At 68.1% G+C, this 226,248-nt stretch carries 212 protein-coding genes, 1 tRNA gene, 1 other RNA gene, 1 pseudogene and 1 riboswitch (1 of these 216 only partly in view); of the genes and pseudogenes, 108 read left to right on the top strand and 107 right to left on the bottom strand.

All coding sequences use genetic code 11. The annotated features are described in order from the left end of the window. The coding region (locus tag WT97_RS34770) for a hypothetical protein (protein ID WP_218919460.1) at positions 1–413 on the top strand (413 nt) is incomplete at its 5' end. Positions 414–522: 109 nt separating this feature from the next. Here the strand turns inward: WT97_RS34770 and WT97_RS22790 are convergent. Beyond that, positions 523–1,899 (bottom strand): nucleobase:cation symporter-2 family protein, encoded by a 1,377-nt coding sequence (locus tag WT97_RS22790; RefSeq protein ID WP_059506709.1) that lies wholly within the window; start codon positions 1,897–1,899, stop codon positions 523–525. Between the two features lie 440 nt (positions 1,900–2,339). On the opposite strand from WT97_RS22790, the gene WT97_RS22795 reads away from it, so the two are divergent. From WT97_RS22795 to fghA, 3 genes are all read left to right on the top strand, one after another. Next, positions 2,340–3,791: a xylulokinase gene (locus WT97_RS22795; RefSeq protein WP_060354484.1), complete on the top strand. Its 1,452-nt coding sequence runs from the start codon at positions 2,340–2,342 to the stop codon at positions 3,789–3,791. A gap of 212 nt (positions 3,792–4,003) precedes the next feature. After that, positions 4,004–5,110: an S-(hydroxymethyl)glutathione dehydrogenase/class III alcohol dehydrogenase gene (locus WT97_RS22800; protein ID WP_034208263.1), complete on the top strand. Its 1,107-nt coding sequence runs from the start codon at positions 4,004–4,006 to the stop codon at positions 5,108–5,110. A gap of 16 nt (positions 5,111–5,126) precedes the next feature. Continuing rightward, positions 5,127–5,975, top strand: a complete 849-nt coding sequence (gene fghA / locus WT97_RS22805; RefSeq protein ID WP_059795697.1) for an S-formylglutathione hydrolase — start codon at positions 5,127–5,129, stop codon at positions 5,973–5,975. Between the two features lie 111 nt (positions 5,976–6,086). On the opposite strand, the gene WT97_RS22810 is transcribed toward fghA, so the two are convergent. From WT97_RS22810 to WT97_RS22825, 4 genes are read right to left on the bottom strand one after another with little or no spacing between them, the layout of a single operon-like run. Continuing rightward, entirely contained in the window at positions 6,087–6,869 is a 783-nt protein-coding gene (locus WT97_RS22810; protein WP_059795972.1) for a metal ABC transporter permease, read from the bottom strand. Continuing rightward, positions 6,862–7,749, bottom strand: coding sequence for an ABC transporter ATP-binding protein (locus tag WT97_RS22815; protein WP_059506715.1), 888 nt, complete (start codon positions 7,747–7,749; stop codon positions 6,862–6,864). Before WT97_RS22815 ends, WT97_RS22810 begins: the two co-directional genes overlap by 8 nt. A gap of 17 nt (positions 7,750–7,766) precedes the next feature. After that, positions 7,767–8,678, bottom strand: a complete 912-nt coding sequence (locus WT97_RS22820) for a metal ABC transporter solute-binding protein (protein ID WP_060354485.1) — start codon at positions 8,676–8,678, stop codon at positions 7,767–7,769. 46 nt (positions 8,679–8,724) lie between these two features. After that, positions 8,725–9,186 (bottom strand): Fur family transcriptional regulator, encoded by a 462-nt coding sequence (locus tag WT97_RS22825; protein ID WP_027785279.1) that lies wholly within the window; start codon positions 9,184–9,186, stop codon positions 8,725–8,727. Between the two features lie 342 nt (positions 9,187–9,528). Between WT97_RS22825 and WT97_RS22830 the strand changes: the two genes are divergently transcribed. The 8 genes from WT97_RS22830 (at position 9,529) to WT97_RS22865 (ending at position 17,830) form a co-directional block, all read left to right on the top strand. Continuing rightward, complete coding sequence (locus WT97_RS22830) at positions 9,529–10,305, top strand: L-iditol 2-dehydrogenase (protein ID WP_060354486.1); 777 nt, start codon at positions 9,529–9,531, stop codon at positions 10,303–10,305. Positions 10,306–10,377: 72 nt separating this feature from the next. Then, positions 10,378–11,334: a sugar kinase gene (locus WT97_RS22835; protein ID WP_060036229.1), complete on the top strand. Its 957-nt coding sequence runs from the start codon at positions 10,378–10,380 to the stop codon at positions 11,332–11,334. Next, complete coding sequence (locus tag WT97_RS22840) at positions 11,322–12,662, top strand: D-tagatose-bisphosphate aldolase, class II, non-catalytic subunit (RefSeq protein WP_060354487.1); 1,341 nt, start codon at positions 11,322–11,324, stop codon at positions 12,660–12,662. The genes WT97_RS22835 and WT97_RS22840 overlap by 13 nt, the downstream gene beginning before the upstream one ends. Positions 12,663–12,734: 72 nt before the next feature. Next, the gene (locus WT97_RS22845; protein WP_059504614.1) at positions 12,735–14,060 is read left to right on the top strand and encodes a sugar ABC transporter substrate-binding protein; all 1,326 of its coding nucleotides are present in this window, start codon (positions 12,735–12,737) and stop codon (positions 14,058–14,060) included. Between the two features lie 114 nt (positions 14,061–14,174). Continuing rightward, on the top strand, positions 14,175–15,122 hold the full coding sequence (locus WT97_RS22850; protein ID WP_059795707.1) for a carbohydrate ABC transporter permease: 948 nt from the start codon (positions 14,175–14,177) through the stop codon (positions 15,120–15,122). Next, a complete protein-coding gene (locus WT97_RS22855) occupies positions 15,119–15,970 on the top strand; it encodes a carbohydrate ABC transporter permease (RefSeq protein ID WP_034208254.1) in 852 nt (283 codons plus the stop codon). Before WT97_RS22850 ends, WT97_RS22855 begins: the two co-directional genes overlap by 4 nt. After that, positions 15,967–16,665 (top strand): HAD family phosphatase, encoded by a 699-nt coding sequence (locus WT97_RS22860; protein WP_059795709.1) that lies wholly within the window; start codon positions 15,967–15,969, stop codon positions 16,663–16,665. The genes WT97_RS22855 and WT97_RS22860 overlap by 4 nt, the downstream gene beginning before the upstream one ends. A gap of 55 nt (positions 16,666–16,720) precedes the next feature. Continuing rightward, positions 16,721–17,830 carry an ABC transporter ATP-binding protein gene (locus WT97_RS22865; protein ID WP_034208252.1) on the top strand — a complete coding sequence of 370 codons (1,110 nt, stop codon included), beginning with the start codon at positions 16,721–16,723 and terminating at the stop codon, positions 17,828–17,830. A 14-nt stretch (positions 17,831–17,844) separates the two neighbouring features. Here the strand turns inward: WT97_RS22865 and WT97_RS22870 are convergent, their stop codons facing one another. Beyond that, positions 17,845–18,729: a LysR family transcriptional regulator gene (locus WT97_RS22870; protein ID WP_059504621.1), complete on the bottom strand. Its 885-nt coding sequence runs from the start codon at positions 18,727–18,729 to the stop codon at positions 17,845–17,847. 113 nt (positions 18,730–18,842) lie between these two features. Between WT97_RS22870 and WT97_RS22875 the strand changes: the two genes are divergently transcribed. Both WT97_RS22875 and WT97_RS22880 read left to right on the top strand, forming a co-directional pair. Next, positions 18,843–20,039: a serine hydrolase gene (locus WT97_RS22875; protein WP_059795711.1), complete on the top strand. Its 1,197-nt coding sequence runs from the start codon at positions 18,843–18,845 to the stop codon at positions 20,037–20,039. Further along, positions 20,036–21,259: an MFS transporter gene (locus tag WT97_RS22880; RefSeq protein WP_059795712.1), complete on the top strand. Its 1,224-nt coding sequence runs from the start codon at positions 20,036–20,038 to the stop codon at positions 21,257–21,259. The genes WT97_RS22875 and WT97_RS22880 overlap by 4 nt, the downstream gene beginning before the upstream one ends. A 22-nt stretch (positions 21,260–21,281) precedes the next feature. Here WT97_RS22880 and WT97_RS22885 read toward each other — a convergent pair whose 3' ends face one another. The 4 genes from WT97_RS22885 to WT97_RS22900 all read right to left on the bottom strand — a co-directional run bounded on the left by WT97_RS22885 (position 21,282) and on the right by WT97_RS22900 (position 26,432). After that, positions 21,282–22,238 (bottom strand): sugar-binding transcriptional regulator, encoded by a 957-nt coding sequence (locus WT97_RS22885; RefSeq protein WP_059504626.1) that lies wholly within the window; start codon positions 22,236–22,238, stop codon positions 21,282–21,284. Positions 22,239–22,359: 121 nt separating this feature from the next. Then, the gene (xylB, locus tag WT97_RS22890; RefSeq protein ID WP_059504628.1) at positions 22,360–23,841 is read right to left on the bottom strand and encodes a xylulokinase; all 1,482 of its coding nucleotides are present in this window, start codon (positions 23,839–23,841) and stop codon (positions 22,360–22,362) included. Positions 23,842–23,946: 105 nt separating this feature from the next. Beyond that, positions 23,947–25,341: a D-arabinitol 4-dehydrogenase gene (dalD, locus tag WT97_RS22895; protein WP_059795714.1), complete on the bottom strand. Its 1,395-nt coding sequence runs from the start codon at positions 25,339–25,341 to the stop codon at positions 23,947–23,949. Positions 25,342–25,520: 179 nt separating this feature from the next. Further along, positions 25,521–26,432 (bottom strand): LysR family transcriptional regulator, encoded by a 912-nt coding sequence (locus WT97_RS22900; RefSeq protein ID WP_060354488.1) that lies wholly within the window; start codon positions 26,430–26,432, stop codon positions 25,521–25,523. A gap of 99 nt (positions 26,433–26,531) precedes the next feature. Between WT97_RS22900 and mdlC the strand changes: the two genes are divergently transcribed. The 4 genes from mdlC (at position 26,532) to WT97_RS22920 (ending at position 32,244) form a co-directional block, all read left to right on the top strand. Further along, the gene (mdlC, locus tag WT97_RS22905; protein ID WP_059795717.1) at positions 26,532–28,139 is read left to right on the top strand and encodes a benzoylformate decarboxylase; all 1,608 of its coding nucleotides are present in this window, start codon (positions 26,532–26,534) and stop codon (positions 28,137–28,139) included. Between the two features lie 29 nt (positions 28,140–28,168). Then, positions 28,169–29,620, top strand: a complete 1,452-nt coding sequence (locus WT97_RS22910; protein WP_059795719.1) for an aldehyde dehydrogenase family protein — start codon at positions 28,169–28,171, stop codon at positions 29,618–29,620. Positions 29,621–29,634: 14 nt separating this feature from the next. Next, positions 29,635–30,579, top strand: coding sequence for a ketopantoate reductase family protein (locus WT97_RS22915; RefSeq protein WP_060354489.1), 945 nt, complete (start codon positions 29,635–29,637; stop codon positions 30,577–30,579). Positions 30,580–30,837: 258 nt separating this feature from the next. Further along, positions 30,838–32,244 (top strand): MFS transporter, encoded by a 1,407-nt coding sequence (locus tag WT97_RS22920; protein WP_060354490.1) that lies wholly within the window; start codon positions 30,838–30,840, stop codon positions 32,242–32,244. 20 nt (positions 32,245–32,264) lie between these two features. Here the strand turns inward: WT97_RS22920 and kynA are convergent, their stop codons facing one another. The 3 genes from kynA to kynB form a co-directional block, all read right to left on the bottom strand. After that, complete coding sequence (gene kynA, locus WT97_RS22925; RefSeq protein WP_059504632.1) at positions 32,265–33,197, bottom strand: tryptophan 2,3-dioxygenase; 933 nt, start codon at positions 33,195–33,197, stop codon at positions 32,265–32,267. An 81-nt stretch (positions 33,198–33,278) separates the two neighbouring features. Further along, entirely contained in the window at positions 33,279–34,532 is a 1,254-nt protein-coding gene (gene kynU, locus WT97_RS22930) for a kynureninase (RefSeq protein WP_373557137.1), read from the bottom strand. Between the two features lie 26 nt (positions 34,533–34,558). Then, on the bottom strand, positions 34,559–35,212 hold the full coding sequence (gene kynB, locus WT97_RS22935) for an arylformamidase (RefSeq protein ID WP_059504635.1): 654 nt from the start codon (positions 35,210–35,212) through the stop codon (positions 34,559–34,561). A 129-nt stretch (positions 35,213–35,341) separates the two neighbouring features. Here kynB and WT97_RS22940 point away from each other — a divergent pair, with 129 nt between their 5' ends. Beyond that, on the top strand, positions 35,342–35,842 hold the full coding sequence (locus WT97_RS22940) for an Lrp/AsnC family transcriptional regulator (protein WP_006477992.1): 501 nt from the start codon (positions 35,342–35,344) through the stop codon (positions 35,840–35,842). Here WT97_RS22940 and WT97_RS22945 read toward each other — a convergent pair. From WT97_RS22945 to WT97_RS22955, 3 genes are all read right to left on the bottom strand, one after another. Further along, a complete protein-coding gene (locus WT97_RS22945) occupies positions 35,829–36,338 on the bottom strand; it encodes a flavin reductase family protein (protein WP_034208238.1) in 510 nt (169 codons plus the stop codon). The genes WT97_RS22940 and WT97_RS22945 overlap by 14 nt on opposite strands. 283 nt (positions 36,339–36,621) lie before the next feature. Continuing rightward, positions 36,622–37,287: a hypothetical protein gene (locus WT97_RS22950; protein ID WP_059504638.1), complete on the bottom strand. Its 666-nt coding sequence runs from the start codon at positions 37,285–37,287 to the stop codon at positions 36,622–36,624. Beyond that, positions 37,284–38,690 carry a selenium-binding protein SBP56-related protein gene (locus WT97_RS22955; RefSeq protein WP_059795728.1) on the bottom strand — a complete coding sequence of 469 codons (1,407 nt, stop codon included), beginning with the start codon at positions 38,688–38,690 and terminating at the stop codon, positions 37,284–37,286. The genes WT97_RS22950 and WT97_RS22955 overlap by 4 nt, the downstream gene beginning before the upstream one ends. A 560-nt stretch (positions 38,691–39,250) precedes the next feature. Between WT97_RS22955 and msrA the strand changes: the two genes are divergently transcribed. Then, positions 39,251–39,811, top strand: a complete 561-nt coding sequence (gene msrA / locus WT97_RS22960; RefSeq protein ID WP_059504641.1) for a peptide-methionine (S)-S-oxide reductase MsrA — start codon at positions 39,251–39,253, stop codon at positions 39,809–39,811. 28 nt (positions 39,812–39,839) lie between these two features. Here the strand turns inward: msrA and WT97_RS22965 are convergent, their stop codons facing one another. From WT97_RS22965 to pdxH, 3 genes are all read right to left on the bottom strand, one after another. Then, positions 39,840–41,138: a DUF72 domain-containing protein gene (locus tag WT97_RS22965; protein WP_060354491.1), complete on the bottom strand. Its 1,299-nt coding sequence runs from the start codon at positions 41,136–41,138 to the stop codon at positions 39,840–39,842. Positions 41,139–41,161: 23 nt separating this feature from the next. Beyond that, the gene (locus WT97_RS22970) at positions 41,162–42,382 is read right to left on the bottom strand and encodes a cyclopropane-fatty-acyl-phospholipid synthase family protein (protein ID WP_034208233.1); all 1,221 of its coding nucleotides are present in this window, start codon (positions 42,380–42,382) and stop codon (positions 41,162–41,164) included. 121 nt (positions 42,383–42,503) lie between these two features. Then, positions 42,504–43,148 (bottom strand): pyridoxamine 5'-phosphate oxidase, encoded by a 645-nt coding sequence (pdxH, locus tag WT97_RS22975; protein ID WP_034208232.1) that lies wholly within the window; start codon positions 43,146–43,148, stop codon positions 42,504–42,506. Positions 43,149–43,276: 128 nt separating this feature from the next. Between pdxH and tcdA the strand changes: the two genes are divergently transcribed. Then, complete coding sequence (gene tcdA, locus WT97_RS22980; protein WP_060354492.1) at positions 43,277–44,134, top strand: tRNA cyclic N6-threonylcarbamoyladenosine(37) synthase TcdA; 858 nt, start codon at positions 43,277–43,279, stop codon at positions 44,132–44,134. Between the two features lie 107 nt (positions 44,135–44,241). Here the strand turns inward: tcdA and trxA are convergent, their stop codons facing one another. Then, entirely contained in the window at positions 44,242–45,090 is an 849-nt protein-coding gene (trxA, locus tag WT97_RS22985) for a thioredoxin (RefSeq protein WP_011694383.1), read from the bottom strand. Between the two features lie 52 nt (positions 45,091–45,142). Beyond that, positions 45,143–46,024 carry a pirin family protein gene (locus WT97_RS22990; protein ID WP_060354493.1) on the bottom strand — a complete coding sequence of 294 codons (882 nt, stop codon included), beginning with the start codon at positions 46,022–46,024 and terminating at the stop codon, positions 45,143–45,145. Positions 46,025–46,301: 277 nt separating this feature from the next. On the opposite strand from WT97_RS22990, the gene WT97_RS22995 reads away from it, so the two are divergent. Further along, complete coding sequence (locus WT97_RS22995) at positions 46,302–47,180, top strand: EamA family transporter (protein ID WP_179949808.1); 879 nt, start codon at positions 46,302–46,304, stop codon at positions 47,178–47,180. A gap of 45 nt (positions 47,181–47,225) precedes the next feature. Here the strand turns inward: WT97_RS22995 and WT97_RS23000 are convergent, their stop codons facing one another. Both WT97_RS23000 and tsaE read right to left on the bottom strand, forming a co-directional pair. Further along, positions 47,226–48,752 (bottom strand): N-acetylmuramoyl-L-alanine amidase, encoded by a 1,527-nt coding sequence (locus WT97_RS23000; protein ID WP_059504653.1) that lies wholly within the window; start codon positions 48,750–48,752, stop codon positions 47,226–47,228. Continuing rightward, positions 48,734–49,285 carry a tRNA (adenosine(37)-N6)-threonylcarbamoyltransferase complex ATPase subunit type 1 TsaE gene (tsaE, locus tag WT97_RS23005; RefSeq protein WP_059795734.1) on the bottom strand — a complete coding sequence of 184 codons (552 nt, stop codon included), beginning with the start codon at positions 49,283–49,285 and terminating at the stop codon, positions 48,734–48,736. The genes WT97_RS23000 and tsaE overlap by 19 nt, the downstream gene beginning before the upstream one ends. 17 nt (positions 49,286–49,302) lie before the next feature. Here tsaE and queG point away from each other — a divergent pair, with 17 nt between their 5' ends. From queG to xerD, 3 genes are all read left to right on the top strand, one after another. After that, positions 49,303–50,538 (top strand): tRNA epoxyqueuosine(34) reductase QueG, encoded by a 1,236-nt coding sequence (gene queG / locus WT97_RS23010; protein ID WP_060354495.1) that lies wholly within the window; start codon positions 49,303–49,305, stop codon positions 50,536–50,538. A gap of 65 nt (positions 50,539–50,603) precedes the next feature. After that, positions 50,604–51,074: a methylated-DNA--[protein]-cysteine S-methyltransferase gene (locus WT97_RS23015; RefSeq protein ID WP_059795739.1), complete on the top strand. Its 471-nt coding sequence runs from the start codon at positions 50,604–50,606 to the stop codon at positions 51,072–51,074. Beyond that, positions 51,071–52,021, top strand: coding sequence for a site-specific tyrosine recombinase XerD (gene xerD / locus WT97_RS23020; protein ID WP_060354496.1), 951 nt, complete (start codon positions 51,071–51,073; stop codon positions 52,019–52,021). The genes WT97_RS23015 and xerD overlap by 4 nt, the downstream gene beginning before the upstream one ends. A gap of 63 nt (positions 52,022–52,084) precedes the next feature. Here the strand turns inward: xerD and WT97_RS23025 are convergent, their stop codons facing one another. Further along, entirely contained in the window at positions 52,085–53,647 is a 1,563-nt protein-coding gene (locus tag WT97_RS23025) for a class I adenylate-forming enzyme family protein (protein WP_060354497.1), read from the bottom strand. Between the two features lie 241 nt (positions 53,648–53,888). Between WT97_RS23025 and ybaK the strand changes: the two genes are divergently transcribed. Together ybaK and plsY are read left to right on the top strand one after the other, a co-directional pair. Continuing rightward, positions 53,889–54,380 (top strand): Cys-tRNA(Pro) deacylase, encoded by a 492-nt coding sequence (ybaK, locus tag WT97_RS23030; RefSeq protein WP_060354498.1) that lies wholly within the window; start codon positions 53,889–53,891, stop codon positions 54,378–54,380. Positions 54,381–54,496: 116 nt separating this feature from the next. Then, complete coding sequence (plsY, locus tag WT97_RS23035) at positions 54,497–55,138, top strand: glycerol-3-phosphate 1-O-acyltransferase PlsY (protein WP_060354499.1); 642 nt, start codon at positions 54,497–54,499, stop codon at positions 55,136–55,138. Positions 55,139–55,217: 79 nt separating this feature from the next. Here the strand turns inward: plsY and WT97_RS23040 are convergent, their stop codons facing one another. Then, positions 55,218–55,703, bottom strand: coding sequence for a YajQ family cyclic di-GMP-binding protein (locus tag WT97_RS23040; protein WP_034208219.1), 486 nt, complete (start codon positions 55,701–55,703; stop codon positions 55,218–55,220). A gap of 136 nt (positions 55,704–55,839) precedes the next feature. On the opposite strand from WT97_RS23040, the gene murB reads away from it, so the two are divergent. After that, on the top strand, positions 55,840–56,889 hold the full coding sequence (murB, locus tag WT97_RS23045) for a UDP-N-acetylmuramate dehydrogenase (RefSeq protein ID WP_060354500.1): 1,050 nt from the start codon (positions 55,840–55,842) through the stop codon (positions 56,887–56,889). A gap of 87 nt (positions 56,890–56,976) precedes the next feature. On the opposite strand, the gene argF is transcribed toward murB, so the two are convergent. Further along, a complete protein-coding gene (gene argF, locus WT97_RS23050) occupies positions 56,977–57,906 on the bottom strand; it encodes an ornithine carbamoyltransferase (RefSeq protein ID WP_006482207.1) in 930 nt (309 codons plus the stop codon). A gap of 412 nt (positions 57,907–58,318) precedes the next feature. Between argF and WT97_RS23055 the strand changes: the two genes are divergently transcribed. Then, on the top strand, positions 58,319–58,639 hold the full coding sequence (locus WT97_RS23055) for a DUF3579 domain-containing protein (RefSeq protein ID WP_011546046.1): 321 nt from the start codon (positions 58,319–58,321) through the stop codon (positions 58,637–58,639). 155 nt (positions 58,640–58,794) lie between these two features. Here WT97_RS23055 and rpsT read toward each other — a convergent pair whose 3' ends face one another. Beyond that, positions 58,795–59,067 (bottom strand): 30S ribosomal protein S20, encoded by a 273-nt coding sequence (gene rpsT / locus WT97_RS23060; RefSeq protein WP_006482211.1) that lies wholly within the window; start codon positions 59,065–59,067, stop codon positions 58,795–58,797. 304 nt (positions 59,068–59,371) lie between these two features. Between rpsT and murJ the strand changes: the two genes are divergently transcribed. Continuing rightward, on the top strand, positions 59,372–60,922 hold the full coding sequence (gene murJ, locus WT97_RS23065; RefSeq protein ID WP_059504672.1) for a murein biosynthesis integral membrane protein MurJ: 1,551 nt from the start codon (positions 59,372–59,374) through the stop codon (positions 60,920–60,922). Between the two features lie 8 nt (positions 60,923–60,930). Beyond that, positions 60,931–61,773, top strand: a complete 843-nt coding sequence (locus WT97_RS23070) for a SirB1 family protein (protein WP_011546044.1) — start codon at positions 60,931–60,933, stop codon at positions 61,771–61,773. 238 nt (positions 61,774–62,011) lie between these two features. Here WT97_RS23070 and adk read toward each other — a convergent pair whose 3' ends face one another. The 4 genes from adk to lpxK all read right to left on the bottom strand — a co-directional run bounded on the left by adk (position 62,012) and on the right by lpxK (position 65,002). After that, the gene (gene adk, locus WT97_RS23075; RefSeq protein WP_059504675.1) at positions 62,012–62,674 is read right to left on the bottom strand and encodes an adenylate kinase; all 663 of its coding nucleotides are present in this window, start codon (positions 62,672–62,674) and stop codon (positions 62,012–62,014) included. Between the two features lie 208 nt (positions 62,675–62,882). After that, the gene (gene kdsB / locus WT97_RS23080) at positions 62,883–63,674 is read right to left on the bottom strand and encodes a 3-deoxy-manno-octulosonate cytidylyltransferase (RefSeq protein WP_059795747.1); all 792 of its coding nucleotides are present in this window, start codon (positions 63,672–63,674) and stop codon (positions 62,883–62,885) included. A 124-nt stretch (positions 63,675–63,798) separates the two neighbouring features. Next, positions 63,799–63,993, bottom strand: coding sequence for a Trm112 family protein (locus WT97_RS23085; RefSeq protein ID WP_006482216.1), 195 nt, complete (start codon positions 63,991–63,993; stop codon positions 63,799–63,801). After that, entirely contained in the window at positions 63,974–65,002 is a 1,029-nt protein-coding gene (lpxK, locus tag WT97_RS23090) for a tetraacyldisaccharide 4'-kinase (RefSeq protein WP_060036249.1), read from the bottom strand. The genes WT97_RS23085 and lpxK overlap by 20 nt, the downstream gene beginning before the upstream one ends. Before the next feature lie 451 nt (positions 65,003–65,453). Here lpxK and xseA point away from each other — a divergent pair, with 451 nt between their 5' ends. Together xseA and sodB are read left to right on the top strand one after the other, a co-directional pair. After that, positions 65,454–66,836, top strand: a complete 1,383-nt coding sequence (gene xseA / locus WT97_RS23095; protein ID WP_059795748.1) for an exodeoxyribonuclease VII large subunit — start codon at positions 65,454–65,456, stop codon at positions 66,834–66,836. Between the two features lie 230 nt (positions 66,837–67,066). Beyond that, positions 67,067–67,645 carry a superoxide dismutase [Fe] gene (gene sodB, locus WT97_RS23100; RefSeq protein WP_006489396.1) on the top strand — a complete coding sequence of 193 codons (579 nt, stop codon included), beginning with the start codon at positions 67,067–67,069 and terminating at the stop codon, positions 67,643–67,645. 103 nt (positions 67,646–67,748) lie between these two features. Here sodB and chrA read toward each other — a convergent pair whose 3' ends face one another. Both chrA and WT97_RS23110 read right to left on the bottom strand, forming a co-directional pair. Next, complete coding sequence (chrA, locus tag WT97_RS23105; protein WP_060354501.1) at positions 67,749–68,960, bottom strand: chromate efflux transporter; 1,212 nt, start codon at positions 68,958–68,960, stop codon at positions 67,749–67,751. Positions 68,961–69,056: 96 nt separating this feature from the next. Continuing rightward, complete coding sequence (locus tag WT97_RS23110) at positions 69,057–69,764, bottom strand: Crp/Fnr family transcriptional regulator (RefSeq protein ID WP_059504684.1); 708 nt, start codon at positions 69,762–69,764, stop codon at positions 69,057–69,059. Positions 69,765–69,845: 81 nt separating this feature from the next. Between WT97_RS23110 and WT97_RS23115 the strand changes: the two genes are divergently transcribed. The 3 genes and pseudogenes from WT97_RS23115 to WT97_RS23125 all read left to right on the top strand — a co-directional run bounded on the left by WT97_RS23115 (position 69,846) and on the right by WT97_RS23125 (position 71,347). After that, entirely contained in the window at positions 69,846–70,370 is a 525-nt protein-coding gene (locus WT97_RS23115) for a DUF962 domain-containing protein (protein ID WP_059795751.1), read from the top strand. Positions 70,371–70,434: 64 nt separating this feature from the next. Then, positions 70,435–70,650, top strand: a pseudogene (locus tag WT97_RS23120) (ketopantoate reductase C-terminal domain-containing protein); the annotation flags it as partial. A gap of 91 nt (positions 70,651–70,741) precedes the next feature. Further along, entirely contained in the window at positions 70,742–71,347 is a 606-nt protein-coding gene (locus WT97_RS23125) for a bifunctional 2-polyprenyl-6-hydroxyphenol methylase/3-demethylubiquinol 3-O-methyltransferase UbiG (protein WP_059795754.1), read from the top strand. A 19-nt stretch (positions 71,348–71,366) separates the two neighbouring features. Here WT97_RS23125 and WT97_RS23130 read toward each other — a convergent pair whose 3' ends face one another. Together WT97_RS23130 and mdtD are read right to left on the bottom strand one after the other, a co-directional pair. Further along, the gene (locus WT97_RS23130; protein WP_034208206.1) at positions 71,367–72,641 is read right to left on the bottom strand and encodes an EAL domain-containing protein; all 1,275 of its coding nucleotides are present in this window, start codon (positions 72,639–72,641) and stop codon (positions 71,367–71,369) included. A 168-nt stretch (positions 72,642–72,809) separates the two neighbouring features. Further along, on the bottom strand, positions 72,810–74,246 hold the full coding sequence (gene mdtD, locus WT97_RS23135) for a multidrug transporter subunit MdtD (protein ID WP_034208205.1): 1,437 nt from the start codon (positions 74,244–74,246) through the stop codon (positions 72,810–72,812). Positions 74,247–74,472: 226 nt separating this feature from the next. Here mdtD and WT97_RS23140 point away from each other — a divergent pair, with 226 nt between their 5' ends. Continuing rightward, a complete protein-coding gene (locus WT97_RS23140) occupies positions 74,473–74,796 on the top strand; it encodes a DUF2917 domain-containing protein (protein WP_059795756.1) in 324 nt (107 codons plus the stop codon). On the opposite strand, the gene WT97_RS23145 is transcribed toward WT97_RS23140, so the two are convergent. Then, the gene (locus WT97_RS23145; RefSeq protein ID WP_059795757.1) at positions 74,769–76,001 is read right to left on the bottom strand and encodes a citrate/2-methylcitrate synthase; all 1,233 of its coding nucleotides are present in this window, start codon (positions 75,999–76,001) and stop codon (positions 74,769–74,771) included. The genes WT97_RS23140 and WT97_RS23145 overlap by 28 nt on opposite strands. A 140-nt stretch (positions 76,002–76,141) precedes the next feature. Here WT97_RS23145 and WT97_RS23150 point away from each other — a divergent pair, with 140 nt between their 5' ends. Beyond that, the gene (locus WT97_RS23150) at positions 76,142–77,533 is read left to right on the top strand and encodes a CoA transferase (RefSeq protein ID WP_060354502.1); all 1,392 of its coding nucleotides are present in this window, start codon (positions 76,142–76,144) and stop codon (positions 77,531–77,533) included. A 22-nt stretch (positions 77,534–77,555) separates the two neighbouring features. On the opposite strand, the gene WT97_RS23155 is transcribed toward WT97_RS23150, so the two are convergent. Continuing rightward, positions 77,556–78,302 carry a GntR family transcriptional regulator gene (locus WT97_RS23155; RefSeq protein WP_006489667.1) on the bottom strand — a complete coding sequence of 249 codons (747 nt, stop codon included), beginning with the start codon at positions 78,300–78,302 and terminating at the stop codon, positions 77,556–77,558. 166 nt (positions 78,303–78,468) lie between these two features. On the opposite strand from WT97_RS23155, the gene WT97_RS23160 reads away from it, so the two are divergent. Then, positions 78,469–79,314: an aldo/keto reductase gene (locus tag WT97_RS23160; protein WP_059795759.1), complete on the top strand. Its 846-nt coding sequence runs from the start codon at positions 78,469–78,471 to the stop codon at positions 79,312–79,314. A 30-nt stretch (positions 79,315–79,344) separates the two neighbouring features. On the opposite strand, the gene WT97_RS34995 is transcribed toward WT97_RS23160, so the two are convergent. From WT97_RS34995 to WT97_RS23185, 6 genes are all read right to left on the bottom strand, one after another. Further along, positions 79,345–80,634, bottom strand: coding sequence for a hypothetical protein (locus WT97_RS34995; protein WP_082751479.1), 1,290 nt, complete (start codon positions 80,632–80,634; stop codon positions 79,345–79,347). 291 nt (positions 80,635–80,925) lie between these two features. After that, on the bottom strand, positions 80,926–81,936 hold the full coding sequence (locus WT97_RS23170; protein WP_179949396.1) for a HoxN/HupN/NixA family nickel/cobalt transporter: 1,011 nt from the start codon (positions 81,934–81,936) through the stop codon (positions 80,926–80,928). A gap of 162 nt (positions 81,937–82,098) precedes the next feature. Further along, complete coding sequence (gene fusA / locus WT97_RS23175) at positions 82,099–84,210, bottom strand: elongation factor G (protein WP_059504705.1); 2,112 nt, start codon at positions 84,208–84,210, stop codon at positions 82,099–82,101. 227 nt (positions 84,211–84,437) lie between these two features. Continuing rightward, complete coding sequence (locus WT97_RS23180) at positions 84,438–84,938, bottom strand: DUF192 domain-containing protein (RefSeq protein ID WP_059504707.1); 501 nt, start codon at positions 84,936–84,938, stop codon at positions 84,438–84,440. Positions 84,939–85,098: 160 nt separating this feature from the next. Further along, positions 85,099–85,314: a hypothetical protein gene (locus WT97_RS33385; protein WP_011352970.1), complete on the bottom strand. Its 216-nt coding sequence runs from the start codon at positions 85,312–85,314 to the stop codon at positions 85,099–85,101. 282 nt (positions 85,315–85,596) lie between these two features. Beyond that, entirely contained in the window at positions 85,597–86,175 is a 579-nt protein-coding gene (locus tag WT97_RS23185) for a pseudouridine synthase (protein WP_006490892.1), read from the bottom strand. A 276-nt stretch (positions 86,176–86,451) separates the two neighbouring features. Here WT97_RS23185 and icd point away from each other — a divergent pair, with 276 nt between their 5' ends. Beyond that, positions 86,452–87,708, top strand: a complete 1,257-nt coding sequence (gene icd, locus WT97_RS23190) for an NADP-dependent isocitrate dehydrogenase (RefSeq protein WP_006478026.1) — start codon at positions 86,452–86,454, stop codon at positions 87,706–87,708. Positions 87,709–87,991: 283 nt separating this feature from the next. Beyond that, positions 87,992–90,220 (top strand): NADP-dependent isocitrate dehydrogenase, encoded by a 2,229-nt coding sequence (locus tag WT97_RS23195; protein WP_060354504.1) that lies wholly within the window; start codon positions 87,992–87,994, stop codon positions 90,218–90,220. Positions 90,221–90,343: 123 nt separating this feature from the next. Here the strand turns inward: WT97_RS23195 and WT97_RS23200 are convergent, their stop codons facing one another. Beyond that, positions 90,344–90,568, bottom strand: coding sequence for a hypothetical protein (locus WT97_RS23200; RefSeq protein ID WP_034208193.1), 225 nt, complete (start codon positions 90,566–90,568; stop codon positions 90,344–90,346). Between the two features lie 613 nt (positions 90,569–91,181). Here WT97_RS23200 and WT97_RS23205 point away from each other — a divergent pair. Beyond that, the gene (locus tag WT97_RS23205) at positions 91,182–92,789 is read left to right on the top strand and encodes a multicopper oxidase family protein (RefSeq protein ID WP_060354581.1); all 1,608 of its coding nucleotides are present in this window, start codon (positions 91,182–91,184) and stop codon (positions 92,787–92,789) included. 180 nt (positions 92,790–92,969) lie between these two features. On the opposite strand, the gene WT97_RS23210 is transcribed toward WT97_RS23205, so the two are convergent. After that, positions 92,970–93,173: a cold-shock protein gene (locus WT97_RS23210; protein WP_034208192.1), complete on the bottom strand. Its 204-nt coding sequence runs from the start codon at positions 93,171–93,173 to the stop codon at positions 92,970–92,972. A 545-nt stretch (positions 93,174–93,718) separates the two neighbouring features. Between WT97_RS23210 and clpS the strand changes: the two genes are divergently transcribed. From clpS to WT97_RS23225, 3 genes are all read left to right on the top strand, one after another. Next, on the top strand, positions 93,719–94,033 hold the full coding sequence (gene clpS, locus WT97_RS23215; RefSeq protein WP_006398529.1) for an ATP-dependent Clp protease adapter ClpS: 315 nt from the start codon (positions 93,719–93,721) through the stop codon (positions 94,031–94,033). Continuing rightward, the gene (clpA, locus tag WT97_RS23220; RefSeq protein ID WP_059504715.1) at positions 94,030–96,330 is read left to right on the top strand and encodes an ATP-dependent Clp protease ATP-binding subunit ClpA; all 2,301 of its coding nucleotides are present in this window, start codon (positions 94,030–94,032) and stop codon (positions 96,328–96,330) included. The genes clpS and clpA overlap by 4 nt, the downstream gene beginning before the upstream one ends. A gap of 103 nt (positions 96,331–96,433) precedes the next feature. Further along, on the top strand, positions 96,434–97,813 hold the full coding sequence (locus WT97_RS23225) for an amino acid permease (RefSeq protein ID WP_060354582.1): 1,380 nt from the start codon (positions 96,434–96,436) through the stop codon (positions 97,811–97,813). A gap of 212 nt (positions 97,814–98,025) precedes the next feature. Here WT97_RS23225 and dut read toward each other — a convergent pair whose 3' ends face one another. The 5 genes from dut to WT97_RS23250 all read right to left on the bottom strand — a co-directional run bounded on the left by dut (position 98,026) and on the right by WT97_RS23250 (position 104,242). Continuing rightward, positions 98,026–98,472 carry a dUTP diphosphatase gene (gene dut / locus WT97_RS23230; protein ID WP_059504717.1) on the bottom strand — a complete coding sequence of 149 codons (447 nt, stop codon included), beginning with the start codon at positions 98,470–98,472 and terminating at the stop codon, positions 98,026–98,028. A 54-nt stretch (positions 98,473–98,526) separates the two neighbouring features. Then, positions 98,527–99,738: a bifunctional phosphopantothenoylcysteine decarboxylase/phosphopantothenate--cysteine ligase CoaBC gene (gene coaBC, locus WT97_RS23235; protein WP_027808191.1), complete on the bottom strand. Its 1,212-nt coding sequence runs from the start codon at positions 99,736–99,738 to the stop codon at positions 98,527–98,529. A 67-nt stretch (positions 99,739–99,805) separates the two neighbouring features. Then, positions 99,806–100,306, bottom strand: coding sequence for a signal peptidase II (gene lspA / locus WT97_RS23240; protein ID WP_034208186.1), 501 nt, complete (start codon positions 100,304–100,306; stop codon positions 99,806–99,808). A gap of 3 nt (positions 100,307–100,309) precedes the next feature. Continuing rightward, positions 100,310–103,147 carry an isoleucine--tRNA ligase gene (gene ileS, locus WT97_RS23245; protein ID WP_059504719.1) on the bottom strand — a complete coding sequence of 946 codons (2,838 nt, stop codon included), beginning with the start codon at positions 103,145–103,147 and terminating at the stop codon, positions 100,310–100,312. 102 nt (positions 103,148–103,249) lie between these two features. Then, on the bottom strand, positions 103,250–104,242 hold the full coding sequence (locus WT97_RS23250; protein ID WP_059504721.1) for a bifunctional riboflavin kinase/FAD synthetase: 993 nt from the start codon (positions 104,240–104,242) through the stop codon (positions 103,250–103,252). A gap of 122 nt (positions 104,243–104,364) precedes the next feature. On the opposite strand from WT97_RS23250, the gene purN reads away from it, so the two are divergent. From purN to nadC, 6 genes are all read left to right on the top strand, one after another. Further along, positions 104,365–105,027, top strand: coding sequence for a phosphoribosylglycinamide formyltransferase (purN, locus tag WT97_RS23255; protein ID WP_060354505.1), 663 nt, complete (start codon positions 104,365–104,367; stop codon positions 105,025–105,027). After that, positions 105,024–106,289, top strand: coding sequence for an RsmB/NOP family class I SAM-dependent RNA methyltransferase (locus WT97_RS23260; RefSeq protein ID WP_060354506.1), 1,266 nt, complete (start codon positions 105,024–105,026; stop codon positions 106,287–106,289). Before purN ends, WT97_RS23260 begins: the two co-directional genes overlap by 4 nt. 17 nt (positions 106,290–106,306) lie before the next feature. Next, on the top strand, positions 106,307–107,689 hold the full coding sequence (locus WT97_RS23265; RefSeq protein ID WP_060354507.1) for a mechanosensitive ion channel family protein: 1,383 nt from the start codon (positions 106,307–106,309) through the stop codon (positions 107,687–107,689). A 220-nt stretch (positions 107,690–107,909) separates the two neighbouring features. Next, entirely contained in the window at positions 107,910–109,106 is a 1,197-nt protein-coding gene (locus WT97_RS23270) for an acyl-CoA desaturase (RefSeq protein WP_060354508.1), read from the top strand. A gap of 255 nt (positions 109,107–109,361) precedes the next feature. Beyond that, on the top strand, positions 109,362–110,498 hold the full coding sequence (gene nadA / locus WT97_RS23275) for a quinolinate synthase NadA (protein WP_060354583.1): 1,137 nt from the start codon (positions 109,362–109,364) through the stop codon (positions 110,496–110,498). Further along, a complete protein-coding gene (gene nadC / locus WT97_RS23280) occupies positions 110,498–111,460 on the top strand; it encodes a carboxylating nicotinate-nucleotide diphosphorylase (RefSeq protein WP_082751475.1) in 963 nt (320 codons plus the stop codon). Before nadA ends, nadC begins: the two co-directional genes overlap by 1 nt. 96 nt (positions 111,461–111,556) lie before the next feature. Here the strand turns inward: nadC and nadB are convergent, their stop codons facing one another. The 4 genes from nadB to radC all read right to left on the bottom strand — a co-directional run bounded on the left by nadB (position 111,557) and on the right by radC (position 114,733). Then, on the bottom strand, positions 111,557–113,143 hold the full coding sequence (gene nadB, locus WT97_RS23285) for an L-aspartate oxidase (protein ID WP_060354509.1): 1,587 nt from the start codon (positions 113,141–113,143) through the stop codon (positions 111,557–111,559). 160 nt (positions 113,144–113,303) lie between these two features. Then, a complete protein-coding gene (rpmG, locus tag WT97_RS23290) occupies positions 113,304–113,471 on the bottom strand; it encodes a 50S ribosomal protein L33 (RefSeq protein ID WP_006478046.1) in 168 nt (55 codons plus the stop codon). Positions 113,472–113,488: 17 nt separating this feature from the next. After that, on the bottom strand, positions 113,489–113,722 hold the full coding sequence (gene rpmB / locus WT97_RS23295) for a 50S ribosomal protein L28 (protein WP_004186391.1): 234 nt from the start codon (positions 113,720–113,722) through the stop codon (positions 113,489–113,491). Positions 113,723–113,959: 237 nt separating this feature from the next. Next, the gene (radC, locus tag WT97_RS23300; protein WP_060354510.1) at positions 113,960–114,733 is read right to left on the bottom strand and encodes a DNA repair protein RadC; all 774 of its coding nucleotides are present in this window, start codon (positions 114,731–114,733) and stop codon (positions 113,960–113,962) included. Positions 114,734–114,868: 135 nt separating this feature from the next. Here radC and WT97_RS23305 point away from each other — a divergent pair, with 135 nt between their 5' ends. The 8 genes from WT97_RS23305 to WT97_RS23340 all read left to right on the top strand — a co-directional run bounded on the left by WT97_RS23305 (position 114,869) and on the right by WT97_RS23340 (position 122,064). Continuing rightward, positions 114,869–115,324: a peptidylprolyl isomerase gene (locus WT97_RS23305; protein WP_034208176.1), complete on the top strand. Its 456-nt coding sequence runs from the start codon at positions 114,869–114,871 to the stop codon at positions 115,322–115,324. A 2-nt stretch (positions 115,325–115,326) separates the two neighbouring features. Beyond that, on the top strand, positions 115,327–116,307 hold the full coding sequence (ispH, locus tag WT97_RS23310; protein WP_059504734.1) for a 4-hydroxy-3-methylbut-2-enyl diphosphate reductase: 981 nt from the start codon (positions 115,327–115,329) through the stop codon (positions 116,305–116,307). Positions 116,308–116,575: 268 nt separating this feature from the next. After that, on the top strand, positions 116,576–117,220 hold the full coding sequence (locus WT97_RS23315; protein ID WP_059504736.1) for a hypothetical protein: 645 nt from the start codon (positions 116,576–116,578) through the stop codon (positions 117,218–117,220). A 212-nt stretch (positions 117,221–117,432) separates the two neighbouring features. Next, positions 117,433–118,383, top strand: coding sequence for a branched-chain amino acid ABC transporter permease (locus WT97_RS23320; protein WP_034208173.1), 951 nt, complete (start codon positions 117,433–117,435; stop codon positions 118,381–118,383). A gap of 19 nt (positions 118,384–118,402) precedes the next feature. Next, positions 118,403–119,572 carry an ABC transporter ATP-binding protein gene (locus tag WT97_RS23325; protein WP_059504738.1) on the top strand — a complete coding sequence of 390 codons (1,170 nt, stop codon included), beginning with the start codon at positions 118,403–118,405 and terminating at the stop codon, positions 119,570–119,572. Positions 119,573–119,595: 23 nt separating this feature from the next. Next, positions 119,596–120,372 (top strand): ABC transporter ATP-binding protein, encoded by a 777-nt coding sequence (locus tag WT97_RS23330; RefSeq protein ID WP_034178806.1) that lies wholly within the window; start codon positions 119,596–119,598, stop codon positions 120,370–120,372. After that, the gene (locus WT97_RS23335; RefSeq protein ID WP_006750046.1) at positions 120,372–121,088 is read left to right on the top strand and encodes an ABC transporter ATP-binding protein; all 717 of its coding nucleotides are present in this window, start codon (positions 120,372–120,374) and stop codon (positions 121,086–121,088) included. Before WT97_RS23330 ends, WT97_RS23335 begins: the two co-directional genes overlap by 1 nt. Positions 121,089–121,392: 304 nt before the next feature. Continuing rightward, positions 121,393–122,064 carry a DUF2278 family protein gene (locus WT97_RS23340; RefSeq protein ID WP_060354511.1) on the top strand — a complete coding sequence of 224 codons (672 nt, stop codon included), beginning with the start codon at positions 121,393–121,395 and terminating at the stop codon, positions 122,062–122,064. Between the two features lie 26 nt (positions 122,065–122,090). Here WT97_RS23340 and WT97_RS23345 read toward each other — a convergent pair whose 3' ends face one another. The 3 genes from WT97_RS23345 to WT97_RS23355 form a co-directional block, all read right to left on the bottom strand. Next, positions 122,091–122,546 (bottom strand): GNAT family acetyltransferase, encoded by a 456-nt coding sequence (locus WT97_RS23345; protein WP_034208170.1) that lies wholly within the window; start codon positions 122,544–122,546, stop codon positions 122,091–122,093. A gap of 13 nt (positions 122,547–122,559) precedes the next feature. Then, a complete protein-coding gene (locus WT97_RS23350; protein WP_059504742.1) occupies positions 122,560–123,744 on the bottom strand; it encodes an acetylornithine transaminase in 1,185 nt (394 codons plus the stop codon). Between the two features lie 292 nt (positions 123,745–124,036). Next, complete coding sequence (locus WT97_RS23355) at positions 124,037–125,068, bottom strand: CDP-6-deoxy-delta-3,4-glucoseen reductase (RefSeq protein ID WP_059504744.1); 1,032 nt, start codon at positions 125,066–125,068, stop codon at positions 124,037–124,039. A 107-nt stretch (positions 125,069–125,175) separates the two neighbouring features. Here WT97_RS23355 and WT97_RS23360 point away from each other — a divergent pair, with 107 nt between their 5' ends. Then, positions 125,176–126,213 (top strand): NAD-dependent epimerase/dehydratase family protein, encoded by a 1,038-nt coding sequence (locus WT97_RS23360; RefSeq protein WP_060354512.1) that lies wholly within the window; start codon positions 125,176–125,178, stop codon positions 126,211–126,213. Here the strand turns inward: WT97_RS23360 and WT97_RS23365 are convergent. Together WT97_RS23365 and WT97_RS23370 are read right to left on the bottom strand one after the other, a co-directional pair. Then, entirely contained in the window at positions 126,196–126,384 is a 189-nt protein-coding gene (locus WT97_RS23365; RefSeq protein WP_059504749.1) for a hypothetical protein, read from the bottom strand. The genes WT97_RS23360 and WT97_RS23365 overlap by 18 nt on opposite strands. 105 nt (positions 126,385–126,489) lie before the next feature. Next, positions 126,490–127,206, bottom strand: coding sequence for a pseudouridine synthase (locus tag WT97_RS23370; protein WP_059795777.1), 717 nt, complete (start codon positions 127,204–127,206; stop codon positions 126,490–126,492). A 112-nt stretch (positions 127,207–127,318) separates the two neighbouring features. Here WT97_RS23370 and copC point away from each other — a divergent pair, with 112 nt between their 5' ends. The 4 genes from copC (at position 127,319) to WT97_RS23390 (ending at position 130,328) form a co-directional block, all read left to right on the top strand. Next, the gene (copC, locus tag WT97_RS23375) at positions 127,319–127,693 is read left to right on the top strand and encodes a copper homeostasis periplasmic binding protein CopC (protein ID WP_059504752.1); all 375 of its coding nucleotides are present in this window, start codon (positions 127,319–127,321) and stop codon (positions 127,691–127,693) included. Between the two features lie 64 nt (positions 127,694–127,757). Then, a complete protein-coding gene (locus tag WT97_RS23380) occupies positions 127,758–128,258 on the top strand; it encodes a DinB family protein (protein ID WP_059504754.1) in 501 nt (166 codons plus the stop codon). 179 nt (positions 128,259–128,437) lie between these two features. Continuing rightward, on the top strand, positions 128,438–129,211 hold the full coding sequence (locus WT97_RS23385) for an SDR family oxidoreductase (protein ID WP_060354513.1): 774 nt from the start codon (positions 128,438–128,440) through the stop codon (positions 129,209–129,211). A 187-nt stretch (positions 129,212–129,398) separates the two neighbouring features. Then, positions 129,399–130,328 (top strand): LysR family transcriptional regulator, encoded by a 930-nt coding sequence (locus WT97_RS23390; protein ID WP_059795779.1) that lies wholly within the window; start codon positions 129,399–129,401, stop codon positions 130,326–130,328. Between the two features lie 108 nt (positions 130,329–130,436). Here WT97_RS23390 and WT97_RS23395 read toward each other — a convergent pair whose 3' ends face one another. Continuing rightward, a complete protein-coding gene (locus WT97_RS23395) occupies positions 130,437–131,324 on the bottom strand; it encodes a LysR family transcriptional regulator (protein ID WP_059795781.1) in 888 nt (295 codons plus the stop codon). Positions 131,325–131,436: 112 nt separating this feature from the next. Here WT97_RS23395 and WT97_RS23400 point away from each other — a divergent pair, with 112 nt between their 5' ends. Continuing rightward, positions 131,437–132,327, top strand: coding sequence for an alpha/beta fold hydrolase (locus WT97_RS23400; RefSeq protein ID WP_059504883.1), 891 nt, complete (start codon positions 131,437–131,439; stop codon positions 132,325–132,327). A gap of 35 nt (positions 132,328–132,362) precedes the next feature. Here the strand turns inward: WT97_RS23400 and WT97_RS23405 are convergent, their stop codons facing one another. Beyond that, on the bottom strand, positions 132,363–133,262 hold the full coding sequence (locus WT97_RS23405; protein WP_060354514.1) for an SDR family oxidoreductase: 900 nt from the start codon (positions 133,260–133,262) through the stop codon (positions 132,363–132,365). 44 nt (positions 133,263–133,306) lie between these two features. Next, the gene (locus WT97_RS23410) at positions 133,307–134,044 is read right to left on the bottom strand and encodes an SDR family oxidoreductase (RefSeq protein ID WP_059795783.1); all 738 of its coding nucleotides are present in this window, start codon (positions 134,042–134,044) and stop codon (positions 133,307–133,309) included. A gap of 120 nt (positions 134,045–134,164) precedes the next feature. Here WT97_RS23410 and WT97_RS23415 point away from each other — a divergent pair, with 120 nt between their 5' ends. Together WT97_RS23415 and WT97_RS34290 are read left to right on the top strand one after the other, a co-directional pair. Further along, positions 134,165–135,067 (top strand): LysR family transcriptional regulator, encoded by a 903-nt coding sequence (locus WT97_RS23415; RefSeq protein WP_059504764.1) that lies wholly within the window; start codon positions 134,165–134,167, stop codon positions 135,065–135,067. A 139-nt stretch (positions 135,068–135,206) separates the two neighbouring features. Next, positions 135,207–135,437: a hypothetical protein gene (locus WT97_RS34290; RefSeq protein ID WP_156440315.1), complete on the top strand. Its 231-nt coding sequence runs from the start codon at positions 135,207–135,209 to the stop codon at positions 135,435–135,437. An 84-nt stretch (positions 135,438–135,521) separates the two neighbouring features. On the opposite strand, the gene WT97_RS23420 is transcribed toward WT97_RS34290, so the two are convergent. Continuing rightward, on the bottom strand, positions 135,522–136,052 hold the full coding sequence (locus WT97_RS23420) for a YfbU family protein (protein WP_060354515.1): 531 nt from the start codon (positions 136,050–136,052) through the stop codon (positions 135,522–135,524). A gap of 226 nt (positions 136,053–136,278) precedes the next feature. Between WT97_RS23420 and WT97_RS23425 the strand changes: the two genes are divergently transcribed. Continuing rightward, entirely contained in the window at positions 136,279–136,638 is a 360-nt protein-coding gene (locus WT97_RS23425) for a hypothetical protein (protein WP_060354516.1), read from the top strand. A gap of 80 nt (positions 136,639–136,718) precedes the next feature. On the opposite strand, the gene WT97_RS23430 is transcribed toward WT97_RS23425, so the two are convergent. The 6 genes from WT97_RS23430 to WT97_RS23455 form a co-directional block, all read right to left on the bottom strand. Next, positions 136,719–136,910: a hypothetical protein gene (locus WT97_RS23430; RefSeq protein ID WP_060354517.1), complete on the bottom strand. Its 192-nt coding sequence runs from the start codon at positions 136,908–136,910 to the stop codon at positions 136,719–136,721. Next, positions 136,907–137,119 carry a hypothetical protein gene (locus WT97_RS34775; RefSeq protein ID WP_060277932.1) on the bottom strand — a complete coding sequence of 71 codons (213 nt, stop codon included), beginning with the start codon at positions 137,117–137,119 and terminating at the stop codon, positions 136,907–136,909. Before WT97_RS34775 ends, WT97_RS23430 begins: the two co-directional genes overlap by 4 nt. A 274-nt stretch (positions 137,120–137,393) precedes the next feature. Beyond that, positions 137,394–138,113: a phage major capsid protein gene (locus WT97_RS23440; protein ID WP_060354518.1), complete on the bottom strand. Its 720-nt coding sequence runs from the start codon at positions 138,111–138,113 to the stop codon at positions 137,394–137,396. A gap of 94 nt (positions 138,114–138,207) precedes the next feature. After that, positions 138,208–138,292 (bottom strand) — tRNA-Leu (locus tag WT97_RS23445). A gap of 95 nt (positions 138,293–138,387) precedes the next feature. Beyond that, the gene (locus tag WT97_RS23450) at positions 138,388–139,545 is read right to left on the bottom strand and encodes an ABC transporter substrate-binding protein (protein WP_060354519.1); all 1,158 of its coding nucleotides are present in this window, start codon (positions 139,543–139,545) and stop codon (positions 138,388–138,390) included. Between the two features lie 70 nt (positions 139,546–139,615). Next, positions 139,616–140,557 carry a CysB family HTH-type transcriptional regulator gene (locus WT97_RS23455; protein WP_027785173.1) on the bottom strand — a complete coding sequence of 314 codons (942 nt, stop codon included), beginning with the start codon at positions 140,555–140,557 and terminating at the stop codon, positions 139,616–139,618. A gap of 214 nt (positions 140,558–140,771) precedes the next feature. On the opposite strand from WT97_RS23455, the gene WT97_RS23460 reads away from it, so the two are divergent. The 6 genes from WT97_RS23460 (at position 140,772) to cobA (ending at position 146,955) form a co-directional block, all read left to right on the top strand. Next, complete coding sequence (locus WT97_RS23460; protein ID WP_059504769.1) at positions 140,772–142,451, top strand: nitrite/sulfite reductase; 1,680 nt, start codon at positions 140,772–140,774, stop codon at positions 142,449–142,451. Positions 142,452–142,476: 25 nt separating this feature from the next. After that, the gene (locus WT97_RS23465; RefSeq protein WP_059795787.1) at positions 142,477–143,019 is read left to right on the top strand and encodes a DUF934 domain-containing protein; all 543 of its coding nucleotides are present in this window, start codon (positions 142,477–142,479) and stop codon (positions 143,017–143,019) included. Then, on the top strand, positions 143,016–143,768 hold the full coding sequence (locus tag WT97_RS23470) for a phosphoadenylyl-sulfate reductase (RefSeq protein WP_059504772.1): 753 nt from the start codon (positions 143,016–143,018) through the stop codon (positions 143,766–143,768). The genes WT97_RS23465 and WT97_RS23470 overlap by 4 nt, the downstream gene beginning before the upstream one ends. A 75-nt stretch (positions 143,769–143,843) precedes the next feature. After that, positions 143,844–144,806 (top strand): sulfate adenylyltransferase subunit CysD, encoded by a 963-nt coding sequence (gene cysD / locus WT97_RS23475; RefSeq protein ID WP_006478076.1) that lies wholly within the window; start codon positions 143,844–143,846, stop codon positions 144,804–144,806. A gap of 22 nt (positions 144,807–144,828) precedes the next feature. Continuing rightward, positions 144,829–146,145 (top strand): sulfate adenylyltransferase subunit 1, encoded by a 1,317-nt coding sequence (locus WT97_RS23480; RefSeq protein WP_059504774.1) that lies wholly within the window; start codon positions 144,829–144,831, stop codon positions 146,143–146,145. Positions 146,146–146,205: 60 nt separating this feature from the next. After that, complete coding sequence (gene cobA, locus WT97_RS23485) at positions 146,206–146,955, top strand: uroporphyrinogen-III C-methyltransferase (protein WP_059504776.1); 750 nt, start codon at positions 146,206–146,208, stop codon at positions 146,953–146,955. Between the two features lie 81 nt (positions 146,956–147,036). Here cobA and WT97_RS23490 read toward each other — a convergent pair whose 3' ends face one another. The 3 genes from WT97_RS23490 to lptF are packed head-to-tail and all read right to left on the bottom strand — an operon-like array spanning position 147,037 to position 149,694. Beyond that, on the bottom strand, positions 147,037–147,420 hold the full coding sequence (locus WT97_RS23490) for a sirohydrochlorin chelatase (RefSeq protein WP_060354520.1): 384 nt from the start codon (positions 147,418–147,420) through the stop codon (positions 147,037–147,039). Positions 147,421–147,447: 27 nt separating this feature from the next. After that, positions 147,448–148,596: an LPS export ABC transporter permease LptG gene (gene lptG / locus WT97_RS23495; RefSeq protein ID WP_059504778.1), complete on the bottom strand. Its 1,149-nt coding sequence runs from the start codon at positions 148,594–148,596 to the stop codon at positions 147,448–147,450. Between the two features lie 3 nt (positions 148,597–148,599). Further along, positions 148,600–149,694, bottom strand: a complete 1,095-nt coding sequence (gene lptF, locus WT97_RS23500) for an LPS export ABC transporter permease LptF (RefSeq protein WP_059504780.1) — start codon at positions 149,692–149,694, stop codon at positions 148,600–148,602. Positions 149,695–149,816: 122 nt separating this feature from the next. On the opposite strand from lptF, the gene WT97_RS23505 reads away from it, so the two are divergent. The 3 genes from WT97_RS23505 to WT97_RS23515 are packed head-to-tail and all read left to right on the top strand — an operon-like array spanning position 149,817 to position 152,563. Beyond that, the gene (locus tag WT97_RS23505; RefSeq protein WP_059504781.1) at positions 149,817–151,328 is read left to right on the top strand and encodes a leucyl aminopeptidase; all 1,512 of its coding nucleotides are present in this window, start codon (positions 149,817–149,819) and stop codon (positions 151,326–151,328) included. Between the two features lie 34 nt (positions 151,329–151,362). Then, on the top strand, positions 151,363–151,779 hold the full coding sequence (locus tag WT97_RS23510; protein ID WP_006478083.1) for a DNA polymerase III subunit chi: 417 nt from the start codon (positions 151,363–151,365) through the stop codon (positions 151,777–151,779). 25 nt (positions 151,780–151,804) lie between these two features. Further along, the gene (locus tag WT97_RS23515; RefSeq protein WP_060354521.1) at positions 151,805–152,563 is read left to right on the top strand and encodes a DUF2486 family protein; all 759 of its coding nucleotides are present in this window, start codon (positions 151,805–151,807) and stop codon (positions 152,561–152,563) included. A 149-nt stretch (positions 152,564–152,712) separates the two neighbouring features. Here the strand turns inward: WT97_RS23515 and WT97_RS23520 are convergent, their stop codons facing one another. Beyond that, positions 152,713–153,039 carry a c-type cytochrome gene (locus WT97_RS23520; protein WP_059504785.1) on the bottom strand — a complete coding sequence of 109 codons (327 nt, stop codon included), beginning with the start codon at positions 153,037–153,039 and terminating at the stop codon, positions 152,713–152,715. Between the two features lie 128 nt (positions 153,040–153,167). Further along, positions 153,168–154,841, bottom strand: a complete 1,674-nt coding sequence (gene ilvD / locus WT97_RS23525) for a dihydroxy-acid dehydratase (RefSeq protein WP_059795982.1) — start codon at positions 154,839–154,841, stop codon at positions 153,168–153,170. Positions 154,842–154,975: 134 nt separating this feature from the next. Here ilvD and WT97_RS23530 point away from each other — a divergent pair, with 134 nt between their 5' ends. Together WT97_RS23530 and lgt are read left to right on the top strand one after the other, a co-directional pair. Beyond that, a complete protein-coding gene (locus WT97_RS23530) occupies positions 154,976–155,890 on the top strand; it encodes a LysR substrate-binding domain-containing protein (RefSeq protein WP_034208142.1) in 915 nt (304 codons plus the stop codon). Between the two features lie 87 nt (positions 155,891–155,977). Beyond that, positions 155,978–156,874 carry a prolipoprotein diacylglyceryl transferase gene (lgt, locus tag WT97_RS23535; protein WP_059504789.1) on the top strand — a complete coding sequence of 299 codons (897 nt, stop codon included), beginning with the start codon at positions 155,978–155,980 and terminating at the stop codon, positions 156,872–156,874. A 137-nt stretch (positions 156,875–157,011) separates the two neighbouring features. On the opposite strand, the gene WT97_RS23540 is transcribed toward lgt, so the two are convergent. From WT97_RS23540 to WT97_RS23560, 5 genes are all read right to left on the bottom strand, one after another. Continuing rightward, entirely contained in the window at positions 157,012–157,752 is a 741-nt protein-coding gene (locus WT97_RS23540; protein ID WP_059504791.1) for an SIMPL domain-containing protein, read from the bottom strand. Between the two features lie 180 nt (positions 157,753–157,932). After that, positions 157,933–158,394 (bottom strand): EVE domain-containing protein, encoded by a 462-nt coding sequence (locus tag WT97_RS23545; protein ID WP_060354522.1) that lies wholly within the window; start codon positions 158,392–158,394, stop codon positions 157,933–157,935. A 69-nt stretch (positions 158,395–158,463) separates the two neighbouring features. Next, positions 158,464–158,645: non-coding RNA, 6S RNA (ssrS, locus tag WT97_RS23550), on the bottom strand. Between the two features lie 81 nt (positions 158,646–158,726). Continuing rightward, positions 158,727–159,041, bottom strand: a complete 315-nt coding sequence (locus WT97_RS23555) for a cell division protein ZapA (RefSeq protein ID WP_006478091.1) — start codon at positions 159,039–159,041, stop codon at positions 158,727–158,729. Further along, on the bottom strand, positions 159,038–159,388 hold the full coding sequence (locus WT97_RS23560; protein ID WP_059504792.1) for a hypothetical protein: 351 nt from the start codon (positions 159,386–159,388) through the stop codon (positions 159,038–159,040). Before WT97_RS23560 ends, WT97_RS23555 begins: the two co-directional genes overlap by 4 nt. A gap of 154 nt (positions 159,389–159,542) precedes the next feature. Further along, positions 159,543–159,792: riboswitch (cobalamin riboswitch) on the top strand. 159 nt (positions 159,793–159,951) lie between these two features. On the opposite strand from WT97_RS23560, the gene WT97_RS23565 reads away from it, so the two are divergent. From WT97_RS23565 to cobC, 5 genes are all read left to right on the top strand, one after another. Further along, a complete protein-coding gene (locus tag WT97_RS23565) occupies positions 159,952–160,950 on the top strand; it encodes an iron ABC transporter permease (protein WP_059795985.1) in 999 nt (332 codons plus the stop codon). Continuing rightward, complete coding sequence (locus tag WT97_RS23570) at positions 160,947–161,765, top strand: ABC transporter ATP-binding protein (protein WP_059795789.1); 819 nt, start codon at positions 160,947–160,949, stop codon at positions 161,763–161,765. The genes WT97_RS23565 and WT97_RS23570 overlap by 4 nt, the downstream gene beginning before the upstream one ends. A 61-nt stretch (positions 161,766–161,826) precedes the next feature. Then, positions 161,827–162,882: a nicotinate-nucleotide--dimethylbenzimidazole phosphoribosyltransferase gene (gene cobT / locus WT97_RS23575; protein ID WP_059795790.1), complete on the top strand. Its 1,056-nt coding sequence runs from the start codon at positions 161,827–161,829 to the stop codon at positions 162,880–162,882. Positions 162,883–162,895: 13 nt separating this feature from the next. Further along, positions 162,896–163,648, top strand: a complete 753-nt coding sequence (locus WT97_RS23580) for an adenosylcobinamide-GDP ribazoletransferase (protein ID WP_060354585.1) — start codon at positions 162,896–162,898, stop codon at positions 163,646–163,648. Further along, a complete protein-coding gene (gene cobC / locus WT97_RS23585) occupies positions 163,633–164,217 on the top strand; it encodes an alpha-ribazole phosphatase (RefSeq protein WP_059795794.1) in 585 nt (194 codons plus the stop codon). The genes WT97_RS23580 and cobC overlap by 16 nt, the downstream gene beginning before the upstream one ends. A 103-nt stretch (positions 164,218–164,320) precedes the next feature. Here cobC and WT97_RS23590 read toward each other — a convergent pair whose 3' ends face one another. The 4 genes from WT97_RS23590 to cobU are packed head-to-tail and all read right to left on the bottom strand — an operon-like array spanning position 164,321 to position 167,748. After that, positions 164,321–165,247 carry a cobalamin-binding protein gene (locus tag WT97_RS23590; RefSeq protein WP_060354523.1) on the bottom strand — a complete coding sequence of 309 codons (927 nt, stop codon included), beginning with the start codon at positions 165,245–165,247 and terminating at the stop codon, positions 164,321–164,323. Next, the gene (cobD, locus tag WT97_RS23595; RefSeq protein ID WP_060354524.1) at positions 165,244–166,263 is read right to left on the bottom strand and encodes a threonine-phosphate decarboxylase CobD; all 1,020 of its coding nucleotides are present in this window, start codon (positions 166,261–166,263) and stop codon (positions 165,244–165,246) included. The genes WT97_RS23590 and cobD overlap by 4 nt, the downstream gene beginning before the upstream one ends. Continuing rightward, positions 166,256–167,200 (bottom strand): adenosylcobinamide-phosphate synthase CbiB, encoded by a 945-nt coding sequence (gene cbiB / locus WT97_RS23600; RefSeq protein WP_060354525.1) that lies wholly within the window; start codon positions 167,198–167,200, stop codon positions 166,256–166,258. Before cbiB ends, cobD begins: the two co-directional genes overlap by 8 nt. Beyond that, a complete protein-coding gene (gene cobU / locus WT97_RS23605; protein ID WP_059504806.1) occupies positions 167,194–167,748 on the bottom strand; it encodes a bifunctional adenosylcobinamide kinase/adenosylcobinamide-phosphate guanylyltransferase in 555 nt (184 codons plus the stop codon). Before cobU ends, cbiB begins: the two co-directional genes overlap by 7 nt. A 75-nt stretch (positions 167,749–167,823) precedes the next feature. Here cobU and WT97_RS23610 point away from each other — a divergent pair, with 75 nt between their 5' ends. The 4 genes from WT97_RS23610 (at position 167,824) to WT97_RS23620 (ending at position 170,916) form a co-directional block, all read left to right on the top strand. Beyond that, entirely contained in the window at positions 167,824–169,326 is a 1,503-nt protein-coding gene (locus WT97_RS23610) for a cobyric acid synthase (RefSeq protein WP_060354526.1), read from the top strand. Positions 169,327–169,408: 82 nt separating this feature from the next. Then, positions 169,409–169,546, top strand: a complete 138-nt coding sequence (locus tag WT97_RS34660) for a hypothetical protein (protein ID WP_179949805.1) — start codon at positions 169,409–169,411, stop codon at positions 169,544–169,546. 149 nt (positions 169,547–169,695) lie between these two features. Beyond that, positions 169,696–170,109, top strand: coding sequence for a DoxX family protein (locus tag WT97_RS23615; protein ID WP_060354527.1), 414 nt, complete (start codon positions 169,696–169,698; stop codon positions 170,107–170,109). Between the two features lie 147 nt (positions 170,110–170,256). Next, a complete protein-coding gene (locus WT97_RS23620; protein WP_059504812.1) occupies positions 170,257–170,916 on the top strand; it encodes a ParA family protein in 660 nt (219 codons plus the stop codon). Between the two features lie 191 nt (positions 170,917–171,107). Here WT97_RS23620 and panD read toward each other — a convergent pair whose 3' ends face one another. From panD to WT97_RS23640, 4 genes are all read right to left on the bottom strand, one after another. Then, positions 171,108–171,494 carry an aspartate 1-decarboxylase gene (gene panD, locus WT97_RS23625; protein ID WP_059504814.1) on the bottom strand — a complete coding sequence of 129 codons (387 nt, stop codon included), beginning with the start codon at positions 171,492–171,494 and terminating at the stop codon, positions 171,108–171,110. A 45-nt stretch (positions 171,495–171,539) separates the two neighbouring features. Beyond that, positions 171,540–172,379, bottom strand: coding sequence for a pantoate--beta-alanine ligase (gene panC, locus WT97_RS23630; RefSeq protein ID WP_060354528.1), 840 nt, complete (start codon positions 172,377–172,379; stop codon positions 171,540–171,542). A gap of 260 nt (positions 172,380–172,639) precedes the next feature. Continuing rightward, positions 172,640–173,512, bottom strand: coding sequence for a ScpA family protein (locus WT97_RS23635; RefSeq protein WP_012329011.1), 873 nt, complete (start codon positions 173,510–173,512; stop codon positions 172,640–172,642). A gap of 4 nt (positions 173,513–173,516) precedes the next feature. Next, on the bottom strand, positions 173,517–173,705 hold the full coding sequence (locus WT97_RS23640; protein ID WP_009692996.1) for a DUF3460 family protein: 189 nt from the start codon (positions 173,703–173,705) through the stop codon (positions 173,517–173,519). A gap of 247 nt (positions 173,706–173,952) precedes the next feature. On the opposite strand from WT97_RS23640, the gene WT97_RS23645 reads away from it, so the two are divergent. Together WT97_RS23645 and WT97_RS23650 are read left to right on the top strand one after the other, a co-directional pair. Then, on the top strand, positions 173,953–175,767 hold the full coding sequence (locus tag WT97_RS23645; protein ID WP_060354529.1) for an autotransporter assembly complex family protein: 1,815 nt from the start codon (positions 173,953–173,955) through the stop codon (positions 175,765–175,767). 40 nt (positions 175,768–175,807) lie between these two features. Then, the gene (locus WT97_RS23650; protein ID WP_060354586.1) at positions 175,808–179,830 is read left to right on the top strand and encodes a translocation/assembly module TamB domain-containing protein; all 4,023 of its coding nucleotides are present in this window, start codon (positions 175,808–175,810) and stop codon (positions 179,828–179,830) included. Positions 179,831–179,922: 92 nt separating this feature from the next. Here WT97_RS23650 and metG read toward each other — a convergent pair whose 3' ends face one another. Both metG and WT97_RS23660 read right to left on the bottom strand, forming a co-directional pair. Then, entirely contained in the window at positions 179,923–182,073 is a 2,151-nt protein-coding gene (gene metG / locus WT97_RS23655; RefSeq protein ID WP_060354530.1) for a methionine--tRNA ligase, read from the bottom strand. A 379-nt stretch (positions 182,074–182,452) separates the two neighbouring features. Next, a complete protein-coding gene (locus WT97_RS23660; RefSeq protein ID WP_006485420.1) occupies positions 182,453–183,100 on the bottom strand; it encodes an OmpA family protein in 648 nt (215 codons plus the stop codon). A 351-nt stretch (positions 183,101–183,451) separates the two neighbouring features. Between WT97_RS23660 and apbC the strand changes: the two genes are divergently transcribed. The 5 genes from apbC to WT97_RS23685 all read left to right on the top strand — a co-directional run bounded on the left by apbC (position 183,452) and on the right by WT97_RS23685 (position 189,151). Continuing rightward, the gene (gene apbC, locus WT97_RS23665; RefSeq protein WP_059504822.1) at positions 183,452–184,543 is read left to right on the top strand and encodes an iron-sulfur cluster carrier protein ApbC; all 1,092 of its coding nucleotides are present in this window, start codon (positions 183,452–183,454) and stop codon (positions 184,541–184,543) included. A gap of 133 nt (positions 184,544–184,676) precedes the next feature. After that, a complete protein-coding gene (gene sodC, locus WT97_RS23670) occupies positions 184,677–185,213 on the top strand; it encodes a superoxide dismutase [Cu-Zn] (RefSeq protein ID WP_034208121.1) in 537 nt (178 codons plus the stop codon). A gap of 189 nt (positions 185,214–185,402) precedes the next feature. Then, entirely contained in the window at positions 185,403–185,972 is a 570-nt protein-coding gene (gene dcd / locus WT97_RS23675; RefSeq protein WP_006398615.1) for a dCTP deaminase, read from the top strand. A gap of 81 nt (positions 185,973–186,053) precedes the next feature. Beyond that, on the top strand, positions 186,054–188,333 hold the full coding sequence (locus WT97_RS23680) for an arginine/lysine/ornithine decarboxylase (protein WP_059504824.1): 2,280 nt from the start codon (positions 186,054–186,056) through the stop codon (positions 188,331–188,333). Then, positions 188,333–189,151 carry a lysozyme inhibitor LprI family protein gene (locus tag WT97_RS23685; protein WP_059504826.1) on the top strand — a complete coding sequence of 273 codons (819 nt, stop codon included), beginning with the start codon at positions 188,333–188,335 and terminating at the stop codon, positions 189,149–189,151. Before WT97_RS23680 ends, WT97_RS23685 begins: the two co-directional genes overlap by 1 nt. A gap of 88 nt (positions 189,152–189,239) precedes the next feature. On the opposite strand, the gene WT97_RS23690 is transcribed toward WT97_RS23685, so the two are convergent. The 3 genes from WT97_RS23690 to WT97_RS23700 form a co-directional block, all read right to left on the bottom strand. Continuing rightward, positions 189,240–189,923, bottom strand: a complete 684-nt coding sequence (locus tag WT97_RS23690; RefSeq protein ID WP_059504827.1) for an HAD family phosphatase — start codon at positions 189,921–189,923, stop codon at positions 189,240–189,242. Between the two features lie 95 nt (positions 189,924–190,018). Continuing rightward, positions 190,019–191,428: an argininosuccinate lyase gene (argH, locus tag WT97_RS23695; protein WP_059504829.1), complete on the bottom strand. Its 1,410-nt coding sequence runs from the start codon at positions 191,426–191,428 to the stop codon at positions 190,019–190,021. A gap of 104 nt (positions 191,429–191,532) precedes the next feature. Beyond that, positions 191,533–192,342, bottom strand: coding sequence for a helix-turn-helix transcriptional regulator (locus tag WT97_RS23700; RefSeq protein ID WP_059504830.1), 810 nt, complete (start codon positions 192,340–192,342; stop codon positions 191,533–191,535). 216 nt (positions 192,343–192,558) lie between these two features. Between WT97_RS23700 and WT97_RS23705 the strand changes: the two genes are divergently transcribed. Then, the gene (locus WT97_RS23705; RefSeq protein WP_060354531.1) at positions 192,559–193,311 is read left to right on the top strand and encodes a class I SAM-dependent methyltransferase; all 753 of its coding nucleotides are present in this window, start codon (positions 192,559–192,561) and stop codon (positions 193,309–193,311) included. Positions 193,312–193,429: 118 nt separating this feature from the next. Here the strand turns inward: WT97_RS23705 and ppc are convergent, their stop codons facing one another. Then, complete coding sequence (gene ppc / locus WT97_RS23710; protein WP_059795816.1) at positions 193,430–196,420, bottom strand: phosphoenolpyruvate carboxylase; 2,991 nt, start codon at positions 196,418–196,420, stop codon at positions 193,430–193,432. 207 nt (positions 196,421–196,627) lie between these two features. Here ppc and hemC point away from each other — a divergent pair, with 207 nt between their 5' ends. The 3 genes from hemC to WT97_RS23725 are packed head-to-tail and all read left to right on the top strand — an operon-like array spanning position 196,628 to position 200,792. After that, complete coding sequence (hemC, locus tag WT97_RS23715; protein WP_060354532.1) at positions 196,628–197,632, top strand: hydroxymethylbilane synthase; 1,005 nt, start codon at positions 196,628–196,630, stop codon at positions 197,630–197,632. Further along, positions 197,632–199,602, top strand: coding sequence for a fused uroporphyrinogen-III synthase HemD/membrane protein HemX (hemDX, locus tag WT97_RS23720; RefSeq protein ID WP_060354533.1), 1,971 nt, complete (start codon positions 197,632–197,634; stop codon positions 199,600–199,602). Before hemC ends, hemDX begins: the two co-directional genes overlap by 1 nt. Before the next feature lie 2 nt (positions 199,603–199,604). Then, entirely contained in the window at positions 199,605–200,792 is a 1,188-nt protein-coding gene (locus WT97_RS23725) for a heme biosynthesis protein HemY (protein ID WP_059795819.1), read from the top strand. Between the two features lie 258 nt (positions 200,793–201,050). Here the strand turns inward: WT97_RS23725 and WT97_RS23730 are convergent, their stop codons facing one another. From WT97_RS23730 to WT97_RS23740, 3 genes are all read right to left on the bottom strand, one after another. Then, positions 201,051–202,355: an MFS transporter gene (locus WT97_RS23730; protein ID WP_034208110.1), complete on the bottom strand. Its 1,305-nt coding sequence runs from the start codon at positions 202,353–202,355 to the stop codon at positions 201,051–201,053. 148 nt (positions 202,356–202,503) lie between these two features. After that, positions 202,504–203,262, bottom strand: a complete 759-nt coding sequence (locus WT97_RS23735; RefSeq protein WP_060036297.1) for an SDR family oxidoreductase — start codon at positions 203,260–203,262, stop codon at positions 202,504–202,506. 203 nt (positions 203,263–203,465) lie between these two features. Continuing rightward, on the bottom strand, positions 203,466–204,905 hold the full coding sequence (locus tag WT97_RS23740) for an aldehyde dehydrogenase family protein (RefSeq protein ID WP_060354534.1): 1,440 nt from the start codon (positions 204,903–204,905) through the stop codon (positions 203,466–203,468). Positions 204,906–205,242: 337 nt separating this feature from the next. On the opposite strand from WT97_RS23740, the gene ppa reads away from it, so the two are divergent. Continuing rightward, positions 205,243–205,770 carry an inorganic diphosphatase gene (gene ppa / locus WT97_RS23745; protein ID WP_034208107.1) on the top strand — a complete coding sequence of 176 codons (528 nt, stop codon included), beginning with the start codon at positions 205,243–205,245 and terminating at the stop codon, positions 205,768–205,770. 52 nt (positions 205,771–205,822) lie between these two features. Here ppa and WT97_RS23750 read toward each other — a convergent pair whose 3' ends face one another. Further along, positions 205,823–206,656 (bottom strand): GIY-YIG nuclease family protein, encoded by an 834-nt coding sequence (locus tag WT97_RS23750; protein ID WP_060354535.1) that lies wholly within the window; start codon positions 206,654–206,656, stop codon positions 205,823–205,825. Positions 206,657–206,705: 49 nt separating this feature from the next. Then, on the bottom strand, positions 206,706–207,740 hold the full coding sequence (locus tag WT97_RS23755) for an AraC family transcriptional regulator (protein ID WP_060036299.1): 1,035 nt from the start codon (positions 207,738–207,740) through the stop codon (positions 206,706–206,708). Between the two features lie 152 nt (positions 207,741–207,892). Here WT97_RS23755 and WT97_RS23760 point away from each other — a divergent pair, with 152 nt between their 5' ends. Then, positions 207,893–210,139: a glycoside hydrolase family 3 C-terminal domain-containing protein gene (locus tag WT97_RS23760; protein WP_060354536.1), complete on the top strand. Its 2,247-nt coding sequence runs from the start codon at positions 207,893–207,895 to the stop codon at positions 210,137–210,139. A gap of 71 nt (positions 210,140–210,210) precedes the next feature. Here WT97_RS23760 and WT97_RS23765 read toward each other — a convergent pair whose 3' ends face one another. Then, on the bottom strand, positions 210,211–211,389 hold the full coding sequence (locus tag WT97_RS23765) for a GNAT family N-acetyltransferase (protein ID WP_059795828.1): 1,179 nt from the start codon (positions 211,387–211,389) through the stop codon (positions 210,211–210,213). Between the two features lie 109 nt (positions 211,390–211,498). On the opposite strand from WT97_RS23765, the gene WT97_RS23770 reads away from it, so the two are divergent. Both WT97_RS23770 and WT97_RS23775 read left to right on the top strand, forming a co-directional pair. Further along, complete coding sequence (locus tag WT97_RS23770) at positions 211,499–213,208, top strand: NAD+ synthase (protein ID WP_059795830.1); 1,710 nt, start codon at positions 211,499–211,501, stop codon at positions 213,206–213,208. A gap of 83 nt (positions 213,209–213,291) precedes the next feature. Next, entirely contained in the window at positions 213,292–213,630 is a 339-nt protein-coding gene (locus WT97_RS23775; RefSeq protein ID WP_006398637.1) for a P-II family nitrogen regulator, read from the top strand. A 175-nt stretch (positions 213,631–213,805) separates the two neighbouring features. Here the strand turns inward: WT97_RS23775 and WT97_RS23780 are convergent, their stop codons facing one another. Together WT97_RS23780 and WT97_RS23785 are read right to left on the bottom strand one after the other, a co-directional pair. Next, on the bottom strand, positions 213,806–214,885 hold the full coding sequence (locus WT97_RS23780; RefSeq protein ID WP_059795988.1) for a porin: 1,080 nt from the start codon (positions 214,883–214,885) through the stop codon (positions 213,806–213,808). Between the two features lie 545 nt (positions 214,886–215,430). Continuing rightward, positions 215,431–216,357, bottom strand: coding sequence for a LysR family transcriptional regulator (locus tag WT97_RS23785; RefSeq protein ID WP_059795990.1), 927 nt, complete (start codon positions 216,355–216,357; stop codon positions 215,431–215,433). A gap of 136 nt (positions 216,358–216,493) precedes the next feature. Here WT97_RS23785 and WT97_RS23790 point away from each other — a divergent pair, with 136 nt between their 5' ends. After that, entirely contained in the window at positions 216,494–216,991 is a 498-nt protein-coding gene (locus WT97_RS23790; protein ID WP_059795833.1) for a GNAT family N-acetyltransferase, read from the top strand. 64 nt (positions 216,992–217,055) lie between these two features. On the opposite strand, the gene WT97_RS23795 is transcribed toward WT97_RS23790, so the two are convergent. From WT97_RS23795 to WT97_RS23810, 4 genes are all read right to left on the bottom strand, one after another. Then, a complete protein-coding gene (locus tag WT97_RS23795; RefSeq protein WP_059504866.1) occupies positions 217,056–217,835 on the bottom strand; it encodes an ABC transporter ATP-binding protein in 780 nt (259 codons plus the stop codon). Between the two features lie 18 nt (positions 217,836–217,853). Beyond that, complete coding sequence (locus WT97_RS23800) at positions 217,854–218,567, bottom strand: ABC transporter permease (RefSeq protein ID WP_034208097.1); 714 nt, start codon at positions 218,565–218,567, stop codon at positions 217,854–217,856. Then, the gene (locus WT97_RS23805; RefSeq protein WP_034208096.1) at positions 218,564–219,253 is read right to left on the bottom strand and encodes an ABC transporter permease; all 690 of its coding nucleotides are present in this window, start codon (positions 219,251–219,253) and stop codon (positions 218,564–218,566) included. Before WT97_RS23805 ends, WT97_RS23800 begins: the two co-directional genes overlap by 4 nt. A 229-nt stretch (positions 219,254–219,482) precedes the next feature. After that, complete coding sequence (locus tag WT97_RS23810) at positions 219,483–220,265, bottom strand: ABC transporter substrate-binding protein (RefSeq protein WP_059795992.1); 783 nt, start codon at positions 220,263–220,265, stop codon at positions 219,483–219,485. A gap of 365 nt (positions 220,266–220,630) precedes the next feature. Between WT97_RS23810 and WT97_RS23815 the strand changes: the two genes are divergently transcribed. Next, positions 220,631–221,347 (top strand): pirin family protein, encoded by a 717-nt coding sequence (locus WT97_RS23815; RefSeq protein WP_059795835.1) that lies wholly within the window; start codon positions 220,631–220,633, stop codon positions 221,345–221,347. 69 nt (positions 221,348–221,416) lie between these two features. Here WT97_RS23815 and WT97_RS23820 read toward each other — a convergent pair whose 3' ends face one another. Further along, positions 221,417–221,971 (bottom strand): periplasmic heavy metal sensor, encoded by a 555-nt coding sequence (locus tag WT97_RS23820; protein ID WP_034208093.1) that lies wholly within the window; start codon positions 221,969–221,971, stop codon positions 221,417–221,419. A 224-nt stretch (positions 221,972–222,195) separates the two neighbouring features. Here WT97_RS23820 and WT97_RS23825 point away from each other — a divergent pair, with 224 nt between their 5' ends. Continuing rightward, positions 222,196–222,921 (top strand): response regulator, encoded by a 726-nt coding sequence (locus WT97_RS23825; protein WP_006493394.1) that lies wholly within the window; start codon positions 222,196–222,198, stop codon positions 222,919–222,921. Further along, the gene (locus WT97_RS23830; protein ID WP_059504872.1) at positions 222,905–224,224 is read left to right on the top strand and encodes an ATP-binding protein; all 1,320 of its coding nucleotides are present in this window, start codon (positions 222,905–222,907) and stop codon (positions 224,222–224,224) included. Before WT97_RS23825 ends, WT97_RS23830 begins: the two co-directional genes overlap by 17 nt. Before the next feature lie 42 nt (positions 224,225–224,266). On the opposite strand, the gene WT97_RS23835 is transcribed toward WT97_RS23830, so the two are convergent. Beyond that, a complete protein-coding gene (locus WT97_RS23835) occupies positions 224,267–224,533 on the bottom strand; it encodes a hypothetical protein (RefSeq protein WP_011545926.1) in 267 nt (88 codons plus the stop codon). A gap of 508 nt (positions 224,534–225,041) precedes the next feature. On the opposite strand from WT97_RS23835, the gene WT97_RS23840 reads away from it, so the two are divergent. Beyond that, on the top strand, positions 225,042–226,248 hold the 5' portion of the coding sequence (locus tag WT97_RS23840; protein ID WP_059504874.1) for an ABC transporter permease subunit. Its footprint extends 551 nt past the window's final position; only the first 1,207 of its 1,758 coding nucleotides appear in the window; it begins with the start codon at positions 225,042–225,044; the stop codon falls past the right edge of the window.

A 226,248-nucleotide genomic window follows, 5' to 3' on the forward strand; every position in this document is an offset into this window, starting at 1 on the left:
GCGGGCGAAGCGCCGCGCGCGCCGGATGCGCCGGTCGATTACGACAAGGCGGCCGCTCCGGCGCCTGCGTCGGCAACGGCGACGAACGGGTAAGCACGGAGAAGGGCGGGCGCGGTATGCCGCGCCTCGCTTCGAAGCGGCTGTATGCGAAAACGAAAACGCCGCGGACGAAAGTCCGCGGCGTTTTCTTTTGCGCCGGCGAATCGTGCGGAAAGAAGGGCGTCGATGTCGTGACGATGCGTGCGCCGCGTCGCATTGCGTTCGTGCAATCACACCGATCGCGCCATCACACCGATCACGCCATCACACCGATCACGCCATCACACCGATCACGTCGATCGCATCGATCACGTCGATCACACCGTCAGTCGGCATGGCGCATCGTGCATCCGGCGACCCGCCTGCCCGCGTGAAGCGGGATCGCCCGGCACCGTGTCGGGTCCTGCACCCCGAAACAAAAACGCCACGGCATGCCGTGGCGTTCGTCGTTACCGCTTCGCGCCGTCGTCCGGCGCGGCGCGATCAGTGGTGCGCGTCGGCGGGACGCCCGTCGAAGTCGTGTCCGGCGCGCCGAATCTCGCAGCGTGCATCCTTTTCGCCTTTCACGCCGTTGAACACGATGTTCAGGATCACGGCCGTGGCCGATGCGAGCAGGATGCCGCTGTGCAGGATCGGCGCGAGCGCCGGCGGCAGCTTCGAGAAGAAGTGCGGCGACACGACCGGCACGAGGCCCATGCCGACGCTCACGGCGACGATGAACAGGTTGTGCGAGTTGTTCACGAAGTCGACCTTCGACAGCACCTTGATGCCGTTCGCGGCGACCATCCCGAACATCACGATGCCCGCGCCGCCGAGCACGAACGGCGGCACCGACGCGACGACCTGCGCCATCTTCGGGAACAGGCCGAGCAGCACGAGGATCACGCCGCCCGTCGCACACACGAAGCGGCTCTTCACGCCCGTCACGCCGATCAGGCCGACGTTCTGCGAGAACGACGTATGCGGGAACGAGTTGAAGATGCCGCCGATCAGCGTGCCGAGACCGTCGACGCGCAGGCCGCGCACGAGGCGCTCCTGGTTGACCGGACGATCGACCATGTCGCCGACCGCGAGGAACATGCCGGTCGATTCGATGAACGTGACGAACATCACCGTGACCATCGTCACGATCGACAGCGGATCGAAGTGCGGCAGGCCGAAGTGGAACGGCATCACGAAGCCGACCCACGGCGCATGCGCCACGCCGTCGGTGTTCACGCGGCCGATCGCGAACGCGATCACGAAGCCGGCGACGATGCCGAGCAGCACCGAGATGTTCGCGATGAAGCCGCGGCCGAACTTGTTGATCAGCAGGATCAGCGTGAGCACGAGCAGCGACAGGCCGAGATAGACCGGGCTGCCGTACTCGGGGTTGCCGACGCCGCCGGCCGCCCAGTTGATGCCCACTTCCATCAGCGACAGCCCGATCACGGCGATCACCGTACCGACGACCACGGGCGGGAAGAACCGCAACAGCTTGCCGATCATCGGCGCGAGCACGATGCCGATGATGCCGGCGGCGATGGTCGAGCCGAAGATGTCGAGAATGCCGAGGCCGGGGTTCGTGCCGATCGCGATCATCGGGCCGACCGCCGCGAACGTGCAGCCCATGATGACGGGCAGGCGGATGCCGAAGATCCACAGGCCGAGCGTCTGGATCAGCGTGGCGATGCCGCACGAAAACAGATCGGCGCTGATCAGGAACGCGATCTGGTCTTTCGGCAGCTTGAGCGCGGCGCCGACGATAAGCGGCACGGCGACGGCGCCGGCGTACATGACGAGGACGTGCTGCAGGCCAAGCGTTACCAGCTTGCCGGTCGGCAGCACCTCATCGCACGGATGGACCGTGTTCGATTGCATCTGTCTCACTCCATGATCTTGTTTTCGGGGTGATACGAAGTTATTCGGAATGTGTCCATGCAACAAGAGCACTGGGTTCTATTCCGCTCTTTGCTGGTTCGATATGCCATTTCGGCATGGAGCCGGGGATCGATCATCGGGAAACTGCCGCGGGAGTGAGGTGTACCGGTTTTATAGCGCTTCAAAATAGCGCCGGCCCCCATGTCAAATATGGGTCGCTTTATGGTGTGTATCGGGCGGCCCGCATAGTGGCAAAAAGCGGGGTGGGGAAATCGCGCCGGGTTAACCCGCGAACGGCCGCTTTCGCGTGCAAGGTGCAGCCCGGTGGAGCGCCTCGACCCGACCGCACTTTCGATGCGCCGAAGCGGCGGCCAAAACCGGGGCGCGCGTCGCGATCCCGTTATCATCGATACCCGTTCATACGACTCCCCCTTCACGTCATGCGCCTGCTCGGAATCGACCTCGGCACCGGCTCCGTCAAACTCGTCACGCTCGATGCCGACGGCGTCGAGCGGGCGGTGGCGAGCGAACCTTATGGGTTGTCGTCGCCGCAGCCCGGCTGGGCGGAAATCGCGCCCGACACGTGGTGGCAGGCGCTCGTGCGCGCGGCCGCGCGGCTGCCGGCCGACGAGCGTGCGCAGGTGGCGGCGATCGGTTTTTCGGGCCAGATGCATGGTGTCGTGCTGATCGACGCGGCCGGCCAGCCGGTGCGACCCGCGCTGCTGTGGCCCGACACGCGCGCGGCGCGCGAGGCGGAGGCGGCCGGCTGGCCGGCGTCCGGATCGCCCGTCGCACCGAACCCCGTGGCGCCCGGCATGGCGGGCCCGCTGTTGCGCTGGCTGGCGACGCACGCACCCGATGCGCTGCGTGCCGCGCGCTGGGCCGTGCAGCCGAAGGACTGGCTGCGCATCGCACTCGGCGGCGACGTGGCGGCCGATCCGAGCGACGCGTGCGCCACCGCGCTCGCGACGCCCGACGGTGCGTGGGATATCGCGTTGATCGACGCGCTCGGCCTGCCGGCCGACCGCTTCGCGCCGGTTCATGCGTCCACCGCGCGCTGCGGCGTGCTCGGCGCGCAGGCCGCCGCAGCGCTCGGCCTGCCGGCCGGCGTACCGTTGGCGACGGGCGCGGCCGACACCGCGTGCGCGGCGCTCGGCAGCGGGCTGGCCGCGGCAGGCGATGCGCTGCTGACGACCGGCAGCGGCGGGCAGATCGTCGTGCTCGCGGATGCGCTGCCGCCCGCGCGGCGCGGCTTGCATCGCTATCGTGCGGCGGCGGGCGGCGGCTATTACACGATGGCGGCGATGCAGAACGTCGGGCTCGCGCTCGAAGCCGTGCGCGGCTGGCTCGGCTACGCGCGCTGGGCCGATGCGTATGACGACGCGTTCGCGCAGCCGGCGTCCGAACGGCTGTGCTTCCTGCCGTACCTGACCGGCGAGCGTTCGCCGTGGATGAACCCCGATGCGCGCGGCGGCTGGCTCGGCCTCGGGCTCGGCGATACGCGCGGGGCGATGATGCGCGCCGCGTTCGAAGGCGTCGCGTTCGCGTTGCGCGCGGGGCTCGATGCGATCCGCGAGGCCGACCGCGGCGACGCGGTGACGACGCTCCGCCTCGCGGGCGGCGGCTCGGTCGATCCGCGCTGGCGCCAGTTGCTCGCCGACGCGCTCGGCGCATCGCTGCAGGCGATCGATTGCCCGAACGCCGCGACGCGTGGCGCGGCGCTGCTCGCGGGCGTCGCGATCGGGCATTGGCGCGAGGATGCGTTGCACGCGCTGGCGCCGAGCGCGTCGCCGGTTGCCGCGCCGCACGACGACCGCCTGCTGGCTGCGCGCCACGCGCGCTTCGTCGATCTGTACGCGCGCACGGATGCATGGTTCACGACGGGCGTTTAAACTCGGGCACTTGTTCTTTTGCGTCAGCGATGACGCATCCTGGCAAGCCGGCGACCGTTTCCCGCACGCGATGCGCGGCGGGAGCAGCCATCATGGCGAGCACGAGATTCTTGTGCCGTGCCGCGCGGCACGGCTTCGACCGATTTGCACGAACCCCTGCAGGCGCCGCACGCCGGCTCGGGCCGATCTCACAGACATACAGGAGTGACACGATGAAAACGAAAGCCGCGATTGCATGGAAGGCGGGTGCGCCGCTGACGATCGAGGAAGTCGATCTCGAAGGGCCGCGCGCCGGCGAAGTGCTGATCGAAGTGAAGGCGACGGGCATCTGCCACACCGATTACTACACGCTGTCGGGCGCCGATCCGGAAGGGATCTTCCCGGCGATCCTCGGCCATGAAGGCGCGGGCGTGGTGGTCGACGTCGGCCCCGGCGTCGGCACCGTGAGAAAGGGCGACCACGTGATTCCGCTCTACACGCCCGAATGCCGCGAGTGCAAGTTCTGCCTGTCGCGCAAGACCAACCTGTGCCAGAAGATCCGCGCGACGCAGGGCAAGGGCCTGATGCCGGACGCGACGTCGCGCTTCTCGCTCGACGGCAAGCCGCTGTTCCACTACATGGGCACGTCGACGTTCTCGAACTACATCGTCGTGCCGGAGATCGCGGTCGCGAAGGTGCGCGAGGACGCGCCGTTCGACAAGATCTGCTACATCGGCTGCGGCGTGACGACGGGCGTCGGCGCGGTCGTGTACTCGGCGAAGGTCGAGGCCGGCGCGAACGTCGTCGTGTTCGGCCTCGGCGGAATCGGCCTGAACGTGATCCAGGGCGCGAAGATGGTCGGTGCGGACAAGATCATCGGCGTCGACATCAACCCGAAGCGCGTCGAGCTCGCGAAGAAGTTCGGGATGACGCACTTCATCAACCCGAACGAAGTCGAGAACGTCGTCGACCACATCGTGCAGCTGACCGACGGCGGCGCCGACTACTCGTTCGAATGCGTCGGCAACGTGAAGCTGATGCGCCAGGCGCTCGAGTGCACGCACAAGGGCTGGGGCCAGTCGTTCATCATCGGCGTGGCCGCGGCTGGCGAGGAAATCGGCACGCGTCCGTTCCAGCTGGTGACGGGCCGCGAATGGAAGGGCTCGGCGTTCGGCGGCGCGCGCGGTCGTACCGACGTGCCGAAGATCGTCGACTGGTACATGGAAGGCAAGATCAATATCGACGACCTGATCACGCACACGCTGCCGCTCGAGCGGATCAACGAAGGCTTCGACCTGATGAAGGCCGGCGAGTCGATCCGCTCGGTCGTGCTGTACTGACCGGGGGCATACCGCCATGCTCGAACTCGTTTCCTCGCATGCGTGCCACGGCGGCGAGCAGCGTTTCTACCGTCACGATTCGGCGGCCATCGGCCTGCCGATGAAGTTCTCGGTGTACCTGCCGCCGCAGGCGGCGCACGGGCGCGTGCCGGCGCTGTTCTATCTCGCGGGGCTCACGTGCACCGACGAGACGTTCGCGATCAAGGCCGGCGCGCAGCAGTACGCGGCGCAGCACGGCATCGCACTCGTGATGCCCGACACGAGCCCGCGCGGCGCGGGCGTGCCGGGCGAGACCGATGCATGGGACTTCGGTGTCGGCGCGGGCTTCTACGTCGATGCGACCGAAGCGCCGTGGTCGACGCATTACCGGATGGAGTCGTACGTGACGGGCGAGCTGCGCGAGCTCGTCGCGGCCGAGCTGCCGATCGACGGCGCGCGGCTCGGGATCTTCGGCCACTCGATGGGCGGCCACGGTGCGCTGACGCTCGCGTTGCGTCATCCGGGCCTGTACCGGTCGGTGTCGGCGTTCGCGCCGATCGCCGCGCCGACGCGCTGCCCGTGGGGCGAGAAGGCGTTCTCGGGCTATCTCGGCGCCGATCGCGAAGCGTGGAAGGCGCACGACGCGAGCGAGCTGGTCGCGCGCGCCGATGCGCCGAAGTTCGCTGAAGGTATCCTGGTCGATCAGGGGCTGGCCGATCAGTTCCTCGCGAACCAGCTGAACCCCGACGTGTTCGAAGCCGCGTGCGCGAAGGCCGGCCAGCCGCTGACGCTGCGCCGCCATCCGGGCTACGACCACGGTTACTACTTCATCTCGACATTCATCGCGGATCATCTCGCGCATCACGCGCGCGTGCTGGTGCGGTGAATATCGGCGCAAGCAGGTCACGCATCCGGTTCGCATGAAAGAACGCCGGCGCTACCCCTTCGGGCACGCCGGCGTTTTCATTGGCATCGGGCGGCGATCGCCGGGCCGCGATCAGTTGCGCCGCAACAGGCTCGCGCCGTACACGAGCGCCGACAGCGCGGTGATCCAGAAGCTCGTCGGCCAGTCGGTGTGATAGGCGAGGACGATGCCGGCCCACGCTTCGAACAGCGCGAACAGCGCGGCGAGCAGCACGCCCGTCGACAGGCGCGTCGACAGGTTCTGCGCGGCCGCCGCCGGCCCGACCAGCAGCGTGAACACGAGCAGCACGCCGACGATCTGCGTCGCCGCGGCCACCGCGAGCGCGCACACCGCGAGGAACAGCATCGACACCGTGCGCAGCGACACGCCCTTGGCTTCGGCCAGCTCGGGCTGCAGCGACGCGAACAACAGCGGCCGCGCGATCAGCGCGAGCGCGGCGAGGCTCACCGCGCCGATGCCCGCGAGCACCGCGAGGGTGTCGCGGCTGACCGCGAGCACGTTGCCGAACAGCAGCGCGGTGACCTGCGTCGCGAACGACGTGTAGAAGTGCAGGAACAGCAGGCCGAAGCCGAGCGCGCCGGACAGGATCACGCCGATCGCGACGTCGCGGCCCGCGAGCCGCTCGCCGAGCGCGCCCATCCCGATCCCGGCCGCGAGCGTGAAGCCGACCATCCCCCAGATCGGCGAGATGCCGAGCAGCACCGCGCCCGTCGCGCCGGTGAAGCCGACGTGCGACAGCGCGTGGCCGGCGAAGGTCTGCCCGCGCAGCACCAGGAAATAGCCGACGATGCCCGCGAGCACCGCGACGATTCCCGACGCCGCGAAGGCGTTGATCATGAAGTCGTATTCAAACATCGTGCGAATGCCCGGGATGGGCGTGTCCATGGTGATGATGGCCGTGTCCGCCGCCACCGCCGTGCGAATGATCGTCGTCCTCGTGTTCGTGATCGTGCTTCTCGATCTCGACGTCGCCCGACATCACGAAGATCTTGCCGTTCACGCGCATCACGTCGATCGGCGATCCGTAGAGCCGCGACAGCACGGGCTTCGTGATCACCTCGTCGACGGTGCCGAGCGCCGCGACGCCGTTGCCGAGATACAGCACGCGGTCGAGCGCGTTCAGCAGCGGATTCAGTTCGTGCGCGGAGAACAGCACGGTGATGCCGAGCTCTCGCTGCACGTTGCGCACGAGTTCGACGACGCCGCGCTGGTGGTTCGGATCGAGGCTGATCAGCGGCTCGTCGAGCAGCAGCAGCTTCGGGTTGCCGAGCAGGCATTGCGCGAGCAGCAGCCGCTGCCGTTCGCCGCCCGACAGTTCGGACAGCGGCCGGCGCGCGAGCGACGAGCCGCCGACGAGGTCGAGCACGCGATCGACGTCGCGGCGCGTGGCCGCGTTCGTGTGCGGCAGGCCCCAGCGGTGGCCGTCGGCGGCCATCGCGACGAAGTCGTAGCCGCGCATCCGGCGGTTCGCGAGGCCGCTCCTGATCTGCGGCATGTAGCCGATCGACGCGTTGCCGCGCACGACCGGCACGCCGCCGACCGACAGCGTGCCGGCCGACACGGGGATGAGGCCGAGCACCGCGCGCATCAGCGTCGTCTTGCCCGCACCGTTCGGCCCGAGCACGCCGACGAATTCGCCGGGCTCGATCGAGAAACTCACGTCGCGCAGGATCGTGCGGCCGCCCAGTTCGAGCGTGACGCGATCGACGGCGAGGGCGTGGGGAGTGACGGTCATGTCGTTACGGTCGTCCGTTACTTGCCGGCCGAAAGCGCGTTGCCGAGCGCGTCGAGCTGGCCGGCCATCCATTGCTGGAAGGTCTTGCCGGCCGGCAGCGTCTCGGTGACGCTGACGGTCGGCACGCCGCCGTCGCGCGCGACTTTCAGCATGCGCTTGGTCATCGGCTCTTCGGCCTGGCTGTTGTAGATCAGCACGCGCACCTGCTTCTTGCGCAGGTCGCCCTCGAACGCGGCGACGTCCTGCGCGCTCGCCTCGGTGTCGTTCATCGTCGCGAGCTGGAAGCGCTGGTTGCGCATGTCGAGGCCGATCGCGTCCGACATGTAGCCGAACACGGGCTCGGTGGCCGTCACGGGCACGCCCTTGTACTTCGCGCGCAGCGCGGCGACCTTGTCGTCGACGGGCTTCAGCGACGCGACGAACTTCTGCAGGTTCGCGTCGTACTCGGCCTTGTTCGCCGGGTCGGCGCGGCCGAGCTCGGCCGCGATCGCGCGTGCGGCCACGGGCATCGTCGCCGGGTCGTACCACAGATGCGGGTTGTCGCCGGCCTTCTTGCCGACGAGATCGGCGACGACGATCGTCGCGCGCTTCGCCTGCTTCGACGCGCCGAGCAACTTGGCCATCCACGGATCGTAGTTCGCGCCGTTGTAGATCACGACCTGCGCGTGCTGGAGCGCGCGGGCGGTCTTCGGGCTCGCTTCGAACAGGTGCGGATCCTGGTCGGGATTGCTGAGGATGCTCGTGACCGCGACGTGATGGCCGCCGATCTGCGAGGCGACGTCGCCGTAGAAATTCTCGGCGGCGACGACGTTGACGGTCGCGGCCTGCGCAAGCGCGGGCGCGGCGAACGACAGCGCGGCGACGGCGGCGGCCAGCCAGCGGACAGGCGACAGGGCGCGCCGCGGCGCGCGCTTCAGGGCAATGGACATGGAACTCCTCGTTGGAAGGGCGGCGCGTGCGCCGCGCGAGTCGGCGTCAGCGTTGCGCGGGCTTGCGCTTGCAGTGCCCGCACAGGCCGCTCAGCTCGACGACTTGGTGGTGGACTTCGAAACCGTGCGCGGGCCCGCTCGCGGACAACTGCTTCGCGAGGTCGCCGCCGGGAATCTCGACGGTGTCGCCGCACGCATCGCAGATCAGGAACTGGCCTTCGTGCGGCACGCCGATCTCGCAGCATGCGAAGAACGCGTTCTTCGATTCGATCCGGTGGATGAAGCCGTGCTCGACGAGGAAATCCAGCGCGCGATAGACGGTCGTCGGCGGCACGCGGCCGCGTTGCGGTTCGAGTTCCGCGAGCAGGTCGTACGCGCCGATCGGGCGCTGCGCGGCCAGCACGCGTTCGTAGACCTGGCGGCGCAACGGCGTCCACGCGAGCCCGTGCTCGGCGGCGAATGCGTCGGCCCGGGACAGCCGGGCGTCAATGGACGATGAGGTAGCCATGGCATGAAGCAGGCGCTGAAACAAAGTACAGCGATGATATAACGTATCGCCGCGCCATGCAGCGCGAATTCCGTTTCCCGCCCTTGCTTCCCGCCGTCGCTGCGTCCCTTTCACCGTCAACGCCACTGCGCCGCACCGTGCACCGCGCGCCCTTGCCGTGCGGGCGCGGCGGGGCATCGCCGGGCGCGGCCGTGCCGCAGCGCGTCATAGAAAGCCGTCATGTCGTCTTGACAGCGCGTATCGCGTATCCGATCATTCGATCACCAACAGAGCAATTGATCTGTCCGCGAGCGTTCGCTCACTTCGCGACCGTCGTGCAACAGAACGAACCGGAGACAACCAGTGAGACTGGCAGACAAGGTCGCGATCCTGACGGGCGCCGCAAGCGGCATCGGCGAGGCGGTCGCGCAACGCTATCTGGACGAGGGCGCGCGCTGCGTGCTGGTGGACCTGAAGCCTGCGAGCGGCTCGCTCGCACGGCTGATCGAGGCCAGCCCGGGCCGCGCGGTGGCCGTCACGGCCGACGTCACGCGCCGCGACGACATCGCGCGGATCGTCGCGACGGCGGTCGAGCGCTTCGGCGGCGTCGACATCCTGTTCAACAACGCGGCGCTGTTCGACATGCGCCCGCTCCTCGATGAATCGTGGGACGTGTTCGACCGGCTGTTCTCGGTCAACGTGAAAGGGCTGTTCTTCCTGATGCAGGCCGTCGCGCAGCGAATGGTCGAGCAGGGGCGCGGCGGCAAGATCGTCAACATGTCGTCGCAGGCCGGCCGTCGCGGCGAGGCGCTCGTGTCGCACTACTGCGCGACCAAGGCCGCGGTGATCAGCTATACGCAGTCGGCCGCGCTCGCGCTCGCGCCGCACCGGATCAACGTGAACGGCATCGCGCCGGGCGTCGTCGACACGCCGATGTGGGAGCAGGTCGATGCGCTGTTCGCGCGTTACGAGAACCGGCCGCTCGGCGAGAAGAAGCGGCTCGTGGGCGAAGCCGTGCCGCTCGGCCGCATGGGCGTGCCGGGGGACCTGACGGGCGCCGCGCTGTTCCTCGCGTCGTCCGACGCCGACTACATCACCGCCCAGACGTTGAACGTCGACGGCGGCAACTGGATGAGCTGACATGCCGCCGCTCGCATGCGCAACCCGGGCGGATTCGCTGCACGCGGCCGCCGCCGCACGAGGACACGCCTGATGGCCGAGATCGTCGTCGCCGGCGAGCTGCTGGCCGAATTCGTCGCCGCCGAGCGCGGCCAGGGCTTCGATACGCCGGGCCTGTTCGCCGGACCGTTCCCGAGCGGCGCGCCGGCGATCTTCGCCGATCAGGCCGCCCGGCTCGGCGCGCGCGTCGCGTATGCGGGCTGCGTCGGACGCGATGCGTTCGGCGACGCGATCGTCGCGCGGCTCGCACGCGACGGCGTCGACGTCGCGCGCATCCGCCGCGTCGCCCGTCCGACCGGCACCGCGTTCGTCGCGTATCGCGACGACGGCTCGCGCAGTTTCGTCTTCACGTTGTCGACCAGCGCGGCTGCGTGCGTGGATGCGTCCGACGTCGACACCGCGATGTTCGACGGCTGCCGCTATTTCCACGTGATGGGCTCGTCGCTGACGAGCGAATCGGCTATCGCGGCGGTGCAGCGCGGCGTGATCGAGGCCGCGCGCGCCGGCGCGAAGGTGTCGTTCGATCCGAACGTGCGGCCCGAGATGCTGAGTTTTCGGCCGATGCGCGCGGCGCTCGACGAGATGCTCGCCGCGTGCCACCTGTTCCTGCCGAGCGAAGCCGACCTGCCGTTCTTCTGCGGGCCGCAGCCGGCCGAGCGCGCGATCGCGGGCCTGCTCGCGACGCATCCGCTGCTCGAGCGCGTCGTGCTCAAACGCGGCGCGCAAGGCAGCGTCGCGTTCGATCGCGCGCACCGGGCGCAGGCGCCGGCGTTCGCGGTCGACGAAGTCGATCCGACCGGCGCCGGCGACTGTTTCGGCGGCACGCTGGTCGCGAGCCTCGTCGCGGGCCTGCCGATCGATGTCGCGTTGCGCCGCGCGAACGCGGCGGGCGCGATCGCGGTCACGCGGCGCGGCCCGATGGAAGGCAACAGCAGCGCGGCCGAGATCGACCGTTTCCTGACCGAACGAGGTATCGCATGTCCGGCCTGACGACCGTTGCCGAGCGCACGCGCACTGCGCACGCGGACACCGTGCTGCGGATGATCTTCGACGCGAACCGCGCGGACGCGCAGCGCGGCATCTATTCGATCTGCAGCGCGCACCGGCTCGTGCTGGAGGCCGCGTGCGAAACCGCGCGCACCGACGGCTCACCGCTGCTGATCGAGGCGACCTGCAATCAAGTGAACCATCTCGGCGGCTATACGGGCATGACGCCTGCCGATTTTCGCCGCGACGTCGATGCGATCGCCGCGCGCTGCGGGCTCGCGCCGTCGGCGCTCGTGCTCGGCGGCGACCATCTCGGCCCCAACCCGTGGCGGCATCGCCGCGCGGCCGACGCGATGCGCGAGGCCGGGGCGATGGTCGCCGCGTATGTCGAAGCCGGGTTCGAGAAGATCCATCTCGATGCGAGCATGGCGTGCGCGGACGATCCGGCGCGGCTCGACGATCGCACGATCGCCGCGCGTGCGGCCGAGCTGTGCCGCGTCGCGGAAGACGCGGCGGCGCGCGCCGGCGTCGCGCCCGTCTACGTGATCGGCACCGAGGTGCCGACGCCGGGCGGCGAGGTGAGCGACGATGCGATCGCGCGGATCGCGGTCACGCGCAGCGACAGCGTCGCGGCGACGCTCGACGCGCACCGCCGCGCGTTCTCGGCGGCCGGGCTCGACGACGCATGGACACGCGTCGTCGCGATCGTCGCGCAGCCGGGCGTGGACTTCGACGATCGCCACGTGCTCGACTACGACAGCGCCAAGGCAGCGTCATTGGGCGCGAGTATCCTGCAGACGCCGCGCCTCGTGTTCGAAGCGCATTCGACCGATTACCAGACCGAAGCCGCGCTCGCCGCGCTGGTGCGCGACCACTTCGCGGTGCTGAAGGTCGGCCCCGCGCTGACGTTCGCGCTGCGCGAGGCGCTGTTCGCGCTGACGTTCATCGAGGACGCGCTGATCGACGACGTCGCGCAGCGCTCGCGGTTGCGCGACGTCGTCGATGCGGCGATGCGCGCGCAGCCCGAGCACTGGGCGCCGTACTATCGCGGCGACGAGACCGCGCAGCGGCTCGCGCGCCAGTTCAGCTACAGCGACCGCATCCGCTATTACTGGCTGCAGCCGGCCGTCGCGGCCGCGGTCGAGCAACTGTTCGACAACCTCGCGCGGCAGCCGGTGCCGGAGACGCTCGTCGCGCAGTGGCTGCCGGACGTTTATGCGGCATGCCGCGCGGGCGGCCTCGCGAAGGCGCCGCGCGCATGGGTGTGCCACCGGATACGCGACGTGATCGCGCACTATGCGCGCGCGTGCGGCATGCAGCGGCCGGCATGACGGGCCGCGAAGGAAACGATGCAACACCGACGCAAGACCGACGACATTTCGAACAATCACAGGAGACATGCCATGCAACGAAAGATGCTCGACGCCGCCGCACGCTGTTTCGCCGGAGCCGCGCTCGCGACGGCGGCCTGCGCGGCGTCCGCCGGCACGCTGACGATCGCGACGCTGAACAACCCCGACATGATCGAGTTGAAGAAGCTGTCGCCGGCGTTCGAGAAGGCGAACCCCGACATCAAGCTGAACTGGGTGATCCTCGAGGAGAACGTGCTGCGCCAGCGCGCGACGACCGACATCACGACCGGCAGCGGCCAGTTCGACGTGATGGCGATCGGCACCTATGAAACGCCGCAGTGGGGCAAGCGCGGCTGGCTCGCGCCGATCACGGGGCTGCCCGCCGACTACGACCTGAACGACATCGTGAAGACCGCGCGCGACAGCCTGTCGTACAACGGCCAGCTCTACGCGCTGCCGTTCTACGTGGAAAGCTCGATGACGTTCTACCGCAAGGACCTGTTCGCGGCGAAGGGGCTGAAGATGCCCGACCAGCCGACCTACGACCAGATCGCCGAATTCGCGGACAAGCTCACCGACAAGTCGAAGGGCACCTACGGGATCTGCCTGCGCGGCAAGGCCGGCTGGGGCGAGAACATGGCGTACGTGTCGACGGTCGTGAACACGTTCGGCGGGCGCTGGTTCGACGAGAACTGGAACGCGCAGCTGACGTCGCCCGAATGGAAGAAGGCGATCAATTTCTACGTGAACCTGCTGAAGAAGAACGGCCCGCCGGGAGCGAGCTCGAACGGCTTCAACGAGAACCTGACGCTGACCGCGTCCGGCAAGTGCGCGATGTGGATCGACGCGACGGTCGCGGCCGGGATGCTCTACAACAAGCAGCAGTCGCAGGTGGCCGACAAGATCGGCTTCGCGGCCGCGCCGGTTGCCGTCACGCCGAAGGGCTCGCACTGGCTGTGGGCGTGGGCGCTGGCCGTGCCGAAGACGTCGAAGCAGCAGGATGCCGCGCGCAAGTTCGTCGCGTGGGCGACGTCGAAGCAGTACATCGAGATGGTCGGCAAGGACGAGGGCTGGGCCTCGGTGCCGCCGGGCACGCGCACGTCGACGTATCAGCGCGCCGAGTACAAGGCCGCCGCGCCGTTCTCGGATTTCGTGCTGAAGGCGATCGAGACGGCCGACCCGAACGATCCGTCGCTGAAGAAGGTGCCGTACACGGGCGTGCAGTACGTCGGGATTCCTGAATTCCAGTCGTTCGGCACGGTGGTCGGCCAGTCGATCGCGGGCGCGGTCGCGGGCCAGATGTCGGTCGACCAGGCGCTCGCCGCCGGGCAGGCGGCCGCCGACCGCGCGGTGCGGCAGGCCGGCTACAAGAAGTAACGCGCAAGCCGTCGCGCGGCTCGCATCGTGCGCCGTGGCGCACGGCGCGAGCCGGCGAAGCCGACAGGCGGGCAGGCCGTTCGCGCCCGCGCATCAACCGGAGGGACTCCGATCATGCGTCACCTGCGTCTTCCCCTGAGTCACGCGCCGTCGGTCGGCGACGCGTCGTCGCCGCCCGGCGCGCCGCGCCGTGCGCGCGCCGGCGCGAGCTGGCTCGTGTCGCCGTCCGTCGCGGTGCTGCTGCTGTGGATGTCGATTCCGCTCGCGATGACGATCTGGTATTCGTTCTCGCGCTACAACCTGCTGAACCCGGACGTGAAGGGCTTCGCCGGGCTCGACAACTACCGTTTCCTCGCGACCGATCCGTCGTTCCTGCCCGCGATCTGGCACACGCTCGTGCTGATCGGCGCGGTGCTCGCGATCACCGTGGTCGGCGGCGTGCTGATGGCCGTGCTGTTCGACCGCAAGTTCTACGGGCAGGGCATCGCGCGCCTGCTTGCGATCGCGCCGTTCTTCGTGATGCCGACGGTGTCCGCGCTGATCTGGAAGAACATGATCCTGCATCCGGTGTACGGGCTCGTCGCGAACGCGATGCGCGCGCTCGGGATGACGCCGATCGACTGGTTCGCCGATTACCCGTTGACTGCGGTGATCATCATCGTCGCGTGGCAGTGGCTGCCGTTCGCGTTCCTGATCCTGTTCACCGCGATCCAGTCGCTCGACCAGGAGCAGAAGGAAGCCGCGCGCATCGACGGCGCCGGCCCGGTCGCGATGTTCTTCTACATCACGCTGCCGCACCTGAAGCGCGCGATCGCCGTGGTCGTGATGATGGAGACGATCTTCCTGCTGTCGATCTTCGCGGAAATCTATACGACGACGGGCGGCGGCCCCGGCGACGCGACGACCAACCTGTCTTACCTGATCTACGCGCTCGGCCTGCAGCAGTTCGACGTCGGCCTCGCGTCCGCGGGCGGCATCATCGCCGTCGTGGTCGCGAACGTCGTGTCGTTCTTCCTCGTGCGGATGCTCGCGCGCAACCTGAAGGGGGAGTACGAGAAATGAGCGACCTGACCTTCGAAGGCCGGCGCACGCCGGCCGTGTTCGACCTCGTGCGGCGCGCGCTGCCCGGCACGCTCGCATGGCTGATCGCGCTGCTGCTGTTCTTCCCGATCTTCTGGATGGCGATCACCGCGTTCAAGACCGAGCAGCAGGCGTACGCGTCGACGCTGTTGTTCATGCCGACGCTCGACAGCTTCCGCGAGGTGTTCGCGCGCAGCAACTACTTCGCGTTCGCATGGAATTCGGTGCTGATCTCGGCCGGCGTCACGGTGATCTCGCTGCTGTTCGCGGTGCCGGCCGCGTACGCGATGGCGTTCTTCCCGAACCACCGCACGCAGAAGGTGCTGCTGTGGATGCTGTCGACGAAGATGATGCCGTCGGTCGGCGTGCTGGTGCCGATCTACCTGCTGTGGAAGAACTCCGGGCTGCTCGACACGGTGTCGGGGCTCGTGATCGTCTACACGCTGATCAACCTGCCGATCGCGGTATGGATGACCTTCACGTACTTCAACGAGATCCCGAAGGACATTCTCGAGGCCGGGCGCATCGACGGCGCGTCGACGTGGCAGGAGATCGTCTACCTGCTGATGCCGATGGCGCTGCCGGGGCTCGCGTCCACTGCGCTGCTGCTCGTGATCCTGTCGTGGAACGAGGCGTTCTGGAGCATCAACCTGTCGAGCTCGAACGCCGCGCCGCTGACCGTGTTCATCGCGTCGTACTCGAGCCCCGAAGGGCTGTTCTGGGCGAAGCTGTCCGCCGCTTCGCTGCTCGCGGTCGCGCCGATCCTGATCGTCGGCTGGCTGTCGCAGAAGCAGCTCGTGCGGGGGCTCACGTTCGGGGCGGTCAAATGAGGAGGCCAAGCGCAGGGACGAACGTGCTGATCTGCGATTGCGACGGCGTGCTGATCGACAGCGAGGCCGTGGCCGCCGACGTGATCGTGCGCGAACTCGATGCGCGCTGGCCGGGCGTCGATGCGCGGCCGGCCGTGATGCCGCTGCTCGGGCTGCGCATCGAGCGCGTGCTGGCAGGCGCGAGCGACGCGGTGGGGCGCACGCTGTCGGCCGACGACGTCGACGCGATCCGCCGCGCGGTCGAGGCGGCCGCCGTCAACGCGCCGATGGTCGACGGCATCGATGCGGCACTCGAGGCGATCGAGCTGACGACCGCCTGCGCGAGCAACAGCTATCGCGCGTACGTCGAAGCGGCGCTCGCGCGCACCGGGCTCGCGCGCTTTTTCGGCGACCGGCTGTTCTGCGCGGATTCGGTCGCGCGGCCGAAGCCGGCGCCGGACGTGTATCTGGCTGCCGCGCGCACGCTCGGCGCGGCGCCCGCGAACTGCCTCGTCGTCGAGGACAGCGTGACCGGCATCACCGCGGCGGCCGCGGCCGGCATGACCGTGCTCGGCTTCGTCGGCGGCGGGCACGCGTCGGCCGCGCAGATCGACGCGCTGCGCGGCATCGGCGCGCGCCACGTATTCGACGACATGCACGAGCTGCCCGGCTACGTCGCGCGCTGGCAGGCGACGGGCGCGGTGCTGCCGAACTAGCAACGATCGAGCGCCGCCGGCCAGGCGGTGCATCACGAACGAACGGAGACAGATCATGGCAAGCGTGCTCCTGCGCAACATCGCGAAGCGCTACGACGACACCGAAGTGCTGCGCAACGTGAACCTCGACATCGCCGACGGCGAATTCGTCGTATTCGTCGGGCCGAGCGGCTGCGGCAAATCCACGCTGATGCGGATGATCGCCGGCCTCGAAGACATTTCGAGCGGCGACCTGCTGATCGACGGCGCGAAGGTCAACGACGTGCCGAGCGCGAAGCGCGGCATCGCGATGGTGTTCCAGTCGTATGCGCTGTACCCGCACATGACGCTGTACGACAACATGGCGTTCGGCCTCAAGCTCGCGGGCGCGAAGAAGCCCGAGATCGACCAGGCCGTGAAGCAGGCCGCGAAGATCCTGCACATCGATCACCTGCTCGACCGCAAGCCGAAGCAGTTGTCCGGCGGACAGCGGCAGCGCGTCGCGATCGGCCGCGCGATCACGCGCAAGCCGAAGGTGTTCCTGTTCGACGAACCGCTGTCGAACCTCGACGCCGCGCTGCGCGTGAAGATGCGGCTGGAATTCGCGCGGCTGCATGACGAGCTGAAGACGACGATGATCTACGTGACGCACGACCAGGTCGAGGCGATGACGCTCGCCGACAAGATCGTCGTGCTGTCGGGCGGCGCGGTGCAGCAGGTCGGCACGCCGAACACGCTGTATCACGCGCCGGCGAACCAGTTCGTCGCGGGCTTCATCGGCTCGCCGAAGATGAACTTCCTGAAGGGCACGGTCGAATCGGCCGATGCGACCGGCGTGCTCGTGCGGTTCGATAGCGGCGAGACGCAGCGTGTCGCGGTCGACGCGGCCGGGCTGCAGCGCGGTGCGGCCGTGACCGTCGGCGTGCGGCCGGAGCACCTGCTGGTCGATGCGGCGGCGGCCGGCGTCGCCGCGCGGACGATGGCCGTCGAATCGCTCGGCGACGCGGCGTATCTGTATGCGGAGTCGGCCGTCGCGCCGGACGGGCTGATCGCGCGAATTCCGCCGCTCGACACGTATCGCACCGGCGAGGCGCTGCGCGTGCATGCGCTGCCCGAGCACTGCCATCTGTTCGACGAGCACGGGCAGGCGTTCCGGCGGCTGAGCGCGCACGCGAAGGCGGCTTGACCGCCGCGCGCCGGTTACAACCGCAAATGCTCGGCCATGTAGTCGACGAACGCGCGCAGCTTGGGCATCGGATGGCGGCCTGACGGCCACAGCACGTAGAACGGCGTGCGGCTCGCGACGTGGTCGTCGAGCACCGCGCGCAGCCTGCCGTCGGCGAGCGTGTCGCGTACGAAGAACTCGGGCAGGCATGCGATGCCGAGCCCGCGCAGCGCGAAGCACAGGCGCGTCTCGGCGTTGTTGCTGACCATCGAGACGGGTACCTCCGGCGGCGTGCCGGTGCGCGGCGCGCGCAGCGGCCAGATCTCGAGCTTGCCGCTGCTCGGGAAGCGGTAATGCAGGCAGCGATGCTGCGCGAGATCGGCCGGCGTGCGCGGCGCGCCGTGCCGGTCGAGATAGTCGGGCGACGCGACCAGGTGCTGGCGGAAGTGGCCGAGCAGCCGCGACGACAGTCGCGAATCGGTCGGCCGGCCGGTGCGCAGGACCACGTCGAAGCCTTCGTCGATCACGTCGACGATCCGGTCGCTGAAATCGATGTCGAGCTCGATCTCCGGATACGCGGCCATGAAATCGGCGAGCACCGGCAACAGCAGCGTGCCGATCGTCGGCAGGCTCACGCGCAGCCGCCCGCGCGGCGCCTCGACGCTCTGCGTCAATTCCCGCTCGGCCGCGTCGATTTCGGCGATCACGCGCCGGCACCGTTCGAGAAAGCGCGCGCCTTCGGCCGTCAGCGTGATGCTGCGCGTGCTGCGGTGAAAGAGCCGCACGTTCAGGCGCGCCTCGAGGCGCGCGATGCGCTTGCCGATCGCCGACGCCGACAATCCGAGCGCGCGGCCGGCCGCGACGAAGCTGCGCGTTTCCGCGACCTGGACGAACACGACGAAACCGCCAAGATTTTCCATGCAGGGCCTCGATTACGGACATCGATGTCCGGAGTGTCCGGAACTCTAACCCGGTTTTTCTTCCGGTGCCGGCTCCTTACGATGGGCGTTCCTTCACTGTTCGAGGTCACGCCATGTCATCGCTGCCTGTCACCACGCACCGCAGGGAACCGGACGCCGCGCTGCGCGCGCGGCTCGACGCCGTGCTCGATCGCGCGCTGGCCGACGCGCGCGTGGTCGGCGCGGTCGTGCTGGTCGCGCGCGACGGCGAATTGCGTTATGCACGCGCGGCCGGGCTGGCCGACCGCGAAGCCGGCACGCCGATGCGCGAGGACACGCTGTTCCGGCTCGCGTCGGTATCCAAGCCGATCGTGACGGCCGCCGCGATGCGGCTGGTCGCGGCATCGAAGATCGGGCTCGACGAACCGGTTGCGCGCTGGCTGCCCGCATTCACGCCGACGCTCGCGGGCGGCGCGCCTGCCGACATCACGCTGCGCCATCTGCTGTCGCACACGGCCGGGCTCGGCTATCGCTTCCTCGAAGCCGACGCCGACGGGCCGTATGCGCGCGCGGGCGTGTCCGACGGCATGGACGTCGCCGGACCGTCGCTCGCGGAGAACGTGCGGCGCGTCGGCGGCGTGCCGCTGCGGTTCGCGCCCGGCACATCGTGGCACTACTCGCTCGCGACCGACGTGGTCGGTGCGCTGATCGAGGCGGTCGACGGCCGGCCGCTCGCCGACGCCGTGGCGGCGCTCGTGACGGCGCCGCTCGGGATGACCGACACGGCGTTTTTCACGCATGACGCGGCGCGCCTGGCGACGCCTTACGTCAGTACGCCCGGCGTGCCGCGCCGCATGACCGACGACGATCTCGTCCCGGTGTACGAGGGTACGGTCGGCATCCGTTTCGCACCGGCGCGCGCGTTCGACGCGGCCGCGTGGCCGTCGGGCGGCGCCGGGATGATCGGTACGGCGGCCGACTGCATGACGCTGCTCGATACGTTGCGCACCGGGCGCGACGGTTGGCTCGCGCGCCGCTGGATCGACGAGATGTCGCGCGTTCAGCCGGGCGCGCACGATCTGCCGGACGCGCCGGGGTTCGGCTTCGGACTCGGCTTTTCCGTGCTGCATGACCCGGTGGCCGCGCAATCGCCGGAATCGGTCGGCACGTGGCGCTGGGGCGGCGCCTACGGGCATGCGTGGTTCGTCGACCGGGCGGCCGGGCTGACGGTGGTGGCGCTGACCAATACGTTGTACGAAGGGATGCACGGGCGCATCGTCACCGACGTGCGCGATGCGGTGTATGGCGTCGACGACCGGAGTGCGCAATGAGCGAGTGCATATCCGTCTCCAGCCGCGCCGTCGATCGGGCTGCCGATCCGTCCACGCCGGCCCGTGCTCACCTGCCTGTCGCGAACCTGCTTGCGCTGGCCACCGCCGGCTTCATCACGGTGCTCACCGAAGCGCTGCCGGCCGGCCTGCTGCCGCCGATGAGCGCCGACCTGCGCGTGACCGAGGCGCTGATCGGCCAACTGGTGACCGCCTACGCGCTCGGCTCGATCGTCGCGGCGATTCCGCTCGTCGCCGCGACGCGCGCGATGCGCCGGCGCCGCCTGTTGCTCGCGGCGCTGGCAGGCTTCGTCGTGTCGAACGCGCTGACGGCCGCGTCGCCGTATTACGCGCTCACGCTTGCGGCCCGGTTCGTCGCGGGGATGTCGGCCGGACTGCTGTGGGCGCTGCTGGCCGGCTATGCGAGCCGGATGGTCGACCCGTCGCTGCGCGGCCGCGCGATCGCGGTCGCGATGCTCGGCATACCGGCGGCGATGTCGATCGGCATTCCGGCCGGCACCGCGCTCGGCGCGACGTTCGGCTGGCGCATCGCGTTCGCCGGTATTTCGGCCGCGGCGCTCGCGCTGATCGGCTGGATCCGCATGCGCGTACCCGACTATCCGGGCCAGCAGGCCGGCGCGCGCGAGCCGGTGCTCGGCGTGATGACGCTGCCCGGCGTGCGCCCGGTGCTGACGGTGATGTTCGCGTACGTGCTCGCGCACAACATGCTGTACACGTACGTCGCGCCGTTCCTCGCGGGCGTGCGGATGGGTACGCAGGTCGATGTGGTGCTGTTCGTGTTCGGCGTCGCGTCGCTCTTCGGCATCGCGCTGACGGGCGCATGGATCGGCGCCGCGCAGCGACGCCTCACGCTCGCGAGCATCGCGCTGTTCGCGCTGGCGGCGGCGATGCTCGGCGCCGGTTCCGGGATGACGACCGTCTATGCGGGCGTCGTGCTGTGGGGGCTCGCGTTCGGCGGCGCGCCGACGCTGTTCCAGACGGCCACCGCGAACGCGGCGGGCGAATCGGCCGACGTCGCGCAGTCGATGCTCGTGACGGTGTGGAATCTGGCGATCGCCGGCGGCGGCATCGCGGGCGGGATGCTGCTCGGCGCGACGGGCGCCGGCGCGATTCCGTGGGTGCTCGTCGCGCTGCTGGCGCTGGCATGGGTCGGCGCGTGGCGTGCACGCCGGCATGCGTTTCCGGCGCCGGGCGCGGCCTGAGCCGGCGCGTGCGACGGCGGCGTCAGGCCGCCTTCGCGGCGAGCGCGGCGCGCGCGCAGGTTTCGTCGGTGACGAGCCCCGACAGCCAGCCGCCGCGCAGCGCGGCAATCACCGCGTCGTGTTTCTTCGGGCCGCCGGCGAACGCGATCGTCGGCCGCTTCGGCGGCGTGGCGAGCGCGACGCTCGTCACGCGTGCGCTCGTCGACACGGTGATCTGCGTGCCGTGCGCGTCGATCGGCACGCCGAGCAGTTCGGCCACCGCGCCGAGCGCGGTCATCTCGTCGCGCTCCTGCTCGGTGATGAAGCCGTCTTCGTAGAGCGGGCAGTGCGGACCGATGTTGCCGATCCCGACGAACGCGACGTCCGCCTCGCCCGACAGCGCCTCGACGATCCGGTACAGCCGGTGATTGCACCACTGCGCGCGCTCGGCGTCGCTGTCGGCGAACAGCGGCGCGGGCAGCAGGAAATGCTTGCTGCCGGTTTTCTCGGAGATGTACTGCGCGACGTCGTAGCGGTTCGACGAGCCGTCGGCCGCGATCGCGCCGACCATCGACACGAGCCGGTGCTGCGGGCGGTCGATCTGCGCGATCTGCGCGACCGCGGCCTTCAGCGTTCGGCCGCTGCTGACCGCGATCACCATCGGCCGCGTTTCGTTCAGGTAGCGCTCCATCACCTGCGCGCCGGCGACCGCGAGCTTGCGGTCGATCGCGTCGGGCGCATCGGCGTCGACGGGCACGACTTCGCACATCGCGAGGCCGTAGCGTTTCGACAGCTGCGCGCCGAGATCGAGACAGTCGGCGAGCCGGTGATCGACGCGCACGCGGATCAGGTTCTTCTCGACCGCGAACGCGACGAGGCGCTGCGCGACGGGGCGCGACACCTGCAGTTTTTCGGCGATTTCGTTCTGCGTGTCGCCCGCGACGTAATAGAGCCACGCGGCGCGCGTGGCGAGATCGAGTTTTTCTGAGGACTTGGACACGATAGCGATTCGGTTCGGATCTGGGGGGCCGCCCCGTGGGCCGGCCGGCGGGCCGCATGACGGCATCCACTGTACCGCATGTCGCACGCACGGCCGGCGGGCGGCCGTGCGTGCGCGGCGCCTACGCGAGCCGTGCGCGCGACGGTTCGTACAACGGCCGCACGTGACGGTACAGCGTACGGAACGCATCGAGGCGCTCGCGCAGCCGCGCATGGCGGGCGGCGTCCGGTGCGTATTCGGCGCGCACCGGCGGCTTGGTCAGCACCGTCTGCGGATCGCCGCCGACGGCTAGCCACCCGAGCCGTGCCGCGCCGAGCGCCGCGCCCGTTTCGCCGCCGCCGATCTGGCGCGTGCGCACGTTCAGCGCGTCCGCGATCAGTTGCGCCCAGAACGCGCTGCGCGCGCCGCCGCCGATCAGCGACAACTGGTCGGTTTCGACGCCGGCCGCATGCAGCGCGTCGAGGCCGTCGGCGAGGCCGAGCGTCACGCCTTCGAGCACCGCATAGCCGAGGTGCGCACGCTCGGTCGCGTGCGTCATCCCGAAGAACGCGCCTTGTGCGTACGGATCGTTGTGCGGCGTGCGTTCGCCCGACAGGTAGGGCAGGAACAGCGGCGCCGCGGCGAGCGCGTCGGCGTCGAGCGCCGCGACTTCGGCGAGCAGCGCGGGCTCGTCGGTACCGGTCAGCTTGCAGACCCAGCGCAGGCAGCTCGCGGCCGACAGCACGACGCTCATCAATTGCCAGCGATCGGGAATCGCATGGCAGAACGCATGCACGGCCGAGGCGGGATTCGGCATGAAGCGGTCGCCGACCACGCTCAGCACGCCGGACGTGCCGAGCGACACGAAGCCGTCGCCCGCGTGGATCGCACCGATGCCGAGCGCGCTCGTCGCGTTGTCGCCGCCGCCGCCCGCGACCGGGACGGCTTCCGACAGCCCGAGCTCGCGTGCGACGTCCGCGCGCAGCGTGCCGGACGGCGCGTTGCCCTCGACGATGCGCGGCATCTGCTCGCGTGTCATCCCGCACGCGGCGAGCAGCGCATCGGACCAGTCGCGGCGTGCAACGTCGAGCCACAGCGTGCCGGCCGCGTCCGACGGGTCCGACACTTTCGCGCCGGTCAGCCGGAATCGCAGGTAGTCCTTCGGCATCAGCACGCATGCGGTTGCGGCGAACACGTCGGGTTCGTGCTTCGCGACCCACAGCAGTTTCGGCGCGGTGAAGCCGGGCATCGCGAGGTTGCCGGCCAGCGCATGGAGATCGGGTGCGCGCTCGGTGAGCAGCGCGCATTCGTCGGCGCTGCGCATGTCGTTCCACAGGATCGCGGGGCGCAGCACGCGATCGTCGCGGCCGAGCAGCACCGCGCCGTGCATCTGGCCCGACAGGCCGATGCCGCGCACCTGCGCGAACGCCTGGGGGTGTCGCTCGCGCAGTGTCGCGAGCGCGGCGAGCGTGCCTTGCCACCAGTCGTCCGGATGCTGTTCGGCCCAGCGCGGATGCGGTCGCGACACCGTGAACGGCGAGCCGGCGGTGCCGACGACCGCGCCGTCCGGGGCGAGCAGCAGCACCTTCACTTCCGAGGTGCCGAGGTCGATGCCGAGATACATGTGCGATCCGTTCCGTCAGAGAGGAGCCGCTACTTTAGCCGTGCCGCGCGGCATGTGCCAAGCGGGTTCGCCCGGCTGCGCGGCCGGGCGCCGGCGCGCGCGTCGTCAGCGCGCGGCGAGCCATGCGTCGACGCGCGCGAGCCCGGCGCGCAACGCGTCGAGCAGCGCGGCGTTGCCGGCCAGTGACCCCCACAGCGCGCGGTCAGTGCACAGCGCGACGACCGGGTCGTCGGCGTCGACGATCGCACGCGCGGCGCTTTCGTCCATCACGCCGTCCTGGTACGCATACGGCAGCGTGCCGCGTGCCCAGCGCTCGAGAAAGCGCAGGAACAGCGCGGGCAGCACGGCGGTGGCGACCGGCGCGGCGCCGCGCGCGAACGATTCGACGAGCGTCGGCGCGATGAAGCCGGGGATCTTCGAGAAGCCGTCGGCCGCGACGCGCTGGTTCGTGTCGAGCACGTACGGGTTGCCGAAGCGCTCGAGCACGACGTCGCGGTAGCGCGCGAGATCGAGCGGGCTCGGCGTCAGGCACGGGATCACGTCCTGCGTCACGTAGTCGTGCGCGAAGCGACGGATCGCCGCGTCGTGCGTGCCTTCGTGGATATACGTATGGCCCGCCAGCGTGCCGGCCCATGCAATGCAGCTGTGGGTCGCGTTGAGGATGCGGATCTTCGCTTCCTCGTACGGATGCACGTCGTCGACGAGTTCCGCGCCGGCTAGCTCCCAGCGCGGCCGGCCGGCCGCGAAACGATCCTCGATCACCCACTGGATGAACGATTCGCCCATCACCGGGCACGCGTCGTCGACGCCGGTGGCCGCGCGTACGCGCTTGCGCACGTCGGCGGTCGGGCGCGGCGTGATGCGATCGACCATCGCGCTGGGCGTCGCGACGTTCGCATCGAACCACGCGACGAGAGCCGTTTCGCCGCGCCGTTCGAGGAATTCGCGCATCCCCGCGCGAAAGCGTGCGCCGTTGTTGCGCAGGTTGTCGCAGCTTTGCAGCGTGAGCGGGCCGGCGCCGCGCCGCACGCGTTCGGCGAGCAGCGCCGCGAGCGCACCGTACAGCGTGGTGCGCGCGCCCTGCAGGTCGGCGGCGACATCGGCGTTCGCGAGGTCGAGCCGGTCGTGTTCGTCGAGGTAGTAGCCGCCTTCGGTGACGGTGAACGACACGATCCGGCAAGCCGGATCGGCGCCGGCGTCGATCAGCGCGGCGAGATCGATCGACCACGGCAGCACGCGCGTGATCGAGCGGATCGTCTCGTAGGCGCGCTCGCCTTGCGGCGTGACGGTTTCGAGCGTGTACGCGCCATGTTGCGCGGCGAGCGCGTCCATCGTCGCGCGCATGTCGTCGCGAATGTTGCCGACGGTCAGCGACCAGCGTTCGTCGGCCGGCACGGCCGCGTTCACGCGATGCAGATACCACGCCTGGTGCGCGCGGTGAAACGAGCCCGCGCCGATGTGCAGCAGCACGGGCGTGCGGGCGGAGGGCGAGTCGCTCATGCGGTGTCTCCTGTTCCTGCCTGTCTATCCTGTCGAATACGATCATTTGCTCTTTATGTGAGCGAATGATCGTATTCGGGCGAACGAAAGTCAAGGCGGGGACACGGCATTTCGATGGTGCGCTGCGGCGCGGGTGGGGCGGGCACGCGAGCAGGCGCGACGCAGCCGGCGGAAAAGCGTCAGCACCCCTCGCGCGTGAGCGCGACGAGTTCGTCGAGCAGCTTGCCGGCCGGCCCCGGCAGGATCCCGTGGCGGCGCCGGAATGCGGTGAGCGTGCGCACCGCGACCACTTCGCGCACCGGCAGCGTGTCGATCGTGCCGGCGCGCCGTTCGGCGCCGTACATTGGCTCGGCCATCCAGCAGAGGAATCCCGCATGCGCGACCAAGCTTTTCAGCGTCGTGACCGAGCGCGTCTCGACCGCGATGTCGGGCAACGGGAGGCCGTGTGCGTCGAAGGTCGCGCGCATATGGTCGAACGGCGCGGTGCCGCGCGGCGGAATCGCCCAGCGCGCATGCAGCGTATCGGCGAGCGTCGGCGGGCGGCCGAGCGCGCGCAGCGGATGGTGCGGCGCCGCAACGATATGGCTGCGATCTTCCCAGCGGCATTCGGGAATCGCGACGATCTCGTCGGTATCGGGCCCGTGCGCGGACAGCGCGAGGTCGATCTCGTGCTTGACCAGCCCTTGCGCGAGCCGGTCCCACACGCCTTCGATGATTTCGACGCGCAGGTTCGGCCAGCGGTCGAGCACGCGGCCGACCGCGACCGGCAGCACGAGGCTCGCGATGCTGCCCACCGTGCCGACCTTGATCGTGCCCTTCGCGAACCCGCGCATCGCGTCCAGTTCCTCGCGCGCATGCTCGGCCTCGTGCTGCAGCAGCGTCGCGTGCGGCAGCAACGCTTCGCCGAACGCGGTGAGCTGCACGCCCTTCGAATGGCGCTCGAACAGCGGCGCGCCGACCTGCTCCTCGAGCCGCTTCAGGATCCGGCTCAGCGCCGGCTGCGTGACGTGCAGCGCGTCGGCCGCGCGGCCGAGGCTGCCGCACGCGACGATCGTCGTGAACGCACGCAATTGTCGGAGATCGAAAGTCATGCCGGGACGTAATGGCTTTTCGCAGAAAATACAGTATCCGCGAATGGCTTGCGCTTCGATACTGTGGAAACCGCCAAGCCATCGAGGAGACGCCCGAGCATGTCCGGCACCCCGTCCCAATCCGCCGTATCGATCACCGTTCGCGATGCCGTCATCGACCTGTTTCGCCAGTTCGGCATCGACCGCGTGTTCGGCAATCCCGGCTCGACCGAGCTGCCGATGTTTCGCGACTTCCCCGACGATTTCCGCTACGTGCTCGGCCTGCACGAAGCCGTCGTGGTCGGGATGGCCGACGGCCATGCGCAGGCCACCGGCAATGCAGCGGTCGTCAACCTGCATTCGGCGGCGGGCGTCGGCAACGCGATGGGCAACCTGTTTACCGCGTTCAAGAACCGCACGCCGCTGATCGTCACCGCAGGCCAGCAGGCGCGCGCGATTCTGCCGTTCGATCCGTTCCTCGGCGCGACGCAGGCCGCCGAGCTGCCGAAGCCGTACGTGAAATGGAGCATCGAGCCCGCTCGCGCGCAGGACGTGCCGGCCGCGATCGCGCGTGCGTACCGTATCGCGATGCAGGAGCCGCGCGGCCCCGTGTTCGTGTCCATCCCGGTCGACGACTGGGACCAGCCGGCCGAACGGCTGCCGCGGCGCGACGTCAGCAGTATCGTGCGGCCCGATCCCGACGCGCTCGCGCGGCTCGGCGACGCGCTCGACGCCGCGCGGCGCCCGGCGTTCGTGGTCGGCGCGGCCGTCGATCGCGCGGGGGCGTGGGACGACGCCGTGCGTCTCGCCGAGCGGCATCGTGCGCGCGTGTACGTCGCGCCGATGTCGGGGCGCTGCAGCTTTCCCGAGGACCATCCGCTGTTCGCCGGCTTCCTGCCCGCGATCCGCGAGAAGATCGTCGCGCGGCTCGCCGGGCACGATCTCGTGTTCGCGTTCGGCGCGCCCGCGTTCACCTATCACATCGAAGGCTTCGGTCCGCACGTGCCGCCGGGCGCGATGCTCGTGCAGCTCGTCGACGATCCGGGCGTCGCCGCGTGGACACCGTCGGGCGATGCGGTCGTCGGCAACCTGCGGCTCGCCGCGCGCGATCTGCTGACGCGGCCCGCGCCGCCCGAGCGGCCGATGCCCGCGCTGCGCCCGCCGCACGTCCGTGTCGACACGCCCGCCGCCGGCGAGCGCATGTCGGTCGCGTTCGCGCTGCAGACGCTCGCCGACGTGCGCGACGCGCAGGACATCGTCGTCGAGGAGGCGCCGAGCGCGCGGTCGGTGATGCAGGAACATCTGCCGTTCACGCGCAGCGGCACGTTCTACACGATGGACAGCGGCGGCCTGGGCTACGGGATGCCGGCCGCCGTCGGCGTCGCGCTCGCGCAGCCGGGCCGGCGCGTGATCGGGCTGATCGGCGACGGCTCGAGTCTGTACTCGATCCAGGCGCTGTGGAGCGCCGCGCAGCTGAAGCTGCCGATCACGTTCGTGATCCTGAACAACCGGCGTTACGCGGCGCTGCAGGACTTCGCGCCCGTGTTCGGCTTCGGCCCCGGCGATCCGGTGCAGGGCACCGATCTGCCCGACCTGGATTTCGTCGCGCTCGCGCAAGGGATGGGCTGCCGCGGCGTGCGCGTCGCCGACGCCGCACGCCTGCGCGACACGCTGACCGACGCGCTGCGGGCCGCGACGCCGGTCGTCGTCGAAGTCGAGATTGCCTGACGCGCCGCGCGTGTCTTTCCGGAGATGCCATGCAAACCGTAGCGATGCTGATCGGCGGCGAACGCCGCCACTCGTCCGGCGGCGCGACCTTCGTGCGCCGCAACCCGCTCGACGGCGAAATCGCGTCGGTCGCGCCTGCGGGCACCGTCGACGATGCGTGCGCGGCGGCCGACGCGGCCGCGCGTGCGTTTCCCGAATGGGCCGTGCTCGGCCCCGGCGCGCGACGCGCATTGCTGCTGAAGGCGGCCGCCGCGCTCGAAGCGAAACACGAGCAGTTCGTCGCCGCGATGGCGGCCGAGACGGGCGCCTCCGCGCTGTGGGCCGGCTTCAACGTGAAGCTCGCGGCGAGCGGGCTCGTCGAGGCCGCGTCGCTCACCACGCAAGTCGGCGGCGCGCTGATCCCGTCCGACGTGCCCGGCTCGCTCGCGATGGGCGTGCGGCAGCCGGCCGGCGTCGTGCTCGGCATCGCGCCGTGGAATGCGCCGGTGATTCTCGCGACGCGCGCGCTCGCGCTGCCGCTCGCATGCGGCAACACGGTCGTGCTGAAAGGCTCGGAACTGTGCCCCGTCACGCACGGGCTGGTCGTCGAGGCGCTGCAGGAGGCCGGGCTGCCGCCGGGCGTCGTCAACTTCGTGACGAACGCGCCCGACGACGCGGGCGCCGTCGTCGACGCATTGATCGCGCATCCGGCCGTGCGCCGCGTGAATTTCACCGGCTCGACCCGGGTCGGGCGGATCGTCGCCGAAGCATGCGCGCGCCATCTGAAACCGTCGGTGCTGGAACTCGGCGGCAAGGCGCCGTTCGTCGTGCTCGACGATGCCGATCTCGACGCGGCGGTCGACGCGGCCGCATTCGGCGCATTCGCGAATTCCGGGCAGATCTGCATGTCGACGGAGCGCATCGTCGTCGACGCATCGATCGCCGATGCTTTCGCAGCGAAGCTTGCCGCCAAGGCCGCATCGCTGCCGCTCGGCGACCCGCGCCACGGGCCCGTCGTGCTCGGTTCGCTGATCGACGCGAAGGCCGTCGAGCGCTGCAACGCGCTGATCGACGATGCGCTCGCGCACGGCGCGACGCTGCTGTGCGGCGGCAAGGCCGACGGCACGCTGTTTCCCGCGACGCTGCTCGATCACGTGACGCCGGCGATGCGCATCTATGCGGAAGAATCGTTCGGCCCGGTGAAGGGTATCGTGCGCGTCGACGGCGAGGACGCCGCGATCCGCTGCGCGAACGACAACGCGTTCGGGCTGGCGTCGGCCGTGTTCAGCCGCGACGTCGCGCGGGCGCTGCGTATCGCCGCGCGCATCGAATCGGGCATCTGTCACGTGAACGGCCCGACCGTGCACGACGAGGCGCAGATGCCGTTCGGCGGCGTGAAGGACAGCGGCTTCGGCCACTTCGGCGGCCAGGCCGGCATCGCCGCGTTCACCGACCTGCGCTGGATCACCGTGCAGACGGCGCCGCGCCACTATCCGTTCTGACGAGGCCGCCGACGATGAGAATCGCGATTCTGGGCGCGGGCGCGATGGGCTCGCTGTTCGGCGGGCGGCTCGCCGAAAGCGGCGAAGCCGTCACGCTGATCGACGTGAACGATACGCATCTCGATGCCATCCGTCGCGACGGGCTGCGCATCGACGACGATCGCGGCGAGCGGCGCATTCGCACGCTGCAGGCCGTGCGGCCGGAAGTCGCGAACGCGCACGCGGCCGCCGCGCCCGACACACCGTTCGACCTGCTGATCGTTTTCACGAAATCGCTGCACACGCGGGCGGCGCTCGACGGCGTGCGCGCGCTGCTGACGGCGGGCACGTTCGTGCTGACGCTGCAGAACGGGCTCGGCAACGTCGAGACGCTGAATGCGTTCGTACCGATCGAGCGCATCCTGGTCGGCGTGACGACGTGGCCGGCCGATGCGGCCGGCCCCGCGCACGTGCGCTCGCACGGCGCCGGCACGATCCGCATGATGACGGCCGACGGCGCGGCGCGCCCGTTCGCGACGGCCGTGGCCGACGCGTTGTCGCGCGCGGGGCTCGCGTGCACGCTCGATCCCGACGTGTGGGCCGCGATCTGGGAGAAGGTCGCGTTCAATGCGGCGCTCAACACGCTGTGCGCGGCGACGGGCTGCACCGTCGATCAGCTTGGCCGTCATCACGACGGGCCGCGGCTCGCGCTGGCGATCGCGGCCGAGACTGCCGCCGTCGCGCGCGCGAAGGGCATTGCGGTCGACGGCGAACGCATTGCGCGCAACGTCGAGCATGCGATCCTCGAACATCGCGGCCATCGCCCGTCGATGCTGCAGGACGTGCTCGCGGGCCGCCGCACCGAGATCGACGCGATCAACGGCAAGGTCGTCGCGGCCGCGCGCGAAGCGGGCGTCGCGGTGCCGCATGCCGAGACGCTGCTCGCGCTCGTCCGGCTGATCGACGCACGGAAGAACTGAGCAGCAGGCCGGCGGCCGGCTGGCGCCGCGTGACGAGACGGATGCCGCGCACGCGGGGCGATGGCGCCGGATCGTGAAGAGCAGGACAGGACGCCGGCGCCGATGCATGCGCACCGGCCGGCTGCGCAGTACGAGATCCGGGCACGCGTGTGCGCCAGCCCGGACAACAGGAGGCGCCATGAAAGCCATCGAATACCGTTGTCTTGCCGCGCGCCGTTCGCGCACGTTGCCGCCGACGTGCGGCGCCCGGGAGGTCGCATGAGCACGCGCGACCCGCTGGACGGACGGCTGCCGCCGTCGGTCGACGTCGGCACGACGCTCGACGACGGGCCGTTCACGGCGATGCAGCGCGGCGTGGTGCTGCTCGCCGCGCTCGCGATCGTGCTCGACGGCTTCGACGGCCAACTGATCGGTTTCGCGATTCCCGTGCTGATCCGCGAATGGGGCATCACGCGCGGCGCGTTCGCGCCGGCCGTCGCGGCGGGGCTGATCGGAATGGGTATCGGCAGCGCGTGCGCGGGGATCGTCGCGGATCGCTTCGGCCGCCGCCAGGCCGTGATCGGCAGCGTGTTCCTGTTCGGCATCGCGACCTGCGCGATCGGGTTCGCGCCCGACGTCGCGACGATCGCGATGCTGCGCTTCTGTGCAGGGCTCGGGATCGGCGGCGCGCTGCCGACGGCCACCACGATGACCGCCGAATACACGCCCGCGCGGCGCCGCACGATGATGGTGACCGCGACGATCGTTTGCGTGCCGCTCGGCGGGATGCTGGCCGGCCTGTTCGCGCACGAGGTGCTGCCGCGCTACGGCTGGCGCGGGCTGTTCTTCGCGGGCGGCGCGTTGCCGCTCGTGTTCGGCTTCGTGCTCGTGCGCGCGTTGCCCGAATCGCCGCGCTATCTCGCGCGGCGCCCCGCACGCTGGCCGGAACTCGGCGCGCTGCTCGCGCGAATGCAGCGGCCGGTCGCGCCCGGCACCGTGTTCACCGATACGAAGGACGCCCGCGCGCCCGGCAGCCGCGGCGGCTTCGGCGCACTGTTCGCGAGCGGCCACGCGCGCGACACGATCGCGCTGTGGTGCGCGTTCTTCATGTGCCTGCTCGCCGTGTACGCCGCATTCAGCTGGCTGCCGACGATGCTCGCGGCGAGCGGGTTGAGCGTGTCGGTCGCAGGCTCGGGACTCACCGCGTACAACCTCGGCGGCGTGGTCGGCGCGCTGCTGTGCGCGTGGGCGATCGCGCATGCGGGGTCGCGCTGGCCGCTCGTGCTGTGCAGCATCGGCGGCGCGGCGAGCGCGGTGTGGCTGATGGGCGTCGATGCGAGCCGCCATACGGGCTGGCTGATCGTCGGGCTCGGCTTGCACGGGCTGTTCGTCAATGCGGTGCAGTCGACGATGTATGCGCTGTGCGCGTACATCTACCCCACGGCCGTGCGCGCGACGGGCACCGCGAGTGCGCTCGCGTTCGGCCGGCTCGGCGCGATCCTCAGCGCATTCGCGGGCGCGATCGTGATCACGGCGGGCGGCGCGGGTGCCTACCTGACGATGCTGGCCGTTGCGATGGGTGTGGTCTGCGTCGCGCTGCTCGCGGTGCGGCGGCACATTCCGCGGCTGTCGCGCGCGCATGCGCCGCCGCGCGAAGGGGAGGAGCTCGCTCGGACGTCGTCGTGACGGCGCCCGAGCGACGTGCGTTACAGCGTGGTGCGCACGTGCCAGAGTTCTGGGAACAGCACGACGTCGAGCATCTTGCGCAGGTACGGCGCGCCGCTCGTGCCGCCGGTGCCCTGCTTGAAGCCGATGATGCGCTCCACCGTCGTCACGTGACGGAAGCGCCACTGGCGGAACGCATCCTCGAGATCGACCAGTTCCTCGGCCATCTCGTACAGTTCCCAGTGCTGCTGCGGATGACGATAGACCTCGAGCCACGCGGCCTCGACCGTTTCGTCGTGACGCGTCGGCTGCGTCCAGTCGCGATCGAGCCGCTCGGGCGCGATGGGGAACCCGCGCCGCGCGAGCAGGCGCACGACCTCGTCGTAGAACGACGGCGCCTCGAGCGTCGCGCGCACCTGTTCGAGGATGTCGGGCCGGTGCGCATGCGGCTGCAGCATCCGCGCGTTCTTGTTGCCGAGCAGGAATTCGAGCTGGCGATACTGATACGACTGGAAGCCCGACGACTGGCCGAGATACGGCCGCATCGCCGAATACTCGGACGGCGTCATCGTCGACAGCACGTTCCACGCCTGCACCAGTTGCTCGAGGATGCGCGACACGCGCGCGAGCATCTTGAACGCGGGCGGCAACGCGTCGGCGCGCACCGCATCGAGCGCGCCGCGCAGCTCGAACAGCGCGAGCTTCATCCACAGCTCGCTCGTCTGATGCTGGATGATGAACAGCATCTCGTTGTGATCGGGCGACAGCGGATGCTGCGCGTCGAGGATCGCATTCAGCGACAGGTAGTCGCCGTAGCTCATCGACTTCGAGAAATCGAGCTGCGCGTCGTGCCAGCCGCCTTCAGCGGCATCGCCCGGCACGTGCGGCGCTTCGTGCGCGGCTTGCGCCGGCTGGGCCGCACGTGCGCCCGAGAACGGACAGCCTGCCGGCGCGTCGCCGCCGGGGGGCTGCATATGACCAGAATTCACGACTTTCTCCAGATTTGAATGACGAACGCGCGGCGCATGCACCGGCGGCGCGCCGCGCAAAACCGCTCAGGTCACCGCGCCGCGTTCGGCGAACTCGGGCGCCTTCCACGCGTCGGTGGCGAGGATGTCGCGCAGCGTCTCGACCGCGTCCCATACGTCGGCGAAGCGCGTATAGAGCGGCGTGAAGCCGAAGCGCAGCACGTACGGCTCGCGGTAGTCGCCGATCACGCCGCGCGCGATCAGCGCCTGCATCACTTCGTAGCCGTGCGGATGCTCGAAGCTCGCCTGCGAGCCGCGCTGGTGATGCGCGCGCGGCGTGACGAGCTTCAGCGACAGGCCCGCGCAGCGTTCTTCGACGAGCGCGATGAACGCGTCGGTCAGCGCGAGCGACTTGCGGCGGATCGTCTGCATGTCGGTCTGCAGGAATACGTCGAGCCCGCATTCGACCATCGACATCGACACGATCGGCTGCGTGCCGCACAGGAAGCGCGCGATGCCCGGATCGGGCGCGAAGCCCGGCTGCATCGCGAACGGTGCACGGTGGCCCCACCAGCCCGACAGCGGCTGCGAGAAATGCGCGAGATGGCGTTGCGGCACCCACACGAACGCGGGCGAGCCGGGGCCGCCGTTCAGGTACTTGTACGTGCAGCCGACCGCGCCGTCCGCGCGTGCGCCGTTCAGGTCGACCGGCACCGCGCCGGCCGAGTGCGCGAGATCCCACAGCATCAGCGCGCCCGCGTCGTGCACGAGCTGCGTGACGGCCGGCATGTCGTGCATGTAGCCGGTGCGGTAGTTCACGTGCGTGATCATCGCGACGGCCGTGTCCGCGCCGAGCGCGTCGGGCAGGTCGGCCGGATCGTCGATCAGGCGCAGCTCGTAGTGGCCGCCGAGCTGCTCGATCAGCCCTTGCGCGATGTACAGGTCGGTCGGGAAGTTCGAGCGTTCCGACACGATCACGCGGCGCTCGGGCGCACGCTCGGCCTGGTGGCGCAGCATCGCCGATAGCAGCTTGAACAGGTTGATCGAGATGGTGTCGGTGACGACCGTCTCTCCGGGCGCGCCGCCGATCAGCGTCGCGAGCTTGTCGCCGAGGCGGCGCGGCAGCGCGAACCAGCCGGCCGTGTTCCAGCTGCGGATCAGGCCTTCGCCCCATTCGGCGCCGATCGCCTGCTGCGCGCGGGCAGCCGACGCGCGCGGCTGCGCGCCGAGCGAGTTGCCGTCGAGGTAGATCACGCCGTCGGGCAGCGAGAACTGGTCGCGCAGCGGGGCGAGCGGGTCGTCGCGGTCGAGCGCGAGCGCGTCTTCACGGGTCTTGATCATCATGATGGGGGTCGTAGGTCGGGTAATCAGGAAGCCTGCGAGGAAGCCCGCGCGGGCAGTGCGCGCAGCACCGCGCGCACGGGGCTCGCGTCGAGCGTCGCGAATTTCAGCGGCAGCGCGATCAGTTCGTAGTCGCCGGCCGGCACGTCGTCGAGCACGATTCCTTCGAGGATCGCCATCCGGTGCGCGCGCACGCGGCGATGCGCATCCATGGTCTTCGATTCCTGCGGATCGAGCGACGGTGTATCGATGCCGATCAGCTTCACGCCGTGCGCGGCGAGCAGGTCGACGGTGTCGGGCGCGACCGCGCAGAAATCGCTGTCCCACTGCTCGACGCTGGCGTGCTCGTACGTGCGCAGCAGCACGCGCGGCGGCACGCCGTCGAGCGCGGCCGCGACGTCGGCCGGCTGTACGACCGGCGATGCGCCGATGCAATGGATCACGCGGCACGGGCCGAGATAGGTGTCGAGCGGCACCGCGCCGATCGGCGCGCCGTCGGCGTCGTAGTGCAGCGGCGCGTCGCAGTGCGCGCCCGTGTGCGGCGACAGCGTCAGGCGTGCGACGTTGACCGGCGAACCGGCCTCCATCCGCCACACGCGTTCGACGGAAACCGGCGTATCGCCCGGCCACACGGGGGTGGCGGGGCTGACGGGCGGCGAGATGTCCCAGAGTGTGTCCATGGCGTGACGAATCGTGAGTCGATCATTCGAATGATAGGTGGACGCTCGCAGAAAGTGCTTGCGAAATAAACATGGACAATCCGCCGGATTGGCAGATAATTCGACTCAGAGGGAAAACGGGGACCAAAAATGCACGCGATCACGCTCGATGCCACCGACTGCCGGATTCTGGCGGTACTGCAGGAGGAGGGCAGAATCAGCAATCTCGACCTGGCCGAACGCATCTCGCTTTCGCCATCCGCCTGCCTGCGCCGCATGCGCCTGCTCGAGGAGCAGGGCGTGATCGAGCACTATCGCGCGTGCCTGAGCCGCGAGAAGCTCGGCTTCGAGCTCGAGGCGTTCGTGCAGGTGTCGATGCGCAACGAAGAGAATCAATGGCACGAGCGCTTCGCGGAAGCGCTGCGCGAATGGCCGGAGGTGGTCGGCGCGTTCGTCGTGACGGGCGAGAGCCACTATCTGCTGCGCGTGCTCGCGCACAACCTCAAGCACTATTCGGATTTCGTGCTGAACCGGCTCTACAAGGCGCCGGGCGTGATGGACATCCGTTCGAACATCGTGCTGCAGACGCTGAAGGACGAAGCCGGCGCGCCGGTCGGCCTGGCGCGCACGGGGGCGATCAAAGCGGTGTGAGGCCGTGGAAGCCGCCGCCGTGGAACACGAGCGGCGGTGCCGTTTCCGATACCGCGCGCACGCCGCAGCGTTCCACTTCGCCGACGAAGATCACGTGGTCGCCTTCGTCGTAGCGGCTGCGGTTGTGGCATTCGAACCACGCGAGCGCGCCGTCGAGCACGGGCATTCCCGAGTTGCCGGCCGCGTGCGCGATCCCTTCGAAGCGGTCGCCCTTGTAGGTCGAGAAGCGTTTGCACAGGTCGAGCTGCGACGCCGCGAGCACGTTCACCACGTAATGGCTGTTGCCGCGGAACACGGGCGTCGACGCCGATTTGTGCGCGAGGCTCCACAGCACGAGTGGCGGATCGAGCGACACCGAATTGAACGAGCTGGCGGTGATGCCGATCAGCTGGCCGGACGGCGCCTGCGTCGTGATCACCGTCACGCCCGTCGCGAACTGGCCGAGCGCCTGCCGGAAGGCGGCCGAGTCGAAATCCGGCGGATTGGCGTGGCTCATCGGGCAGCCATCCGGAACGGAACGGGCGGGCGCGACACGCCACGGGTGTGACGGGCGCGGCGGACGAAAGGCGACGAGGCGGTCGATGAAGAAGGGGTGCGCATGGCCCGATTTTAGCGGAATCGGGGCCGCCGGGCCTGCTCCGGCGGCGCAGCGCGACGGCAGGGTGACGTAGCGAACACTGCGGCGCGCGGCCGGCGGCGCCGTTCTGTCGCGTTTTTCGACGGTGCGGCCGTTCATGCCGACGCCCGCCGTGCTGTCCCGCCCGGCATCGCCGCCCGTGCTATCGCGCCGTCGCCAGCCCGAGCGACAACGCGCCCGTCACGATCAGGCTCGACGCCCATACCGCATCCAGATTGAACCAGCTCCGCGACACGAACTTCAGCCCGAGATAGCGGTACACGAGCCACGCGAGCCCGCCACCGGCGGCGATCATCGCGGCCGCGTGCACGGCCGCGACGACGAGCGCCATGCCGAGGTGCGCATCGACGAGCCTCGCGGCCGCGCGATGGCCCGCATCCCGGTCGAGCCCGCAGAGGCCGAGGTAGATCGGCACGAGCATCAGCCCCGCGCCGTGCGCGAGCGCGACCGCGAACGACCACAGGCCGAGCCGCGCCGGCGGAATCCGCGCCAGCGCCCGCGGATGCCGGCGCCGGATCAGCAGCCCTGCGCCGAAGCCGATCACGAGTGCGCTCGCACCGATCCGGATCGCCGACTGCCAGGCGAGCAGCGCTGCAAGCAGCCCGAACGGCAGCATCACCGCGAAGACGGCGAGCGCATGACCGAGCGCGAGATAGCCGAGCGCGGCGACGAGCGCGGCGCCGCGGCGCGTCATCAGCGCGTTCGACACCGCGAGCGGCCAGCCCATCGCCGGGTTCAGCCCGTGATACACGCCGCTCGCGAGCACGGCCGCCCACCACGCGAACGGCACGTGAAGGCCGGTGCTCAACGCTTGACCGACGGATAGCAGAACGAATCGGTCGAGCAGTCGCCGCCTTCGAGCCGGATCTGGTGCGCGCGGTAACCGTCGGGGAATTCGACCCAGTAGTCGTCGGCGAGCGTCAGCCCGCCGTCCGGCCCCGCGTGCGCGAGCACCTGCGCGGCCGGCACGCCATCCGGATAGAACTGATCGTCCCACGTCGAATAGAGCGAGTTGGTCCAGTACACGCGCCGGCCGTCGCGGCTGATCTCGACCATCTGCGGGCCGCCCGCGAACGTGCGGCCGTTCGGGTGCGGCGCACGGCGCGCGATGCCGCCGATGCGTACCGACCCGGCCAGCACCGGGTTGTGCGGATCCGACACGTCGTACTGGCGCATTTCGCCGGTGCCCCAGCACGACACGTACAGGAACCGGTCGTCGAGCGACAGGTCGATGTCGGTCACGAGCGGCGGCACCGCGCCGAACCCTTGCAGCAGCGGCGGCAACGCGTCGGCCGCGGCCGGCTCGGCCGGGATCGTCGCGGTCTTCTTCGCATGGAACTTGCCGCCTTCGCGCCACCAGGTCCAGATCGAACCTTCGAGGTTGGTCGTATCGACCACGACGCCGACGAATCCGTATTCGCGCACCGGGTCGTGCGCGGGCCGCACCTCCAGCGCCATCTGGTGCTGCGCGCCGAGATCGATCGTCTGAACGTTGCGTCGCGCGCGCAGGTCCCAGAAATGCAGCCGGTGCCCGTACTTGTTCGCGAGCAGATCCTCGGGAACGATCCCGTTCTCGAATTGCGGCGGCAGCGCCCATTCGCTCGACACCATGTAGTCGCGCGGCAGGTTCCACCAGAAGTCGTAATGCTTGTCCTGCGGGCCGCGGTCGATCTCCCAGCGGCCGAGCACGTCGAAGGTTTCGCAATCCATGATGAAGATGCCGGGCGCGCCGTCGGTGCCGTCCTTGCCCGCGCCGCCGAGCGTGCTCACGTAGATGCCCTCGGGGCCGCAGTGCACGGTGTGCGGCCGCGAATAGCCGGTCTTCGCGAAGACTTCTTCGGGCTCGATGATCTTGTGGATCCGTGCCTGCGTCGGATGCGGCTTCGTGTCGATCACGTAGATGCGCGACGAGCGCAGGCCGGGGATGATCAGGAAGCGGCGCTCGAGGAACGCATGGCCGGTGAGCGGCGACAGCGACGACGAACACGCATTCCAGCCGAAGTGGTGAAACTCGTCGCCGGTGTTCGGCATCGTCACCGTATGCACGATCTTGCCGTACGTCGACGAACCGGGCTTCACGTCGATCACGGCGAGCGCGTCGGGTCTGGAAAAATCGGGGCTCAGCAACAACGTATACGCGAATGCTTCGGCCGGCGCCTGCATCGCGAGCTCGGGCGAAGCGTGAAACGTCGGATCGGGCCGCATGCTCATGGTGATGTCCTCTCGATGGTGTCGGATCGCTGACGCACGGCCTCTCTTGGCGGGCGTGCAGGCTGCGGTTGCCGCGCGGCGCGCATCATGCGGGCGAAGCGCTCGGCAGGAGCAGGCACGCGAGGGCGACGCGCGCGATGCCGTGCATCAGGTCGTGAAAGCGGGAAAAGGCGAAGGGTTGCCGCGCGGCGCCCGCCGCGAAACGGGCCGGCGCCATCGCGATGGTGCGATCGACGTATCGGCGACCGGGCCTGCGAAGCAGGCGATGTCTGTTAAGGCGTACATATCGATGTTCCGGCAGATGTCGTTGGCATCGGGGGCGGGCATGCATCGGACGCTGTGCGGGCGACGGGTTGGCCGTCGCGTGCGCGTGCCTAAGTGTAGACGAGAAACCCGCGGCGGGTCGCGTGCGGCGCCTGGCCGATCTGCCAGGTTCGCGCGCGAGTGAGATACTTGACGAAGTGCCGTTGCCGTCCGCGTCGCGGGCAGGCCACGGCGACGCGAAACGGTGGCGCCGGCGCCCGCGCGCCGGCTGCCGTCATCCACGAGGGACTGATTTCATGGGGAACGAGATGCTTGAAACCGCGACGCTCGGAGGCGGGTGTTTCTGGTGCACGGAGGCCGTGTTTCTCGACGTCGATGGCGTGACGGCCGTCCAGTCGGGTTACGCGGGCGGCCATACGCGCAATCCCGGCTATCGCGACATCTGCGAGGGCGACACGGGCCACGCGGAAGTCGTCAACGTGACGTTCGATCCGGCGCGCATCGGCTATCGCGAGATCCTCGAGATCTTCTTCGCGACGCACGATCCGACCCAGTTGAACCGGCAGGGCAACGACGTCGGCACGCAGTACCGGTCGGTCGTGTTCACGCATTCGGATGCGCAGCGCGACACCGCGCTCGACGTGATCCGCGAACTCGAGCGCGAACAGGTGTTCGGCCAGCCGATCGTCACGCAGGTCGTGCCGCTCGACGACAACTACTGGCCGGCGGAGGACTATCACCAGAACTATTACGCGCGGAACCCGGGGCAGGGCTATTGCTCGGTCGTGATCGGGCCGAAGCTCGCGAAATTCCGGCAGAAGTTCTCGCATCGGCTGAAGTCGCTGCGCGGCGCGTAAGCGCGGGCATGACCGGCGCAAACCGGCGTCACGCCGCCTCGTTGCGCCACTGCGCGCACGCGGCGGCGATTTCGCGCGCGAGCGCGATGCATGACAGCGGCGCGGAGCCTTCCGCCTTGTTGTTGATGGTGATGATCACCGGCTGCCCGGCCAGCGCATAGCGCGCGGCCAGTTCGGCGAGTGCCGAGCGCGTGGCCAGATCCTCGTCGACGAGCTTGTCGAACGGCTCGTATTTCGCTTTCGCCTGTTCGTACTTGAAGCCGCCGTGCAGGCTCCAGCGCACGATCAGCGGGCCCGGCGCGTCGCCGTCGAGCAGCGCGAGCGCGGCGGCCTGGCGCAGCGGGTCGGGCATCCGCGCGTGCAGGCCGACGCAGTAGCGCACGCCGAGCGCGGCCAGCGCACGGATGAAGCGCGGCGTGAGCAGGCTCGCGTCGCGGATCTCGATCGCGTAGCGCGTGCCGTCGGCGTCCGGCGGCAGCGGCGGCAGCGCTGCGAAGAACGCGGCGAGCCGGTCGATCAGCGCGGCCGGTTCCGCGAGCAATTGATCGGGCAGCGGCGAGAACTGGAACACGAGCACGCCGGCCTTGCGGCCGAGCCCATCGAGACAGGGCTGCACGAATTCGCGGGTCGCGAGCGGCGCATCGAGGAAGGTCGGGTTCGGCCCGGACGGCTCGCCGCGCCGGCCGCGGATCACCGCGTCGGTCACCGCGGCCGGCGCCTTCACGACGAAGCGGAAATCGTCAGGCACCTGTTGCGCGTAGCGCAGGTAATCGGCCACCGACAGCGGGCCGTAGAACGACCGGTCGAGGCTCACGCTCTTCAGCAGCGGATGTGCGCCATACGCTTCGAGCCCTTCGCGCGACAGCTTCGTCTGCGCGAAATCGCCGTCGTAGACGATGCCGTTCCAGCCGGGGAAATACCACGACGACGTACCGAGCCGCACGTTCGGCGGCAGCCCGGCCGCGACGTCGGCCACGTCGGCCGGGATCGGTGCGGGCAGCACGCCGCGCTTGCGGCGGCCTTTCTTCGGCGCAGCGGCCGGCGGGGACGGTTCGTCCCACAGCAGGCCGGACGACGGTACGGGCGCGTCGTCGGCGGCGGGGCGGGAAGTCGTACGGGCGGGCGGCGCCGGCTGCGCGTCTTTTTGCGCGTCCGGCGTCACGTGCTCATCGGGGCTGGCGGAGCGACCGTCGTTCGCAGGCGACGCGCGTGGGGCGTGCGTCGGCACGCCGAACAGGTCGAATTGTCCGTCGGCGTGCGACCCGTTGGCGTCGTCGTGCTGCTGTCGTTCCGGCGGCGCCTTGCGCCGCGTCCTGCCGTCACCCATGCATGCCCAGCGTGAGGCGCCGCCTAGCGCGGCAGCGCGTGTTCGTACATGTAGCGCCGCGACCACGGCAGCGTTTTCGCGCTGCGTCCGGCCTTGCGGCACACGATCTGGAAGATCGACACGTCGTCGTGCTCGAACGCATACGCGCAGCCGGCAAGATACACGCGCCAGATCCGGAATTTCTCGTCGTCGACGAGCTTTCTCGCTTCTTCGGCTTTCGCTTCGAAGTTTTCCGTCCAGATATCGAGCGTGCGCGCATAGTGCCGGCGCAGGCTTTCGACGTCAACCGCCTCGAGTCCGCCGCGCTGCGCCGCTTCGAGCGCAAGGCTGATGTGCGGCAGCTCGCCGTCCGGGAACACGTAGCGATCGATGAATTCGCCGCCGCCGAGCGCCGTTTCGCCGCTTTCCGCGTCGGTCGACGTGATCCCGTGGTTCATCGCGATGCCGTCGTCGGTCAGCAGCTCGCGGATGCGCGAGAAATAGAGCGGCAGGTTCTTGCGGCCGACGTGCTCGAACATCCCGACGCTCGTGATGCGGTCGAACTGGCCTTCGATCTCGCGGTAATCCTGCAGACGAATCTCGATCCGGTCTTCGAGCCCCGCCGCCTTCACGCGCGCGGTCGCGAGGTCGAACTGGTTCTGCGACAGCGTCACGCCGAGACACGTCGCGCCGAACTTCTGCGCGGCGCGCAGCACGAGTGCGCCCCAGCCGCAGCCGATGTCGAGCAGGCGCTGGCCGGGCTCGAGCCGGATCTTCGTGAGGATGTGGTCGATCTTCTTGATCTGCGCGGTGGCGAGATCCTCGTCGCCGTTCTCGAAGTACGCGCACGAGTACACCATGTTCTCGTCGAGCCACAGCTGGTAGAACTCGTTCGAGACGTCGTAGTGGTACTGGATCGCCTTCTTGTCGGTGCTCTTCGTGTGATTGAAGTAGCGCTTCACGCGGGCGAGCTTGCTCGCGCTCGTCACGGTGCTGCGAGCGAGCGAGTAGCCGATGTTGATGATGTCCGACAGCTTGCCTTCGATGTCGATCTTGCCCTTCACGTACGCCTCGCCGAGATTGTCGAGGCTCGGTTCGAGCAGCAGCGGCAACGCCGACGCACTGTTCACCTTCAGCGTGACCTGCGGCGCGCTGAAGGTGCCGAAATCGAGTTGTTCGCCGTTCCACAGCACGAGGCGCGCCGGTATGTTCGCCTTCGCCCGTACTTCGTCCGCCCACTGTGCCAGCTTCTTTTCCCAGAACATTTGGATTCTCCGTTTGTTCGTTGAATCGAATACAGCCAAGTATCTTGACCGGCGCCCGCCGCTTGCCGCGCGGGCGCCCGGATGCAACACGAGACACGGCCGGCACGCGCCGGCGGCGCGCTTACGGCGACAGGCGCGAGATCGTCCAGCCCGACGCCGCCGCGGCGTCGCGCGTATAGAGCAGGCGGTCGTGCAGCCGCGACGGGCGCCCCTGCCAGAACTCGATCGAATCGGGCACGAGGCGGTAGCCGCCCCAGTGGGGCGGGCGCGGCGGGTCGTCGCCGTAGCGCTCGCTGACGGCCCGTTCGCGCGCTTCGAGCGTCGCGCGGCTGTCGATCACGGTGCTCTGCTCCGACGCCCATGCGCCGATGCGCGAGCCGAGCGGGCGCGACGCGAAATAGCGGTCGCTTTCTTCCGCGCTGGTTTTCTCGATCCGGCCTTCGATGCGCACCTGGCGCTCGAGCTCGATCCAGTAGAACAGCAGCGCGGCTTGCGGATGCACGGCGAGATCGTGGCCCTTGCGGCTTTCGTAATTGGTGAAGAAGACGAACCCGCGTTCGTCGACGCCCTTGATGAGCACGATCCGGGCCGACGGCCGGCCGTCGGCGCCGACGGTCGCGAGCGTCATCGTGTTCGGCTCGGGCAGCTTGGCGGCGAGCGCCTCCTTGAACCAGCGATCGAACTGGGCGAAGGGATCGGGGGCGGCATCGGCCTCGTCGAGCGAAGCACGCGAATAGTTGATGCGGAGATCGGCGAGAGTCGTCATGTTATGCAAACGCTTCAATCTGGGGCCAGTATAGCGAACGCGCGAGAATCGTGCGTGCACAGTGGCGCGTGCGAGCGGGGAGTTCAGGCAAAATAGAGGGCTGCACGACTTACGTTTTCCTTGCTGCCATGTCCTCCGCCGACGCTGTCCCGCCCAGTTCTTCCGATCTTACCCCGACCCCGGAAATCCGGCTTGACGTGGATCGCGCGCGGCGTTTCGGCGGCGTCGCGCGCCTGTACGGCGCGCCGGCCGCCGCCGCGTTCGAGCGGGCGCACGTCGCGGTGATCGGAATCGGCGGCGTCGGGTCGTGGGCGGCCGAGGCACTCGCGCGCAACGCGGTCGGCACGCTCACGCTGATCGATCTCGACAACGTCGCGGAAAGCAACACGAACCGGCAGGTCCATGCGCTCGACGGCAATTACGGCAAGCCGAAGGTCGACGCGATGGCCGAGCGGATCGCGCTGATCGATCCCGCGTGCCGCGTGAACCGGATCGAGGATTTCGTCGAGCCCGACAATTTCGACGCGCTGCTCGGCGGCGGCTTCGACTACGTGATCGACGCGATCGACAGCGTGCGCACGAAGGTCGCGCTGATCGCATGGTGCGTCGCGAAGCGGCAACCGTTGATCGTCGTCGGCGGCGCGGGCGGGCAGCTCGACCCGACACGCATCCGCATCGACGACCTCGCGCTGACGATCCAGGATCCGCTGTTGTCGAAGGTGCGCGCGCAGTTGCGCAAGCAACACGGTTTTCCGCGCGGGCCGAAGGCGCGTTTCAAGATCAGCGCCGTGTATTCGGACGAGCCGCTGATCTATCCGGAAGCGGCGGCCTGCGACATCGAGGACGGCGCGGAGCCGTCCGCGGCCGCGCACGTCGCGGGGCTCAACTGCGCGGGTTTCGGCTCGAGTGTGTGCGTGACCGCGAGCTTCGGGTTCGCGGCCGCCGCGCATGCGCTGCGGGCGATCGCGGCACGGGCGGCCGGCTGAGCCCGCGGCGCGCGGGCGGGCAGGGCAAGATGATGCCGCGGCGCGGGTGACGTGCCGCGAGCGATACGGCGATGCAGCCGGGCCATCGCGGCCCGGCCGGGCGCGCATCAGTTGAGCGCCATGCTCAGCTTGCGTCGCCACGCGGCGACGAGGTCGGGGCGATCGCCGGCCAGTTCGAACACCGAGATCATCGTGCGGCGGCCGAGGTCGTCGCCGTAGGCGCGATCGCGCGTCACGATTTCCAGCAACTGTTCCAGCGCGCCTTCGTACGCGCGCCGCGCGATCAGGCTCTGCGCGAGGTCGAAGCGCGCGTCGAGATCGGCCGGGTTCGCCGCGATACGCGCTTCGAGCGCGTCGGTCGGCGGCAGGTCGGCCGTGGCGTCGAGCGCGTCGAAACGGGTCTTGATCGCCTGATAGCGCGGGTCGCCGTTCTGCACGGTTTGCGGCGACAGGCGTTCGGTTTCGGCGCGCGCGGCGTCGACCTCGTTGCGCGCGAGCAGCAGCTCGATCAGGTCGAGACGCGCGTCGTCGTAGCCGGGGTTCAGCGCGAGCGCCGCTTCGAGGTGCGCGAGCGCATCGTCGAAGCGCTGTTCGGCCATCGCATACTGCGCGGCGCGGCGCTCGGCTTCCTCGGCCGCCGGCAGCAGCCGGTCGAGGAACGCGCGCAACTGACCTTCGGGCAGCACGCCGACGAACTGGTCGACCGGGCGCCCGTCGGCGAACGCGATCACGTGCGGGATGCTGCGCGTCTGGAAGTGCGCGGCGAGTTCCTGGTTCTCGTCGACGTTGACCTTCACGAGCTTCCAGCGGCCTGCGTAGTCGGCTTCGAGTTTTTCCAGCAGCGGGCCGAGCGTCTTGCAGGGGCCGCACCACGGCGCCCAGAAGTCGACCAGCACGGGCGTGTCCAGCGACGCCTCGATGACGTCTTTCTCGAATGTGGCAAGCGTGGTGTCCATGTCGTTCTCTTCCGTTCGAATATCGTCAGGATGGGGGTGGCGCGTCGCTTTTTCAACGCGGCTTCGATTCGGGCAGCGGAATCCACTCGGTTTCGCCCGGCACCTTGCCCATCTCCTGGCGCGTCCAGGCCGCTTTCGCACGCTCGATCGCGTCGCGGCTGCTCGCAACGAAATTCCACTCGATGAAGCGTTCGCCGTCGATCCGGTCGCCGCCGAGCAGCATCGCACGCGCGCCGCGGCCGCTCGTCAGCGTGACCGTCGCGTCCGGCGCGAGCACGGCCATCCGTTCGGCCGGCACCGGCGTGCCGTCGATCGCGAGCTCGCCGTCGACCACGTAGACCGCGCGCTCCTCGTGCGACGCATCGAGTTCGAGCCGGCCGCCGGCCGCGAATTCGGCCGCGACGTACAGCGTGCGCGAGAACGTCGTCACGGGCGAGCGCAGCCCGAACGCGTCGCCGGCGATCACCGTCAGCGACACGCCGTGTTCGTCGCGCTTGGGCAGCGTGTCGGCCGCGTGGTGCTCGAACGACGGCTCGGTCGTCTCGTGCGCTTGCGGCAGCGCGACCCAGGTCTGGATCCCGTGCACGGTATGGCCGCTGGCGCGCTGCGCGTCCGGCGTGCGCTCCGAGTGGACGATCCCGCGGCCGGCCGTCATCCAGTTCACGTCGCCCGGCACGATTTCCTGCCGAGAGCCGAGGCTGTCGCGGTGCAGGATCGCGCCATCGAACAGGTAGGTGACCGTCGCGAGCCCGATGTGCGGATGCGGGCGCACGTCGAGCCCCGTGCCGGCCGGCAGCATGGCGGGCCCCATGTGATCGAAGAAGATGAACGGGCCGACGAGGCGTGCGGCGAGCGCGGGCAGCGTGCGGCGCACCTGCAGGTTGCCGATGTCGCGCACGTGCGGCTTCAGCAGGGCTTTGATCGAGTCGGTCATGGCGGGCCTCGTGGGAACGGCTGGATTGCCGGTCATTGTACTGGCGGCGCGGCGGCGCGCGTGACGGGGAACGCGAAGCGCGCGGTACGCTGCGGCGCGATGCGGCTGCGGCAGGCATGCGTCGTGCGGTATCCCCCGCGTTGCACGAGCCGCTGCGCACGCCGGCGGCGCGCGCGGCCGATTCCACGCGCGCAGCGCGGGTATCGGGCCGGGCGCGAAACCCGGTAGACTGACCGGCTTCACGACAATGATTCGACAATCGAAGGAGACGCCGATGATGGCCCCGAAGGACTTGCTGCTCGCGCTGGTCGTGATTCTGGCGTGGGGCGTGAACTTCGTCGTGATCAAGGTCGGCCTGCACGGCATGCCGCCGATGCTGCTCGGCGCGCTGCGCTTCACGCTCGCGGCCGTGCCCGCGGTGTTCTTCGTGCACCGGCCGCAGATTTCGTGGCGTCTGCTGGTGCTGTACGGCGCGACGATCCAGCTCGGCCAGTTCGTGTTCCTGTTCACCGGGATGTACGTCGGCATGCCGGCCGGCCTCGCATCGCTCGTGCTGCAGTCGCAGGCGTTCTTCACGCTGGTGTTCGCGATGCTGTTCCTCGGCGAGCGGCTGCGTGCGCAGAACCTGATCGGGCTGGCGATCGCCGCGGGCGGGCTCGTCGTGATCGCCGCGCAGGGCGGCCGCGCGATGACGCTCGCGGGCTTCCTGCTGACGATCTGCGCGGCCGCGATGTGGGCCGTCGGCAATATCGTCACGAAGAAGGTCGGGAAGGCGAATCTCGTGTCGCTCGTCGTGTGGGCAAGCCTCGTGCCGCCCGTGCCGTTCTTCCTGCTGTCGCTGTGGTTCGAAGGGCCGCAGCGGATCGCGATCGCGCTCGCGGGCCTGGACGGCGCGTCGATCTTCGCGGTCGTCTATCTCGCGTTCGTCGCGACGCTGCTCGGTTACGGGCTGTGGAGCCGCCTGCTGTCGCGCTACCCGGCCGCGCAGGTCGCGCAGTTCTCGCTGCTGGTGCCGATCGTCGGGCTCGCGTCGTCGGCGCTGCTGCTCGACGAGCATCTGACGCAAGCGCAGCTGATCGGCGCCGCGCTCGTGATGGGCGGGCTCGCGGTGAACGTGTTCGGCGGGAAACTGCTGAGCCGCGTCGCGGCGTCGTGACGCGCCGGCACGCGCTGCGTGCCGGCGGCAGGGGGCGGGCGGCGCTCAGGCCATCCGGTTCTTCGCGAGCGGCGGATTTGCGGCGAAATAACGCTTGATGCCGCGGAAGATCGCGTCGGCCATCTCGTCGCGATAGCTGTCGTCGTTGAGCCGGCGCTCTTCGTCCGGGTTGCTGATGAATGCGGTTTCGACGAGGATCGATGGAATGTCGGGCGCCTTCAGCACCGCGAACCCGGCCTGCTCGACCGAGCCCTTGTGCAGCTTGTTGATCCCGCCCACTTCCTTCAGCACGTAGTTGCCGTAGCGCAGCGAGTCGCGGATCTGCGCGGTCGTCGACATGTCGAACAGCGCGCGGTTCACTGCCGCGTCCGCCGTCTTGATGTTGATGCCGCCGATCAGGTCCGACGAATTCTCCTTGTTCGCCATCCAGCGCGCCGCGGCGCTCGTCGCGCCGTGGTCGGACAGCGCGAACACCGACGAGCCGCGCGCGGACGGCGTCGTGAACGCGTCCGCGTGGATCGACACGAAGAGATCCGCGCCGACGCGGCGCGCTTTCTGCACGCGCACGTTCAGCGGCACGAAGAAATCGGCGTCGCGCGTCATCATCGCGCGCATGTTCGGTGCAGCGTCGATCTTCGCGCGCAGCTTCTTCGCGATGTCGAGCGCGATGTGCTTCTCGTACGTGCCGGCGCCGCCGATCGCACCCGGATCCTCGCCGCCGTGGCCCGGATCGATCGCGACCGTCAGCAGGCGCACGGTGCCGCCCTTGCCGGATTTCGGCGCGGTGAACTTGTAGGTGTCGCCGTCGTCGTCGTTGTCGTCACGGCGCGCGATGACGGGCGGCGGCTTGACGGCCGGCTTCGCGGGCGTCGACGGCGTGCCGGCGGCCGGCGGCGCATGCGGCGCGGCCGGCGTGTTCTGCGCGAAACGCTGGAAGAATGCGTCGCTGTTGTCGCCCGCGGCGGGCGGCGGCGTGCCCGGGCCGGCCAGCGCGGGCGGCGGCTGCATCTGCTGCGCGCGCGCGGTGTCGTTGAGCGCCTGTTCCTTGCGTTCCGTCTGCGCGATCAGGTCGGACAGCGGATCGGGCGCGACGGCCGGATACAGGTCGAACACGAGCCGGTACTTGTACGTGCCGACGGGCGGCAGCGTGAACACCTGCGGCTTCACCGAGCCTTTCAGGTCGAACACCATCCGCACGACGTGCGGCTGATACTGGCCGACGCGCACCGACTGGATCTGCGGATCGTTCGGCGCGATCTTCGATACGAGGTCGCGCAGCGCCTGGTCCAGGTCGAGGCCGCTCAGGTCGACGACGAGCCGGTCGGGACCCTGCAGCAACTGTTGGCTATTCTGCAGCGGCTGATCGGATTCGATCGTGACGCGCGTGTAATCGCGCGCGGGCCACACGCGCACGCCGAGCACCGACGACGCGTGCGCGAGCCGCGGCGCGACGAGACCGAGCACCAGCGTCGACGCCCCCGCGCGCAGAATCTGACGGCGCCGCCAGTTGTGCGTCGCGGTGGCCGCCGATTCGATCGAGCGGAACGGTTTGATCAACATCTTTCGAGACATGCCTTTCCTGAAGCGCTGTACGCACGGACGGTGAGGGCGCGGCCGTCGCCGTCCACGTCGAGCGAGAAAACCAGATCGGGCACGCCGAGCAGGGCGCCCGCCTGTTGCGGCCATTCGACGAGGCAGATCGCGCTGGAATTGAAATATTCGCGAAAGCCTGCGTCGGACCATTCGGCCGGATCGTTGAATCGATACAGATCGAAGTGATAGACCTCGAGTTCCCCATCGCTGCGTTCGAGCGCGTACGGCTCGACGAGCGTATAGGTCGGGCTGCGCACGCGCCCCGAGTGGCCGAGGCCGCGCAGGATCGCGCGCACGAGGGTCGTCTTGCCCGCGCCGAGATCGCCGATCAGCTGGATCTGCAGCCCGTCGAACGCATGGGCGCGGTCGAGCGCGATGCGCGCTGCGTCGAGCGCGTGCGCGAAGCGCGTGCCGAAGGCCTCGGTTGCCGCTTCGTCGGCGAGCGCGATCACGCGCTCCGCGAGCGGGGCGGGCAACATGGCATGAGGCGGTTGGCTGGGCGTGGCTGGCATTCTCGTAAAATAGTGCGATGAACCGACTACCGGAACGCACCGCATCCGACAGGCCTTCGACTCGTGACGAAGGCGCGGCGCCGTGCGCGCTCGACGATGCGGCGTTGACTGCGCTCGCCGCTCGCATCAGGGCGTGGGGGCGCGAATTGGGTTTCGGGGCGATCGGCATCAGCGATACCGATCTCTCGGATGCCGAAGCAGGCCTCGCCGCCTGGCTGGAAGCCGGGTACCACGGCGAGATGGATTATATGGCGAAACATGGGATGAAACGCGCGCGGCCGGCCGAACTTGTGGCCGGTACGCGACGCGTGATCTCCGTGCGGCTCGCCTATTTGCCGGCCCAAACGCTCGCTGACGGTGCACCCGGCGGCGCGCCCGATGCGCTCGTCGCGCACGACTGGCGCGCGCGCGAACGAGCGCGGCTCGACGATCCGCAGGCGGCCGTCGTGTCGATCTATGCGCGCGGCCGCGACTATCACAAGGTGCTGCGCAACCGGCTGCAGACGCTCGCGGAACGCATCGAGCACGAGATCGGCGGGTTCGGCCACCGCGTGTTCACCGATTCGGCGCCCGTGCTCGAAGTCGAGCTTGCGCAGAAGGCCGGGGTTGGCTGGCGTGGCAAGCATACGCTGCTGTTGCAGCGCGACGCCGGCTCGCTGTTCTTTCTCGGCGAGATCTACGTCGATCTGCCGCTGCCGACCGATGCGCACACGTCGCCCGACATCGCGCCCGAGACGCCCGGCGCGCATTGCGGCAGTTGCACGCGCTGCCTCGACGCATGCCCGACCGGCGCGATCGTCGAGCCGTACCGCGTCGATGCGCGCCGCTGCATTTCGTATCTGACGATCGAACTGAAAGGCAGCATCCCCGAGCCGCTGCGGCCGATGATCGGCAATCGCGTGTACGGCTGCGACGACTGCCAGCTCGTGTGTCCATGGAACAAGTTCGCGCAGGCCGCGCCCGTCGCCGATTTCGACGTGCGGCACGGCCTCGACCGCGCGACGCTCGTCGAGCTGTTCGCGTGGGACGCCGACGCGTTCGATACGCGGATGCAGGGCAGCGCGATCCGGCGTATCGGCTACGAAAGCTGGCTGCGCAATCTCGCGGTCGGGCTCGGCAATGCGCTGCGCGCCGGCGCGGGCCGGCTCGACCCTCCCGCGCGCGATGCGATCGTCGCCGCGCTGCGCGCGCGGGCCGACGATCCGTCGCCGGTCGTGCGCGAGCATGTCGAATGGGCGCTGCGAGCCGCGTGAAGGCGGCGTAAAGTGTCGTCGGCGCGCGGGCAGGGCCGCGCGCATCCCCCGGTCAGGAGAAGGCAATGTTCAACGCAGTCATCGACGCGCCGTTCGGCAAGGTCGGCATCCGCACCGATGCCGCGGTGGTGCGCGAGATCGTCTATCTGCCCGAATCGATGAAGTCGGTCGAGCCGGATTCGGCGCTCGCGAAGCGCGCGGTCGAGCAGATCGAACGTTATTTCGAGTGCGCGTCCGCCCGCTTCGACCTGCCGCTCGCCGACGTCGGCAGCGCATTCCAGCACCGCGTGTGGGACGTGATCAGCGATATCCCGCCCGGTACGGTGCTGACCTACGGCCAGGTCGCGAAGCGGATCGGCAGTGCGCCGCGCGCGGTCGGCCAGGCGTGCGGCGCGAACTACTTCCCGCTCGTGATTCCGTGCCATCGCGTCGTCGCGGCGGGCGGCCTCGGCGGGTTCGCGAACCACGACGACAATGGTTATTACCAGCAAGTGAAGCGCTGGCTGCTGACGCACGAGGGCGTGCCGTACCGATGAGCGAACCGCTGATTTCCCCCGAAGCCGACGGCGATGCCGTCGCGGTGTCGCCCGCGCTGCTCGCGAGCCGCGCGTCGATCGACGTGTTCTGCGATGCGCTGTGGCTCGAACACGGGCTCGCGCGCAACACGCTCGATGCGTACCGGCGCGACCTGGCGCTGTTTTCCCAATGGCTGGCCGCGGCGCACGACGCGCCGCTCGACTCGGCCGACGAGGCGATGGTGACGGGCTACATCGCCGCGCGCAGCGACGGCAAGGCGACGTCGTCGAACCGGCGACTGTCGGTGTTCCGCCGCTATTACGGCTGGGCCGTGCGCGAGCATCGCGCGAGCGCCGACCCGACGCTGCGGATCACGTCCGCGAAACAGGCGGCCCGGTTTCCGTCGACGCTGTCCGAGGCGCAGGTCGAGGCGCTGCTCGGCGCGCCCGACATCGGCACGCCGCTCGGTCTGCGCGATCGCACGATGCTCGAGCTGATGTATGCGAGCGGGCTGCGCGTGAGCGAGCTCGTGACGCTGAAGACGGTCGAGGTCGGCCTCAACGAAGGCATCGTGCGCGTGATGGGCAAGGGTTCGAAGGAGCGGCTCGTGCCGTTCGGCGAAGTCGCGCACGGCTGGATCGAACGCTACCTGCGCGACGCGCGGCCGGCGCTGCTCGGCGCGCGCGCGGCCGACGCGCTGTTCGTGACCGCTCGCGGCGACGGGATGACGCGCCAGCAGTTCTGGAACATCATCAAGCGGCACGCGCAGCAGGCCGACGTGCGCGCGCACCTGTCGCCGCACACGCTGCGGCATGCGTTCGCGACGCACCTGCTGAACCACGGCGCCGACCTGCGCGTCGTGCAGCTGCTGCTCGGCCACAGCGACATCTCGACCACGCAGATCTATACGCACGTCGCGCGCGAGCGGCTCAAGACGCTGCACGCGCAGCACCACCCGCGCGGCTGACGCGCGCCCGAGCATGCGGCGCCGCACACGCCGATGCGGGCTCACGCGTGTGCGGTGGCCGCGTCAGATCAGTTCGCGCAGCCGGTGCTTGAGCACCTTGCCGGTCGACGCGGCCGGCAGGGCAGCGAGCACGCGGATATGCGCAGGGCGTTTGTAAGCCGCGAGCCGATCCGCGCACCACGCGTGCAATGCCGCCTCGTCCGCCGTCGCGCCCGGCACCAGCTCGACGAACGCGAGCACTTCCTCGTTGCCTTCGATCGCGCGGCCGATCACGGCCGCCTGCACGACGTCCGGATGCGCGTTCAGCACCTGTTCGACCTCGACCGGATACACGTTGAAGCCGGAGCGGATGATCAGTTCCTTACTGCGGCCGGCGATCGTCACCGCGCCGTCCGCGTCCTGCCGCGCGAGATCGCCGGTGCTCAGCCAGCCGTCCGGCGACACGGCCGCGCGCGTCGCGTCCGCGTCGCGGTAGTAGCCGAGCATCACGTTCGGCCCGCGCACGCGGATCTCGCCGACTTCGCCGGGCGGCACGTCGGTGCCGTCCGGCGCGACGATCCGCATGTCGACGCCCGGAATCGGCACGCCGACCGAACTGTCCGTGCGCGGCGCGTCGAGCGGCGTCTGCGTGATCGTCGGGCTGCTTTCGGTCATCCCGTAGCCGTTGTGCAGCGGCACGCCGTACAGGCGCTCGACGCGCGCCTTCAGGTTCGCATCGAGCGGCGAGCCACCCGAATACGCGAAGCGCAGCCGCGGCGCGCGCCATGCGTGGCCGTGCGTGTGCAGGTGTTCGAGCAGCTTCGCGTGCATCGCGGGCACGCCCTGGAAGATCGTGACGCCTTCGTCGGCGAGCGCGACGCGGACGGCTTCCGGCGAGAAGCGCGGCGCGAGCCGCAGCGTCGCACCCGCGTACAGGCTGCCCAGGCACACCGACGCGAGCCCGTACACGTGGGACACGGGCAGCACCGTGTAGGCGACGTCGTCGGGCGACACGCGGCGCAGCGTGCTCGATGTCGCCGCGATGAACAGCAGGTTGCGGTGCGACAGCATCACGCCCTTCGGCATGCCGGTCGTGCCCGTCGTGTAGATCAGCGCCGCGCATTGCTCGGCGCCGTCGGCGGCCACCGGTTCGGCGGGCGCGCCCGCATCGACCCGATACGACCACGTGCCGATGTCGACCGGCAGTGCGCCGGCGGGCGCGGCGCCGAGCCGCTCGGCATGGGTGCGCGCATCGGGGGATACATCTGTCGTGAATGCAATCAGCTTCGGGTGCGCATGCGCGGCGATCGCGTCGAGCTCGGCGGCCGACAGCCGCGCGTTCGACAGGAGCGCCCAGGCGTCGAGGCGGGCGGCCGCGAACAGCAGCACGATCTGCGCGACGCAGTTTTCCGCGACGATCATCACGCGGTCGCCACCTTGCACGCCCAGGCTCGCCAGCCGTGCTGCCGCCGCTTCGATGGCCCGCGCCAGCTCGCCGTACGACAGGCGGCGCGCATCTTCGATCAGCGCCGGATGCGCAGGCGATTGCACGGCCCGATGGGCGGGCACGTCGGCGATGCGACGCGGCAGCGCGGCGAGCAGCGCATCGACGTCGAGCAATTCGGATGAACGGCGAGGCGAGGACATGGCGTCTCCAGAAGAGGGGCAGGCGGCGGCCGACGATATTTGCGAACGATCGTGCCACGACGGCACGCGCGCCACAATCGGCCAATCGGGCAATAGCGCTTCGCGATGTCCGCAACGATGACGCGTGCAATCGTCGTCAAGAGGCGGCGGGCCACCCGGCGGAAAAACCGGGCCGCGAGTATACCGTCGGCGCGGGCATGCCATTGCGCGCGCGCCGATCGTTCGCCATTAAAATGCCGCCATGAGCAAATCCAGACACGTGTCCGAAACCCCCGCGACCCAGTTGCTGCGCCGCCACGGCGTCGCATTCGGCGAGCATCCGTACGAATACGTCGAGCACGGCGGCACCGGCGAATCGGCGCGCCAGCTCGGCGTCGACGAGCATAGCGTCGTGAAGACGCTCGTGATGGAAGACGAACACGCGAAGCCGTTGATCGTACTGATGCACGGCGACCGCACCGTGTCGACGAAGAATCTCGCGCGGCAGATCGGCGCGAAGCGGGTCGAGCCGTGCAAGCCCGAGGTCGCGAACCGCCATTCGGGCTATCTCGTCGGCGGCACGTCGCCGTTCGGCACACGCAAGGCGATGCCCGTCTACGTCGAGGCGACGATCCTCGAATTGCCGACGATCTACCTGAACGGCGGCCGGCGCGGCTACCTCGTCAGCCTCGCGCCGGCGGTGCTCACGTCGCTGCTCCGCGCGCAGCCGGTGCAGTGCGCGAGCATCGACTGAGGGTTTCACCTTCGTGGCAGTCCGCGCCCGTTCGGTAGAATGGGCGCCGTTTCGGCTTGCCGGCTTGCCGTGCACCGCCGTCCCTTTCCCGATACGTTGAAAGAAGAGTTCCCCGCATGCAGACCCTGCTCGCCGCCCTCGTTGCCTACCTGATCGGTTCGGTGTCGTTCGCCGTCGTCGTCAGCGCCACGATGGGTCTGGCCGACCCGCGTTCGTACGGGTCGAAGAATCCCGGCGCGACCAACGTGCTGCGCAGCGGCAACAAGAAGGCCGCGATCCTGACGCTCGTCGGCGACGCGTTCAAGGGCTGGATCGCCGTCTGGCTCGCCCGGCGCTTCGGCCTGCCCGACGTCGCGGTCGCGTGGGTCGCGATTGCCGTGTTCCTCGGCCACCTGTACCCGGTGTTCTTCCGCTTCCAGGGCGGCAAGGGCGTCGCGACCGCGGCCGGCGTGCTGCTCGCCGTGCACCCGATGCTCGGGCTCGCGACCGCGTTGACCTGGCTGATCGTCGCGTTCTTCTTCCGCTATTCGTCGCTCGCGGCACTGGTGGCGGCCGTGTTCGCGCCGGTGTTCGACGTGTTCCAGTTCGGCATGCCGGGCCACAACCCGATCGCCTGGGCCGTGCTCGCGATGAGCGTGCTGCTCGTGTGGCGCCACCGCGGCAACATTTCGAAGCTGCTCGCGGGACAGGAGAGCCGGATCGGCGACAAGAAGAAGGCAGCCGCGGACGGCGGCGCGCACGACGGCGGGAAAGCCTGAGAAGGCGCGGCGCTTGCCGCGCGCCGGGCGCGCCGCGTATGCGGGGCCCGGCCGGACGACGTGACGGGCCGGCGGCCGGTCAGTCGCGGAAGTTGTTGAAGTCGAGCGGCGTGTCGGTCACGTCCTTGCGCAGCATCGCGATCGTGCTTTGCAGGTCGTCGCGCTTCGCGCCCGAGATACGCACCGCGTCGCCCTGGATGCTCGCCTGCACCTTGATCTTGCTGTCCTTCACGAGGCGCACGATCTTCTTCGCGAGGTCGCCCGTCACGCCTTTCTTCACGGTGACGATCTGCTTGACCTTGTCGCCGCCGATCTTCTCGACCTTGCCGTAGTCGAGGAAGCGCACGTCGACGTTGCGCTTGGCCAGCTTGCCGATCAGCACGTCCTTGACCTGGCCGAGCTTGAAATCGTCGTCGGCGAACAGCGTCAGCTCGCGTTCCTTCTGCTCGACGCGTGCGTCGGAGCCCTTGAAGTCGAAGCGCGTCGAGATTTCCTTGTTCGACTGCTCGATGGCGTTCTTCACTTCGATCATGTTCGCTTCGGAAACGACGTCGAACGATGGCATGGCATTCTCCCTTGAGATGCGGGCGCCCGGCTCGCGCGCGGGCACTCGCTATAATTGCGGACTGTTTGCCATTTTACCGATGCCCCTCCGTTTGCCCAAGGCCGGCCATGCGCCGCCCGGGCCGACGTGACCGCGAATGCCGATGCCTCCTGACGATTCCGCCCTGTCGCTGCTTCCCGACCATCCGCTCGTCGAGCACAACACGTTCGGCATCGCCGCGCGCGCGCGTTTCGCCGCGCGCATCACCCGGGCGGCCCAGTTCGAGGCGCTGCATCGCGACCCGCGGGTCGCGAACCTGCCGCAGCTCGTGCTCGGCGGCGGCAGCAATATCGTGTTCACGCGCGATTTCGACGGCGTCGTGCTGCTCGACGAGATCGCGGGCCGCGGCGTCGTGCGCGAGGACGACGATGCGTGGTACGTCGAGGCCGGCGGCGGCGAGAACTGGCACGCGTTCGTCGCGTGGACGCTCGAGCGCGGGATGCCGGGCCTCGAGAATCTCGCGCTGATCCCGGGCACCGTCGGCGCCGCGCCGATCCAGAACATTGGCGCGTACGGCCTGGAGATGAAGGCGTATTTCGATTCCCTGGTCGCGGTCGAGCTGGCGACGGGGCGTCGCGAGCGTTTCGACGCCGCGCGCTGCGCGTTCGGCTATCGCGACAGTTTCTTCAAGCGGGAAGGGCGCGGCCGGTTCGCGATCGTCGCGGTGACGTTCCGGCTGCCGAAGCAATGGGCGCCGCGGCTCGGCTACGCGGACGTCACGCGCGAACTCGACGCGCGCGGTATCGCGCCCGATGCGGCGACGCCGCGCGACGTGTTCGACGCGGTCGTCGCGATCCGCCGCGCGAAGCTGCCCGACCCGCTGGTACTCGGCAATGCGGGCAGTTTCTTCAAGAATCCGGTGATCGACGCCGCGCAGTTCGATGCATTGCGCGCTCGCGCGCCGGAGATCGTGTCGTATCCGCAGCCGGACGGGCACGTGAAGCTCGCGGCCGGCTGGCTGATCGACCGCTGCGGCTGGAAGGGTCGCGCGCTCGGGGCGGCGGCCGTGCACGACCGCCAGGCGCTCGTGCTCGTCAATCGCGGCGGCGCGACCGGCGCCGACGTGCTCGCGCTGGCGCGGGCGATCCAGGCCGACGTGCGCGCGCGGTTCGGCGTCGAGCTGGAGGCGGAGCCGGTCTGCCTGTAACGCAGTGCGTGCGCCGGTTTTGGCGCATCCAAACGAAAAGCGCCGATCATCGACCGGCGCTTTTTTACGCGTGTGCGTTGCGGCGCGTCAGTGCTTGAGGCGGCCGAGCAGCAGGAACTCCATCAGCGCCTTCTGCACGTGCAGGCGGTTTTCCGCTTCGTCCCACACGACGCTCTGCGGGCCGTCGATCACGCCGGCTGTCACTTCCTCGCCGCGGTGCGCGGGCAGGCAGTGCATGAAGAGAGCATCCGGATTCGCATGGCCCATCATTTCCTCGTCGACGCACCAGTCGGCGAATGCCTGCTTGCGCGCCTCGTTCTCGGCCTCGAAACCCATGCTCGTCCATACGTCGGTCGTCACGAGATCGGCGCCCTTGCACGCCTCGTTCGGATCGTCGAACACCTCGTAGAACGGCGCGCTGTCGGGCGACACGAGCTTCATGTCGAGCGCATAGCCGGGCGGCGTCGACAGGCGTAGCTTGAAGCCGAGGATCTGCGCGGCTTCGATCCACGTGTACAGCATGTTGTTCGCGTCGCCGACCCACGCGACGGTCTTGCCGGCGATCGGGCCGCGGTGTTCGTAGTACGTGAAGATGTCGGCGAGCACCTGGCACGGGTGATATTCGTTGGTCAGGCCGTTGATCACCGGCACGCGGGAGTTCTGCGCGAAGCGTGTGATCACGTCCTGCTCGAACGTGCGGATCATGATGATGTCGACCATTCGCGAGATGACCTGCGCGGAATCCTCGACGGGTTCGCCGCGGCCGAGCTGCGTGTCGCGCGTGCTCATGAAGACGGCGTGGCCGCCGAGCTGGAAGATCCCGGCCTCGAACGACAGGCGCGTGCGCGTCGAGCTCTTCTCGAAGATCATCGCGAGCGTGCGGTCGTGCAGCGGGTGGTAGGTCTCGTAGTTCTTGAACTTGCGCTTCAGGATACCCGTGCGTTCGAGCACGTACTCGTAGTCTTCCAGCGAGAAATCCTTGAACTGCAGGTAGTGACGAATGGTTTTGGCGGTCATGAAACGAAATACGGCGGGTCTCACCCGGCAGCGAGGCCGGACGGCGCCGCCGTCGGGTGTGGATAACTCAAAGCAGCATAAAGGATTTTCCGTGCTTTGACGAGCCGTGGCGCGACGCGGCGCTGGATCGCCGTGCACGACCGGCGGCGTGGGAGCGGGGGTGTCGGGACGACGCGCGATGGCGCGCTGCGGTATAATTCGAAAGTTTTCTCCAGCCCGGCAGGCAAGGCTTTTCGCGCTCTGCCGGACACAAGCCGTGCGCTGCACACATCCGGTGCAGTCCACCGGCGGCGCGCCTCGACGCCCCGTTTTCGGGATATCGATCGGCTCGTGCCGCCGACCCTCCAGCTTTGTGTTCGCGTACCCAGGCGCCGTTGCCTGGGCATCGCCGGGCCGTCACTTGGGTAACCACATGGCTGAAACCCCTCCGACCGAATTTTTCATCCAGGGCATCACGAAAGACGGGAAAAAGTTTCGCCCGAGCGACTGGTCGGAACGACTGGCCGGTGTGATGGCCTGCTTCGGGCCGGGGGCGAGCGGGCCGAATGCGCGTCTCAAGTATTCGCTGTACGTGCGCCCGACGATGCTCGGCGACCTGAAATGCGTGATCCTCGATTCGCGGTTGCGCGACATCGAGCCGATGGCTTTCGATTTCGTGCTGAACTTCGCGAAGGACAACAACCTCGTCGTGACCGAGGCGTGCGAGCTGCCCGACTACAACACGAAGAAGTGAGTGATGTCGACGGGCGAGGGCGCGTGCTGCGCCCGCCCGGACGAATGCCGCCGCCGTGCGTGATGCGTAGGCGACAGGCAACAAAAAGCCCGCCGAGGCGGGCTTTTTTGCGATCGCAGGAAACAGGAGCACCCGCCGAAGCGGGCACACCGGATTTACGCTGCTGCCTGCAGACCCTTGACGGCTGCGGCCAGGCGGCTCTTGCTGCGAGCGGCCTTGTTCTTGTGAACGATCTTCTTGTCGGCGATCGTGTCGATCGTCTTCACGGCAGCCTTGAACAGCTCGGCAGCCTTTGCCTGGTCGCCGGCTTCGACAGCCTTGCGAACCGACTTGATCGCGGTACGGAATTTCGAGCGCAGCGCCGAGTTGTGCGAGTTTGCCTTCGCGGCCTGACGGGCGCGCTTGCGTGCTTGTGCGGAGTTAGCCATGACGGTTCCTTATCCTGTCCTGTTTCCAGAGCTTGGAGCCTGACGGCCAAGCGCTGCTTTTCGATCCGTCCCCTGAGAACGATTGCCCAGGGGCGCATAAAAAAACGGTGATTTTAACCGAGGCCGGGACATGAAAACGGCAGTTGCCGTGCATGTACGAGCCCAGAAACCGGCGATTATAGCAACAAAATCAAGCGAGTGGCAAGTTCGACGTAACGCCCGCCGGGCGGGGCGCCGGCGGCGGGTGCGCTTTTCGGCATCGGCCGGTGGCTGGGTCGCGCAACGTCCGTATAATAAGCGCCCCATGAATCTATTCCGAGCCCTGCTGACGGTCAGCGGCTTCACGCTGCTGTCGCGCGTGACCGGACTGGCCCGCGAGACGCTGATCGCCCGTGCGTTCGGCGCCAGTCAATACACCGACGCGTTCTACGTCGCCTTCCGTATCCCGAACCTGCTGCGCCGCCTGTCCGCCGAAGGCGCGTTCTCGCAGGCATTCGTGCCGATCCTCGCCGAGTTCAAGAACCAGCAGGGTCACGATGCGACGAAGGCGCTCGTCGACGCGATGTCCACCGTGCTCGCGTGGGCGCTGGCCGTGCTGTCGGTCGTCGGGATCGCCGGCGCGTCGTGGGTCGTGTTCGCGGTCGCGTCCGGCCTGCACGGCGACGGCCAGGCGTTCCCGCTCGCGGTCACGATGACGCGGATCATGTTCCCGTACATCGTGTTCATTTCGCTGACCACGCTCGCGTCGGGCGTGCTGAACACGTACAAGAGCTTCTCGCTGCCCGCGTTCGCGCCGGTGCTGCTCAACGTCGCGTTCATCGCCGCGGCCGTGTTCGTCGCGCCGCACCTGAAGGTGCCGGTCTACGCGCTCGCGTGGGCCGTCATCGTCGGCGGCGTGCTGCAGTTTCTCGTGCAGTTGCCGGGCCTGAAGAAGATCGACATGGTGCCGCTGATCGGCCTCAACCCGCTGCGTGCGCTGCGTCATCCGGGCGTGAAGCGTGTGCTGGCGAAGATGGTGCCCGCGACGTTCGCGGTCTCCGTCGCGCAGTTGTCGCTGATCATCAACACCAACATCGCGTCGCGCCTCGGGCAGGGCGCCGTGTCGTGGATCAATTACGCCGACCGCCTGATGGAATTCCCGACGGCGCTGCTCGGCGTCGCACTTGGCACGATCCTGCTGCCGAGCCTGTCGAAGGCGCACGTCGATGCCGATTCGCACGAATATTCGGCGCTGCTCGACTGGGGGCTGCGCGTCACGTTCCTGCTCGCGGCGCCGAGCGCGCTCGCGCTGTTCTTCTTCGCGACGCCGCTCACCGCGACGCTGTTCAACTACGGCAAGTTCGACGCGCATACCGTCACGATGGTCGCGCGCGCGCTCGCCACTTACGGGATCGGCCTCGTCGGCATCATCCTGATCAAGATCCTCGCGCCGGGCTTCTATGCGAAGCAGGACATCAAGACGCCCGTGAAGATCGCCGTCGGCGTGCTGATCGTCACGCAGCTGTCGAACTACGTGTTCGTGCCGCTGATCGGCCATGCCGGCCTCACGCTGAGCATCGGCGTCGGCGCATGCCTGAACTCGCTGCTGCTGTTCCTCGGGCTGCGCAAGCGCGGCATCTATCAGCCGTCGCCGGGCTGGCTGCGCTTCTTCGTGCAGCTCGTCGGCGCGGCGCTCGTGCTCGCGGGCCTGATGCACTGGTGCGCGATCAGTTTCGACTGGACCGGGATGCGCGCGCAGCCGCTCGATCGCATTGCGCTGATGGCGGCGTGCCTCGTGCTGTTTGCTGCACTATATTTCGGTATGTTGTGGGTGATGGGCTTCAAATACGCTTACTTCAGAAGGCGCGCCAAGTGACGACCGCAATGACCCGCGTCCTCGACTACTTCAGCACGCTCGTGGCGGACGACGACAGTCTGCCCGTCACGGAAGCCGCGCTGTCGCTGGCGCAGGACGCGTATCCCGACCTCGACCTGCAGGGCACGCTGGCCGAACTCGACATGCTGGCGGCGCGGCTGCGCCGGCGGCTCGCCGACGATACGGACCTGAAGGGCCGCGTCGCCGCGCTGAACGACTTCTTCTTCCGCGAGCTCGGCTTCGCGTGCAATCACAACGATTACTACGACCCCGATAACAGCCACCTGAACGCCGTGCTGAAACGGCGGCGCGGGATCCCCATCTCGCTGTCGGTGCTGTACCTCGAGCTCGCCGAGCAGATCGGCGTGCCGGCGCGCGGCGTGTCGTTCCCCGGACATTTCCTGCTGCGCGTGACGCTGCCGGACGGCGACCTGATCATCGATCCGACCAACGGCCATTCGCTGTCCGAAGCCGAGATGGTCGAGATGCTCGAACCGTACGTCGCGCGTGCGGCCGGTGCGGTCGACAGCGCGTTGCGCGCGCTGCTGCAGCCCGCGACGAGCCGCGAGATCATCGCGCGGATGTTGCGCAACCTGAAGACGATCTACCTGCAGACGGAACGCTGGCAGCGGCTGCTCGCGGTGCAGCAGCGGCTCGTGATCCTGTTGCCCGAGCAACTCGACGAAGTGCGCGACCGCGGCTTCGCGTATGCGCGGCTCGACTACCTGCGTCCCGCGCTCGAGGATCTCGAGCAGTATCTCGGCGAGCGGCCGGAGGCGGAAGACGCGACCGTCGTCGAGTCGCAGGTCAGCGAATTGCGGCAGCGGATGCAGCGCGACGGCGAAGATTGAGTTGAGTTGCCCGCGCGCCGCTGCCGGCACACGAAAAAAACGCCCGCATCGCGGGCGTTTTTCTTGCGCGTGCGGCGACGTCGGCCGCATCCGGATCGCGCCGCCGGCGCAACCCGCGCGTTCGCCCGATCGTACGGGGTGCCACAGCGCAGCGGCGACACGTGCGCGATCGTGCACATCGCGGCAGGCAAAAAAAAGCCGCCCGGAACGGGCGGCTTGCGGGTGTGCGACGCGCTGCTTACTTCAGTGCGGCAAACGCGCGCTCGCGGATTTCGTCGACGGTGCCGAGGCCCGAGATCTTGCGATACTGCGGCGCCTTCAGGCCGTTCTCCTCGCCGCGCTGCGCCCAGTCGCCGTAGTACGTGATCAGCGGCTTGGTCTGCGCTTCGTACACTTCGAGACGCTTCTTGACGGTTTCTTCCTTGTCGTCGTCGCGCTGGATCAGCGGTTCGCCCGTCACGTCGTCGTGACCTTCGACCTTCGGCGGGTTGAACTTGACGTGGTACGTGCGGCCCGATGCCGGGTGCGTGCGGCGGCCGCTCATGCGTTCGATGATTTCCGAGAACGGGACGTCGATCTCGAGCACGTAGTCGATCGCGACGCCGGCTTCCTTCATCGCGTCAGCCTGCGCGATCGTGCGCGGGAAGCCGTCGAACAGATAGCCGTTCGCGCAGTCGGATTCCTTCAGGCGTTCCTTGACGAGGCCGATGATCAGCGCGTCCGGCACGAGCTTGCCGGCGTCCATGTAGCTCTTCGCCTCGACGCCGAGCGGCGTGCCGGCCTTCACGGCGGCACGCAGCATGTCGCCCGTCGAGATTTGCGGGATGCCGAATTTTTCCTTGATGAAGTTTGCCTGGGTGCCCTTTCCCGCGCCGGGCGCGCCCAACAGGATCAAACGCATGGTGATATCTCCAAGTATGTAGATTCGTGTGGCGAGACACGAAGGCGTCGGCGACAGCGGGCGCGGGGCTTGCCCGGCGCGCGGCGGATCGGTCTGATGCGGCGCGTCGGCCAGGGCGACGCGCGGCTGCCGGCAAGGCCACGGGCGGGGTCAAGCGAGGACGCGCTGGTCGCGGACGGCTCGCACAATCGCCTGATTATGCCACGGGTTATTTTGAACCCGGCTGAAAAAGGGCCTGCACGCGCGCGAGATCGGCCGGCGTGTCGATGCCGGCTTCGGGCGCGGACTCGGTGATCAGCACTGCGATGCGCTCGCCGTGCCACAGCGCGCGCAGCTGTTCGAGCTGCTCGGCCTGTTCGATCGGCGCCTGCGCGAGCGACGGATAGGTGCGCAGAAAACGCGCGCGATACGCATAGAGGCCGATGTGCCGATAGACCGGGAAAGCCGGTGCCGGCATGGCCGCGACGTTCGGCCAGTGCGGCTGGTAGGCGTCGCGGCTCCACGGAATCGGCGCGCGCGAGAAGTACAGCGCGACGCTCTGCGCGTCGAGCGCGACCTTCACGACGTTCGGGTTGAACACGTCGGCCGCGTCGTGGATCGGGTGAGCTGCGGTCGCGATCGCGCACGCCGGATGCGCGGCCAGGTGCGACGCTACGTCGCGCACGAGCACGGGGTCGATCAGCGGTTCGTCGCCCTGTACGTTGACGACGACGGTGTCGTCGCGCCAGCCGAAGGCCGCCGCGACTTCCGCGAGCCGGTCGGTGCCGGACGGGTGATCGGCGCGTGTGAGCACCGCTTCGAAGCCGTGATCGCGCGCCGCGTCGAGCACGCTCTGCGCGTCGGAGGCGACGAGTACCTGCTGCGCGCCCGCCTCGCGCGCGCGCTCGGCGACACGCACGACCATCGGCTTGCCGCCGAGATCGGCGAGCGGCTTGTTCGGGAGCCGCGTCGACGCGAGCCGGGCGGGAATGACGGCGATGAAGGGTTGCGGGTGAGTCATCGGGAAGCGTTGGGAAGAACGGGGCGGGCGACGCCGGAAGCCGGTCGTCCGGCGGAGTGCGGCGACCCGGCCGGGGCCGGGCCGTCGGTTTCGAATCGGTGCGCCGGGCGAGCGGCGCGGCGGTTCAGCGGCCGGCCGGGTCGACCGGCGTGCCTTCGACGGTCTGGCGCGCTTCGTCGACGAGCATCACCGGGATGCCGTCGCGGATCGGGTAGGCGAGCTTGTCCGCGTTGCAGATCAGCTCCTGCGCGGCACGGTCGTAGTGGAGCGGGCCTTTGCAGATAGGGCACACAATGATTTCAAGCAGGCGAGCGTCCACGGAGTTTCTCCACAACGAGGGCAATGAGGCGAGGGTCGAGCGCGGCTTCGACGGGGACCACCCACAGTCGGGCGTCGCGCCAGGAAGCGCCCAATTTTACTGCATCCTTCTCGGTGATTAGGATCGCATCGACGGCGTCGTCGACGAACGGATTGTCGGCGAACGCGTAATGGTCGGGCAGCGCGCGGGTCGCCGGCGCGAGGCCGGCCGCGCGCAGCGTCGCGAAGAAGCGCTCCGGCGCGCCGATGCCGGCCGCGGCGAGCACGCGTTCGTTCGCGAATTGCGACAGCGGGCGGCGCAGCGCGGGCTGGTCGAGGTGCCACGCGGCGCCGGGCGTCAGCGCGAGCGCGTAGGTGTCGGGCCACGGCGGCAGCGCGCCGCTGTACGGATCGTTGACGAGCGTCGCGTCGCGGTGCCGCGACAGCGGCTCGCGCAGCGGGCCGGCCGGCAGCAGGAAGCCGTTGCCGCCGAGCCGGTGGTCGAATACGACGAGTTCGACGGTGCGCGCGAGACGGTAATGCTGCAGGCCGTCGTCGCTGACGATCACGTCGACGTCCGGATGCGCGGCGCGTAGCGCCTGCGCGGCCGCGACGCGGTCCGGGCATACCCACACGGGCGCGCCGGTGCGGCGCGCGATCAAGAGCGGTTCGTCGCCGGCCGCGCCCGCGTGCGACGCCGGCGTGACGGCGGTCGGCGCCTTCACGTTCGCGCCATAGCCGCGCGACACGACGCCGGGCGTGAAGCCGGCCGCGCGCAGCGCGTCGACGAGCGCGATCACGGTCGGCGTCTTGCCGGTGCCGCCGACGGTCACGTTGCCGACCACGACCACCGGCACGCCGACGTCGACCGGCTGCTTCCAGCCTTGCGCGTAAGCGGTGCGCCGCAGCGCCGCGCACAGGCCGAACACGCATGCGAACGGCGTGAGCGCCCACGCGAGCGCGCCGCGCCGCTGCCATTCGCGTGTCAGGCGCGCTTCGAGTCGCGCGAGCGGGCCGCCGGGCGCGCTCATCGGGCCGGGCGCGGCGCGTCGTGCGCCGCGGCGAGGGACGGATTCGTCAAGGCGGATTCTCCGTTGGGCGGCGCATGCCGCAGGGTCCGTGGAAGGCGGCACTCTAGCGCGCCGCACGCGGGCGCGGCAAGCGTGACCGGCCGCCGCGGCGTGCGGGGCCGGATCGGGCCGGCCTGTGGATAACTCTGTGAAAAACTCCCCGGTCGATTGCCTCAAACGCCCGTCCGGCGGGCATCGAATCGGATGGGAATCATTCTGAAAGCTTTAAAAAATTATAAAAATCAACGCGTTACGAAGAATTGTCTGGCTTTTTTAGCGGTTTCCGAGCGTTTTACGCGGACGAATGCCAGAGTGTGGACACCTTTTCCGTGCGCGGCGGCGAATGCGGGGGCGCTGGACGTCGCGTGCATGTCGGACTATCGTGACGCCGCCAGCATTCATCCGACCGCCCATGCTTTCCGATTCTCCTTTTTCCGCACCCGGCGCCACGCGCGGCGGCGACGAAGTGATTCCCGTTTCGGCGCTCAATCGTGCGATTTCGACGATGCTCGAGCGTTCGTTTCCGCTGCTGTGGATTTCCGGCGAAGTGTCGAATTTCACGCGCGCCGCGAGCGGCCACTGGTATTTCTCGATCAAGGACCAGCAGGCGCAGATGCGCTGCGTGATGTTCCGCGGCCGTGCGCAATACGCGGAATTCACGCCGCGCGAAGGCGACCGCATCGAGGTGCGCGCGGTCGTCACGATGTACGAGCCGCGCGGCGAAGTGCAGCTCAATGTCGAAGCGGTGCGGCGCACCGGGCAGGGGCGCCTGTACGAGGCGTTCCTGCGGCTGAAGGCGCAGCTCGAAGGCGAGGGCCTGTTCGCGCCCGAGCGCAAGCGGCCGTTGCCGGCGCACCCGCGCGCGATCGGCATCGTCACGTCGCTGCAGGCCGCCGCGCTGCGCGACGTGCTGACCACGCTCGCGCGGCGCGCGCCGCACATTCCGGTGATCGTCTATCCGGCCCCCGTGCAGGGCGCCGGTTCCGCCGAAAAGCTCGTCGCGGCCGTCGCGACCGCGAATGCGCGGCGCGAGGTCGACGTGCTGCTGGTCTGCCGCGGCGGCGGCTCGATCGAGGATTTGTGGTCGTTCAACGACGAAGCGCTGGCGCGCGCGATCGCGGCGAGCGAGTTGCCGGTGGTGAGCGGCGTCGGGCACGAAACTGACTTCACGATCGCGGACTTCGCGGCCGACCTGCGCGCGCCGACGCCGACCGGCGCGGCCGAACTCGCGAGCCCGCAGCGCGCGCTGCTGCTGCGCGAGGTCGACGACCGCCGGCGTGCGCTTGCGCGCGGCATGGCGCGCCGGCTCGAACAGCGTGCGCAGCAGCTCGACTGGCTCGCCCGCCGGCTCGTGAGCCCGGCCGAGCGGCTGCAGCGGCAGCGCACGCACGTCGAGCAGCTCGCGGTGCGGCTGGCATCGGCCGCGGCGCGGCCGGTGCGCGATGCACGTGCGCGTTTCGCGCTCGCGCAGCTGCGCTGGCAGCGCGCACGGCCCGATCCGTCACAGGCGCGCCACGCGCTCGCGGGGCTGTCGCAACGGCTCGCGAGCGCGTTGCAGCGTCGTCATGAACGCGACACGGCGCGTGTGTCAGCCTGTGCGGCGCGGCTCGAGGTGCTGAGCCCGCAGCGCACGCTCGAGCGCGGCTATGCGGCGCTGATCGATGCGCAGACGGGCCGCGCGGTGCGCGCGCCGAATGCGCTGAAGCCGCAGCGGCGGCTGACCGTGCATCTCGCCGAAGGCTCGGCCGACGTGTCGCTCGCCGACGTGCAGCCACGGCTGACCGATACGATCTGACGCAAGCGGCGCGAGCGAAACGCGAGGCACGCCGCAACGCGTGCCGCGCGGCCGGGCACGAATACTGCGCATCGTCGGGTTCGTCCTGCCGGACGTTGCGCCAGCATCGCTTTTCCGCATACCGCGGATAAATGGCCCGCGAGTTTGCGGGGATATTCGTCCTCGCCTACAATCGGACGCTCGGCAGCATTCAACACAAGCCTCCCTACATACTCAACGAAGGAATCGCCATGGCTCATACGCTCCCGCCGCTCCCGTACGCTGAAGACGCACTCGCGCCGACCATCTCGAAAGAGACGATCGAGTACCACTACGGCAAGCATCATCAGGCTTATGTGACGAACCTGAACAATCTGATCCCCGGCACGGAATTCGAAAACCTGCCGCTGGAAGAGATCGTGAAGAAGTCGTCGGGCGGCATCTTCAACAACGCCGCGCAAATCTGGAACCACACGTTCTTCTGGAACAGCCTGTCGCCGAACGGCGGCGGCGCACCGACGGGCGCGCTGGGCGATGCGATCAACGCGAAGTGGGGTTCGTACGACGCATTCAAGGAAGCGTTCACGAAGGCCGCAGTCGGCACGTTCGGTTCGGGCTGGGCATGGCTCGTGAAGAAGGCCGACGGTTCGCTCGACATCGTGTCGACGAGCAACGCAGCCACGCCGCTGACGACCGCCGACAAGGCGCTGCTGACGATCGACGTGTGGGAACACGCGTACTACATCGACTACCGCAACGCACGTCCGAAGTTCGTCGAAGCGTTCTGGAACATCGTGAACTGGGACTTCGCAGCGAAGAACTTCGCGTAAGTCCGGCGCCTGCGCGCCGCCGCGGCGCGCGGCATCGAAAAAAGCCCTCGTTTCGAGGGCTTTTTGTTTTTTGTCCCGCCCCGAACGCGGCGCGTGGGCCAGATCAGCCGGCCATGCCGAGCAGCCAGCCGAACGCCGCGCTCGCGATCACGACGGCCCACGGCGGCACGCGCCAGAACACCAGCGCGACGAAGGCGACCAGCGCGGCGGCCAGATCGCGCGGCGCGACGATCGTGTCGGTCCAGACCGGGCGATAGAGCGCGGCGAGCAGCAGCCCGACGACGGCCGCGTTCACGCCGGCGAGCGCGGCCTGCATCCGCGCGCTGCGGCGCAGGCGCTCCCAGAACGGCGCGGTGCCGGCGATGAGCAGGAACGACGGCGCGAAGATCGACACGAGTGCGATCGTGCCGCCGAGCCAGCCGTTCGGCGCATCGCGCAGCGACGCACCGAGGAATGCCGAGAACGTGAACAGCGGCCCTGGCACGGCCTGCGCGACCCCATACCCGGCGAGAAACGCCGAATCGCCGACCCACCCGGGCGCGACCACCGCCGCCTGCAGCAGCGGCAGCACCACATGGCCGCCGCCGAACACGAGTGCACCCGTGCGGAAGAACGCGTCGACGACGGCGAGCGTGTCGGAGCGCAGCGCGCGGGCCGTGAACGGCAGTGCGACGAGCAGCGTCGCGAACACGGCGAGCCACAGCACGCCTGCCCGCGGCGACACGTGCAGCGGCAACGGTTCATGCGCGTCGCGCGCCGGTTGCGGCAGCAGCACGAGCCCGGCCGCTCCCGCCACGACGATCACCGCGATCTGCGTCCAGGCGGCCGGCGCGAGCAGCGCGACGCACGCGGCCGCGGCCATCAGCGTGACGCGCCGCGCGTCCGGGCACAGCGTACGCGCCATGCCCCACACCGCTTGCGCGATCACCGCGACCGACACGATGCGCAGCCCGTGCAGCGCACCGGCTTCGATCGGCGCGCCCGACGCGTGAACGCCGAGCGCGAACAGCATCATCAGCAGCGCCGACGGCAGCGTGAAACCGAGCCACGCGGCGAACATGCCGGCATAGCCGGCACGCGCGAGACCGATCGCCATCCCGACCTGGCTGCTCGCCGGCCCCGGCAGGAACTGGCACAGCCCGACGAGATCCGCATAAGTGCGCTCGGTGAGCCAGCCGCGCCGCGTGACGAATTCCGCGCGAAAGTAGCCGAGATGCGCGACCGGCCCGCCGAACGACGTGAGGCCGAGCCGCAGGAACGCGACGAATACGGGCCACGGATGGCGGGCGGGGGCGGGGAGGGGCGACGTGTTCAAGGCGGTGCGGGCGGCGGACGGAACGAGCCGCCACGATAGCGCAACTCGGCGGCCGCGGGCAGCGCATCGAGGCCGATGGAGGCCGTCGTGCGGCGTTCAGTACGTGCCGTCGCCGAGCCCGCTCGCGCGGCGCAACGCATCGATGTCCACGAGCTCGATCTCGCCGACGTGCAGCCGCACGACGCCGTCGGCCTGCAGCGCCTTCAGCAACTGGTTGGTGGTCTGCCGCGTCAGCGACAGCATCGACGCGAGCGTTTCCTGCGACAGCCGGACGTGCGTGCGCCCGGCGCTGATGCCGCCGTAGCCTTCGGCGATCATCAGCAGTCGCGCGGCGAGCCGTTGCGCGGCCGGCATCACGCTCATCGACTCGACGGTCAGGAAGCTCAGGCGCAGCTTTTGCGCCATCAGCAGCGCGAACTGCCGCCAGTACTGCGGCGTCGTATCGAGGATCGCGAGCAGCGCGGCCTGCGGCACGTGCAGCAGCAGCGCGTCGTCGAGCGCGATGGCGTCGTGCGTGCGCGGCTGGCCGTCGAACAACGCGATCTCGCCGAACCACGTAATCGGCTCGGCCACCGTCAGCAGCGTTTCCTTGCCCTGCGGATCGACCGCACCTATCGTGAGTGAACCGGCCAGCACCGCGTACAGCCCGCACGGCGGGTCGCCGCGCCGGAACAGCGCGTGGCCGGACGGCAGACGGCGCAGCGTCGCGCGGGCGATCAGTTCGGCGCGCAGCGCGGGGGGCAGCGCGGCGAACCACGGGTTCGCTTCGATCTGCGGCAGGTACGGGGCGAGCGAGGAAGGCATGGGCACGCGATGTCGGGTAGCTGACAGAGGTTCTCGGGCGTGACGCGCATCATAGCGCTCGATAGCCGATCAGGAGACGCCATGAAAACCCTCGAAGACCATCTTTCCCAGTATGCGGCCTACCATCGCGACGCGCGCAACATCGCGACGCATCTGGTCGGCATCCCGATGATCGTGTTCGCGGTCGAGGTGCTGCTGTCGCGGCCGGCGATCGGCGCGCTGGCCGGCATTGCGTTGTCGCCGGCGCTGCTGCTCGCCGTCGTGTCCGCGGCGTTCTACCTGCGTCTGGACCTGCGGTTCGGGATCGTGATGACCGTGCTGCTCGCGCTCGGCCTGTGGGCCGCGCAGTCGCTGGCGCTGCTGCCGACCGCGCAATGGCTCGCGATCGGCGTCGGCGCGTTCGTGGTCGGCTGGATCGTGCAGTTCGTCGGGCATTGGTTCGAAGGCCGCAAACCCGCGTTCGTCGACGATCTGGTCGGCCTGATCGTCGGGCCGCTGTTCATCGTCGCCGAGGTCGCGTTCTTCGCGGGGCTGCGCGGCGACGTGCGCCGCGAAGTCGAGCGGCGCGCGGGCCCGGTGCACGGCGGCACGCATTCGCATGTCTGACAGGCCGGCCGGGCCGGTCTGCGTGTTCGGCGCAGGCGCGGTCGGCTGCTATCTCGGCGGCCGCCTCGCGGCGGGCCGCGCGACCGAAGTCGACTGGATCAATGGTGAAATCGTGCGGCTGGCCGGGCGCTTCGGTGCGCCGGCGCCGGTCAATGCGCGACTCGGCGCGCTCGTCCACGACGCGGCACGCGCGGCGGCGCGCCCGGCGTGGCGCGGCGATGCGCTGTGGGCCGACCTGTCCGCGCGGGCGCCGCGCGTGGGCCATGTACGGGCCGCGTAGGCCGGCGTCGCACCATCCGCCGTCGGCGCGGGCCGTGCGTAACGGCTAAGATGCGGAGTGCGTCATACGACGCCTTTGCGGAGCAATCGCCATGGTGGATCGCCCGACTCTCGATGCCTACGAGGCCCATGCCGCGCAATACGCGCAGGACTGGCTCGATCAGGCCGCGCCCGACGACATGTACGCGCTGCTCGAACAGCATTTCTCGCCGGGGCTGACCGCCGACGTCGGCTGCGGCGCGGGGCGCGACACGGCCTGGCTCGCGTCGCGCGGCTTCGACGTGCGCGGCTACGACGCGAGCGCCGCGCTGCTCGACGAGGCGCGACGGCACCATCCGGGTCTGGTTTTCGAGCTGGCCGTGCTGCCGGCGCTGGCCGGCGTACCGTCCGGCGCGTTTCGCAACGTGCTGTGCGAAACGGTCGTCATGCATCTCGAACAGGCGGACGCAGCGGCCGCCGCCGCGCGGCTGGCCGAGCTGCTGATGCCGGGCGGCACGTTGTACCTGAGCTGGCGGGTGGCCGGAAACGGCGTGTTGCGCGACGAGCGCGGCCGCCTCTATACGCCGCTCGACTCGGCGCGGATGCATGCGGCGCTGGGCGCCGGCGTGCATGTGATCGACGAACACGAGGTCGTCAGCGCGTCGTCCGGCAAGCGCGTGCACCGGCTGATCGTGCGCAAGGCGGCCGGCGACGCGTGAACGCGGCGCGCCATCGGGCTCATTCGCGGCTGAGCGCCGCTTCCCAGTTGATGTCGACGCAGAGCACCTGCATGCCCGTCGCGGCCGGTGCGGCGATCGATGCGGTCACGCACAGGTGCGCCTCGTTGATCGACAGGTACGGCGCCGTCAGATGCACGCCGCCCGGCGCGCGCATCGCGTCGATGAAATACGGGCGGCGTTCCCAGCTCGCGCCTTCGGAATGCAGCAGCGGCCGGAAGCGTTTCGCGCGTTGCGACACGCTGCCGCGCGCGAGCACGTTGTCGCCGATCTGGCGGCCCGACGCGTCGAGCAGGAAGCAGCGCGCGGTCTCCGGCAGCCCGAGCACGGCGGCGGCCGCGTCGGTGAGCGATTCGCCCGCGCCGAGTTTGCGGCTCGCTTCCTCGAGCGCGGCGACGTACGGTGCGAGCCGTTCCGCCTGCGTGCGCTCGCGCTGCGCGACGCGCAGCCGCAGCGCGGCCGACAGTGTGTCCATGCAGCCCGCGGCGGCCTGCGGCTGCACGGGATCGACGCTCGGCCCCGCGAAGTACTGGCCCTGCACGAAATCGACGTCGCATTCGAGCGCGATCAGCGCGTCGCGTTCGGTCGCGAGCCCGCCCATCAGCACGAGCTGGCCGGATTCGTGCAGCAGCGACACGAGCCCCGGCAGCACGCGTTCGAGATGCGAGTGCTCGCTCGCCTGCGCGAGGATGCCGCGGTCGAGCGTGACGATGTCCGGATGCAAATGCCACACGCGATCGATGTTCGAATGCTTCGCGCCGAAGCCGACGAGTGCGATCAGGAAGCCGGCCTTGCGCAGCCCGTCGATGATCGCCGCATAGCGCGGCGTCTCGCCGCCGGCCTGTTCGGGCACCTCGAGCACCACGCGGTGCGGCGGCAGCCCGAGCGCCTTCAGGTTCGCGAGCAGCGCGTCGCCGTAGATGGTGTCCATCAGCGCGGCCGGATGCAGGCTCAGGAAGAGCCATTCGTCGTGGCTGTCGAACGCGTGGAAGTTACCGAGATGCAACGATTCGGCGAGCCGGCCGAGCTCCAGCAGGTCGCCGCGCCGCGCCGCCTGCGTGAATACCTCGTGCGACGCCACCTGGCGGCTTTCCTCGTCGTGCGCGCGCAGCGACGCGTGATAGCCGATCGCGCGCCGGTGCGACACCGAGAAAACGGGCTGGAACACGCTGAACACGGTGTAGCCGCCGTACAGCACGGTGCGCCGGTTCCCGTCGTCGCCGGCGACAGGGCGGGGCGGCTGAAAGCCGGGGGGATCGATTTCGATCATGCTCATGATGTCGGCCGAAGGAAGACTGCCAGTTTACCTACAGAATAGGCGAGCAAGAAGCATGCACGGCAGCGCGCCGCGTGCGGCCGCCATTCGCGGTCGGTACGCGCACGCGTGCCCGGCCGCGTTGCACCGCGATGGTGCGCGCGAGCCCGATTCGGCGCGCACCGCGCGTCACGCGCGCTCGGACGGGTCGGTCTTGCGCGCGGTGCTGCGGATCTCGGGCGCGAGCTGCGCGAAGATCCACGCGGAGGCGGCCGTGATGATCCCGACGCAGATGAACGTTGCATGGAACGCCGGCAGCGTGTTGCTCGGCGTCACGGTGCGCAGCATGCCGGTGAACGTCGCGAGCAGCGCGCCGGCGACCGTGACGCCGAGGCTCATCGACAGCATCTGCACGAGCGAGAACAGGCTGTTGCCGCTGCTCGCGCCGCCGGTGCCGAGATCCTTCAGCGTCAGCGTGTTCATCGCGGTGAACTGCATCGAGTTGAAGCCGCCGAACAGCGCGAGATGCACGACCTTCACCCACACCGGCACCGTGTCGCGCATCAGCGCGAAGCTCGCCATCATCACGCCGACCATGATCGTGTTCGCGAGCAGCACCTTGCGGTAGCCGTGCCGCGTGATCAGGCGCGTGATGATCCGTTTCGAGAACATGCCGGCCGCCGCGACCGGCAGCATCATCAGCCCGGCCTCGAACGCCGAGTAGCCGAGGCTCACCTGCAGCAGCAGCGGGATCAGGTACGGCATCGCGCCGCTGCCGATCCGCGCGAACAGGTTGCCGAGCAGCCCGACGCTGAACGTGTGGATCTTGAACAACTCCAGCGAGAAGATCGGCTGCGGCGCGCGCACCGCGTACAGCCCGTACGCGACGAAGCACGCGAGGCTCAGGATCAGCAGCACCAGCACGGCCGCGTGCTGCATGCCGAGATCGGCGAGCCCGTCGAGCGACAGCGAGATCGCGACCATCCCGATCGTCAGCAGCAGATAGCCCTTCAGGTCGAAGCGGCCGGCGGCCGGGTTGCGCGAATCGGGCATCGAATAGAAGGTCGCGATGCAGCCCGCGACGCCGACCGGCACGTTGATCAGGAAGATCCAGTGCCACGACGCGATCTTCACGAGCCAGCCGCCGAGCGTCGGCCCGATCAACGGGCCGATCAGGCCCGGAATCGCGACGAACGACAGCGCGGGCAGGTAGCGCTCGGCCGGGAACGTGCGCAGCACCGCGAGCCGCCCGACCGGCAGCAGCATCGCGCCGCCGACGCCCTGCACGACGCGGAACGCGACGAGCTGCGTCAGCGTATGGGCGTTCGCGCACAGCAGCGAGCCGAGCGAGAACACCAGGATCGCGCTGAAGAACACGCGCCGCGTGCCGAACGTGTCGGCAAGCCAGCCCGACACGGGGATCATCACCGCCATCGTCAGCGAGTACGCGATCACGACCGATTGCATCCGCAGCGGCGATTCGCCGAGGCTCGCGGCCATCGACGGCAGCGCCGTGTTGACGATCGTCGCGTCGAGCGTCTGCATGAAGAAGCCCGTCGCAACGAGCCAGAGCATCACGGTGAGGTTCTTTTCGCCGGGAGCGGCGGCGGGTGGGCGTTGGAACATGACGGCGGGGACGGTGGCGCGGGACAGCCGACATTGTAGGGAAAGCCGCCGCGCCGTGCAGTTCGGGGCGCTGTGTCGGGTGGCCCGCCCGGCCCGGCCGCCGGATGCCTGTCTCCGTCGGGCGGCCAGTACAGTTCAGCCGAAAGTGTCTGCGGCCGTATCTGTCCGTGCGCCGCCGCTATCCGAAATACTGGAGGCATCGACCCCGTGCGACCAGGAGGCTGCCATGCGCGAACTGCGACTTTACGTGATGGACGGCGACGAGCCGGCCGGACGGTGGCGGATCGTCGATCGCACGCTGCTCGAGGTGGCCGAAGGCGACGTGTGGGTGACCGTCGAGGGGCGGCCCGACGATCACTGGCTGGGTGCGGGCGCATCGCTGACCTTGCTGCCCGGCACGCGCGCGTGGGTCAGCGCCGGGCCGCGCGGCGCGACGTTCGCGTTCGGCCCGCTCGCGGCGCCGGCCGAGCGCCGCGCGCCGGCATGGTGGCGCCCGTTCGCCGCATGGCGCGGCGGCCGGCGTCACGCAGCCGCGTCGCTGCCGACGTAGCGCGCCCGCGGCCGGATCAGCTTCCCGTCCGCATACTGTTCGAGCGCATGCGCGATCCAGCCGGCCGTGCGACCGGCCGCGAACAGCGTGAACGCCGCGCCGTCGGGCAGCGCGAGCGTGCGCTCCAGCACCGCGAGCGCGAAATCGATCGTCGGCCGCAGGCCCGTCGCCGCTTCGACGCGCGAAGCGAGCATGCGCGCCATGCGCAGCGCCGGCTGCTCGGGCGTCGAAGCGTGCAGCGCATCGAGCAGCGCCCGTGCGCGCGGGTCGCCGTCGGGGTACAGCGGGTGCGCGAAGCCGGACAGGGCCGTGCGCCCGCCGTCCGCGCGTTCGTCGTGCGCCAGCCGCAGCGCGAGGTAGCGATCGAGATCGGCGGCGCGGGCGGCTTCGTCGAGCAGCGTGCCGGCGCGGAACGTCTCGCCGCCGTGGCGCGGCCCCGACAGCGCCGCGAGCCCGCCCGAGATCGCGCCGAACAGATGGGTGCCGGTCGATGCGATGCAGCGCACCGCGAAGGTCGACGGATTCAGTTCGTGATCGGCGCACAGCACGAGCGCACGCCGCAGCAGGTCGGCTTCGTCGCGCCGCCGCACGCGCCACGCGGCTGCCAACTGGCGGTGCACGGGCGCGTCGCCCGGCGCGATGCCGACGAGCGCCGCCGTCGCGACGCGCAGCAGCAGTGCTGCGGAATCGAGCTGCGCGTTGCGCCCCTGTGCCCACAGGCGCGGCATCGATGCGGCCGCGGCCGGCAGGAGCACCAGCGCCCGTTCGAGCGGTGCGAGATGCGCCCAGCGACGCGCCCAGTCGTCCCACTGCGCCGCATCGAAACCGGTCGATGCAAGCGACGTGGCGGCCAGCCGCGCGGGCGGACAGTCCCACAGCCGCGCGGCCGTTTCTTCGAGCGTCGCTGCGTCGGCCAGTGCGATCGCATCGGCGCCGCGGTACCGCAGGCGGCCGTCGGCGATCTGCGTGATGCGCGATTCCAATACCGGCACGCCCCAGTCGAGCGAACGTTCGGCGACGCCGCCCGCGCGCTTCGCGTCGGCGCGGCGGCGCGCGAGCAGGCGCACCTCGTTCGCGTCGTAGCGGCGGCGCTTGGTCGCGCCGTCGGGCAGCGAGCGCAGCAGGCCGCGGCTCACGTATGCGTAAAGGGTGCTCACGCTGACGCCGAGCATGCCGGCGGCTTCCTGTGCGCTGACGGATGTCATGCCGCTTGCTCCTGTCGCCGCGCATGAAGCGCGGGCTCGCTACAACTATTCGTTATGTATTGATTCGCGCAATCAAGATTGATCGTGTCCGTCGCGAATTCTAGACTCGATTCCGTCTCCCCAACGGCGTCTCCTTCACCATGACACCCGAATTCGCATTGGCGCATCTTTGGCAACTCGCAGACGGCGCGCGCGACGCGCTGGCCCGGACGACCGTGACCGGGCAGGACCCGGCGCTGCCGTCGACGTTTCATGTCGGCACGCTTGCCGCCGCGACGATCGCCGCAGCCGGGCTCGCGGCGGCCGAATGCCATCGGCTGCGAACGGGCGTGGCGCAAACGGTCGACGTGTCGGTGCGCGACGCGCTCGTGGCGTTCCGCAGCGAACGCTACCTGCGCGTGGACGACGGGCCGCCGCCGGAGTTGCGCCATTCGGTGACCGGCTTCTTCGAGACGGGCGACGGACGCTGGATTCAACTGCACGCGAATTTCCCGCATCACCTGCACGGCATTCTCGACGTGCTCGGCTGCGGCTCGCAGCCCGCCGACGTGGCCGCGGCGATCCGTACGTGGGACGGCGCGGCACTCGACACCGCGCTGGCCGAGGCCGGCCTGTGCGCGGCATTGATCAGAACCCCTGACGAATGGGCGGCTCACGAGCAGGCGCGCGCGATCGCGTCGCTGCCGCTGTTCGAGATCGAACGGATCGGCGACGCACCGGCCGAGCCGATCGGCCGCGGCGAGGCCGGCCAGCCGCTGGCGGGCGTGCGCGTGCTCGATCTCACGCGCATCATCGCGGGGCCGGTCGCGGGCCGCACGCTGGCGTCGCACGGCGCGCAGACGCTGCTCGTCAACGGTCCGCACCTGCCGAACATTGCGCCGCTCGTGATCGACAACGGGCGCGGCAAGCGTTCGACGTGGGTCGATCTGCGCGACGCGGCAGGCGTCGATACGCTGCACGCCCTGGCGCGCGATGCGGACGTGTTTCTGCAATCGTACCGGCCCGGCGCGCTCGCGGCGCGCGGCTTCGCGCCGCAGGCGCTGGCGGCGCGGCGGCCCGGCATCGTCTACGTGTCGGTGTCGGCGTACGGGCATGCAGGACCGTGGGCGGCGCGGCGCGGGTTCGACAGCCTCGTGCAGTCGGCGAGCGGAATCGCCTGGCAGGAGCAGCAGGCCGCGCAGGCGAGCGGGCCGCGCCATCTGCCGTGCCAGGCGCTCGATCATGCAACGGGGTATCTGGCGGCGTTCGGCGCGATGATCGCGCTTGCACGGCGGGCGCGCGAAGGGGGAAGCTGGCACGTGCGGATGTCGCTCGCGCAGACGGGGCGCTGGCTGCAGTCGTTCGGCGTCGTGCCGGACGGGCTGCACGCGCCCGATCTCGCGCTTGCCGACGTGCGGGACCGGATCGACCGCATCGCATCGCCGTTCGGCGTGCTCGACACCGTGCGGCCGGCCGAGCGGTTGTCGGCGACGCCGCCGTCGTTCGCGCGTCCGCCCGTGCCGCTCGGCACCGACGACGCACGCTGGCTGTGAGGGCCGGCGACGCACGCTCGCGTTACTTGCGCAGTTCGACGACGAAATCGTAGTAGTCGTTGCGGCAGTAGGTATCGGTCAGTTCGATCGCGCGCTGGTCGGACGTATAGCCGATCCGCGTGATCAGCAGGAGGGCGTCGTGCGGGGCGATGCCCATCTGCTCGGCGATCTCGTCGGTCGCGTTGACCGCGCGGAAATGCTGCAGCGCGCGCACGATCGGCGTGCCGCGCGCTTCGAGATAGCTGTACAGCGAGCCGACGATCGCCTGCGGGTCGGGAATCAGCGTGGCGGGGAACGTCGAGTTCTCGACGGCCATCACGATGCCGTCGGCGAGACGCAGGCGTTTCAGGCGTGTAACCGATGCGGCCGGCGACAGTCCGAGCTGGATCACTTCGTCGCGGTTCGCGGGCTGGATTTCGCGCGCGAGCCACTGCGAACTCGGCTTGAAGCCGCGGCGCTCGAGCATTTCGCTGAAGCTCGACAGCCGCGACAGCGGATCCTCGTAGCGCGGCTGGATGAAGTTGCCCGCGCCCTGTGTGCGGCGGATCAAGCCTTGCTCGACGAGCAGCGCGATCGCCTTGCGCGCGGTGATGCGCGACACGCCTAGCGCTTCGGACAACACACGCTCGGAGGGCAGCGCTTCGCCGGCCGTCCAGCGGTTGTCGTGGATCGCGTCGCCGAGCTTGCGGGCGAGCTGTAGGTAGAGCGGCGTATCGTTGTCGGGGTCGGGGCGCAGGTCCTGCCAGCGGTCGTCCGTGGGTGCCTTCATACAATGGGTATCGATCAGGTTGCGGCCATTCTAAGTCATCATGCCGCGCCGTTATAGCCGGTTTTTGCCGTGTAATAGGCTGGGGGCGCACCGATTGACTACACTGATGCGTCGTATCCGATGCTTCGGCCGCGGTGTGCGGCCACGAATCCGCAACGAGGAACGCATGACAGACACGATCGCCACGGTCGTCTTGCCGAACGGCGAGACGATTCCGAAGCTGGGCCTGGGCACCTGGGAAATGGGCGAGCGGCCGGCGCGGCGCGCGGACGAGATCGCCGCGCTGCGCGAGGGCATCGAACTCGGGATGACGCTGGTCGATACGGCCGAGATGTATGGCGACGGCGCGACCGAGGAACTCGTCGGCGACGCGCTCGCGGGCCTGCGCGACGACGTGTTTCTCGTCAGCAAGGTCTATCCGCACCATGCGAGCCGGCGCGGTGTCGTCGCCGCGTGCGACGCGAGCCTCAAGCGCCTGCGTACCGACCGCCTCGACCTGTACCTGCTGCACTGGCGCGGCTCGGTGCCGCTCGAAGAAACCGTCGCGGGCTTCGACGCGTTGCAACGTGCGGGCAAGATCCGCCACTGGGGCGTGAGCAATTTCGATACGGCTGACATGGCCGAACTCGTCGGCGAGGCGGGCGGCGGTGCGTGCGCAACCAACCAGATTCTCTACAACATCGCGCGACGCGGCCCGGAATTCGACCTGCTGCCGTGGCTGGCCGACCATCGGATTCCGGCGATGGCGTATAGCCCGGTCGATCACGGGCGGCTGCCCAAACGCTCGCCGCTCGACGAGATCGCGCGGCTGCGCGGCGTGTCGGTGATGCGCGTCGCACTGGCATGGGTGCTCGCGCAGCCGGCTGTATTCGCGATTCCGAAGGCGTCGCGGATCGAACACGTGCGCGACAACCGCGCCGCGCTCGACTTGGTGTTGAGCGATGACGAGCGCGCGCAGCTTGACGCGTATTTCCGTCCGCCGCGCAGCAAGCGCGCGCTCGAGATGCTCTGACCGTATTCGGCCGGGCAACGCTTCGTCGGGTCAGTGATTGCCGCCGGACGATCCGCCGTTGCCGTGACCGCCGCCGTTGCCGTTACCGGCGCCACGGCCGTTGCCGACGCCGTTGGCCCCGCCGTTGCCGGCGCCGCCACTGCCATTGCCGTTACCGTTGCCGCCGCCATTGCCGTGGCCGCCGGTGCCATTGGCGCCGCCGCTCCCGCCGCCGTGACCCGCGCCCCCACCGCCGTTACCGTTTCCGCCACCGTTGCCCGCGCCGCCGCTATTGCCACCATTACCACGACCGTTGCCGACACCGTTAGCGCCGCCATTGCCGGCTCCGCCACTGCCGTTGCCATTGCCGTTGCCGCCGCCATTGCCGTGACCACCTCCACCGTTGCCACCGCCATTGCCATTGCCATGGCCGCCACCACCGTCACCATGGCCGCCGCCATTGCCATGGCCGCCACCGCCGTCACCATTGCCGCCGCCATTGCCGTGACCACCACCGCCGTTGCCATTGCCGCCGCCGTTGCCGTGACCACCACCGCCATCGCCATGGCCGCCACCGTGGCCGCCGCCGTCACCATCGCCACCACCACCGTGGCCACCGCCACCCGAAGTACCGCCACCCGAAGTACCGCCGCCCGAAGTACCGCCACCCGAAGTACCGCCACCCGAGGTGCCGCCACCCGAAGTACCGCCACCCGAAGTACCGCCACCCGAAGTACCGCCACCCGAAGTACCGCCACCCGAAGTACCGCCGCCCGAAGTACCGCCGCCCGAAGTACCGCCGCCCGAAGTACCGCCGCCCGAGGTGCCGCCACCCGAAGTACCGCCGCCCGAGGTACCACCGCCCGAGGTGCCGCCACCCGAGGTGCCGCCACCCGAACCACCGTTACCCGACGCATTGCCTCCCCGGCCCGTGCCGCTCGTACTGCCTGAAGTTCCGCCTGTCGTTCCACCGACACCGGCCGGTCCGACGGCCCCGTTCCCGTTATTTCCGCCGCTACCGTTGCCACCGCCACCGCCGCTACCGGTGCCACTGCCGTTTCCATTCCCACTGCCGCTGCCGCTCGCACCGGCACCGCCATTACCGACGCCCCGGCCGGCATAAACGTGCGCCGCGCACGCGGCCGGATTGGCGGCGCACGGCGATGCGTTCTCGACCAGCGTCATGATGGTGTCCGCGCTGGCGTTCGCGTCGGGCGTGGCGTCAGGCGTGGTGTTCTGTGCGACGGCATACGAGCAGCAGCACGCAAACGCGGCCGCGGCCAGCAAGGTTGCACGAGGGCGCCGTCCCGCCGCGCGGAACGGTTGTTTCGTCTTATGCATCATGGCCTCCCCATGCGCGCGATGCCTCGTTGCCGCGCGACGATCTACGTGTGGTGCAGGGGGGCGTAAAAGATTCGTTGTCCTATCGTCGGCCGATGGCCGTCGGGCCGGCGCTCGACGCCAGCCGCGAATGCGGATCGGCACGCGGGCCCGCCGTGCGAATCCCTATCTGCGAGATTCGTGCCATCGGCCGCTTGGGCCCGTGGCGAAAGGCGGGCGTCGTCGCGTGACCACGCCTGCAACGTCGCAGGGGGGCGTTTTGTTTCCGGAATGAAACGTCGGGCGCGTCGTTCAGCGCGCAGGCGCGTCGGCCGCACGTTGCCAGCGGTGGAATAGGATCGACGCGATCCAGCAGACGAGGAACAGCGCGACGATGCCGTAGCCGATCGAGCCGAAGCGTTCGCCGAGCGCATCGAGCGTGTCGCGCACGGGGCCCGTCAGCGACAGCTTGTCGGCCAGCAGGCCGGCCGCCTCGATCCCGCCGATCGCCAGCGCGACGGCCGCCGACACGAACGTGATGCTCGCGTTGTAGAGCAGCTTGCGCTGCGGATCGTCCATTGCCCAGCCGTATGCGTGAATCATCAGGACGTTGTCGGTCGAGTCGATCAGCGTCATGCCGGCGGTGAATAGCGCGGGGAACAGCATGATCGTATAGACCGGCAGCCCCTGGCTGGCCTGCGCGGCGGCGATCGCGAGCAGGCCGATTTCGGTTGCAGTATCGAAACCGAGCCCGAACAGCACGCCGACCGGATACATGTGCCAGCTCTTCGACACGAACCGGAACAACGGGCGCAGCAACCGCGAGACGAGTCCGGCGGGACGATGATCATGCGCGCCGTCGTGCGTGTGCCCGGATGCGCCGCGATAGCGTCGCCACACGTCGCGCAGGATCGCCAAGTTCACGCATGCGAGCACCAGCAGGAACGTGGCCGATACTGCCGTGCCGATCGTGCCGCCGATCTCGCGGAACGCATCGAACCGGTCGCGCAGCGCAAACGCGGCGAGCGCGATGCCGAGCGTCGCGGCGATCACGATCGTCGAATGGCCGAGCGAGAAGAACAGGCCGACGCTCACCGGACGCTGGCCGTCCTGCATCAGCTTGCGCGTCGCGACGTCGATCGCGGCGATGTGATCCGCGTCCACCGCATGACGCAGCCCGAGCCCGTACGCGATCGCCGCGGTGCCGAGCAGCAGCGGATGGTCGCGCAGCACCGCGAGCGCCCACAGCCAGACGGCGACGTTCGCGGCGATCAGGCCGGCATAGAGGGCCAGCAGGCGGCGCAGGGCAGGGGTGGGCGGCATCGGGCGGGTTCCATCTGACGATTCGCCATCCATTGTGGCACGCGAAAAAAAGCTCGGCGTATCGATCAACAAGTCGCGAGCGCGATGCGCCGCGCCGGATGAAAAAAAGCCCGTCCGGAACCGGACGGGCTTCGCGTGCATGCGCCGGGGCGCGCGCGGCGCTTACTTCGTCTTCGCGTTGATCACGGCTTCCGACACGTTCGCCGGCGTTTCCGCGTAATGCTTGAACTCCATCGTGTACGTCGCACGACCCTGCGTTGCCGAGCGCAGCGACGTCGAATAGCCGAACATCTCCGCGAGCGGCACCTCGGCGCGCACCAGCTTGCCGCCGCCGCCCGCGATGTCCTCCATCCCCTGCACGATGCCGCGCCGGCTCGACAGGTCGCCCATCACGTTGCCCATGAAGTCCTCGGGCGTCTCGACCTCGACGGCCATCATCGGCTCGAGCAGCACGGGCTTTGCCTTGCGCATCGCTTCCTTGAACGCCATCGAGCCGGCCATCCGGAACGCGTTTTCGTTCGAGTCGACGTCGTGGTACGAGCCGAACGTCAGGTGCACCTTCACGTCGACGACCGGGTAGCCCGCGAGCACGCCGCTCTTCAGCGTGTCCTGGATGCCCTTGTCGACCGCCGGGATGTACTCGCGCGGAATCACGCCCCCCTTGATCTCGTCGAGGAACTCGTAGCCCTTGCCCGGGTTCGGCTCGAGCGTGATCACCGCATGGCCGTACTGGCCGCGACCGCCCGACTGCTTGACGAACTTCCCTTCGACGTCGGCGGCCGTCGTGCGCACCGTCTCGCGATATGCGACCTGCGGCTTGCCGACCGTCGCTTCGACGCCGAACTCGCGCTTCATCCGGTCGACCAGGATTTCGAGGTGGAGCTCGCCCATCCCCGAAATGATCGTCTGGCCGGACTCTTCGTCGGTCTGCACGCGGAACGACGGATCTTCCTGCGCGAGGCGGTTCAGCGCGAGGCCCATCTTTTCCTGGTCGGCCTTCGTCTTCGGCTCGACGGCCTGCGAGATCACCGGCTCCGGGAATTCCATCTTCTCGAGGATGATCGGCTTGGCCGGATCGCACAGCGTGTCGCCGGTGGTCGCTTCCTTCAGGCCGACGGCCGCCGCGATGTCGCCCGCGCGCACTTCCTTGATTTCCTTGCGCTCGTTCGCGTGCATCTGCAGGATCCGCCCGAGCCGCTCCTTCTTGTCCTTCGTCGCGTTGAGCACCGTGTCGCCCGACTCGACGACGCCCGAATACACGCGGAAGAAGATCAGCTGGCCGACGAACGGGTCGGTCATGATCTTGAACGCGAGCGACGAGAACGGCTCGTCGTCGCTCGGGTGGCGTTCCGCCGGCTTTTCCGGATCGGCGAAATCGTGGCCGAGGATCGCGGGCACGTCGACCGGCGACGGCAGGTAATCGATCACCGCGTCGAGCATCGCCTGCACGCCCTTGTTCTTGAACGCGCTGCCGCACAGCATCGGCACGATCTCGTTGGCGATCGTGCGCTGGCGCAGCGCGGCCTTGATCTCGTCCTCGGTCAGCGATTCATGGTCGTGCAGATACTTCTCGAGCAGTTCCTCGCTCGCTTCGGCCGCGGCCTCGACCATCTTCTCGCGCCATTCGTGCGCGAGCTCGACCAGGTTCGCGGGGATGTCCTCGTACGTGAACTTCACGCCCTGGCTTTCGTCGTCCCACACGATCGCCTTCATCTTCACGAGATCGACGACGCCCTGGAAATGATCTTCGGCGCCGATCGGAATCTGGATCGGCACGGCGACGCCTTTCAGGCGGTCGCCGATCTGCTTCTGCACGCGGAAGAAGTCGGCGCCGATCCGGTCCATCTTGTTGACGAACGCGATGCGCGGCACCTTGTACTTGTTCGCCTGGCGCCACACGGTTTCCGATTGCGGCTGCACGCCGCCGACCGAATCGTAGACCATGCACGCGCCGTCGAGCACGCGCATCGAACGCTCGACTTCGATCGTGAAGTCGACGTGCCCGGGCGTGTCGATGATGTTGATCCGGTGTTCCGGATAGTTGCCGGCCATGCCTTTCCAGAAGGCCGTGGTCGCCGCCGACGTGATCGTGATGCCGCGTTCCTGCTCCTGCTCCATCCAGTCCATCGTGGCCGCGCCGTCGTGCACTTCACCGATCTTGTGGCTCACGCCGGTGTAAAACAGGATGCGCTCGGTCGTCGTGGTCTTGCCGGCATCGATGTGAGCGCTGATCCCGATATTTCGATAGCGCTCGATGGGGGTTTTGCGGGGCACGTGAACCTCCTGGTGGTTCGGATCGTAAGCGGGCCGGCTGGAGCCGGCCCGGGCTGGAACAAGCGAGACTTCAAGCATAGCGCTTGCGCGTGGCTTTTGCAGATGCGGCCGGCGCAGGCGGAATCAAGGCGCGCACCGCCGCCGGCGGGCGAAAAAAAACCGGCGCGCCACGGGCGGCCGGCTTGCGGTCGGTGCGCGGCGCGATGCCGCCGCGCGGGCCGTTGCCGTTACTGGGCCCGCGGCAGGCCGTCGAGCTTCATGCCGGGCTTGATACCCTTCGCGGCAAACCAGCCCTTGCTCATTTCGAGCGCATAGACGCCGTTGTTGCGCGGACAGTGGTTGTCGGTCGTCTCGGCCTTCATCTCGTCGATGTCGGTGATCGTGCCGTCCGCGCGGATGAACGCGATCGACAGCGGAATCAGCGTGTTCTTCATCCAGAAACAGTGCACGGCGTTCTCGTTGAAGACGAACAGCATGCCTTCGTTCGGCGCAAGCTGCGAACGGTACATCAGCCCCTGTTCGCGATCGGCGTCGTTGGCGGCGACGGCCGCGTCGATCACATACATGCCGGCGCGCAGCTTCACGCGCGGGAACTCGCTCGGCTGCTTGGCGCCAGGCGGCACTTGCGCGCCGGCGGCCTGCATGCCGAGCGCGAGGACGGCGAGGGCGGCGGGAAACACGGCGGCGCGCGCAAGGCGGCCGAGCGACTGGCGCAGGGAGAATGGCACAGCATGGCTCCTGTCTGGAAAACGAGACCCGCATGGTACGCGATGCGCGCCGGCGGGCACAAAAAAGAAAAAGGCAGATCGCCTTGCGGTGATCTGCCTTTCAACGCCGTAAGAACGGCAGAACTGCGTGTTCTTGACTGCGTTATTACAGCTTGCTTACTTAGTTCGAAGCAGCTGCCGGTGCTGCTGCGTCGCTTGCTGCAGCCTTCTTCGATGCCTTGTGGTGCTTCTTGGCAGCGTGGTGCTTCTTGGCAGCGTGCTTAGCCGGTGCCGAAGCAGCTTCTGCTGCTGCCGGAGCAGCTTCCGGAGCCGAAGCTTGTGCGAAAGCAGCCGTTGCGAAGAGGCCAGCGACCAGAGCGGCGATCAGTTTGTTCATGTTGTGTTCCTCAGCTTTAGTTAATTAACCAAATGACCCGGCAATAGGAGTCATGTCGTCTAACGGTGCCATCCACCTTTCGGTTGACAGACGCTTCGAGAAATTTCTCTTTGCGCTGCGGGCGCCGAATCGTATTCGAATAAAACGTCGCTTTCGTGACGCAAACACGGGTTCGGCTGCCAATGCCGGATAGCTAAGGTTGGCATCTGCGTGGTTTAACGCACGATCTCCGCGGGCGGTTGACGAAAAAGACGACGAAAAAATTCGCGCATCCCGGATGCGTCATCCGGCGGGCGCGAAACCGTCCCACGGCGCGCGCGGCGGCAGGGCGATCGTTTCGCCCGGCGCAATGCCGAGCGCGAATATATCGAGCGCGCCGATGCCGACGCGCACCAGGCGCAACGTCGGGAAGCCGACGGCCGCCGTCATCCGGCGCACCTGCCGGTTCTTGCCCTCGGTGATCGCCAGCTCGATCCAGGTGGTCGGGATCGCGGCGCGGTAGCGGATCGGCGGATTGCGCGGCCACAGCGTGTCGGGCGGCTCGATGAATTCGGCGCGGCACGGGCGCGTCACGTAGTCGCCGAGGTCGACGCCGCGTGCGAGCGCCTTCAGGTCGGCGGGCCCCGGCGCGCCGTCGACTTGCGCCCAGTAGCGTTTCACCAGCTTGTGGCGCGGCTCCGCGATGCGGGCCTGCAGCGCACCGTCGTCGGTGAGCAGCAGCAGCCCCTCGCTGTCCGCGTCGAGCCGGCCGGCTGCGTACACGCCGGGCGTTTTTACCCAGTCGCCGAGCGACGGCCGCGTCTCGTGCGCGGAAAACTGGCAAATCGTGCCGAACGGCTTGTTGAGGGCGATCAGGTTCATGGCGGGGGCCCGCCCGGCGCCCCGCGGGAAGCCGGGGCGGGCGGTCTATGGCAAATGGCGGAATCTTAATGCATAATACGGAACGGCAAGTCCTCTGTCTTATATAAGACATAAGTGAGGGCTTGATGCGCAGTGTCGCGGTTCGCGCCGAAGTGCCCGGTTGGGGCGCTAGAATAGCGGCTCGCTGTTGCCGTCGCGGGGTGGCCATGCCGCGCCCCCGCTGCGCGCGCAGTTTCGACCAGCATCACCTGCTCAGCCACGTCACTGGAGTCGATCATGCCGTATCAGCACATCAAGGTTCCGGAGGGCGGTGACAAGATCACCGTCAACAAGGACTTCTCGCTCAACGTTTCCGATCAGCCGATCATTCCCTATATCGAAGGCGACGGTACGGGCTTCGATATCACGCCGGTCATGATCAAGGTCGTCGACGCGGCGGTCGCGCATGCCTACAAGGGCAAGCGCAAGATCCACTGGATGGAGATCTTCGCGGGCGAGAAGGCGACCAAGGTGTACGGTCCGGACGTGTGGCTGCCGGACGAAACGCTGCAGGTGCTGAAGGAATACGTGGTGTCGATCAAGGGGCCGCTCACGACCCCGGTCGGCGGCGGCATCCGTTCGCTGAACGTCGCGCTGCGCCAGGAGCTCGACCTGTACGTGTGCCTGCGTCCGGTCCAGTACTTCAAGGGCGTGCCGTCGCCGGTGCGCGAGCCGCAGAAGATCGACATGGTGATCTTCCGCGAGAACTCGGAAGACATCTACGCGGGCATCGAATGGGCGGCGGGCTCCGAGCAGGCGAAGAAGGTGATCAAGTTCCTGCAGGACGAGATGGGCGTGAAGAAGATCCGTTTCCCGGAAACCTCCGGGATCGGCGTCAAGCCCGTGTCGACCGAAGGCACCGAGCGCCTCGTGCGCAAGGCGATCCAGTACGCGATCGACAACGATCGCAAGTCGGTCACGCTGGTGCACAAGGGCAACATCATGAAGTTCACGGAAGGCCTGTTCCGTGATGCCGGCTACGCGCTCGCGCAAAAGGAATTCGGCGGCGAGCTGATCGACGGCGGCCCGTGGATGCGCGTGAAGAACCCGAAGACGGGCAACGAGATCGTGATCAAGGATTCGATCGCCGATGCGTTCCTGCAGCAGATCCTGCTGCGCCCGGCCGAATACGACGTGATCGCGACGCTGAACCTGAACGGCGACTACATCTCCGACGCGCTGGCCGCGCAGGTCGGCGGCATCGGGATCGCGCCGGGCGCGAACCTGTCGGATTCGGTCGCGATGTTCGAGGCGACGCACGGCACGGCGCCGAAGTACGCAGGCAAGGATTACGTGAACCCGGGTTCCGAGATCCTGTCGGCGGAAATGATGCTGCGTCACCTCGGCTGGACGGAAGCAGCCGATACGATCATCGCCGCGATGGAGAAGTCGATCCTGCAGAAGCGCGTCACGTACGACTTCGCGCGCCTGATGGAAGGTGCGACGCAGGTATCGTGCTCCGGTTTCGGCGAAGTGCTGATCGAGAACATGTAAGACCCCTTCCGGGGTGGGCCGGCAGGTTGCCGGCCGCCCCGGCGCTGACTGCCGGCGCCGGAGCGTTTCGTGGATGGCAGGTTTTGTTGGCAGGGCGGCCCGGCATGCGGGCCGCGGCGCCGCGATGCGGCCCGCAAGCCCTGCAAGGTAGACCATGACGGCCCTCGCAACACCACCGCCCGGCTGAACCGGCGCGCCCCTTTCGCGATCGACCCGGTCGCTCCCCGCCGGTTACCGCCGGCGCTCCTCAGTCCCATCATCACGTAGCAATGCTTTGACCACCATGTCCACTTCGCCCAAGATCATCTACACCCTCACCGACGAAGCGCCGGCGCTCGCGACCTATTCGCTGCTGCCGATCGTCAAGGCCTTCACGCGTTCGTCCGGCGTCGCCGTCGAAACGCGCGACATCTCGCTCGCCGGCCGCATCATCGCGGCATTCGCAGACGTCCTGCCGTCGGAGCAGAAGGGTTCCGACGATCTGGCCGAGCTGGGCCAGCTCACGCTGAAGCCGGAAGCGAACATCATCAAGCTGCCGAACATCAGCGCATCGGTGCCGCAACTGAAGGCCGCGATCGCCGAACTGCAGGCGCAGGGCTACGCGCTGCCGGCCTATCCGGAAGATCCGTCGACGGACGAAGAGAAGGCCGTCAAGGCGCGCTACGACAAGATCAAGGGCAGCGCGGTGAACCCGGTGCTGCGCGAAGGCAACTCCGACCGCCGCGCGCCGCTGTCGGTCAAGAACTACGCACGCAAGCATCCGCACAAGATGGGCGCGTGGAAGCCGACGTCGAAGGCCCACGTCGCGCACATGACCGAGGGCGACTTCTACGGCAGCGAGAAGTCGGCGCTGATCGCCGATGCCGGCAGCGTGAAGATCGAACTCACGACGGCCGACGGCGTGAAGAAGGTGCTGAAGGAAAAGACGGCCGTGAAGGCCGGTGAAGTGATCGACGCTTCGGTGATGAGCCGCAAGGCGCTGCGCAGCTTCATCGAAGCGCAGATCGCCGACGCGAAGGCGCAGGACGTGCTGTTCTCGGTGCACCTGAAGGCGACCATGATGAAGGTCTCGGACCCGATCCTGTTCGGTCACTTCGTGTCGGTGTTCTACCGCGACGCGCTCGCGAAGCACGCGGACGTGCTGGCGAAGGTCGGTTTCAACCCGAACAACGGGATCGGCGATCTGTACGCGCGCCTGAAGGATCTGCCGGCCGACACGCGCGAAGCGATCGAGGCCGACGTCAAGGCCGAATACGCGGTGCGCCCGCGTCTCGCGATGGTCAACTCGGACAAGGGCATCACGAACCTGCACGTGCCGAGCGACGTGATCGTCGACGCATCGATGCCGGCGATGATCCGCGATTCGGGCGGCATGTGGGGCCCGGACGGTCAACTGTACGACGCGAAGGCCGTGATTCCGGACCGCTGCTACGCGGGCGTCTACCAGGCCGTGATCGAGGACTGCAAGCAGCACGGCGCGTTCGATCCGGTCACGATGGGCAGCGTGCCGAACGTCGGCCTGATGGCGCAGGCGGCCGAAGAATACGGTTCGCACGACAAGACGTTCCAGATTCCGGCGGACGGCGTCGTGCGCGTCATCGACGAAGCCGGCAACGTGCTGCTCGAGCACGCAGTCGAGTCGGGCGACATCTGGCGCATGTGCCAGACGAAGGACGCGCCGGTGCAGGACTGGGTCAAGCTGGCCGTCAACCGCGCGCGCGCGACCGGCGCGCCGGCCGTGTTCTGGCTCGATCCGGCGCGCGCGCACGATGCGCAGATCATCGCGAAGGTCGAACGCTACCTGAAGGATCACGACACGAACGGCCTCGACATCCGCATCATGACGCCCGTCGAAGCGACGCGTTTCTCGCTCGAGCGCATCCGCGCGGGCAAGGACACGATTTCGGTCACCGGCAACGTGCTGCGCGACTACCTGACCGACCTGTTCCCGATCATGGAACTCGGCACCAGCGCGAAGATGCTGTCGATCGTGCCGCTGATGGCCGGCGGCGGGATGTTCGAAACGGGGGCGGGCGGCTCCGCGCCGAAGCACGTGCAGCAGTTCGTCGAGGAAGGCTTCCTGCGCTGGGATTCGCTCGGCGAATTCCTCGCGCTGGCCGCGTCGCTCGAACATCTCGGCAACGCTTACCGGAATCCGAAGGCGCTCGTCCTCGCGAAGACGCTCGACCAGGCGACCGGCAAGTTCCTCGACGAGAACAAGTCGCCGGCGCGCAAGGTCGGCGGCCTCGACAACCGCGGCAGCCATTTCTACCTGTGCCTGTACTGGGCGCAGGCGCTGGCCGAGCAGACCGAGGACGCCGCGCTGAAGGTGCAGTTCGAAGGCGTGGCGAAGGCGCTGTCCGACAGCGAAGCGCGCATCCTCGAAGAGCTGGCGGCCGCGCAAGGCAAGCCGCAGGCGATCGGCGGCTACTACCGTCCGAACGTCGAGCTGACGAGCCAGGCCATGCGCCCGAGCGCGACGCTGAACGGCATCGTCGACGCGGTTGCCTGACGCCGGCCGCGCAATCGCGCGAGCCGATGCATGTGCGGGCGCGGCGGGTTGAACCGTTCGCCGCCCGGCACTCAAGAAAAACGCCCCGGTCGCCCGGGGCGTTTGTCGTTGCAGGCTTGCCATTCAGACGTGAACGATTTCCCATTCCGCGATTTCGTCCGGCACTTCGAGCGTGGCCGTGTCCAGTTCGGACGGTTGCGCGCAGTCGCCGCGGGAGATGTGGTCGGCCGCCGCTTCCGGGCACGAGAATGCGCCGAGCAGGGCGTTGCCGAACGTCGCTTCCCAGCCGCCGTTTGCCGGCAGGATGTAGAACGACCCGAGCGCTGAACCAAAGCGAAATCCCTTCATTTCCGTTCTCCCTTTCTGATCACGAGCGATTCTGGTGTGCCGCCTGCCGGCTCGGCCGGCTGTGGCCCGACTGGCTGCTTGCGCCGGGTTTCGTATCGAACGTCGCGGCGAAGCGTCAGTGCATGGAACAAAGTCTACGTCCGCGACCTGCTCGGATGGTGCAGGTAGAACGGCTTCTCCAAACAAAATTTCTCTTTTAAAAACAAATAATTATTTTTGTTGTTTTGTATTGCGGAACGTTTTTCGGCATCGCGAAACGGGAAATTTGTGCCCTGCACCACGAATTTTTATAACGCAGTGACTTGTTCCGCATCGTGAAAAATTGGCCGGTTTGCGGATCGTCGATCCAGCGGGAGCAAGCGCGGGGTCGAGGCGGAACGCGCCAAGCTCGTTTGCACGGCGGGTGCAAGGCACGGGTGGAGGGCAGCGATGGTTGCCGAAGCGCCGCTCGGCGATGCCAAGCGTGGCGCTTGTGTCCGGCCTGGTCGCGACGCTCTGCTGCGGCGTATCGCCGCCCGCCCGGCGACGGCGTTTTTCGATGAAGGCCTGCGGTTATGATGACGCGACCGCCGCGGCTGCCGCGCGGCGCCGCATGAATAACGAGGATCGATTGATGAGACGGAGAACCTTCCTGTCGCACGCCGTTGGTGTCGCGGCCGCGTCGCTATGCGCACGCACTGCGTGGGCGCAGCATGCCGGTCACGCGGGCATGGCCGGCATGGATTCGATGACCGACATGCCGGGCATGTCGGGTATGTCAGGGACGTCAGCGCACGCGCAGCACGGTAAGCCCGCGCCGGTCGCGCTCGCGGCCGCCGACGCGCTGCCGGCCGGCGCGCCGCTGGCGACGTTGCGCACGCTGGCCAACGAAAGTCGCGAGCCCGGCACGTTCCGCGCCACGCTGGTGGCGCAGCCCGTCGCGCGCTCGATGCTGCACGGTGCGCGGCCGACCACCTTCTGGCAGTTCGGCGCGGGCACGCAAGGCCCCGTCGTCGGCCCGCTGATCGACGTGCGGGAGGGCGATACGGTCGAGATCCGGTTCGTAAACAAGCTGCCGCAGCCGTCGACGATCCATTGGCACGGCCTGCCCGTGCCGCCCGACCAGGACGGCAACCCGTCCGATCCCGTCGCGCCCGGCGCGTCGCGCGTGTATCGCTTCACGCTGCCGAAGGGCAGCGCCGGCACCTACTGGTACCACCCGCATCCGCACATGATGACCGCCGAGCAGGTGTTCCGCGGGCTGGCCGGCCCGTTCGTCGTGCGCGCCGCCGACGATCCGCTTGCCGGCTGGCCCGAGCGCCACCTGTTCGTGTCGGACCTGAAGCTTGCACGCGACGGCACGATTGCGCCGAACGACATGATGGACTGGATGAACGGCCGTGAAGGCCAGTTCGTGCTGGTCAACGGCGCGCGTCGGCCGCGCATCGACGTCGCGGGCGACGAACGCTGGCGTGTCTGGAACGCGTGCAGCGCCCGCTACCTGCGTATCGCATTCGACGACGGCCGCGCGTTCGAGCACGTGGGCACCGATGGCGGGTTGTTCGACGCGCCGCGGCGCGCGACGTCGCTGCTGATTGCGCCGGGCGAGCGCGCGGAGCTGTTGGTGCGCGCCGGCGAGCGCGCGTCGCGCGCGGTGCTGCAGGCGGCCGAGTACGACCGCCGCAAGATGGCGATGTCGCACGACGACGGCCACGGCAGCCTGTCGCCCGATCCGGCGCTGGCGTTGGCCGATGTCGCGTTTGCGCCCGCCGAGGCCCGTGCGCTGCCTGCCACGCTGCGCGCGGTGCGGCCGCTGGGCGAACCGGTGGCGCACAAGACGGTCGCGTTCGGCGAGGAAATGGACATGGACGCGATGATGAACGGCGCGACGCACGGCCGCCCGGCCGGCATGCGCTTCACGATCAACGGCGACACCTACGCGCCGCACCGTGCGACGCTGACGAGCCGTCGCGGCGACGTCGAGCGCTGGGAGATCCGCAATACGACGGACATGGATCACCCGTTCCATCTGCACGGCACGCAGTTCCAGGTCATCGAGCGGGCGTCGGCCGGTTCGCGCACGAGCGAACCGTTCCGCGCGTGGCGCGATACCGTGAACGTGCGCAGCGGTGAAACCGTGTCGATTCTCGTCACGCAAGACATGCCCGGAGAGCGCATGTTTCACTGCCACATTCTCGAACACGAGGATCTCGGCATGATGGGTACGCTGAAGGTCGTGTAACGAAACCGCGAATGTGTTCCACGTGCGGATTCGATACGCGATCCGCATGCGTGACGAGACAATGTGCGTTCAATTATCGGGATTGAACGAAAAGGCCGGCCAATCGATTATCGATTGGCCGGCCTCAAAAAAGAAACCCGGCGCTGTGCGCCGGGTTTCTTCGTCCGATATCCGATGCCTTTATGCGGCCTGGATGTTCGACGCTTGCTTGCCCTTCGGCCCTTGAACGACGTCAAAGCTCACCTTCTGGCCTTCCTTCAGCGTCTTGAAACCATTCATGCTGATAGCCGAGAAGTGCGCAAACAGATCCTCACCGCCCTCGTCGGGAGTGATGAAGCCGAAGCCCTTCGCGTCGTTGAACCACTTAACGATACCAGTTGCCATTTTCCTACTTCCCCTGTCACACAGTCGCTGCTACTTACCACGAGCACGCTCGAAAAGCTAAACGACTGAAAATACAGCCGTTCCCCCCTCACAAGCTCACCTCGGCCTCTTTCGTTTCGCCAATCGGCGAATTGAAAAAAGTGCCAGCTTGATTGTTGGCGCTCTTTATTGGAGTGTCAAGTGGAATTTTTCGACGTTTAGAGGGTCGTTGTAAAGAACCCATTTTCAGGGTTTTTCCGGCTTTGCTTTGCAGCATGCGGCCAAGCGCGAGGGCTTGAAAAGCCGCATAATCGGCTCATATACCAGGCTCGAGTGACACGCGTTCGAGTCGTCCCGGCTTGTGGGATACTGGATGCGGACACGACGTTCCGGTGCGATTCCCCCTGACGGTTCGTGTTCCGCGCCACGCGTGAAAGCCGGCACCGCAGCCGGCTTTCGTATGGCGCGAGGGCGATCGCGTGTTCCGGGATACCGGGGAGGGCGCCGGCCGGTCGGTCGGGTAATGGCAGGATTGCGGGCCTGTCCGAGTTGTTTAGAATGGGTGTATGGCGATTATCCCGGACAAGCAGGACAGTACCGTCCTGGAACGCAAGCAGCAGAAGCTCAAGCCGCCTTCGATGTACAAGGTGGTGCTGCTGAACGACGACTTCACGCCGATGGAGTTCGTCGTGATGGTGGTCCAGGAGTATTTCAAGAAGGATCGCGAGACGGCCACGCAGATCATGCTGAAGGTCCATCGCGAAGGGCGAGGGGTTTGTGGGGTCTATACGCGGGACATCGCGTCGACCAAGGTTGAGCAAGTCGTTACCCATGCGCGGCAGGCAGGGCATCCGCTGCAGTGCGTGATGGAGGAAGCATGATTGCCCAGGAATTGGAAGTCAGCCTGCACATGGCGTTCATGGAAGCACGCCAGGCGCGCCATGAGTTCATTACGGTCGAGCATCTGCTGCTGGCCCTGCTGGATAATCCGACGGCGGCCGAGGTGTTGCGCGCGTGCGCGGCAAACATCGAGGACCTGCGTCAGAACCTGCGCAATTTCATCCACGACAACACACCTACCGTCCCGGGCACCGACGATGTCGATACCCAGCCGACGCTCGGTTTCCAGCGCGTGATCCAGCGCGCGATCATGCACGTCCAGTCGACGTCGAACGGCAAGAAGGAAGTGACCGGCGCGAACGTGCTGGTCGCGATCTTCGGCGAGAAGGATTCGCACGCCGTGTACTACCTGCAGCAGCAGGGCGTCACGCGCCTCGACGTGGTGAATTTCATTTCGCACGGCATCGCGAAGACGAACAGCGGCGAAGCCGCGAAGTCGTCCGACGCGAACGCGGAAAGCGAAGACGCGAACGCGCAGAAGGAGACGCCGCTCGCGCAGTTCACGCAGAACCTGAACCAGATGGCGAAGGACGGCCGCATCGATCCGCTGATCGGCCGCGAGCCCGAGGTCGAGCGCGTCGTGCAGGTGCTGTGCCGCCGCCGCAAGAACAACCCGCTGCTCGTCGGCGAAGCCGGCGTCGGCAAGACCGCGATCGCGGAAGGCCTCGCGTACCGGATCACGCGCGGCGAAGTGCCGGACATCCTCGCGAACGCGCAGGTGTACTCGCTCGACATGGGCGCGCTGCTCGCGGGCACCAAGTATCGCGGCGACTTCGAGCAGCGTCTGAAGACGGTGCTCAAGGAACTGAAGGAGCGTCCGCACGCGATCCTGTTCATCGACGAAATCCACACGCTGATCGGCGCGGGCGCTGCATCGGGCGGCACGCTCGACGCATCGAACCTGCTGAAGCCGGCGCTGTCGTCGGGCACGCTCAAGTGCATCGGCGCGACCACGTTCACCGAATATCGCGGCATCTTCGAGAAGGACGCGGCGCTGTCGCGGCGCTTCCAGAAGGTCGACGTGACGGAGCCGAGCGTCGAGCAGACGGTCGCGATCCTGCGCGGGCTGAAGTCGCGCTTCGAGGAGCACCACGGCGTCAAGTATTCGTCGGGCGCGCTGTCGGCCGCGGCCGAACTGTCGGCGCGCTTCATCACCGACCGTCACCTGCCGGACAAGGCGATCGACGTGATCGACGAAGCGGGCGCCGCACAGCGCATCCTGCCGAAGTCGAAGCAGAAGAAGACGATCGGCAAGAGCGAGATCGAGGAAATCATCTCGAAGATCGCGCGCGTGCCGGCGCAAAGCGTGTCGCAGGACGACCGCAGCAAGCTGCAGACGCTCGATCGCGACCTGAAGAGCGTCGTGTTCGGCCAGGATCCGGCGATCGACGCGCTTGCGGCCTCGATCAAGATGGCGCGCGCGGGCCTCGGCAAGATGGACAAGCCGATCGGCGCGTTCCTGTTCTCCGGCCCGACGGGCGTCGGCAAGACCGAAGTGGCGCGTCAGCTCGCGTTCACGCTCGGCATCGAGCTGATCCGCTTCGACATGTCGGAATACATGGAGCGTCATGCGGTCAGCCGTCTGATCGGCGCGCCGCCGGGCTATGTCGGGTTCGACCAGGGCGGCCTCTTGACCGAAGCCGTCACGAAGAAGCCGCATTGCGTGCTGCTGCTCGACGAAATCGAGAAGGCGCATCCGGACATCTTCAACGTGCTGCTGCAGGTGATGGACCACGGCACGCTGACGGACAACAACGGCCGCAAGGCGGATTTCCGCAACGTCATCATCATCATGACGACGAACGCGGGCGCCGAATCGATGCAGAAGGCGACGATCGGCTTCACGACGCGCCGCGAAACCGGCGACGAGATGACCGACATCAAGCGGCTGTTCACGCCGGAGTTCCGCAACCGCCTCGATGCGATCATCAGCTTCCGTTCGCTCGATGAGGAAATCATCATGCGCGTGGTCGACAAGTTCCTGATCCAGCTCGAGGAGCAGCTGCACGAGAAGAAGGTCGACGCGCTCTTCACCGACGCGTTGCGCAAGCATCTCGCGAAGCACGGTTTCGACCCGCTGATGGGCGCGCGGCCGATGCAGCGGCTCATCCAGGACACGATCCGGCGCGCGCTGGCCGACGAACTGCTGTTCGGCAAGCTGCTGAACGGCGGCCACGTGACGGTCGACGTCGACGAGGCCGACAAGGTGCAGTTGTCGTTCGACAAGCTGGCGAATCCGCCGCACAAGCCGAACGAAGAGACGGTCGAAGTCGAGTAAGCGATAATTCGTTGTTCATGCGAACGGCGCGGGAAGTTCTCCGCGCCGTTTCGTTTTATCCGGCGCCGGCGGCGCGATGGTGGTGCAGGGGAGTGGTAACGCAGTGACACAACAACAACGGTCGTTCGACGATATCGTCGCGCGCGAACAAGGGTTGCGCCATGCGCTGACGTCGGGGCAGATGGCGATGATCGCGATCGGCGGCGCGATCGGCACGGGGCTGTTCCTCGGCAGCGGGTTCGCGATCGGGCTCGCCGGCCCGAGCGTGCTGGTTTCCTATGCGATCGGCGCGCTGATCGCGCTGCTGCTGATGGGCGCGCTCGCGGAAATGACCGTCGCGCATCCGACGGCCGGCTCGTTCGGCGCGTACGCCGAGCATTACGTCGGCCCGCTCGCGGGTTTTCTCGTGCGTTATGCGTACTGGTTCGCGGTCGTGTTCGCGATCGGCACCGAGATCAGCGCGATCGCCGTGTTCATGAAGTACTGGTTCCCGGGTGTGCCCGGCTGGTACTGGGTGATCGGCTTCTCCGCGCTGCTGATCGCGGTGAACCTCGCGAGCGTGACGTTGTACGGGACGGTCGAATACGCGTTTTCGCTGCTGAAGATCGCGGCGATCGTCGTGTTCATCGTGCTCGGCGGCTATCTCGTCTGGTCGGCGCCGGCCGCAGCGGGCATCGGTTTCGCGAACTACACCGCGCACGGCGGCTTCATGCCGAAGGGGCCGTGGGGGACGTGGGTCGCGGTGATCGTCGCGATCTTCAGCTACATGAGCATCGAAGCCGTCGCGATCGCGGCCGGCGAGGCGCGCGATCCGCAGCACGCGGTCACGCGCGCATTCCGCTCGACCGTGTTCCGGCTCGTGCTGTTCTACCTGCTGACACTCGCGCTGATGCTCGCGATCGTGCCGTGGACGCAGGCCGGCACCGACGAAAGCCCGTTCGTGAAGGTGATGGCCGCGACGCGCGTGCCGTACGCGGCGGGCGTGATCAACTTCGTGCTGTTGATCGCGGCGCTGTCGGCGATGAACAGCCAGCTCTACGTGACGACGCGGATGATGTTCAGCCTGTCGCGCGCGCGCCTCGCGCCCGCGGTGTTCGGCCGGCTCGGCGCGAACGGCGTGCCGCGCGCGGCGCTGTGGATCTCGACGAGCGGCGTCGCGGTGGCGGCCGTGCTGGTCGCGCTCGCGCCCGACACCGCGTTCACGGTGATGATGGCGATCGCGATGTTCGGCGCGCTGTTCACATGGCTGATGATCTTCGTCACGCATCTGCGGTTCCGTTCGCGGTATCGCGGCCCCGCGCTCGCGTTCCGGATGTGGGGGCACCCGTTCGGCAGCCTGCTCGGCGCCGGGCTCGTGGCCGCGATCCTGCTGACGACCGCTTTCACGCGCGAATTCCGGATGACGATGGCGGTCGGCGTCGTGTTCGTCGTGCTGCTGACGCTCGCCTACGCACTGCATTACCGGTACCAACACGCGCGTTGACCGCGCCGGCGCGGCGGCCGATGCCGTTCTTCACACTTACTAAGGTTCCGTTGTGCTGCTCGGCGTGCTGGTCGCGATGGTCGTCTATGCCAGCATCGCGCAGGCGCGGCGGCGTGAGCCGGCGCTCGCGCGAATCGCGCAACCGACCGGCAAGTGACGGCGCATGAAAAGGAAAAGGGGCCGCGAGGCCCCATCTTTTCGTGCTGCGTGGCTCAGTGGCGACCGGTGCTGCCGAAGCCGCCGGCGCCGCGGTCGCTCGCGGGGAATTCGTCGACGATGTTGAACTGCGCCTGCACGACCGGCACGATCACGAGTTGCGCGAGCCGTTCGAACGGGTTCAGCACGAACTCGGTCTGGCCGCGGTTCCACGTCGAGACCATCAACTGGCCCTGGTAGTCGGAGTCGATCAGGCCGACGAGGTTGCCGAGCACGATTCCGTGCTTGTGGCCAAGGCCCGAGCGCGGCAGGATCAGCGCCGCATAGCCGGGATCGGCGAGGTGGATCGCGAGGCCGGTCGGCACGAGCGTGGTTTCGCCCGGCTGCAGCGTGACCGGTGCGTCGAGGCAGGCGCGCAGGTCGAGGCCGGCGCTACCGGTGGTCGCGTAGGCGGGCAGGTAGTCGCGCATGCGCGCGTCGAGAATCTTCAGGTCGAGTTTCATGCTGTCGTCGAATCGGTCGGGAAGGGCGCGGCGGCAAGGGCCGCCTCGCGGGGATCAGATCAGGCGGTTGTCGGGCAGGCGCTTCGCGATTTCCGCAACGAGCGCATGCGCGAGTTCGTCCTTGGGCGCGCGCGGCAGGCGCGTGAGGCCGGCGGCCTCGAACAGCACGACTTCGTTGTCGTCGCGGCCGAACGTCAGCGGGCCGAGATTGCCGACGAGCAGCGGCACGTTCTTGCGCTTGCGCTTTTCGTCGCCGTGCACGTCGAGGTCGCCGCTTTCGGCCGCGAAACCGACGCAGAACGGCGCATCGGGTAGCGCCGCGACCGACGCGAGGATGTCGGGGTTCTCGACGAACGCGAGCGCCGGCATCTTGCGGTCGGCCGTCTTCTTCATCTTGTGCTCGGCCGGTTGATCGACGCGCCAGTCGGCGACCGCGGCCACCGCGATGAAGATGTCGGCGTCGGCGACCGCATGCATCACCGCGTCGTACATCTGCTGCGCGGTCTGCACGTCCTGACGGTAGACGCCCCACGGCGTGTCGAGCGCGACCGGCCCGGCGACGAGATGCACGTCGGCACCGGCCTGCTGCGCGGCCCGGGCGAGCGCGAACCCCATCTTGCCGCTGGAGCGGTTCGTCAGGCCGCGCACGGGGTCGAGCGGTTCGAACGTCGGCCCGGCCGTGATCAGCACGCGACGGTGCGCGAGCACCTTCGGCGCGAAGTGCGCGACGATCGCTTCATAGATCGCCTCGGGTTCGAGCATGCGGCCGTCGCCGACTTCGCCGCACGCCTGCGCGCCCGAATCCGGGCCGAGCACCGACACGCCGTCGGCGCGCAGTTGCGCGGCATTGCGTTGCGTGGCCGGGTTCTGCCACATCTGGCGGTTCATCGCGGGGACGACGAGCAGCGGACAGTCGCGCGCGATGCACAGCGTCGACAGCAGATCGTCGGCGAACCCATGCGCGAGCTTGGCGAGGAAATCCGTCGACGCGGGCGCGATCACGATCGCGTCGGCTTCGCGCGACAGGTCGATGTGCGCCATGTTGTTGTCGATGCGCGCGTCCCACTGGCTCGTATAGACGGGCCGGCCCGACAGCGCCTGCATCGTGACGGGCGTGATGAATTGGGTGGCCGCGTCGGTCATCGCGACCTGCACGGTCGCGCCGGCCTTCACGAGCAACCGCGTGAGCTCGGCGATCTTGTAGCAGGCGATGCCGCCCGTCAGGCCGAGAACGAGGTGTTTTCCTGCGAGTTCTGCGTGTGCCAACTCAGGCCTCCTGGGGTCAAACGGAACGGCCGGCGCGAAGCCGGCCGTTGACACGGAGTATGCGCGCTCAGCGCGAGCCGCGCACGCGCCGTAGCTCGTCGTAGATCAGCAGCACCGCACCGACCGTGATCGCGGAATCGGCGAGGTTGAACGCCGGGAAGTGCCACGCGCCGAGATGGAAATCGAGGAAGTCGATCACGTGGCCGTAGACGAGCCGGTCGATCACATTGCCGAGCGCGCCGCCGAGGATCAGCGCGAGCGACAGGCTGAACAGCCGCTGCTGGCCGTGACGGCGCAGCAGGAAGCAGATCACGAGCGTCGCACCGACGCCGAGTGCGGTGAACGCCCAGCGCTGCCAGCCGCTCGCGGTCGACAGGAAGCCGAACGCGGCGCCGCGGTTGTACACCAGCACGAGGTTGAAGAACGACGTCAGCGCATGCTGCGCGCCGTACGCGAACGTTTTCAGGATCGCGATCTTCGACAGTTGATCGAACAGGATCACGATCAGCGAAATGCCGAGCCAGGGCGCGAGCGCGCCGCTGGCCGGTTTCGACAGGGTCTTCGCCATGGTTTAAGCAGCGCTCCGGATTTCGCCGTTTTCAAACAGGTTCGAGAAGCAGCGGCCGCACAGCGTCGGATGCTCGGCGTGCGCGCCGACGTCTTCGCGGTAGTGCCAGCAGCGCTCGCACTTCTGGTACTTCGACGCGGCCACGTCGACGCTTTCCTGTGCTTCGTCGTCGACCTTGACGACCGTCGCGGCCGACGTGATCAGCACGAACTTCAGGTCGTCGCCGAGGCTCGTGAGCGCGTCGTAGCGCGCGCCGCTCGCGTGCACGGCCACTTCGGCCTGCAGCGACGAACCGATGCGGTTCGCGGTGCGCGCTTCCTCGAGCGCCTTGGTCACGTTGCCGCGCACGTCGCGCAGCAGCGCCCACTTCTCGATCAGCGCGGCCGAGCCGGCGACTTCCGGATACGCATAGTAGGTTTCCGTGAAGATCGTGTCGCTGGCCGGCTGGAACACCTTCCACGCTTCTTCGGCCGTGAACGACAGGAACGGCGCGAGCACGCGCAAGAGGCCGTGCGTCAGATGGTACAGCGCGGTCTGCGCGGAGCGGCGTGCGCGCGAATCGGCGGCGCTCGTGTACAGGCGATCCTTCAGCACGTCGAGGTAGAAGCCGCCGAGGTCTTCCGAGCAGTACGTCTGCAGCTTCGCGACGACCGGGTGGAATTCGTACTTCTCGTAGTGGCCGAGCAGTTCCGTCTGCAATTGCTGCGAGAACGCGACCGCATAGCGGTCGATCTCGAGCCATTCGTCGACCGGCACCGCGTGCTGCGCGAAGTCGAAATCCGACAGGTTCGCGAGCAGGAAGCGCAGCGTGTTGCGGATGCGGCGATAGCCTTCGGTCACGCGCTTCAGGATTTCCTCGGAAATCGCGAGCTCGCCCGAGTAGTCGGTCGACGCGATCCACAGGCGGATGATTTCCGCGCCGAGGCGGTTCGCGACTTCGTGCGGGTCGATGCCGTTGCCGAGCGACTTGCTCATCTTGCGGCCTTCGCCGTCGACGGTGAAGCCGTGCGTGAGCAGGCCCTTGTACGGCGCGCGGCCGTCGAGCATCGATGCCGTGAGCAGCGACGAATGGAACCAGCCGCGATGCTGGTCCGAGCCTTCGAGGTACAGGTCGGCCGGGAACTGCAGCTGATCCTTGTGCGAGCCGCGCAGCACGTGCCAGTGCGTCGTGCCCGAGTCGAACCACACGTCGAGCGTGTCGCGGTTTTTTTCGTACAGGTTCGCATCGTCGCCGATCAGCTCGCGCGGGTCGAGCGACTGCCACGCCTCGATGCCCGATTGCTCGACGCGCTTCGCGACTTCCTCGAGCAACTCGAGCGTGCGCGGGTGCAGCTCGCCGGTTTCCTTGTGCACGAAGAACGCCATCGGCACGCCCCACTGGCGCTGGCGCGACAGCGTCCAGTCCGGACGGTTCGCGATCATGCTGAACAGACGCTGCTTGCCCCAGGACGGGTAGAACGCGGTCGCGTCGACGCCTTCGAGCGCGGTTTCGCGCAGCGTCTTGCCGCCGTCGTGCGGCTTCACATCCATGCCGGCGAACCACTGCGACGTCGCGCGGTAGATGATCGGCGTCTTGTGGCGCCAGCAGTGCATGTAGCTGTGCGTGTACTTCTCGCTGCGCAGCAGGGAGCCCGCCGCGTTCAACGCGTCGACGATCTTCGGGTTCGCATCCCAGATCGACAGGCCGCCGAACAGCGGCAGCGATTCGATATAGCGGCCGTCGCCCATCACCGGGTTGATGAAGTCGGAATCGGTCATTCCGTGCGCCTTGCACGACATGAAGTCCTCGATACCGTACGCGGGCGACGAGTGCACGACGCCGGTACCGGTGTCGGTCGTCACGTAGTCGCCGAGGTAGACGGGCGCGGTGCGCTTGTAGCCGGGGTGGGCCGACGCGAGCGGGTGGTGGAAGCGCAGGTTCGCGAGCTTCACGCCGGGCGCGGTCGCGACGACGCGGCCGGTCAGCTTGAAGTCGGTCATGCAGGCTTCGACGCGCTCTTCCGCGATGATCAGCAGCCCGCGCTCGGTGTCGACCAGCGCGTAGACGATTTCCGGATGGAGGTTCAGCGCCTGGTTGGCGGGAATCGTCCACGGCGTGGTCGTCCAGATCACGATGCCGCCCTCGGCGCGCGGCAGCGCCGCCAGGCCGAACGCCTGCGCGGTCTTTTCGGGTTCCGCGAACGCGAACATCACGTCGATCGTCGGATCGGTGCGGTCCTTGTACTCGACTTCCGCTTCCGCGAGCGCCGAGCCGCAGTCGAAGCACCAGTTGACCGGCTTCAGCCCGCGGTACACGTAGCCCTTCTCGATGATCTTGCCGAGCGCGCGAATTTCTTCCGCCTCGTTCACGAAGTTCATCGTCTTGTACGGGTTGGCCCAGTCGCCGAGCACGCCCAGGCGCTTGAAGCCGACCTTCTGCTTCTCGATCTGCTCGGTCGCGTACGCGCGCGCCTTGCTCATCACTTCGGCCGCCGGCAGCGACTTGCCGAACTGCTTCTCGATCTGGATCTCGATCGGCATCCCGTGGCAATCCCAGCCCGGCACGTACGGTGCGTCGAAGCCGGCCATGTTGCGCGACTTGACGACGATGTCCTTCAGGATCTTGTTGACCGCGTGGCCGAGGTGGATGTCGCCGTTCGCATACGGCGGGCCGTCGTGCAGGATGAACTTCGGCCGGCCCTTGCTGGCCGCGCGGATCTTGTCGTAGATGCCACGCTCTTCCCACTCCTTGACCCACTGCGGCTCGCGCTTGGGCAGGTCGCCGCGCATCGGGAACGGCGTGTCGAGCAGGTTGACCGGATACTTGGCCTGCGGTTTCGAATCGGCTTTCTTGTTGCTCATGATGGGATCGCTATCTAAATCGGGGGACGCTCGTGCGTCGTGAATCGGGGATGCGCGCGCGTCGGCGGCGCGAGGGTGCGGCGCGGTGCGCCGCCGGCCGGATCAGCTAATTCGGTCGGTGGCCGACGTCGCGAAGCCGGTCGCGCGGCTGCCCGGCGCACGGTCGCGCTCGGCGAAGTACGCGCGCGCATTCGCGACGTCGAGCGCGATCGCCCGCGACAGCGCCTCGAGATCGTCGAACTTCGCCTCGTCGCGCAGCTTCTTCAGAAATTCGACGCGGATCAGTTTGCCGTATGCGTCGCCGTGCCAGTCGAGCAGATGGACTTCGAGCAGCGTGCGGCCGGAATCGTCGACCGTCGGGCGCAGCCCGAGGCTCGCGACGCCCGGCAGCGGGGTGGGGCCGAGGCCGTGCACCTGCACGACGAAGATGCCCTTGAGCGCCGGCCGCTTGTGCGCGATCGGCAGGTTCAGCGTCGGAAAGCCGAGATCGCGGCCGAGCTTCAGCCCGTGCGCGACGTGGCCGCTGATCAAGTAGCCGTGGCCGAGCGCCTGCGCGGCCGCGTCGAGATCGCCGGCGGTGAGCGCCGCGCGCACACCGGAGCTGGAAATGCGCGTGCCGTCGCTGCCGGCGACCGTGCCCATCTGCTCGACTTCGAAGCCGTACTGCTCGCCGGCTGCCTTCAGCGTGTCGAAGGTGCCCGCGCGTTTCGCGCCGTAGCAGAAATCGTCGCCGACCATCATCCAGCGCGTGTGCAGCCCGTTCACCAGCGTGCGCTCGACGAACGCCTGCGGCGACTGGCTCGCGAAGGTGTGATTGAAGTGCTCGACGACGACGCGGTCGACCCCGTGGTCGCGCAGCGCCTCGAGCTTGTCGCGCAGCATCGCGATGCGCGGCGGCGCGCCGGCCGGGTTGAAGAATTCGCGCGGGTGCGGCTCGAACGTCATCACGCACACGGGCAGGCCGCGCGCGTCCGCTGCCGCGCGCACGCGCGCGAGCAAGGCCTGGTGGCCGCGATGGACACCGTCGAAGTTGCCGATCGTCAGCGCGCACGGGGCGCGGCTCTCGGCGTTGGGCAGGCCGCGGAAGACTTTCACGATAGCGGATGCAGCGTCGGGGAATGGGCGGTGGGATGCCGCAAAGCAGAAGATTATAAACGTTCGGGCGGGCCGGCGGCCGAGAAGGCGGGAAACGCGAGGGCGAATGGTAAAATTCGCGGATGAAAAAACTCGTGATCCTGATTTCCGGTCGCGGCAGCAACATGGAGGCCATCGTCCGCGCGTGCGCGCAGGAACGCTGGCCGGCCGAGGTCGCCGCCGTGATCGCCAACCGGCCCGACGCGGCCGGCCTGGCTTTTGCCGCGTCGCACAGGGTAGCGACGGCGGTGGTCGACCATCGGTCGTTCGACGGCCGCGACAGCTTCGACGCGGCGCTCGCCGCGGAGATCGACCGTTTCTCGCCCGATCTCGTCGTCCTCGCCGGCTTCATGCGCATCCTCACGCCCGCTTTCGTCAGACGTTACGAGGGCCGGCTGCTGAATATCCATCCGTCGCTGCTGCCGAGCTTCAAGGGCATCCACACGCACCAGCAGGCGCTGGATGCCGGCGTCGCGCTGCATGGCGCGAGCGTGCATTTCGTCATTCCCGAGCTCGACAGCGGCGCGATCGTCGCGCAGGGCGCGGTGCCCGTGCGCGCCGGCGACGACGCAGCGGCACTCGCGCGGCGCGTGCTGGCGGTCGAGCACGTGCTGTATCCGCGCGCGGTGCGCTGGTTCGTCGACGGCCGGTTGCGCCTCGAGAACGGCCGTGCAGTGGTGGCGCCCGAAGAGGCGCGCTGGATTTTCGCGGATGAACCGCATACCGAAACGAGTGAGGGCGTATGAAGCTGCACGGATTCCTGATCGGCCAGACCGAGACTTTGCTGGCCGAGGTGCTGAAGTTCGCCGGCCCCGCCGACGCGACGACGAGCCGGTTCTTCCGTGCGCACCCGAAGCTCGGGCATGCCGAGCGCGGTGTGATCGCCGAGGCCGTGTTCGCGGTGCTGCGCCGGAAGATGGAGTTTTCGCATCTGGCCGAGAGCGGCACGGGCACGCCCGCGCGACGCCTCACGCTGCTCGGCCTGATGCAGACGGTCGGTCGCAATGCGCTGAAGCCGTTCCTGTCCGACACCGAGTCCGCATGGCTCGAGCACGTGTCGAAGATCGATCCGGCGAGCCTGCCCGTGCGCATTCGCACGAATCTGCCCGACTGGATTCACCAGGCGCTGTCGGCCCGTTTCGACGCCGACGAACTCGCGCAACTCGCCGCCGCGCTGAACTACCCGGCGCCGCTCGACCTGCGTGCCAACGCGCAGAAGGCGAGCCGCGACCAGGTGATCGAAGCGCTGCGCGTGAGCGGCATCGACGCGGGCGCGACGCCGTTCGCGCCGTTCGGGGTGCGCGTGGTCGGCAAGCCGGCGCTGACGCGCCTGAAGCTGTTCGAGGAAGGGGCGATCGAGGTGCAGGACGAAGGCAGCCAGCTGCTGTGCTCGCTGGTCGCGCCGCGGCGCGGCGAGATGGTCGTCGATTTCTGCGCGGGCGCGGGCGGCAAGACGCTTGCGCTCGGCGCGATGATGCGCTCGACCGGGCGCCTGTATGCGTTCGACATCTCGGAAAAGCGCCTCGCGAAGCTGAAGCCGCGCCTCGCGCGCAGCGGGCTGTCGAACGTGAACCCGGTGCTGATCGACAGCGAGCACGACGCGAAGATCAAGCGGCTCGCGGGCAAGATCGACCGCGTGCTGGTCGACGCGCCGTGCAGCGGCCTCGGCACGTTGCGCCGCAATCCGGACCTGAAGTGGCGCCAGACGCGCACCGCGATCGACGAGCTGACGCCCAAGCAGGTGTCGATCCTCGCGAGCGCCGCGCGGCTCGTGAAGAAGGGCGGCCGGCTCGTCTACGCGACCTGCAGCGTGCTCGACGCCGAGAACGAGCGCATCGTCGAACAGTTCCTGGCCGATCATCCCGACTTCGTGCTGGTGCCGGCGCAGCAGGTGCTGGCCGACCAGCGCATCGCGCTCGAGACGGGCGATTACCTGTCGCTGTGGCCGCACCGTCACGCGACTGACGGCTTCTTCGCCGCGGTGCTCGAACGCCGCGCCGCGCAGTAACGACGCCCGGACGGACGATGGAGAATCTGCAGAGCCGCCTGCTGTCGCACCGGCTGGCGTCGGTGATTCGCGATTTCCACCAGCCGGTGATGATCTGGCAGGCGGCGATCCTCGTCGGGGCGCTGTGTTTCGCGTGGGTAGCCGCGCGCTTCGTGCACGGCCGGATCGACGCTCGGCGCCGGGCCGCTGGACGCGCACCGGGCGCGGGCGCGCAAAGCCTGAAGCGGGCGCTGTTTCCGCTGTTCGGCAGCGTGTTCGTCGGCGGCGCGCAGCTCGCGTTCGACCCGTTCATGTCGACGTCGCTGCTGTCGCTCGCGCTCGTGCCGCTGTTCGGCATCGGGCTGATCTACGTGCTGTTCTTCTTCGCGCGACGCGTGTTCGCGCGCGACGGCCACACGCACGCATGGCTGTCGATCGTCGAGAAGATCGTGTCGACCGTCGTGTGGGCCGCGATGGTGATGACCGTGCTCGGCATCCAGCACGACGTGCTCGGCTGGCTCGACAGCGTGCAGTTCCGGGTCGCGACTGCGCACCTCACGCTGCTGTCGGTGATTTCCGGCGCGCTGTGGGTCTGCGTGACGCTGATGGTCGCGATGTGGCTCGGCTCGGTGCTCGAGGATCGCCTGTCGCGCGCGAGCACGCTCGACGCGAACCTGAAGGTCGTGCTGTCGCGGGTCGGCCGCGCGCTGCTCGTGTTCGCGGCGGTCCTGATCGGGCTGTCGCTCGTCGGCATCGACGTGACGGTGCTCGGCGTGTTCGGCGGCGCGGTGGGCGTCGGCCTCGGTTTCGGGTTGCAGAAGATCGCGAGCAACTACGTGTCGGGCTTCATCATCCTGCTCGACCGCTCGCTGCGGCTCGGCGATGCGATCAGCGTCGGCGGGCTGCAGGGCGTCGTCACGCAGATCCGCACGCGCTACACGGTCGTGCGCGGCCTCGACGGCAACGAGACGCTGATCCCGAACGAGAAGCTGATCACCGACGTCGTGCAGAACCAGTCGTCGTACCTGACGCGCGGCTACGCGAAAGTCGCGGTGCAAGTCGCGTACACGAGCGACGTCGAGCGGGCGCTCGCGTTGCTCGCCGACGCCGCGAAGGACGTGCCGCGCGTGCTGGCCGAGCCGGCGCCGACTCCGTATCTCGTGAGTTTCGGCGCGGACGGGATCGACCTGGAGCTCGGCTTCTGGATCGAGGATGCGGCGAAAGGCACGTCGGGCGTGCGCTCGAGCGTGAACCGCAACATCTGGCGGCTGTTCAGCGAGCACGGGATTTCGATTCCGTTTCCGCAGCGCGAAGTGCGCGTGGTCGGGCTGCCGGACGGCTTTCCCGCGCCGGGCATGGCGGCCGGGGCCGATCCGGCGGCTGCCAATGGTGCGCTGGACGCGCGCACACCGGCGGCGTAGCGGGCGGGTGCGGTCGATCGTACCGATTCCGCGGTCGAAACCGGATCGTAGGCCTTTTCCAGTCCGCCCGTGGACCGCGCGGATTGCGTCAAGGCAAGAAAATATTCATTTTTTACAAAGACTTGGAACGGTTGAAGTAAAATTCTGGTCTACACGCGGTATGCTTTCATTTTTCTGACGCTGGCGTGAGCCGGCGTCGCTCTCATCACAGGTAACTGCCTTGTTGAATTCCCTGCTCGATTTTCTTTCCCACGGGCTTCTGCATTTTTCGTGGTGGCAGGTCGCGCTGTTCGCGCTCGCCGTCACGCACGTCACGATCATCGGCGTAACGGTCTACCTGCACCGCTGCCAGGCGCACCGCGCGCTGGAGCTGCATCCGATCGCGAGCCATTTCTTCCGTTTCTGGCTGTGGATGACGACCGGGATGCTGACCGGCCAGTGGGCCGCGATCCATCGCAAGCACCACGCGAAGTGCGAAACCGAGGAAGATCCGCACAGCCCGCAGACGCGCGGCATCTGGAAGGTGTTCCTCGAGGGCGCCGAGCTGTACCGCGCGGAAGCGAAGAACGAGGAGACGATGCGCAAGTTCAGCCACGGCACGCCGAACGACTGGCTCGAGCGCAATCTCTACTCGAAGTACCCGATCCTCGGCATCAGCATGATGATGGTGATCGACGTCGCGCTGTTCGGCGTGCTCGGCCTGACCGTGTGGGCCGTGCAGATGGTGTGGATCCCGTTCTGGGCGGCGGGCGTCGTCAACGGCTTCGGTCACTTCTGGGGCTATCGCAACTTCAACTCGGCCGACGCGAGCACGAACCTGTTCCCGTGGGGCATCGTGATCGGCGGCGAAGAGCTGCACAACAACCACCACACGTTCGCGACGTCGGCGAAGCTGTCGAACAAGTGGTACGAGTTCGACATCGGCTGGATGTACATCCGGATCATGTCGGCATTCGGTCTCGCCAAGGTCAAGAAGGTTGCGCCCACGCCGCGCCTGAACAAGCCGAAGACGGTGCTCGACCAGGAAACGCTGCAGGCCGTGCTGTCGAACCGCTACGAAGTGATGGCGCGCTACGGCAAGGCCGTGAAGCGTGCGTACCGCCAGGAGCTCGCGCACCTGAAGGAGCTCGGTTCGAGCGAGAAGTACCAGTTGATGCGCAGCGCGCGCAAGTGGTTCCACAAGGATGCCGACGGCCTCGACGAGCCGCAGAAAAAGCTGCTGCCGGAAATCTTCGCGAACAGCCAGAAGCTGCATACGTACTTCCAGCTGCGCCAGGATCTCACCGCGATCTGGGATCGTTCGACCGCGTCGCGCGAACAACTTCTCGCGCAATTGCAGGATTGGTGCCATCGTGCAGAACAAAGCGGCATCAAGGCGCTGCAGGAATTCGCGATGCGCCTGCGTCGCTACGCCTGATTCGAAATCGATTAGAATCTCAGGACGTCACAAACCCCGCGTTGGCGGGGTTTTTTCATTTGGGCCACCGGTTTTTGACGGATCGGCAGCGCCTGAATGGGTATGAGGCTTGGGGAGATGGCGAGTGGGGCGCCCCGGGCGAGTGCAAGGGATGGGATCGGGGCAGGGCGCCGAAGCGCCCACGCTGATCGACCGCGAAGCATGGGATCGGAGTAAGCGCTGAAGCGCTAACTCTGATCGACAGGAGATATGGAGATGCAATCGACGATCAAACCCGTCGAGTACGACCGGCCCGTCGCCGCAGGGACCGTATGCGGCGTGGGACAGGCGTGGGCCAAGGTGCCCGAGGCGCCGTCCGCCGAGGAGCGCGTTGAGCTGAAGGCGCGCATCAAGGCGTTGCTCGCCCGTGAAAAGGCCGTGCTGGTCGCCCACTACTACGTGGATGCCGAACTGCAGGAACTGGCCGACGAAACCGGCGGCTGCGTGGCCGATTCGCTCGAAATGGCTCGCTTCGGCCGCGATCACGACGCGCAGACGCTGGTCGTCGCCGGCGTGCGCTTCATGGGCGAAACCGCGAAGATCCTGAGCCCGAACAAACGGATCCTGATGCCCGATCTCGACGCGACCTGTTCGCTCGACCTCGGCTGCCCGGTCGACGAATTCTCGGCCTTCTGCGATGCGCATCCGGACCGTACCGTCGTCGTCTACGCGAACACCAGTGCGGCCGTGAAGGCGCGCGCGGACTGGATGGTCACGTCGTCGATCGGTCTCGAGATCGTGGCCGACCTGCACGCGCGCGGCGAAAAGATCATCTGGGCGCCCGACCGCCATCTGGGCAGCTATATCCAGAAGAAGACCGGCGCGGACATGCTGCTGTGGCAGGGCTCGTGCCTTGTCCACGACGAGTTCAAGGGCATCGAGCTCGATCTGCTGCGCGCCGAATATCCGGACGCGAAGGTGCTCGTCCATCCCGAGTCGCCGGAAAACGTCGTGGCGCAGGCCGATGTCGTCGGTTCGACCACGCAACTGATCGACGCGGCCGTCAAGTTCGACGCGAAGCGCTTCATCGTCGCCACCGATCTCGGCATCCTGCACAAGATGCAGCTTGCGGCGCCCGGCAAGACCTTCATCGCGGCGCCGACGGCCGGCAACAGCGCGACCTGCAAGAGCTGCGCGCACTGCCCGTGGATGGCGATGAACGGCCTCGCGAACCTGGCCGACGTGCTCGAACGCGGCCACAACGAGATTTTCGTCGATCCCGCGATCGGGGAGCGCGCGCGTTTGCCGATCGACCGGATGCTCGAATTCGCGGCCGCGCACAAGAAGCGCGTGCAGGCGAGCGGCGACTTGCAGCGCGACCAGCAACTGTTTGCGAACGTGGGGGCGGCGTAATGAACGGCCCCCACGCTCACATTCGTTCGGCTCCCCCCGAGGGGGCGGCCGCCTTCCCTGGGGGCGGCCCGGCGGAAGGCGCCGCGACTGCAGTCTCCCCGCTGTTCGAAGCCGTCCGCGCGCAATACGGCGCGGCATTCGACGCAGCGATCGCACGCAACGTGGCCGATGCGATCGCCGAAGATGTCGGCACCGGCGATCAGACCGGGCGGCTCGTGCCGGCCGGCGAGCGCCGACGTGCGCGGATCATCGTGCGCGAGGAAGCCGTGCTGTGCGGCGTACCGTGGTTCGACGCCGTGATCGCCCGGATCGATCCGTCGATCGTCGTGCAATGGCGCTATCGCGAAGGCGACCGGATGACGGCGGATTCGATCGTGTGCGAACTCGAAGGGCCGGCGCGCGCGCTGCTGACCGCCGAGCGCAACGGGCTGAACTTCCTGCAACTGCTGTCGGGCGTCGCGACCGCGACGCGACGTTACGTCGATCGCGTCGAAGGCACGCGCGCGAAGATCCTCGATACGCGCAAGACGCTGCCGGGGCTACGGCTCGCGCAGAAGTACGCCGTGCGCGTGGGCGGCGGCGAGAACCAGCGTCTCGCGCTGTACGACGGCATCCTGATCAAGGAAAACCACATCGCGGCGGCTGGCGGTGTCGGCGAGGCGCTCGATGCGGCGTTCGCGCTGGAGTCGGGCGTGCCCGTGCAGGTCGAGGTCGAGACGCTCGCGCAGCTCGACACGGCGCTCGCGCATGGCGCGCAGTCGGTGCTGCTCGACAACTTCACGCTCGACATGATGCGCGAAGCGGTGCGTGTGGCGAATGGCAAGGCCGTGCTCGAAGTATCGGGCGGCGTCAATTTCGATACGGTGCGCACGTTCGCGGAGACGGGCGTCGATCGCATCTCGATCGGCGCGCTGACGAAGGACGTGCGGGCGACGGACTATTCGATGCGGATTGTCGACTGATCGAACGTCGTTCGATCAGACAAAAGCCGTTGGCGCGCAAACGCCAACGGCTTTTTTCTTCTGCTGCGGACGCGACGGGGAGGGGCGGCGCGCCGCTCAGCGGCGTACGCGCGGCGTGAGCACGCTCGGCAATGCCTTCGGCAGCGTATGCGGCCAGTCGCGGCTGTAGTGCAGCCCGCGGCTTTCGCGGCGCGAGTGCGCGCTCTTCACGATCAGCGTCGCCACGTCGACGAGGTTCCGCAGTTCGAGCAGATCGCGCGTCACGCGGAAATTCGCGTAGTACTCGTGGATCTCGTCGCGCAGCAGCGACAGCCGGTGCTTCGCGCGCTCGAGGCGCTTGTCGGTGCGCACGATGCCGACGTAGTTCCACATCAGGCGGCGCAGTTCGTCCCAGTTGTGTGCAACGACGACTTCCTCGTCCGCATCCGACACGCGGCTTTCATCCCAGGCGGGCAGCGCGGCGGGCGCGTCGGCGTCGAAGCCGGCCGCCTCGATCGCCCCGGCCGCGGCGCGGCCGATCACGAGGCATTCGAGCAGCGAGTTGCTCGCGAGCCGGTTCGCGCCGTGCAACCCCGTGTACGACGTTTCGCCGACCGCATACAGGCCGGCGAGATCGGTGCGGCCGGCGAGATCGGTGACGACGCCGCCGCACGTATAGTGCGCGGCCGGCACGACGGGGATCGGCTGTTTCGCGATGTCGATGCCGAATTCGAGGCAGCGCGCATGGATCGTCGGGAAATGTTCGCGGAGGAACGCTTCCGGCTGGTGGCTGATGTCGAGATACACGCAGTCGATCCCGCGCTTCTTGATCTCGAAGTCGATCGCGCGTGCGACGATGTCGCGCGGCGCGAGTTCGGCGCGCGGATCGTGCGCGGGCATGAAGCGCGTGCCGTCGGGCAGCTTCAGGAGGCCGCCTTCGCCGCGCACGGCTTCCGAAATCAGGAACGACTTCGCGTACGGATGAAACAGGCAGGTCGGGTGGAACTGGATGAATTCCATGTTCGACACGCGACAGCCGGCACGCCACGCCATCGCGATGCCGTCGCCGGTCGCGGTGTCGGGATTCGTCGTATACAGATAGACCTTGCCGGCGCCGCCGGTGGCGAGCACCGTATGCGGTGCCTCGATCGTGATCGTCCGATCGTTGTCGACGTCGAGCGCATACAGGCCGTGACAGCGGCGGCCGGGCAGGCCGAGCCGGTCCGACGTGATCAGGTCGATCGCATGGTGGTTTTCGAAGAACGTGATGTTCGGATGCTGGCGCGCGCGCGCCGACAGCGTCGCCAGCACCGCATGGCCGGTCGCATCGGCTGCATGGATGATCCGGCGGTGACTGTGGCCACCTTCGCGCGTCAGGTGAAAGCCGAGTTCGGCCGCGTCGTCCTTCGTGAACGGCACGCCTTGCGAGATCAGCCATTCGATCGCTTCGCGGCCGTGCTCGACGATGTAGCGCGTCGCGCCTTCGTCGCACAAGCCGCCACCGGCGACCAGCGTGTCGTCGACGTGGTCCTCGATGCTGTCCGCCGAGTCGAGGACCGCCGCGATGCCGCCCTGCGCGTTATCGCTCGCCCCCTCCATCATCGAACGTTTCGCGATCAACGCGACACGTCGCGTGCTGGCCAGGTTGAGTGCGACCGACAGCCCTGCCAGGCCGCTGCCGACGATCGCCACGTCGAATTTCATGCTGCATCTCCATCGTTACGCTTTTTGATCTTGCGTTCCGTCGGCCGTCGCCGCGGAAAGGGGAGAGCATACCGCGTCGGGCGCGAGCGCGCGCGCCAAAACAAAAAGCCCCGCAGATGCGGGGCTTTTCGGTCGCCGTCAGGCTGGCAGAAACCGGAGATTACTTGATCTTGGTTTCTTTGTATTCCACATGCTTGCGGACGACGGGATCGAACTTCTTGATCGCCATCTTTTCCGGCATGTTGCGCTTGTTCTTCGTGGTCGTGTAGAAGTGACCCGTACCAGCGGTCGACTCGAGCTTGATCTTGTCGCGGGCGCCTTTTGCCATGATTGTGCTCCTTGGGCTTAGGCTTCGCCGCGTGCGCGCAGGTCAGCGAGCACGGAATCGATGCCGTTCTTGTCGATCAGGCGCAGGCCGGCGTTCGAGACGCGCAGGCGCACCCAGCGGTTTTCGCTCTCTACCCAGAACCGGCGGTTTTGCAGGTTCGGCAGGAAGCGACGCTTCGTCTTGTTGTTGGCGTGGGAAACGTTGTTGCCGCTCATCGGCGCTTTCCCAGTTACTTGGCATACGCGTGCCATGAGAGCACTCCTAATACGCTAAATTCGGGGTTCGATCGCCGGTGAAGGTTCCATCGCACCGCCACGTGATCCATGGCTGCACTCAGAACGCCGTAGCCCTTACAGACAAGGCCCTTCGATGGCTAGAACTGGTTGGAAAAAAGACAGACGGCGATTCTAGCAGAAAAAGTTCAGAAAAATCAAACCTAATTTCGCTTCGCCGTTGCGGCGCCTTGGGATGGGCCGCCGCGCCACAGTCTACAGCCAACCGGCCCGCGCGAACGAAAAAGTATCGCTGACGCCGACGACGATGTGATCGAGCAGCCGCACGTCGACGAGCTCGAGCGCGTCTTTCAGCACGCGGGTCAGGCGGCGGTCTTCCGCGCTCGGTTGCACCGCGCCCGACGGATGGTTGTGCGCGACGATCAGCGCCGCGGCGTTGTGTTTCATCGCGCGGCGCACGATCTCGCGCGGATAGACGGCCATGCGCGTGAGCGAGCCGCGCGCGATTTCCTCCATGTCGATCAGGCAGTTGCGCGCGTCCAGGTAGACCGCGATGAACACTTCGTACTGGCGCGTGCCGATCTTCAGTCGCAAACAATCCTCGACGGCACCGGGCGAGTCGATCTGCATCCGTTCTTCCGCTTTCTCCACCAGCATGCGCCGCGCGATCTCGGTGACCGCGACGAGGCGCGCGGAGCGCGCGGGGCCGATGCCGGGATGCGCCTCGAAATCGTCGGTGGTCGCTTCGAGCAGCCCGTGCAACGTGCCGAACTGCTCGACCAGTCCGCGGGCGGTGACGAATACGTCGTGCCCGGGCTTGCCGGTGCCGAGCAGCAGCGCGATCAGCTCGTCGTCGGTCAGCGCGGCCGGCCCGCGTTCCACCAGCCGTTCGCGCGGCCGCTCGGGCCGCCAGTCGCCCGTGCGGCGCCTGCGCCGGTTGATCGGGATGACGCGGCCGGGCGGATCGGCCGGCGTGTCGGCGGTGTCGCGGCATTCGGCCGACGGCAGGATGGGGCGGGGTGACGGCATGATCGGAACTCCATTGGCGGCAGGCGGCGTGCGCAACGTCGTCGCACTTTCCGCCTTGCACGCTCAGGTGACTTACAATATTGGCTTTGCGCCGGGCCATTCGGCCGTATCGGGCGCCGACTGAACGAGTAATTCATGAGCCTCATCGATCTATCCGAAGTGAAGCCCGGTTCCCACGTCACGTTGCATTACCGGCTGGCACTGGCCGACGGCGCCGACATCGTCAACACCTTCTCGGACAAGCCGGCCACGCTGTTGCTGGGCGCGGGGCAACTGGCGCCGTCGCTGGAACAGATTCTGCTCGGGCTCAGGGTCGGCGACCACTCGACTTTTCAGCTAGCCCCCGATCAGGGGTTCGGCCCCCGCAATCCCGACATGCTCCAGCGCGTGACGCTGTCGACGCTGCGCGAGAACGGAATGGTCGGCGACGATTTCACGCCGGGCGAACTCATCGAGTTCAATGCACCGGATGGCGGGCGCTACGCGGGGGTGCTGAAGGAAGTCGGCGAGACCTCGGCACTGTTCGACTTCAATCATCCGCTCGCGGGCCAGGCGCTCACGTTCGAAGTGAAAATCATCGGAATCCTGTAATCATGAGTACCACCGATATGCTGTCCGGGCAGACCGTCGCCGCCGACGCCGAAATCCTGCTGGCCCAGCCGCGCGGCTTCTGTGCGGGCGTCGACCGCGCGATCGAGATCGTCGAGCGCGCCATCGCGATGCACGGTGCGCCGATCTACGTTCGTCACGAAATCGTCCACAACAAGTACGTGGTCGAGGATCTGAAGAAGAAGGGCGCGATCTTCGTCGAAGAGCTCGAGGAAGTGCCGGCCGGCAATACCGTGATCTTCAGTGCGCACGGCGTGTCGAAAGCCGTGCGCGACGAGGCCGACGTACGCGGGCTGCGCATTTACGACGCAACCTGCCCGCTCGTCACGAAGGTGCACGTCGAGGTCGCGAAGATGCGCCAGGACGGCGTCGACATCGTCATGATCGGGCACAAGGGCCATCCCGAAGTCGAAGGCACGATGGGCCAGGTCGAGCGCGGCATGCACCTCGTCGAAAGCGTCGAGGACGTGCAGAAGCTCGAGCTCGCCGATCCCGAGCGCATCGCGCTCGTCACGCAGACGACGCTGTCCGTCGACGACGCGGCCGAAATCATCGGCGCGCTGAAGGCGAAGTATCCGAAGATCCGCGAACCGAAGAAGCAGGACATCTGCTATGCGACGCAGAACCGCCAGGACGCGGTGAAGTTCATGGCACCGCAATGCGATGTCGTGATCGTGGTCGGGAGCCCGAACAGTTCGAACTCGAGCCGGCTGCGCGAAGTGGCGGAAAAGCGCGGCGTGGCCGCGTACATGGTCGACGCGCCCGATCAGATCGATCCGGCATGGGTCGCCGGCAAGCGCCGCATCGGCGTGACGGCCGGCGCGTCGGCGCCCGAGGTGCTCGCCCAGGCCGTGATCGCACGGCTGCGCGAACTCGGCGTGCGCAACGTCCGCGCACTCGACGGCATCGAGGAAAACGTGTCGTTTCCGCTGCCGCGCGGGTTGAACCTGCCGCCCGCCACTTGATTGCCGCATCGCACCCGCGGAATACCGAAGCGCGCCTCCCGGCGCGCTTTTTTTGTGTGTCGAAATTGCGATCGCAACCATGATTCCCGATCGTGGTGCAACCCGGTTGCTCCCGGCGCGCTCAATCGTGTCTCAAAATTGGTTGCAATGCAGGAAAACCCCATCGAATCAGGAATATTGGCGTCCTGTAAATGGAGTTACAATGCGCCCGTTTTCAAGCCGGAATGGCTTTGAAATCGGGTTTTGGCAAGGCGCGGGAGACCATTCAATGCATGTGAAGTTGGCTTACGCCGTGTCCGTCGCCGCACCGGTTGCAATCCTTGCCGGCTGCAGCAAAAAGAGCGACGACGGGGCGGGCAGGGAAGCTGCGGGGTTCGCGGCGCCATCGGCCAGCGGCGGGCGCGTCGCCGGAAGCGGACGTGCGGCGCCATCGGCGCGCCGTCTCGCGCAACTGGGCAGGGACAAGGAATACGGGGCACGTTTGACGATCGAGGAAATCAACGCGCTTGGCCCGACGAGCGGGCCGGCAGCGGGCATGCAGGCTGCGTCGCGGCAAGCGGCCGGTCGACGGATGCCGGACGATCGCGGCGTTGCCCGCAGCGTGCCGAGGCCACTGTCCCCCCTTCGATTCGATTCGACGAAACGGCATGCCGCCGCGACCGCCCGTGTCGGGGCGCGCAGCCTGGTTCGTACGATGGATTCCGATGCAGTCCTGACGGAAGTCGGGCGCGATTGCCGCAACGCCTTGCCGGGCGACGCGGCGCGGAATCCGCTCCGTCCGGGCGCGATGTTTGCGTGGCACCGGACGGGCCAAGGCACGGATGCCGGGCAACCGGACGACGGCCGTCTCGGCATGCTGCCCCACGACTTCAAGGAGGCCACGAACACCGTCCTCGATGTCGTGACGATTTAGCGACGGGACTCATGACGGCACCGAAACAGTGCGGTGCCGTTTTCGTATCCGCTCCGGCGGCAGGCCCGGCCGTACAGGCCGGGCGGCGCGCGCCGGGACGATCCACCCTTACCGGTATCGAACTAGTACCCGCAGTGTCGCCGAGAAGGCGCGATTCCTCGCTTACCGGCGGGGCGCAACGTCCTCCGGCAGCATGGGCCAAGGAGCTTTAAATGGATATTTTCGTCCAGCAGGTTCTCAACGGGCTGGTGCTCGGCAGTGTGTACGCCATCATCGCGTTGGGTTACACGATGGTGTACGGCATTCTCGGCATCATCAACTTCGCGCACGGCGACGTGCTGATGATCGGCGCGATGGTCGCGCTGTCGGCCATCACCGTGCTGCAGAACCACTTTCCCGGACTCGGCAACGTCGCGACGCTGACGATCGGCCTGGGCATCGCCGCGGTCGTCTGTGCGTTCGTCGGCTTCACGATCGAGCGCGTCGCGTACCGTCCGCTGCGCCGCGCGCCGCGCCTCGCGCCGCTGATCACCGCGATCGGCGTGTCGATCCTGCTGCAGACGGCCGCGATGATCATCTGGTCGCGCAACCCGCTGCCGTTCCCGCAATTGCTGCCGACCGACCCGATCAACGTGATCAAGGCGACCGACACGACGCCCGGCGCCGTGATCTCGGTCACTGAAATCGTGATCATCGCCGTCGCGTTCATCGTGATGGGCGGCCTGCTGCTGCTCGTGCACAAGACCAAGCTCGGCCGCGCGATGCGCGCGATCGCCGAAAGCCCGAACACCGCGAGCCTGATGGGCGTGAACCCGAACTTCGTGATCTCGGCAACCTTCATGATCGGCTCCGCGCTCGCCGCGTTGGCCGGCGTGATGATCGCGTCCGAATACGGCAACGTGCACTTCTACATGGGCTTCATCCCCGGCATGAAGGCGTTCACCGCGGCGGTGCTCGGCGGGATCGGCAACCTCGGCGGCGCGATGGTCGGCGGCGTGCTGCTCGGCCTGATCGAGCAGCTCGGGGCCGGCTACATCGGCAACCTCACGGGCGGCGTATTCGGCAGCAACTACCAGGACGTGTTCGCCTTCATCGTGCTGATCGTCGTGCTGGTGTTCCGTCCGTCGGGCCTGCTGGGCGAACGGGTCGCGGATCGCGCGTAACGGAAGGGGAGCAAACAACATGACATCCATTCAACCGATCGAATCGTCGACGTCGCTCGTCGAAGAGCGCAACACCGCCAAGACCGTCGTCATCGGCCTCCTCACCGCGGTCCTCGTGATCGCCGCGCCGATCGTGATCGGCTCGGCCGGCGGCAACTACTGGGTGCGCGTGCTCGACTTCGCGATGCTGTACGTGATGCTCGCGCTGGGCCTGAACGTGGTGGTCGGCTTCGCCGGCCTGCTCGACCTCGGCTACATCGCGTTCTACGCGGTGGGCGCGTACACGGCGGCACTGCTGAGCTCGCCGCACCTGACCTCGCAATTCGAGTGGATCGCGGCGCTCGCGCCGAACGGCCTGCACGTGCCGTTCCTGATCATCGTGCCGATCGCGATGGCGCTGGCGGCGACCTTCGGGATCCTGCTCGGGGCACCGACGCTGCGCCTGCGCGGCGACTATCTGGCGATCGTGACGCTCGGCTTCGGTGAAATCGTCCGGATCTTCATGAACAACCTCGACCGTCCGGTGAACATCACCAACGGCCCGAAGGGGATCACGGGCATCGATCCGGTGCACGTCGGCGGCTTCAACCTGTCGCAGACGCATACGCTGTTCGGCTTCCAGCTGCCGTCGGTCTACATGTACTACTACCTGTTCGTGCTCTGCTCGCTGCTGGTGATCTGGGTGTGTACGCGTCTGCAACACTCGCGTATCGGCCGTGCATGGGCAGCGATCCGCGAAGACGAGATCGCGGCGAAGGCGATGGGCATCAACACCCGTAACGTGAAGCTGCTCGCGTTCGCGATGGGCGCATCGTTCGGCGGCCTGTCGGGCTCGATGTTCGGCGCGTTCCAGGGCTTCGTGTCGCCGGAGTCGTTCACGTTCTGGGAATCGATCGTCGTGCTCGCCTGCGTGGTGCTCGGCGGCATGGGCCATATCCCGGGCGTGATCCTGGGCGCGGTGCTGCTCGCGATCTTCCCGGAATTCCTGCGCTCGACGATGAGCCCGCTGCAGCATGCGCTGTTCGGTCATGACGTCGTCGATACCGAAGTGATCCGTCAGGCGCTGTACGGCCTCGCGATGGTGATCATCATGCTGTACCGCTCGGAAGGCCTGTGGCCCGCGCCGAAGCATGAGGACAAGATCGCGAAACTGGCGAAGCGCAACAGCAAGAAGCCGGTGCGCGCTTAACCAACGGACAAGGGGATACACACATGAGCGACAAGCAAATCCGACTGTCCGTGCAGGGCGTGAACAAGCGTTTCGGCGGCCTGCAGGCGCTGTCCGACGTCGGCCTCCAGATCAAGGAAGGCGAGATCTACGGCCTGATCGGCCCGAACGGCGCCGGCAAGACGACGTTCTTCAACGTGATCACGGGCCTCTACACGCCGGACTCCGGCGACTTCAAGCTGGACGGCCAGAACTACACGCCGACGGCCGTGCACCAGGTGGCCAAGGCCGGCATCGCGCGCACGTTCCAGAACATCCGCCTGTTCGGGGGGATGACGGCGCTCGAGAACGTGATGGTGGGCCGCCACGTGCGCACCAAGCACGGGCTGCTCGGCGCGGTGTTCCAGACGCCGGCCGAACGCCAGGAAGAGCGCGAGATCAAGGAACGCGCGATCGAGCTGCTCGAATACGTCGGCGTGCTGCAGTACGCCGACTACACGTCGCGCAACCTGTCGTACGGTCACCAGCGTCGTCTGGAAATCGCACGGGCCCTTGCGACCGATCCGAAGCTGCTCGCGCTCGACGAGCCGGCCGCCGGGATGAACGCGACCGAGAAGGTCGAACTCACGCGCCTGCTCGACAAGATCCGCTCGGACGGCCGCACGATCCTGCTGATCGAGCACGACGTGAAGCTCGTGATGGGGCTGTGCAACCGGATGACGGTGCTCGATTACGGCAAGGTGATCGCCGAGGGTCTGCCGCAGGACGTGCAGAAGAATCCGAAGGTGATTGAGGCATATCTCGGCGCAGGGGTGCACTGATGGCAGCGGCAATGTTGAAAATCAAGGGCTTGCAGGTCAACTACGGCGGCATCCAGGCCGTCAAGGGCGTTGACATGGAAGTCCGTCAGGGCGAGCTCGTGACGCTGATCGGCGCGAACGGCGCCGGCAAGACCACGACGATGAAGGCGATTACCGGCCTGAAGCCGTACTCGGCAGGCGACATCGAGTACGACGGCAAGTCGATCAAGGGCGTGCCGTCGCACGAACTGCTCAAGCGCGGGCTCGCGATGGTGCCGGAAGGCCGCGGGATCTTCGCGCGGATGTCGATCATCGAGAACATGCAGATGGGCGCGTACCTGCGCAACGACAACGAGCAGATCAAGAAGGACGTCGACCGGATGTTCGGCTTTTTCCCGCGCCTGAAGGAACGGGCGACGCAGCTCGCGGGCACGCTGTCGGGCGGCGAGCAGCAGATGCTGGCGATGTCGCGCGCGATTCTGAGCAAGCCGAAGTTGCTGCTGCTCGACGAGCCGTCGATGGGTCTGTCGCCGATCATGGTCGAGAAGATCTTCGAAGTGGTGCGCGAGATTTCGAAGGAAGGCATCACGGTGCTGCTGGTCGAGCAGAACGCACGCCTCGCGCTGCAGGCGGCCGACCGCGGCTACGTGATGGATTCGGGCACGGTCACGATGGAAGGCGATGCGAAGCAGATGCTCGACGATCCGAAGGTGCGGGCTGCGTATCTCGGTGAATGAATGAGCGGGCCCGGCGCGGCGGCGGTTGCCGGCGCGTCGCGCAAGGGCTTTCGAAAAGCTGTCGCGGGATGCCGTGACAGCTTTTTTTTCGTCCGGCGTGTCCGGCGGCGAACTGTGCTCGCGGATGCGACTCCATTCGTCGGGTAGCGAGGCCGGCCACGCGGTGCGGGACACGGCGGCGTGTCGGTTTGCCGGCAGCCGTCCGCCACCGGCCGTCCGCCACTGGCCCTTTGCCACTGGCCCTCCTCAAACCGACACGCGGGAGGCGTAGCATGGCCGATCCATCGCGATACGGAGAGCACGCATGAGTCTGGACTACGGTTTCGTGAAGGCGAAGGTGACGTCGGTGGCGCAGCTGAAGGGCTCACCGCACGGCAGCGAGATCCAGTATCACATCCATCTGACGCTCGCGTTGCCGAGCGGCGACTGGGATGTCGCGGTCAATGTCGGCACCAACGATGCGGATGACCTGCTGAACTACAAGCTCGTCTACGATTTCCATCATCCGATCACGGCGACGCTGGCGGCCGCAGCCGAAGGCTATACGGACCTCACCGGGCACGCCGCGCTACCTGCGCTCGACTATTTGCGTAGCGATATCCTGAACGAGACGGGGGCGTGGCGCGCGAGCGCCGTGATGGACGGCACCGAGCACGCGGAGCCGATTCCGTCGCTGCTGCGGCTCGTCAATGTCGCCCAGTCGCAAGGGCTCGATGTGGTCGTTTTCGGCCGCACGTATGCGCAAGGCAACGGCATCCACGACACGCACATGAACCAGGGCTCGACAGGCTCGAACTACCTGCACCGCGCGGGCAACGACCGCAACGACCACAACGACGTGTGGCAGGACGGCGCGCTGATCGTGCGCGTGAGCGACACGCAGTGGGCGGCGTATTTCGCGGCGTTCGAGCAGCAGGCCGTGCCGACCGACGCGCTCGGCAATCCGCTGCCGGGCGCGGGGCCGATCACGCGCTGAACCGTGTAGCAGCCGGCGGCCCCGCGTTACGCGGCGGGCAGCGTCTTGCCGAACGAGATGCGTTCCTCGACGCGATAGCCGAGCGCCGCATAGAAGCGGCATGCATCGTCGTTGCCGGGCAGCACCTGCAGGTTGATCTTCAGGCAGCCGCGCGCGGCGAGGGCGCGCTCCGCATGTGCGATCAGCGCGCGGCCGACGCCGAGCCGGCGTACGTCGTTCGCGACGCCGAACGAATAGAGCCAGCCGCGATGTCCGTCGAAACCGGCCATCAGCGTGCCGACGACGCGCGCCCCGCTGGTCGCGACGAAGAACAGCTCCGGCTGCGTCGCGAGCTTCAGCTCGATCGATCGTAGCGGATCGCGGTGCGGCGGCGCACCGGCTTCGTCGTACTGCGGGAACGCGTCGCGCCATACCGCGAGGACGGCATCGGTGTCGGCGCGTTCGAACGGGCGGATCACGACAGCATCGGCGGCGGCATCCATCGCGGCGGCTCCCTTACAGCGTGTCGAGGATCGACCGCAGCATCGCCATCATCCGGTCGATTTCTTCGGTCGTCACGTTCAGCGCGGGCATGAAGCGCAGCAGGTTCGGCCGCGCGGCATTCAGCAGCAGGCCGTCGGGCTGCATGTCGCGCGCCTTCTCGACGATCTGCGGGCCGATGTCCTTGCCGAGCAGCAGCGCGCGCAGCAGGCCTTCGCCGCGTTCGCCCTCGAAGCCGCGCTCCTCCGACAGCTCGAGCAGCTTGCGCTTCAGGTATTCGCCGCGCTCGCGCACGCCTTCGAGGAAGCCGGGCGCGACGAGCTGCGAGATGACCGAATATCCGACCGCCGTCATCAGCGGGTTGCCGTTGTACGTGCCGCCCTGGTCGCCGGCCTCGAACACCGCGACATCGGCCTTCGACAGCAGCGCCGCGAGCGGCACGCCGCTGCCGATGCCCTTGCCGAGCGTCATGACGTCCGGCTCGATATCGGCGAGTTCGTACGCGAACAGCGTGCCCGCGCGACCGCAGCCGCTCTGCACTTCGTCGACGATCAGCAGCAGGTTGTGCTGTTTCGTCAGTGCGCGCAACTCGCGCATGAATTCGCGCGTGGCCGGAATCACGCCGCCTTCGCCCTGGATCGGTTCGAGCATCACCGCGACGGTCTTGTCGGTGATCAGCTTCTCGACCGAGTTGATGTTGTTCAGTTCGGCCTTCGGGAAGCCCGGCACCTGCGGCGCATAGATCGTGTCCCAGCCCGGCTTGCCGCTGGCCGACATCGTCGCGAGCGTGCGGCCGTGGAAGCTGTGATCGAACGTGATGATCTCGTACGCGCCGTTCCTGAACTTGCGGCCCCACTTGCGCGCGAGCTTGATCGCGCCTTCGTTCGCCTCGGCGCCGCTGTTCGTGAAGAACACCTTGTCGAACACGCTGTGCTGCGTGAGCAGCGCCGCGAGCTTCGCCATCGGCTCGTTGTAGAACGCCGGCGACGGGTTCAGCAGCTTGTCGGCCTGCGTTTTCAGTGCTTCGACGACACCGTCGTTGCAGTGGCCGAGGCTGTTGACGGCCCAGCCCTGGATGAAGTCCAGATAGCGCTTGCCCGTGTGATCGTAGAGCCACGAACCCTTGCCGTGCGTAAACACGATGTCGGGGCGGTTCGTGATGTACATCAGCGAGTCGATCGGATAATCGTTCAGGGGCATGGCGGCAGACTCCAGCGGGCGTTGAAAGGAAACGGGCAATAAAAAAGCCACGGAAGGCCGTGGCTGGTGGGTCGAACAGCTTGTGCGTAACCGGTGATGCGGAGGAGGGTTACGCGCGAGTCCGTGACGAGCCGGCGGCATCCGGGCGGAGCGGCGAGCGGCGACGTCGGAGAGCGGACAGGAAGCGGTTCATGTGCGCAAGCATAAGGCATCCCGCGCCCCACTGTAAACCGCCGCGATGCCACGAATGTGACACGGGCGGTGCGCAGCGGGGCGCGGGCGCGCCCGGCGCTCAGACCGGATGCGCGAGATCGGCGGCGCTCGTAAACGAGTCCGCGTAGAACTCGTCGGCCGGCAGCGCGTGGTGCTGCGTGAAGTCGCGCTGCGCGGATTCGACCATCACCGGCGCGCCGCACGCGTACACCTGATGGCCCGACAGATCGGGCAGGTCCTCGATCACCGCGCGATGGACGAAGCCCGTGCGGCCCGTCCACTGGTCGGCGTCGTCCGGCTCGGAGAGCACCGGCACGTACTTGAAGTTCGGGATGTCGCGCGCCCACTGCTCGGCGAGTTCGGCGAGGTAGATGTCCTTCTTGCGGCGCGCGCCCCAGTAGAGCGTCATCGGGCGCGTGATGCCCGAGTGCTTCACGTGCTCGATGATCGCCTTGATCGGCGCGAAGCCGGTGCCCGACGCGAGCAGCACGATCGGCTTGTCGGAGTCCTCGCGCAGGAAGAACGTGCCGAGCGGGCCTTCGAAGCGCAGGATGTCGCGCTCCTTCATCGCGCCGAACACGTGGTCGGTGAACTTGCCGCCCGGCATGTGGCGGATGTGCAGCTCGATCGGGCCTTCCTCGTGCGGCGCGTTCGCCATCGAGTAGCTGCGGCGCGAGCCGTCCTTCAGGATGAATTCGACGTACTGGCCCGCGAGGTACTGCAGGCGTTCGTTGGCAGGCAACTGCAGCTTCACGACCATCACGTCGTCCGCCTTGCGTTCGAGCGCGGCGATCCGGCACGGCAGCTTCTTGACCTGCACGCCGTCGACGCCGGCGATCTCGCGCACGTCGATCTCGAGATCGCATTGCGCCTTCGAGCAGCACAGCAGCGCGAGGCCGCGCGTGCGTTCGTCGTTGGACAGCGCCGACGCGGCGTGCGGGCCTTGTTCGATCTGGCCCGACACGATCTGGCCCTTGCAGGAGCCGCACGCGCCGTTCTTGCAGCCGTACGGCAGATGGACGTTCTGGCGCAGCGCGGCCGCCAGCACGGTTTCGTCCGACTCGACCTGGAATTGCCGGCCGCTTTGCTTGAGAGTGACGTTGAATGCCATAGAACCAAACTAGAACAAAATGGGAGGACCGTGCGTGTCGCGCACGGCAGCTACAATGCAAAACCGTTGCGCGTCGCGCAACGGCGGCTACTGATTCCGCAACCAACATGATCGCGACACGAATCCTGCGCCGGCCGCGCGTACTGGTCGTCGGCTGCGGCGACGTCGGCATGCGCTGCGTCGCGCAATGGCGTGACGCGCGCCGCAATCTGCGCATCTTCGCGCTGACGAGCCACCCGACCCGCCGCGACGAACTGCGCGCCGTGGGCGCGACGCCGATCGTCGGCGATCTCGATCGCCCGGCGACGCTCGGCCGCCTCGCGGGCCTCGCCCGCACGATCCTGCATCTCGCGCCGCCGCAATCCGACGGCCGCGACGACCGGCGCACGCGTGCGCTGATCGCCGCAACGTCCATGCCCGCGCGTCGGCCGGCGGCGCCGCCGGCACCGGCGGCCGGCCGGCTCCGAACGTTGCGCAGCGCGGCGCGACAGGCCGGCGCGCCCGTTCGGGCAGCGCGTATTGTACCCGACGGTCTTCGCGCGCCGAGGCTCGTCTACGCCAGTACGACGGGCGTCTACGGCGATTGCGGCGGCGCGCGTATCGACGAAACGCACCCGCTGCGCCCCGCGAATCCGCGCGCGTTCCGGCGCGTGTCGGCCGAGCGGCAACTGCGCGCGGCGACGGTGCGCGGCGCGTTGTCCGCGCGCATCGTGCGCATTCCCGGCATCTATGCGGCGAACCGCTTGCCGCTCGCGCGGCTCGAGCGCGGCACGCCGGCGCTCGAGCCGGCCGACGACGTGTACACGAACCACATCCACGCGGACGATCTCGCGGCGATCCTGCGCCGCGCGGCCGAGCGCGGCAAGCCGGCGCGCGTCGTGCACGCGTCGGACGACACCGAACTGCGGATGGGGGAGTATTTCGACCGGGTCGCGCAGGCGCTCGGCCTGCCGAGGCCGCCGCGCGTCAGCCGCGCGGACGCGGAGCGCCTGCTCGAGCCGACGCTGCTGTCGTTCATGCGCGAGTCGCGGCGCCTGTCCAACGCACGGCTCAAAGCCGAATTGTGCGTGACGTTGCGCTATCCGACCGTAGACGATTTCCTTCAAACGCTCGCGCCGGGCAGCGCGTCAGGTGAGCGCCGGTAACGCCTCGATCAGCAGGAAGCACAGCAGCGCACCGATCAGCGCGCCGATCAAGTTCGGATGATATTTGTGCCTCAGATGCATCGTGACCAGCAGGCCGCCGATCGCGATGACGCCGATGACCGCGAACGCGATCATCACCGACGACAGTTCGAAAGAATGGTTGATGTTCATGACGTCCCCCCTGCATCGCTGCTCTTGCAGCTTGTGATTTCAGTATAGCGGGGGAACCTGCGGCGCAGGGGCGGCCGGATGCCGAACGATCGTGCGGATTTTCCCTTACAGGGTTTGGACGGGATTGCGCAGCGCGGCAAGGTCGGCTTCGTCGAGCCACCGCCATGCGCCGGGTGCGAGGTCGGCCGGCAGCGCGAAGCCGCCGATGCTTTCGCGATGCAGCGACTCGACGCGGTTGCTCGCCGCCGCGACCATCCGCTTGACCTGGTGGTACTTGCCTTCGAGCACGGTCAGCGCGAGCGCGTGCGTGTCGCGGGCGGCGGCGGCGACGGCCGCGATCGGCTTCGGCTGGCCATGCAATTGCACGCCGGTGCGCAGCGCCTGCAGTTGCGTGTCGTCGAGCGGGTGGCGTACGGTCGCGACGTAAGTCTTCGGCACCTTGCGCTTCGGCGACGTGTACGCGTGCACGAACTGGCCGTCGTCGGACAGCAGCAGCAGGCCGGTCGTGTCCTGGTCGAGCCGGCCGACGCACTGCACGCCGCGTGCGACGAGCGGCGCGGGCAACAGGCTGAACACGCTCGCATGGTGCTGCGGATCGCGCGAACACTCGTAGCCGGCCGGCTTGTTGAGCGCAAGATATGCGCGCACATGGAACGGCCATGCCGTATCGTCGACCGAGAACACGAGGCCGTCGGTATCGAAGGTGGCGTCCGGGTCGGTCGAGGTCGCGCCCGCGACGGCGACGCGGCCTGCTTCGATCAGGCCGCGGCACTGGCGGCGCGAGCCGAAGCCCTGGGTGTAGAGAATGCTTTCGAGATCCATAGCGCGCGCATTCTATCAAGCACCGGCGCAGGGCCGGCATGGACGCGCATGCTGGTAAGCTGCCGGAACGCTGCGCGGCGCGCGGCGCCCGTTCATTCTTCACGGAACGCTCATGCCTTTCGATTCATTCCCGTTCGGCCGCCGTGCTGCCGCCGTCATCGTCGCCGCGACCGTTTCGTCGACCGCGTTCGCGCACGCGCATCTCGCGAAAAGCGACCCGCCGGCGGGCGCCGCGCTGGCAGCCGCACCGGCGGCCGTCACGATCGACTTCACCGAGCCGCTGGAGCCGGCATTCAGCTCGATCGTCGTCGTCGACGGCGACGGCAAGACGGTGTCGAGCGGCCGCGCGCGCATCGACGCGTCGAACCGCAAGCGGATGACGGTGCCGCTCGCGGCGCTCGGCCCGGGCGCGTATACGGTGAAGTGGGCGGCCGTCGCGACCGACGGGCATCGCACGCAGGGCGCGTACGGCTTCGGCGTGAAGTGACGCAACGGCGGCGGCAAGCCCGTGCCAGGATTGCCGCCGCCTTTATCCGACAGGAGTCTCCGGCATGAATCCGACGACGCTCGACGCACTCGCCGATTTCCCCCGCCAGCTCGAAGCGCATTTCGCGGCCGTCCCCGACGGCTATGCGCGCTGGACCCCGGACGACTGGGCCGGCATGCCGAGCGAGCATTTCTCGCCGCTCGGGCAGCTCTGCCATGTGCGCGACATCGAGATCGACGGCTATCACGTGCGGCTGCGCCGCATGCTCGACGAAGACCGGCCGCGGCTCGTCTCGATCGATGGCGACGCGCTCGCGATCGAGCGGCGCTACAACGACGCGTATGCGTCCGACGTGCTCGCGGCGATTCGCGACGCGCGGCGCGAGACGCTGGAGCTGCTGTCGCGCCTCACGCCCGAACAGTTCGAGCGTACCGGCGAGTTCGAGGGCTACGGTGCGCTGACCGTGCGCGGGCTCGTCCACTACCTGTGCAGCCACGATCAGCAGCATCTGGCCGGCATGCAGTGGCTGCTCGGCAAGATCGACGCAGCGCTGCACGCGCGCTGAGCCGGCCGGCGGCCGGGCAATCAACCGCGGAATCCGGCCCCGCCGTCGGTGCGGCAGGCCACCTTGCATGGCTTCGATTGGATCGGTTTTCTGGATAATCCATCCAGCCGCGGCCGGCTGACCGGCGGCTCGTGCATGCCTACACTCCTAGCTTCGTTCACCGAAAAAAGGAGTCAACCGTGGCAACTCATACGCTCGCAGACAAGGTCGTCCTGATCGCAGGCGGCGCGAAGAATCTAGGCGGCCTGATCGCCCGCGATCTGGCAGGCCACGGCGCGAAGGCGGTGGCGATTCACTACAACAGCGCGGCGTCGCAGGCGCAGGCCGAGGAGACGGCCGCCGCGGTGCGGGCGGCTGGCGCGCAAGCCGCGACGTTCCAGGGCGACCTGACGACGGCCGCGGCGGTCGAGAAGCTGTTCGACGACGCAAAACAGCATTTCGGCAAGATCGACATCGCGATCAACACGGTCGGCAAGGTGCTGAAGAAGCCGTTCACCGAGATCAGCGAAGCCGAGTACGACGAGATGTTCGCGGTCAACAGCAAGTCGGCGTTCTTCTTCATCAAGGAAGCCGGGCGGCACCTCGAGGATCACGGCAAGCTCGTCACGCTCGTGACGTCGCTGCTCGGCGCGTTCACGCCGTTCTACGCGGCGTACGAAGGGTCGAAGGCGCCGGTCGAGCACTTCACGCGCGCGGCGTCGAAGGAATACGGCGCGCGCGGCATCTCGGTGACGGCCGTCGGGCCGGGCCCGATGGACACGCCGTTCTTCTATCCGGCCGAAGGCGCCGATGCGGTCGCGTACCACAAGACGGCCGCCGCGCTGTCGCCGTTCAGCAAGACGGGGCTGACCGACATCGAGGACGTCGTGCCGTTCATCCGCCATCTCGTGACCGATGGCTGGTGGATCACGGGCCAGACGATCCTGATCAACGGCGGCTATACGACCAAGTAACCGGGGCCGCTCACGGGCCGTGCCGGCGGCCGTAGCGGCACCGGCGCCCCGCAATGGCGCGTTTGCATGGACAATGGACGGGCGCGCGGTCACGAGGCCGCGCGCCCGTTTTTCCTTGTGTCGCCGAAGCCGGCCGCGATGCGCGGCAGCCGGCGGCGGCGACCGTTCGAACCCGGGTTTCCCGCCGATGGACAAGCTGGATCAGGTCAGGATCTTCCTGCAGGTTGTCGAGATGGGCAGCTTCATCAAGGCCGCGCATGCGCTCGACGTTCCGCGCGCGACCGTGTCGGCGGCCGTCCAGCAGCTCGAGACGGCGCTCGGCACGCGCCTGTTGCACCGCACGACGCGCCAGGTGCAGCTGACCGCCGACGGCGCGCTGCTGCTCGAACGCGGCCGGCGCCTGCTCGCGGAAGCCGACGAACTCGACCGCCTGTTTCGGCGTCGCGACCGCGACGTGGTCGGGCGGCTGAACGTCGACGTGCCGAGCCGGATCGCGCGCCGCGTCGTGGCGCCCGCGCTGCCGTCGCTGTTTCGTCGCCACCCGAAGCTGCAACTGTCGCTCGGCTCGACGGATCGCACGATCGACCTCGTGCAGGAGGGTGTCGATTGCGCGATCCGCGTCGGGCGGCTCGCGGACAGCAGTCTCGTCGTGCGGCCGCTCGGGCAGTTCGCGCTGATCAACTGCGCGAGCCCCGACTACCTGCGCGAATGCGGCGTGCCCGAGCATCCGGATGCGCTCGCGCACGGGCACTGGGCGATCGGCTATGCGTCGCCGACGACGGGGCGCGAGCTCGGCTGGGAATACTGCGCGGACGGACAGCGGCACGAGCTGACGCTGCCGAGCCGCGTGATCGTCAACAACGCCGAAACCTATATCGCCAGCTGCATCGCGGGAATGGGGCTGATCCAGATTCCGCGCTTCGACGTCGAGCATCTGCTGGCAAGCGGCGCACTCGTCGACGTGATGCCCGGCCACCGCGCCGAGCCGATGGACGTGGCGGCCGTGTATCCGCACCGCCGGCATCGCTCGAGGCGGCTCAACGCGTTCATCGAGTGGTTCGGCGAGTTGATGGCCGATGCGTTGAACGACGCAGGCGCGAGCGGCAGCGGCGACTGAAGGCGGCATCGTGCCGGTATCCGCGGGCCGTCCCGCCGTTCGCCGGCTCGGGGTGCGGCCGATCGGCATCGGCGCGCTGCGGCCGTGCGGCGACTGCGCCGCGCATGCTCAAGCGGCGAACTGCCGGGTGCGCCCGGTGGCCCGTACCGCGTCGACCAGTGCGGCGCCGACGCCCGCGGGTTTCGACGCGAATGCGTAAAAGCGTGCGGCCGGCAGCGCCGGCAGGCCGTCGTGCGGCCCGCATTCGCGCAGGCCGTCGCGCAACTGGCTGCGCGCGAGCGCCGTGACTGCGAAACCGGCGAGCGCGGCCGACATGCAGCCGGCCATGCTCCCGCTTTCGAACAGCACGCGAAACGGCCGCAGCGCCGCGGCGAGCGCGGAAACCGCGGCTTGCCGATACACGCACGGCTCCGGAAACAGCGCGAGCGGCACGCCTTCTTCGGCGTCGAGCGCCGTATCGGCCGCGAATGCCCACACGAGCGGCTCCTCCCACAGCAGTTCGCCGGGCGTGTCGACCTGTCGGCACTGCTTGCCGAACACGACGTCGAGCCGGCCCAGGGATTGCTCCCGCAACAGCGACGCGGTGATGCCGACCTTCAGTTCGATCGAGGTGCGCGGATGGCTGTCGCGGAACGTGCGCAGCACCTGCGGCAGCCACGTGCCCGCGAAATCCTCCGACGCGCCGACCCGCAGCGGCCCGTGCGCCGGCGCGCCGCGCAGCCGCGCGCGCACTTCGCGCTCCATGTCGACGATGTTGCGCGCGTACGCATACAGCGTGTCGCCGGCCGGCGTCAGCGCGATACGGCGTGTCGTGCGCGCGAGCAGCACGGTGCCGGCCGCCTGTTCCAGCCGCTTGATGTGGCCGCTGACGGCGGACGGCGTCAGCGCGAGGCGCTCGGCGGCCGGGGCGAATCCGCGGCTGTCGACCACTTCGAGAAAGGTGCGCAGCAGCGCGATGTCGAGCGCGGTCGATGCGGGGTCGGTCGGCGGTTCCATGGATCGATTCAACGCGATATTTGAAGAGTAAATCATGATACTCCGCGAATCATGATGAAAGGCCGGCCTACCATCGTACGTTCATGCCGACCTTGACCTGATGGAGGACCCGATGACGACCTATGCGCATGCGACGACTGCGTCGCTCGACATTGCCTATCTCGAATGGAACCCGCGTGGCGAACGCGTCGCCGTGCTGCTGCACGGCTGGCCGGACAGTCCGGTCGGTTGGGAGGCGGTGGCGGCGGCACTCGTCCCGCGCGGCTACCGCGTGCTCGCGCCCGCATTGCGCGGTTTTGCGCCCACGCGCTTTCGCGACGCGTCCGTGCCGCGCAGCGGCCAGCTCGCGGCGCTCGGGCGCGACCTGCTCGAATTCGTCGACGCGCTCGGTATCGAGCGGCCCGTGCTGGTCGGGCACGACTGGGGCGCCCGCGCGGCCGCGAACGCCTGCGGGCTGCGCGGAGGGGCCGCCTCGCATCTCGTGATGCTGTCGGTCGGGTACGGCACCAACGATCCCGCTCAGCCGCTGTCGCTGCAGCAGGCGCGCAACTACTGGTATCACTGGTTCATGGCGACGCCGCGCGGCGAGCAGGCGCTGCGCGACGACCGCCGTGCGTTCGCGCGCCTGATGTGGGATACGTGGTCGCCGCCGGGCTGGTATCGCGACGGCGATTTCGACGCGGCGGCCGCTGCGTTCGACGGACCCGACTGGATCGACGTCGTGCTGCATTCGTACCGGCAGCGCTGGGGCTTCGCGCCGGGCACGCCGGCCTATGCGGACGACGACGCGCGGCTGAACCCGGCGCCCGTGCTGGCGGTGCCGACGCTCGTGCTGCACGGCGGCGCGGACGCCTGCAATCATCCGGACAGCTCGGCCGGGCGCGAGCGGTTCTTCGCCGGACGGTACGAGCGGCAGGTGCTCGACGGCGTCGGGCACTTCCCGCAGCGCGAATCCGCGGCGGCGGTCGCGGACGCGATTCTCGGGTTCTGCGAGCGGGGGTGACGCGCGCCGGCCGGCCCGACCCGGCGCGGGAAGGATCAGTCGTGCACGCGCGGCGCGAGCAGGTCGGCGAGGCCGATGTTTCTGAACATCTCGCGGCGGATGCGATCGCCGACGCGGAACACTTCTTCGGCGCCGTCCTGCGACGGGTCGACGAACACGCGGTAGGGGCGCTTGCCGGCCGGCGCCGCGACGAGCGCGGCAATCGCCGTGGCGACGGCGCCCGCATCGGCGTCCGCCGGCTCGAGCGCGGCGAGGCCCTTCAATGCCTGATCGGCGACGCCCGCGTACGGCCCACTGTCGTACGCGGCCTGTACGACGGTATCGACCGGCTTGCCCGCGTGGAGGAAGTGATTCGTGCCCCGGGTGAACGCGCCCGGCACGACGATCGACGTTTCGATGCCCCAGCGCGCGAGTTCGGCCGCGTAGGACACCGCGAGCGAGTCCATCGCGGCTTTCGCGGCGAAGTAGGGCGCGAGGAACGGCGGGGTGCCGCCGCGCGCCGACGAGGACGACACCCAGACGAGCAGGCCGCGGCCCTGGCGGCGCAGGTGCGGCAGCGCCGCGCGGTTCACGCGCTGGGTCGACACGACGTTGACGTCGTAGAGCTGCGCGAGCTGTTCGGGCGTGAACGCTTCGGCCGGCCCGAACACCATGTGGCCGGCGTTGTGGACGACGACGTCCAGACGGCCGTCGTCGGCGATCACGCGATCGATTGCGGCGTCGACCGAGGCATCGTCGCCGACGTCGAGCTCGAGGCTGCGCAGGTCGACGCCGTGTTCTTGCGCATAGGCGGCGACGGCGGCGACGCGCGACGCGTTGCGCCCGGCGCTCTCGCGCATCGATGCGTAGACCGTGTGACCGGCGCGGGCGAGCGCCTGGGCCGTCAGCAGGCCGAAGCCGCTGGACGCGCCGGTGACGAGGATGACTTCCTTCATGAGCGATCTCCTGGCGGAAAGACGAGTGGGCGGCGGGCGGTCCGTCAGCACATGCCGCCGTTGGCGCGCAGGATCTGGCCGTTGATCCACGCGCCGTCCGGGCCGGCGAGGAACGCGACGACGCGCGCGATGTCGTCGGGCTGGCCGAGCCGCTCGAGCGGGTTCAGCTTCGCGAGCCGCTCGACGAGTTCGGCGCTCTTGCCCTGCAGGAACAACTCGGTCGCGACCGGCCCCGGCGCGACGGCGTTCACGCGGACGCCGCGCCCGCGCATTTCCTGCGCGAGCACCTGCGTGAGGCTTTCGACCGCCGCCTTGCTCGCGACGTACACGCCGTAAGTCGGCATGCGCATGCCGATCACGCTGGTCGACAGGTTGATGATGCGTCCCCCGTCGCGCACCCGGTTTGCCGCTTCGCGGCATACGTTGAACGTGCCTTTCACGTTGATGGCGATCGTTTCGTCGAACAGCGCGTCGTCGCAGTCGGCGATCGCCGCCAGCTTCATCACGCCCGCTGAATTGACCACCACGTCGATGCCGCCGAATGCATCGCGGGCGGCGTCGAACAGCGCGGCCACGGCCGCCGGGTCGGCGACGTTCGCCTGCACCGCGACGGCACGGCCGCCGTCGGCGACGATCGCATCGACCACGTCGCGGGCCGGGCCGGCGCTGCCGGCATAGTTGACGACGACCCGGAAACCGTCCCGGGCGAGCTGGCGCGCGATTTCCGCGCCGATGCCGCGCGACGAACCCGTGACGAGGGCGACCTGTTCCGATGTGCTCATGTTCTGCTCCTGGTGAATGGATGAATGCCGTTCGATCCGGCGACAGGACAACTGTAGGCTTCCTCGATAAATAAAAATAATGAATAATGATCAGTCAATGAATGACTGAAAGTACGTCTCATGGGATTCGACAGCAGGCTGCTCAGCGGTATCGGGGTGCTCTCCGCGGTGATCGAGGCCGGCACCTTCGCGCGCGCGGGCGAGGCGATGGGACTGACTCAACCGGCGGTGAGCCGCGCCGTCGCCCGGCTGGAACAGCGCGTCGGCATCCGGATCTTCAACCGGACGGCGCGCGCGATCACGTTGACCGACGAAGGACGCCGCTTTTACGAGGCGGTCGCGCCGCTGCTGGCCGGCATCGAGGAGGCGGCGCTCGACGCCGGCCGGTCGAAGGCACGCGTGAGGGGCCGATTGCGGGTCAACGTGGACGGCACGTTCGGTCACTACGTGCTGGCGCCGCGGATGACGGAATTTCTCGACCGCTTTCCGGACCTGTCGGTCGAGATCAGCGTGCGCGACCGGATGGGCGACCTCGTCGCCGACGGCTTCGACGTGGCCGTGCGCTTCGGCATCCCGGAGCCGTCGTCATATCGGGCGCGCCTGCTGGTCGAGACGCGCGTGCTGACCTGCGCGTCGGCGGCCTACGTCGCGCGTCATGGCGAACCGCGGCACCCGCGGGATCTCGCGGACGGTCACCGGTGCGTGCTGATCCGCAATCCGGTGACGGGGCGGCCGTACGAATGGGAATTTCATCGCGGCAAGGAAGTCGTGCCGGTCGACGCCGCCGGCAGGCTGACGGTCAACGATACGGGCGGGCTGCTCGGCGCGTGCCTGGGCGGCGTCGGCATCGCGCAGCTGCTGGAGCTCTATGCGCGGGACGTCCTGGCCGACGGGCGGTTGGTGCAGTTGTTGCCCGAGTGGGCGGACGAGACTTTCCCGCTTTACGCGTATCACCACGCGTCGAATCTCGTTTCGGCGAAGGTGAGGGTGTTTCTCGACTTCGTCCGCGAGCTGATGGCCTGAGTGAGGTGGCTGCACGACGAAGGGCTGCCGTCAGGTCATTCGGTGCGATGGGGAAGGTTGTCCGGGAACGGATAGGGCGCATGCGGCCCGGGCCAGTCGGGTACGGGCGGCGCGCTCGGTATGTCGCAAACCGCCGAGCATGAGCGCCAGCCCGGTGGCGAGCACGGCGCGGCAGATTCGGCGTGAAATCTTGCGCGTGGACGCGGCCTCCGTGATCGGCATCTCCCTGATGCTTGGACTGCCGGGCGGAACGCCTGTCGCGGCGATGCGGCCAAAAACAAAAAACCCGCGAAGCGGCGAGCTTGCGCGGGTTTCGACGGTTGCAGCGCGGACGCTGCGAAATACTGGTGCCAGGGCCGGAATGAAATAATTCTATGTAAGGCCCGTTGTGTAAGGGAGTCGCTCGGGGTGCGCTATAGAGTTGCGCCCATAGTTGCCCCCATATCGTTTCGCGTCAACGCTTCCCGATCTTGATAAGTTCGTCGGCGTTCAAATGACGCGGTTCTCGGAGATTTTTGCGAATCGGTTCGAAGACTGCCAACATTGCACGATAGCGAGCGATGCTAGGCATGTGCGAATTGAATTCTCTGCCCTTGAACTCGGTGAAGCGGTCCAGTTCTTCCACGAAAAAACGGGCGATCGACATATATTCGGTCTCGTTATTTCCGTCGAAGCCTTCAAAGCTGCTAATGCCGTACGGAACTTCCGCATCGACGCGCGCCTTATCGCCAGCGGACAACCCCTTGTACCCGCGTTCGATAAACGACCACATGTCCAACACATCTATAACAAATTTGACCGGCTCCGGCGTCGGTTCAAGGGAATCGCCAAAAATACCTTGGTACTTCCACTCCAAACCCCAAAGATGATCGTGGAAAATTGCTTCCTTCACGAACTTGGGATCAATTTCGCCCTTGGTTTTGAGGCCCTCCAGAATCTCAGCGAGCATAAAGGTCATCAGTTTTTCAGCATTCGTCATTTTCATGGTCTACCTCCGTTGGTGGATGGCAAATTATAGAGTTTGCTCGTTACACGTGTGTTGAAGAGGTGTCACCCGAATGGATGGCTCGGGCTTTTGTGACGTGAGCGCATGCTCCGTACGAAGGGGGAGGGTTTAGCTGACCTCATACCGGCTCCGTTGCCACGGCGCCATGCTTGCCGAATGGGCCGATTTACGTAATGCTTACCGATCCAATCTATAGAGGTGGTAAATGGGTGAATATACGTTTCGGGGCGATGGTGAAAAGCAGGTATCGGTCGACAAAGACGGCACGACTACTATCAGCTCGGACAAGCCGGTAAACTTTGATCCTGCACTTCCGGTTACTGATATCCGCGTCAACCTTCTTGAAGTTACCGCGCTCTCGCTCACCGTTGAGGGGAGTACGCGGATTGTCCGCGGTCAATACGCTGACGGTGGGAGCTTCGAGGTATCGCTGGATTTGAGCGGCGGAAAGCTCAGCGGCTCCGGCAACAACGTTACGACGGTTGTTCAAAATGGGGACGATCAATCGCATACGGTGGTGACATACCTGCCGAAAGTGAGATCCATCACCAAAGCGACGCACTAACAAAGTAAAAGAGCCCGCTTGGATTGCTCCGGCAGGCTCTTCGTGTGAGTGAATATGGTGCGCGTCGACAGTATGTGCGGTCAGAGTTCGTGCCTGTCGTCTTCGCTGGACAGTGGCTCGTGATAGTAGGGCATCAGGGCTTTCGCGGCCTCGATGCGATCCTCCATTGCAATGCCGGGGTGGGCCATTACCGACGCCAGAAACTCGCGCGGGTCGTCGGTCTTCGGGATTTCCTGCCATGCGTTGCAGGCGGTCGGTCGCTTCGGCGTCATACGCGCTTACCTCCCGCCGCCGCCAGCTTTGGCGGCGGCGGTGCGCCGAACTTCGACGCTGCTACCTTCGCCGCGTCGGCCTGCTGTTCCTTCTTGCCCTGCTCGCCCTTCTTTGCGTGTGTGTACTGCACCGCCGCGATTGCTGCGCGCACCTGAAGCGCTGTAGCTTCTACGCGGCCGAGCGCGATATCTTGGAGTAGCTGGAGCATGTCACGCCCCTCTAGCGGAGTAGGGGGCGGCTGAACTTTTTTGGGTCGCCCCGCGCTTGGCCGAGCCCCGCCGCTATTGGCTCGCGGCCCGCCGGAGCGGCCTTTGACACCTGCCATTTGCTGAATTCCTATAAAAAGGGGGAAATTTTCTGCGCATGCGGGAGCGGTCGGTCTAGACGAAAAAGGGGCCGGAAGTTTTGACGCCCCCGGCCCCCTTGGAATGCGCGCCGCCGCGCGTGTGTATCACGGGCTGGCAGCGCGCTGCCGGTGCGCCTTAGCTCGTAACGCCCTCAATCACGGTGATCGCGTCCGGATACTGCGCAACCACGTCGAAACGTGCATGACACAGGAACACGAGTTGACCGTTCGAGCTTGCCGTTTCTTGCAACAGGCGAACGTTGAAGTTTTCGCGCAGCACGAATTGCACCGTGTTGAAATTGCCGATAAACGCCAACGACTTGTTCGCGCCATCGCCCAAGTTGGTCGGAACGCCAACGCTCGTGCGGCGCGTCACGCCATCCAGCAGCGCCGGAGCGTTGAGCGGTTGGCCGGTTGAATCGACCAGACCGGCAAGGCCTACCAACGTCCGCGGGGCCATGATGATGGACGTAGGCGCGGGCGCGTCGGCCTCCGTTTGTGCTTGATACGCGGCCAGCATGTCGGCATAGCTGAACTTCGCGCCGATCTGCTGGATCTTCTTCACGCTGTCCATGCCGTACAGGCCAAGCGGCTCGGGAACCTTGCCGGAGCCCACGAGCGCGGCGCGGTCGAATGCCTTCGAGAACGCCATTGCAAGAGCGAGCGTCACGGCGCGGTTCATATCCACGGCATCGGCCAGCAACTCGCGACTGATCGGCACCGCGATTGCGATGCTGCGCGGCGTGGCCGTCACTGCGCGGAACGCCGGGCCACCGATTGCAACCGGGGCATTCTCGTTACGCCATGCCGGTTCCGGCAACTCGTCCACGGCGGCAATGCTCACGCTCTTGTCCATGCACCACCGTGAACCTCGGTGGAATAAAAAAACCCGCGAAGCCTTGTGCTGTCGCGGGTTTGTGGACTTCGGTGAACTTCCGAAAACAATGTACTGGTGCCCAGGGCCGGAATCGAACCGGCACGCCTTGCGGCGGGGGATTTTGAGTCCCCTGCGTCTACCAATTTCACCACCTGGGCTTGATCGTGGCCGCGCATGCGGTGGTGCGCGGCGAAACGCGGATTATGGCGGAAATCCGGGCGCCGGGCAAGCTACCCGGCATCCGGCCTACAAGTCACTGGCTCAGATAGACGAAGCGGCCCTGTTTCACGATCCCCATCACGCTCGCGCGCTGGTCGAGCCCCACGTGATCCTTGTCGCTCGTATTGACGACGCCGTTCGGCACGACGAGCTCGTGCGCGCGTTCGAGTTCGCGCCGCAGCGCCGCGCGGAACGCGGGCGTGCCGGGCTGCGCGGCCTTCAGCGCGCGGCCGACCGCGTCGGCGAGGCGCGGATAGACGCCCGCCGCATCGCCCGCGAACTGCGTGACGGTGCCGGCGCCGTATTTCGCGTCGTACGCATCGACGAACGCGAGCGCGGCGCGGCGGGCCGGGTGGTCGGCCGGCAGCGTGCGCGCGACGACCACCGGCTGGGTCGGGAACAGCGTGCCGTCGACGTCCTTGCCGCCGAGCTTGATGAATTCCGGCGTCGCGATCCCGTGGGTCTGGTAGACCGCACCCTTGTAGCCGCGCTCGATCAGCGTGCGCTGCGGCAGCACGGCCGGCGTGCCGGAGCCGGCGATCAGGATCGCATCGGGTTTCGCCGCGATCAGCTTCAGCGCCTGGCCCGTGACGCTCGCGTCGGTGCGATTGAAGCGCTCGGTCGCGACCACGCGGATCTTGCGCAGATCCGCGAAGCGCGTGAATTCGTTGAGCCAGCTGTCGCCGTAGCTGTCCGCGAAGCCGATGAAGCCGACCGTCTTCACGCCGTGGTTGGCCATGTAGCGCGTCATCACGTCGGCCATCGCGCGGTCGCTCTGCGCCATCTTGAACGCCCAGGTCCGCGCGCCTTCCTGCGGCTCGACGATCGCACCCGAGCCGACCAGCGTGATCATCGGCGTCTGTGCGGCCGCCACCGCGTCAAGCGCCGCGAGCGCGGCCGGCGTGATGTTCGGCCCGACCACGACGTCGACGTGATCCTCGTCCACCAGCTTGCGGATGTTGCGCACCGCGGTGCCCGGGTCGGAGGCGTCGTCGAGCACCGTGACCTGCACGGGTTGCCCGGCGATCGTCTTCGGCCACATCAGGATCGCGTTCTTGCTCGTGATGCCGATCGCGGCGGCCGGGCCGGTCGACGACAGGTCGACGCCGACCTTCAGGTCGGCATGCGCGGCCGCGCAGGCGAGCAGGAGGGCGGCGCCGGCGGCGCGGCGCAACAGGGCGGGAAGCGTCATGCGGGAATCTCCATTTCCGTCGGGCAACGAAAAGGGGCGCAATGCGCGCCCCTGTGTTCATACCTGTCCGTCAAAGCTCGTACGATTCGGATTCGCCTTTGAGCGCCTGCTCGATCAGCTTGCGGTTCAGCGTCGGCGACAGCAGTTCGACCAGCGTATACACATAGCTGCGCAGGTAGGCGCCCTGCTTGAGTGCGACGCGCGTCACGTTGCTGCCGAACAGATGGCCGACCGGGATCAGCCGCAGGCCGCGATCGCGCTCGGGATTGAACGCGATGTCGGCCATGATGCCGACGCCGAGGCCGAGTTCGACATAGGTTTTGATCACGTCGGCGTCGATCGCCTCGAGCACGATGTCCGGCGACAGCCCGCGCAGCGCGAACGCATGATTGATCTTCTTGCGGCCCGCGAACGCGTCGTCGTACGTGATCAGCGGATATTGCGCGAGATCGTCCAGCGTGACCGGCTTGCGTTCGAGCAGCGGATGGTCGGCCGGCACGACGGCCGCGTGATGCCACTGGAAGCAGGGTAGCGACACGAGCTCCTTGTAGTCGGAGATCGCCTCGGTCGCGATCGCGAGATCGGCCTGATCGTGGATCACCATCTCGGCCACCTGCGTCGGGCTACCCTGCAGGATCGACAGGTGGACCTTCGGGAAGCGCTTCTTGAACTCAGCGATCGCGGCCGGCAGCGAGTAGCGGGCCTGCGTGTGGGTGGCCGCGATGGTCAGGTTGCCCTGATCCTGCGCCGCATAATCTTTCCCGACCCTCTTTAAGCTCTCAACTTCCTGAAGAATCCGCTCGACCGATGCGAGGATGATCCGGCCCGGCTCGGTGAGCGAGCGCACGCGCTTGCCATGCCGCGTGAAGATCTCGACACCCAGCTCGTCCTCGAGCTCGATGATTGCCTTCGATACTCCCGGTTGCGACGTGTAGAGCGCCTTGGCGGCCTCGGTGAGGTTGAAATTCTGCCGGACGGCCTCGCGCACGAAGCGAAATTGGTGCAGGTTCATTTATAACCCTTCCGCATATCAACAGAATTTTTTAGTCGTTTGAAATATAAGGCGAGTTTATTACGATTCACCCGAGTTTTTCAAATATGGATATCTGTTTTCGTCATTAGCAATCCAGCCGGCAGCGGATGGCGGCGGTGACGACGGAACGGAGATTCGGGCGCGACGTGGCTAGGACGTCGCGCGGTCAACACGAAAACCCTGGGGTCCCCGAATGTATCAGTACGACCAATACGACCAGACGATCGTCGACGAGCGAGTCGCGCAGTATCGCGACCAGGTGCGCCGCCGGCTGTCGGGCGAGTTGAGCGAAGATGAATTCCGTCCGCTGCGTCTGCAGAACGGCCTGTACATGCAGCGCCACGCGTACATGCACCGCATCGCGATTCCGTACGGCAACCTGCGCAGCGACCAGCTCCGGATGCTGGCCCGCATCGCCCGCGAACACGACCGCGGCTACGGCCACTTCTCGACGCGCTCGAACATCCAGTTCAACTGGATCGAACTGGAAGAGACGCCCGAGATCCTCGCGAAGCTCGCGTCGGTGCAGATGCATGGCATCCAGACGTCGGGCAACTGCATCCGCAACATCACGGCCGACCAGTTCGCCGGCGTCGCGCAGGACGAAGAGATCGATCCGCGCCCGTGGGCCGAAATCCTGCGCCAGTGGTCGACGTTTCACCCGGAATTCGCATGGCTGCCGCGCAAGTTCAAGATCGCGGTGTCGGGCTCGAAGCACGACCGCGCGGCCGTGCAGATCCACGACCTCGGCGTGTACCTGAAGAAGAACGCGCAGGGCGAGGTGGTCGCGAGCATCCTCGCGGGCGGCGGCCTCGGCCGTACGCCGATCGTCGGCGCGGTGATCAAGGAAGACCTGCCGTGGCAGCACCTGCTCACGTACTGCGAGGCCGTGCTGCGCGTGTACAACCGCTACGGCCGCCGCGACAACCTGTACAAGGCGCGGATCAAGATCCTCGTGAAGGCGCTGTCGCCGGCGAAGTTCGCGCAGCAGGTCGAGGAAGAATGGCAGCACCTGAAGGACGGCCCGTCGACGCTCACGCAGGCCGAAATCGACCGCGTGTCGCAGTACTTCCAGCCGCCGGTCTACGAGAAGCTCGCCGACACCGACGCGTCGTTCGAACAGCACCTGCTCGAGAACAAGGCATTCGCGCGCTGGGTCGAGCGTAACGTCGCACCGCACAAGGTGCCGGGCTATGCGGCCGTCACGCTGTCGCTGAAGGATCACCGCGTGGCTCCGGGCGACGCCACCGACGCGCAGATGGATCTGGTCGCCGACTGGGCCGACGCATACTCGCTCGGCGAACTGCGCGTGTCGCACGAGCAGAACCTGATTCTGGCGAACGTGAAGAAGCGCGACCTGTTCGCGTTGTGGGAAAAGGCGAAGGCGGCCGGTTTCGCGACGCCGAACATCGGCCTGCTGACCGACATCATCGCGTGCCCGGGCGGCGACTTCTGCTCGCTCGCGAACGCGAAGTCGATCCCGATCGCACTCGCGATCCAGCAGCGTTTCGACGATCTGGATTACGTGTACGACCTCGGCGACCTGTCGCTGAACATTTCCGGTTGCATGAACTCGTGCGGCCATCACCACGTCGGCAACATCGGCATCCTCGGCGTCGACAAGGATGGCGCCGAGTGGTACCAGGTGTCGCTCGGCGGCGAGCAGGGCACGGGCCGCAACGGCGCGCGCCTCGGCCGCGTGATCGGGCCGTCGTTCTCCGCGCAAGAAGTGCCGGACGTGATCGCGAAGCTGATCGACACGTTCGTCGAAGCACGCATCGACGGCGAGCGCTTCATCGACACGTACGACCGCATCGGCATCGCGCCGTTCAAGGAGCGCGTGTATGCGGCGCGCCAGGCAGTGAACGCGTAACCAACCGGGTAGAAGGAATTTGCAGATGGCTTCGATTATCAAGAACCGCGCAGTGATCGACGACGCATGGCAGGTCGTGCGCGCGGCGGAGGACGGCGCGCTGCCCGCGGTCGACGCATTGCCGGCCGGCAAGGTGCTGGTGCCGTTCGCGTTGTGGCAGGCCGAGCGTGCGGCGCTCGTCGCCGCGAAGACGAAGGACGAACTCGGCGTGTGGCTCGCGCCGGACAGCGAACCGGCCGATCTCGTGGCCGACTTCGGCGCGATCTCGCTGGTCGCCGTCGATTTCCCGCGCTTCGCGGACGGCCGCGGCTACAGCATCGCGCGCCTGCTGCGCGAACGTCATGGCTGGACGGGCGAGCTGCGCGCGATCGGCGACGTGCTGCGCGACCAACTGCTGTACATGTCGCGTTGCGGCTTCGACGCGTTCGCGGTGCGCGCCGACAAGGACATCCACGACGCGCTGAATGCGTTCACGGAATTCACGCAGCGTTACCAGGGCGCATTCGACGAGCCGGCGCCGCTGTTCCGCCGCCGCGAGGCTGCGGCCGACACCAAGGTGAGCGCATGAGCACCGCGACCGCCACCGAACTGACGCCGGAACTCGCCGCGAAGGTCGAGCGCCTCGACGCGCTGCTCGCGCGGATCGGCGCCCGTCACGACAAGGTGAAATTCGCGAGCAGCCTCGCCGCGGAAGACATGCTGCTCACGCACGCGATCCTGTCGAAGGGCGTGCCGATCGGCATCTTCTCGCTGAACACGGGCCGCCTGCACGCCGAAACGCTCGGCATGATCGATCGCGTGCGCGAGCGCTACGGCTACGAGATCGAGCAGTTCCACCCGCAGCAGGACGCGGTGGACCAGTACGTCGCCGAGCATGGCCTGAACGCGTTCTACGAGAGCGTCGAGCTGCGCAAGTCGTGCTGCCATATCCGCAAGGTCGAGCCGCTGAACCGCGCGCTGGCCGACGTCGGCGCGTGGGTCACGGGCCAGCGCCGCGAGCAGTCGGTCACGCGCGCGGAGCTGCACGAGGAAGAACGGGACGAAGCGCGCGGGATCGCGAAGTACAACCCGCTCGCCGACTGGACGGAAGCCGACGTGTGGGCGTACCTTAACGCGTTCGACGTGCCGGTCAACCCGCTGCATGCGCGCGGCTATCCGAGCATCGGCTGCGAGCCGTGCACGCGCGCGATCCGTCCCGGCGAGGACAGCCGCGCGGGCCGCTGGTGGTGGGAGTCGCGCGACACGAAGGAATGCGGGCTGCACATCACCACGATCACGCCGATTCCCGCGAATGCCGATGCCGGCGCCGCGCACTGAAAGCCGACAAGACACTGAATATTGCGCCGCCTGCGACAGCGGGCGGCACGAACCCGGAAGAGAAGGACTGAAATCATGAGCACGACGCTCGAGCAATCCGCCTTTGCCCCGCCCACCGGCGCCGACAGCCGCATGGGCCATCTCGACTGGCTCGAAGCCGAGTCGATCCACATCCTGCGCGAACTCGTCGCCGAATGCAGCAAGCCGGCGCTGTTGTTCTCGGGCGGCAAGGATTCGGTCGTCGTGCTGCACCTGGCGCTGAAGGCGTTCGGCCTCGGCGCGAACCGCAAGACGACGCTGCCGTTCCCGCTCGTGCATATCGACACGGGCCACAACTACGAGGAAGTGATCGACTTCCGCGACCGCCGTGCGCAGGAGCTCGGCGCCGAGCTGGTGGTCGGCCACGTCGAGGACTCGATCAAGCGCGGCACGGTCGTACTGCGCCGCGAAACCGATTCGCGTAACGCCGCGCAGGCCGTCACGCTGCTCGAGACGATCGAACAGCACGGCTATACGGCGCTGATCGGCGGCGCGCGCCGCGACGAAGAGAAGGCGCGCGCGAAGGAGCGCATCTTCTCGTTCCGCGACGAATTCGGCCAGTGGGACCCGAAGGCGCAGCGCCCGGAACTGTGGAGCCTGTACAACGCCCGCCTGCACAAGGGCGAGCATCTGCGCGTGTTCCCGATCTCGAACTGGACCGAGCTCGACGTGTGGCAGTACATCGCGCGCGAGAACCTCGAACTGCCGTCGATCTACTACGCGCATCAGCGCGAGATCGTGCGCCGCAACGGGCTGCTCGTGCCGGTCACGCCGCTCACGCCGATGCGTGACGGCGAGACGAGCGAGCTGGCGCAGGTGCGCTTCCGCACGGTCGGCGACATCAGCTGCACGTGCCCGGTCGAAAGCGACGCGGACGACGTCGAGAAGATCATCGCCGAGACGGCGGTGACCGAGATCACCGAGCGCGGTGCGACCCGGATGGACGACCAGGCGTCCGAAGCCGCGATGGAACAGCGCAAGAAGCAAGGTTATTTCTGAAGCACACGAGGACATTCACATCATGAGCATCATCGAGAACACCGAAGACCTCGGCGTGTTGCGCTTCATCACCGCGGGCAGCGTCGACGACGGCAAGAGCACGCTGATCGGCCGCCTGCTGTACGACAGCAAGGCCGTGCTGTCCGACCAGCTGTCCGCGCTGTCGCGCGCAAAGAACAAGCGCACGGTCGGCGACGAGCTCGATCTCGCGCTGCTGACGGACGGGCTGGAGGCCGAGCGCGAGCAGGGCATCACGATCGACGTCGCGTACCGCTATTTCGCGACCGCGAAGCGCAAGTTCATCATCGCCGACACGCCGGGCCACGAGCAGTACACGCGCAACATGGTGACGGGCGCGTCGACCGCGCACGCGTCGATCATCCTGATCGACGCGACGCGCATCACGGTCGAGAACGGCGTCGTGCAACTTCTGCCGCAGACCAAGCGCCACAGCGCGATCGTCAAGCTGCTCGGGCTGCAGCACGTGATCGTCGCGATCAACAAGATGGACCTCGTCGACTACAGCGAGGCGCGCTTCAACGAGATCCGCGACGCGTACGTCGCGCTCGCGAAGCAGCTCGGCCTGACCGACGTGCGCTTCGTGCCGGTGTCCGCGCTGAAGGGCGACAACATCGTCGGCGCGAGCGAGCGCATGCCGTGGTACGCCGGCGAGCCGCTGCTCGACGTGCTCGAGTCGCTGCCGGTCGAGACGCAGGCGCACGACGCGCTGCGCTTCCCGGTGCAGTGGGTCGCGCGCCAGGACGGCAGCTCGGCCGACGATTTCCGCGGCTACATGGGCCGGATCGAGTCGGGCGAAGTGAAGGTCGGCGACGCGATCGTCGTGCTGCCGTCGAACCGCACCGCGACGGTCGCCGAGATCGTCGCGCCGGTGCCGGGCGGCACCGCATCGGTCGCGCACGCGTTCGCGGGCCAGACGGTGACGATCCGTCTCGAAGAGGATGTCGACGTGTCGCGCGGCGACATGTTCGTCACGGCCGCCGAGCCGGTCGAGCCGGCGAAGAAGCTCGAGGCGGACCTGTGCTGGTTCGACGAGACGCCGCTGTCGCCGCAGCGCAAGTACCTGCTGAAGCAGACCACCAGCACGGTGTTCGCGAAGATCGGCGGCGTCAAGCAGGTGCTCGACGTGCATACGCTGTCGCACGCGACCGATCGCCAGGACCTGAAGATGAACGACATCGGCCGCGTGGCGCTGACGCTGCAAAAGCCGATTGTGTGCGACACGTACGATGCGCACCCCGGTACGGGCGCGTTCGTGCTGATCGACGAGGCGACGCACCACACGGTCGCCGCCGGGATGATCCGCGCGTTCTCGGCGTAATCGTCAATCTGCGCGGCGGCGAACCGGCCGCCGCGGCAGGACCCTAGCGAAGCGACAAACATGGGCAAGGTATATCTGATCGGAGCAGGGCCGGGCGCCGCGGACCTCATCACGGTGCGCGGCATGCGGCTGCTCGAGCAGGCCGACGTCGTGCTGCACGACGCGCTCGTCGAGCCCGCGATGCTCGACTATGCGCCGAACGCGCGGAAGATCGCGGTCGGCAAGCGCTGCGGGCAGCGCTCGACCGCGCAGCATTTCATCAACAAGCAGATCGTCGACGCGGCGCGCGAGCATGCGTGCGTCGTGCGGTTGAAGGGCGGCGATCCGATGCTGTTCGGTCGCGCCGAAGAGGAAATGCGCGCGCTCGACGCGGCCGGCATCGACTACGAGGTCGTGCCGGGCATCACCGCGGCGCTGGCCGGCGCGGCGACGCTGAAGCGTTCGCTCACGTTGCGCGGCGTATCGCGCAGCGTCGCGTTCGCGACGCACAGCCGCGCACCGGGCAGCGACGAGATTCGCGAAGCCGCACGCGCCGATTCGATCGTCTACTACATGGGCCGCGACAGCGCGCCCGGCATCGCGCAGGAATTGATCGACGCCGGCCGTGCGCCGGCGACGCCGGTGGCGATCGTCGAGGCATGCAGCACCGCGCGCGAACGCACGCTGACGCTGACGCTCGCCCGGATGGCGGCCGGCGATGCGCAGGCGTGGCTCGATCCCGCGGAACCGAGCCTGCTGATGATCGGCGATGCATTCGCCGAACGCACACGGCAGGCGCAGGCGGGCGATCCGGTGCGCAATGCCGCCTGAGCGCGGCTCGCGCGCGATTCCAAACGCAAAAAGCGCCGGCAGATGCCGGCGCTTTTTCTTTGGGCGTGGCGAAGACGTGGCCTACGCGTCGTCGCCGAGCTGGTCGACGCAATAGCGCGCGACCGCGTCGAGCACGCCGTCGTCTTCGCCGACGGCCGTCGCGCAGCGGATCTCGACGCCCGGATGCGCGGCGCGGCATGCGTCGACGAACTGCGGCAGGTCGCGGCGGACATGGCCGCCCTGGCCGAAGAACACGGGCACCACGGTGATGCGCGCGCAGCCGGCCGCGACTTGCGCGGCCACGGCCTCAGCGAGCGACGGCGTCATCAGTTCGAGGAACGCGAGCGACACCTGCGCGGCAGGGGAGCCGGCGCCGCGCAGCCGCGCGGCGAGCCGCTCGAACGGCTCGGCCCAGCGCGGGTCGCGGGCGCCGTGGCCGAACAGGACGATACCGTGCGAATGCATGTCGAAGCCTCCGTCGCGACGCGGCGCTCAGTGCCGGTCGACCCACTTGAGCGCGAACAGGCCGAGCGCGAGATAGATGAGACCCGGCGTCGCGGCGGTGAGCGGCGCGGGCCACGTGTTCAGCGTGCCGATGTGCGAGAACAGCGTGTTGAGCAGCTGGAAGCTCATGCCGAGCATGATGCCGCCGAACACTTTCACGCCGACCACGCCCGCCCGCGTGTGCAGGTAGGCGAACGGCAGCGACAGCACGAGCATCACGAATACCGCGAACGGATACAACAGCTTGCGCCACAGCGCGATGTCGTAGCGCTGCGTGTCCTGCTGGTTCTCGCGCAAGTGCTGGATGTAGCGGAACAGGTTGATGAGCGACATGCGCTCCGGCGACACGAGCAGCACCGACAGGATCTGCGGCGTCAGGTCGGACCGCAGCCGGTATTCGGGCAGCGACACCTGCTGCGACCGGTACACGGGGTTCAGCGCATCGGCCGGCTGGCCGCTGACCGGCTTGATCGGCGTCAGCTCCGTTTCGGTGACGCCTTTCAGCAGCCAGTGGCCGGGCGGCTCGTAGCGGCCGGTTTGCGCGATCCGCACGTTCTGCAGCTGGAATTTCGAGTCGAACTCGTAGATGCGCACGTTGCTGATCGTCGAGTCGGGCGACAGGCTGCCGACGTTGACGAAGCGCGTGACCTGCTCGCCGTTCTCGCGGGCCGCGAGCGTGTCCTTCACCCACACGCCCGACTGGAAGTTCGACGACACCGATGCACCGAGCGCCTGCAGCCGCACGCGTTCGGACAACTGGTCGGCGTACGGGCCGACGAATTCGCCGATCAGGTAGGTGACGATCACGAGCGGCACGCCGATCTTCAGCAGCGAACGCAGCGCCTGGTTGGTCGCGAGGCCCGACACGCGGAAGATCGTGAATTCCGAGTTCGCGGCCATCTGCGCGAATACGTAGATCGCGCTGATCAGCGCGGCGACCGGGATGATCTCGTAGAAGCGCGACGGCGTTTGCAGCGCGACGCGCAGCACCGCGTAGCCGAACTTGTAATTGCCGTGCCCGACCGAGTTCAGCTCGCTGATCAGGTCGAAGAAGAAGAACAGACCGGAGAACGCGAACAGGATGAAGATGAACGTGATGTAGATCTGCCGCGCGAAGTATTTTTCATAGAGCCGCATCGATCATGCTCCCGAGCGGCCGAACAGCGCGCGTGACAACAACGGACGATTGCGCACGCGCAACCAGAAAATGAACGCGACGATCGCCGCGACGAGCACGTGCAGCCCGACGAGACCGACGCCGAACGACATCTTGCCCTGCTCGATCTGCGCCTGCACGACGTTCAGCAGGTTCGAATACGTGAGGTAGATCAGCACGGCCATCACGAGGTTGATCGTGCGGCTGCGGCGCGGGTTCTGGTACGCGAGCGGGATGCCGAGCACCATCAGGTTCAGCGCGATCAGCGGCAGCCCCGCGCGCCACGCGAATTCCGCGAGATTGTCGCGCGTCGGGTTGCGCAGCAGGTCGGGCGTGGGCGTGCTGTTGGTGGTCTGAACGTTGACGACCGGCTTGCTGGTGATCTTCACGCCGTAGCGCTCGAACTCCATGATCTTGAAGTTCGGCTGGCCGGGCGTGCCGTCGTAGCGGCGGCCGTCTTCGAGGACGACGAAACGATCGCCGTCCTTCGAGGTTTCCGTGTGGCCCGTCTGCGACACGACCACGTTGAGCTTGCCGTTTTCCGTCGACGTGACGAATACGTTCTGGACCTTGCTCTGGTCGGGCGACATCTTCTCGATGAAGAACACGCGATGGTTCGCGGCCGATTCGCGGAACTGGCCGGGCGCGAGCAGCGAGATTTCGTCGCGCTGCTGGAAGCGCGCCTTGATCATCTTGCTCTGCTGGTTCGACCACGGCCAGCCGACGAACGCGAAGAAGGCGATCAGCAGGACGATCGGCGTGGCGAACACGCCGATCGGCTTGATGAGGCGCGTGAGGCTCACGCCCGACGCGAGCCACACCACCATTTCGGAGTCCCGGTACCACCGGGTCAGCACGAACAGGATCGACACGAACAGCGTGACGACGAGCATCACGGCGAGGTAGCCGATCACGGTCAGGCCGATCAGCACGAGCACGTCCCGCGGATCGATTTCGCCGGACGCGGCGTAGCCGACGATGCGAATCATCATCGTCGTGAGCATGATCGTGAGCAGCACCATGAACACGGCGCCAGCCGTATACGCAAGCTCGCGCTGGAGGGAGCGTTCGAAGATCATTCTTGATGAGAAGAGGGCGGGAGGCTGCGCACGCGTGGTGGAGCGCTCGCGCCGCCACGGGAAAAATAGCGGATAATTGCGGCTTTCATCCTTAGCCCAGATTTTATCCGAGGACAAGCGCGATGGACTTTAGCATAAAAGGCTGTGATTGGAGCAAAGGCGAGGCCAAGGGGTTCCTGACCGGGAAGTCCGACTGCATCGTGCTCGGCATCTTCGAGGCGCAGACCCTGTCGGGCGCGGCGCTCGACATCGACACGGCCACCAAGGGGCTGATTTCGCGCGTGGTGAAGGCCGGCGACATGGACGGCAAGCGCGGCAAGACGCTGTTCCTGCACGAAGTGTCGGGCATCGGCGCGTCGCGCGTGCTGCTCGTCGGGCTCGGCAAGCAGGATGCTTTCAATCAGAAAGCCTATAACGACGCGGTGACCGCCGCCTGGCGCGCGCTGCTGGCGACTAAGGTCGTCCAGGTCACGTTCTCGCTCGCGCAACTGCCGGTCGACGAGCGCAGCTCCGACTGGGGCGTGCGCGCCGCGATCCTCGCGCTGCGCAACGAGACCTACCGCTTCACGCAGATGAAGAGCAAGCCGGAACCGGCGTCGCACACGCTCAAGCGCGTCGTGTTCAGCGTCGATCCGGCGGACGAAAAGGCCGCGAAGGTCGCGGTCAAGCAGGCCGTCGCGCTCGCGAACGGGATGGATCTGACCCGCGACCTCGGCAACCTGCCGGGCAACGTCTGCACGCCGACCTATCTCGGCAACACCGCGAAGAAGATCGCGAAGGATTGGGGCCTGAAGGCCGAGGTCCTCGGGCTCAAGCAGATCCAGGCGCTGAAGATGGGGTCGTTCCTGTCGGTCGCGCGCGCGTCGGTCGAGCCGCCGCAGTTCATCGTGCTGCACTACCAGGGCGCCGCCGCGAAGGCCGCGCCGGTCGTGCTGGTCGGCAAGGGCATCACGTTCGATACGGGCGGCATCTCGCTGAAGCCGGGCGAAGGCATGGATGAGATGAAGTACGACATGTGCGGCGCGGGCTCGGTGCTCGGCACGATCCGCGCGGTCGCCGAGATGGGCCTGAAGATCAACGTCGTCGCGATCGTGCCGACCTGCGAGAACATGCCGGGCGGCAACGCGACGAAGCCGGGCGACATCGTCACCAGCATGAAGGGGCTGACGATCGAGGTGCTGAACACCGACGCCGAAGGCCGCCTGATCCTGTGCGACGCGCTCACGTATGCCGAGCGCTTCAAGCCGGCCGCCGTGATCGACGTCGCGACGTTGACGGGCGCGTGCGTGATCGCGCTGGGCGGCCACAACAGCGGGCTGTTCTCGACGAACGACGCGCTCGCGGGCGAGCTGCTCGACGCGTCGCGCGAGGCGAACGATCCGGCATGGCGCATGCCGCTCGACGACGAGTACCAGGAACAGCTGAAGTCGAATTTCGCGGATCTCGCGAACATCGGCGGGCGTCCGGCCGGCGCCGTGACGGCCGCGTGCTTCCTGTCGCGCTTCACCGAGAGCTATCCGTGGGCTCACCTCGACATCGCGGGCACCGCATGGAAGGGCGGTGCGGCGAAGGGCGCGACGGGCCGTCCGGTGCCGTTGCTCGCGCAGTTCCTGATCGACCGCGCCGGCCAGTGATGGCGGGGCCGACGACGCTGCGGGTGCGCGGGCAATGACGCGGATCGATTTCCACTCGAACGTCGGCGATTCGCTCGCGTACGCGTGCCGGCTGCTGCGCAAGGCCTATCAGGCCGGGCAGCCGGTCGTCGTGCTCGCGGAGCCCGCGCGCCTGCGTGCGCTCGACGAGCGGCTCTGGACGTTCTCGCCGCTCGATTTCATCCCGCATTGCGGCGTCGACAGCGAGCACGCGGCCGGCACGCCGATCGTGCTGGCCGCCGATCTCGACCGCGCACCGCATCATCACGTGCTGCTGAACCTCGGCGCGACCGTGCCCGCGCAGTTCGCCCGCTTCGAGCGCCTGCTCGAAGTGGTCGGCAACGCGCCGGAGGAGCTGGCCGCAGGCCGCGACCGCTACCGGTTCTACCGCGACCGCGGCTATGCGCTGAACAACTACAAGCAGGGCGGCTAGCCGCAACCGTCGACGGAGTGTTCCCGTGACCGAAGCCGATTCATCCTCGATTCCGACACTGACCGACGTGCTGGTGCCGGGCAAGCCGGCGCCGGCGCGCTCGCCCGCGTCCGCCGCGCCCCGCCCGCACGACGACGCGGCGATTCCGGTGCTCACCGACGTGATCGTGCCGGCCGCCGCGGGCGTTGCTGCGCCGGCCGGATCGAATAAAACCGAAGCCGACCCCGATTCCGTCGTGGTCGAACCCGTGCAGACGCCGCATGTGCCGGCGGTCGAGCTGCCGGGCGACGCGGCGACGGCCGCCGCCGTGGGCGAGACCGATGCGCCGGCCGAGCCCGGCGCCGCCGAGCACGTGGTCGCGGAGGACGCGGCGGCGATGACGGCGCCGCTGCGCTCGTCGCTGGTCGATGACGACCTGCCGCAACACTCGTTCGCGGCGATGGCGCGCGATGCGGCCGCGCACGCGCCCAACCCGGCGATGCAGGAGGTGGCCCTGCCGAGCGCGGCGCCGCAGCGCGATGCGCAGGCCGCAGTCGCACTGACGCCGGAAGATGGGCAGCACGTCGCCGAACGGCTTCGCAATCGCCTGACGAACTATCTGACCGGGGCGGGGCGCGAGGCCATCGAAGCGCGTTGTCGCGATGCGCTGCACGAGCATTCGGCCTGGCTGGTCGGCCAGGTCACGCGCGAAGTCGCACTCGCGCTGGAAACCGAGGTGATGGACTGGGTGCGTGAAGCGGTCGATGAAGAGATCGCCCGTCGTCGCGCCGGTCATTCCGGCTGAACGAGCAATCGCTCGCGACGGCGAAAAAAAGAGAATGCAGGTTTGGTAGGCGCCTGCGAAGCCGCCGGCGACGCACAGGTCGGCAGTACTCGGCCTTCCTCAGCGACGCCCTGCGTACGACGTGGGTACGCCGAGCGGCGTATTCGCTTTCAGCGTACCGACAGCACCCACTGGGCGAGCGTGTGGGCCTCGGTGCTCGTCAATTGCGTATTGGCGGGCATCGGCACGCTGCCCCATACGCCGACGCTGCCTTTCACGATCGATTGCGCCAGGTAATCGACGCCGTCGCCGCGCGCCGCGTACTTGCCGGCGATGTCGCGGAACGACGGACCCATCAGCGGCTTGCCGATCGCATGGCAGGCCATGCAGTTCTTGCGCTGCGCCAGCGCGAGCCCGTCGGCCTGGTCGGCACGCGCCGCCGCCGCGCTGCCGGTCAGCAGCATGGCGAGCAGCACGCGCAATATCGTCTGTTTCATGCGGTTCTCCGCCGGCGGGGACGGCCGGCTTCATGGTCCGCGCATTATAGAAGCAAAGGGAAAGCACGTTTTGCGCGTTCCCCGGGCGGGCCCCTTTTATCGGGGTCGCATGCGCCGGCGCCTCTGCATCAACCCGTGACCGCCCCCTGGTTCGCCGGCCGGGCGAGCGCCGCGAATTTGGCGAGCACGCCACGCGTATAGCGGGGCGCCGGCTGTCGCCACGCAGCGCGGCGGCGCGCGAGTTCCGCGTCGTCGACGTTCAGTTGCAGCAGTAGCCGGTGCGCGTCGATCGTGATCGAGTCGCCTTCCTGCACCAGCGCGATCGTGCCGCCGACGAACGCCTCCGGCGCGACGTGGCCGACCACCATGCCCCAGGTGCCGCCCGAGAAGCGGCCGTCCGTGATGAAACCGACCGATTCGCCGAGCCCCTTGCCGATGATCGCGGACGTCGGTGCAAGCATTTCCGGCATGCCGGGGCCGCCCTGCGGGCCGAGGTAGCGCAGCACGAGGATGTCGCCCGCGCGGATCCGGTCGCCGAGGATCGCATCCATCGCGCTCTGCTCGTCGTCGAACACGCGTGCCGGGCCCGTGATCACCGGGTTCTTCAGGCCGGTGATCTTCGCGACCGCGCCGTCCTGCGCGAGATTGCCCTTCAGGATCGCGAGATGGCCTTCCTGGTACAGTGCACGGTCGATCGGGAAGATCACGTCCTGGTCCGCGCGCGGCACGCTCGGCACGTCCTTCAACTCGTCGGCGAGCGTGCGGCCCGTGATCGTCAGACAGTCGCCGTGCAGCAGCCCCGCGTCGAGCAGGATCTTCAGCACCTGCGGAATCCCGCCGGCCCGGTGCAGGTCGGTCGCGACGTACTGCCCCGACGGCTTCAGGTCGCAGATCACCGGTACGCGCTTGCGGATGCGCTCGAAGTCGTCGATCGTCCAGTCCACTTCGGCCGCGTGCGCGATCGCGAGATAGTGCAGCACCGCATTGGTCGAGCCGCCGGTGGCCATGATCACCGATACTGCGTTCTCGATCGACGCCTTCGTGATGATGTCGCGCGGTTTCAGGTCGCGCTTCACGGCCTCGACCAGCACACGCGCCGATTCGGCGGCCGAATCGACCTTCTCCTGATCGGGGTTCGCCATCGTCGACGAATACAGCAGCGACATGCCGAGCGCCTCGAACGACGAACTCATCGTGTTCGCGGTGTACATGCCGCCGCACGAACCGGACGTCGGGCACGCGTTTTTCTCGACGCCTTCGAAATCCTCCTGCGACATCCGGCCCGCGGTGAATTCGCCGACGGCTTCGAACGACGACACGATCGTCAGGTCGCGGCCCTTCCAGTTGCCCGGGCGGATCGTGCCGCCGTAGACGTAGATGCCCGGCACGTTCAGGCGCGCGAGCGCGATCATGCCGCCGGGCATGTTCTTGTCGCAGCCGCCGACCACCACGACGCCGTCCATCCACTGGCCTTGCACGCAGGTCTCGATGCAGTCGGCGATCACTTCGCGCGACACGAGCGAGTACTTCATCCCTTCGGTGCCCATCGACATGCCGTCCGAAATCGTCGGCGTGCCGAAGATCTGCGGGTTCGCGCCGGCGGCCTTGACGGCGTCGACGGCCGCGTCCGACAGGCGCTGCAAACCGGAATTGCACGGCGTGATCGTCGAATGGCCGTTCGCGATGCCGATCATCGGCTTGTCGAAATCGTCCTTCTGGTAGCCGAGGGCGTAATACATCGAGCGGTTCGGCGAACGGGCCACGCCTTGCGTAATGTGCTTCGAGCGACGGTTGTACGACATGGGGGACTCCATCGTTGTGTGGGCGTCGCTCGCGAGGGCGCGCCGGTTCGGATCGAACAAGCATGGAGTTTCCCGATTGGGATGTCCAATATATTATTTGTCGCCTATTAAGTCGTTTTGCGAATGAGTCGAACATGGCCGATCCGATCCCCGACCTGCGCCAGTGGCGCTATTTCGCGACCGTCGCCGACGAGCGCCATTTCGGCCGTGCGGCCGAGCGCCTGTCGATGACGCAGCCGCCGCTGTCGCAGGCGATTCGCGCGCTGGAGGACGCGCTGGGGGTGGCGCTGTTCGTGCGCACCAAGCGCTCGGTGGCGCTGACGGCGGTCGGCGCTGCGCTGCTGCCCGACGTGCGCCGGCTGCTGGCGTCGGCCGATGCGCTGCCGCCGCTGGCGCGGCGGCTCGCGCGCGGCGAGGCCGGTTCGCTGTCGCTCGCGTTCGTGTCGACCGCCGATTACGGGCTGTTGCCGTCGTTGCTGCGTGCGTTCGGCGCGCGCTATCCGCAGGTGCGGCTGCAGCTCGCGGAAGCGACGAGCGACGTGCAGATCGACGAACTCGTCGCCGGGCGCATCGACGCCGGGCTCGTCATCCCGCCCGTGCCGCCGCGTCACGCGGCCGGGTTGTCGTACTTGCCCGTCGTGCGCGAGCCGCTGGTGGTCGCGATGCCGAGTACGGCATCCGACGCGCCCGAGGACGAGCCGGTGCAGCTTGCCGACGTCGCCGCGTTGCCGCTCGTGATCTTTCCGCGTCGTTTGGCGCCCGGCTTTTATGACATCATTACGGGCTGCTACGGCGCGGCGGGGGAAACCCCGCGCATCGGTCAGGAGGCAATCCAGATGCAGACCATCGTCAGCCTCGTGTCGGCCGGCATGGGCGTCGCACTGGTGCCGCAATCGCTGCGTAACCTGCGGCGCACCGGCGTGGTCTACCGGCCGCTCGCCGGCCACGCGCCGCTCGTCGAGACGGGCCTCGTGTGGCGTACCGACGACGTGAGCCCCGTGCTTGCCGGGTTCATCGACGTCGTGCGCGCGCAGGGGCTTGCCGCGTGACGTGAACGATGGCGTGCGGGCGCCGTCCAACGCGCGGTGCTGCGCGTGCGACGGCCGTACCGTATTCGAAAACTTCTTCGCTAACCCATGATCATTCACCCGAATTTCGACCCCGTTGCGATCCATCTCGGGCCGCTGGCCGTGCGCTGGTACGGCCTCATGTATCTCGTCGGCTTCATCGCGGCGATCGTCGTCGGCCGGGTCCGCCTGAAGCTGCCGCATGTCGCGGCGCAGGGCTGGACCGCGAAGGACATCGACGACATGATGTTCTACGGCGTGCTCGGCACCGTGCTCGGCGGCCGGCTCGGCTATGTGCTGTTCTACAAGGCCGGTTTCTACTTCTCTCATCCGCTCGACGTGTTCAAGGTGTGGGAAGGCGGCATGTCGTTTCACGGCGGCTTCCTCGGCGTGACGCTCGCGATGATGCTGTTCGCGTGGCAGCGCAAGCGGCACTGGCTCCAGGTCACCGATTTCGTCGCGCCGATGGTGCCGACGGGGCTGGCAGCCGGGCGCCTCGGCAATTTCATCAACGGCGAACTGTGGGGCCGCGTGACCGATCCGACGGCGCCTTGGGCGATGCTGTTCCCGGGTGCGATGCGCGACGACGCGGCATGGTTGCCGAAACATCCGGAGCTCGTCGAGAAGTGGCATCTCGCCGACGTGTTCATGCAATACCAGATGCTGCCGCGCCATCCTTCGCAGCTCTATGAAATCGCGCTCGAAGGGATCGCGCTGTTCTTCGTGCTGTTCTTGTTCGCGCGCAAGCCGCGCCCGATGGGCGCGATATCCGCGCTGTTCCTGATCGGTTATGGCCTCGCACGTTTCACGGTCGAGTTCGCGCGCGAGCCGGACGACTTCCTCGGGCTGCTCGCGCTCGGCCTGTCGATGGGGCAGTGGCTGTCGCTGCCGATGATTCTCGCGGGTATCGCGCTGATGGCCTGGGCGTATCGCCGCCGCGCGGCGAACGCGAATGCGGCTGCGTGACGTGGCTGCATGACGTGGCTGCATGACGTGGTAACGATGTACGCGTGATCGGCGCGTGCATCGGCTACCCGGACATGCATGAAAAACGCCGGCCCTCGGGCCGGCGTTTTTCGTTTCCGACAGCTGCGCGATGCGCGTTACTTCATCTGCACCGAACCGTTGACGGTGACCGACACGGTGGCCTTGCCGCCTTCGACCGCGATCGGCGCGCTCATCTTCGCGCTGTCCATCGGCGCCGCGGCCATCGCCATCATGCGCGTGTACGGCTGCACGTTGCGGCCGCTGCCGACGTTCACGTCGCGGATCGTGTAGCTGCTGTAGCCGAACGCCTTCGCGGCTTCGTCCGCGCGGGCGCGGAACGACTTGATCGCTTCGGTCGTGAGCTTCTGCTCGGCCGTGCGCTGCGCTTCCGGCGACAGCGAGAACTCGACGTTCGCGACCTGCATCAGGTTCGACAACTGGCCCGCCAGCTTCGACGCCGCGGCGAAATCGCGCGATTCGAGCGCGACCTCGGTGCGGCCGCGCCATGCGGAGATCTTCCCGTCGCGATCGGTGCTCGGATACACGGAGAACGCGCCCGTGTGCGCGGTGACGCCCGACACGCCCTTCGCCTGCGACAGGGCAGCGTCCGCGCGCTGGTTCAGCTGCGCGGTGAGGCTGCCCGGATCCTTGGCCTGCTGCTCGTAGAACAGCGTGATGTGGATGATGTCCTGCGGCACGTCGGCACTGGCCTGCGACGAAAGCGACAGCACGCCGGCCGGCTCCGGAAAGTGCGGGTTCGCCGCCTGGGCGTGCGCGGCGGGCGACGCGAGCGCCAGCGCGACGGGAACGGCGGCGGCGAGGGCGAGCGACAGCGCGAGTGCGGATTTCTTGGTCATTGTTGGATTCCTTGTACGAGGGCGCGCACGCGGGTCACGCGCGCGCGACGCGGGCGTACCGCGCGACGAAAAAACGACGGCCGGCCCGTTCGGCCGACAGCGGTTGCTTAGGCTGCGCGAAAGTGCCGCGAGTTCCGTTACGGTCGCGCGTACTGACCGGATTTGACCTTTGGCGCGCGCCTACTTCATCAGCTTTTCGGTGATGAATCGCCATTCCGCACGCGTGACGGGCGTGATCGACAGCCGGTTGCCGCGCGCGAGCACGCGCATGTCGGCGAGTTCGTCGTACTCGCGCAGCGCGGCGAGCGGCACGAGCGGCGACTTCTTCACGAAGCGCACGTCGACGAGCAGCCAGCGTGGCGCTTCCTGCGTCGATTTCGGGTCGTAATAGGGGCTTTTCGGATCGAACTGCGTGGGATCGGGGTAGGGCGTCGACGAGACTTCGGCGAGCCCGGCGATGCCCGGCTCGGGGCAGCTCGAGTGATAGAACAGCACGCCGTCGCCGATCTTCATCGTGTCGCGCATGAAATTGCGCGCCTGATAGTTGCGCACGCCGGTCCACGGCAGCGAGCGCTGCGGTGCGTTGGCGAGATCGTCGATGCTTGCTTCGTCCGGTTCGGACTTCATCAGCCAGTATTGCATGGTCGTGGTCGACGCAGAAAAGGCTGCTACAAAAGAAAACGGCACCGGGACTTGCCCGATGCCGTTGGATAGGCCCCCACCTTGGCCGCTAGGCCGGCATCCTGAACCTGAGGTTCAGAATTGGTCGCAGTTAGCAGCACTTCGGGTACATCAGACCGAGTGACGCGCGCGCCCGTGCTACAAATTTCCGCAACCGTGCACATGGCATTGGTTCAAGGAATATATGACCTTGGCGAACCAGGCAGGGAAGCTGACTGAACTGTGATTCGATGCGCCAATTTGACCACCGTTGACCGTCGAGATCAAGGGGAATCGACGCATCGTTTGAAACGTTACTGCGTCTCGTGCTGTGCGAGCACCGCGCCGAGCTGTTCGTTCATCTGGTGCATTGTACGACGGATTTCCTCCGCCGGAAATGCTTCACCATGCCGCACGCTCGTTTGCAGTCGCAGCAATTCCGATGCAAGCGACAGCGCCGCCATCACCGCGATGCGATCGGTGCCGCGCACCGAGCTGTTCGAGCGGATTTTCGACATTTCGGCGTCGACGCGCGCGACCGCTTCGAGCAGCGCCGCTTCGGTCTCGGCCGAACAGGCGAGCCGATAGGGCTGACCGAGAATCGAGACTTCGATCTGCTTGGTGCTCATGCATGTTCTCCGTGGCTGGCCGCGTCATCGCCATCCGTGCGCGCCTGCGCATCCAGCAGGTCGAGCTGGTTGTCGGCTTGCTCCGCGCCCTTCGAGCGCGGCAGCTTTTCGAGGATCGCGTTCAGTTTCACCTGGGCGTCGTCGATCTTCGCCGACAACGTGTCGCGCTCGGCCGCGAGCGCATTGCGTTCGTCGCGCAGCTGCGCGAGTTCCGCGCGGACCGTGTCCGCTTCTGCGCGCAATTGCGCGACCTGCTCCTCGAGCGCGAGCCGTTCCGAGTGATAGCGCTTGTTCAGCGAAATCAGACGGCCAATATTTTGAGATAGGGTTTCGAGTTCGTTGAGCATTTGCTGCGTCCTCTAAAGACCCAGCATTTTAGCGCGGAATAACGCGCAATCCGACATCTGTAACGTTTCCAGTCGTAACACCCCTGCTTCTTGCCGCGAATAGGCGCGTCCCGCGCGGGTCCGGACGCTTCCTTGACGCTCGCGCGACCGGCTCCTAAACTGGCGCCGCCTCGGTGCTCGCGCGCAGGACGCGCGGTTAAACGGGAAGCAGGATGCGGGCTCCACGAGCGCGCCGACCTGCGCTGCCCCCGCAACGGTAAGCGGCCGCGTCGTGTGACGCAGGCCGGCTCGGGCGCGTTCCGCGTGCAGGTCGCATGCGGGCGCGGGCCACTGCGCGTCATCGCGCGGGAAGGCGAGCCGGACCGCCGCCAGCCCGGATACCGGCCGAGACGGGGAGCCCGCACGGGCTCCATGACGCGCGACCTGCGGGGAAGCGGGGCGCGCAATGCTTCACGGAACGTTTCTTCGATGCCGACCCCAATCGTCCGCCACGCGCCCCCGTCGCGCCCGGCCGGCTCCCGCAAGCGGATGTGCCGCGCGTCGTGCGTGCAGCCGTGCGCGGCATGAGCGCCGCGCGCGCCGCCGCGATCTGGGCCGCGCTGGCCGCCATGGTCGCGCTGCTGTTCGTCGCGTCGCTGTCGATCGGCAGCGTGCCGATGTCGCCGTGGCAGGCACTCGCGTCGCTCGTGCCGCACGGCGGCGACACCCTGTTTGCCGATATCGTCCGGACGCTGCGCCTGCCGCGCGCGCTCGCGGGTTTCGCGTGCGGCGCGCTGCTCGCGCTGGCCGGCGCGCTGTTGCAGGTGCTGCTGCGCAATCCGCTCGCGGAGCCATACGTGCTGGGCGTGTCCGGCGGCGCGGCCGGCTTCGCGCTCGTCGCGATGATCGCGGGCGGCGCATGGTGGCTCGTCGACACGTCGGCGTTCGCCGGTTCGCTCGTCTCGGTCGCGCTCGTGCTCGGTCTCGCGAGGCGCGAGCTGTGGCGCGGCGAATCGCGCGACGCCTCGCCGCGGCTGCTGCTCACGGGCGTCGTGATCGCGGCGGGGTGGGGCGCGCTCGTCACGCTGTTGCTGTCGCTCGCGCCCGACGCGCGGCTGCGCGGCATCATCTTCTGGCTGACGGGCGACCTGAACGGCGCGACGGCGCCGTGGTTCGCGTGGGGCGCGCTGTTGCTGAGCGCATGCGTCGCGCTGCCCGCCGCGCCGCAACTGAACGTGCTGCTGCGCGGCGACGCGACCGCGCTCGCGCTCGGCGTGCCGGTCGCGCGCCTGCGCGTGCGGATCTATCTCGTCGCGTCGCTGGCCGCCGCGGCCGCCGTGACGACGGCCGGCACGATCGGCTTCGTCGGGCTCGTCGTGCCGCATGCGTTGCGGCTCGCGTTCGGCAACGACCAGCGGATGCTGCTGCCGGCCGCGATGCTTGCGGGCGGCGGCGGCGTGATGGCGGCCGACCTGCTGGCGCGCACCGCGATCGCGCCCGCGCAATTGCCGGTGGGCGCGATGACCGCGTTGATCGGCGTGCCGATGTTCCTGTGGATGTTGCTGAGGAGGCCGATGCGATGACGGGCACCGCCGCACCGCATGCCGCTGCCCGCGACATGCGCTACATGGCCGTCGATCTGACGCTGAAGGCCGGCGCGCGCACGCTGCTCGAGCGCTTCACGCAGGCGTTCCGCCCCGGCGAGATCTGGTGCGTCGCCGGACCGAACGGCGCGGGCAAGACGACGCTGCTCGCCACGCTCGCGGGATTGCAGCCGCCGGCCGGCGGACACGTCGAGATCGACGGCCGGCCGTTTGCCGCATGGCGTCCCGAGCAACTCGCGCGGCGCCGCGCGCTGATGCCGCAGCAATTGCACGATGCGTTCAGCGCGACCGTGTTCGACACGGTGCTGCTGAACCGCTTTCCGTATCTCGGCGGCTGGGGCTGGGAGCGCGACGGCGACCGCACGGCCGTGCGCGATGCGCTCGCGACGTTCGGCCTGAGCGCGCTCGCGTCGCGCGACGTGATGTCGCTGTCGGGCGGCGAGCGGCAGCGCGTCGCGCTGGCCGCGACGCTGTGCCAGGATGCGCCGCTGATGCTGCTCGACGAACCGCTCGCGCATCTCGACCTGCATCACCAGATCGACTGCCTGACCGCGCTGGCCGCCTGGCTCGCGGCAGGCCCGCGCACGGTGATGTTTTCGTGTCACGACCTGAACCTCGCGCGGCGTTTCGCGACGCATGCGCTGTTGCTCGACGGCCGCGGCCATGCGTGGGCCGGTCCCGTGCACGACGTGCTGACGCCCGAGCGCGCGAGCGACGCATTCGGCTATCCGCTCGTGCTGATCCGCGAGAACGGCCGCGATGCGCTGCTGCCGGCATGGCCTGCGCGACAATGACCCTTTCCGTTCCGATTTTTCCGATGCGCGGCGCCCGCCGCGCCCACGACACGGCTCCTCGATGACGACTCCGACCCATTTCCCGCCCGTGATCGCGCCGCTCGACGACGCGCTGCGCACGCACCTGCAACATGTGATCGACCACAAGACCAAGCCGCCCGGCAGCCTCGGCCAGCTCGAGGCGCTCGCGCTGCAGATCGGCCTGATCCAGCGCACCGAGCGGCCGGTCGTGCAGCGTCCCGTGACGATCGTGTTCGCGGGCGATCACGGAATCGCGGCCGAAGGCGTCAGTCCTTATCCGCAAGCGGTGACCGCGCAGATGGTCGCGAACTTCCTGGCCGGCGGTGCGGCGATCAACGCGTTCTCGGGCGTCGCGCAGAGCACGCTCGAGATCGTCGATGCGGGCGTCGCGTCGCCGCTGCCGCCGTCGGAGCGGCTGGTGTCGCTGCCGGTCGCGCGCGGTACGCGCAACTTCGCGACGGAACCGGCGATGACGCGCGAAGAAGCGATGACGGCGCTGGCCGCCGGCGCGGCCCGCGTCCGCCTGCACGCGTCGCTGGGCACGAACGTGATCGGCTTCGGCGAGATGGGGATCGCGAACACGTCGTCGGCCGCCTGCCTGATGAGCCGCCTGCTCGACGTGCCGATCGATGCATGCGTCGGCCGCGGCACGGGGCTCGACGATCAGGGCCTCGCGCACAAGCGCGCGGTGCTCGGCCGCGCGCTCGTCAAGCACGCGCATGCGGTCGCGCCGCTCGACGTGCTCGCGACGTTCGGCGGCTTCGAGATCGCGATGATGACGGGCGCGTACCTCGCGGCCGCGAGCGAGCGGATGACGATCCTCGTCGACGGCTTCATCGCGACCGCCGCGCTGCTCGTCGCCGAGCGCATCGCGCCCGGCGTGCGCGACTACTGCGTGTTCTCGCATACGTCGCACGAGGCCGGCCACCGGCGCATGCTCGAGCATTTCGGCGCGAAGCCGCTGCTCGCGCTCGACCTGCGGCTCGGCGAAGGCACGGGCGCCGCGCTCGCGCTGCCGCTCGTGCGCGCGGCGGCCGCGTTCCTCGCCGAGATGGCGAGTTTCGAGTCCGCCGGCGTCGACGATCGTGACGCCTGAGCGCGCACGCGGCATGCGGGCCGAACTGCGCTACTTCTTCGTCGCGCTCGGCTATTTCACGCGCGTGCCCGTGCCGCGCTCGATCGGCTACGCGGCCGGCGACCTCGACCAGGCCGCGCGTTATTTCCCGCTCGTCGGCGCGTGCGTGGGCGCATGGGGCGCGCTGGTCTATCTCGTCGCACTGCGCGCGCTGCCCGCGTCGATCGCGGTCGGGCTGTCGATGGCCGCGACGCTGCTCGCGACCGGCGCATTCCACGAAGACGGCCTTGCCGACAGTTGCGATGCGTTCGGCGGCGGCTACACGCGCGACGACGTGCTGCGCATCATGCACGATTCGCGGATCGGCACGTTCGGCGCGGTCGCGCTCGTGATCGCGCTCGGGCTGAAATGGCGGGCGTTGACGTCGATGCTGCCGTTGCGCGCCGCATGGACGATGATCGCCGCGCATGCGGCGAGCCGCGCGATGGCCGTGAGCCTGCTGATGTCGCTCGACTACGTGCGAGCCGAAGGCAAGGCGAAGCCGGTGGCGCAACGCATGCGCGCCCGCGCGGCATGCATCGCGGCGGCGTTCGGGATGCCGTGGCTGTTCTGGCCGGACTGGCGCATGGGCGTCGCCGCGTGCGTGGTGCTCGTGCTCGTGCGTGCATGGCTCGCGCGCTATTTCGTGAAGCGGATCGGCGGTTATACGGGCGACTGTCTCGGTTTCGCGCAGCAACTGGGCGAGCTGGCGATCTATCTCGTGGTGCTCGGATGGACATCGTCCTGATCCGTCATCCGGCCGTCGGCATCGAGCCGGGCATCTGCTACGGGCGCAGCGACGTGCCGCTCGCCGCATCGGCCGACGGCGGCGCGCAGGCCGTGCGTGCGCATCTGTCGACACTCGGCGCGCCGTTACCCGAACGGGTCTGGACGAGCCCGCTCGCGCGTTGCGCGTCGATTGCCGAACGGCTCGCGCGGGCATTCGACGTGCCGCTGCGGCGCGATGCCGACTGGCAGGAAATGGATTTCGGCGCATGGGAGATGCAGCGCTGGGACGATATCGACCGCGCGGCACTCGATGCGTGGGCGGCCGACCTGATGCATGCCTGCGCGCACGGCGGAGAAAGCGTGGCGCGATTCGTCGAACGGGTCGCGCGGCAGGCCGATACGATTGCGGCGCTCGGCGGCGCGCATTGGGTCGTCACGCATGCGGGCGTGATCCGCGCGTTCGCGTCGCATGTCTTGCGCGTGCCGTTCGACACGCTGCTGTCGCGGCCCGTGCCGACGGGCGGGGCCGTCTGGCTGCGCACGAACGGCGACGCGCGAGCATGGGAAGTCGTGCACTGGGACGCATAGGCGCACGTGCGTCCGCAATGAACGACGCCGCGCACGATCCATTTGCTTCGGGCGCCGCACGCATCCGGCATCGGTGCGCGACGAATGCGCCAGCCGCTGGCAATCAGCGCGCCGGCCGCCGCGCACGAGCGGCATCCAGATCCTCGCACAGCGCGGCTGCGCCCTGAACGATCCGCGGCGACGGCCGCGTCAGCAGATCGCCGTCGATCGCGAACAGGTTGTGGCGCGCGACGGCCGTCAGCGCGGGCCACGCACGCCACCGCGCGAGGCTCGGCAGCGGTTCGGTCGAACGGGTCGCCCCCGCGCTCGTCGTCACGATCGCTTCCGGATTCGCCGCGAGCACGGCCTCGTCGGTGACGGTCGGCACGAGCGGCTTGAGCGATGCGAATACGTTGCGGCCGCCGCATAGTTCGAATACTTCGTCGATCAGGTGCGTGCCGTTGAGCGTCGTCAGCGGGCGGTCCCACACCTGGAAGAACAGCGTGACGGGCGGGCGTGCCGCGTAGCGTGCGCGTAGTGCCGCGAGGTCGCGCACAAAGGTCGCCGCGGCGGCATCGGCGATCGGTTGCGTGCCGAGCAGCGTGCCGAGCCGGCGCAGCGACGACGGCACGTCGTCGAGATGCTTCGGTTCGCTGAAGAACAGCGGGATGTGCAGCGCGCGCAGTGCATCGGTCTGCCGCTCGGCGTTGCCGTGCCGCCAGACGACGATCAGGTCGGGCTTCAACGCGGCGATTCGTTCGAGATCGAGCGCCTTGTTGTCGCCGACGCGCGGCACCGCTTGCGCGGCGGCCGGATAGTCGCTGTACGTGACGGTGCCGACGAGCTTCGCGCCGCCGCCGGCCGCGTAGACGAGCTCGGTCGCGTGCGGCGCGAGGCTGATCACGCGCTGCGCGGGCGCGGGCAGCGTGACCGTATTGCCGGCGTCGTCGCGCGTCGCGACATCGGCGTGGACGAGCGGCGCATGAGCGAGCGCCGCCAGCAGTGCGGCCGGTGCGAGCCGGCGGAACGGGCGGAACAGGCGTGGCCTCATGCCGAGGCCTGCTGCAGCAGCGGCACGCAATGCGCAAGCGCGTCGCCGAGGCGCCGCCATTCGGCTTCGCTGCCCGGCAGGCCGACGCGCATGCTCGACGAGTTCGGGAAGTGCCGTGTCCAGATCCCGCGCGCCGCGAGCGCCGCATGCAGCGCCGCGGCCCGCGGATCGTCGGTCCAGCTGAAGAGCGGCGTTGCGCGAACCGCGAAGCCGTGTGCGCGCAGCAGCGCAGACAGTCGTTCGCCGTCGGCCGCGAGCCGCTCGCGGGCGGCAGCTTGCCATGCGCGATCGGCGAACGCCGCGGCGACCGCGTGGCGTGCGGGGCCGCTGACCGTCCACGCGCCGAGCCTGTCGCGCAACGCGACGACGTGGTCGGGGCATGCGAGCACGAAGCCCGCGCGAATCCCGGCGAGCCCGAAGAACTTGCCGACCGAGCGCAGTACGACGAGGCCCGGACGATCGACCTGTGATGCGAGCGATGGCGCGGCGCCCGTATCGGCGAACGCTTCGTCGACGATCAGCGTTCCGCCGCGTGTCGCCAGTTGCGCATGCCAGCCGAGCAGGCGCGCGGTCGGCACGAACTCGGCGGTCGGATTGTTCGGATTCCCGACGATAACGTGGCGCAGCGTCGCGGGCAGCGTATCGGCGCGGATGTCCAGCGCGACGACACGATGGCCGTGGCGCGCGAACGCGGGCGCATATTCGCCGTACGCGAGCGCCGCGACGCCGGCGTCGCCGGCCGGCAGCAACCCGGGCAACGCGCGGATCGCGGCCTGGCTGCCGGCGACCGGCAGCACGTGCGCGGCATCGGGCGCGTGGTAGTACTGCGCGGCGCAGGCCGCGAGGCCGTCGCCGTCGTCGGGCAGCCGGCGCCACGCGTCGGCCGGGACGGGCGGCACCGGGAAGCCCGCCGGATTGATGCCGGTCGACAGGTCGAGCCACGCGTCGTACGGAATGCCGTGACGGCGGGCGGCTTCGTGCAGGTTGCCGCCGTGCGCGATGGATGAATCAGACATGATGGGTGGCCATGACGAGTGCGCCGCTCGCGACCAGCAGCGCGAGCCACAGGGCGAGCGTGCGCGTGACGAGCGACAGCGCGGCGACGATGTGGACGGCAGTCGCCGTGGCGCCGGTGCCGAGCATCGGACGATTCTCGAGCTCGCCGTGATAGACGGCCGGGCCGCCGAGCTGCACGTTCAGGCTGCCGGCGCCCGCGGCCATGACGGGGCCTGCGTTCGGGCTGTCCCAGTGGCGCGCCTGCGTGCGCCAGCAGCGCCACGCGGCGGCGGTGTCGCCGAGCAGCGCGTAGCTTGCGGCGGTGAGGCGTGCGGGCATCCAGTTCAGCGCGTCGTCGATGCGTGCGGCGGCCCAGCCGAAGGTCAGGAAGCGCGGCGTGCGATAGCCCCACATCGCGTCGAGCGTGTTCGCGAGCCGGAACAGCAACGCGCCGGGACCGCCCGCGACGACGAACCAGAAGAGCGCGCCGAAGATCGCGTCGTTGCCGTTCTCGAGCGCCGATTCGACGGCCGCGCGCGACAGCGCGCCTTCGTCCGCGCTGCCGGTGTCGCGCGACACGATGCGTGCGGTCAGCGTGCGCGCCGCGTCGAGGTCGCGCCGCAGCAGCGCGGCGGCGATCGGCGCGACGTGGTCGGCGAGGCTCTTCGCGCCGAGCGCGAACCACAGCAGCGCGACGTGCAGCGCAGCCGCGAACGGCCACGGCAGCACGCAGACGAGCCATGCCGCGACGGCCACCGGCGGCACGACCGCCGCGAGCCATGCGGCGACGCCGACGAGGCGGCCGCGCCGGCCCGTGTTCAGCGCGGCTTCGATGCGCGCGGCGACGCGGCCGAACGCGACGAGCGGATGCCAGCCGGCCGGCTCGCCGATTGCGCGGTCGACGATCGCGGCCGCGACCGCGAGCATCGCGACGACGGGCAGCGACAACATCAGCATGGCTGCGCGCCCGTCTTGAGGTCGAGCGGCAGCCCCGCAACCAGCAGCGTGACGCGCGTCGCGAGCGCGGCGACGCGCTGGTTCAGGCGCCCGAGCTCGTCGACGTAGCGGCGCGTGACCGACCCGAGCGGCACGACGCCGAGCCCGATCTCGTTGCTGACGACGATCACCTTCGCGCGTGCGCCGCGCAACGCGTGCTCGAGCCGTTCGACGTGCGCCGCGTACTGCGCGTCGTCGAGCGGTTCGCCTTCGGCGGGGCACAGCAGGTTCGTGAGCCACAGCGTCAGGCAGTCGACGAGCAGGCACGCGTGCGGATCGTCGAGCCGCGCGAGCGTGCCGGCGAGATCGACGGGTGCGTCGGCGAACCCCCAGGCGGCCGGCCGGCGTGCGCGATGATGCGCGATGCGCTGCGCGAATTCGGCATCGGCGGCGGTCGCGGTCGCGATGTAGGTGACGGGGCGGCCGCTGTCGGCGGCGAGCCGCTCGGCATGCGCGCTCTTGCCCGAGCGCGCGCCGCCGAGGACGAAGGTGAGGTCGTGCGGAATCATCGCGTGATTGTAACGGCGCGCGCGACCCGCCGCGGGCGATAATGCCGCCTTTGCTTCGCGACGACCTTTGACACGATGAATGCACCCGAGCCGCGGCCGCGCGGCACGCTGATGATCCAGGGCACCACGTCCGACGCGGGCAAGAGCACGCTCGTCGCGGGCCTGTGCCGCCTCGCGCGCCGCGGCGGCGCACGCGTGGCGCCGTTCAAGCCGCAGAACATGGCGCTCAACAGCGCGGTGACGGTCGACGGCGGCGAGATCGGCCGCGCGCAGGCGTTGCAGGCGCTGGCCGCCGGCGTCGCGCCGCATACGGATTTCAATCCGGTGCTGCTGAAGCCGACGAGCGACCGCGGCGCGCAGGTGATCATTCACGGCAAGGCGCGCATGAACCTCGACGCGCGGGCGTATCACGACTACAAGCCGGTCGCGTTCGATGCGGTACTCGAATCGTATGCGCGCCTGCGGGCGGGGTACGACACGGTGATCGTCGAAGGCGCCGGCAGTCCGGCCGAGATCAACCTGCGCGACGGCGACATCGCGAACATGGGGTTTGCCGAGCGCGTCGACTGCCCGGTCGTGCTCGTGGCCGACATCGATCGCGGCGGCGTGTTCGCGCATCTGGTCGGCACGCTCGCCTGCCTGTCGGACAGCGAGCGCGCGCGCGTGCGCGGCTTCGTGATCAACCGCTTCCGCGGCGACCTCGCGCTGCTCGAACCCGGGCTCGACTGGCTGCGCGCCCGGACGGGCAAGCCGGTGTTCGGCGTGCTGCCGTACCTGCACGGGCTGCTGCTCGACGCGGAGGACATGCTGCCCGCGCAGGCGCGCAGCGCCGCCGCACGCGGCGATGCCGGCGTGTTGCGCGTCGTCGTGCCCGCGCTGCCGCGCATCAGCAACCACACCGATTTCGACCCGCTGCGCGCGCATCCGCAGGTCGAGTTCACGTACTGGAAGAGCGGCCCCGTGCCCGACGCCGACCTGCTGATCCTGCCGGGTTCGAAGAGCGTGCAGCGCGACCTCGCGTGGTTGCGCGACGCGGGCTGGGAAGCGCTGATCCGGCGTCATCTGCGCTACGGCGGCAAGGTGATCGGCATCTGCGGCGGCATGCAGATGCTCGGCCGCACGCTCGAGGATCCGCTCGGCCTGGAGGGCGCGCCCGGCAGCGTGCCGGGGTTCGGGCTGCTCGATTTCGACACGACGCTGCAACCCGACAAGACGCTGAAGAACGTGACCGGGCAACTCGCGCTGCCGGGCGAGGCGGCCGTGCGCGGTTACGAGATCCACATGGGCGACACGCGCGGGCCGGCGCTCGCGACGCCCGCGCTGACGCTGGCCGCCGATGCCGCGCAGGATGGCGTGCGTCCCGACGGCGCGATGTCGGCCGACGGCCAGATCCTCGCGACCTATGTGCACGGGCTGTTCGACGCGCCCGACGCCTGCACGGCGCTGCTCGCTTGGGCGGGGCTCGACGGGGCGGCGCGCATCGACTACCCGGCGCTGCGCGAGGCTTCCCTCGAGCGGCTGGCCGACACGTTCGCCGTGCATCTCGACCTCGACGCGCTGTACGCCGAGTTTCGGTGACGGCGAGCCGGTCCGCCCTCGCTTTTTCCGTCCGATCGCGTACAACGGAGGAGGGCGGAGGTCCGCCCGAAGGAGGGCGACGATGAAGGTTCGGTGGTGGTGGGGCGTGCTGCTTGCGGCGCTGCTGGGCGCGTCGTCGGCGGCGCATGCGTGCGATTCGTATGCGCCGGGCGGCGGCCAGTCCGGCGGCGATGCAACGCAAGGCAAGAGCGGTTACTGAGCAGGACGGAGGGCATGATCGGTCATGCCCTTTTTTTCGCTTCTATTCGTTCCGAAATGGAATCAATTTAAGCGACATGGCGTGTTTATCGGTCGAATCGATTCGAATAGAGTGCGATCCATTCCCATCCACTCCCGAAGGAAGCCGTCATGAACGCCAACCGCCTGAACGATTTCGCCGCGACGCTGCTGCGCGTCGCCCTCGGCGTGCTGTACCTCGCGCACGTCGCGCAGAAAGTATTCGTCTTCACGCTGCCCGGCACCGCGCAGTTCTTCGCGTCGATCGGCCTGCCGGGCTGGCTCGCGTACCCGACCACGTTCGTCGAACTGGCGGGCGGGCTGGCGCTGCTCGCGGGGTTCCGCGTGCGCATCGCCGCGCTGGTGCTGCTGCCGTTCATGCTCGGCGCGCTCGCCGCGCATCTGCCGAACGGCTGGAGCTTCTCGTCGCCGCACGGCGGCTGGGAATATCCGGCGTTCTGGGCCGTCACGCTGGCCGTGCAGGCCCTGCTGGGCGGCGGCGCGTTCGCGATCGGCGCGGCGGAGGCCGCGGACCGGCCCGCGTAATGTGAACGAACGCGCACGAAAGCGGTTCGCGGTTCGCTGCGACCGGTTCCGGTGACACCCCGTTTGCCGATATCATCGCTCCCTGTATCCGCAATCGAGCGGCGCCTGCCATGCGGCCGGCGCCGCGCGGCTTTTTCGGGGGAATTCATGACGGTCATCGTGGTGGCGAATCCGAAGGGCGGCGTGGGGAAGAGCACGCTGTCCACCAATCTAGCCGGCTATTTCGCGGCGCAGGGCGCGTGGGTCGCGCTGGCCGACCTGGACCGGCAGCAGTCCGCGCATGCGTGGCTCGACCTGCGGCCGGCCGGCTTGCCGACGATCGAGGCGTGGGATCTCGATCCGGACGCGCCGTCGAAGCCGCCGCGCGGCCTCGAATATGCGGTGATCGATACGCCGGCCGGCCTGCACGGCACGCGGCTCAACGTCGCGCTGCAACTGGCCGACAAGGTGATCGTGCCGCTGCAGCCGTCGATGTTCGATATTCTCGCGACCCAGCAGTTTCTGGAGCGCCTCGCGGGCGAGAAGGCCGTGCGCAAGGGCGGCGTCGAGGTCGGGATCGTCGGGATGCGGGTCGACGCCCGCACGCGCTCGTCCGATCAACTGCACCGGTTCGTCGAAGGGCTCGGTCTGCCGGTGCTCGGCTACGTGCGCGACACGCAGAACTACGTGCAGATCGCCGCGCACGGCCTGACGCTGTGGGATGTCGCGAAAAGCCGCGTCGAGAAGGATCTCGAACAGTGGCGGCCGATCGTCGAATGGGCCGAGCGCCGCATGCCGAAGGCCGAGAAGGCCGCGAAAGCGTCCTGACCCGCTCGCGCGCGGGCCGCGCCGCAGACGGCGAGCGCGCGGCGGATTCCGTCAAACGGACAAAGGGCCTGATCCGGCATCGCGCCGAATCAGGCCCTCCGTACGTATGTGGCGGCTCGGTGTTGGCCGCCGGGCGCCCGCCGCATCGCGGCGACACCCGGCGTGTCACGACACGCCGGCGGCCGCGCGGATCAGCTCCAGCTCTGCGTCGGCACGTGGTCCCGATGGCCCTTGATCCGGTTGCCGTCGTCGATGAACACGAGCTTCGGCTTCCAGCCGGCCTGCAGTTCGGCTTCGTCGACCATCGCGAACGCCGCGATGATCACGAGGTCGCCGAGCTGCGCGCGGCGCGCGGCCGAGCCGTTCAGCGAGATCATCCCGCTGCCGCGCTCGCCCTTGATCGCGTACGTCGAGAAGCGTTCGCCGTTGTTGATGTTCCAGATGTCGATCCGTTCGTTTTCGATCAGGCCCGCCGCTTCGAGCAGGTCTTCGTCGATCGCGCACGAACCTTCGTAATGCAGTTCGCAGTGCGTGACCGCCGCACGGTGGATCTTCGATTTGAGCATGTGGCGCTGCATGGTGTCTCCGGTGAGGCGTCGTGAGAGGCGCGGGCGGGCAGCCCGTCAGATTTCCAGGTTGTCGATGAGGCGCGTCGCGCCGAGCTTCGCGGCCGCGAGCACGACGAGCGGCTCGCCGGCTTCGAGTTCGGCGGCGCTCGGTGCGATCAGGTTCGCGCGGCGGCGGATCGCGATGTAGTCGGGCAGCCAGCCGCGTTCGGCCAGGTGCGTGTGCGCGTGCCGCTCGAGCTTGCCGAGATCGCGTTCGCCGCCGAGCACGCTGTCGCGCACGCGCTGCAGCGTTTTCGCCAGTTCGGGCGCTTCCTTGCGCTCGTCGGTCGTCAGGTAGCGGTTGCGCGACGACAGCGCAAGGCCGTCCTCGTCGCGCACGGTTTCGGCCGCGACGATGTCGACCGGCAGCGCGAGCTGCTGGCACATCCGGCGCACGATCATCAACTGCTGGTAGTCCTTCTTGCCGAACACGGCGACGCGCGGCTGCACGCAGGACATCAGCTTCGTGACCACCGTGCACACGCCGGCAAAGAAGCCCGGACGGAATTCGCCTTCGAGAATCCCGCCGAGATCGTCCGGCGGCAACACGCGGTATTCCTGCGGCTCCGGGTACATGTCGCGCTCGGTCGGCGCGAACAGCACGTACACGTTTTCCTGCTGCAGCTTCTCGATATCGTCCTGGAGCGTGCGCGGATACTTGTCGAAATCCTCGTTCGGGCCGAATTGCAGCCGGTTGACGAAGATGCTCGCCACGACCGGGTCGCCGTGCTGGCGCGCGAGACGCATCAGCGACAGGTGCCCTTCGTGCAGGTTGCCCATCGTCGGCACGAACGCCGTGCGGTTCTGTCCGCGCAGCTGGTCGCGCAGTTCCTGGATCGAGCTGATGACTTTCATGATCGGGTAACGGGTTCCTCGCGCAGGCGCGCGTTGACGCCGCGGCAGCGGCGTCGGGGTCGAAGCGGAGAACGCCGGCGCGCGGGCGGCGCATCGGGCGTCGGCGGATTGTAGAGGATTTGGCCGCGGCACGCACCGATAAAAGAACGATCGTTCACTTTTTATCGGGGTGTGCCGAACACCCGCCGGACGGTCGTCCGCCGCGGCGCAGCGGCGAGCGTCGGAACGAACCGGGAACGGGAAGCGGCGGGGGGCGGCCCTTACGCAGGCAGGTACGCGAGGCGCACGTAGATCGGCGCGAACGGCTCGGCCTGCGTGATCTCGAGCAGCGATTCGCGCGCGAGTTCGAGCATCGCGATGAAGTTCACGACGACGACCGGCACGCCGCGCGACGTGTCGAACAGGTCGGCAAACTCCATGAAGCGCGCGTTCTGCAGCCGGCGCAGGATCAGGCTCATGTGTTCGCGCACCGACAACTCCTCGCGGGAGATCTTGTGATGCTGGACGAGCTTCGCGCGCTTGAGCACGTCCGCCCACGCGGCGCGCAGATCGTCCGAATTCACGTCGGGAAAGCGCGGCGTGACGCTTTGCTCGATATATACCTCGGCGCGCAGGAAATCGCGGCCGAGTTGCGGCAACTGGTCGAGCCGCTGCGCGGCGAGCTTCATCTGCTCGTACTCGAGCAGCCGGCGCACGAGTTCGGCGCGCGGATCCTCGGCTTCCTCGCCGGTGTCGGCCTTCTTGACCGGCAGCAGCATCCGCGACTTGATTTCGATCAGCATCGCGGCCATCAGCAGGTATTCGGCCGCCAGCTCGAGATTCGACGTGCGGATCTGGTCGACGTAGCCCAGATACTGCGCGGTGACCTGCGCCATCGGGATGTCGAGCACGTTGAAGTTCTGCTTGCGGATCAGGTACAGCAGCAGGTCGAGCGGGCCTTCGAACGTCTCGAGGAACACTTCGAGCGCGTCGGGCGGGATGTAGAGATCCTGCGGCAGCTTGAAGAGCGGCTCGCCGTACAGGCGAGCGAAGGCCGCGACACCGTCGACCGTGTCGGGCGTCGAATCGGCGCCCGCGGGCGCGGCGATCGCGTCGTCCTGCCGGGCGGCGCTGGCCTCGTCGGCGGCGCTCACGTCGTCAGAAGTTCTGGTAGTAGACGTACGGCGTTTGCTTCACGCGCGATTCCTGCTGCTCGGCGCGCTCGTCGAGATCGATCGGCTGCTTGTCCCACAACAGGGAACGGCCCTTGCGTTGCTCTTCCTCGAGCGTCGGCTTCTGCTGCTTGAGCTGGTTCAGGAACTGCGTGACGTCGGACTGGTACGGCATGGCTGGATCTTCCGTTTCGGGAGGCGCACGATGCGCCGGATTCGCGATGGCGGGATTTTACCGCATCGCGGGGAACAGCCGGCGCCAATCGCGCGTCGAAACCGCGGGCGGTGCCGGCGGGCATTGGGCGGCGGCCCTGTCGGGCGCTGGCATTCTTTCACAATCGTTTGGCTGCGACGCCCGCGCCCTGTGGTCAAATACAGGGTTTTCCACGAAACCGTAACGATCCAGGACGGCGAGGTCATATTTGGCGGGGCAGTCGAACCAGCAAGCACACACGGCGCATGACGCGGGCCCGCGCGCGGCACGCGATCGCGCCGGCGCCGCGGCCCGCGTCGCGCGGGCGGCCCTCGCGGGTTGCCTGGCCGCGTGCTTCGCGCTGCCGGCCCATGCGAAGTACGACGTCGACATCGACGCGCCGCGCTCGATCCGCAAGCTCCTCAAGACCCATCTCGATATCGCCCGCTTCGCCAAGCGCGACGACATCAGCGACGACCAGTTCGACTTCCTCGTGACCGCCACGCCGCAGCAGGTGCGCGACCTGGCCGCGACGGCCGGCTATTTCTCGCCGGTCGTGCGTACCGACGTGCGCACCCGCGACGGCAAGCGCGACGTGCGCATCGCGGTCGACCCGGGGAAGCAGACCGTCGTGTCGACGGTCGACCTGGCGTTCAAGGGGTCCGTCGAAACGGAGGATCCGGCGCAGGAGACGGCCACCCGTTTCGCGTTCTCGATGAAGCCGGGCGACCCGTTCACGCAGTCCGACTGGGACGACGCGAAGAGTGCGGCGCTCCGGCAATTGCAGGCGCGCCGCTATCTCGGCGCGAAGATCGCGTCGTCCGAGGCGCGCATCGATCCGCGCACGCGCCGCGCGACGCTCGCGGTCACGTTCGACAGCGGCCCGACGTTCACGATCGGCAAGGTCGACGTCGACGGCGTGCGCCGTTATCCGGAAAAGATCGTCACGAACGTCAATCCGCTGTCGGAAGGCGAGATCTACGACGTGCGGCGGATCAACGAATTGCAGCGGCAGTTGCAGAACACGCCGTACTACGCGAGCGTCGCGATCGACGTCGGCGACGATACGTCGAAGCCCGAGCGCACGCCCGTGCACGTGAAGGTCAGCGAGTTCCCGTACAACAACATCCGCGGCGGCGTCGGCTTCGCCACCGATACGGGGCCGCACGTGCAAGGCTCCTATACGTATCTCGACACCTTCGGCGCCGCGTGGCCGCTGACCGTGTCGGGCCGGCTCGACCAGATCCAGCAGTACGGGCAGGTCCAGCTGTCGATGCCGCCGGGCGAGAAGGGCTGGACCAACAGCGTGCTCGCGTCGTACACGAACACCAACGTGTCCGACACGCGTATCTACAGTGCGCGGGTCGGCGTGCAGCGCACGCGCACCGGCCAGTTCATCGACTATTCGTATTCGCTGATGTATTACCAGGACCGGCTCGACCAGAACGGCGCGGGGCCGACCACGAGCCGCGCGCTCGTGCCGCAATGGGCGTGGACCCGCCGCAACGTCGACGATCCGCTGTTTCCGCGCTCGGGCAACCTGATTCACGCGGAGGCCGGCTTCGCGGTCAAGGGCGCGCTGGCCGACGAAACCTTCATCCGCGGCTATGCGCGCGGGCAGCAGTACCTGCCGATCGGCAAGCGCGACCTGTTCGTGTTCCGCGCGGAGCTCGGCGGCGTGTTTACCAGCGGCAGCTCGACCGGCGTGCCGGCGTCGCTGCTGTTCCGCGCCGGCGGCTCGAATTCGGTGCGCGGCTACGGCTACCAGAGCATCGGCAACAGCGTCGACGGCTCCGTTCTGCCGACCAAGTACCTGGTGACGGGCACGGCCGAATACCAGCACTGGTTCAACCGCGACTGGGGCGCCGCGACGTTCTTCGACATCGGCACCGCGACCGATGCGTGGGGCGAGCGCGTGTTTTACCCGGGCGTGGGCGTCGGTGCGCGCTGGCGCAGCCCGGTCGGCCCGATCAACGTCGACGTCGCGTACGGGTTGCGCAACCACAGCGTGCGCCCGTATTTGACGCTCGGCATCGCTTTCTGAACCCGCCGTCCTATTGACGACGACCCGCACGACGAACCGCATGACGAAGGACCCGAACGACACGCCGCCGCCTCACGATCCGGATTCGCCCGACGGCGCGCCCGACACGCCGTCGCGCGCGCCGCGCCGCGGCCGCGCGTGGCGTGTCGTCGCGTGGACGCTCGCGACGGTCGTGCTGCTCGTCGTGCTGGCGGCGGGGCTCGTGCTGGGCGCGGTGACGACCGAACGCGGGACGCGGCTCGCGTGGCAGGCGGCCGGCAAGGTGCTCGGCACGCGGCTCGCGGGCACGCTCGAAGGGGGCTCGCTCGCGACCGGCGTGCGCCTGCGCGGGTTCGCGTGGACCAGCCCCGACGGCACCGGCACCGAGGTTCGCATCGACCGGCTCGATGGCCGCTGGGCACTGACGCGCGCGCCGTGGCGGCTGTCCGTCGCGTATCTGCGCGCCGGCACGATCGACGTGCGGATCGCGCCGGGGCCGTCGACGCCGAGTACGATGCCGCAGGACCTGAGCCTGCCGCTGCAGGTGCGGATCGACGACCTGCGCGTCGACCGCCTCGCCATTCACGAAGGCGGTTCGACGACGCAACTCGACCATCTCGCGCTGAACGGCCGCAGCGACGGCCGTCACCATGAACTCGTGCTCGACGGCGTCGACACGCCGTACGGCGCGCTGACCGCGCGTGCGAAGCTCGACGGCGTGAAGCCGTTCGCGCTGACGGGCGAAGCCACCTATGCAGGCAAGCTGTCCGACGAAGCGGTCGACGCGCGGGCCCGCGTGTCGGGCTCGCTCGAGGCGCTCGTCGCCGAGGTCGATGCGAGCGGGATGAAGCTGAACGGGCGCGCGCACGTCGAGGCCGCGCCGTTCGGCGCCGTGCCGCTCACGCGCGCGACGCTCGCGTTCGATCACGTGAACCCGCAGGCGCTTTCGCCCGGCGCCCCGGCGGCCGATCTCGCGGTGCGCGCGGAACTCGCACCGGTGACCGCGCCGGCAGGTTCGGCGCCGGCGAAGGGGTTCGCGGTGACGGGCCCGGTGTCGATCGTCAATGCGAAGCCGGGCACGCTCGGCGATCATCTGCTGCCGTTGATCGACGCGCATGCGACCGTGCATCTCGACGCGCACGCGCAACGGATCGACGGCCTCGCGCTGAAGCTGATCCGCGACGGCAGCGTGACGGGCGGCGGCACGCTCGCGGGCGGCAAGGGCCGCTTCGACCTGAAGGTCGCGAACCTCGACCTGAACGCATTTGTCGCCGAGTTGCGGCCGATGCGCCTGGGCGGCCCGCTCGGCGTCACGCTCGCGGGCGATGCGACGACCGTCGATTTCGACCTGAACGACCCGAAGCTCGCGCTCGGCGCGCGCGCCAAGGTCGCGCTGACGCAGAAGCAGACCGTGCTGACCGACACGCGCGTGACTGCGGCCAAGGGGCGCATCGACCTGACCGGCGTATTCCGCCACGACGCGCATTCGAGCTACGACGCGAAGGCGACGCTCACCGCATTCGATCCGCTGCTGCTCGCCGCGACGGGCGCACCGAAGGCGGGCGGCGGCAAGGCGCCGGCCAAGCGCGGCGAGACGCGCGTGTCGGGCACGTTGACGGCGTCGGGCGCATTCGCGCCGCAGGTCTCGACGAAGGCGACCTTCAAGCTCGCCGACAGCTTGTACGACGGCGTGCCGCTGACCGGCGCCGGCGTCGTGCAGCTCGCCGGCTCGCGGATCCTGCCGAGCAACGCGACCCTGTCGATCGCCGGCAACCACGTCGACCTGCGCGGCAGCTTCGGCGCGCCCGGCGACCGGCTGCGCTTCGTCGTCGACGCGCCGCAGCTCGACCGGCTCGGCTTCGGCGTCGAAGGGCTCGTGCAGGCGCAGGGCGACCTGACCGGCAGTTTCGCGCATCCGAACGTGACGGCCACCTACAAGGCCGAGCACGTCGTCGTCGGTTCGAACCGGATCGGCACCGCGCAGGGCCGCGCGGACATCCGCGACGGCGCACACGGCGCACTCGTGTTCACGGCCGACGCGGCCGACATCGCGCTCGGCTCGTTCAAGCTGAAGTCGTTGCGCGCGAACCTCGACGGCACGCGCGCGAAGCACACGCTCGACGCAGCGGCGCTCGGGGTGGCCGGCGGCCGCGTGATCGACCTGACGCTCGCGGCGAACGGCGGCGTGGTCGAGAACCGCGACGGCATGCGCTGGGACGGCACCGTCACGCGTCTCGCGAATCGCGGCACGCCGGCGCTCGCGCTGCAGGCGCCGCTGACGATCTCGGCCGGCGCCGGGCGCGTGACGCTCGGCGCGACGCGGCTCACGCTCGAAGGCGCGGCGATCGACCTGAAATCGTTCGTGTTCGATCGCGGCCAGATGCGCTCGGCGGGCGCCGTGACCGGCGCGTCGGTCGCGCGTTTCCTCGAGGTTCGCCAGGCGCTGACCGGCCAGCGGCCGCCGGTGCGGACCGACGTCGTGCTCGATGCCGACTGGGACTTCTCGCTCGGCGCGAACGCGACGGGGTACGTGCAGGTGAAGCGCCGCGGCGGCGACGTGACGATCGAGACCGGGCGCGGCATCGCGTCGCTCGGCCTGACCGATCTGTCCGCACGCGCGAGCTTCGCGCCCGGCAACCGGCTCAACGTGACGGCGCTCGCGAAGGCGAGCCGGATCGGCACGCTCGACGCGAACGTCGCGGTGCCGTTCGCGCTGCGCGACGGCGTGTTCGGCATCGTCGACGACGGTCCGCTGTCGGGCCGCATCGACGCCGACATCCCCGCGCTGAAGACCACCGGCAACCTGTTCGGGCCGAGCTACCTGCTCGGCGGGCGTGCGGCGCTGAAGCTGACGGTCTCCGGCACGCCGGTGAAACCGAACCTGTCGGGGACGCTGACGGGCGACGACCTTTCCGCGACGCTCATCGACCAGGGCGTGCAGCTGAAGGACGGCATCGTGCGCGTGAAGCTGTCGGACAACCTCGTCGAATTCCAGCAGGTCGAATTTCACGGCGGCGACGGCACGCTGCGCGCGCTCGGCCGCGTGCGCCTCGACGGCGAGGCGCCCGACCTGACCGCCAGCATCGTCGCGGACAAGCTCGAACTGTTCGCGGCGCCGGACCGCAAGCTGTCGCTGTCGGGCAAGGCCACCGTCGCGAACGACGGGCCGCGCGGCGCGCTGTCGATCGACGGCAAGTTCGTGGTCGACCGCGCGCTGTTCGACCTGCCCGAGCAATCGGCGCCGCACCTGTCCGACGACGTCGTGATCGTGCAGCCGGACGGCACGGTGCGCGGCGAGACGCCGACCGGCACCGCGGCCGCGAAGCCGAAGCCGGTCGAAAACAAGCCGGCGCCGTCGCTGGCGCCGCGCGCGAACATCGACGTCGGTCTCGGCAACAACTTCCGCTTCAAGGGCCACGGCGCGGATCTCGGGCTGCGCGGCACGATCACGGTGATGAGCGCGCCGGGCGTGCCGCTGCGAGCGGTCGGCAACGTGCGCGTGACCGAAGGCTCGACATACACGACGTTCGGCCGCAAGCTCGCGGTCGAGAACGGCTTCTTCACGTTCAACGGCCCCGTGTCGAACCCGGGCGTCAACATCCTCGCGATGCGGCGTAACCAGGAGGTCGAGGCCGGCGTGCAGGTGACGGGCACGATCCAGTCGCCGACGGCCAAGCTGGTGTCGGAGCCGAACGTCACGGACAACGAAAAGCTGTCGTGGCTGCTGTTCGGGCACGGCACCGATCAGGGCAACAACGTCGGCCAGCAGGGGGCGATGACGGCCGCGCTCGGGCTGCTTGGCAGCGTGACCGGCAAGCGCGTCGCGCAGACCTTCGGACTCGACGAGGTGTCGGTCGGCCGCAGCGAAGTCGGCCTGACCGATCCGCAGGTCGTGCTGGTGTCGAAGGCGATCAACGAGCGGTTCGTGCTCGGCTTCGAGCAGGGGCTGCAATCGGCGAGCAACGCGTTCAAGGCGACGATCAACCTGACGCGCTTCTGGTCGGTGTCCGCGTACGGCGGCACGTTCCAGGGCGTCGATCTGAACTACACGCGGCGCTTCGATCGCTGGTTCGGGCAGCGCTGAGCGCGGGCGTGGCGTAGCGGGCGGCAATGAAAAAGCCCCGCACGATTCGACATCGTGCGGGGCTTTTTTGCGCAGGCAGCAGCGCGTTCGGCTTACTTCACGCGCATGCCGGGCTTCGCGCCGCTGTGCGGTTCGAGGATGTAGAGGCCCGGTTCCGCCTTTTCGTCGGCGGCCGACGCGGCGAGCACCATCCCTTCGGACAGGCCGAACTTCATCTTGCGCGGCGCGAGGTTCGCGACCATCACCGTCAGCTTGCCGACGAGCTGCTCCGGCTGGTACGCGGACTTGATGCCCGAGAACACGTTGCGGGTCTTTTCCTCGCCGACGTCGAGCGTGAGCTGCAGCAGCTTGTCCGAGCCTTCGACGGCCTGGCACGCGACGATCTTCGCGATGCGCAGGTCGATCTTCGCGAAATCGTCGATCGAGATCGGCGCGTCGTCGGTGCCGTTCGCGGCGGCCGGCTTCTCGTTGGCATTGCGCTTCGCATTCTTCGCGGCGTTCGCGCTCGCGGCGGCTGCACCCGTCGCTTCGGCCTGCAGCGAATCGCGGTTCGCGGCGAGCAGCGCTTCGATCTGCTTCGCATCGACGCGCGTCATCAGGTGCTGGTACGCCTTGATCGGCTGCGCCGACGACAGCGGCTTCGCGGCATCGGCCCACACGAGCGGCGGGATCCCGAAGAACGCCTCGACCGCTTCGGCGACGCGCGGGATCACCGGCTTCAGCGCGAGCGACAGCAGGCGGAAGGCTTCGAGGCTCACGCTGCAGGTTTCGTGCAGCGCGACCGCGTTGGCCGGATCCTTCGCGAGATCCCATGGCTTCGCGCCGTCGACGTACGCGTTCACTTCGTCCGCGAGCTCCATCGTGTGGCGCAGCGCGCGGCCGTATTCGCGTGCTTCGTAGTTCGCGGCGATCTGCGCAATCGCATCGCGCAGCTTCGCGACGAGCGGATGATTCATCGCGCTGTCCTGCACGCGGCCGTCGAAACGCTTGATCAGGAAACCTGCCGCGCGACTCGCGATGTTCACGTACTTGCCGACGAGATCGCTGTTCACGCGCGCCTGGAAGTCGTCGAGGTTCAGGTCGATGTCTTCCATCGTCGCGTTCAGCTTCGCGGCGAAGTAGTAGCGCAGCCACTCGGGGTTCAGGCCCGTGTCGATGTAGCTCCGCGCGGTGATGAACGTGCCGCGCGATTTCGACATCTTCGCGCCGTCGACCGTCAGGAAGCCGTGCGCGAACACGTTGGTCGGCGTGCGGTGCCCCGAGAACTCGAGCATCGCCGGCCAGAACAGCGTGTGGAAGTACAGGATGTCCTTGCCGATGAAGTGATACTGCTCGGCCTTCGAGCCCGGGCGGATCCACGCATCGAAATCGATGCCGTTGCGGTCGCACAGGTTCTTGAAGCTCGCGTAGTAGCCGACCGGCGCGTCGAGCCACACGTAGAAATACTTGCCGGGCGCGCCGGGGATCTCGAAGCCGAAGTACGGCGCGTCGCGCGAGATGTCCCAGTCGGCGAGCTTGGCTTCGCCGGCATCGCCGAGCCATTCGCGCATCTTGTTGGTCGCTTCGGGCTGCGCGAGGCCGCTCACCCATTCGCGCAGGAACGATTCGCAACGCGGGTCGGACAGGCGGAAGAAGTAGTGCTTCGAGGTCTTGCGCACCGGCGTCACGCCCGACACGACCGAATACGGGTTCAGCAGTTCGGTCGGCAGGTACGTCGAGCCGCACACCTCGCAGCTGTCGCCGTACTGGTCCTTCGCGTGGCACTTCGGGCACTCGCCCTTGATGAAGCGGTCCGGCAGGAACATTTCCTTGACCGGATCGTACGCTTGCTCGATTTCGCGTTCGGCGATCAGGCCGGCTTCCTGCAGCGCCAGATAGATCTTCTCGCTCAGCACGCGGTTCTCGTCCGAATCGGTCGAGTAGAAGTTGTCGAACGACACGCCGAAGCTGTCGAAGTCGCGCTTGTGCTCGGTCCACACGCGGTCGATCAGCTGCTTCGGCGTCAGGCCTTCCTGCTCCGCGCGCAGCATGATCGGCGTGCCGTGCGTATCGTCGGCGCCGATGTAGTAGACCTCGTGGCCATGCATTCGCAGCGCCCGCACCCAGATGTCGGTCTGGATGTACTCGACCAGGTGGCCGATGTGGATCTGCCCGTTGGCATAGGGCAGTGCGGACGTAACGAGGATCTGGCGGCCGCCTTGCGGCGCCGCAGCCTGCACGGTAGTGAGGTCGGATGCGGACATAGGGTCTGGAGAAGAACAGCGGGAAAAACGACGGGAAACCGCGATTCTAGCAGGGGCACGGGCCGGCGCGGCGGGCACGCGCCGCGGACCGGGCGGCGAAAGGGGCGCGGCTGCGCATGCGGCGCGCCCGACAGCGTCGTGCTGCATTGCAGCACGAATTTCGCGGGCAAAAAAAACCGGGGCGGATACGGCCCCGGAGCAACAACGACAAGAGGAGAATGGTGACGCGCCGGCAACACCAGCCGCGTACCGTAAATACTGACCACGGGCTGCGACAGAAGTTCGAAAAATTTTTCGATTTGTTACCGGCCCCGCCGAAAGCCTTGTGAGGCGGGGCTGTGCGGGCAGGGCGCCCGCACGTTTCCTCTCGTGGTCGCGCTTACTGATGCTGTTGCGGCGCGCGCAGGTAGATCTCGACGCGGCGGTTTTGTGCGCGGCCGGCTTCGGTCGCGTTGTCCGCGATCGGGTTCGATGCGCCCATGCCTTGCGCCGACAGACGGCCGCCGTTCACGCCGCGCTGCACGAGCGCGTTCACGACGCTTTGCGCGCGGTTCTGCGACAGCGTCTGGTTCAGCTGCGCCGAGCCCGTGCTGTCCGTGTAGCCGACGATCGACGCCGTCACTTGCGGGTTCTGGTTCAGCGTCGTCGCCAGGTCGTTCAGCAGCGGCGTGAACGCCGGCGTGATCGCGTACTGGTTCGTCGCGAACGTGACCGAGCTCGGCACGTTCAGCTTCAGCGAGCCGTCCGGCTGTTCGGTGACCTGCGTACCCGTCTGCGCTGCCGACGGCGCGAGCTTGTTCTTGATCGCTTGCCAGTTGTAACCCGTCACGCCGCCGACCAGTGCACCGACGCCCGCGCCGATCGCCGCGCCCTTGCCGCCGCCGGCCAGTGCGCCGATCCCTGCGCCCAGCGCCGCACCCGTGCCGGTGCCGACGGCCGTATTGTTGCCCTGCTGCGTGGCGCAGCCCGCCAGCAGCGCGCCGGCGAGTGCGAAGACGGACAGGCGAGTCGCGATTTTCATGTTCATGTTGGATTCCTCTCTTGGTTGAACGAGTCGACAACGACGACAAACAACAGCTACGGCTCCCTGCGCGGGCCCGCCGAAAAAGGAAGGCCGGCCTGCGCTCGCGGCAGCCGCCGAGGCGGTCGCATGCCCTGTCCGTCAGCGTGGCTGTTCGGACAGTGCGACGCGTCAGCCTCTACAATATAGGCGTAAGCGGCCGATTTGGCCCTATAGCGTGCCGCACGCGAAGAGTGCGCCGGGTCGCGCGTTCGCGCAATGGCGTGCAACAGATTCTTTCACTTTTCCCGATTTTCGCAGCGTAATTTGATATTTTTTGACGTTTGCGCGCGCGAAAAACGTTTTCACGGAGTTTCGATGAGCATTGACCGGGCACAAGTCGACGCCGCACTGGCGGCAGTCGTCGACCCCAATACCGGCCGCCCGTACGCGGCGAACAAGGGCGTGCGCAACGTCGCGATCGACGGCGATGTCGTGGCGCTCGACGTGGTGCTCGGTTATCCGGCGCGCAGCCAGCACGACGACGTGCGCGCGCGCGTCGCCGCGGCGCTGCAGGCCGTGCCGGGCGTGCGCGATGCGCGCGTCGCCGTGTCGCAGGAGATCGTCGCGCATACGGTGCAGCGCGGCGTGAAGTTGTTGCCGAACGTGAAGAACATCGTCGCGGTCGCGTCGGGCAAGGGCGGCGTCGGCAAGAGCACGACGGCCGTGAACCTCGCGCTCGCGCTCGCCGCTGAAGGCGCGGCGGTCGGCATCCTCGACGCCGACATCTACGGCCCGTCGCTGCCGACGATGCTCGGCATCCACGGCCAGCGCCCCGAGTCGCCGGACAACCAGTCGATGAACCCGCTCGTCGGCCATGGGCTGCAGGCGAACTCGATCGGCTTCCTGATCGAGGAAGACAACCCGATGGTGTGGCGCGGCCCGATGGCGACGTCCGCACTCGAGCAACTGCTGCGCCAGACCAACTGGCGCGAGCTCGACTACCTGATCGTCGACATGCCGCCCGGTACGGGCGACATCCAGCTCACGCTCGCGCAGCGCGTGCCCGTCACCGGCGCGGTGATCGTCACCACGCCGCAGGACATCGCGCTGCTCGACGCGAAGAAAGGGCTGAAGATGTTCGAGAAGGTCGGGATTCCGATCCTCGGCATCGTCGAGAACATGAGCATCCACATCTGCTCGAACTGCGGCCACGAGGAGCACATCTTCGGCGCGGGCGGCGCGGAGCGGATGGCGAAGGATTACGGCGTGAACGTGCTGGGCAGCCTGCCGCTCGACATCGCGATTCGCGAGCGCGCCGACAGCGGCGCGCCGACGGTTGCGGCCGAGCCGGACGGCGCGCTGGCGCGGCGCTACCGCGATATCGCGCGCGGCGTCGCGCTGGCGATCGCCGAGCGATCGCGCGACATGACGTCGAAGTTCCCGTCGATCGTTGTTCAAAATACGTAAAACCCTTGCGGGGCGGGGCCTCACGCTGTTTACGGCGCCGCGAGGCGCGGTATCATGGCGACTTTTCCCGGGTCCCTTTACCCACCCGGCGCGGCCGTCGTCTCACACGGCCGCCAGCCGGTATGAGGATCGAATGAAACAACGACATCACGGCGTGCGCGCCGGCCGCGCGCGGCGCGCGCTGCTGGCCGCCGCCGCGCTGGGCCTGCTGGCCGGCTGTACCTCCTTTTCCTCGTCGCACGAAAAACGGGCCGACGCGCAACTGCAGCCGACGGTCGGCTCGCAGGCGCGCGGCGCGGTGACGTTCGTCGAGCGCCCGGACGGCGTGCAGGTCACCTACAACCTGGTCGGCCTGCCGCCGAACAGCGATCACGCGCTGCAGGTGCACGAACGCGGCGACTGCAACGCGGGCGACGGCTCGAGCGCCGGCCAGGTGTTCGCGCCGGCCGCCGACCGGCTGCGCGCGGGCGCGCGCGTCGCCGGCGATCTCGGCAACATCCATGCGGATGCGAACGGCGTCGCGGCCGGCTTCATCGTCGCGCCCGACCTGGCCCTCGATGGCGTGCGCTCGGCGATGAACCGCGCGGCGCTGGTGCACCGCGACTCGAGCGACCCGGCGTTTCCGCAGCATGGCGCGGGGCCGGCGCTGGCTTGCGGGGTGATCCGTTGACGGCCGCCGCATGCGCGGGCCGACGATCGCGTAAAATGTGCGCCTTTCCCGGCCGCCGCCTGGCGCGAGCGGCCCTTCCCGACTGTCACGCAGCGTTTCCTGGCGCCCCGATATGAAACGACCCCAACGCTCACTTCGTTCGCTCGGGGGGACGCAGTCCCCCCGTTCCCGCCATGCGCGGAGGCCGGCATGAGCATCAAGTCCGACAAATGGATTCGGCGCATGGCCGAAGAGCACAAGATGATCGAGCCGTTCGTGCCCGATCAGGTCCGCGCGTCCGAGGACGGCCGCCGGATCGTCAGCTACGGCACGTCGAGCTACGGCTACGATATCCGCTGCGCGGACGAATTCAAGATTTTCACGAACATCAACTCGACGATCGTCGATCCGAAGAACTTCGACGAGGGCTCGTTTGTCGATTTCAAGGGCGACGTGTGCATCATCCCGCCGAATTCGTTCGCGCTGGCCCGCACCGTCGAATATTTCCGCATCCCGCGCACCGTGCTGACGGTCTGCCTCGGCAAGTCGACCTACGCGCGCTGCGGGATCATCGTCAACGTGACGCCGTTCGAACCCGAGTGGGAAGGCTACGTCACGCTGGAATTCTCGAATACCACGCCGCTGCCCGCGAAGATCTACGCGAACGAAGGCGTCGCGCAGGTCTTGTTCTTCGAGAGCGACGAGGTGTGCGACGTGTCGTACGCCGATCGCGGCGGCAAGTATCAGGGTCAGCGCGGTGTCACGCTGCCGAAAACCTGATCTGGTTGCATAACGTCTCACCAGTTTCCGGGTGACCGCTGCGCGTGACGCGCCGCGGTCGTTCTTTTTGGAGAATCGCCCATGAAGTTTCGTTTTCCCGTCGTCATCATCGACGAAGATTTCCGCTCCGAGAACATCTCGGGCTCCGGCATCCGGGCGTTGGCCGAAGCGATCGAGAAGGAGGGCGTCGAAGTCCTCGGCCTCACGAGCTACGGCGATCTGACGTCGTTCGCGCAGCAATCGAGCCGCGCGTCGTGCTTCATCCTGTCGATCGACGACGACGAACTCATGCTCGGCGAAACCGGGCCGGACGGCGAGCTGCCCGAGCTCGCGACCGCGATCATCGAGCTGCGCGCGTTCGTCACCGAAGTGCGCCGCCGCAACGCGGACATCCCGATCTTCCTGTACGGCGAGACGCGCACGTCGCGGCATCTGCCGAACGACATCCTGCGCGAGCTGCACGGCTTCATCCACATGTTCGAGGACACGCCGGAGTTCGTCGCGCGCCACATCATCCGCGAAGCGAAGGTCTATCTCGATTCGCTCGCGCCGCCGTTCTTCAAGGAGCTCGTCAAGTACGCGGACGAAGGCTCGTACTCGTGGCACTGCCCCGGTCACTCGGGCGGCGTCGCGTTCCTGAAGAACCCGCTCGGCCAGATGTTCCACCAGTTCTTCGGCGAGAACATGCTGCGCGCGGACGTCTGCAACGCGGTGGACGAACTCGGCCAGCTGCTCGATCACACGGGCCCGGTCGCGGCGTCCGAGCGCAACGCGGCGCGCATCTTCAGCGCGGATCACCTGTTCTTCGTGACCAACGGCACGTCGACGTCGAACAAGATCGTCTGGCACGCGACGGTCGCGCCCGGCGACATCGTGCTGGTCGACCGCAACTGCCATAAGTCGATCCTGCACGCGATCACGATGACGGGTGCGATCCCGGTGTTCCTCACGCCGACGCGCAACCATTTCGGCATCATCGGGCCGATCCCGCGCGACGAGTTCAAGCCGGAGAACATCCGCAAGAAGATCGAGGCGAACCCGTTCGCGCGCGAGGCGATGCGCCAGAACCCGGACATGAAGCCGCGGATCCTGACGATCACGCAGAGCACGTACGACGGCGTCGTCTACAACGTCGAGATGATCAAGGACCTGCTCGGCGACCTGCTCGACACGCTGCACTTCGACGAAGCGTGGCTGCCGCACGCGACGTTCCACGATTTCTACCGCGACATGCACGCGATCGGCGACGGCCGGCCGCGCACGGGCGCGCTCGTGTTCGCGACGCACTCGACGCACAAGCTGCTCGCCGGTATCTCGCAGGCCTCGCAGATCGTCGTGCAGGATTCGGAGAACCGCACGTTCGACAAGCACCGCTTCAACGAGGCGTACCTGATGCACACGTCGACGAGCCCGCAGTACGCGATCATCGCGTCGTGCGACGTCGCGGCCGCGATGATGGAGCCGCCGGGCGGCACCGCGCTCGTCGAGGAATCGATCGCCGAGGCGATCGATTTCCGCCGCGCGATGCGCAAGGTCGACGCCGAATACGGCGACGACTGGTTCTTCAGCGTGTGGGGGCCGGACAACCTGTCCGAGGAAGGCATCGGTTCGCGCGAAGACTGGATGCTGAAGCCGAACGACCACTGGCACGGCTTCGGCCCGCTCGCGGAAGGCTTCAACATGCTCGACCCGATCAAGGCGACGATCATCACGCCGGGGCTCGACGTCGACGGCGAGTTCGGCGAGACCGGCATTCCGGCCGCGATCGTCACGAAGTATCTGGCCGAGCACGGGATCATCGTCGAGAAGACGGGCCTGTATTCGTTCTTCATCATGTTCACGATCGGCATCACGAAGGGCCGCTGGAACTCGATGGTGACCGAGCTGCAGCAGTTCAAGGACGATTACGACAACAACCAGCCGCTGTGGCGCGTGCTGCCGGAATTCGTCGCGCAGCATCCGCGCTACGAGCGCGTCGGCCTGCGCGACCTGTGCACGCAGATCCACGACGTGTACCGCGCGAACGACATCGCCCGTCTGACGACCGAGATGTACCTGTCGGACATGGAGCCGGCGATGAAGCCGTCGGACGCGTTCGCGAAGCTCGCGCACCGCAAGATCGACCGCGTGCCGCTCGACGAGCTCGAAGGCCGCGTGACGAGCATCCTGCTCACGCCGTACCCGCCGGGCATTCCGCTGCTGATCCCGGGCGAGCGCTTCAACAAGACGATCGTGAACTACCTGCGGTTCGCGCGCGACTTCAACGAGCGTTTCCCGGGCTTCCACACCGACATCCACGGCCTCGTCGCGGAAGAGGTGAACGGCCGCGTCGAGTACTTCGTCGACTGCGTGCGCGACTGATGGCGACGCACGGACGATTCCGGACGATGCGCGCGGCGCTGGCCGCGCTCGTCGTCTGGGCGGCAGGATTGACGGGGCTCGCAGGCGCGGGTGCCGTTCACGCGGAAGTCGCGGCGGCCGACCCGATCGACGTCGCGATGCGGCAATGTCTCGCGCGGCGCGATCGGTCGTCGCCGGCCGGCCAGATCCAGTGCATGGGCGAAGCGCAGCAGCAGTGGCAGGCAGTGATGGACGGCGCGTACCAGCGCTTGTCGAAGGACGCGCCGGCCGACGCGAAGCGCGGCTGGCAGGAGAGCCAGCGCCGCTGGCTCACGTGGCGCAAGGACGAAGTGCAACTGCTGAAGGCCGTGTACGACACGACGCGCGGCACCGCGTATGCGATGTCGAGCGCCGACCTGCAACTGCAGCCGGTGCGCGATCGCGCGCTGGCGCTGCGTGGGGCGGCCGATCGCTATGCACCGCCGCCCGCCGCCGTGCCGGTCGCGGCGACGAGCGGTGCGCAGGGCGGTGCGGCTGCGGCTGCACCGGCCGGCGCCAAGCCGGCGAACGCGCCGCGCGATCCGGCGATCCGCCGCGTGCGGCCGTGCGCGCAGGACGCCGCGTGCGAACACGCGCTGTTCGACCTGAACCGCTATTACCAGAAGCTGCGCCGCAAGATGCCCGCGCATTCGGCCGCGACGCTCGTGCGCGCGCAGCGCGCGTGGGTGGCGTTCCGCGATGCGACGGCGCCGCTCGTCGGCGAGGACGGCCGCGTCGACCTGATCGGTGCGCGCATCGCGACGATGAAGCGGCTGTCGGAGACGGCCGGCAATCGGTAGGAATCGCGGCGAGGCCGATGATCCGGCTCGGCAACGCAAAACGGGCACCCTCGGGTGCCCGTTGGCATTGGCGGGCCGTGTGCGCCGCTTACGCGCTCTGCTGCGTGTCCAGCCGGCCGAACCACGTCGGCACGAGCGAGACCGCGTCGTCGAGCGACGCGAGCACGTGCAGGCTCAGCGCGACGATGTCGGGCGTCGGCGCCTTCAGGTCGGGCACGGTGACGACCGCGGCGCCCGCGCCGGCGGCCGACAGCGCACCGAAGTCGCTGTCCTCGAACGCGACGCACGCGTGGGCCGGCACGCCGAGGCGCTCGGCCGCGAGCCGGTAGACGGCCGGGTCGGGTTTGCCGCGCGCGACTTCGTCGCCGCCCGCGATCGCGCGGAAGAACGGCAGCACGCCGACGGCGTCGAGCCGCGCGCGGATCACGTCGCGCGCGGATGACGACGCGACCGCGCACGGAATGCCGGCCTGCGCGAGTGTGTCGAGCAGCGCAAGCGCGCCCGACTTCAGCGGAAACTTCGGATGGGGTTCGGGTGCGGCGAGTTGCTCGCGCACGCGGATGCGCACCGCGTCGAACGTGTCGGGGTCGCCGATCAGTCGCGCGAGGATCACCTGGCCTTCGGCGAACGAGCGGCCGACGATCTGCAGATAATCGATCTCGGTCAGCGCGACGCCGTGCGCGTTCGACACGTCGATCCACGTGTTCATGATGGTCCGCTCGGAATCGACGAGCAGGCCGTCCATGTCGAAGAGCGCGGCGGAAAAGGTCATCGGGGCATCCGTGAAGCGGGGGAGGCGGCGGGCGGCGCGTCGGCCGCCCGAATGAAAAACGGACGCCGAAGGCGTCCGTCGGAGACTGCGGGTCGTTACTTGCCCAGCGCGGCGCGGGCAGCGTTGACGGCCGCACGCACCTGGTCGGGCGCGGTGCCGCCCGGATGGTTGCGGCTCGCGACCGACCCTTCGAGCGTCAGGTAGCCGAACACGTCGTCGCCGATCAGGTGCGCGACGTTCGGCAGTTCCCGCTTCATCTCGTCGAGCGTCAGGTCGGCGAGGTCGATGCCGCGGTCGTCGCAGATCTTGACCGCGTGTGCGACGGCTTCGTGCGCGTCGCGGAACGGCAGGCCGCGCTTCACGAGGTAGTCGGCGAGGTCGGTGGCGGTCGAGAAGCCCTGCAGCGCGGCCGCGCGCATCGCGTCCGGCTTCACGGTGATGCCCGCGACCATCTCGGCGAAGATCCGCAGCGTGTCGGCGACCGTGTCGACCGTGTCGAACAGCGGTTCCTTGTCTTCCTGGTTGTCCTTGTTGTAGGCGAGCGGCTGGCCCTTCATCAGCGTGAGCAGCGCCATCAGGTGGCCGTTCACGCGGCCGGTCTTGCCGCGCGCGAGTTCCGGCACGTCGGGGTTCTTCTTCTGCGGCATGATCGAGCTGCCGGTGCAGAAGCGGTCGGCGATGTCGATGAAGCCGACGCGCGGGCTCATCCACAGCACGAGCTCTTCGGAGAAGCGCGACACGTGCGTCATCACGAGCGCGGCCGCCGCGGTGAATTCGATCGCGAAGTCGCGATCCGACACCGCGTCGAGCGAGTTCGCGCAGATGCCGTCGAAGCCGAGCGTCTTCGCGACCGCGTGACGATCGATCGGGTAGCTGGTGCCCGCGAGCGCGGCCGCGCCGAGCGGCAGGCGGTTCACGCGGGTGCGGCAGTCGCGCATGCGTTCCGCGTCGCGCGTGAACATCTCGACGTACGCGAGCAGGTGATGGCCGAATGTGACCGGCTGCGCGACCTGCAGATGCGTGAAGCCCGGCATGATCGTGTCGGCGTTCTGTTCCGCGAGGTCGATCAGTGCGCCGCGCAGGTCGTTCAGCAGGCCGCCGATGCGGTCGATCTCGCCGCGCAGCCACAGGCGGATGTCGGTCGCGACCTGGTCGTTGCGCGAGCGGCCGGTATGCAGGCGCTTGCCGGCATCGCCGATCAGCGCGGTCAGGCGCGCCTCGATGTTCAGGTGGACGTCTTCCAGGTCGAGCTGCCATTCGAATTCGCCGCGCTCGATTTCGCCCTTGATCTGCGCCATCCCGCGTTCGATCGCGGCCAGGTCGTCGGCGCTGATGATCTTCTGCGCGGCGAGCATGTTCGCGTGCGCGAGCGAGCCGGCGATGTCGACGAGCGCGAGGCGCTTGTCGAAAAACACCGACGACGTGTAGCGCTTGACCAGCTCCGACATCGGTTCCGAGAAGCGGGCCGACCAGGCCTCGCCCTTTTTGTGCAGTTGGGACGTCATGGCGATTCTTCGAAGGGGAGTTGGGCGGCGTGCGCCGCCGAGGGAATCCCGCGATTCTAACATTCGCGGGCCGGCCCACCGGCCTTTGCCGGCGCGGGCGGTGCTCAGTCGCGTACCAGCACGACGAGCTTCAGGTCCTCGCGGTGCGCGGGCTTCAGCGTAATCTGCTGGTACACGAGGCGGCCGTCGGCCGGGTGGTCGAATTCGCGCAGCCCGCCTTCGCGCTCGAACACGTCCTGGGATGCCCAGTACTGCGCGAACGCGTCGCTGCCGGCCGTCAGCGCGTCGATCAGCGCGCGCGTCGGCGCATCGGTCAGGTGGCGGATCGCATCGGCGCGGAATTCGGCCGCGAGCCGCCGCGCGCGGGTTTCCCAGTCGACGATCAGCGTGCGGGCGTCCGGCGACATGAACGTGAAGCGCAGCAGGTTGCGGTCGTGCTCGCCGTCGAGCCAGCCGGAAAAGAGTGCGGCGGCCGGCGCATTCCACGCGAGCGCGTTCCATTGGCGGTCGAGCACGTAGGCGGGCGTCGCGATCGCCGCGACGGTCGCGGCGAGCGTCGGCGGCAGGTCGCCGCCCGCGACATCGGGCTCGGCTGGGTCGCGCTGCGCGGCCAGCTCGAACAGGTACGCGCGCTCGGCCTTCGACAGTTGCAGCGCGACGGCGATCCGGGCGAGCGCGTCGGCCGACGCCGACACGGGCCGGCCCTGTTCGATCCACGTGTACCAGGTCGGGCTGACGCCGCACAGTTGCGCGACTTCCTCGCGCCGCAGCCCCGGCGTGCGGCGGCGCGGGCCGGGCGGCAGGCCGACGGCCTGCGGCGACAGCCGCTCGCGATGGGCGCGGATGAATTCGCCGAGCGCGCGAGCGGGCGTGGCGTCGAGCGGCGGGACGGGAGCGGAGGACGGCTGGTTCATGCGGAAACGGCGAAATGGAGACGAAGACGCGGCAACGATCAGACAGGTGGATCGAATACCAGAATAACTGCTTAACTTGTACTGGTACACGTGCGGGCCTATTGTAGCGGCTCGCGCGCTGGCAGGGCAGCGGGCGTCCCACAAAACGTTGCACGGGGCCGGATCGCGCGCGGGAGCGCCGGGTTCGGCCGGCTGCATCAAGAAAAGGAGCGAACGATGAAACACCACGACCAGGTCGCCGACGCATTCGGCACGACGGCCGCCGCCTATCTGACGAGCACGGTTCATGCGACGGGCGCCGACCTGCAGGCGCTCGCCGACGCGGTGAGTGCGACGCCCGATGCGGCGGTGCTCGACCTCGGTTGCGGCGCCGGCCACGCGAGCTTCGCGGTCGCGCCGCACGTGCGCGACGTGGTCGCGTACGATCTCGCCGCGCCGATGCTCGCGACCGTCGACGCGGCCGCACGCGAGCGCGGGTTCGCGAACATCCGCACGCAGCAGGGCCCGGCCGAGCGGCTGCCGTTCGACACCGCGACGTTCGACTGGGTCGTGAGCCGGATGAGCGCGCACCACTGGCACGACATGCGCGCGGCGCTCGCCGAGGTGCGTCGCGTGCTGAAGCCGGGCGGCCGCGTGTTGATGATCGACATCGCCGGCAACGACCATCCGCTCCTCGATACGTACCTGCAGGCCGCGGAAGTGCTGCGCGACGCGTCGCACGTGCGCGACTATCGCGCGGACGAATGGCTCGCGATGTTCCGCGCAGCCGGTTTCGATGCGCAGGTGCACAGCCGCTGGCGGTTGCCGATCGATTTCGACACGTGGGTCGCGCGCATCCGCACGCCGGCCGACAGCGTCGCCGGCATTCGCGCGCTGTGGGCGCATGCGCCGGACGAGGTGCGCGGCTATTACGCGGTGCAGCCCGACGGTTCGTTCGAGCACGATGCGTTGCTGATCGACGCGCACTGAGCGTGCGGCGCGCGCCGCGCCGTTTCTCGTCGCATGAAAAAAGCCGCGATCCGCATGGGCGCGTATCGCGGCTTTCGTTGTCCCGGGCGGCGCGGAATGCACCCGCGCCGCGCGCGGATCAGCCGGTGTTGCGCAGGCCGGCCGCGATCCCGTTGATCGTCAGGTGAATCCCGCGGCGCAGCCGCGCGTTCGTGTCGCCCGCGCGGTGACGCTTGATCAGCTCGACCTGCAGGTGGTTCAACGGATCGAGATACGGGAAGCGGTTCTTGATCGAGCGCGCGAGCAGCGGGTTGGTCGCGAGGCGGCTTTCGTGCCCGGTGATTTCCGCGAGCGCCTGCGACGTGCGCTCCCATTCCGCGACGATCCGCTCGAACACGTGCTTGCGCAGCTTGCGGTCGGGCACGAGTTGCGCATAGCGCGACGCGACCGCGAGATCGGTCTTCGCGAGCACCATGTCCATGTTCGACAGCAGGTTCGAGAAGAACGGCCAGGTCTTGTTCATCTTCTTGAGCAGCGCGACGCGTTTCGCGCGTTCGGCGTCGTCGGGCGCGCCGTCGAGATACGCGCTCACCGCGCTGCCGAAGCCGTACCAGCCGGTCAGCAGCAGCCGGCACTGACCCCACGAGAAGCCCCACGGAATCGCGCGCAGATCCTCGATCTTGCGCTGCTTCGGATCCTGCAGCTTGCGCGACGCGGGGCGGCTGCCGATGTTCAGCTCGGCGATCTCGGTAATCGGCGTCGACGCGAAGAAGTAGTCGGTGAAGCCCGGGGTTTCGTAGACGAGCGCGCGATACGCGGCCATCGCCGAGTCGGACAGCGTCTGCATCGCGGCTTCGAACGCGGGCAGTTGCGCCGGTGCGTTCGACTGCGGCAGCAGCGACGCCTCGAGCGTCGCGGCGACGACCGTCTCGAGGTTGCGCCGGCCGATCGACGGGTTCGAGAACTTGCTCGCGATCACCTCGCCCTGTTCGGTCAGGCGGATCTGGCCGTTCACGGTGCCCGGCGGCTGCGACAGGATCGCCTGGTAGGTCGGGCCGCCCCCGCGGCCGACCGTGCCGCCGCGGCCGTGGAACAGTCGCAGCGTGATCTTGCGCTCGCGGAACAGGTCGACGAGTGCGAGTTCCGCGCGATACAGCTCCCAGTTCGACGTGAGGAAGCCGCCGTCCTTGTTGCTGTCGGAGTAGCCGAGCATCACTTCCTGTTCGGCGCCCTGGTGCGCGATCAATGCGTCGATGCCCGGCAGCGCGAAGTATTCGCGCATGATGCGCGACGCGTCGCGCAGGTCGGGGATCGTCTCGAACAGCGGGATCACCATCAGGCTGTTGCGCGCGTCGCCGCCCGGTACGCCGAGCGTGCCTTCGAGCAGGCCCGTCTCCTTCTGCAGCAGCAGTACTTCGACGAGGTCGCTGACGGTTTCCGTGTGCGAAATGATGTAGTTGCGCACCGCGCGCGCGCCGAATTGCGCGCGGACCTCGCGCGCCTTCTCGAACACGCCGAGCTCGCTCTGCGCGAGCGCCGAGTATTCGAGGTACGGCGAGCGCAGCGGGCGCGGATCGGCGAGCGCGGCGAGCAGCACGCGCAGCTTGTCTTCCTCGGCGAGCGCCGCATAGTCGGCCTCGACGCCCGCGCGCGCGAACAGCTCGGCGACCACCGCCTCGTGGATGTCGGAACTCTGGCGCAGGTCGATGCTCGCCAGATGGAAGCCGAATACTTCGGCCGCGCGTACGAGCGGCGCGAGGCGCGGCGCGGCGAGCGACGTGCCGTGGTGTTCGTCGAGCGACGCGGTCAGCACCTTCAGATCGGCGACGAACGCTTCGGAATCCTCGTACGGAATCGCGCGCACCGGCGGCGCGCCGCGGCCCGCGCTGCGCACGGGCACCGTGCCTTCGCCGACGCGCACGCGCGCGCTCGCGGCGAGCCGCGTGTAGATGCCGATCAGCGCGCGACGATACGGTTCGTCGACGCGGTGCGGCGACTGGTCGGGCGACGCTGCCGCGAGCGCCTTCACCGCGTCGTTCGCGCCGACCAGCAGGTTCGACACCGACAGCTCGGCGCCGAGCTTGTGCACCTGTTCCAGATAGTGTTCGAGGATCACCGCGGCCTGGCGGTTGATCGCCTCGTCGAGCGTCGACGCGGTCACGTTCGGGTTGCCGTCGCGGTCGCCGCCGATCCAGCTGCCCATCTGGAAGAACGCGGGCACGCGGGCCGACAGGCCGTGCTCGGCGAGCGCGGCCTCGATGTCGCCGTACAGCGCGGGCAGCTCGTCGAGGAAGGTCGCGCGGTAGTACGACAGCGCGTTCTCGATTTCGTCGCCGACCGTCAGGCGCGAGTCGCGCAGCATGCGCGTCTGCCACAGCGCGGTCACGCGCGCGCGCAGCATCGCTTCGTTGTACTGGCGCTCGCGCGCGGTCAGTTCCTGGTCGCGCTCGGCGAGCAGGCGCGCGATGTCGTGCTGCGCGTCGAGGATGCTCTTGCGCTGCACTTCGGTCGGGTGCGCGGTCAGCACCGGCACGATCAGCGCATCGTCGAAGAAGCGTTGCAGCAGGCGCTTCGACGCGTTGCCGGTGGTTTTCAATTGATCGAGCGCGTACGCGACCGTGCCGGGCTGCGGCGCGGAGCCGGCCAGTGCGTGGATGCGGCGGCGGCGGTTGTGATGGCGGTCTTCCGCGATGTTCGCGAGGTGCGAGAAATAGCTGAACGCGCGCACGACGCTCACCGTCTGCTCCGGCGTCAGCTTGCGCAGCTTCTTCTCGAGCGTCTGCGCGGCTTCGCTGTCGTCCTCGCGGCGGAACTTGACCGCGGTCTGGCGGATCGCCTCGACCACGTCGAACACGGTATCGCCTTCCTGTTCGCGCACGACGTCGCCGAGCAGGCGGCCGAGGAAGCGGATGTCTTCGAACAGCGGGCGGTCCTTGTCGTCGCGCGCGCGGGTGCCGGCCTTCGTCGCCGTTTTTGTCTGACGTATCGGGTCTTTCGGTTTCGTTGCCGTGGGTTTCGTTGCCGTTTTCGCACGGCCGTTCGCGGCGGTGGCGAGCGTGCCCGTCGGGGCGTCGGAGGAGGGCAAGGCAGCATTGCGGCGCGCCGTACGCGCCGATCCGGAAGACTTCACGATGGGTTTCCTTGGGAAAGCTCGAGTCAAAAGGAACTGCGGAAACTGCGGGAACTGCGGTCAAGCAACCAGCTACGTGCGGCACATCCGCACAACGGCGCCGCGACCCGCACGGAAGCAGGCCGGGCGCAGGCTCCGGGCTCGGGCCGCCGGGGCGTGCGTGCTACCATTGTTCGGTCTTCAATCCCGTCCTTCGATGTTCCAGCAATGAATTCCGAGACCCCCGCGGCCGGGCCGCAACAGGCACGGCCGCCCGCGACGTTGACGATCGCTTCGCGCGAGAGCCGCCTGGCGATGTGGCAAGCCGAACATGTGCGTGATGCGCTGCGCAAATTATATCCAGCTTGTGACGTGAAAATCCTCGGGATGACGACGCGCGGCGATCAGATTCTCGATCGCACGCTGTCGAAGGTCGGCGGCAAGGGCCTGTTCGTGAAGGAACTGGAGAGCGCGCTGGCCGACGGCCACGCCGATCTCGCGGTGCACTCGCTGAAGGACGTGCCGATGGCGCTGCCCGACGGCTTCTCGCTCGCCGCGATCATGGAACGCGAGGACCCGCGCGATGCGTTCGTGTCGAACGACTACGCGTCGCTCGATGCGTTGCCGGCCGGCGCGGTCGTCGGCACGTCGAGCCTGCGTCGCGAAGCGATGCTGCGTTCGCGTTATCCGCATCTCGAGGTCCTGCCGCTGCGCGGCAACCTCGACACGCGTCTCGCGAAACTCGACCGCGGCGACTACGCGGCGATCATCCTTGCGGCGGCGGGGCTGAAACGCCTCGGTCTCGAAGCGCGGATCCGCACGCTGCTCGACGTCGAGGCCAGCCCGCCCGCAGCCGGCCAGGGCGCGCTCGGCATCGAGATCGCCGCGCACCGCGACGACGTCGCCGCGTGGCTCGCGCCGCTGCACGACCCGCAGACCGCGCTCGCGGTCGAGGCCGAGCGGATGGTGTCGCGCGCGCTCGGCGGCAGTTGCGAGGTGCCGCTCGCCGCGCACGCGGTGTGGCGCGCGGGCGAGCTGTACCTGACGGGCCGCGTGTCGACCACCGACGGCAAGCGCGTGCTGACGGCCGAGGAGTGCGGGGCCGTCGTGACCGTCGCCGATGCGCTCGCGCTCGGCCGCGCGGTATCCGACGAGCTCGAGGCGCAAGGCGCGCTCGACATCGTCCAGGCGCTGCTCGCGGGCTCGCAGGCCGCGGGCAAGGGCGACGCCTGATGGCGGGCGGCGCGCGCGCGTTCACCGCTGTCCTGACGCGTCCGGACGGCCAGTCCGACGCGCTTGCGTCGCAACTGGCCGATGCCGGTTGCGACGTGCTCGAATTCCCGCTGATCGACATCGCGCCGGTCGACGATCCGGCGCCGCTCGACGCCGCGTTCGCGGCGCTGGCCGACTACGCGCTGGTGATTTTCGTGTCGCCGAACGCGATCGATCGCGCGCTCGCGCGGTACGGCGCGATCTGGCCGAACGCGCTGCCGGTCGGCGTGGTCGGGCCCGGCAGCGTCGCGGCGCTCGAGCGTCACGGCATCGCGGCGCCCGCGCATCGCGTGATCGCGCCGCAGCCCCCGCCCGACGGCGGCGTGCCCCATTACGATTCGGAAAGCCTGTTCGCGAGCATCGAGGCCGCGTTCGGCGGCGCGCAGGCGCTGGCGGGCAAGCGCGTGCTGATCGTGCGCGGCGACGGCGGACGCGAATGGCTTGCCGACCGCCTGCGCGAGGCCGGTGCGGACGTCACGCTCGTCGCCGCGTACCGGCGCGTCGTGCCGGAGCCGCGCGTCGGCGCGTGGGAGCGCGTGCACGCGCTGCTCGACGGCCAGCCGCACGCGTGGCTGGTCACGAGCTCGGAAGGTGTGCGCAACCTGCACGAGCTCGCGCGCGTCCACCTGAACGACGCCGAGATCGACGCGCTGAAGCATGCGCCGCTCGTGACGCCGCACCCGCGGATCGAGCAGACCGCGCGCGCATTGGGTTTTGATAGGATTACGCTGACCGGCGCGGGCGATGAGCGCATCGTCCGCGCGTTTCGAACGATGGCCGACGAGGCCGTCCAACCGGCGACAGCCGCACCGGTGACTAAACGCATGACAGATACCAACGATTCCAAAAGCGTCGCTTCCCAGCCGGCCGCTGCATCCGCACCGCCGTCCAGCCCTCCTTATCTCGCGCCCGAGCCGCGTGCGCGCCGCGGCGGCAGCGCGGTGCTGTGGTTCGTCGTCGTCGTGCTCGGCTGCGCGGCGGGTGTCGGCGGCTACGCACTGAACCGCAAGATCGATCGGCTCGACGGTACGTTCGTCGCGCGCCAGAAGGCGCTCGACGCGCAAGCGGCCGAAACGCGGATGAAGACCGAGCAGGCGCTCGCCGGCACGCACCAGGTCGACACGCAGCTCGCGCAGCTCGACGGCAAGCTCGCCGATGCGCAGAGCGCGCAGCAGGCGCTGCAGCAGCAATACCAGGACCTGTCGCGCAACCGCGATGCGTGGATGCTCGAGGAAGTCGACCAGATGCTGTCGAGCGCGAGCCAGCAGCTTCAGCTGACCGGCAACACGCAGCTCGCGCTGATCGCGCTGCAGAACGCCGACGCGCGTCTCGCGACGTCGCAGAGCGCACAGGCCGTCACGGTGCGCAAGGCACTCGCGCAGGACATCGAGAAGCTGAAGGCCGCGCCGGCAGCCGATCTCACCGGCCTTGCGATCAAGCTCGACGATGCGATCGGCAAGATCGACGCGCTGCCGCTGTCGGGCGAGGCGATCGTGCCGCACGCGGCGCCGAAGGCCGCGCCGGCCGACGCCGCTTCGTCGATCGCTGCCGGCGAGCCGCGCTGGAAGGTGTGGTGGCACGACTTCTCGGCCGGTCTCGGTCAGCAACTGAAGGGCCTCGTGCAGGTGCGCCGGATCGACCACGCGGATGCGATGCTCGCGTCGCCCGACCAGGGTTACTTCGTGCGCGAGAACGTGAAGTTGCGTCTGCTCACGGCGCGGCTGTCGCTGCTGGCGCGCAACGACAGCGCGATGAAGGCCGACCTGCACGCCGCCCAGGCGTCGCTCGGCAAGTATTTCGATCAGGCGTCGAAGGACACGCAGACCGTCGAGGATCTGCTCAAGCAGGTTGACGGCGCATCGCTGACCGTCGCGGTGCCGAACCTGAACACGAGCCTGAACGCCGTTCAGCAGTTCAAGAGCCGGGGGTAACGATGACGCTTCGAGGAATCGTCTGGCTCGCGGTCCTGTTCGCGCTCGCCGCCGCGCTCGCCACCGTCGGCCGTTTCGACGCGGGGCAGGTGCTGCTCGTCTATCCGCCGTACCGGGTCGACGTGTCGCTGAATCTGTTCGTGATCGCCATCGTCGTGCTGTTCATCGTCGTGTACGCGCTGCTGCGCATCGTGCGCAACATCTGGCGCATGCCGCAGCGGGTCGCCGCCTATCGCGCGCGTTCGCGCAACGAGAAGGCGCAGGCGTCGCTGCGCGATGCGATCGCGAACCTGTACGCGGGCCGCTTCTCGCGTGCGGAGAAGGCCGCGCGCGAAGCGCTGTCGATCGACGCGAACCTGGGCGCCGCGAGTCTCGTCGCGGCCACCGCCGCGCATCGGATGCACGAGTACACGCGCCGCGACGACTGGTTGTCGAAGATCGACGCGCCCGAATGGCAGGATGCACGGCTGCTTGCCGCCGCCGACATGCGCGCGGACGCCCGCGATGCCGACGGTGCGCTCGCCGCGCTGGCCGACATGCAGGCCGGCGGCAAGCGCATCCACGCGCAGCAGGTCGCGTTGCGTGCGCAGCAGCAACTGAAGAACTGGGCCGAGGTGCTGAAGCTTGCGAAGGCGCTCGAAAAGCGCGAGGCGCTGCATCCGGCCGCAGCCGTGCGGCTGCGCCAGCAGGCGGCGGAAAACCTGCTGCGCGAGCGCCGGCACGACCCGGACGCGCTGCTCGAAGTGTGGCAGTCGCTGTCGCCGGTCGAGCGCCAGTCGCCGCGTCTGGCCGATCTCGCGGCCGAGTTGCTCGTGCCGCTCGAGCGCCGCAACGAAGCGCGCCGCATCGTCGAGGACGCGCTCGCGCACAACTGGGATGCGCGCCTGCTGCGCCGTTATCCGGACACGGCCGGCGCCGATGCGCTGCCGCTGATCCAGAAGGCCGAAGGCTGGAAGAAGGATCATCCGGAAGATGCCGACCTGCTGTTCGCACTCGGCCGCCTCTGCCAGCAGCAGCAGTTGTGGGGCAAGGCGCAGTCGTTCCTCGAATCGGCGCTGAAGCTGGCCGACAACGAGGCGCTGAAGGTGCGGGCGCATCGTGCACTCGCCCGTCTGTTCGAGCATCTCGGCGAAACCGACAAGGCCGCGAAGCACTACCGCGAAAGCGCGCTCGCGATCACCGTGGTCTGACGCGGTGCCGCGGTAAAAGCCCCGAACGCCGATCGGCCTTCGGGGCTTTTTTTCGTTCGTCGCGACGCAGTGCGGACGTATGGCGGCGTCATCCGGTCGGCGAAGCATCCGGCCGGCGCGGTCTTGCCCGTCCGGAATCGAAAACGCCCCGGCGGCCGGGCAGTGCCGGGCGTCGGGGCGTTGCGTGGGGGCGGCCGTCGACCGGCGTGCTCGGTGCTTGGTGCTCGGCGCGTCCGGCGCGCCTTTACGCGCCGCGCGTCACTTGTCGACGAGCCGCTTCGGCACCGACAGCGCGAGCAGCCCGCCGAGCACGAGGAACCCGGCCAGCATGTACATGCCCGCATCGTTGGCGCCCGTCGCCTGCTTGAGCCAGCCCATCAGGTACGGGCTCAGGAAGCCGGCGAGGTTGCCGATCGAGTTGATCATCGCGATGCCGGCCGCGGCGGCCGTGCCGCCGAGGAACGCGGTCGGCAGGCTCCAGAACAGCGGCAGCGTCGTCAGGATGCCGATCGTCGCGAGCGTGAGGCCGAGCATCGCGAGCGCAGTCTGGTGCGCCCAGATCACCGACAGCACGAGGCCGAGCGCGCCGATCGCGGCCGGAATCGCGAGGTGCCAGCGGCGTTCGCGGCGCTTGTCCGCGCTGCGCGCGATCAGGATCATCGCGACCACCGCAGCCGCATACGGAATCGCCGACAGCAGGCCGATCACGATCGTATCGGTCACGCCCGTCGCCTTGATGATCGTCGGCAGCCAGAAGCCGACGCCGTAGAGCCCCATCACGAACGAGAAATAGATCAGCGCCATCAGCCACACGCGCGGGCTCGACATCACCGCGCCGAGCGGCAGGTCTTCCTTGGTGGCTTCCTCGGCGTCGACGTTGCGGGCGAGCAGCGCCTTTTCTTCATCGGTCAGCCACGTCGCCTTCGCGATCCGCTCGTCGAGCGTGAAGAACACGAGCACGCCGGCGAGCACCGACGGAATGCCTTCGAGCAGGAACAGCCATTGCCAGCCGTGCCAGCCGCTCACGCCGTCGAACGCCTTCAGGATGAAGCCAGAGATCGGCCCGCCGATCACCCCGGACAGCGCGACGGCCGTCATGAAGAACGTCGTCATCCGGCCGCGCCGGTGCGCGGGATACCAGTAGGTGAGGTAGAGGATCACGCCGGGAAAGAAGCCCGCTTCGGCGACGCCGAGCAGGAAGCGCATCACGTAGAACATCGCGGGCGTCGTGACGAACATCGTCAGGATCGAGATCACGCCCCACGTCGCCATGATGCGGGCGATCCAGACGCGTGCGCCGACGCGGTGCAGGATGATGTTGCTCGGCACCTCGAACAGGAAATAGCCGAAGAAGAAGATCCCGGCGCCGAGCCCGTACACGGTATCGCTCAGGTTCAGGTCGCTCGCCATCTGCAGCTTCGCGAACCCGACGTTCACGCGATCGAGATACGCGACCACGTAGCACAGCAGCAGGAGCGGCACGAGTCGCCACGACACCTTGCGGTAGGTTGCTTCCTCGAATGCGCCGGACGAGCCCGGCAGCGACTGCGTCGATGTTGCCATGTTGTCTCCTGTCGATCAGAGTGGGCGCTCGAGCGGTTATCCGGATCCCGTGCGCCACCGTCGTTGTAGTTGGCCGGCGCAGACGCAGCGGCGCGTCCAAGCCGGTTTCGTGCGAAGCAAGACGGAATAACCGTGATGCCCGGTACGGCTAGATGCAACGCCCGCCGTCGACTTCGAGGCAGACGCCCGTGATGAATTCGGCTTCGTCGGACGCAAGGTACAGCGCGGCGTTCGCGATGTCCTGCGGCGTCGAGAAGCGGCCGAGCGGGATCGTCGCGAGGAAGCGGCGGCGATTTTCCGGGGTGTCCTCGCAGCCCATGAATTCCGTCATCAACGCGGTTTCGCCGAGTACCGGGTTGATGCAGTTCACGCGGATGCGGTCGGCGCCGAGCTCGGCCGCGAGCGACTTGCTCGCGGTGATCATCGCGCCCTTCGTGCTGTTGTACCAGACGAGGCCCGGGCGCGGCCGCACGCCGGCCGTCGACGCGACGTTCACGAACACGCCGCCGCCCTGTGCGCGGAAGTACGGCACGAAGGTCTGCACGCACCAGAACAGGCTCTTCATGTTGACCGCGTACACGCGGTCGAATTCGGCTTCCGTCACGTCGAGCACGGGCTTGTTGCGGTGCGTGGTGCCGGCGTTGTTCACGACGATCTGCACCGCATGGAAATCGTCGAGCGCCGCCTGCAGCAGCGCGCGCCAGTCGTCCTCTTTCGATACGTCGCCGGCCGCCGCGATCGCCTTGCCGCCCGCGAGCGCGATCTCGCTCGCGACGCGCTCGGCCGCCGCGCCGTTCAGGTCGTTGACGACGACGTTCGCGCCTTCGCGCGCATACGTCTTCGCGATGCCTTCGCCGAACCCCGAGCCGCCGCCCGTGACGATGGCCGTCTTGCCGCTCAACCGCATGGTGTGTCTCCTTATATCTTCGATTTGCTTCGAACTTCAGTTGTGGCCGCCGTGAGGCGGGCTGCCTGACCGGTTGGCGGCCATGGCACAGCGTGTGTCTCCTGCGAGCCATCGAGCTCGAATCGCAGCTGTGCTGGTCATGAGAGTCGTCGTGCGTCGGCAGGCGGCCGGGCGCTGCCTGCCGGCTGTCGCGCGCCGTGCGTTCAGCCGTGCCGGATCGCGATCGTCTTGAGCGCGGTGAAGCCGTAAAGCGCCTCGAAGCCTTTCTCGCGGCCGTGGCCCGAATGGCCGACGCCGCCGAACGGCAACTCGACGCCGCCGCCCGCGCCATAGTTGTTGATGAACACCTGGCCCGCGCGCAGACGCCGCGCAAGCCGCATCTGGCGTGCGCCGTCGCGTGTCCAGATGCCCGCGACGAGGCCGTACGGCGTGCCGTTCGCGAGCGCGACGGCTTCGTCCTCGTCGACGAAACGCATCGCCGCGAGCACGGGGCCGAACACTTCCTCCTGCGCGAGCCGATGCGACGGCGGCACGTCGCGCAACAGCGCGGGCGCCTGGTAGAAGCCGCTTTCGGGCGCGTCGGCGACGACCTGCCCGTGCGCGGCCATCGGAATGCCGTCGTGCTGCGCGTCGGACAGGAAATCCCACACGCGTTGCTGCTGCTTCGCGTTGATCAGCGGGCCGCAGTCGAGATCGGCGCGGCTCGGGCCGACGCGCAGCCCGTTGAACGCGGTGGCGAGGCGCTCGACGAGCGGCTCGTACACCGCGCGCTCGATCAGCACGCGGCTGCCGGCCGAGCAGGTTTGCCCGCCGTTCTGCACGATCGCGGACACGAGTACGGGCAGTGCCGCGTCGAGATCGGCATCGGCGAACACGATCTGCGGCGACTTGCCGCCGAGTTCGAGCGTGACCGGCACGTGGTTCTCGGCCGCCATCTGCGTGACCAGCTTGCCGGTGGCTGGGGAGCCCGTAAACGAGATGTGGTCGATGCCCGGATGGCGTGCGAGCGCGGCGCCCGCTTCATGGCCGTAGCCGGTGACGACGTTGAGCGCGCCGGCCGGCAGCCCGGCTTCGGCGGCCAGCTCGGCGACGCGCAGCACGGACAGGCACGCGTCCTCGGCCGGCTTGACCACGCAGGCGTTGCCGGCCGCGAGCGCCGCGCCGACGCTGCGCCCGAAGATCTGCATCGGGTAGTTCCACGGCACGATATGGCCCGTGACGCCGTGCGGCTCGCGCACCGTCAGCACCGTGTATCCAGCCTGATAGGGGAGGGTTTCGCCATGCAGCTTGTCGGCGGCGCCCGCGTAGAACTCGAAGTAGCGCGCGAGCGCGGCTGCATCGGCGCGCGCCTGCTTCAGCGGCTTGCCGGTGTCGCGCGCCTCGATCGCGGCGAGTTCGTCGAGATGGTCGGCCACGCGAGCCGACAGCCGCATCAGCACGCGGCCGCGTTCGGCGGCGCTCGCGGCGCCCCACGGGCCTGCGAATGCGTCGCGCGCCGCGGTGACCGCGCGTTCGATGTCGGGTGCCGTGCCGCGCGCGATCGTCGCGAACGGCTGGCCGTCGGACGGATCGATGACCGCGATGGTTTCCAGTTGCGCGGGCAACGTCCATTCGCCCGCGATGAAGTGCTTCGCCTCTTCCATGCCTGCTCCTGTCGACCCAAGTTAGCGCTTTAGCGCTTACTTGGGTCCCATGCATCGCGGTCGACCCAAGTTAGCGCTTTAGCGCTTGGTTGGGCGTCATGCAACGCGGTCGACCCAAACTGGCGCTTTGGCGCTTGCCCGGATCCCGTGCTTTATCGTCGACGTGCAACGCCGCCGGTTCGACGGCCGGACATCCGGAACGATTATCGCGCCGATCGTCATCCGGACGCCACCGGTCGATTGGCTATAATGGCGCATTCCTTTTGGGGGACGCCCGTGGCGGTGCATCGGCCGAGGCGCCCTGTCCCGAATTCCCATCGACCTACAGAGAGTGCTCATGAGCTTCAATCATGTTCCGGCCGGCAAGGACCTGCCGCAAGATTTCAACGTGATCATCGAGATTCCCGCGCAAAGCGATCCGGTGAAGTACGAGGCGGACAAGGAACTGGGCCTTCTCGTCGTCGACCGCTTCATCGGCACGGGCATGCGCTATCCGGTGAACTACGGCTACATCCCGCAGACGCTGTCGGGCGACGGCGATCCGGTCGACGTGCTGGTGATCACGCCGTTCCCGCTGCTGGCCGGCTCGATCGTGCGTTCGCGCGTGCTCGGCATGCTGCAGATGACGGACGAATCGGGCGTCGACGCGAAGCTGATCGCGGTGCCGCACGACAAGATCTGCCCGATGACGGCGAACCTGAAGACGATCGACGACGTGCCCGAGTACCTGAAGGACCAGATCAAGCACTTCTTCGAGCAATACAAGGCGCTCGAGAAGGGCAAGTGGGTGAAGGTCGAAGGCTGGGCCGGCATCGAAGCCGCGCACAAGGAAATCACCGACGGCGCCGCGAACTACAAGAAGTAAGCGGCGTACCGGCCGACGGCCGGCGCGTACGGAACGAACCGCGCGTGTCTCTTCAGGAGACCGCGCGGTTTTGTTTTGCGCGCACGGTTTTCCTGCGGGTGGACGGGGAGACGGGCGGCAGTGGGGTGGCCGGTGCCGGCTTCGCGCGTTTCGCGCGCGGCGGGGCAACGGCCGGAGCGATCGCCGCGGCGGCTTTCGTGGCCGCCGGTCGGCGCCGGCCCGATGCGCAAGCGGCGTCTTCGCGTACGTTCGCGGCCGCTGCGGCGGCAGCCGGGGCCTTTCTTTTCGACTGCGTGGAGGAGGGCGAGCGTGCCTTTTTTACCGGTGTGCCACGCGCCGCGGTCTTTTTTGCGGCGGCATCGCCGTCGGTTTTTGCATGTTTCGCGTCCGGCGCGGCTTTATTTGCCTTCGTCGACTTCGACGCTTGTTTGCCCTTCGCAGGCTTCGCGGCCGTTGCGGATCCGGCACGTTTCCCGGTTTTCGCCCTTTTCGCGGTGGCCGCCTCCGTTGCGGCCGTCTTCTGCGCATCGTCGACGTTTTCCGCCTTCCTTTTCTTCCGCCCGTGCCCCATCGCGTTCGTCCCGGCCGTGTCGCCGCTTTCGTCGAGCGCGATCGCCGCCGGCAACACCGATTCCAGCGTCCGCAAACCGGCCGCCAGCTCGCGCTTTTTCGCGGGCGTGAGCCGCTTCACCCAGTATTCGGCGCGCGACGCGCTCGACCGGTCGGGCAGCGGAAACGACGCGAGCACCGCGCGCGGCTTGCGCGAGCGCGTGTAGCGCGCGCCCTTGCCGGACGCGTGTTCGTCGAAGCGCGCGGCGACATCGGTCGTGATGCCCGTGTAGACGCTGTCGTCGGCGCATTCGATCAGATACAGGAACCAGGACATGGCAGAGCAGCGGAATGCGAAGCCGCCAGTGTCTCAGAAAAAATGCGCATCAACGCCACCGGTCGCCATGCCCGTCGCGAAAGCGGCTCGGCGCCGCACCGAGTTCGCGCGTGAAGAAGCGCGTGAACGCGCTCGTCGAACGGAAGCCGACGCGCACGCCGATCTCGCCGATCGGCAACCGCGTGTTGAGCAGCAGGTCGCGTGCCTCGCCGAGCCGCGCCTGCGCGACGAGCGCGTGAAAACCGACCGCTTCGCGATGCAGGCGCCGGCGCAACGTCCAGCGCGACATCGCGAAGCGCGTGCATACGTGCTGCATCAGCGTATCGGTCGGCACGTCGGTGTCGTCGGACGTGCGCAGCCAGTCGCGCACGCATTGCTCGACCGACGCGCCGAACGTCGAACGTGCGCGCACGCGCTCGCGTGCGGCGTCGGCCGCATGACGCTGGATGCCGGCGAGCGGCGCGTTGTAGCGCTCGAACGGCGTGTCGAAGTGCGCGGAGCGCAGCACGATGCGGTTGTGCGCGGCATCGAACGACACCGGCGCGCCGAGCATGTCGCGCAACGCGGCAACGGGCGCGAACGCGCGGCCGGCGAATGCGGCGTCGTCGACGTGCACGTGCGGATCGTACAGGCGCGCGAGCGCCGCGAGGATCGCGAGGTTCGCGAACGCGCTGCCCGCGTGCCGGCCGTTGCCTTCGTTCACGTACTCGAGCGCGATCGCGTCGCCGTTCTCGTGCGCGAATACCCAGTCGACGTTGCCGATCAGCTCGCGATAGTGCAGGTAGCCGTGCAGCGCGTCGCGCAGCGTCGCCGCATTGCACGTGATGCCCGCGAGTTCGGGAAACGGCACGAGCCACGGCACGACCTGCGGCGGCGGGCGATGCCACGACAGCGGCCAGCCGCTCGTCAGCTGCATCGCGGCCACGTGCCGGTCGCCCGCGATGCGGCGCGTGTCGTCGGCGAGCTCGGCCGGCCCGATGCCGAGCGTTTCGTAAAGCGGTGCGGGATCGATGCCGTTCGCACGCGCGTCTTCGCACAGCCAGCGGTAGATCCGGACGGATACCGATTTCTGTTGCAACTCCATGTCTGTCTCCCTGTCGTCATGCCGTTCGGGTTTGTCCCCGCTGCGAGAGGTCAACGCATGCTCCCGCCGGTCAAGCGTGGTGACCGGTCGATTTTTAGACTTGGACGCTGGAGTGAGACGACAAGTACTAACAGAACGATTCTGGAGGATCAATGAAAACTTCGCTGTTCCGGTATTCGACGATTGCGTGCGCATGCGCGCTCACGGTGTTGCTCGCATCGTGCGGCGGCGACGACATTCACGCCCCGACCGACCCCGACGCGGCAGCCGACCAGCGCGCGGCGGCCCTCGTCGCGCAACTGACGACCGACGAAAAGCTGCAGCTCGTGCATGGCACCGGCATGCCGGCGCTCGGCCTGGGCGGCCCGTTTCCGGCCGATGCGCTGAACGGCGCGAGCTATATCCCGGGCGTGCCGCGGCTCGGCATTCCGGCGGTCAGCAGCGCCGATTCGGCGGGCGGCGTGAACGTGAAGAACGCACGCGTCACCGCGCTGCCCGCGCCGATCGCGCTTGCGGCGACGTGGGACCCGGCGCTCGCGGGCGCCTACGGCACGCGCATCGCGCTCGAGCTGCGTGCGCTCGGTTTCGCGGAGGGGCTCGGCGGGGGCGTGAACCTCGCGCGCGAGCCGCGCAACGGCCGCACCTTCGAATACATGGGCGAGGATCCGGTGCTCGCGGGCACGCTGAGCGCCGCGCGCACGCAGGCCACGCAGGCGCAGAAGGTGATCGCGACGATCAAGCATTTCGCGTTCAACGACCAGGAAACCAACCGGATGACGGTCGATTCGGTCGTCGACGAGCGAACCATGCGCGAGGCGGAACTGCTCGCGTTCGAGATCGGCGTGAAGGACGGCCAGCCGGGCAACGTGATGTGCTCGTACAACAAGCTGAACGGCGTATATGCGTGCGAGAACCCGTATTTGCTGACGACGGTGCTGAAGAACGAGTGGGGTTTCAAGGGCGTCGTGCAGTCCGACTGGGGCGCGACGCACTCGACGGTCGCGGCCGTGCAGGCCGGGCTGGACGAAGAGCAGCCGGGCGCGGCCGACGACGGCAACGCGCCGCTCGGCTCGTACTTCAATTCGAAGCTGCGCGCGGCGCTGCAGGCCGGCAGCGTGTCGGTCGCGCGGCTGAACGACATGGTGCAGCGCAAGCTGCGCACGCTGATCCGTATCGGCGTGATGGACGCGCCGCCGAAGCCGGGCGGCGCGATCGACGAAGCCGCCGGCAATGCCGATGCGCTCGCGATCGCACGGCAGGCGGCGGTGCTGTTGAAGAACGCGGCCGCGCCGGGCGACACGCAGCCGGTGCTGCCGCTCGCCGCCGGTGCGCTCAAGTCGGTCGTCGTGATTGGCGGCCATGCGGACGCGGGCGTGCTGTCGGGCGGCGGCTCCGGGGCGGTGCCGGCGATCGACGGCAACGCGGTGACGTCCTGCCAACAACCGGCCGACATGCTGTTCGGCGGCTGCGCGACCTGGTACAAGTCCGCGCCGCTCGCGGCGATTCGCGCGAAGGCGCCGAGCGCGTCGGTCAGCTATCTCGACGGCACCGACGCGAATGCCGCGGCGAGCGCGGCCGCACAGGCCGATGTCGCGATCGTGTTCGCCACGCAGTGGCAGACGGAAGGGCTCGACCTTGCGAGCCTGTCGCTGCCCGATGCGAAGGCGGACCCGTACAACCAGCAATACGACCAGAACGCACTGATCGCCGCGGTCGCCGCGAAGGCCAAGCGCGTGATCGTCGTGCTCGAGAACGGCAGCCCGGTGCTGATGCCGTGGCTCGCGAACGTGCATGGCGTGCTGGACGTGTGGTATCCGGGCGCGCAAGGCGGCCAGGCGATCGCCGATCTGCTGTTCGGCGACGCGAATCCGTCGGGCCGGCTGCCGCTGACGTTCCCGAAGCAGGAGGCCGATCTGCCGCAGCCGACGATCGATCCGTCGAACCTGCAGAACGTTTATGCGGAAGGGCTCGCGTACGGTTATCGCTGGTTCGACGCGAAGGCGATCGAGCCGCTGTTCCCGTTCGGCTACGGGCTGTCGTACACGACGTATGCGTTGTCGGCGATGTCCGCGCAGGCCGACGCCGCCGGCAACGTGACGGTCGGCGTGACGGTGACGAATACCGGGGCGCGCGCCGGTACGCATACGGTGCAGATCTACGCGGCGCTGCCCGCGTCGCTCGGCGAGCCGCCGAAGCGGCTCGTCGGCTGGACCAAGGTCGCGCTGCAGCCCGGCGAGGCGCGCACGGTCAGCGTCGCGGTGCCGGCGCAGCGCTTCGCGGTGTGGGATGCGAGCGCGCACGCATGGCGGATCGGCGCGGGCAGCTACGGGCTGTCGGCGGCCGCGTCGTCGCGCGACCCGCAGGCGCTGTCGCAGACGGTGACGCTCGCCGCGCACTGAGCCGGCGGCGGCCGTGCGGCATGCGGCGAGCCCATGCGTGGCTTCGCCGCATGCCGGTGCGCGGGATGACGCTAGCCGGCGCCGCGCCGAAACGGATCGTGCTCGCGCAGTTCGTCGACGTACGCGTGGATATGCTCGGTCTCGCGTTCGAGAAAGCGCGCGACCGCGTCGGAAAAAGCCGGATGCGCGAGCCAGTGCGCGGAGTGCGTGACGGTCGGCAGGAAACCGCGAGCGAGCTTGTGCTCGCCCTGCGCGCCGCCCTCGAACGTGTCGAGCCCGGCCTCGATGCAGAACTCGAGCAACTGGTAGTAGGCCGTTTCGAAGTGCAGGCAGGGCACGTGCTCGATCGCACCCCAGTAGCGGCCGTACAGCGTGCCGCCGCCGTGTTCGCCGCGCCGGTACACGGCGAGCGCGCTCGCGATCGGCCGGCCGTCGGCTTCCGCGATCACGAGCAGCAGGTTCTCCGGCATCGTCGCGCCGATCGTGCGGAAGAAGTCGAGGTTCAGGTACGGGCTCGAATAGTGCTCGCGGTAGGTCTGTCGATAGCAGCGCGAGAAGAAGCGCCAGTCGGCGTCGGTGATTCGATCGCCGGTGAGCCGCCGGAAGGTCACGCCCGCGTCGTGCACCTTGCGCCGCTCCGCGCGGATGTTCTTGCGCTTCTTCTGCTCGAGCGTGCCGAGGAAATCGTCGAAGTGGCGGTAGCCGTCGTTGAGCCAGTGGAACTGCACGCCTTCGCGCAGCATCATGCCCATCGATTCGAGGAGCCGCGCTTCGTCGCCGGTCGGGAACAGTACGTGCAGCGACGACACGTCGCTCTGCTCGGCGAACGCGAGCAGCGTGGCCGCGAGCCGGCGGCGCGCGTCGTCGTCGGCCGCGAGCAGCCGCGTGCCCTGCACCGGCGTGAACGGCACGGCGCACAGCAGCTTCGGGTAATAGGGCAGGTCGTTGCGCTGGTACGCATCGGCCCACGCCCAGTCGAACACGTATTCGCCGTACGAATGCTGTTTCGCATAGACGGGGGCGGCGGCCGCGAGGCGGCCGGTGCGCGGGTCGGTCAGCGTGACGAAGTGCGGCGACCAGCCGGTGTCGTCCACCGCGCAGCGCGCGACGTGCAGTGCGTCGAGGAATTCGTGGCGTAGGAACGGCGTGGGCTGCGCGTCGCGCGCGAGCAGCGCGTTCCATTCGTCGGCCGGCACCTCGGCGGGGGACGACAGGATGCCCGTGCGATAATCGATGCGTTCGTGTTTCAAGCGTGAATCCGTACCGTTGGATGTTGCCGGGTGCGGGCCGCCATGGCCCGCGCCCAGGTCGATTTCGTTAGCCGTTCAAGGCGCGCCGCCGGGTTGCGCCGATCCCGCCATGAAGACCCGACTCGCTCTCGCCCAGATCAACGCCACCGTCGGCGATTTCGCCGGCAACGTCGCGCGCATCGTCGCGGCCGCGCGTGCCGCGCACAACGATGGTGCGCAATTGATGGTCGCACCCGAACTCGTGCTGTCCGGCTATCCGCCCGAAGACCTGCTGCTGCGGCCCGCGTTCTACGCGGCGGCGGCCGCCGCGCTCGACGCGCTCGCCGACGCACTGAAGGCGTTCGACGGGCTCGCGGTGCTGGTCGGCCATCCGTTGCGGGGGCCGGGCGGCGGTGCGGGCAGCGCGTCAGCCGTCGATGGTAATGCAAACCGCCCGATCGAGCGCGGCGTGCCGCCCACCGACACCTTCAACGCGGTGTCGCTGATCGTCGGCGGCGAGATCGTCGGCACCTACCGCAAGCAGGATCTGCCGAACGCCGAGGTGTTCGACGAGAAGCGCTATTTCGCGACCGACACCGAGCCGCTCGTGTTCGAGCTGAACGGCGTGAAATACGGCGTGATCATCTGCGAGGACGCGTGGCATGCGTCGGCCGCGCAGATCGCGAAGGCGGCCGGCGCGCAGGTGCTGCTGATTCCGAACGGCTCGCCGTATCACATGAACAAGGAAGCGGTGCGCATCGACATCCTGCGCGCGCGGATTCGCGAGACCGGGCTGCCGATGGTGTACGTGAACCTCGTCGGCGGCCAGGACGAACTCGTGTTCGACGGCGGTTCGTTCGTGCTCGACGCGCAGGGTGCGCTCGTCGCGAAGATGCCGCAGTTCGACGAAGGGCACGCGATCGTCGAATTCGACGGCGCGCGGCCGCTGCCCGGTGCGATCGCACCCGAGCTATCGACTCACGCGCAGGTGTATCGCGCGCTCGTCACCGGCGTGCGCGACTACATCGGCAAGAACGGCTTTCCCGGCGTGCTGATCGGGCTGTCGGGCGGCGTCGATTCGGCGCTGGTGCTGGCCGTCGCGTGCGATGCGCTCGGGCCCGAGCGCGTGCGCGCGGTGATGATGCCGTCGCGCTTCACGGCCGACATCTCGACGACGGACGCGGCGGAGATGGCGCGGCGCGTCGGCGTGCGCTACGACGAGATCGCGATCGCGCCGATGTTCGATGCCTTCCGCGCCGCGCTCGCGGGCGAGTTCGCGGGCCGCGCGGAAGATGCGACGGAGGAGAACATCCAGGCACGCATCCGCGGCACGCTGCTGATGGCGCTGTCGAACAAGTTCGGCTCGATCGTGCTGACGACCGGCAACAAGAGCGAGATGGCGGTCGGCTACTGCACGCTGTACGGCGACATGGCCGGCGGTTTCGCGGTGATCAAGGACATCGCGAAGACGCTCGTGTACCGGCTGTGCCGCTATCGCAACGAAACGGCCGATTACGGGCTGCGCGACGTGATTCCCGAACGGATCCTGACGCGCGCGCCGTCGGCCGAGTTGCGCGAGAACCAGACCGACCAGGATAGCCTGCCGCCGTACGACGTGCTCGACGCGATCATGCGGATGTACATGGAAGAGGACCGGCCGCTCGCCGAGATCGTCGCGGCCGGCTACGCGCGGGCCGACGTCGAGCGCGTGACGCGGCTCATCAAGATCAACGAATACAAGCGCCGCCAGGCGCCGATCGGCATCCGCGTCACGCATCGCGCATTCGGGCGCGACTGGCGCTACCCGATTACATCATGCTTTACCGAACGGCTCGATTGAGCGGTGCTGGGCCGGATGCGGCCCGCCGGCTTACAATCGGGAACGCGATTTTTCATCCAAACGAGCATTGAGGGACATCCATCATGAAACGCATCACCGCCATCATCAAGCCGTTCAAGCTGGACGAAGTCCGCGAAGCGCTCGCCGAAGTGGGTCTCACGGGCCTGACCGTGACGGAAGTGAAGGGCTTCGGTCGCCAGAAGGGCCATACCGAGCTGTATCGCGGCGCCGAATACGTCGTCGACTTCCTGCCGAAGATGAAGATCGAGGTGGTCGTCGCCGAAGCGCAGGTCGATCAGGTGATCGACGCGGTGATCGGTGCGGCGCGCACCGGCAAGATCGGCGACGGCAAGATCTTCGTGTCGGACGTCGAGCGCGTGATCCGCATTCGCACCGGCGAAGAGAACGAAGCGGCCGTCTGAGCGCTGCGTCCGCGCCATTCGCTCGATCGCGGCCGCGTCTGCCGATCGGGCCGCGGTCGCACGAACCCGCCGCCCAAGAAAAAACGGTGCGGATACCCGGTTGGGTACCGCACCGATACGCGCCTCTCGCAGCAGCGTGGAAAGTGTTGTCGAATCGTTCTTTGACGGCGCCTGATCAGAACAGGTGCTGGATGCCGGCGTAGACGCCGGTCTGGCTGCCGCCCGGATTCGGGTTGCCCGTCGACACGGCCGTACCGGCGCCGTTCGCGTTCAGGCCGAAGTTCGCGTTCTTGCTGTTGCGCACCGTCGCGACCTGCAGGTCGAACAGCGTGCGCTTCGAGATGTTGTACGAGCCGCCGACCGTGTAGATGTTCGCGTTGCCGCCGCCGTGGTTCGCATTCACGTGATACACGGCTGCGATCAGCGCCGCTGCCGGCGTTGCTTGCCACGTCACGCCGCCCCACACCTGTTGCGTACCCGTCACGCCGGCGTTCACTGCCGGGCCACCGCTGCCGTCGGCGCGCGATGCCTGGTAGGCCGCCTGAACCTTGAACTGGCCGAGGAACACGTTCACGCCCGCGAAGTATTCACGCGAGTAGTTGAACACGTCCGAGAAGCGGCCGTTGCTGTCGCGCGTTTCGTCGTAGATGCCGCGCAACTGGAACAGCGAGTTCGTGTAGGTGACCTGCGCGCCCATTGCACGGCCCGGTTGGCCGGCCGTCGTGTTGCCGTTGAAGCTGGTCGAGTTCGAGAACGAGAACTGGCCGTAGAAGTCGAGGCCGTAGAGCGACGGCGACTGGTACGACACGTTGTTGCTGGTCTTGTTCCAGTTACGGCCGCGCACCAGCGAGGCCGTCGACCACGACGACTGGCCGAACGGGTCGAAGTCCCACACGCCGTTGGCGATCGCGAGTTCGCGACCCAACAGCAGCGTACCGTAACGGTCGTTGGAGATACCGACGGTCGCGAAACGATCCCAGATCGAGCCGCTGAAGCCGCCCGTCATCGTGTTGAACGCGCCTTCGAGGTGGAACAGGATCTTGTTGCCGCCGCCGATGTCTTCGCTGCCCTTCAAGCCCCACAGGCTCGTGCCCCAGTCGCCGCTTTCCGCGCGCACTTGGTGGCCGTTCTGCAGGCCGTTCATGTACTCGATGCCTGCATCCAGGCGGCCATACAGCGTGACGCTGCTCTGCGCGTGCGCCGTCACCACCCCAGCAGCCATCAGCGCGGCCGCGACCAAAGCTTTCTTCATCATCTCCTCCACACCCTGTCAAAAAGTCAACCCAGACTGCACGAGATGCCCGGAGCGCGAGCGCCGGGCAAAAGCGGGATAACCAGGGAGACCTCGTGCAGGGCCGGTAAGCGCAGCACGCGGGCAAGCAGACGGAAAACCGTTGAGCGGTCCCGCGCAGCCGGGTCGGCCTGCGGGGTCTCCTTGTTGTGTCGTGAAGCTAAACTACATTTCACGAACTTCGTTTTGCTACTTTGGTTACTAATTTAGCAAAAATACAATTTTGTGGCGACGGAAATCGTTGTTTGACTAACCGCTGTCGCCAAATTGCCATGCAACACGCTGCGCAACAGGGGGGGCAAGGGTGCTCGATTGCCGGAAAACCCTTGTCCCACAAGGGAGACATGGATTCCGCGGGCATGGGTCAAGGATTGCCACTATTGACGTTGCCGGGGCGCCGGCGTAAGCGCGAAAGTCGCGAAATTGGTAAGTATTTCGTAATGATTCGGGCGATTGCCGCCATCGTCGATCGACGCCTGAAACGCCTGTCCTGCTTCGCGCGGCGGCGCTTAGTCCGGACTTGGTCGCGCGTCGAGCAACTGGGCGCGAATCCAGCGATGCGCATCGGTGCGCGCGTGCTTCGCATGCGAGTAGACCTTCACCGTGTAGCGCGGGATCTCGAATGGCGCGGGGAAGATGCGGATCGGCGCCGCGTGGCGCAGCGCCTGCGCGGCGCGGTTCGGCACGGTCATCAGGAGTGCCGACTCCGCGATCACGAACGGCGCGGCGAGCACGGTCGGCAACTGCACGGCCACATGGCGCGCGAGGCCGAGCCGGTCGAGCACGTGATCGACGACGCCGCGCGCTTCGTTCCACGGCGTGACGACCACGTGGCGGGCCGCCAGATACTGGTCGAGCGTCAGCCGCCGACGGACGTCAGGATGCGTGGCGCTCGCGATCACGACATAGTCGTCGGAGAACCAGTCGAAATCCTCGATGCCGGGCGCGTCGGCCGCCGATTCCTCGTGGTAGCCGAGCGCGAAGTCGATGCGGCCGGCCGCGAGCTCGTCGACGGAAATCTTGCGGTCCGAATGGACGACGCGGATCCGCAGGTGCGGCGCCACGTGCTGGATGCGGGCCAGAAACGCAGGCAGCACCGCGAACGCCGTGTAGTCGGTCGCGGCGAACACGAACGTACGGTCGCTTTGCGCGGGATCGAAGCGGCGCGCGCGGGCGAGCCCCTTCGACATCGCATCGAGTGCGTCGCCGGCCCATGTGGCGATGTCGTCGGCGCGCACGGTGGGCTGCATCTCGTTGCCGAGGCGCACGAACAGCGCATCGCCGATCGCGTCGCGCAGCCGGGCGAGCGCATGGCTCAACGCCGACGGGCTCAGCGCGAGTTCATGCGCGGCCGCCGCGACCGACCGGTGGCGGTACAACGCGTCGAACACGAGCAGCAGGTTCAGGTCGAGGCGGCGCAGGTCGGGATGCATCATGTTCATGTCCGGATGAAGAAACTGCACTTCCTGCAGTTGCGCCGTGAACGTAGCATGTCGATCTCACCGGCGCCAGATGCGGGAGCGCCGGCGCCGTATTCCGTTTTCCGTCCGGGCCGAAGGAGGGCTCACCACCGTGCAAATCGATATCCGTTCCGCCACCGTCGCCGACGTGCCGCTGATCCTGCGCTTCATCACCGAACTGGCCGTCTACGAGAAGGCCGAGCACGAAGTCGTCGCGACGCCGGAATCGCTCGAGCGCAGCCTGTTCGGCGAAGGCTCGCCCGCGCGTACGCTGATGTGCGAGGTCGACGGCGAGCCGGCCGGCTTCGCTGTGTATTTCTTCTCGTATTCGACGTGGCTCGCGCGGCAGGGGCTGTATCTGGAGGATCTGTACGTGTCGCCGCGTTTTCGCGGCGCCGGCGCGGGGCTGCGGCTGCTGAAGGCGCTCGCGCGGATCGCGGTCGAGTCGGGCTGCGGGCGTTTCGAATGGAGCGTGCTCGACTGGAACGAGCCGGCGATCCGCTTCTACGAGCGCGTCGGCGCGGCGCCGCAGAGCGAGTGGGTGCGTTACCGGCTGGCGGGCGACGAACTGCGCGCGTTCGCCGACGGCGCGCCGGTGAGCGCCGCGTAAACGCAAAACGGGCGCCGCGCGGCGAACCGCGGGGCGCCCGTTCGGGCGTGGCGGGTGACGGGCGTTACTTGAGGCTGCCGGACAGGAAGCCGCGCAGGCGTTCGCTTTTCGGGTTCGCGAACACCTCGGCCGGCACGCCTTCTTCCTCGACGCGGCCCTGGTGCAGGAACATCACGTGATTCGACACGTTGCGCGCGAAACCCATCTCGTGCGTGACGACGATCATCGTGCGACCTTCCTCGGCCAGCTTCTGCATCACCTTCAGCACTTCGCCCACGAGTTCCGGATCGAGTGCGGAAGTCGGCTCGTCGAACAGCATCACGTCCGGATGCATCGCCAGCGCACGCGCGATCGCCACGCGCTGCTGCTGGCCGCCGGACAGATGCGACGGATACTGCTTCTCGACGCGCGGCGCGAGGCCGACCTTCTCGAGATATTCGCGCGCGCGCTCCTCGGCTTCCTTCTTCGGGATGCCGAGCACGTTCACCGGCGCTTCCATCACGTTCTCGATCACGTTCATGTGCGACCAGAGGTTGAAGTGCTGGAACACCATCGACAGCTTGGTGCGCACGCGCTGAAGCTGCTTCGAATCGGCCGCGCGCAGCGCGCCCGTCTTGTCGAGCGCGGTGCGCACTTCCTCGCCGTCGACGAAGATGCGGCCCGCGTTCGGCTGCTCGAGGAAGTTGATACAGCGCAGCATCGTGCTCTTGCCGGAACCGGACGAGCCGATCACGCTGATCACGTCGCCCGAGTTCGCCTTCAGCGACACGCCCTTGAGCACCTCGTTGTCGCCGTACCGCTTGTGGAGATCGTCGACGAAAAGCTTTTGAGTCTGGGAATTCATCAATATTCCTGCGGAAACTTATTTGCCTTGCGGGCGCAGATACGCGAGCCAGCGGCGCTCGGCCTGGCGGAACAGCCACACGAGCGTGAACGAGATCACGAGATAGAGCAGGGCGGCGATGCCGAACGCGTGGAACGACATGTAGGTCGCCGAGTTCACGTCGCGCGCGATCTTCAGGATGTCCGGCACGGTCGCGGTGAAGGCCACCGTCGTCGCGTGCAGCATCAGGATCACTTCGTTGCTGTACAGCGGCAGCGCGCGGCGCAGCGCCGACGGCAGGATCACGCGGCGGTACATCGTGAACGTGGACATTCCGTACGCGCGCGCGGCTTCGATCTCGCCGTACGATGTCGCCTTGATCGCACCCGCGAAGATTTCGGTGGTGTACGCGCAGGTGTTCAGCGTGAACGCGAGCAGCGTGCAGTGCATCCCGTCGCGGAAGAACGCGTCGAGCATCGGCGTGCCGCGCACGACCTGCAGGCTGTAGAGGCCCGTGTAGCAGAGCAGCAACTGCACGTAGAGCGGCGTGCCGCGGAACACGTACGTGTACAGCCACACGGCGCCCGACAGCCATTTCTTCTTCGACACGCGCGCCACGGCGAGCGGCACCGACAGGCAGAAGCCGAGGCCGATCGACACGACCAGCAGCCACAGCGTGATCGCGACACCGGTGATGCGATAGCCGTCGGTGTAGAGATAGTTGCGCCAGTATTCTTGGATGAGTTCGATCATAGGTCAGCCTTGCGGACGCCGGTCGAGTAGCGCTTTTCGAGCCACATCAGCACGAAGTTCGAGATCGTCGTGATGGCGAGGTAGACGGCACCCGCGATCAGCGTGAAGAAGAAGAACCGCAGCGTGCCCTTGCCGGCGTCCTGCGACGCCTTCACGACGTCGGCCAGGCCGATGATCGACACGAGCGCGGTCGACTTCACGAGCACCTGCCAGTTGTTGCCGATGCCCGGCAGTGCGAAGCGCATCATCTGCGGGAACATGATCCGCGTGAACACCTGCCAGTTCGTCATCCCGTAGGCGCTGCCGGCCTCGAGCTGGCCGCGCGGCACCGACAGGAACGCGCCACGGAACGTCTCGGTGAAGTACGCGCCGTAGATGAAGCCGAGCACGAGCACGCCGGCGAGGAACGGATCGATGTCGATCTGGTCCCAGCCGAGCGCGTCGGTCGCCATGTTCAGCCAGATCTGCAGGCTGTAGAACAGCAGCAGCATCAGCACGAGATCGGGGACGCCGCGGATCAGCGTCGTGTAGAGGGTGCCGACGCCGTTCGTCACGCGATTGCGCGACAGTTTCGCGCCGGCGCCGAGCAGCCCCAGCAGGAACGACAGCGCAAGCGAAAGCACCGCCAGTTTGACGGTTTGCCAGGTGCCGGCGAGGATCAGCGGGCCGTAGCCTTGTAGAAACATATGGGGTCCCTGGTGTGGTCCCTGAGGGCGCACGCAGTGCGCCGCGAAAGACGCGCCCGCCAAGCTGCGCGGAACGCCCCGTGCGTATCATGACCGTCCGCCCCGGCAACGGTGCCGGGCCCGCCCGTCGCGCGAGCGGCGGGCAAGGGAGCGGGCGGCGCGTGGTTGACTGCCTGTACTGCCCGGACGCGGGGCCGCCCCCGCATCCGCTGCTTCTTCTTGTCGGCGCTCAGCGAGCCGACGCCGAATAGACGCTGAACGAGAAGTACTTGTGCGACAGCCTGTCGTACGTGCCGTCCTTGTGCATGTCGGCCAGCGCCTGGTTGATCTTGTGCTTCAGGTCGGTATCTTCCTTGCGCAGGCCGATCGCGGTGCCGTCGCCGATCGTCTTCGGATCCTTCACCTCCGGCCCGGCGAACGCGAAGCCCTTGCCGCGCGGCGTGCGCAGGAAGCCGTAATCGGCCTGCAGCTCATCCTGCAGCGTCGCGTCGAGGCGGCCCGAGCCGAGATCGGTATAGACCTGGTCCTGATTCTGGTAAGGAACGATCGTCACGCCGTGCGGTTCCCAGTACGCCTTCGCGTAGGTTTCCTGCGTCGAGCCCTGCTCGACGCCGACGCGCTTGCCTTTCAGCGACGCGACCGTCGGCAGCAGCGGCGAGCCGGTCTTCGCGATCATGCGCGCGGGCGCGTCGTACACCTTGTCGGAGAAGTCGATCTGCTCGCGGCGCTTGTCCGTGACGGTCAGCGACGACACGATGACGTCGTACTTCTTCGCCTTCAGCGCCGGAATGATCCCGTCGAGATCCTGCGCCACCCACACGCATTTCACGTTGATCCGCTTGCAGATTTCCTTGGTGAGATCCACGTCGAAACCGACGATCTCGCCGCTCGGCGCGGTCGACTCGAACGGCGGGTAACTGGCATCGACACCGATCCGCACGGTCTTCCACTCCTTCGCGAAGGCGCTGCCCGCCACGAGGGCGAGGGCGGCGCACAGGGCGGCCTTCTTCATTTCCATCCTTCTGTTGCTGACTTTCCGGGGGGCGCTCGCGGCCGGTCGGACCGGGCGCCGCGGCGTATTCTAGACGGCCAAAAATCGCCGATCGGCGCTCTGGCGTTGGCGGCTGCCGGAACGGCGAACGCCAAAAGGGCGGTATTTTACCCGAACGCGATACCCGGAAAACGGCAATCCGGCACGGTCGACCGATTCCTCGATTCGGCTGTTGCGGTAATCGTGGTATTCGCAGCGAATATTTCGGCAATTGATTGCGCGAATGCAACGATGCGGTGCGCGGGCGACGGATTGTGGCGCGTTCGACCCCACCCTACAGTGGAGGTAAACCCGAACAGACAATCTGCGTCCCGAACGTCCGCCCCATGTTCCAGATCCTGCGCGCCGAAGACCGCTGCCACACGCGCCACGGCTGGCTCGAATCGAGCCACAGTTTTTCGCCCGGCTGCCGCACCGCGCCCGCGCCCGCGCATGCGCCGGTGCGTCCGCCCGTCGGCGCGCTGTGCGTGCTGAGCGAGGACCTGATCGCGCCGACGCGCGGGTTCGGGATGCAGCCGCGCCGCGACGTGGAGATCGTCACTTACGTGCTGGACGGCGCGCTCGCGCACCGCGACAGCCTCGGCTGCGGCGCGATCGTCCGTGCCGGCGGCATCCAGCGGATGAGCGCCGGCACGGGGCTCGTGCATAGTGAAACCAACGCGTCGCGCGATCGGCCGCTGCACCTGTTGCAGATCTGGCTGCAGCCGGCCGAGCGGGGCGGGCGGCCCGGCTACGAGGAACGGCGTTTCGCCGACGACGAGAAGCGCGGCCGGTTGAGGCTCGTCGCGGCGCCCGACGGCGGCGACGGCGCGCTGTCGATGCGGGCGGACGCCCGCATCTTCGCGGGGCTGATCGACGGCGACGAGACGACCGCATTCGACGTGCCGGCCGGGCGCAGCGTCTACGTGCACGTGGCGCGCGGCGAGGTCGAGGTCAACGGCCGCGCGCTGGCCGTCGGCGACGGCGCGCGGATCGGCGGCGTGGACGCGGTGGCGTTCGCGCGCGGCCGCACGGCCGAGGTGCTGCTGTTCGACGTCGCCTGAAACAAAAAGGGGAACGCAGGCAGGTGCCTGCGTTCCCCTTCCGCGCCGCTGCGGGAGCGGCCCGCCGGCTTACTGCGCCGGCGCCGACGCGCCCTTGGCGGCCGCGCGATGCTGCTCCCAGCGCTCCTTCATCTTCTCGTGGCGCTGCTCCATCTTCGCGAACTGCTGCTTGAGCGCCGTGCTGACCATCGTCTTCTGCGAGTCGTTCAGCCCGTTGTAGAACGTGAGCCACGCGGCGGACGTCTGCTCGCGCAGTTGCGCGTTTTGCGCCTCCGCCTGCTGGCGTGCCGAATGCATCGCGCTCAGGTCGAGGATCGGCTGGTTCTGCTGCGCCTTGAACTGCTCGCGCATCTGCTCGTGGCTCTTGCGCATCGCGTCACGGTTCTGCTTCATCGTGTTGACGGCCGCCTGCCATTGCTGCTCCTGCGACGCGTTGAGCTTCAGCTGATCGTGCAGTTTCATGATCGCGCCGAACGGGCCGCCTTCGTGGCCGTCATGCATCCGGTGCATGCCGGGGCCGCCCGGCGGCGGCATGTCGTTGGGCTGCGCGGCATGCGCGGTGCCGAATGCGAGAGCGAGCACGGTGGCGGCCGCGATGGCCACGCGGGAAGTCTTCTTATACATTTCAGAAACTCCTTGTATCCAAAGGGTCCGGCGATGCGGTGCCGGGAAAGCCGGGTACCGCATCCGGTAAGACGCAGGTTAGCGATCCGGGCCCCGGCGGGTGTTACGCGGGGTGGCGGCCCGGTTACCGTGCATTACAGTTCCCTTGCGCGGTAACCCGCAGTAACCCTTTCGCCCCTTTGTTTCGTTCTTCCACTCCGCCCTCGCGCGATAAACTTCGAGCCATGACTACCCAGATCCTCATCGTCGACGACGACCAAGAACTCCGAGACCTGCTGCGCGACTATCTCGTGCGCCAGGGGATGGAAGTGTCCGTGCTGCACGACGCGGCGACGCTCGAGAAACGCCTCGAGCGCGAACGGCCCGACCTGATCGTGCTGGACCTGATGATGCCGGGCGTGGACGGCCTGACCGCGCTGCGCCAGTTGCGCGCGGCCGGCGACGACATCCCCGTGATCATGCTGACCGCGCGGGCGGACGACGTCGACCGCATCGTCGGGCTCGAGCTCGGCGCGGACGACTACCTCGGCAAGCCGTTCAACCCGCGCGAGCTGCTCGCACGCGTGCAGGCCGTGTTGCGCCGCCGCCGCGCGACGCCGTCGGCGGCCGCGCCCGAGCAGCGCGAGCCGTTCGCGTTCGGCCGCTTCCTGCTCGACTTCCAGGCGCGCACGCTGTCGGTCGACGGCAAGCCGGCCACACTGTCGAGCAGCGAATTCGCGCTGCTGAAGATCTTCGTGAACCACGCGCTGCGCACGCTCACGCGCGAGCGGCTGCTCGAGTTGCTGCACGGGCCCGAGTACGACGGCACCGACCGCGGCATCGACGTCCAGGTGTGGCGCCTGCGCCGCATCCTCGAAACGGATCCGTCGACTCCGCGCTTCATCCAGACGGTCCGCGGGCGCGGCTACGTGTTCGTGCCCGACGGCGAGGCCCATGCGCAAACCCATTGATTCGCTGTTCGGGCGGCTGGCGCTGCTCGTCGTCGGCGTCCTGCTCCTGTCGCACTTCGCGTGGTTCTTCGCGATGCGGCTCGAGCGCAACCAGATGCAGACGCGTTATGCGGTCGAGGAGGCCGCGTTCCTCGTCGATGCGGTGCGCCAGCACGTGGCGCGCACGCCCGACCAGCCGCTGCCGTCGCGCGTGCGGCTCGTGTCGCCGGACAGCGCCGACGTGCCGAAGGGCGGCGATGCGGGGCTGCCGCCGCCGCTGAAGCGGTTCCGCGACGACGTGAGCGACCGCATGCCGCCTGGCACGCAGGTCGAGATCGGCACGCCCGGCCATCCGCCGGTGCTGTGGGTGAAGGAGCCGGCCGATCGCAACTGGATCGTGGTGCCCGTGCAGCCGCTGCGGCCGCCGCGCTCGCTCGACCGGATGCTGCTGTGGCTCGGCACGATCTTCTCGGCCGGCGTGATCGCCGCGCTGTTCGCGGCCTGGCAATTGCAGCAGCCGCTGCGCTCGCTCGCGCGCGCGGTCGCGCGTTTCGGCCGCGGGCAGCCGGTCCCGCCGCTGCGCGAACGCGGGCCGCGCGAGCTGCGCCAGCTCACGCGCGGCTTCAACCAGATGGTGGAGCAGGTGTCGCAGGCCGAGAGCGATCGCGCGGTGATGCTGGCCGGCGTCGCCCACGACTTGCGCACGCCGCTCGCCCGGATGCGCCTGCGGGCGGAAATGATGGACGACGCGCGGCTGCGCGACGGCGTCGTGCGCGACGTCGACTCGATGTCGCACATCGTCGACCAGTTCCTGGTATTTGCGCATGGCGGAGCCGATCGCAGCGAGCCGGTGCCGGTCGATCAGGCCTGCGAGCGGATCGCGCGCAGTTACCGCGCGGTCGCGCCGAACGCGCCGACGGTCCAGACGCGGCTGGAGGCCGATCCCGGCTTCCGGCTGCCGACGGCGACGCTCGATCGGATCCTGTCGAACCTGCTGGACAACGCGCATGCGTACGGCGCACCGCCCGTGCTCGTCGAGACGGCGCGCACGCCGACCGGCTATGTGCTGTCGGTCAGCGACAGCGGCGGCGGCATCGCGCCGCGCGACCTCGCGGCCGCCACGCGGCCGTTCGTGCGGCTCGATCCCGCGCGCGGCGGGAACGGCCACAGCGGGCTCGGGCTCGCGATCGTCGAGCGGCTCGTGCTCAGGCTCGGGGGCGCGTGCGACATCGGCAATCGCCCCGAAGGCGGTCTGCGCGTGTCGATGACGTTCCCGTTCGAGGTCGTGCCGAAGGACGACGAACGTCACGCACAGGCCGCCTGAGCGGCCGCGGCGCCTGCCCGACCGGGCAGGCGCCGCGCGGCGTCATTCGCCGAACAGCGTGCCGAGCGTCTCGGCCGCGTTGCTGTCGATCGTGTTGTAGGTCACCGTGGTGGCCTCGAAGATGTAGACGGTCGTATACCGGCCGAGACGCTCCAGGATTTCCTCCTGCAGCGATTCAGGCACGACGTTCATGTTCAGGTACCACGCCGTGGACGACAGCCGCGTCTGGAACGACCCGTACTCCTGCATGAGTTCATAGAACGCATCGGCATCCTGATCGCGACAGACGATCACCAAGTTTCCTGCCATTCCCTTCCTCCCGCTCGTCGGTCGATCCCCGGGCCTGTCGACACGAAGCGCGTGCGCATTGCCGCGACACGGCCGAAACGACCCCCGGGGGCTAGCCCCGATCATACCTGCTTCGTCGTCTCCGGCTGCTGATGCCGGACACGGTTTGTGCCCGCGTGCGGGTGGCGGGTTCACGGCCGGCCCGGATCACGGCATAATTCGGGCCTGCGTGCCGGCCGCAGGACTGCGGCCAGGCTGTTCCGTACCGCGCGCCCGCCATCCGTCCACGCGCCGGGCACGATCCCTGCGCTGCCTGCGCCGTCCGGGGACGGTTGTACCTGAAATACAGGTTGGTGTAGTGTCGTGCCGTCGCGGCCCGGCTCGACCGGCCGCGGCTGCGCATGCGTGCGTGCCCGGCGCGCCGCGCATGCACGAGATCGCCAGTCAATCGAATTACCGCGCCCGTGCGCTTTGCCATGAATCAACATCGACTGCCGGCTTCGATCGGCCTTACCGGGGAGGGCGCCTGATGAACGTCGGATTCTTCAATCCGAACCGGACCGCCAACGCATCCGCGTGGCGCGTGCTGCCGAACCGGTGGGACTTCATCGCATTTCCGCTGATCATCTGCCTGATCGCGATGGCGGTGGTCGGCTTTCACGAAACGATGGCGCCGATCGGCGTGCTGCAGACGCAGAAGATCTCGCTCGATCCGTCGAACCTGCCCGAATATGCGCTGCGCACCACGCTGCGGATGCTCGCCGCGATGGTCGCGTCGCTCGTGTTTACGCTCGTCTACGGCACGCTCGCCGCGAAAAGCCGCCGCGCGGGCATGGTGCTGATCCCGATCCTCGACATCCTGCAGTCGGTGCCGGTGCTCGGCTTCATCTCGTTTACGGTCACGTTCTTCCTTGCGCTGTTCCCGAGCCGCGTGCTCGGCGCCGAGCTGGCCGCGATCTTCGCGATCTTCACGAGCCAGGCGTGGAACATGACGTTCAGTTTCTACCAGTCGCTGCGCACGGTGCCGCGCGACCTGGACGAAGTGTCGCGCGGCTTCCACCTGACGTCCTGGCAACGCTTCTGGAAGCTCGAAGTGCCGTTTTCGATGCCGGGCCTGATCTGGAACATGATGATGTCGATGTCGGGCGGCTGGTTCTTCGTCGTCGCGTCGGAGGCGATCACCGTCGGCAACCAGACGATCACGCTGCCGGGCATCGGCGCGTATCTCGCGCAGGCGATCTCGGACAAGAACTTCGGCGCGATCGGCTGGGTGATCCTGACGATGACGGTCGTGATCCTCGCGTATGACCAATTCCTGTTCCGCCCGCTCATCGCGTGGGCCGACAAGTTCCGGATGGAGAACACCGCGTCGGGCGACGCGCCGCAATCGTGGCTGCTCGACCTCGTGCGCCGCACGCGGCTGATCCATCAGCTGCTCGTACCGGCCGGCTGGTTTTTCGCGAAGGCCGCGCGGATCCCGCTGCGCCTGCCGCTGTCCGGTGCGATGCGCTTCACGTTGCCGAAAGTCGAGAAGAAGGCGTCGCGCACGGTCGACATCGCGTGGGCGGGGCTCGTGCTGATCGGCACGGCCTATATCGTCTGGCGCGTCGTCAGCTTCGTCGCGACCGGCGTGACGATGGCCGAGGTCGGCCACGTGCTCGTGCTCGGGCTCATCACGCTGCTGCGCGTGGTCGTGCTGATCTCGATCGCCTCCGTGATCTGGGTGCCGATCGGCG

Origin of the sequence: Burkholderia sp. MSMB1459WGS, from assembly GCF_001534535.1 — a bacterium.
In the GTDB taxonomy this organism is placed as follows: Bacteria; Pseudomonadota; Gammaproteobacteria; order Burkholderiales; family Burkholderiaceae; genus Burkholderia.

Coding starts and splice junctions, on each gene's coding strand:
- WT97_RS22790 (WP_059506709.1), bottom strand. CDS start 1,899: ATGCAATCGAACACGGTCCATCCGTGCGATGAGGTGCTGCCGACCGGC.
- WT97_RS22795 (WP_060354484.1), top strand. CDS start 2,340: ATGCGCCTGCTCGGAATCGACCTCGGCACCGGCTCCGTCAAACTCGTC.
- WT97_RS22800 (WP_034208263.1), top strand. CDS start 4,004: ATGAAAACGAAAGCCGCGATTGCATGGAAGGCGGGTGCGCCGCTGACG.
- fghA (WP_059795697.1), top strand. CDS start 5,127: ATGCTCGAACTCGTTTCCTCGCATGCGTGCCACGGCGGCGAGCAGCGT.
- WT97_RS22810 (WP_059795972.1), bottom strand. CDS start 6,869: ATGTTTGAATACGACTTCATGATCAACGCCTTCGCGGCGTCGGGAATC.
- WT97_RS22815 (WP_059506715.1), bottom strand. CDS start 7,749: ATGACCGTCACTCCCCACGCCCTCGCCGTCGATCGCGTCACGCTCGAA.
- WT97_RS22820 (WP_060354485.1), bottom strand. CDS start 8,678: ATGTCCATTGCCCTGAAGCGCGCGCCGCGGCGCGCCCTGTCGCCTGTC.
- WT97_RS22825 (WP_027785279.1), bottom strand. CDS start 9,186: ATGGCTACCTCATCGTCCATTGACGCCCGGCTGTCCCGGGCCGACGCA.
- WT97_RS22835 (WP_060036229.1), top strand. CDS start 10,378: ATGGCCGAGATCGTCGTCGCCGGCGAGCTGCTGGCCGAATTCGTCGCC.
- WT97_RS22840 (WP_060354487.1), top strand. CDS start 11,322: ATGTCCGGCCTGACGACCGTTGCCGAGCGCACGCGCACTGCGCACGCG.
- WT97_RS22845 (WP_059504614.1), top strand. CDS start 12,735: ATGCAACGAAAGATGCTCGACGCCGCCGCACGCTGTTTCGCCGGAGCC.
- WT97_RS22850 (WP_059795707.1), top strand. CDS start 14,175: ATGCGTCACCTGCGTCTTCCCCTGAGTCACGCGCCGTCGGTCGGCGAC.
- WT97_RS22855 (WP_034208254.1), top strand. CDS start 15,119: ATGAGCGACCTGACCTTCGAAGGCCGGCGCACGCCGGCCGTGTTCGAC.
- WT97_RS22860 (WP_059795709.1), top strand. CDS start 15,967: ATGAGGAGGCCAAGCGCAGGGACGAACGTGCTGATCTGCGATTGCGAC.
- WT97_RS22865 (WP_034208252.1), top strand. CDS start 16,721: ATGGCAAGCGTGCTCCTGCGCAACATCGCGAAGCGCTACGACGACACC.
- WT97_RS22870 (WP_059504621.1), bottom strand. CDS start 18,729: ATGGAAAATCTTGGCGGTTTCGTCGTGTTCGTCCAGGTCGCGGAAACG.
- WT97_RS22875 (WP_059795711.1), top strand. CDS start 18,843: ATGTCATCGCTGCCTGTCACCACGCACCGCAGGGAACCGGACGCCGCG.
- WT97_RS22880 (WP_059795712.1), top strand. CDS start 20,036: ATGAGCGAGTGCATATCCGTCTCCAGCCGCGCCGTCGATCGGGCTGCC.
- xylB (WP_059504628.1), bottom strand. CDS start 23,841: ATGTATCTCGGCATCGACCTCGGCACCTCGGAAGTGAAGGTGCTGCTG.
- dalD (WP_059795714.1), bottom strand. CDS start 25,341: ATGAGCGACTCGCCCTCCGCCCGCACGCCCGTGCTGCTGCACATCGGC.
- WT97_RS22900 (WP_060354488.1), bottom strand. CDS start 26,432: ATGACTTTCGATCTCCGACAATTGCGTGCGTTCACGACGATCGTCGCG.
- mdlC (WP_059795717.1), top strand. CDS start 26,532: ATGTCCGGCACCCCGTCCCAATCCGCCGTATCGATCACCGTTCGCGAT.
- WT97_RS22910 (WP_059795719.1), top strand. CDS start 28,169: ATGCAAACCGTAGCGATGCTGATCGGCGGCGAACGCCGCCACTCGTCC.
- WT97_RS22915 (WP_060354489.1), top strand. CDS start 29,635: ATGAGAATCGCGATTCTGGGCGCGGGCGCGATGGGCTCGCTGTTCGGC.
- WT97_RS22920 (WP_060354490.1), top strand. CDS start 30,838: ATGAGCACGCGCGACCCGCTGGACGGACGGCTGCCGCCGTCGGTCGAC.
- kynA (WP_059504632.1), bottom strand. CDS start 33,197: ATGCAGCCCCCCGGCGGCGACGCGCCGGCAGGCTGTCCGTTCTCGGGC.
- kynU (WP_373557137.1), bottom strand. CDS start 34,532: ATGATCAAGACCCGTGAAGACGCGCTCGCGCTCGACCGCGACGACCCG.
- kynB (WP_059504635.1), bottom strand. CDS start 35,212: ATGGACACACTCTGGGACATCTCGCCGCCCGTCAGCCCCGCCACCCCC.
- WT97_RS22940 (WP_006477992.1), top strand. CDS start 35,342: ATGCACGCGATCACGCTCGATGCCACCGACTGCCGGATTCTGGCGGTA.
- WT97_RS22945 (WP_034208238.1), bottom strand. CDS start 36,338: ATGAGCCACGCCAATCCGCCGGATTTCGACTCGGCCGCCTTCCGGCAG.
- WT97_RS22955 (WP_059795728.1), bottom strand. CDS start 38,690: ATGAGCATGCGGCCCGATCCGACGTTTCACGCTTCGCCCGAGCTCGCG.
- msrA (WP_059504641.1), top strand. CDS start 39,251: ATGGGGAACGAGATGCTTGAAACCGCGACGCTCGGAGGCGGGTGTTTC.
- WT97_RS22965 (WP_060354491.1), bottom strand. CDS start 41,138: ATGGGTGACGGCAGGACGCGGCGCAAGGCGCCGCCGGAACGACAGCAG.
- WT97_RS22970 (WP_034208233.1), bottom strand. CDS start 42,382: ATGTTCTGGGAAAAGAAGCTGGCACAGTGGGCGGACGAAGTACGGGCG.
- pdxH (WP_034208232.1), bottom strand. CDS start 43,148: ATGACGACTCTCGCCGATCTCCGCATCAACTATTCGCGTGCTTCGCTC.
- tcdA (WP_060354492.1), top strand. CDS start 43,277: ATGTCCTCCGCCGACGCTGTCCCGCCCAGTTCTTCCGATCTTACCCCG.
- trxA (WP_011694383.1), bottom strand. CDS start 45,090: ATGGACACCACGCTTGCCACATTCGAGAAAGACGTCATCGAGGCGTCG.
- WT97_RS22990 (WP_060354493.1), bottom strand. CDS start 46,024: ATGACCGACTCGATCAAAGCCCTGCTGAAGCCGCACGTGCGCGACATC.
- WT97_RS22995 (WP_179949808.1), top strand. CDS start 46,302: ATGGCCCCGAAGGACTTGCTGCTCGCGCTGGTCGTGATTCTGGCGTGG.
- WT97_RS23000 (WP_059504653.1), bottom strand. CDS start 48,752: ATGTCTCGAAAGATGTTGATCAAACCGTTCCGCTCGATCGAATCGGCG.
- tsaE (WP_059795734.1), bottom strand. CDS start 49,285: ATGCCAGCCACGCCCAGCCAACCGCCTCATGCCATGTTGCCCGCCCCG.
- queG (WP_060354495.1), top strand. CDS start 49,303: ATGAACCGACTACCGGAACGCACCGCATCCGACAGGCCTTCGACTCGT.
- WT97_RS23015 (WP_059795739.1), top strand. CDS start 50,604: ATGTTCAACGCAGTCATCGACGCGCCGTTCGGCAAGGTCGGCATCCGC.
- xerD (WP_060354496.1), top strand. CDS start 51,071: ATGAGCGAACCGCTGATTTCCCCCGAAGCCGACGGCGATGCCGTCGCG.
- WT97_RS23025 (WP_060354497.1), bottom strand. CDS start 53,647: ATGTCCTCGCCTCGCCGTTCATCCGAATTGCTCGACGTCGATGCGCTG.
- ybaK (WP_060354498.1), top strand. CDS start 53,889: ATGAGCAAATCCAGACACGTGTCCGAAACCCCCGCGACCCAGTTGCTG.
- plsY (WP_060354499.1), top strand. CDS start 54,497: ATGCAGACCCTGCTCGCCGCCCTCGTTGCCTACCTGATCGGTTCGGTG.
- WT97_RS23040 (WP_034208219.1), bottom strand. CDS start 55,703: ATGCCATCGTTCGACGTCGTTTCCGAAGCGAACATGATCGAAGTGAAG.
- murB (WP_060354500.1), top strand. CDS start 55,840: ATGCCGATGCCTCCTGACGATTCCGCCCTGTCGCTGCTTCCCGACCAT.
- argF (WP_006482207.1), bottom strand. CDS start 57,906: ATGACCGCCAAAACCATTCGTCACTACCTGCAGTTCAAGGATTTCTCG.
- WT97_RS23055 (WP_011546046.1), top strand. CDS start 58,319: ATGGCTGAAACCCCTCCGACCGAATTTTTCATCCAGGGCATCACGAAA.
- rpsT (WP_006482211.1), bottom strand. CDS start 59,067: ATGGCTAACTCCGCACAAGCACGCAAGCGCGCCCGTCAGGCCGCGAAG.
- murJ (WP_059504672.1), top strand. CDS start 59,372: ATGAATCTATTCCGAGCCCTGCTGACGGTCAGCGGCTTCACGCTGCTG.
- WT97_RS23070 (WP_011546044.1), top strand. CDS start 60,931: ATGACCCGCGTCCTCGACTACTTCAGCACGCTCGTGGCGGACGACGAC.
- adk (WP_059504675.1), bottom strand. CDS start 62,674: ATGCGTTTGATCCTGTTGGGCGCGCCCGGCGCGGGAAAGGGCACCCAG.
- kdsB (WP_059795747.1), bottom strand. CDS start 63,674: ATGACTCACCCGCAACCCTTCATCGCCGTCATTCCCGCCCGGCTCGCG.
- lpxK (WP_060036249.1), bottom strand. CDS start 65,002: ATGAGCGCGCCCGGCGGCCCGCTCGCGCGACTCGAAGCGCGCCTGACA.
- xseA (WP_059795748.1), top strand. CDS start 65,454: ATGCTTTCCGATTCTCCTTTTTCCGCACCCGGCGCCACGCGCGGCGGC.
- sodB (WP_006489396.1), top strand. CDS start 67,067: ATGGCTCATACGCTCCCGCCGCTCCCGTACGCTGAAGACGCACTCGCG.
- WT97_RS23110 (WP_059504684.1), bottom strand. CDS start 69,764: ATGCCTTCCTCGCTCGCCCCGTACCTGCCGCAGATCGAAGCGAACCCG.
- WT97_RS23115 (WP_059795751.1), top strand. CDS start 69,846: ATGAAAACCCTCGAAGACCATCTTTCCCAGTATGCGGCCTACCATCGC.
- WT97_RS23125 (WP_059795754.1), top strand. CDS start 70,742: ATGGTGGATCGCCCGACTCTCGATGCCTACGAGGCCCATGCCGCGCAA.
- WT97_RS23130 (WP_034208206.1), bottom strand. CDS start 72,641: ATGAGCATGATCGAAATCGATCCCCCCGGCTTTCAGCCGCCCCGCCCT.
- mdtD (WP_034208205.1), bottom strand. CDS start 74,246: ATGTTCCAACGCCCACCCGCCGCCGCTCCCGGCGAAAAGAACCTCACC.
- WT97_RS23140 (WP_059795756.1), top strand. CDS start 74,473: ATGCGCGAACTGCGACTTTACGTGATGGACGGCGACGAGCCGGCCGGA.
- WT97_RS23145 (WP_059795757.1), bottom strand. CDS start 76,001: ATGACATCCGTCAGCGCACAGGAAGCCGCCGGCATGCTCGGCGTCAGC.
- WT97_RS23150 (WP_060354502.1), top strand. CDS start 76,142: ATGACACCCGAATTCGCATTGGCGCATCTTTGGCAACTCGCAGACGGC.
- WT97_RS23155 (WP_006489667.1), bottom strand. CDS start 78,302: ATGAAGGCACCCACGGACGACCGCTGGCAGGACCTGCGCCCCGACCCC.
- WT97_RS23160 (WP_059795759.1), top strand. CDS start 78,469: ATGACAGACACGATCGCCACGGTCGTCTTGCCGAACGGCGAGACGATT.
- WT97_RS34995 (WP_082751479.1), bottom strand. CDS start 80,634: ATGCATAAGACGAAACAACCGTTCCGCGCGGCGGGACGGCGCCCTCGT.
- WT97_RS23170 (WP_179949396.1), bottom strand. CDS start 81,936: ATGCCGCCCACCCCTGCCCTGCGCCGCCTGCTGGCCCTCTATGCCGGC.
- WT97_RS33385 (WP_011352970.1), bottom strand. CDS start 85,314: ATGAACAAACTGATCGCCGCTCTGGTCGCTGGCCTCTTCGCAACGGCT.
- WT97_RS23185 (WP_006490892.1), bottom strand. CDS start 86,175: ATGAACCTGATCGCCCTCAACAAGCCGTTCGGCACGATTTGCCAGTTT.
- icd (WP_006478026.1), top strand. CDS start 86,452: ATGCCGTATCAGCACATCAAGGTTCCGGAGGGCGGTGACAAGATCACC.
- WT97_RS23195 (WP_060354504.1), top strand. CDS start 87,992: ATGTCCACTTCGCCCAAGATCATCTACACCCTCACCGACGAAGCGCCG.
- WT97_RS23200 (WP_034208193.1), bottom strand. CDS start 90,568: ATGAAGGGATTTCGCTTTGGTTCAGCGCTCGGGTCGTTCTACATCCTG.
- WT97_RS23205 (WP_060354581.1), top strand. CDS start 91,182: ATGAGACGGAGAACCTTCCTGTCGCACGCCGTTGGTGTCGCGGCCGCG.
- WT97_RS23210 (WP_034208192.1), bottom strand. CDS start 93,173: ATGGCAACTGGTATCGTTAAGTGGTTCAACGACGCGAAGGGCTTCGGC.
- clpS (WP_006398529.1), top strand. CDS start 93,719: ATGGCGATTATCCCGGACAAGCAGGACAGTACCGTCCTGGAACGCAAG.
- clpA (WP_059504715.1), top strand. CDS start 94,030: ATGATTGCCCAGGAATTGGAAGTCAGCCTGCACATGGCGTTCATGGAA.
- dut (WP_059504717.1), bottom strand. CDS start 98,472: ATGAAACTCGACCTGAAGATTCTCGACGCGCGCATGCGCGACTACCTG.
- lspA (WP_034208186.1), bottom strand. CDS start 100,306: ATGGCGAAGACCCTGTCGAAACCGGCCAGCGGCGCGCTCGCGCCCTGG.
- ileS (WP_059504719.1), bottom strand. CDS start 103,147: ATGAGCAACAAGAAAGCCGATTCGAAACCGCAGGCCAAGTATCCGGTC.
- purN (WP_060354505.1), top strand. CDS start 104,365: ATGAAAAAACTCGTGATCCTGATTTCCGGTCGCGGCAGCAACATGGAG.
- WT97_RS23260 (WP_060354506.1), top strand. CDS start 105,024: ATGAAGCTGCACGGATTCCTGATCGGCCAGACCGAGACTTTGCTGGCC.
- WT97_RS23265 (WP_060354507.1), top strand. CDS start 106,307: ATGGAGAATCTGCAGAGCCGCCTGCTGTCGCACCGGCTGGCGTCGGTG.
- nadA (WP_060354583.1), top strand. CDS start 109,362: ATGCAATCGACGATCAAACCCGTCGAGTACGACCGGCCCGTCGCCGCA.
- nadC (WP_082751475.1), top strand. CDS start 110,498: ATGAACGGCCCCCACGCTCACATTCGTTCGGCTCCCCCCGAGGGGGCG.
- nadB (WP_060354509.1), bottom strand. CDS start 113,143: ATGAAATTCGACGTGGCGATCGTCGGCAGCGGCCTGGCAGGGCTGTCG.
- rpmG (WP_006478046.1), bottom strand. CDS start 113,471: ATGGCAAAAGGCGCCCGCGACAAGATCAAGCTCGAGTCGACCGCTGGT.
- rpmB (WP_004186391.1), bottom strand. CDS start 113,722: ATGGCACGCGTATGCCAAGTAACTGGGAAAGCGCCGATGAGCGGCAAC.
- radC (WP_060354510.1), bottom strand. CDS start 114,733: ATGCCGTCACCCCGCCCCATCCTGCCGTCGGCCGAATGCCGCGACACC.
- WT97_RS23305 (WP_034208176.1), top strand. CDS start 114,869: ATGAGCCTCATCGATCTATCCGAAGTGAAGCCCGGTTCCCACGTCACG.
- ispH (WP_059504734.1), top strand. CDS start 115,327: ATGAGTACCACCGATATGCTGTCCGGGCAGACCGTCGCCGCCGACGCC.
- WT97_RS23315 (WP_059504736.1), top strand. CDS start 116,576: ATGCATGTGAAGTTGGCTTACGCCGTGTCCGTCGCCGCACCGGTTGCA.
- WT97_RS23320 (WP_034208173.1), top strand. CDS start 117,433: ATGGATATTTTCGTCCAGCAGGTTCTCAACGGGCTGGTGCTCGGCAGT.
- WT97_RS23325 (WP_059504738.1), top strand. CDS start 118,403: ATGACATCCATTCAACCGATCGAATCGTCGACGTCGCTCGTCGAAGAG.
- WT97_RS23330 (WP_034178806.1), top strand. CDS start 119,596: ATGAGCGACAAGCAAATCCGACTGTCCGTGCAGGGCGTGAACAAGCGT.
- WT97_RS23335 (WP_006750046.1), top strand. CDS start 120,372: ATGGCAGCGGCAATGTTGAAAATCAAGGGCTTGCAGGTCAACTACGGC.
- WT97_RS23340 (WP_060354511.1), top strand. CDS start 121,393: ATGAGTCTGGACTACGGTTTCGTGAAGGCGAAGGTGACGTCGGTGGCG.
- WT97_RS23345 (WP_034208170.1), bottom strand. CDS start 122,546: ATGGATGCCGCCGCCGATGCTGTCGTGATCCGCCCGTTCGAACGCGCC.
- WT97_RS23350 (WP_059504742.1), bottom strand. CDS start 123,744: ATGCCCCTGAACGATTATCCGATCGACTCGCTGATGTACATCACGAAC.
- WT97_RS23355 (WP_059504744.1), bottom strand. CDS start 125,068: ATGGCATTCAACGTCACTCTCAAGCAAAGCGGCCGGCAATTCCAGGTC.
- WT97_RS23360 (WP_060354512.1), top strand. CDS start 125,176: ATGATCGCGACACGAATCCTGCGCCGGCCGCGCGTACTGGTCGTCGGC.
- WT97_RS23365 (WP_059504749.1), bottom strand. CDS start 126,384: ATGAACATCAACCATTCTTTCGAACTGTCGTCGGTGATGATCGCGTTC.
- WT97_RS23370 (WP_059795777.1), bottom strand. CDS start 127,206: ATGGATCTCGAAAGCATTCTCTACACCCAGGGCTTCGGCTCGCGCCGC.
- copC (WP_059504752.1), top strand. CDS start 127,319: ATGCCTTTCGATTCATTCCCGTTCGGCCGCCGTGCTGCCGCCGTCATC.
- WT97_RS23380 (WP_059504754.1), top strand. CDS start 127,758: ATGAATCCGACGACGCTCGACGCACTCGCCGATTTCCCCCGCCAGCTC.
- WT97_RS23390 (WP_059795779.1), top strand. CDS start 129,399: ATGGACAAGCTGGATCAGGTCAGGATCTTCCTGCAGGTTGTCGAGATG.
- WT97_RS23395 (WP_059795781.1), bottom strand. CDS start 131,324: ATGGAACCGCCGACCGACCCCGCATCGACCGCGCTCGACATCGCGCTG.
- WT97_RS23400 (WP_059504883.1), top strand. CDS start 131,437: ATGACGACCTATGCGCATGCGACGACTGCGTCGCTCGACATTGCCTAT.
- WT97_RS23405 (WP_060354514.1), bottom strand. CDS start 133,262: ATGAAGGAAGTCATCCTCGTCACCGGCGCGTCCAGCGGCTTCGGCCTG.
- WT97_RS23410 (WP_059795783.1), bottom strand. CDS start 134,044: ATGAGCACATCGGAACAGGTCGCCCTCGTCACGGGTTCGTCGCGCGGC.
- WT97_RS23415 (WP_059504764.1), top strand. CDS start 134,165: ATGGGATTCGACAGCAGGCTGCTCAGCGGTATCGGGGTGCTCTCCGCG.
- WT97_RS34290 (WP_156440315.1), top strand. CDS start 135,207: ATGAGCGCCAGCCCGGTGGCGAGCACGGCGCGGCAGATTCGGCGTGAA.
- WT97_RS23420 (WP_060354515.1), bottom strand. CDS start 136,052: ATGAAAATGACGAATGCTGAAAAACTGATGACCTTTATGCTCGCTGAG.
- WT97_RS23425 (WP_060354516.1), top strand. CDS start 136,279: ATGGGTGAATATACGTTTCGGGGCGATGGTGAAAAGCAGGTATCGGTC.
- WT97_RS23430 (WP_060354517.1), bottom strand. CDS start 136,910: ATGACGCCGAAGCGACCGACCGCCTGCAACGCATGGCAGGAAATCCCG.
- WT97_RS34775 (WP_060277932.1), bottom strand. CDS start 137,119: ATGCTCCAGCTACTCCAAGATATCGCGCTCGGCCGCGTAGAAGCTACA.
- WT97_RS23440 (WP_060354518.1), bottom strand. CDS start 138,113: ATGGACAAGAGCGTGAGCATTGCCGCCGTGGACGAGTTGCCGGAACCG.
- WT97_RS23450 (WP_060354519.1), bottom strand. CDS start 139,545: ATGACGCTTCCCGCCCTGTTGCGCCGCGCCGCCGGCGCCGCCCTCCTG.
- WT97_RS23455 (WP_027785173.1), bottom strand. CDS start 140,557: ATGAACCTGCACCAATTTCGCTTCGTGCGCGAGGCCGTCCGGCAGAAT.
- WT97_RS23460 (WP_059504769.1), top strand. CDS start 140,772: ATGTATCAGTACGACCAATACGACCAGACGATCGTCGACGAGCGAGTC.
- WT97_RS23465 (WP_059795787.1), top strand. CDS start 142,477: ATGGCTTCGATTATCAAGAACCGCGCAGTGATCGACGACGCATGGCAG.
- WT97_RS23470 (WP_059504772.1), top strand. CDS start 143,016: ATGAGCACCGCGACCGCCACCGAACTGACGCCGGAACTCGCCGCGAAG.
- cysD (WP_006478076.1), top strand. CDS start 143,844: ATGAGCACGACGCTCGAGCAATCCGCCTTTGCCCCGCCCACCGGCGCC.
- WT97_RS23480 (WP_059504774.1), top strand. CDS start 144,829: ATGAGCATCATCGAGAACACCGAAGACCTCGGCGTGTTGCGCTTCATC.
- cobA (WP_059504776.1), top strand. CDS start 146,206: ATGGGCAAGGTATATCTGATCGGAGCAGGGCCGGGCGCCGCGGACCTC.
- WT97_RS23490 (WP_060354520.1), bottom strand. CDS start 147,420: ATGCATTCGCACGGTATCGTCCTGTTCGGCCACGGCGCCCGCGACCCG.
- lptG (WP_059504778.1), bottom strand. CDS start 148,596: ATGCGGCTCTATGAAAAATACTTCGCGCGGCAGATCTACATCACGTTC.
- lptF (WP_059504780.1), bottom strand. CDS start 149,694: ATGATCTTCGAACGCTCCCTCCAGCGCGAGCTTGCGTATACGGCTGGC.
- WT97_RS23505 (WP_059504781.1), top strand. CDS start 149,817: ATGGACTTTAGCATAAAAGGCTGTGATTGGAGCAAAGGCGAGGCCAAG.
- WT97_RS23510 (WP_006478083.1), top strand. CDS start 151,363: ATGACGCGGATCGATTTCCACTCGAACGTCGGCGATTCGCTCGCGTAC.
- WT97_RS23520 (WP_059504785.1), bottom strand. CDS start 153,039: ATGAAACAGACGATATTGCGCGTGCTGCTCGCCATGCTGCTGACCGGC.
- ilvD (WP_059795982.1), bottom strand. CDS start 154,841: ATGTCGTACAACCGTCGCTCGAAGCACATTACGCAAGGCGTGGCCCGT.
- WT97_RS23530 (WP_034208142.1), top strand. CDS start 154,976: ATGGCCGATCCGATCCCCGACCTGCGCCAGTGGCGCTATTTCGCGACC.
- lgt (WP_059504789.1), top strand. CDS start 155,978: ATGATCATTCACCCGAATTTCGACCCCGTTGCGATCCATCTCGGGCCG.
- WT97_RS23540 (WP_059504791.1), bottom strand. CDS start 157,752: ATGACCAAGAAATCCGCACTCGCGCTGTCGCTCGCCCTCGCCGCCGCC.
- WT97_RS23545 (WP_060354522.1), bottom strand. CDS start 158,394: ATGCAATACTGGCTGATGAAGTCCGAACCGGACGAAGCAAGCATCGAC.
- WT97_RS23555 (WP_006478091.1), bottom strand. CDS start 159,041: ATGAGCACCAAGCAGATCGAAGTCTCGATTCTCGGTCAGCCCTATCGG.
- WT97_RS23560 (WP_059504792.1), bottom strand. CDS start 159,388: ATGCTCAACGAACTCGAAACCCTATCTCAAAATATTGGCCGTCTGATT.
- WT97_RS23565 (WP_059795985.1), top strand. CDS start 159,952: ATGAGCGCCGCGCGCGCCGCCGCGATCTGGGCCGCGCTGGCCGCCATG.
- WT97_RS23570 (WP_059795789.1), top strand. CDS start 160,947: ATGACGGGCACCGCCGCACCGCATGCCGCTGCCCGCGACATGCGCTAC.
- cobT (WP_059795790.1), top strand. CDS start 161,827: ATGACGACTCCGACCCATTTCCCGCCCGTGATCGCGCCGCTCGACGAC.
- WT97_RS23580 (WP_060354585.1), top strand. CDS start 162,896: ATGCGGGCCGAACTGCGCTACTTCTTCGTCGCGCTCGGCTATTTCACG.
- cobC (WP_059795794.1), top strand. CDS start 163,633: ATGGACATCGTCCTGATCCGTCATCCGGCCGTCGGCATCGAGCCGGGC.
- WT97_RS23590 (WP_060354523.1), bottom strand. CDS start 165,247: ATGAGGCCACGCCTGTTCCGCCCGTTCCGCCGGCTCGCACCGGCCGCA.
- cobD (WP_060354524.1), bottom strand. CDS start 166,263: ATGTCTGATTCATCCATCGCGCACGGCGGCAACCTGCACGAAGCCGCC.
- cbiB (WP_060354525.1), bottom strand. CDS start 167,200: ATGCTGATGTTGTCGCTGCCCGTCGTCGCGATGCTCGCGGTCGCGGCC.
- cobU (WP_059504806.1), bottom strand. CDS start 167,748: ATGATTCCGCACGACCTCACCTTCGTCCTCGGCGGCGCGCGCTCGGGC.
- WT97_RS23610 (WP_060354526.1), top strand. CDS start 167,824: ATGAATGCACCCGAGCCGCGGCCGCGCGGCACGCTGATGATCCAGGGC.
- WT97_RS34660 (WP_179949805.1), top strand. CDS start 169,409: ATGAAGGTTCGGTGGTGGTGGGGCGTGCTGCTTGCGGCGCTGCTGGGC.
- WT97_RS23615 (WP_060354527.1), top strand. CDS start 169,696: ATGAACGCCAACCGCCTGAACGATTTCGCCGCGACGCTGCTGCGCGTC.
- WT97_RS23620 (WP_059504812.1), top strand. CDS start 170,257: ATGACGGTCATCGTGGTGGCGAATCCGAAGGGCGGCGTGGGGAAGAGC.
- panD (WP_059504814.1), bottom strand. CDS start 171,494: ATGCAGCGCCACATGCTCAAATCGAAGATCCACCGTGCGGCGGTCACG.
- panC (WP_060354528.1), bottom strand. CDS start 172,379: ATGAAAGTCATCAGCTCGATCCAGGAACTGCGCGACCAGCTGCGCGGA.
- WT97_RS23640 (WP_009692996.1), bottom strand. CDS start 173,705: ATGCCGTACCAGTCCGACGTCACGCAGTTCCTGAACCAGCTCAAGCAG.
- WT97_RS23650 (WP_060354586.1), top strand. CDS start 175,808: ATGACGAAGGACCCGAACGACACGCCGCCGCCTCACGATCCGGATTCG.
- metG (WP_060354530.1), bottom strand. CDS start 182,073: ATGTCCGCATCCGACCTCACTACCGTGCAGGCTGCGGCGCCGCAAGGC.
- WT97_RS23660 (WP_006485420.1), bottom strand. CDS start 183,100: ATGAACATGAAAATCGCGACTCGCCTGTCCGTCTTCGCACTCGCCGGC.
- apbC (WP_059504822.1), top strand. CDS start 183,452: ATGAGCATTGACCGGGCACAAGTCGACGCCGCACTGGCGGCAGTCGTC.
- sodC (WP_034208121.1), top strand. CDS start 184,677: ATGAAACAACGACATCACGGCGTGCGCGCCGGCCGCGCGCGGCGCGCG.
- dcd (WP_006398615.1), top strand. CDS start 185,403: ATGAGCATCAAGTCCGACAAATGGATTCGGCGCATGGCCGAAGAGCAC.
- WT97_RS23680 (WP_059504824.1), top strand. CDS start 186,054: ATGAAGTTTCGTTTTCCCGTCGTCATCATCGACGAAGATTTCCGCTCC.
- WT97_RS23685 (WP_059504826.1), top strand. CDS start 188,333: ATGGCGACGCACGGACGATTCCGGACGATGCGCGCGGCGCTGGCCGCG.
- WT97_RS23690 (WP_059504827.1), bottom strand. CDS start 189,923: ATGACCTTTTCCGCCGCGCTCTTCGACATGGACGGCCTGCTCGTCGAT.
- argH (WP_059504829.1), bottom strand. CDS start 191,428: ATGACGTCCCAACTGCACAAAAAGGGCGAGGCCTGGTCGGCCCGCTTC.
- WT97_RS23700 (WP_059504830.1), bottom strand. CDS start 192,342: ATGAACCAGCCGTCCTCCGCTCCCGTCCCGCCGCTCGACGCCACGCCC.
- WT97_RS23705 (WP_060354531.1), top strand. CDS start 192,559: ATGAAACACCACGACCAGGTCGCCGACGCATTCGGCACGACGGCCGCC.
- hemC (WP_060354532.1), top strand. CDS start 196,628: ATGAATTCCGAGACCCCCGCGGCCGGGCCGCAACAGGCACGGCCGCCC.
- hemDX (WP_060354533.1), top strand. CDS start 197,632: ATGGCGGGCGGCGCGCGCGCGTTCACCGCTGTCCTGACGCGTCCGGAC.
- WT97_RS23725 (WP_059795819.1), top strand. CDS start 199,605: ATGACGCTTCGAGGAATCGTCTGGCTCGCGGTCCTGTTCGCGCTCGCC.
- WT97_RS23730 (WP_034208110.1), bottom strand. CDS start 202,355: ATGGCAACATCGACGCAGTCGCTGCCGGGCTCGTCCGGCGCATTCGAG.
- WT97_RS23735 (WP_060036297.1), bottom strand. CDS start 203,262: ATGCGGTTGAGCGGCAAGACGGCCATCGTCACGGGCGGCGGCTCGGGG.
- WT97_RS23740 (WP_060354534.1), bottom strand. CDS start 204,905: ATGGAAGAGGCGAAGCACTTCATCGCGGGCGAATGGACGTTGCCCGCG.
- ppa (WP_034208107.1), top strand. CDS start 205,243: ATGAGCTTCAATCATGTTCCGGCCGGCAAGGACCTGCCGCAAGATTTC.
- WT97_RS23750 (WP_060354535.1), bottom strand. CDS start 206,656: ATGTCCTGGTTCCTGTATCTGATCGAATGCGCCGACGACAGCGTCTAC.
- WT97_RS23755 (WP_060036299.1), bottom strand. CDS start 207,740: ATGGAGTTGCAACAGAAATCGGTATCCGTCCGGATCTACCGCTGGCTG.
- WT97_RS23760 (WP_060354536.1), top strand. CDS start 207,893: ATGAAAACTTCGCTGTTCCGGTATTCGACGATTGCGTGCGCATGCGCG.
- WT97_RS23770 (WP_059795830.1), top strand. CDS start 211,499: ATGAAGACCCGACTCGCTCTCGCCCAGATCAACGCCACCGTCGGCGAT.
- WT97_RS23775 (WP_006398637.1), top strand. CDS start 213,292: ATGAAACGCATCACCGCCATCATCAAGCCGTTCAAGCTGGACGAAGTC.
- WT97_RS23780 (WP_059795988.1), bottom strand. CDS start 214,885: ATGATGAAGAAAGCTTTGGTCGCGGCCGCGCTGATGGCTGCTGGGGTG.
- WT97_RS23785 (WP_059795990.1), bottom strand. CDS start 216,357: ATGATGCATCCCGACCTGCGCCGCCTCGACCTGAACCTGCTGCTCGTG.
- WT97_RS23795 (WP_059504866.1), bottom strand. CDS start 217,835: ATGAATTCCCAGACTCAAAAGCTTTTCGTCGACGATCTCCACAAGCGG.
- WT97_RS23800 (WP_034208097.1), bottom strand. CDS start 218,567: ATGATCGAACTCATCCAAGAATACTGGCGCAACTATCTCTACACCGAC.
- WT97_RS23805 (WP_034208096.1), bottom strand. CDS start 219,253: ATGTTTCTACAAGGCTACGGCCCGCTGATCCTCGCCGGCACCTGGCAA.
- WT97_RS23810 (WP_059795992.1), bottom strand. CDS start 220,265: ATGAAGAAGGCCGCCCTGTGCGCCGCCCTCGCCCTCGTGGCGGGCAGC.
- WT97_RS23815 (WP_059795835.1), top strand. CDS start 220,631: ATGTTCCAGATCCTGCGCGCCGAAGACCGCTGCCACACGCGCCACGGC.
- WT97_RS23820 (WP_034208093.1), bottom strand. CDS start 221,971: ATGTATAAGAAGACTTCCCGCGTGGCCATCGCGGCCGCCACCGTGCTC.
- WT97_RS23825 (WP_006493394.1), top strand. CDS start 222,196: ATGACTACCCAGATCCTCATCGTCGACGACGACCAAGAACTCCGAGAC.
- WT97_RS23830 (WP_059504872.1), top strand. CDS start 222,905: ATGCGCAAACCCATTGATTCGCTGTTCGGGCGGCTGGCGCTGCTCGTC.
- WT97_RS23835 (WP_011545926.1), bottom strand. CDS start 224,533: ATGGCAGGAAACTTGGTGATCGTCTGTCGCGATCAGGATGCCGATGCG.